This window comes from Rhizobium sp. O111 (assembly GCF_055616315.1).
This window is the reverse complement of sequence record NZ_JBSHXL010000001.1, coordinates 3,327,014-3,551,885: the sequence shown is the minus strand read 5'-3', so window position 1 is coordinate 3,551,885 and position 224,872 is coordinate 3,327,014. Positions and strand designations below refer to the sequence as shown.

204 protein-coding genes, 2 tRNA genes, 2 pseudogenes and 2 riboswitches (2 of these 210 cut by a window edge) are annotated in these 224,872 nt (G+C 61.7%); of the genes and pseudogenes, 105 read left to right on the top strand and 103 right to left on the bottom strand.

Translation table 11 applies throughout. The features are described from left to right. The 5 genes from tsaE to trxA (ACVTFQ_RS17685) form a co-directional block, all read left to right on the top strand. On the top strand, positions 1-1,066 hold the 3' portion of the coding sequence (gene tsaE, locus ACVTFQ_RS17705) for a tRNA (adenosine(37)-N6)-threonylcarbamoyltransferase complex ATPase subunit type 1 TsaE (RefSeq protein WP_111562749.1). The gene continues 452 nt to the left of window position 1, outside the view; 1,066 of the gene's 1,518 nt are visible here — the last part of the coding sequence; the start codon falls outside the window, past its left edge; the stop codon is at positions 1,064-1,066. Positions 1,067-1,078: 12 nt separating this feature from the next. Continuing rightward, complete coding sequence (locus ACVTFQ_RS17700; RefSeq protein WP_111562748.1) at positions 1,079-1,810, top strand: nucleotidyltransferase family protein; 732 nt, start codon at positions 1,079-1,081, stop codon at positions 1,808-1,810. Positions 1,811-1,813: 3 nt separating this feature from the next. Next, complete coding sequence (gene addB / locus ACVTFQ_RS17695) at positions 1,814-4,993, top strand: double-strand break repair protein AddB (RefSeq protein WP_111562747.1); 3,180 nt, start codon at positions 1,814-1,816, stop codon at positions 4,991-4,993. Further along, complete coding sequence (addA, locus tag ACVTFQ_RS17690; protein ID WP_112436402.1) at positions 4,986-8,537, top strand: double-strand break repair helicase AddA; 3,552 nt, start codon at positions 4,986-4,988, stop codon at positions 8,535-8,537. Before addB ends, addA begins: the two co-directional genes overlap by 8 nt. Before the next feature lie 74 nt (positions 8,538-8,611). Then, positions 8,612-8,932 carry a thioredoxin gene (gene trxA, locus ACVTFQ_RS17685; RefSeq protein ID WP_018901140.1) on the top strand — a complete coding sequence of 107 codons (321 nt, stop codon included), beginning with the start codon at positions 8,612-8,614 and terminating at the stop codon, positions 8,930-8,932. A gap of 51 nt (positions 8,933-8,983) precedes the next feature. Here the strand turns inward: trxA (ACVTFQ_RS17685) and ACVTFQ_RS17680 are convergent, their stop codons facing one another. The 9 genes from ACVTFQ_RS17680 to ACVTFQ_RS17640 form a co-directional block, all read right to left on the bottom strand. Next, the gene (locus ACVTFQ_RS17680; RefSeq protein WP_111562746.1) at positions 8,984-10,336 is read right to left on the bottom strand and encodes a bifunctional folylpolyglutamate synthase/dihydrofolate synthase; all 1,353 of its coding nucleotides are present in this window, start codon (positions 10,334-10,336) and stop codon (positions 8,984-8,986) included. A gap of 27 nt (positions 10,337-10,363) precedes the next feature. Further along, positions 10,364-11,266 (bottom strand): acetyl-CoA carboxylase, carboxyltransferase subunit beta, encoded by a 903-nt coding sequence (gene accD, locus ACVTFQ_RS17675; RefSeq protein WP_112436382.1) that lies wholly within the window; start codon positions 11,264-11,266, stop codon positions 10,364-10,366. Positions 11,267-11,305: 39 nt separating this feature from the next. After that, positions 11,306-12,145, bottom strand: a complete 840-nt coding sequence (trpA, locus tag ACVTFQ_RS17670) for a tryptophan synthase subunit alpha (RefSeq protein ID WP_047509147.1) — start codon at positions 12,143-12,145, stop codon at positions 11,306-11,308. Between the two features lie 3 nt (positions 12,146-12,148). Next, complete coding sequence (gene trpB / locus ACVTFQ_RS17665) at positions 12,149-13,369, bottom strand: tryptophan synthase subunit beta (protein ID WP_111562744.1); 1,221 nt, start codon at positions 13,367-13,369, stop codon at positions 12,149-12,151. 2 nt (positions 13,370-13,371) lie between these two features. Next, positions 13,372-14,040, bottom strand: coding sequence for a phosphoribosylanthranilate isomerase (locus ACVTFQ_RS17660; RefSeq protein WP_018901135.1), 669 nt, complete (start codon positions 14,038-14,040; stop codon positions 13,372-13,374). Between the two features lie 88 nt (positions 14,041-14,128). Next, positions 14,129-14,890, bottom strand: a complete 762-nt coding sequence (locus ACVTFQ_RS17655; RefSeq protein ID WP_111562780.1) for a M48 family metallopeptidase — start codon at positions 14,888-14,890, stop codon at positions 14,129-14,131. An 88-nt stretch (positions 14,891-14,978) separates the two neighbouring features. Then, positions 14,979-15,413, bottom strand: a complete 435-nt coding sequence (locus ACVTFQ_RS17650; protein WP_018901133.1) for a DUF2852 domain-containing protein — start codon at positions 15,411-15,413, stop codon at positions 14,979-14,981. A gap of 145 nt (positions 15,414-15,558) precedes the next feature. After that, on the bottom strand, positions 15,559-16,836 hold the full coding sequence (locus ACVTFQ_RS17645; RefSeq protein ID WP_111562779.1) for a polyhydroxyalkanoate depolymerase: 1,278 nt from the start codon (positions 16,834-16,836) through the stop codon (positions 15,559-15,561). Between the two features lie 204 nt (positions 16,837-17,040). Further along, complete coding sequence (locus ACVTFQ_RS17640; RefSeq protein WP_112436383.1) at positions 17,041-17,883, bottom strand: fumarylacetoacetate hydrolase family protein; 843 nt, start codon at positions 17,881-17,883, stop codon at positions 17,041-17,043. Between the two features lie 243 nt (positions 17,884-18,126). Between ACVTFQ_RS17640 and ACVTFQ_RS17635 the strand changes: the two genes are divergently transcribed. Then, a complete protein-coding gene (locus tag ACVTFQ_RS17635; RefSeq protein ID WP_111562742.1) occupies positions 18,127-18,720 on the top strand; it encodes a nitroreductase family protein in 594 nt (197 codons plus the stop codon). Positions 18,721-18,786: 66 nt separating this feature from the next. On the opposite strand, the gene gyrB is transcribed toward ACVTFQ_RS17635, so the two are convergent. From gyrB to ACVTFQ_RS17610, 5 genes are all read right to left on the bottom strand, one after another. Beyond that, positions 18,787-21,222, bottom strand: coding sequence for a DNA topoisomerase (ATP-hydrolyzing) subunit B (gene gyrB / locus ACVTFQ_RS17630; protein ID WP_047509139.1), 2,436 nt, complete (start codon positions 21,220-21,222; stop codon positions 18,787-18,789). A 133-nt stretch (positions 21,223-21,355) separates the two neighbouring features. Continuing rightward, positions 21,356-21,733, bottom strand: a complete 378-nt coding sequence (locus ACVTFQ_RS17625; protein ID WP_018901128.1) for a helix-turn-helix domain-containing protein — start codon at positions 21,731-21,733, stop codon at positions 21,356-21,358. Continuing rightward, positions 21,730-22,305 carry a Smr/MutS family protein gene (locus ACVTFQ_RS17620; protein WP_111562741.1) on the bottom strand — a complete coding sequence of 192 codons (576 nt, stop codon included), beginning with the start codon at positions 22,303-22,305 and terminating at the stop codon, positions 21,730-21,732. The genes ACVTFQ_RS17625 and ACVTFQ_RS17620 overlap by 4 nt, the downstream gene beginning before the upstream one ends. After that, positions 22,305-23,423, bottom strand: coding sequence for a murein transglycosylase A (gene mltA, locus ACVTFQ_RS17615; RefSeq protein WP_112436384.1), 1,119 nt, complete (start codon positions 23,421-23,423; stop codon positions 22,305-22,307). Before mltA ends, ACVTFQ_RS17620 begins: the two co-directional genes overlap by 1 nt. After that, positions 23,416-24,120, bottom strand: a complete 705-nt coding sequence (locus tag ACVTFQ_RS17610; RefSeq protein WP_018901125.1) for a Tim44/TimA family putative adaptor protein — start codon at positions 24,118-24,120, stop codon at positions 23,416-23,418. The genes mltA and ACVTFQ_RS17610 overlap by 8 nt, the downstream gene beginning before the upstream one ends. A gap of 126 nt (positions 24,121-24,246) precedes the next feature. Here ACVTFQ_RS17610 and ACVTFQ_RS17605 point away from each other — a divergent pair, with 126 nt between their 5' ends. Then, a complete protein-coding gene (locus tag ACVTFQ_RS17605) occupies positions 24,247-24,747 on the top strand; it encodes an FxsA family protein (protein WP_111562739.1) in 501 nt (166 codons plus the stop codon). A 95-nt stretch (positions 24,748-24,842) separates the two neighbouring features. After that, entirely contained in the window at positions 24,843-25,319 is a 477-nt protein-coding gene (gene secB / locus ACVTFQ_RS17600; RefSeq protein ID WP_018901123.1) for a protein-export chaperone SecB, read from the top strand. Between the two features lie 48 nt (positions 25,320-25,367). On the opposite strand, the gene dnaQ is transcribed toward secB, so the two are convergent. From dnaQ to ACVTFQ_RS17575, 5 genes are read right to left on the bottom strand one after another with little or no spacing between them, the layout of a single operon-like run. Further along, the gene (gene dnaQ, locus ACVTFQ_RS17595) at positions 25,368-26,081 is read right to left on the bottom strand and encodes a DNA polymerase III subunit epsilon (protein ID WP_111562738.1); all 714 of its coding nucleotides are present in this window, start codon (positions 26,079-26,081) and stop codon (positions 25,368-25,370) included. Beyond that, positions 26,074-26,685 carry a dephospho-CoA kinase gene (coaE, locus tag ACVTFQ_RS17590; RefSeq protein ID WP_111562737.1) on the bottom strand — a complete coding sequence of 204 codons (612 nt, stop codon included), beginning with the start codon at positions 26,683-26,685 and terminating at the stop codon, positions 26,074-26,076. Before coaE ends, dnaQ begins: the two co-directional genes overlap by 8 nt. Continuing rightward, positions 26,685-27,542 (bottom strand): shikimate dehydrogenase, encoded by an 858-nt coding sequence (locus tag ACVTFQ_RS17585; protein ID WP_111562736.1) that lies wholly within the window; start codon positions 27,540-27,542, stop codon positions 26,685-26,687. Before ACVTFQ_RS17585 ends, coaE begins: the two co-directional genes overlap by 1 nt. Beyond that, positions 27,535-28,134, bottom strand: coding sequence for a Maf-like protein (locus ACVTFQ_RS17580; RefSeq protein WP_111562735.1), 600 nt, complete (start codon positions 28,132-28,134; stop codon positions 27,535-27,537). Before ACVTFQ_RS17580 ends, ACVTFQ_RS17585 begins: the two co-directional genes overlap by 8 nt. Positions 28,135-28,168: 34 nt before the next feature. Then, on the bottom strand, positions 28,169-28,990 hold the full coding sequence (locus tag ACVTFQ_RS17575) for a pyruvate, water dikinase regulatory protein (RefSeq protein WP_047509125.1): 822 nt from the start codon (positions 28,988-28,990) through the stop codon (positions 28,169-28,171). 402 nt (positions 28,991-29,392) lie between these two features. On the opposite strand from ACVTFQ_RS17575, the gene hemE reads away from it, so the two are divergent. The 8 genes from hemE (at position 29,393) to ACVTFQ_RS17535 (ending at position 38,229) form a co-directional block, all read left to right on the top strand. Beyond that, complete coding sequence (gene hemE / locus ACVTFQ_RS17570; RefSeq protein WP_111562734.1) at positions 29,393-30,427, top strand: uroporphyrinogen decarboxylase; 1,035 nt, start codon at positions 29,393-29,395, stop codon at positions 30,425-30,427. Between the two features lie 2 nt (positions 30,428-30,429). Next, positions 30,430-30,966, top strand: coding sequence for a protoporphyrinogen oxidase HemJ (hemJ, locus tag ACVTFQ_RS17565; RefSeq protein ID WP_111562733.1), 537 nt, complete (start codon positions 30,430-30,432; stop codon positions 30,964-30,966). Positions 30,967-31,160: 194 nt separating this feature from the next. After that, positions 31,161-32,426: a transcription termination factor Rho gene (gene rho, locus ACVTFQ_RS17560; RefSeq protein WP_018901115.1), complete on the top strand. Its 1,266-nt coding sequence runs from the start codon at positions 31,161-31,163 to the stop codon at positions 32,424-32,426. A gap of 142 nt (positions 32,427-32,568) precedes the next feature. Further along, the gene (mnmE, locus tag ACVTFQ_RS17555) at positions 32,569-33,882 is read left to right on the top strand and encodes a tRNA uridine-5-carboxymethylaminomethyl(34) synthesis GTPase MnmE (RefSeq protein ID WP_111562732.1); all 1,314 of its coding nucleotides are present in this window, start codon (positions 32,569-32,571) and stop codon (positions 33,880-33,882) included. 105 nt (positions 33,883-33,987) lie between these two features. Continuing rightward, positions 33,988-35,850 (top strand): tRNA uridine-5-carboxymethylaminomethyl(34) synthesis enzyme MnmG, encoded by a 1,863-nt coding sequence (gene mnmG / locus ACVTFQ_RS17550; RefSeq protein WP_111562731.1) that lies wholly within the window; start codon positions 33,988-33,990, stop codon positions 35,848-35,850. Between the two features lie 31 nt (positions 35,851-35,881). Next, positions 35,882-36,499: a 16S rRNA (guanine(527)-N(7))-methyltransferase RsmG gene (gene rsmG, locus ACVTFQ_RS17545; protein ID WP_111562730.1), complete on the top strand. Its 618-nt coding sequence runs from the start codon at positions 35,882-35,884 to the stop codon at positions 36,497-36,499. A gap of 19 nt (positions 36,500-36,518) precedes the next feature. Further along, entirely contained in the window at positions 36,519-37,313 is a 795-nt protein-coding gene (locus ACVTFQ_RS17540) for a ParA family protein (protein WP_047509113.1), read from the top strand. A 31-nt stretch (positions 37,314-37,344) separates the two neighbouring features. Beyond that, a complete protein-coding gene (locus ACVTFQ_RS17535) occupies positions 37,345-38,229 on the top strand; it encodes a ParB/RepB/Spo0J family partition protein (RefSeq protein WP_111562729.1) in 885 nt (294 codons plus the stop codon). Positions 38,230-38,235: 6 nt separating this feature from the next. On the opposite strand, the gene holA is transcribed toward ACVTFQ_RS17535, so the two are convergent. Genes holA through leuS form a run of 3 tightly spaced genes read right to left on the bottom strand, consistent with a single transcriptional unit; the run spans position 38,236 to position 42,423 of the window. Then, the gene (holA, locus tag ACVTFQ_RS17530; RefSeq protein ID WP_111562728.1) at positions 38,236-39,270 is read right to left on the bottom strand and encodes a DNA polymerase III subunit delta; all 1,035 of its coding nucleotides are present in this window, start codon (positions 39,268-39,270) and stop codon (positions 38,236-38,238) included. An 11-nt stretch (positions 39,271-39,281) separates the two neighbouring features. Next, positions 39,282-39,803 carry an LPS assembly lipoprotein LptE gene (gene lptE / locus ACVTFQ_RS17525; RefSeq protein WP_111562727.1) on the bottom strand — a complete coding sequence of 174 codons (522 nt, stop codon included), beginning with the start codon at positions 39,801-39,803 and terminating at the stop codon, positions 39,282-39,284. Continuing rightward, positions 39,793-42,423: a leucine--tRNA ligase gene (leuS, locus tag ACVTFQ_RS17520; protein ID WP_111562726.1), complete on the bottom strand. Its 2,631-nt coding sequence runs from the start codon at positions 42,421-42,423 to the stop codon at positions 39,793-39,795. The genes lptE and leuS overlap by 11 nt, the downstream gene beginning before the upstream one ends. A 198-nt stretch (positions 42,424-42,621) precedes the next feature. Here leuS and ACVTFQ_RS17515 point away from each other — a divergent pair, with 198 nt between their 5' ends. Beyond that, positions 42,622-43,281: a YggS family pyridoxal phosphate-dependent enzyme gene (locus tag ACVTFQ_RS17515; protein WP_111562725.1), complete on the top strand. Its 660-nt coding sequence runs from the start codon at positions 42,622-42,624 to the stop codon at positions 43,279-43,281. 132 nt (positions 43,282-43,413) lie between these two features. Here the strand turns inward: ACVTFQ_RS17515 and ACVTFQ_RS17510 are convergent, their stop codons facing one another. Next, positions 43,414-44,115, bottom strand: a complete 702-nt coding sequence (locus ACVTFQ_RS17510; protein WP_026283466.1) for a DUF1013 domain-containing protein — start codon at positions 44,113-44,115, stop codon at positions 43,414-43,416. Between the two features lie 222 nt (positions 44,116-44,337). On the opposite strand from ACVTFQ_RS17510, the gene acs reads away from it, so the two are divergent. Beyond that, positions 44,338-46,293 (top strand): acetate--CoA ligase, encoded by a 1,956-nt coding sequence (acs, locus tag ACVTFQ_RS17505; protein ID WP_111562724.1) that lies wholly within the window; start codon positions 44,338-44,340, stop codon positions 46,291-46,293. 48 nt (positions 46,294-46,341) lie between these two features. Here the strand turns inward: acs and ACVTFQ_RS17500 are convergent, their stop codons facing one another. Beyond that, complete coding sequence (locus ACVTFQ_RS17500; RefSeq protein ID WP_111562723.1) at positions 46,342-46,791, bottom strand: thermonuclease family protein; 450 nt, start codon at positions 46,789-46,791, stop codon at positions 46,342-46,344. 48 nt (positions 46,792-46,839) lie between these two features. Continuing rightward, positions 46,840-47,064, bottom strand: coding sequence for a DUF1674 domain-containing protein (locus ACVTFQ_RS17495; protein ID WP_111562722.1), 225 nt, complete (start codon positions 47,062-47,064; stop codon positions 46,840-46,842). Positions 47,065-47,182: 118 nt separating this feature from the next. Here ACVTFQ_RS17495 and htpX point away from each other — a divergent pair, with 118 nt between their 5' ends. From htpX to purH, 4 genes are all read left to right on the top strand, one after another. Continuing rightward, complete coding sequence (gene htpX, locus ACVTFQ_RS17490; RefSeq protein WP_111562778.1) at positions 47,183-48,145, top strand: zinc metalloprotease HtpX; 963 nt, start codon at positions 47,183-47,185, stop codon at positions 48,143-48,145. After that, positions 48,142-49,530, top strand: a complete 1,389-nt coding sequence (locus ACVTFQ_RS17485) for an RsmB/NOP family class I SAM-dependent RNA methyltransferase (RefSeq protein WP_111562721.1) — start codon at positions 48,142-48,144, stop codon at positions 49,528-49,530. Before htpX ends, ACVTFQ_RS17485 begins: the two co-directional genes overlap by 4 nt. A 109-nt stretch (positions 49,531-49,639) precedes the next feature. Further along, a complete protein-coding gene (locus ACVTFQ_RS17480) occupies positions 49,640-51,310 on the top strand; it encodes a heparinase II/III family protein (protein ID WP_112436385.1) in 1,671 nt (556 codons plus the stop codon). A 93-nt stretch (positions 51,311-51,403) separates the two neighbouring features. Further along, positions 51,404-53,023, top strand: coding sequence for a bifunctional phosphoribosylaminoimidazolecarboxamide formyltransferase/IMP cyclohydrolase (gene purH / locus ACVTFQ_RS17475; protein WP_111562719.1), 1,620 nt, complete (start codon positions 51,404-51,406; stop codon positions 53,021-53,023). A 16-nt stretch (positions 53,024-53,039) separates the two neighbouring features. Here the strand turns inward: purH and ACVTFQ_RS17470 are convergent, their stop codons facing one another. Continuing rightward, the gene (locus ACVTFQ_RS17470) at positions 53,040-54,425 is read right to left on the bottom strand and encodes an MFS transporter (RefSeq protein WP_111562718.1); all 1,386 of its coding nucleotides are present in this window, start codon (positions 54,423-54,425) and stop codon (positions 53,040-53,042) included. A gap of 31 nt (positions 54,426-54,456) precedes the next feature. After that, a complete protein-coding gene (locus ACVTFQ_RS17465) occupies positions 54,457-59,232 on the bottom strand; it encodes an NAD-glutamate dehydrogenase (RefSeq protein ID WP_111562717.1) in 4,776 nt (1,591 codons plus the stop codon). A gap of 245 nt (positions 59,233-59,477) precedes the next feature. Here ACVTFQ_RS17465 and pdxY point away from each other — a divergent pair, with 245 nt between their 5' ends. Continuing rightward, entirely contained in the window at positions 59,478-60,353 is an 876-nt protein-coding gene (gene pdxY / locus ACVTFQ_RS17460; RefSeq protein ID WP_111562716.1) for a pyridoxal kinase PdxY, read from the top strand. Between the two features lie 71 nt (positions 60,354-60,424). Then, on the top strand, positions 60,425-61,066 hold the full coding sequence (locus tag ACVTFQ_RS17455; protein ID WP_018901094.1) for a carbonic anhydrase: 642 nt from the start codon (positions 60,425-60,427) through the stop codon (positions 61,064-61,066). A 76-nt stretch (positions 61,067-61,142) separates the two neighbouring features. On the opposite strand, the gene ACVTFQ_RS17450 is transcribed toward ACVTFQ_RS17455, so the two are convergent. From ACVTFQ_RS17450 to ACVTFQ_RS17385, 14 genes are all read right to left on the bottom strand, one after another. Beyond that, positions 61,143-61,967, bottom strand: coding sequence for a lytic murein transglycosylase (locus tag ACVTFQ_RS17450; RefSeq protein ID WP_111562715.1), 825 nt, complete (start codon positions 61,965-61,967; stop codon positions 61,143-61,145). Positions 61,968-62,137: 170 nt separating this feature from the next. Continuing rightward, positions 62,138-63,172 (bottom strand): aspartate-semialdehyde dehydrogenase, encoded by a 1,035-nt coding sequence (locus ACVTFQ_RS17445; protein ID WP_026283462.1) that lies wholly within the window; start codon positions 63,170-63,172, stop codon positions 62,138-62,140. A 111-nt stretch (positions 63,173-63,283) separates the two neighbouring features. Then, positions 63,284-63,484: a hypothetical protein gene (locus ACVTFQ_RS17440; RefSeq protein ID WP_111562714.1), complete on the bottom strand. Its 201-nt coding sequence runs from the start codon at positions 63,482-63,484 to the stop codon at positions 63,284-63,286. A 24-nt stretch (positions 63,485-63,508) separates the two neighbouring features. After that, positions 63,509-64,744 (bottom strand): OpgC family protein, encoded by a 1,236-nt coding sequence (locus tag ACVTFQ_RS17435; RefSeq protein ID WP_409527895.1) that lies wholly within the window; start codon positions 64,742-64,744, stop codon positions 63,509-63,511. Between the two features lie 98 nt (positions 64,745-64,842). Then, on the bottom strand, positions 64,843-73,362 hold the full coding sequence (locus ACVTFQ_RS17430; RefSeq protein WP_112436387.1) for a glycoside hydrolase family 94 protein: 8,520 nt from the start codon (positions 73,360-73,362) through the stop codon (positions 64,843-64,845). A gap of 331 nt (positions 73,363-73,693) precedes the next feature. After that, the gene (locus tag ACVTFQ_RS17425; RefSeq protein WP_018901089.1) at positions 73,694-73,858 is read right to left on the bottom strand and encodes a DUF1328 domain-containing protein; all 165 of its coding nucleotides are present in this window, start codon (positions 73,856-73,858) and stop codon (positions 73,694-73,696) included. A gap of 90 nt (positions 73,859-73,948) precedes the next feature. Then, on the bottom strand, positions 73,949-74,113 hold the full coding sequence (locus ACVTFQ_RS17420) for a hypothetical protein (protein WP_181459267.1): 165 nt from the start codon (positions 74,111-74,113) through the stop codon (positions 73,949-73,951). 125 nt (positions 74,114-74,238) lie between these two features. Next, the gene (locus ACVTFQ_RS17415; RefSeq protein ID WP_111562711.1) at positions 74,239-74,421 is read right to left on the bottom strand and encodes a hypothetical protein; all 183 of its coding nucleotides are present in this window, start codon (positions 74,419-74,421) and stop codon (positions 74,239-74,241) included. A gap of 160 nt (positions 74,422-74,581) precedes the next feature. Then, positions 74,582-75,331, bottom strand: a complete 750-nt coding sequence (locus ACVTFQ_RS17410; protein WP_018901087.1) for an ABC transporter ATP-binding protein — start codon at positions 75,329-75,331, stop codon at positions 74,582-74,584. Continuing rightward, on the bottom strand, positions 75,328-76,161 hold the full coding sequence (locus ACVTFQ_RS17405; protein ID WP_112436388.1) for an ABC transporter ATP-binding protein: 834 nt from the start codon (positions 76,159-76,161) through the stop codon (positions 75,328-75,330). Before ACVTFQ_RS17405 ends, ACVTFQ_RS17410 begins: the two co-directional genes overlap by 4 nt. Further along, entirely contained in the window at positions 76,158-77,105 is a 948-nt protein-coding gene (locus ACVTFQ_RS17400) for an ABC transporter permease (RefSeq protein ID WP_181459266.1), read from the bottom strand. Before ACVTFQ_RS17400 ends, ACVTFQ_RS17405 begins: the two co-directional genes overlap by 4 nt. Continuing rightward, entirely contained in the window at positions 77,102-78,169 is a 1,068-nt protein-coding gene (locus ACVTFQ_RS17395) for an ABC transporter permease (protein ID WP_018901084.1), read from the bottom strand. The genes ACVTFQ_RS17400 and ACVTFQ_RS17395 overlap by 4 nt, the downstream gene beginning before the upstream one ends. An 18-nt stretch (positions 78,170-78,187) precedes the next feature. After that, positions 78,188-79,831, bottom strand: coding sequence for an ABC transporter substrate-binding protein (locus ACVTFQ_RS17390; protein ID WP_111562776.1), 1,644 nt, complete (start codon positions 79,829-79,831; stop codon positions 78,188-78,190). A gap of 51 nt (positions 79,832-79,882) precedes the next feature. Continuing rightward, complete coding sequence (locus ACVTFQ_RS17385) at positions 79,883-80,941, bottom strand: dipeptidase (RefSeq protein WP_111562709.1); 1,059 nt, start codon at positions 80,939-80,941, stop codon at positions 79,883-79,885. A 259-nt stretch (positions 80,942-81,200) separates the two neighbouring features. On the opposite strand from ACVTFQ_RS17385, the gene ACVTFQ_RS17380 reads away from it, so the two are divergent. Then, a complete protein-coding gene (locus ACVTFQ_RS17380) occupies positions 81,201-81,710 on the top strand; it encodes a DUF1993 domain-containing protein (protein ID WP_111562708.1) in 510 nt (169 codons plus the stop codon). A 7-nt stretch (positions 81,711-81,717) separates the two neighbouring features. Here the strand turns inward: ACVTFQ_RS17380 and ACVTFQ_RS17375 are convergent, their stop codons facing one another. After that, positions 81,718-83,238, bottom strand: coding sequence for an alkaline phosphatase family protein (locus ACVTFQ_RS17375; protein WP_111562707.1), 1,521 nt, complete (start codon positions 83,236-83,238; stop codon positions 81,718-81,720). Positions 83,239-83,250: 12 nt separating this feature from the next. Next, positions 83,251-84,234: a UDP-glucose 4-epimerase GalE gene (galE, locus tag ACVTFQ_RS17370; protein WP_047509065.1), complete on the bottom strand. Its 984-nt coding sequence runs from the start codon at positions 84,232-84,234 to the stop codon at positions 83,251-83,253. 344 nt (positions 84,235-84,578) lie between these two features. On the opposite strand from galE, the gene ACVTFQ_RS17365 reads away from it, so the two are divergent. After that, on the top strand, positions 84,579-85,361 hold the full coding sequence (locus ACVTFQ_RS17365; RefSeq protein ID WP_111562706.1) for a class I SAM-dependent methyltransferase: 783 nt from the start codon (positions 84,579-84,581) through the stop codon (positions 85,359-85,361). A gap of 175 nt (positions 85,362-85,536) precedes the next feature. Here ACVTFQ_RS17365 and ACVTFQ_RS17360 read toward each other — a convergent pair whose 3' ends face one another. Genes ACVTFQ_RS17360 through ACVTFQ_RS17345 form a run of 4 tightly spaced genes read right to left on the bottom strand, consistent with a single transcriptional unit; the run spans position 85,537 to position 88,158 of the window. Next, the gene (locus ACVTFQ_RS17360; RefSeq protein ID WP_111562705.1) at positions 85,537-86,190 is read right to left on the bottom strand and encodes a CDP-alcohol phosphatidyltransferase family protein; all 654 of its coding nucleotides are present in this window, start codon (positions 86,188-86,190) and stop codon (positions 85,537-85,539) included. Further along, positions 86,187-86,579, bottom strand: coding sequence for a hypothetical protein (locus ACVTFQ_RS17355; protein WP_111562704.1), 393 nt, complete (start codon positions 86,577-86,579; stop codon positions 86,187-86,189). The genes ACVTFQ_RS17360 and ACVTFQ_RS17355 overlap by 4 nt, the downstream gene beginning before the upstream one ends. Then, positions 86,576-87,526, bottom strand: coding sequence for a phosphatidate cytidylyltransferase (locus ACVTFQ_RS17350; RefSeq protein ID WP_111562703.1), 951 nt, complete (start codon positions 87,524-87,526; stop codon positions 86,576-86,578). The genes ACVTFQ_RS17355 and ACVTFQ_RS17350 overlap by 4 nt, the downstream gene beginning before the upstream one ends. Then, on the bottom strand, positions 87,523-88,158 hold the full coding sequence (locus tag ACVTFQ_RS17345; RefSeq protein WP_111562702.1) for a lysophospholipid acyltransferase family protein: 636 nt from the start codon (positions 88,156-88,158) through the stop codon (positions 87,523-87,525). Before ACVTFQ_RS17345 ends, ACVTFQ_RS17350 begins: the two co-directional genes overlap by 4 nt. A 227-nt stretch (positions 88,159-88,385) precedes the next feature. On the opposite strand from ACVTFQ_RS17345, the gene ACVTFQ_RS17340 reads away from it, so the two are divergent. Together ACVTFQ_RS17340 and ACVTFQ_RS17335 are read left to right on the top strand one after the other, a co-directional pair. Continuing rightward, positions 88,386-88,667 (top strand): DUF6074 family protein, encoded by a 282-nt coding sequence (locus ACVTFQ_RS17340; protein WP_409457180.1) that lies wholly within the window; start codon positions 88,386-88,388, stop codon positions 88,665-88,667. Positions 88,668-88,756: 89 nt separating this feature from the next. Beyond that, positions 88,757-89,086 (top strand): DUF2322 family protein, encoded by a 330-nt coding sequence (locus ACVTFQ_RS17335; RefSeq protein ID WP_111562700.1) that lies wholly within the window; start codon positions 88,757-88,759, stop codon positions 89,084-89,086. A gap of 233 nt (positions 89,087-89,319) precedes the next feature. On the opposite strand, the gene ACVTFQ_RS17330 is transcribed toward ACVTFQ_RS17335, so the two are convergent. Further along, positions 89,320-89,409: transfer RNA gene (locus ACVTFQ_RS17330), tRNA-Ser, on the bottom strand. A 314-nt stretch (positions 89,410-89,723) separates the two neighbouring features. Here ACVTFQ_RS17330 and rplU point away from each other — a divergent pair. The 4 genes from rplU to ACVTFQ_RS17310 all read left to right on the top strand — a co-directional run bounded on the left by rplU (position 89,724) and on the right by ACVTFQ_RS17310 (position 91,691). Further along, positions 89,724-90,041, top strand: a complete 318-nt coding sequence (gene rplU, locus ACVTFQ_RS17325; RefSeq protein ID WP_018901071.1) for a 50S ribosomal protein L21 — start codon at positions 89,724-89,726, stop codon at positions 90,039-90,041. Between the two features lie 34 nt (positions 90,042-90,075). Then, the gene (rpmA, locus tag ACVTFQ_RS17320; RefSeq protein WP_004127267.1) at positions 90,076-90,345 is read left to right on the top strand and encodes a 50S ribosomal protein L27; all 270 of its coding nucleotides are present in this window, start codon (positions 90,076-90,078) and stop codon (positions 90,343-90,345) included. A 129-nt stretch (positions 90,346-90,474) separates the two neighbouring features. Next, complete coding sequence (locus tag ACVTFQ_RS17315; protein WP_047509049.1) at positions 90,475-91,107, top strand: GNAT family N-acetyltransferase; 633 nt, start codon at positions 90,475-90,477, stop codon at positions 91,105-91,107. Continuing rightward, complete coding sequence (locus tag ACVTFQ_RS17310; protein WP_111562699.1) at positions 91,104-91,691, top strand: GNAT family N-acetyltransferase; 588 nt, start codon at positions 91,104-91,106, stop codon at positions 91,689-91,691. Before ACVTFQ_RS17315 ends, ACVTFQ_RS17310 begins: the two co-directional genes overlap by 4 nt. Positions 91,692-91,731: 40 nt before the next feature. Here ACVTFQ_RS17310 and ACVTFQ_RS17305 read toward each other — a convergent pair whose 3' ends face one another. Continuing rightward, positions 91,732-92,598 (bottom strand): endonuclease/exonuclease/phosphatase family protein, encoded by an 867-nt coding sequence (locus tag ACVTFQ_RS17305; protein ID WP_111562698.1) that lies wholly within the window; start codon positions 92,596-92,598, stop codon positions 91,732-91,734. A gap of 79 nt (positions 92,599-92,677) precedes the next feature. Here ACVTFQ_RS17305 and obgE point away from each other — a divergent pair, with 79 nt between their 5' ends. The 7 genes from obgE to modC all read left to right on the top strand — a co-directional run bounded on the left by obgE (position 92,678) and on the right by modC (position 99,929). Next, positions 92,678-93,757: a GTPase ObgE gene (gene obgE, locus ACVTFQ_RS17300; protein WP_111562697.1), complete on the top strand. Its 1,080-nt coding sequence runs from the start codon at positions 92,678-92,680 to the stop codon at positions 93,755-93,757. Continuing rightward, the gene (gene proB, locus ACVTFQ_RS17295) at positions 93,750-94,919 is read left to right on the top strand and encodes a glutamate 5-kinase (protein WP_112436389.1); all 1,170 of its coding nucleotides are present in this window, start codon (positions 93,750-93,752) and stop codon (positions 94,917-94,919) included. Before obgE ends, proB begins: the two co-directional genes overlap by 8 nt. Further along, a complete protein-coding gene (locus tag ACVTFQ_RS17290; protein ID WP_111562695.1) occupies positions 94,912-96,195 on the top strand; it encodes a glutamate-5-semialdehyde dehydrogenase in 1,284 nt (427 codons plus the stop codon). Before proB ends, ACVTFQ_RS17290 begins: the two co-directional genes overlap by 8 nt. Continuing rightward, positions 96,170-96,820: a nicotinate-nucleotide adenylyltransferase gene (locus ACVTFQ_RS17285; RefSeq protein WP_111562694.1), complete on the top strand. Its 651-nt coding sequence runs from the start codon at positions 96,170-96,172 to the stop codon at positions 96,818-96,820. Before ACVTFQ_RS17290 ends, ACVTFQ_RS17285 begins: the two co-directional genes overlap by 26 nt. 483 nt (positions 96,821-97,303) lie before the next feature. After that, entirely contained in the window at positions 97,304-98,089 is a 786-nt protein-coding gene (modA, locus tag ACVTFQ_RS17280; protein WP_111562693.1) for a molybdate ABC transporter substrate-binding protein, read from the top strand. Between the two features lie 74 nt (positions 98,090-98,163). Next, positions 98,164-98,865 (top strand): molybdate ABC transporter permease subunit, encoded by a 702-nt coding sequence (gene modB, locus ACVTFQ_RS17275; protein ID WP_111562692.1) that lies wholly within the window; start codon positions 98,164-98,166, stop codon positions 98,863-98,865. Further along, complete coding sequence (gene modC / locus ACVTFQ_RS17270) at positions 98,862-99,929, top strand: molybdenum ABC transporter ATP-binding protein (protein ID WP_111562691.1); 1,068 nt, start codon at positions 98,862-98,864, stop codon at positions 99,927-99,929. The genes modB and modC overlap by 4 nt, the downstream gene beginning before the upstream one ends. Here modC and ACVTFQ_RS17265 read toward each other — a convergent pair. Then, positions 99,926-100,306, bottom strand: a complete 381-nt coding sequence (locus ACVTFQ_RS17265) for a winged helix-turn-helix domain-containing protein (protein ID WP_047509029.1) — start codon at positions 100,304-100,306, stop codon at positions 99,926-99,928. The two genes, modC and ACVTFQ_RS17265, sit on opposite strands and share 4 nt — an antisense overlap. A 206-nt stretch (positions 100,307-100,512) precedes the next feature. On the opposite strand from ACVTFQ_RS17265, the gene rsfS reads away from it, so the two are divergent. The 6 genes from rsfS to ACVTFQ_RS17235 all read left to right on the top strand — a co-directional run bounded on the left by rsfS (position 100,513) and on the right by ACVTFQ_RS17235 (position 106,252). Then, entirely contained in the window at positions 100,513-100,953 is a 441-nt protein-coding gene (gene rsfS, locus ACVTFQ_RS17260) for a ribosome silencing factor (RefSeq protein ID WP_037112036.1), read from the top strand. Between the two features lie 131 nt (positions 100,954-101,084). After that, on the top strand, positions 101,085-101,567 hold the full coding sequence (gene rlmH / locus ACVTFQ_RS17255; protein ID WP_111562690.1) for a 23S rRNA (pseudouridine(1915)-N(3))-methyltransferase RlmH: 483 nt from the start codon (positions 101,085-101,087) through the stop codon (positions 101,565-101,567). Between the two features lie 121 nt (positions 101,568-101,688). Beyond that, positions 101,689-103,122: a murein hydrolase activator EnvC family protein gene (locus tag ACVTFQ_RS17250; RefSeq protein ID WP_111562689.1), complete on the top strand. Its 1,434-nt coding sequence runs from the start codon at positions 101,689-101,691 to the stop codon at positions 103,120-103,122. Beyond that, positions 103,112-104,434, top strand: a complete 1,323-nt coding sequence (locus ACVTFQ_RS17245; RefSeq protein ID WP_047509025.1) for a S41 family peptidase — start codon at positions 103,112-103,114, stop codon at positions 104,432-104,434. The genes ACVTFQ_RS17250 and ACVTFQ_RS17245 overlap by 11 nt, the downstream gene beginning before the upstream one ends. Positions 104,435-104,513: 79 nt before the next feature. Then, on the top strand, positions 104,514-105,710 hold the full coding sequence (locus ACVTFQ_RS17240) for a divergent polysaccharide deacetylase family protein (RefSeq protein ID WP_112436391.1): 1,197 nt from the start codon (positions 104,514-104,516) through the stop codon (positions 105,708-105,710). An 11-nt stretch (positions 105,711-105,721) separates the two neighbouring features. Beyond that, complete coding sequence (locus tag ACVTFQ_RS17235; protein ID WP_018901053.1) at positions 105,722-106,252, top strand: RNA pyrophosphohydrolase; 531 nt, start codon at positions 105,722-105,724, stop codon at positions 106,250-106,252. A 56-nt stretch (positions 106,253-106,308) separates the two neighbouring features. Here ACVTFQ_RS17235 and bfr read toward each other — a convergent pair whose 3' ends face one another. The 5 genes and pseudogenes from bfr to ACVTFQ_RS17210 form a co-directional block, all read right to left on the bottom strand. Further along, complete coding sequence (gene bfr / locus ACVTFQ_RS17230; RefSeq protein ID WP_018901052.1) at positions 106,309-106,794, bottom strand: bacterioferritin; 486 nt, start codon at positions 106,792-106,794, stop codon at positions 106,309-106,311. Then, a pseudogene (locus ACVTFQ_RS17225) lies at positions 106,760-107,154 on the bottom strand ((2Fe-2S)-binding protein). Before ACVTFQ_RS17225 ends, bfr begins: the two are co-directional and overlap by 35 nt. Before the next feature lie 94 nt (positions 107,155-107,248). Then, positions 107,249-110,698, bottom strand: a complete 3,450-nt coding sequence (locus ACVTFQ_RS17220; RefSeq protein WP_111562686.1) for an error-prone DNA polymerase — start codon at positions 110,696-110,698, stop codon at positions 107,249-107,251. After that, on the bottom strand, positions 110,695-112,122 hold the full coding sequence (locus ACVTFQ_RS17215; protein WP_409527955.1) for a Y-family DNA polymerase: 1,428 nt from the start codon (positions 112,120-112,122) through the stop codon (positions 110,695-110,697). Before ACVTFQ_RS17215 ends, ACVTFQ_RS17220 begins: the two co-directional genes overlap by 4 nt. A 40-nt stretch (positions 112,123-112,162) precedes the next feature. Then, entirely contained in the window at positions 112,163-113,113 is a 951-nt protein-coding gene (locus ACVTFQ_RS17210; protein ID WP_313760772.1) for an ImuA family protein, read from the bottom strand. Positions 113,114-113,276: 163 nt separating this feature from the next. On the opposite strand from ACVTFQ_RS17210, the gene ACVTFQ_RS17205 reads away from it, so the two are divergent. Then, positions 113,277-113,714 (top strand): metallopeptidase family protein, encoded by a 438-nt coding sequence (locus ACVTFQ_RS17205; protein WP_018901047.1) that lies wholly within the window; start codon positions 113,277-113,279, stop codon positions 113,712-113,714. A 33-nt stretch (positions 113,715-113,747) separates the two neighbouring features. On the opposite strand, the gene ACVTFQ_RS17200 is transcribed toward ACVTFQ_RS17205, so the two are convergent. Further along, complete coding sequence (locus ACVTFQ_RS17200) at positions 113,748-113,954, bottom strand: DUF1737 domain-containing protein (protein ID WP_018901046.1); 207 nt, start codon at positions 113,952-113,954, stop codon at positions 113,748-113,750. A gap of 11 nt (positions 113,955-113,965) precedes the next feature. Next, complete coding sequence (locus ACVTFQ_RS17195; protein ID WP_111562684.1) at positions 113,966-114,889, bottom strand: HpcH/HpaI aldolase/citrate lyase family protein; 924 nt, start codon at positions 114,887-114,889, stop codon at positions 113,966-113,968. 111 nt (positions 114,890-115,000) lie between these two features. Between ACVTFQ_RS17195 and ACVTFQ_RS17190 the strand changes: the two genes are divergently transcribed. The 4 genes from ACVTFQ_RS17190 (at position 115,001) to ACVTFQ_RS17175 (ending at position 116,900) form a co-directional block, all read left to right on the top strand. Further along, entirely contained in the window at positions 115,001-115,243 is a 243-nt protein-coding gene (locus ACVTFQ_RS17190; protein WP_111562683.1) for a hypothetical protein, read from the top strand. A gap of 137 nt (positions 115,244-115,380) precedes the next feature. Further along, positions 115,381-115,809 carry a VOC family protein gene (locus ACVTFQ_RS17185; RefSeq protein WP_112949480.1) on the top strand — a complete coding sequence of 143 codons (429 nt, stop codon included), beginning with the start codon at positions 115,381-115,383 and terminating at the stop codon, positions 115,807-115,809. A gap of 127 nt (positions 115,810-115,936) precedes the next feature. Next, positions 115,937-116,545, top strand: a complete 609-nt coding sequence (leuD, locus tag ACVTFQ_RS17180) for a 3-isopropylmalate dehydratase small subunit (RefSeq protein ID WP_018901042.1) — start codon at positions 115,937-115,939, stop codon at positions 116,543-116,545. A gap of 145 nt (positions 116,546-116,690) precedes the next feature. Further along, entirely contained in the window at positions 116,691-116,900 is a 210-nt protein-coding gene (locus ACVTFQ_RS17175; RefSeq protein ID WP_111562681.1) for a hypothetical protein, read from the top strand. A gap of 14 nt (positions 116,901-116,914) precedes the next feature. Here ACVTFQ_RS17175 and ACVTFQ_RS17170 read toward each other — a convergent pair whose 3' ends face one another. Further along, positions 116,915-117,847, bottom strand: coding sequence for a pyridoxal-phosphate dependent enzyme (locus tag ACVTFQ_RS17170; RefSeq protein ID WP_111562680.1), 933 nt, complete (start codon positions 117,845-117,847; stop codon positions 116,915-116,917). A gap of 170 nt (positions 117,848-118,017) precedes the next feature. On the opposite strand from ACVTFQ_RS17170, the gene leuB reads away from it, so the two are divergent. The 3 genes and pseudogenes from leuB to ACVTFQ_RS17155 all read left to right on the top strand — a co-directional run. After that, positions 118,018-119,130 carry a 3-isopropylmalate dehydrogenase gene (gene leuB / locus ACVTFQ_RS17165; protein ID WP_018901040.1) on the top strand — a complete coding sequence of 371 codons (1,113 nt, stop codon included), beginning with the start codon at positions 118,018-118,020 and terminating at the stop codon, positions 119,128-119,130. A gap of 119 nt (positions 119,131-119,249) precedes the next feature. Beyond that, positions 119,250-120,008 (top strand): phosphatase PAP2 family protein, encoded by a 759-nt coding sequence (locus ACVTFQ_RS17160; RefSeq protein WP_111562679.1) that lies wholly within the window; start codon positions 119,250-119,252, stop codon positions 120,006-120,008. 83 nt (positions 120,009-120,091) lie between these two features. Further along, positions 120,092-120,820 (top strand): annotated as a pseudogene (locus ACVTFQ_RS17155) (phosphatase PAP2 family protein); the annotation flags it as partial. Between the two features lie 52 nt (positions 120,821-120,872). Here ACVTFQ_RS17155 and ACVTFQ_RS17150 read toward each other — a convergent pair. The 3 genes from ACVTFQ_RS17150 to ACVTFQ_RS17140 all read right to left on the bottom strand — a co-directional run bounded on the left by ACVTFQ_RS17150 (position 120,873) and on the right by ACVTFQ_RS17140 (position 125,159). Beyond that, positions 120,873-122,759, bottom strand: a complete 1,887-nt coding sequence (locus ACVTFQ_RS17150) for an MFS transporter (protein WP_111562677.1) — start codon at positions 122,757-122,759, stop codon at positions 120,873-120,875. A 170-nt stretch (positions 122,760-122,929) separates the two neighbouring features. Beyond that, a complete protein-coding gene (locus ACVTFQ_RS17145; RefSeq protein WP_111562676.1) occupies positions 122,930-123,283 on the bottom strand; it encodes a VOC family protein in 354 nt (117 codons plus the stop codon). A gap of 112 nt (positions 123,284-123,395) precedes the next feature. Continuing rightward, the gene (locus tag ACVTFQ_RS17140; RefSeq protein WP_026283452.1) at positions 123,396-125,159 is read right to left on the bottom strand and encodes a glucan ABC transporter ATP-binding protein/ permease; all 1,764 of its coding nucleotides are present in this window, start codon (positions 125,157-125,159) and stop codon (positions 123,396-123,398) included. Between the two features lie 328 nt (positions 125,160-125,487). Between ACVTFQ_RS17140 and ACVTFQ_RS17135 the strand changes: the two genes are divergently transcribed. Together ACVTFQ_RS17135 and pyc are read left to right on the top strand one after the other, a co-directional pair. Beyond that, positions 125,488-126,231, top strand: a complete 744-nt coding sequence (locus tag ACVTFQ_RS17135; protein WP_111562675.1) for a helix-turn-helix transcriptional regulator — start codon at positions 125,488-125,490, stop codon at positions 126,229-126,231. Positions 126,232-126,362: 131 nt separating this feature from the next. Then, positions 126,363-129,827, top strand: a complete 3,465-nt coding sequence (pyc, locus tag ACVTFQ_RS17130; protein WP_112436394.1) for a pyruvate carboxylase — start codon at positions 126,363-126,365, stop codon at positions 129,825-129,827. A 380-nt stretch (positions 129,828-130,207) separates the two neighbouring features. On the opposite strand, the gene ACVTFQ_RS17125 is transcribed toward pyc, so the two are convergent. From ACVTFQ_RS17125 to ACVTFQ_RS17115, 3 genes are all read right to left on the bottom strand, one after another. After that, positions 130,208-130,969 carry an amino acid ABC transporter ATP-binding protein gene (locus ACVTFQ_RS17125; protein ID WP_112436395.1) on the bottom strand — a complete coding sequence of 254 codons (762 nt, stop codon included), beginning with the start codon at positions 130,967-130,969 and terminating at the stop codon, positions 130,208-130,210. After that, positions 130,966-131,646 (bottom strand): amino acid ABC transporter permease, encoded by a 681-nt coding sequence (locus tag ACVTFQ_RS17120; RefSeq protein ID WP_111562672.1) that lies wholly within the window; start codon positions 131,644-131,646, stop codon positions 130,966-130,968. Before ACVTFQ_RS17120 ends, ACVTFQ_RS17125 begins: the two co-directional genes overlap by 4 nt. A 181-nt stretch (positions 131,647-131,827) precedes the next feature. Beyond that, the gene (locus ACVTFQ_RS17115; RefSeq protein WP_111562671.1) at positions 131,828-132,601 is read right to left on the bottom strand and encodes an amino acid ABC transporter substrate-binding protein; all 774 of its coding nucleotides are present in this window, start codon (positions 132,599-132,601) and stop codon (positions 131,828-131,830) included. On the opposite strand from ACVTFQ_RS17115, the gene ACVTFQ_RS17110 reads away from it, so the two are divergent. The 4 genes from ACVTFQ_RS17110 to ispG all read left to right on the top strand — a co-directional run bounded on the left by ACVTFQ_RS17110 (position 132,602) and on the right by ispG (position 136,228). Next, on the top strand, positions 132,602-132,805 hold the full coding sequence (locus tag ACVTFQ_RS17110) for a hypothetical protein (RefSeq protein ID WP_146618490.1): 204 nt from the start codon (positions 132,602-132,604) through the stop codon (positions 132,803-132,805). Between the two features lie 36 nt (positions 132,806-132,841). Continuing rightward, positions 132,842-133,624, top strand: coding sequence for a DeoR/GlpR family DNA-binding transcription regulator (locus tag ACVTFQ_RS17105; RefSeq protein ID WP_111562670.1), 783 nt, complete (start codon positions 132,842-132,844; stop codon positions 133,622-133,624). Positions 133,625-133,683: 59 nt separating this feature from the next. Further along, positions 133,684-134,877, top strand: coding sequence for an MFS transporter (locus ACVTFQ_RS17100; RefSeq protein WP_111562669.1), 1,194 nt, complete (start codon positions 133,684-133,686; stop codon positions 134,875-134,877). Between the two features lie 97 nt (positions 134,878-134,974). Continuing rightward, positions 134,975-136,228, top strand: coding sequence for a flavodoxin-dependent (E)-4-hydroxy-3-methylbut-2-enyl-diphosphate synthase (ispG, locus tag ACVTFQ_RS17095; RefSeq protein WP_047508990.1), 1,254 nt, complete (start codon positions 134,975-134,977; stop codon positions 136,226-136,228). Between the two features lie 28 nt (positions 136,229-136,256). Here the strand turns inward: ispG and ACVTFQ_RS17090 are convergent, their stop codons facing one another. Further along, positions 136,257-136,895, bottom strand: a complete 639-nt coding sequence (locus tag ACVTFQ_RS17090; RefSeq protein ID WP_111562668.1) for a LysE family translocator — start codon at positions 136,893-136,895, stop codon at positions 136,257-136,259. A gap of 152 nt (positions 136,896-137,047) precedes the next feature. After that, positions 137,048-137,959, bottom strand: a complete 912-nt coding sequence (locus ACVTFQ_RS17085) for a polyprenyl synthetase family protein (protein WP_111562667.1) — start codon at positions 137,957-137,959, stop codon at positions 137,048-137,050. Positions 137,960-138,094: 135 nt separating this feature from the next. Here ACVTFQ_RS17085 and mtgA point away from each other — a divergent pair, with 135 nt between their 5' ends. The 4 genes from mtgA (at position 138,095) to ACVTFQ_RS17065 (ending at position 140,493) form a co-directional block, all read left to right on the top strand. Beyond that, entirely contained in the window at positions 138,095-138,841 is a 747-nt protein-coding gene (gene mtgA, locus ACVTFQ_RS17080) for a monofunctional biosynthetic peptidoglycan transglycosylase (RefSeq protein WP_181459264.1), read from the top strand. Between the two features lie 108 nt (positions 138,842-138,949). Continuing rightward, on the top strand, positions 138,950-139,597 hold the full coding sequence (locus tag ACVTFQ_RS17075; RefSeq protein WP_111562666.1) for a glutathione S-transferase family protein: 648 nt from the start codon (positions 138,950-138,952) through the stop codon (positions 139,595-139,597). A 156-nt stretch (positions 139,598-139,753) separates the two neighbouring features. After that, positions 139,754-139,939: a 50S ribosomal protein L32 gene (gene rpmF, locus ACVTFQ_RS17070; protein ID WP_003543812.1), complete on the top strand. Its 186-nt coding sequence runs from the start codon at positions 139,754-139,756 to the stop codon at positions 139,937-139,939. A gap of 146 nt (positions 139,940-140,085) precedes the next feature. After that, a complete protein-coding gene (locus tag ACVTFQ_RS17065) occupies positions 140,086-140,493 on the top strand; it encodes a hypothetical protein (protein WP_111562665.1) in 408 nt (135 codons plus the stop codon). A gap of 59 nt (positions 140,494-140,552) precedes the next feature. Here the strand turns inward: ACVTFQ_RS17065 and phaR are convergent, their stop codons facing one another. Beyond that, complete coding sequence (gene phaR, locus ACVTFQ_RS17060; RefSeq protein WP_018901844.1) at positions 140,553-141,131, bottom strand: polyhydroxyalkanoate synthesis repressor PhaR; 579 nt, start codon at positions 141,129-141,131, stop codon at positions 140,553-140,555. 237 nt (positions 141,132-141,368) lie between these two features. On the opposite strand from phaR, the gene ACVTFQ_RS17055 reads away from it, so the two are divergent. After that, a complete protein-coding gene (locus tag ACVTFQ_RS17055) occupies positions 141,369-142,550 on the top strand; it encodes an acetyl-CoA C-acetyltransferase (protein ID WP_112436396.1) in 1,182 nt (393 codons plus the stop codon). A 69-nt stretch (positions 142,551-142,619) separates the two neighbouring features. After that, a complete protein-coding gene (gene phbB, locus ACVTFQ_RS17050) occupies positions 142,620-143,345 on the top strand; it encodes a beta-ketoacyl-ACP reductase (protein ID WP_111562663.1) in 726 nt (241 codons plus the stop codon). A 27-nt stretch (positions 143,346-143,372) separates the two neighbouring features. Here phbB and ACVTFQ_RS17045 read toward each other — a convergent pair whose 3' ends face one another. The 7 genes from ACVTFQ_RS17045 to metA all read right to left on the bottom strand — a co-directional run bounded on the left by ACVTFQ_RS17045 (position 143,373) and on the right by metA (position 149,046). Further along, positions 143,373-143,525, bottom strand: a complete 153-nt coding sequence (locus ACVTFQ_RS17045) for a hypothetical protein (protein ID WP_181459263.1) — start codon at positions 143,523-143,525, stop codon at positions 143,373-143,375. A gap of 85 nt (positions 143,526-143,610) precedes the next feature. Further along, positions 143,611-143,757 (bottom strand): hypothetical protein, encoded by a 147-nt coding sequence (locus tag ACVTFQ_RS17040; RefSeq protein ID WP_181459262.1) that lies wholly within the window; start codon positions 143,755-143,757, stop codon positions 143,611-143,613. A 139-nt stretch (positions 143,758-143,896) separates the two neighbouring features. Continuing rightward, entirely contained in the window at positions 143,897-145,048 is a 1,152-nt protein-coding gene (gene nagA, locus ACVTFQ_RS17035; protein ID WP_111562662.1) for an N-acetylglucosamine-6-phosphate deacetylase, read from the bottom strand. Then, on the bottom strand, positions 145,048-146,079 hold the full coding sequence (locus tag ACVTFQ_RS17030; RefSeq protein ID WP_111562661.1) for an SIS domain-containing protein: 1,032 nt from the start codon (positions 146,077-146,079) through the stop codon (positions 145,048-145,050). Before ACVTFQ_RS17030 ends, nagA begins: the two co-directional genes overlap by 1 nt. After that, complete coding sequence (locus tag ACVTFQ_RS17025; RefSeq protein ID WP_111562660.1) at positions 146,076-146,849, bottom strand: GntR family transcriptional regulator; 774 nt, start codon at positions 146,847-146,849, stop codon at positions 146,076-146,078. Before ACVTFQ_RS17025 ends, ACVTFQ_RS17030 begins: the two co-directional genes overlap by 4 nt. Positions 146,850-146,962: 113 nt before the next feature. Further along, positions 146,963-147,985: an aldose epimerase family protein gene (locus ACVTFQ_RS17020; protein ID WP_111562659.1), complete on the bottom strand. Its 1,023-nt coding sequence runs from the start codon at positions 147,983-147,985 to the stop codon at positions 146,963-146,965. Between the two features lie 137 nt (positions 147,986-148,122). Next, entirely contained in the window at positions 148,123-149,046 is a 924-nt protein-coding gene (gene metA, locus ACVTFQ_RS17015; RefSeq protein ID WP_018901853.1) for a homoserine O-acetyltransferase MetA, read from the bottom strand. Between the two features lie 34 nt (positions 149,047-149,080). Further along, positions 149,081-149,158: riboswitch (SAM riboswitch) on the bottom strand. Between the two features lie 151 nt (positions 149,159-149,309). On the opposite strand from metA, the gene ACVTFQ_RS17010 reads away from it, so the two are divergent. Further along, the gene (locus ACVTFQ_RS17010) at positions 149,310-151,139 is read left to right on the top strand and encodes an ABC transporter ATP-binding protein/permease (protein WP_111562658.1); all 1,830 of its coding nucleotides are present in this window, start codon (positions 149,310-149,312) and stop codon (positions 151,137-151,139) included. A 15-nt stretch (positions 151,140-151,154) separates the two neighbouring features. On the opposite strand, the gene ACVTFQ_RS17005 is transcribed toward ACVTFQ_RS17010, so the two are convergent. Beyond that, positions 151,155-151,778: a DUF5666 domain-containing protein gene (locus ACVTFQ_RS17005; RefSeq protein ID WP_111562657.1), complete on the bottom strand. Its 624-nt coding sequence runs from the start codon at positions 151,776-151,778 to the stop codon at positions 151,155-151,157. A 148-nt stretch (positions 151,779-151,926) separates the two neighbouring features. On the opposite strand from ACVTFQ_RS17005, the gene ACVTFQ_RS17000 reads away from it, so the two are divergent. Beyond that, positions 151,927-152,322, top strand: a complete 396-nt coding sequence (locus ACVTFQ_RS17000) for an ester cyclase (protein ID WP_111562656.1) — start codon at positions 151,927-151,929, stop codon at positions 152,320-152,322. A 7-nt stretch (positions 152,323-152,329) separates the two neighbouring features. On the opposite strand, the gene ACVTFQ_RS16995 is transcribed toward ACVTFQ_RS17000, so the two are convergent. The 4 genes from ACVTFQ_RS16995 to ACVTFQ_RS16980 all read right to left on the bottom strand — a co-directional run bounded on the left by ACVTFQ_RS16995 (position 152,330) and on the right by ACVTFQ_RS16980 (position 156,202). Continuing rightward, positions 152,330-154,153, bottom strand: coding sequence for an ABC-F family ATP-binding cassette domain-containing protein (locus ACVTFQ_RS16995; protein WP_047508952.1), 1,824 nt, complete (start codon positions 154,151-154,153; stop codon positions 152,330-152,332). 3 nt (positions 154,154-154,156) lie between these two features. Next, positions 154,157-154,813, bottom strand: a complete 657-nt coding sequence (locus ACVTFQ_RS16990) for a thiamine diphosphokinase (RefSeq protein WP_181459261.1) — start codon at positions 154,811-154,813, stop codon at positions 154,157-154,159. Between the two features lie 87 nt (positions 154,814-154,900). Beyond that, positions 154,901-155,581 (bottom strand): OmpW/AlkL family protein, encoded by a 681-nt coding sequence (locus ACVTFQ_RS16985; protein ID WP_111562654.1) that lies wholly within the window; start codon positions 155,579-155,581, stop codon positions 154,901-154,903. An 84-nt stretch (positions 155,582-155,665) separates the two neighbouring features. Further along, positions 155,666-156,202 (bottom strand): MarR family winged helix-turn-helix transcriptional regulator, encoded by a 537-nt coding sequence (locus ACVTFQ_RS16980; protein WP_111562653.1) that lies wholly within the window; start codon positions 156,200-156,202, stop codon positions 155,666-155,668. A 117-nt stretch (positions 156,203-156,319) separates the two neighbouring features. Here ACVTFQ_RS16980 and ACVTFQ_RS16975 point away from each other — a divergent pair, with 117 nt between their 5' ends. The 5 genes from ACVTFQ_RS16975 to ACVTFQ_RS16955 all read left to right on the top strand — a co-directional run bounded on the left by ACVTFQ_RS16975 (position 156,320) and on the right by ACVTFQ_RS16955 (position 163,263). After that, entirely contained in the window at positions 156,320-157,855 is a 1,536-nt protein-coding gene (locus ACVTFQ_RS16975) for an MDR family MFS transporter (RefSeq protein ID WP_111562652.1), read from the top strand. Between the two features lie 72 nt (positions 157,856-157,927). Beyond that, positions 157,928-158,044, top strand: a riboswitch (TPP riboswitch). A gap of 80 nt (positions 158,045-158,124) precedes the next feature. Next, positions 158,125-159,105: a thiamine ABC transporter substrate binding subunit gene (gene thiB / locus ACVTFQ_RS16970; protein ID WP_313760447.1), complete on the top strand. Its 981-nt coding sequence runs from the start codon at positions 158,125-158,127 to the stop codon at positions 159,103-159,105. Between the two features lie 13 nt (positions 159,106-159,118). Beyond that, entirely contained in the window at positions 159,119-160,768 is a 1,650-nt protein-coding gene (gene thiP, locus ACVTFQ_RS16965; RefSeq protein WP_018901863.1) for a thiamine/thiamine pyrophosphate ABC transporter permease ThiP, read from the top strand. Next, complete coding sequence (locus ACVTFQ_RS16960) at positions 160,761-161,477, top strand: thiamine ABC transporter ATP-binding protein (RefSeq protein WP_111562650.1); 717 nt, start codon at positions 160,761-160,763, stop codon at positions 161,475-161,477. Before thiP ends, ACVTFQ_RS16960 begins: the two co-directional genes overlap by 8 nt. A 241-nt stretch (positions 161,478-161,718) precedes the next feature. After that, on the top strand, positions 161,719-163,263 hold the full coding sequence (locus ACVTFQ_RS16955) for a M48 family metalloprotease (RefSeq protein ID WP_026283613.1): 1,545 nt from the start codon (positions 161,719-161,721) through the stop codon (positions 163,261-163,263). Between the two features lie 63 nt (positions 163,264-163,326). Here ACVTFQ_RS16955 and ACVTFQ_RS16950 read toward each other — a convergent pair whose 3' ends face one another. The 5 genes from ACVTFQ_RS16950 to ACVTFQ_RS16930 all read right to left on the bottom strand — a co-directional run bounded on the left by ACVTFQ_RS16950 (position 163,327) and on the right by ACVTFQ_RS16930 (position 169,587). Continuing rightward, positions 163,327-164,187: an RNA polymerase factor sigma-32 gene (locus ACVTFQ_RS16950; RefSeq protein WP_018901866.1), complete on the bottom strand. Its 861-nt coding sequence runs from the start codon at positions 164,185-164,187 to the stop codon at positions 163,327-163,329. Positions 164,188-164,567: 380 nt separating this feature from the next. After that, a complete protein-coding gene (locus ACVTFQ_RS16945; protein ID WP_018901867.1) occupies positions 164,568-165,143 on the bottom strand; it encodes a CarD family transcriptional regulator in 576 nt (191 codons plus the stop codon). Between the two features lie 395 nt (positions 165,144-165,538). After that, complete coding sequence (gene fdxA, locus ACVTFQ_RS16940) at positions 165,539-165,877, bottom strand: ferredoxin FdxA (RefSeq protein WP_026283614.1); 339 nt, start codon at positions 165,875-165,877, stop codon at positions 165,539-165,541. 194 nt (positions 165,878-166,071) lie between these two features. Next, positions 166,072-166,476: an RNA-binding S4 domain-containing protein gene (locus ACVTFQ_RS16935; protein ID WP_111562649.1), complete on the bottom strand. Its 405-nt coding sequence runs from the start codon at positions 166,474-166,476 to the stop codon at positions 166,072-166,074. Positions 166,477-166,479: 3 nt separating this feature from the next. Beyond that, complete coding sequence (locus tag ACVTFQ_RS16930; RefSeq protein ID WP_112436397.1) at positions 166,480-169,587, bottom strand: helicase-related protein; 3,108 nt, start codon at positions 169,585-169,587, stop codon at positions 166,480-166,482. Between the two features lie 678 nt (positions 169,588-170,265). On the opposite strand from ACVTFQ_RS16930, the gene ACVTFQ_RS16925 reads away from it, so the two are divergent. Continuing rightward, positions 170,266-170,421, top strand: a complete 156-nt coding sequence (locus tag ACVTFQ_RS16925; protein WP_081619995.1) for a DUF3309 family protein — start codon at positions 170,266-170,268, stop codon at positions 170,419-170,421. A 30-nt stretch (positions 170,422-170,451) separates the two neighbouring features. Further along, positions 170,452-170,712 (top strand): YMGG-like glycine zipper-containing protein, encoded by a 261-nt coding sequence (locus ACVTFQ_RS16920; RefSeq protein ID WP_018901871.1) that lies wholly within the window; start codon positions 170,452-170,454, stop codon positions 170,710-170,712. Between the two features lie 150 nt (positions 170,713-170,862). Here the strand turns inward: ACVTFQ_RS16920 and efp are convergent, their stop codons facing one another. Next, complete coding sequence (gene efp / locus ACVTFQ_RS16915) at positions 170,863-171,432, bottom strand: elongation factor P (protein ID WP_018901872.1); 570 nt, start codon at positions 171,430-171,432, stop codon at positions 170,863-170,865. Positions 171,433-171,583: 151 nt separating this feature from the next. Between efp and epmA the strand changes: the two genes are divergently transcribed. From epmA to ACVTFQ_RS16875, 8 genes are all read left to right on the top strand, one after another. After that, positions 171,584-172,648, top strand: a complete 1,065-nt coding sequence (gene epmA, locus ACVTFQ_RS16910) for an EF-P lysine aminoacylase EpmA (protein ID WP_111562647.1) — start codon at positions 171,584-171,586, stop codon at positions 172,646-172,648. Then, the gene (locus ACVTFQ_RS16905; protein WP_111562646.1) at positions 172,645-173,706 is read left to right on the top strand and encodes a lysine-2,3-aminomutase-like protein; all 1,062 of its coding nucleotides are present in this window, start codon (positions 172,645-172,647) and stop codon (positions 173,704-173,706) included. The genes epmA and ACVTFQ_RS16905 overlap by 4 nt, the downstream gene beginning before the upstream one ends. Positions 173,707-173,964: 258 nt before the next feature. Then, positions 173,965-174,216, top strand: coding sequence for an acyl carrier protein (locus tag ACVTFQ_RS16900; protein WP_018901875.1), 252 nt, complete (start codon positions 173,965-173,967; stop codon positions 174,214-174,216). Further along, positions 174,216-175,397, top strand: coding sequence for an acyl-CoA dehydrogenase family protein (locus ACVTFQ_RS16895; protein WP_111562645.1), 1,182 nt, complete (start codon positions 174,216-174,218; stop codon positions 175,395-175,397). Before ACVTFQ_RS16900 ends, ACVTFQ_RS16895 begins: the two co-directional genes overlap by 1 nt. A 5-nt stretch (positions 175,398-175,402) precedes the next feature. Further along, positions 175,403-176,311 (top strand): amino acid--[acyl-carrier-protein] ligase, encoded by a 909-nt coding sequence (locus ACVTFQ_RS16890; protein WP_018901877.1) that lies wholly within the window; start codon positions 175,403-175,405, stop codon positions 176,309-176,311. Between the two features lie 8 nt (positions 176,312-176,319). Further along, on the top strand, positions 176,320-177,282 hold the full coding sequence (locus tag ACVTFQ_RS16885; protein ID WP_111562644.1) for a DUF1839 family protein: 963 nt from the start codon (positions 176,320-176,322) through the stop codon (positions 177,280-177,282). Positions 177,283-177,298: 16 nt separating this feature from the next. Next, entirely contained in the window at positions 177,299-179,773 is a 2,475-nt protein-coding gene (locus tag ACVTFQ_RS16880; protein ID WP_112436398.1) for a glycoside hydrolase family 2 protein, read from the top strand. A 90-nt stretch (positions 179,774-179,863) separates the two neighbouring features. After that, a complete protein-coding gene (locus ACVTFQ_RS16875) occupies positions 179,864-183,175 on the top strand; it encodes an alpha/beta fold hydrolase (RefSeq protein WP_111562642.1) in 3,312 nt (1,103 codons plus the stop codon). 77 nt (positions 183,176-183,252) lie between these two features. Here the strand turns inward: ACVTFQ_RS16875 and ACVTFQ_RS16870 are convergent, their stop codons facing one another. From ACVTFQ_RS16870 to ACVTFQ_RS16860, 3 genes are all read right to left on the bottom strand, one after another. Beyond that, positions 183,253-184,419: a glycosyltransferase family 4 protein gene (locus ACVTFQ_RS16870; RefSeq protein WP_112436399.1), complete on the bottom strand. Its 1,167-nt coding sequence runs from the start codon at positions 184,417-184,419 to the stop codon at positions 183,253-183,255. A gap of 139 nt (positions 184,420-184,558) precedes the next feature. Next, a complete protein-coding gene (locus tag ACVTFQ_RS16865) occupies positions 184,559-184,795 on the bottom strand; it encodes an Lrp/AsnC ligand binding domain-containing protein (RefSeq protein WP_018901882.1) in 237 nt (78 codons plus the stop codon). 72 nt (positions 184,796-184,867) lie between these two features. Next, positions 184,868-185,758, bottom strand: a complete 891-nt coding sequence (locus ACVTFQ_RS16860; protein WP_111562640.1) for a LysR family transcriptional regulator — start codon at positions 185,756-185,758, stop codon at positions 184,868-184,870. 112 nt (positions 185,759-185,870) lie between these two features. On the opposite strand from ACVTFQ_RS16860, the gene hglS reads away from it, so the two are divergent. From hglS to ACVTFQ_RS16830, 6 genes are all read left to right on the top strand, one after another. Continuing rightward, the gene (hglS, locus tag ACVTFQ_RS16855; protein WP_313760024.1) at positions 185,871-187,280 is read left to right on the top strand and encodes a 2-oxoadipate dioxygenase/decarboxylase HglS; all 1,410 of its coding nucleotides are present in this window, start codon (positions 185,871-185,873) and stop codon (positions 187,278-187,280) included. A 22-nt stretch (positions 187,281-187,302) separates the two neighbouring features. After that, positions 187,303-188,586, top strand: coding sequence for an NAD(P)/FAD-dependent oxidoreductase (locus tag ACVTFQ_RS16850; RefSeq protein WP_111562638.1), 1,284 nt, complete (start codon positions 187,303-187,305; stop codon positions 188,584-188,586). A gap of 25 nt (positions 188,587-188,611) precedes the next feature. Continuing rightward, positions 188,612-190,150, top strand: a complete 1,539-nt coding sequence (gene amaB, locus ACVTFQ_RS16845) for an L-piperidine-6-carboxylate dehydrogenase (protein WP_111562637.1) — start codon at positions 188,612-188,614, stop codon at positions 190,148-190,150. Positions 190,151-190,357: 207 nt separating this feature from the next. Beyond that, the gene (locus ACVTFQ_RS16840) at positions 190,358-191,389 is read left to right on the top strand and encodes an iron ABC transporter substrate-binding protein (protein WP_112436403.1); all 1,032 of its coding nucleotides are present in this window, start codon (positions 190,358-190,360) and stop codon (positions 191,387-191,389) included. A gap of 59 nt (positions 191,390-191,448) precedes the next feature. Next, on the top strand, positions 191,449-193,110 hold the full coding sequence (locus tag ACVTFQ_RS16835; protein ID WP_112949476.1) for an ABC transporter permease: 1,662 nt from the start codon (positions 191,449-191,451) through the stop codon (positions 193,108-193,110). Continuing rightward, entirely contained in the window at positions 193,107-194,144 is a 1,038-nt protein-coding gene (locus tag ACVTFQ_RS16830) for an ABC transporter ATP-binding protein (RefSeq protein WP_111562635.1), read from the top strand. Before ACVTFQ_RS16835 ends, ACVTFQ_RS16830 begins: the two co-directional genes overlap by 4 nt. 39 nt (positions 194,145-194,183) lie before the next feature. On the opposite strand, the gene ACVTFQ_RS16825 is transcribed toward ACVTFQ_RS16830, so the two are convergent. After that, positions 194,184-195,512, bottom strand: a complete 1,329-nt coding sequence (locus ACVTFQ_RS16825) for a glucoamylase family protein (RefSeq protein ID WP_111562634.1) — start codon at positions 195,510-195,512, stop codon at positions 194,184-194,186. 457 nt (positions 195,513-195,969) lie between these two features. Further along, positions 195,970-196,044 (bottom strand) — tRNA-Gly (locus tag ACVTFQ_RS16820). Positions 196,045-196,299: 255 nt separating this feature from the next. Here ACVTFQ_RS16820 and ACVTFQ_RS16815 point away from each other — a divergent pair. From ACVTFQ_RS16815 to ACVTFQ_RS16800, 4 genes are all read left to right on the top strand, one after another. Continuing rightward, positions 196,300-196,809 carry a prolyl-tRNA synthetase associated domain-containing protein gene (locus ACVTFQ_RS16815; protein WP_111562633.1) on the top strand — a complete coding sequence of 170 codons (510 nt, stop codon included), beginning with the start codon at positions 196,300-196,302 and terminating at the stop codon, positions 196,807-196,809. A gap of 53 nt (positions 196,810-196,862) precedes the next feature. Next, entirely contained in the window at positions 196,863-197,861 is a 999-nt protein-coding gene (trxA, locus tag ACVTFQ_RS16810) for a thioredoxin (RefSeq protein WP_111562632.1), read from the top strand. A 124-nt stretch (positions 197,862-197,985) separates the two neighbouring features. After that, positions 197,986-198,657 (top strand): LON peptidase substrate-binding domain-containing protein, encoded by a 672-nt coding sequence (locus tag ACVTFQ_RS16805; protein WP_018901897.1) that lies wholly within the window; start codon positions 197,986-197,988, stop codon positions 198,655-198,657. 10 nt (positions 198,658-198,667) lie between these two features. Next, positions 198,668-198,856: a Trm112 family protein gene (locus tag ACVTFQ_RS16800; RefSeq protein WP_018901898.1), complete on the top strand. Its 189-nt coding sequence runs from the start codon at positions 198,668-198,670 to the stop codon at positions 198,854-198,856. 9 nt (positions 198,857-198,865) lie between these two features. Here the strand turns inward: ACVTFQ_RS16800 and ACVTFQ_RS16795 are convergent, their stop codons facing one another. Next, on the bottom strand, positions 198,866-200,080 hold the full coding sequence (locus tag ACVTFQ_RS16795; RefSeq protein ID WP_111562631.1) for a ubiquinone biosynthesis hydroxylase: 1,215 nt from the start codon (positions 200,078-200,080) through the stop codon (positions 198,866-198,868). Between the two features lie 85 nt (positions 200,081-200,165). Here ACVTFQ_RS16795 and tesB point away from each other — a divergent pair, with 85 nt between their 5' ends. The 5 genes from tesB (at position 200,166) to ACVTFQ_RS16770 (ending at position 206,774) form a co-directional block, all read left to right on the top strand. Then, a complete protein-coding gene (gene tesB / locus ACVTFQ_RS16790; protein WP_112436400.1) occupies positions 200,166-201,050 on the top strand; it encodes an acyl-CoA thioesterase II in 885 nt (294 codons plus the stop codon). Between the two features lie 211 nt (positions 201,051-201,261). Continuing rightward, entirely contained in the window at positions 201,262-201,612 is a 351-nt protein-coding gene (locus ACVTFQ_RS16785; protein ID WP_047508892.1) for a P-II family nitrogen regulator, read from the top strand. 29 nt (positions 201,613-201,641) lie between these two features. Further along, positions 201,642-203,006: an ammonium transporter gene (locus ACVTFQ_RS16780; protein ID WP_047508890.1), complete on the top strand. Its 1,365-nt coding sequence runs from the start codon at positions 201,642-201,644 to the stop codon at positions 203,004-203,006. 240 nt (positions 203,007-203,246) lie between these two features. Further along, a complete protein-coding gene (locus ACVTFQ_RS16775; RefSeq protein WP_111562628.1) occupies positions 203,247-205,931 on the top strand; it encodes an FtsK/SpoIIIE family DNA translocase in 2,685 nt (894 codons plus the stop codon). 168 nt (positions 205,932-206,099) lie between these two features. Next, the gene (locus ACVTFQ_RS16770) at positions 206,100-206,774 is read left to right on the top strand and encodes an outer membrane lipoprotein carrier protein LolA (RefSeq protein WP_111562627.1); all 675 of its coding nucleotides are present in this window, start codon (positions 206,100-206,102) and stop codon (positions 206,772-206,774) included. A gap of 123 nt (positions 206,775-206,897) precedes the next feature. Here ACVTFQ_RS16770 and ACVTFQ_RS16765 read toward each other — a convergent pair whose 3' ends face one another. The 3 genes from ACVTFQ_RS16765 to ACVTFQ_RS16755 all read right to left on the bottom strand — a co-directional run bounded on the left by ACVTFQ_RS16765 (position 206,898) and on the right by ACVTFQ_RS16755 (position 208,717). After that, positions 206,898-208,121: an argininosuccinate synthase gene (locus ACVTFQ_RS16765; protein ID WP_111562626.1), complete on the bottom strand. Its 1,224-nt coding sequence runs from the start codon at positions 208,119-208,121 to the stop codon at positions 206,898-206,900. A 118-nt stretch (positions 208,122-208,239) separates the two neighbouring features. Beyond that, positions 208,240-208,488: a type II toxin-antitoxin system ParD family antitoxin gene (locus ACVTFQ_RS16760; RefSeq protein ID WP_111562772.1), complete on the bottom strand. Its 249-nt coding sequence runs from the start codon at positions 208,486-208,488 to the stop codon at positions 208,240-208,242. A gap of 10 nt (positions 208,489-208,498) precedes the next feature. Next, positions 208,499-208,717, bottom strand: coding sequence for a type II toxin-antitoxin system ParD family antitoxin (locus ACVTFQ_RS16755; RefSeq protein WP_111562625.1), 219 nt, complete (start codon positions 208,715-208,717; stop codon positions 208,499-208,501). Between the two features lie 98 nt (positions 208,718-208,815). Here ACVTFQ_RS16755 and ACVTFQ_RS16750 point away from each other — a divergent pair, with 98 nt between their 5' ends. Further along, positions 208,816-209,667 (top strand): SDR family NAD(P)-dependent oxidoreductase, encoded by an 852-nt coding sequence (locus ACVTFQ_RS16750; RefSeq protein ID WP_111562624.1) that lies wholly within the window; start codon positions 208,816-208,818, stop codon positions 209,665-209,667. Positions 209,668-209,765: 98 nt separating this feature from the next. Then, on the top strand, positions 209,766-210,407 hold the full coding sequence (locus ACVTFQ_RS16745; RefSeq protein WP_111562623.1) for a LysE family translocator: 642 nt from the start codon (positions 209,766-209,768) through the stop codon (positions 210,405-210,407). Positions 210,408-210,474: 67 nt separating this feature from the next. On the opposite strand, the gene ACVTFQ_RS16740 is transcribed toward ACVTFQ_RS16745, so the two are convergent. From ACVTFQ_RS16740 to ACVTFQ_RS16720, 5 genes are all read right to left on the bottom strand, one after another. After that, complete coding sequence (locus ACVTFQ_RS16740) at positions 210,475-211,269, bottom strand: ABC transporter ATP-binding protein (protein WP_018902278.1); 795 nt, start codon at positions 211,267-211,269, stop codon at positions 210,475-210,477. Further along, positions 211,266-212,147 (bottom strand): ABC transporter permease, encoded by an 882-nt coding sequence (locus tag ACVTFQ_RS16735; protein WP_026283698.1) that lies wholly within the window; start codon positions 212,145-212,147, stop codon positions 211,266-211,268. Before ACVTFQ_RS16735 ends, ACVTFQ_RS16740 begins: the two co-directional genes overlap by 4 nt. Positions 212,148-212,385: 238 nt before the next feature. Then, on the bottom strand, positions 212,386-213,342 hold the full coding sequence (locus tag ACVTFQ_RS16730) for an ABC transporter substrate-binding protein (RefSeq protein WP_111562622.1): 957 nt from the start codon (positions 213,340-213,342) through the stop codon (positions 212,386-212,388). A 119-nt stretch (positions 213,343-213,461) separates the two neighbouring features. Further along, positions 213,462-214,697 carry a dual-specificity RNA methyltransferase RlmN gene (rlmN, locus tag ACVTFQ_RS16725; protein WP_018902275.1) on the bottom strand — a complete coding sequence of 412 codons (1,236 nt, stop codon included), beginning with the start codon at positions 214,695-214,697 and terminating at the stop codon, positions 213,462-213,464. A gap of 227 nt (positions 214,698-214,924) precedes the next feature. After that, the gene (locus ACVTFQ_RS16720; RefSeq protein ID WP_018902274.1) at positions 214,925-215,479 is read right to left on the bottom strand and encodes an invasion associated locus B family protein; all 555 of its coding nucleotides are present in this window, start codon (positions 215,477-215,479) and stop codon (positions 214,925-214,927) included. A 332-nt stretch (positions 215,480-215,811) separates the two neighbouring features. On the opposite strand from ACVTFQ_RS16720, the gene ACVTFQ_RS16715 reads away from it, so the two are divergent. Then, positions 215,812-216,372 carry a sigma-70 family RNA polymerase sigma factor gene (locus ACVTFQ_RS16715; protein ID WP_047508871.1) on the top strand — a complete coding sequence of 187 codons (561 nt, stop codon included), beginning with the start codon at positions 215,812-215,814 and terminating at the stop codon, positions 216,370-216,372. Positions 216,373-216,510: 138 nt separating this feature from the next. Further along, complete coding sequence (locus ACVTFQ_RS16710) at positions 216,511-218,454, top strand: elongation factor G (protein WP_111562621.1); 1,944 nt, start codon at positions 216,511-216,513, stop codon at positions 218,452-218,454. A gap of 24 nt (positions 218,455-218,478) precedes the next feature. Here the strand turns inward: ACVTFQ_RS16710 and ACVTFQ_RS16705 are convergent, their stop codons facing one another. Next, a complete protein-coding gene (locus ACVTFQ_RS16705) occupies positions 218,479-218,883 on the bottom strand; it encodes a YkvA family protein (protein WP_018902272.1) in 405 nt (134 codons plus the stop codon). A gap of 74 nt (positions 218,884-218,957) precedes the next feature. Next, positions 218,958-219,263, bottom strand: a complete 306-nt coding sequence (locus tag ACVTFQ_RS16700; protein WP_111562771.1) for a 4a-hydroxytetrahydrobiopterin dehydratase — start codon at positions 219,261-219,263, stop codon at positions 218,958-218,960. A 33-nt stretch (positions 219,264-219,296) separates the two neighbouring features. Between ACVTFQ_RS16700 and ACVTFQ_RS16695 the strand changes: the two genes are divergently transcribed. Continuing rightward, entirely contained in the window at positions 219,297-219,797 is a 501-nt protein-coding gene (locus tag ACVTFQ_RS16695) for a low molecular weight protein-tyrosine-phosphatase (protein WP_111562620.1), read from the top strand. Here the strand turns inward: ACVTFQ_RS16695 and thpR are convergent. Together thpR and ACVTFQ_RS16685 are read right to left on the bottom strand one after the other, a co-directional pair. Then, entirely contained in the window at positions 219,704-220,297 is a 594-nt protein-coding gene (gene thpR / locus ACVTFQ_RS16690; RefSeq protein WP_018902269.1) for an RNA 2',3'-cyclic phosphodiesterase, read from the bottom strand. The two genes, ACVTFQ_RS16695 and thpR, sit on opposite strands and share 94 nt — an antisense overlap. A 68-nt stretch (positions 220,298-220,365) precedes the next feature. Beyond that, positions 220,366-221,010, bottom strand: a complete 645-nt coding sequence (locus tag ACVTFQ_RS16685; RefSeq protein WP_111562619.1) for an arylesterase — start codon at positions 221,008-221,010, stop codon at positions 220,366-220,368. Between the two features lie 56 nt (positions 221,011-221,066). On the opposite strand from ACVTFQ_RS16685, the gene ACVTFQ_RS16680 reads away from it, so the two are divergent. The 3 genes from ACVTFQ_RS16680 to ACVTFQ_RS16670 all read left to right on the top strand — a co-directional run. Next, on the top strand, positions 221,067-221,774 hold the full coding sequence (locus ACVTFQ_RS16680) for an ABC transporter ATP-binding protein (RefSeq protein ID WP_047508859.1): 708 nt from the start codon (positions 221,067-221,069) through the stop codon (positions 221,772-221,774). Further along, positions 221,771-224,314, top strand: coding sequence for an ABC transporter permease (locus tag ACVTFQ_RS16675; protein ID WP_111562617.1), 2,544 nt, complete (start codon positions 221,771-221,773; stop codon positions 224,312-224,314). Before ACVTFQ_RS16680 ends, ACVTFQ_RS16675 begins: the two co-directional genes overlap by 4 nt. 179 nt (positions 224,315-224,493) lie before the next feature. After that, positions 224,494-224,872, top strand: the 5' portion of a protein-coding gene (locus ACVTFQ_RS16670) for a Bax inhibitor-1/YccA family protein (protein WP_111562616.1). Its footprint extends 359 nt past the window's final position; only the first 379 of its 738 coding nucleotides appear in the window; it begins with the start codon at positions 224,494-224,496; its stop codon lies beyond the right edge, outside the window.

Below are 224,872 nucleotides of genomic sequence, written 5' to 3'. Positions count from 1 at the left end.
CAATCGTGTGCTCGCCATCCGCGCCTTTCTGGCAGAGGCCGGATATCCGCTTGCCAAGCGCCGGTTTCTTACCGGCGACGCATCGCTACGGGCCTATGAGGCGATCTATCCCGACGATGGTGCGCGCCGCATCCTGATGGACTGGCCGCCGCTGCCGGAAGGGCCGCCGGTGCTTGACGGCAAGCCCTACCCGAAGGTGGCGCATATTGCCGAGAACGCCTATCCGTTCGTCGCCATCGCCGACATATTGCGCGAGCGCGGCTTCGCAACGCCGCTGATCCATGACGTCGATTACGAGCAGGGAATCCTGTTGATCGAAGATCTCGGCGTCGATGGGGTTCTCGATGAGAACGGCCAGCCGATCGCCGGTCGCTATCTCGAAAGCGTCGCATGCCTCGCGGCCCTGCATGCGCAGGCGATCCCGCAGGATATCCGCGTCACCGACGGCCACGTGCACCACATCCCGGATTTCGACCGCACCGCCATGAAGATGGAAGTGCGTCTGGTGCTCGACTGGCATCTGCCATGGAAACGCGACGGGGCGCCGGTCACCGATGCGGAGCGCGACGAATATCTGGCGATTTGGGACGCGCTGATCGACCAGCTTGATGCGGCCGAGAAGAACCTGCTGCTGCGGGATTTTCATTCGCCGAATATCATCTGGCGGGAAGACGAGACCGGCGTAAAGCGGGTCGGCCTGATTGATTTCCAGGACGCGATGATCGGGCCGACAGCGTATGATCTCGCCTCGATCGCCCAGGATGCGCGCGTGACCATCGAGCCCGATCTCTTCGACCGGCTGATGGAGCACTATCTATCGCTGCGCCGCGCGCAGGGTGGATTCGACGAGGCGGGTTTCCTGAAAAGCTGGGCGATCATGTCGGCGCAGCGCAACTGCAAGCTGGCCGGCCTATGGGTCCGGCTGATGCGGCGCGACGGAAAACCCGGCTATATGAAGCACATGCCGCGCACGCTCTCCTACTTGAGCGTGGCGCTTCAGCATGAAACGCTTGCCCCCTTGCGCGAGTGGTGCGTAAGGACTGGAATAGTCACCAGCGAATCATAAGTTTCGGACGATATGACCATCAAACAAGCCATGGTGCTGGCTGCCGGTCTCGGCACCCGCATGCGCCCGATTACCGATACGATCCCCAAGCCGCTGGTGAAAATCGACGGCAAGGCGATGATCGACTATGCGCTTGATTCGCTCGCCGAAGCGGGCGTCGAGAAGGCGGTGGTCAACGTCCACCATCACGCCGACCAGATGCTCGACCATCTCAGCCGCTACAAAGCGCTTGAGATCATCATCTCCGACGAACGCGCCGGCTTGATGAACAATGGTGGCGGCCTGGCGAAGGGGTTGAAGCTGCTCGATCGTGGCCCTGTTTTCGTCACCAATGCCGATCTCTTCTGGATCGGCGAGCGGGCGGATCGGCCGAGCAATCTGAGGCGCTTAGCCGGATTCTTCGATGCGGACCGGATGGACATGGCAATGCTGTGCGTCAATCTCGAGGACACGACCGGGCATAACGGCAAGAACGACTTCAACCGCGATGAGGAAGGCCGGCTGAGCCGTCTTCGCGCCGATGGTCCGGACCCCGTGGTCTATGCCGGGGCGATTGCCATGCAGACGGCGTTTCTCGATGATGCGCCTGCCGACGCCTTCAATCTCAACATCTATTTCGACAAGGCGATCGCGCGTGGCCGGCTTTACGGCATGATGCTCGAAGGGCATTGGCTGACCGTCGGCACGCCCGAGGCGATCGGCGACGCGGAAGAGACGATCCGGCGCTACCGGGCGTTGGCATAGGCCATGAGCGAGCGGCACCAGCCCAGGGTTCTGACAATACCGGCAGGGCTGCCCTTTCTCGCGACCCTGGCAGAGACGCTCTGCGACGGACGGCTGACGCCGCTGTTTCGCCATGACCCCGCCGATCCGCTGTCGCTCTCCAAGGTGACGATTTATCTGCCGACGCGGCGCGCCGTGCGCGTGCTTCGCTCGGAGTTCGTCGATCTGCTCGGCGGGCGATCCGCGATCCTGCCCATCATCCGGCCGCTTGGCGAGACGGATGACGATAGCGGCTATTTCGACGAAGCGTTGCCGGCGACGCTCGATCTTGCGCAGCCGCTATCGAACACCGCGCGGCTCCTGGAACTCGCCCGTCTTATTCTCGCCTGGCGCAACAAGCTGCCTGATATCGTGCGCAGCATTCATTCCGATTCGCCGCTCGTCGCGCCCGCCAGCCCGGCCGACGCGATCTGGCTTGCCAGAAACCTGGCCGAGTTGATCGATTCCATCGAGACCGAGGATCGCGACTGGAGCGAACTTGCGACGCTGAGCGCGAGGGATCATGCCCTGTGGTGGCAGCTGACAGCGGAATTCCTGCAGATCGCCAGCGCCTTCTGGCCTGAACGCCTGAACGAGCTTGGCAAGTCCTCGCCGGCGCGGCATCGCAACGCGATCCTGAGAGCTGAAGCCAACCGCATCGCGACGATGCCGGAAAGCGGGCCCATTATTATCGCCGGCTCGACCGGCTCGGTGCCGGCAACGGCCGATCTGATCGCGGCGGTGGCAGCGCGGCGCGAGGGCGTCATCGTGCTGCCCGGTCTCGACGTCGGCATGCCGGATGAGCACTGGCGGATGGTCGCCCCCGATATGGCCGATGCCGCAAGCCGCAGCCATTCGCAATATGGCTTGGCGCAGCTGCTGAAGCGCCTGAGCCTAACGCGCGACGATGTCGCGACACTGGCAAGCGCGCCCGACCCGCTCGCGGTGCGCGCGCAAATCCTCTCGCATGCGCTGTCTCCATCCGAGGCGACCAGCGATTGGAGCCGATGGAAGACAGCGCTTTCGGAGAGCGATATCGCGGCGGCCTTCGCCGATGTGTCGCTGATCGAAGCCGGCAATGAGCGCGAAGAGGCGACGGCGATTGCCATTGCGCTTCGGCTGGCATTGGAGCAGCCGGCCACGGATGGCGAAAGCCGTGCGGCGCTGATTACGCCGGATCGCAACCTCGCCCGCCGCGTCATGGCAGAGCTTTCGCGCTTCGGCATTACTGCCGACGATTCCGCCGGTACGCCGCTTTCGGCGATGCCGCAGGGAACCCTGCTGCAGTTGTTGCTCGAAGCGGCGCTGCGACCCGGCGATCCGGTGGCGATCGTCAGCCTTCTGAAGCATCCACTGGCGCGCTTCGGGCTGGAGCGCGGCTCGCTTTCCGAGGCCGTGGCGGCGCTCGAATTGCTGGCCTTGCGCGGCGGCGTGGCGGAGGTCGATATCAGCGCGCTTGGGCCGCTTCTCGAACACCAGCTTTCGGAGCAGGCGCTCGACCGGCATGCGCCGCATTGGCGCAAGGCCCTTCCCGTCCACGCAATCGATCTGGCGCGCGATCTCGCCCGCCGGGTGGGTGAAGCGACCGAACCGCTCGCTTCCGCTCTCGTGCGCCACGACACCGCTAGCCGCGGCCTGACCACGCGCTTCACGCTCTCCGACTGGGCCGATCGCACCGGCCGTGCCATCGAGGCGGTCGCGCGCGACGAGAAGGGCGATCTCTCCGGGCTTTGGTCCGGCGAGGCAGGCGACACGCTGGCAACCTTGCTTGGCGAGGTGATCGGGACCGACGGCCAGATCGAGGCGGACGGGGCGCAGTGGATCGATATCATGGCAGCGCTCTCGGCCGGACAGGCGGTGAAGCCGCAAGCGCTCAGCCATCCGCGGCTGTTCATCTTCGGCACGTTGGAAGCCCGCCTGCAGAGCGTCGATACACTGATCCTCGGCGGCTTGAACGAGGGGTCGTGGCCGGGCCAGACCGCCAACAATCCCTTCATCTCGCGATCGATGAAGACCGAGATCGGCCTTGAGCCACCGGAGCGCCGTATTGGCCAGCTGGCGCACGACTTCGAGATGGCCAACGGGACGCGGCATCTCGTCTATACCCGCGCACTCCGCAAGGGCTCGACGCCCACCGTCGCCTCGCGCTGGCTGCAGCGGCTGATGGCCTTTTGCGGGAAGAATTTCGAAGCGACGCTTAAGGATCGCGGAGAGCAGTTCGTGCACTGGGCAGGGCTGCTCGACGAAGGGCAGCGGCAAGCGCCGGCGCAGCGACCGAGCCCGACGCCGCCGCGCGAGGTGCAGCCGAAATCCTACTCGTTCAGCGAGGTCGGCCGGCTTCGGCGCGACCCCTATGCGATCTATGCGCGCCGCGTTTTGAAGCTCGACGCCGTCGATGCCTTCAACCGCGACCCCGGGGCTGCCGAGCGTGGGACGCTCTATCACAAGATCATCGACAGGTTCATCCGCGAGGGCAACATCGCCGGTACGCCTGACGGAACGGCGGCGATGGAGCGCATCCTCACCGAGCTGTTCGACATGGAGCAGCTGCCGGCGCATATCGATGCCGTCTGGCGGCCGCGTTTTCGCGAGGTGGCGCGCTCGTTCCTCGCCTGGGAAGCGGAGCGGCGGCCTGGGCTCCAACGCACGCTGACCGAAGTGCGCGGCGCCATGCAGCTCGAGCAGGTCGATATCCGGCTCAGCGGCGTTGCCGACCGGATCGATATCACCGGGCCGCACGCCGCCGATCTGATCGACTACAAGACGGGCTACAACCCCTCGCCCGCGCAGGCGCGCGCGCTGCTTGATCCGCAGCTGGCGCTGGAGGCCGAGGTGCTGAAGGCCGGCGGGTTCATGGATGCGGGCAAGCTGGTGCCGCAGGATCTGCTTTATGTACGGCTGCGGCCGGGAAGCCGGTTCCAGGTCGATACCGTCAACAATGAATTCTCGGCGCGCAGCGACAAGGCGAAGTCGGCGATTGAGCTTGCCGGTGATTCGATCGATCAGCTGGTGAAATTCGTGGCACTGCTGCAATCCGGCGAGAAGGGTTTCACCTCGCGGCTCATTCCCGCACAGCAATTCGAGTTCGGCGGCGATTACGATCATCTCGCCCGCGTCTCGGAATGGTCGACGGCCGAAAGCGATGAGGCCAGCAATGATGAGTGACGAAACGGCACTGCCTGAGGGCGACGACCCTTACGACTGGACCAGCTGGACGACGGTGCAGCAATCGATCGCATCCGACCCACGCCGATCGGCCTGGGTTTCGGCCAATGCTGGATCGGGCAAGACGCACGTCCTGACACAACGGGTGATCCGGCTGCTGCTATCCGGCGCCCGGCCCTCGGCGATCCTGTGCCTGACCTATACGAAGGCCGCCGCCTCCGAAATGTCGAACCGCGTGTTCGATCGGCTGGCCGAATGGGCCGTGCTCTCGGACGATGAGCTCCGCAAGCGCATTGCCCAGATCGAGGGAACGCCGCCTGACTTCCTTAAGCTCGCGGAGGCGCGCAGGCTTTTCGCCAAGGCGCTGGAGACGCCCGGCGGGCTGAAGATCCAGACCATCCACGCCTTTTGCGAAGCGCTGCTGCACCAGTTTCCGCTGGAAGCGAACGTGGCAGGACACTTTTCCGTGCTCGACGACCGCGCAGCCGCGACACTGCTTGCGGACGCGCGGCGCTCGCTGCTGACGGCGACGACGCCCGAGGAAGACAAGGCGCTCGCGGATGCCTTCTCCTATGTTCTGAACCTCGGCGACGAATCCGGGCTGGAAACGCTGCTTGGCGAGATCGTTGCCAACCGCAATGCGATCAAGGCATTCACCCAGGCCGCTGAGCAGAATGGTGGTCTCGACAACGTGTTGCGCGCAGAGCTTGGCCTTTCAGAGGGTGACACCGAGCTTGCGATCGCCGGGCAATACTGGCCGCTGCCCGGTTTGGCCGGCGGCACGCTCAGCCTTTATCTGGAGCTCGCGGACAGCAAGGGCGGCGCCAAGGCGCAGGACGTGGCCTCCGCGCTGAAGAGCGTGGTGCGGGAAACGGATATCCTTCGCCGGATTCCAACGCTCGAAAAGATCTTTCTCACCGCAAAGGGCGAACCGAAGACGGACGGACAGTTTTTCGTGAAGGCGATGCTCGTCCAGGCGCCAGAGCTTGCCGAGGCCATTGCCGCGGCGCGTGCGCATGTGGTCTCCTGCCGCGACCGGCTGAAGATCGTGCGGATGTTCGATGCCACGCGCGCTGCCCTCGTGCTCGCCGACAGACTCAATCGCGACTACGACGACCTCAAGAAGCAGCGAAGCCAGCTCGACTTCGAGGATCTGATCACCCGCACCGCCGATCTTCTGAACAAGAGCGATGTCGGGCCATGGATTCACTACAAGCTGGACCAGGGTATCGACCACATTCTCGTCGACGAGGCGCAGGATACCAGCCCGATCCAATGGAGCGTGATCCAATCGCTGGCGGAGGATTTCTTCTCCGGCGAAAGCGCGCGCGACGTGGTGCGCACACTGTTTGCCGTGGGCGACGAGAAGCAGTCGATCTATTCGTTTCAGGGTGCGCGGCCCGAACGTTTCTCGGAAGAAAGCCGGCGCACGCGGCAGCGCGTTTCGCAGAGCGGCCGGGATTTCTCCTCGGTTCGACTGCCGCTCTCTTTCCGATCGACCTCCGACGTGCTTGCCGCCGTCGACCACATCTTCACGCCGCCCGACAATGCGCGCGGACTGAGCGCCGGCGGCGAGCCGGTGGTGCATCGCTCCAACCGTATCGGCCACCCCGGCGCCGTCGACCTCTGGGAGATGATCGCGCCGGAGGTCGCGATCAAGGACGAGGACTGGACGGCGCCGTTCGATGCGACGCCGGAAAGCGCACCCGCCGCCATTCTGGCGCGCCGCATGGCGCACACGATCGACATGATGGTCGGCAAGAAGACGATCATCGAGAAGGGCAAGGAGCGGCTGATCGAGGCCGGCGACATTCTTGTTCTCGTGCGAAAGCGCGATGCCTTCGTCAACGCGCTCACGCGTGCTTTGAAGCGGCGCGGCAATATTCCGGTTGCGGGTGCTGACCGGCTGCGGCTCACCAGCCACATCGCGATCCAGGACCTGGTCGCGCTCGGCCGCTTTCTGCTCTTGCCGGAAGACGACCTTTCGCTGGCCGCCGTCATGAAGAGCCCGCTCTTTAATCTCAACGAAGACGACATCTTCGCGGTGGCGGCGCTCCGTGGCGACGGACAAAGCGTGTGGGCGCATCTGCAGGCCTATGCGGCGGATGGCAATGAGCGCCTTGGCGCTGTCGTCAAGCGGTTGCAGCTGTTTCTCGAGGAATCGAAAAGCCTTCCGGTTCACGACTTTTACGCCCGGGTGCTTGGTGTTCATGGCGGGCGGCGGCAGTTTCTGGCGCGGCTGGGGACCGAGGCGAGCGATATTCTGGACGAGTTTCTCACCTTCACGCTCGACCATGAGACCGCTGCACTGCCCGGCCTGCAGTCATTCATCTCGACGCTTGAGCTCGAGGCGCCCGTCGTCAAGCGCGAGCAGGACAAGGGCCGCAACGAGGTCCGGATCATGACCGTGCACGCCTCGAAGGGGCTTGAGGCGCCGATCGTGTTTCTGGTGGATGGCGGCTCGAAGGCGTTCACGCATTCGCATATGCCGAAGCTGCGGCTGCTGGAGCAAAGCGGCGAGCGGCCACCGCTGCCGGTCTGGGTGCCGCTCGGCGATCTCAGCAATTCGCTGACGCAGGCCGACGCCGCGCGCATCCAAGTGCAGGCGGAAGAGGAATATCGCCGGCTTCTCTACGTGGCGATGACGCGCGCGGCCGACCAGTTGATTGTCTGCGGCTACAGGGGCGTGCGGCTGAACACCGACACCTGGCATGCGATGATAACGGCTGCGATGGACGACAGCCATCCGCATGTCGAAGCAGCCACTTTCTCCGGGCCCGACGGAGACTGGCAGGGCGTCGAATGGCGCGTGCCGACGATGGAGCGGATGTTCGAGCGTGCCGACCACGTCGAGCAGACTGCTGCCCGCGACGCCTTGCCATTCGACCTCAATCGCCCGCTGCCGCCGCAGAAGAAGCTCCCTCGCCCGCTTAGCCCTTCCGGAGCCGGAACGATCATCGACGAGGAAGCCGACAATCTTCTGGTGGCTTCACCGCTGTTTACCGACACGCCGAAATCCGACCGGGCGCTGCAGAAAGGCCGGCTTTTGCACCGGATGCTGCAGACCTTGCCCGAGATACCGCTGGCAGAGCGCGCGGACGCGGCAAGGCGCTATGCCGAGCGCGCCGCCCGTTTCTGGCCGCAGGATGAGCGCGACAGGCTGATCGATTCGGTTCTGAAACTATTGGACGTACCGGATCTGCAGCCGGTGTTCGAGGCCCATGCACAGGCCGAAGTGTCGATCATGGGGACGCTTACGCTGGACGGGCGCGACTATGCCGTTTCGGGTCGTGTCGACCGGCTTGCGGTGCTCGATGACCGCGTCGTCATCCTCGATTACAAGACCAATCGCGTGCCGCCGGAGACGACTGCAGCCGTTCCCTTCGCGCATCGGGCGCAGCTTGCCATCTACCAGACGATCATGGCGCCGCTCTATCCCGGCAAGCGGATCGACTGCGTGCTCGTCTACACCGAGAACGGCTCCGTGCACACGCTGACGCCCAAGGCCATGGCATTGGCGCTTGCACAGCTCAAAACAAAGTGAAATACCGGTCATTGAAATCCCGCCGGCGCACCATCACATGTGCTTCAACAGGAATCCTTTAAAGGAGCGGCCTTATGGCTACCGTGAAAGTCGATATCAATAATTTCCAGGCTGAAGTTCTGGAATCCGCAGAACCCGTCGTTGTCGATTTCTGGGCTGAATGGTGCGGCCCGTGCAAGATGATCGCTCCGAGCCTCGAAGAACTCGCTGTCGAGTTCCAGGGCAAGGTGAAGGTTGCCAAGCTCAACATCGACGAAAATCCTGAGCTTGCCGCCCAGTTCGGCGTGCGCTCGATCCCGACGCTTGCCATGTTCAAGGCCGGCGAAGTTGCCGACATCAAGGTTGGCGCTGCTCCGAAGACCGCTCTTTCGAGCTGGATCTCCAGCGCGGCCTGATTTTTCAGGACAATAGAATGAAAAAAGCCCGGTCGATGCCGGGCTTTTTTTTCATTTGGGGGGTGTGCCGTTGTCGGCAAGGACGTCGCCGACAAGATAGAGCGATCCGCCAATCAGGATGCGTGGCGGCTGTTCCCGCTCGAAGGCGGTGTCCCGGATGGCTTCCAGCGCTTCGCCGACCGTGGACATCGGTTCAGCGACGAGACCGGCGTCATAGGCGGCGTTGGCGAGGATGACAGGGTCGATCATCGCGTCGCTGCCGCGAATGGGCACGCAATAGACCTTTTCCGCCAGGCCCTTGAAGGCGTTGAAATAGCCGATCGGGTCCTTGGTGTTGATCATGCCGATGATCAGAAACAGCGGGCGCGGCTGCTTTTCCTCGAAATTGGCCATGGCTTCGGCGATGACTTCGCCGGCACCGGGATTATGGCCGCCGTCGACCCATATTTCGGCGCCTGAGGGAGCGCTCGCCATCAGATTGCCATCGCTCAGCTTCTGCAGGCGGCCGGGCCATTCGACCGACGCCATCGCCTTCTCCATCATCGCTTCGGTGACGGTGAAGCCCGCGGCCTTTACGGCGCGGATGGCGGCGGCGGCGTTGGCATATTGGTGGCGGCCGGGGAGCCTCGGCAGCGGCAGGTCGGCGAGGCCGAATTCGTCCTGATAGACAAGCCGGCCATATTCCTCATGCGCGATGAAATCCTGGCCGAAGGCGGCGGTCGGACAACCGAGACGCTCCGCGGTGGAGATCAGCACGTCGAGCGCTGCATCATATTCCTGCTTGCCGATGACGACGGGCCGCTTGCGCTTCATGATGCCGGCCTTTTCGGCGGCGATCAGTTCGACGCTGTCGCCGAGATAGGGCTGGTGATCGAGCGAGATCGGCATGATGACGGATACCGCCGGATCGGAAATGACGTTGGTGGCATCGAAACGACCGCCGAGGCCGACCTCGATAATGGCCGCGTCGGCAGGATGTTCGGAGAAGAGGATGAAGGTGACCGCCGTCAGGATTTCGAAGACGGTAATCTTCTGGCCCGCATTGGCGGCGGCGACACGGCGCAGCGCATCGGCAAAAACCGCGTCATCGACGAGCTTTCCGCGACCGCCCTCGACGCCGATGCGATAGCGTTCGTGCCAATTGACGAGATGCGGCGAGGTGTGGACGTGGGCGCTATAGCCTCCCGCTTCCAGAAGCGCGCGGCAGAAGGCGGTGACGGAGCCCTTGCCATTGGTGCCCGCCACATGGATGACCGGCGGCAGCTTCTTTTGCGGATCGCCGAGAACGGCAAGCAGGCGGGTAATGCGATCCAGTGACAGATCGAAGCCCTTGGGATGCAATCCCATGAGCTTATCGATTTCCCGTGCTGCTTCGCTCACCGCGGTCTGACCTCTGGGTATCATCGCTCAACCCGCCTGTGATGTTTGCGGTCAGGCGCTTGCGGCGATCGCAAGCGTGCCGTTGTTTTCGTTGGCAACGGCAGCCGGCTTCTTCGTCAGGATCTTCAGGACACGCGCGAGCGTATCGGGAATGTCATGGCGCTTGACGACCATGTCGACCATGCCGTGCTCAAGCAGGTATTCCGACGTCTGGAAGCCTTCCGGCAGCTTTTCGCGGATGGTCTGCTCGATGACGCGCTTGCCGGCAAAGCAGATTTCGGCGCCAGGCTCGGCCATGTGGATATCGCCGAGCATGGCGTAGGAGGCGGTGACGCCGCCGGTCGTCGGGTTTGTCAGCACGACGATGTAGGGCTGGCCGGCTTCCTTCAGCATGTCGACGGCAACGGTGGTGCGCGGCAGCTGCATCAGCGACAGAATGCCTTCCTGCATGCGAGCGCCGCCAGATGCCGGGAACATGACCAGCGGGCACTTCTCCGCGATGGCGCGCTCGAATGCCTTGACGATCGCTTCGCCGGCAGCAATGCCGAGCGAGCCGCCCATGAAGTTGAACTCATGCACGACGGCAACGAGCTTCAGGCCGCGAACCTTGCCGACACCGGCAACGATCGTGTCTTCCTGGTCGGTCTTGATACGGCTATCGCGCAGGCGATCCGTATACTTCTTGGAATCGCGGAACTTCAGCGGATCCTGTGCGACCTTCGGCTGGATCAGCGCTTCATAGGCACCGTCGTCGAAGAGATCGGTGAGACGAGCCTTGGCCGGCATCTTCATGTGATAGCCGGAAGCCGGGATGACCCACTTGTTGTCTTCGAGATCCTTATGGAAGACCATTTCGCCCGTTTCCGGGCACTTGATCCAGAGGTTCTCCGGCACTTCGCGGCGGCCCAGCATGGAATTGATGCGGGGGCGAACGTAGTTGGTGATCCAGTTCAAGTCGAAAACTCCTGATTAACTCTTGCCAATGTGGGAAAACTATTCGGCAGCAACAAGGCGCGCCGAACGTGTTCCCGATGACAGCCCGCGAACGAGCGTTGCGACAGCCTGTACGGTATCGGCTGTCGCCTTGCCGTCCTTGGTCAGGCTGAGGGCTACCTGATTGACGATTGCCGTGCCGACGACGACGCCATCGGCAGACGCGCCGATAACCTTTGCGTGGTCGGCCGTCTTGACGCCGAAGCCGACGCAGACAGGCAGATCGGTGTGGTTCTTGATGCGCTTGACGGCGCCGGCGACCAGCGTCGGATCCGGCAGCGCCGAGCCGGTGATACCGTTCATCGAGACATAATAGACGAAGCCGGACGTGTTCTTCAGAACGACCGGCAGGCGCTTTTCATCGGTGGTCGGGGTGGCGAGCCGAATGAAATTGATGCCCTTGCGCAGCGCCGGGATGCAGAGCTCGTCGTCCATTTCCGGCGGCAGGTCGACGACGATCAGGCCATCGATGCCGGCTTCCAGCGCGTCGTCGAGAAACTGTTCGACGCCGTGGACGTAGATCGGGTTGTAGTAGCCCATCAGGACGATCGGCGTGTCGTTATCGGTCTTGCGGAAGTCGGCTGCGAGCTGCAGCGTCTTCTTCAACGTCTGACCGGCCTTCAGCGCACGCTGGCCGGCCATCTGGATCGCCGGGCCATCGGCCATCGGATCGGAGAAGGGCATGCCGAGCTCGATGATATCGGAGCCCGCTTCCGGCAGCGCCTTCATGATGCCGAGCGAGGTGTCGTAATCGGGGTCGCCGCCCATGAAATAGGTGACCAGCGCCGGGCGGCCTTCTGCCTTCAGAGCGGCAAAGCGTTTGTCCATACGTGCGGTCATGACTTATGCACCCATTCCCAGAATCTTGCCGACGGTGAAGATGTCCTTGTCGCCGCGACCGGACAGGTTCATCAGGATGATCTCGTCCTTGCCCATCTTCGGCGCGCGCTTGATGACTTCGGCCAGAGCGTGAGAGGGCTCGAGCGCCGGGATGATCCCTTCAAGGCGCGTCAGCGTCTGGAAGGCTTCGAGCGCTTCGTGGTCCATGATCGGCACATATTCGACGCGCCCGATATCGTTCAGGTAGGAGTGCTCAGGGCCGATACCGGGATAATCGAGACCGGCCGAAATCGAGTGGCCTTCCTTGATCTGGCCGTCGCTATCTTGCAGCAGATAGGTGCGGTTGCCGTGAAGAACGCCCGGCGAGCCCGCGGTGATCGAGGCGCAATGCTCGTCGCCCTGAAGGCCCTTGCCGCCGGCTTCGACGCCGACGATCTTGACGCTGGCATCATCGAGGAAGGAATGGAAGATGCCGATCGCGTTCGAGCCGCCACCGACGGCCGCAACCACGAGATCCGGCAGGCGGCCTTCGGCTTCGAGCATCTGCTCCTTGGCTTCCGCGCCGATGACGGCTTGGAAATCGCGGACCATCTCCGGATAGGGATGCGGACCGGCGGCCGTGCCGATCAGGTAATAGGTGTCGTCGACATTGGTGACCCAGTCGCGCAGCGCCTCGTTCATGGCATCTTTGAGCGTCCCGTGACCGGCGGTGACCGGCTTCACTTCGGCGCCCAGGAGCTTCATGCGGAACACGTTCGGCGCTTGGCGCTCGACATCGGTCGCGCCCATATAGACGACGCAGGGGAGACCGAAACGGGCGGCAACGGTTGCCGAGGCAACGCCGTGCTGGCCGGCACCGGTTTCGGCGATAATGCGGGTCTTGCCCATGCGCTTGGCAAGAAGGATCTGGCCGATGCAGTTGTTGATCTTGTGCGAGCCGGTGTGGTTCAGCTCTTCGCGCTTGAAATAGATCTTGGCGCCGCCGAGTTCGGCGGTCAGGCGCTCGGCGAAATAGAGCGGGCTCGGGCGGCCGATATAATGGGCGCCGAGATGCTTCAACTCTGCCTGGAATTCCGGATCGGTCTTGGCCTTGTCCCACTCGTCCTGCAGTTCCAGGATCAGCGGCATCAGCGTTTCGGCGACAAAGCGGCCGCCATAAATGCCGAAACGGCCATCCTCATCGGGACCGGAGCGGAATGAATTGGGTTTTGGGGTCTCGTTCACTATCAACTCCCTGAGGCCATTTCAGGCCGGCAAGCCTGCTCGACCGCATCGAAAAACTCATCAATCAGTGCGACGCTTTTCACGCCGGGCGCGCTTTCCAGGCCCGAGGACGCATCGAGCCCCGGCGCCTTGGTGATGGCAAGGGCTTCGGCGATGTTGTCCTTGTTCAGGCCACCGGAAAGCATGTAATCCACGGTGCCGTCAAGCCAGCTGAGCAGCGTCCAGTCGAAGGACACGCCATTGCCGCCCGGCAATTCGGATCCCTTCGGCGGCTTCGCGTCGAAGAGGAAACGATCGGCGATACCAATATAGGCCTCGACGCGCTTCAGATCATCGGCGGTGCGGATCGAAAACGCCTTCATGACAGGCAAAGCGTACACGGCCTTTATGGTCAAAACGCGCTCGGGGCTTTCATCACCGTGAAGCTGGAGAATATCCGGCCTCAAGGTGGCAACAATCTCGTCGAGATCGTCATTGGTCGGATTGACCACCACGGCAACGATCTTGGCGCGGCCGCGCACCCGGTCGGCCAGCTTGGCGGCATCGTCGGGCTCGATGTAGCGCGGGCTCTTTTCGAAGAAGATGAAGCCGATATGGGTCGCGCCGCGCGTCACCGCGCGATCGATCGCTTCGGCCGTTTTGAGGCCGCAGATTTTGATATCCGGTTTCATGGCAGCGAAGTGACACGAAAAAGGCCGTGAGTCGAGCCAATTCCGAGTGCTGCGATATTTTGAACCGCGGTTTGTTGGCGGGGGCTGATCAGTCGAAGTCGATCGCGTGCAGCAGGCTGCCGTGCCGCTTCAGCCAGGATTTCGCATCTTCCATCCCAGGGCAGAGCTTCTTGCACAGCGCCCAGAAGTGAGGACCGTGGTTCATCTCCTTGAGGTGAGCGACTTCGTGGGCGGCGAGATAATCGACGACTGCGGGCGGCGCCATGATGATGCGCCAGGAAAAGCTGAGGTTTCCCTCGGCCGAACAGGAGCCCCAGCGGCTGCGCGTATCCTTCATCGAGATCGACTTGATCGGCGCCCGGATCGAATGTGCATGGAACTTTGCGAGCCGCTCGAGATCGGTCCGTGCTTCCTTCTTGAGAAACGTCGCGATGCGGCGGCCGAGATGCTCCGGCATGCCGCTCACCCGCAGCACCGGCTTGCCATCGACGACCGTCGCCTCGGTCAGTCCGCGCAGGCTGCCGGTATGGTGAATGCGATGGGACACGCCGCGAAACAGGATCGTGCCGCCATCATGAAGGCCGGTATCGGTCGAGAATTTCGCGAGCTTGGTCATGAGCCAGCCCTGGTGCCGGTCGAGGAAGGCATCGACATCGCGTCGTGCCAAGCCGCTCGGGATCGTCATTTTCAGGGCGCGGCCACCGGGCTCGATGCGCAGCGTGATGCGGGTTGCGCGCTCGTGCTGCTTGATCGTCAGCGGCATCAGCCGTCCGGCAACGTCGAGCGTGCGCGTCTCCGGCGGAGCCGGTTTGCGGACACTGCGTCGTGGCTTGGACAAGAGCGGGAACATCGGCATTTTCTATATGATTCGTCGCAATTCCGGTCAAAGAAAAACCGGCACCTAATGGTGCCGGCTGATGTTTTGATGCCGATCGCGGTTACGGCGCCTGATATTCGGCCACCGGGCCGTTATCGTCGCGCCTGGTGTTCTTGCGATCGCGCATGTAGCGGTCGAACTCGTCCTGGTCCTTGGCGCGGCGGAGCTCGCGCACATAGGTTTCGAAATCCTCGCGCATTTCATCGAGCTTGCGGCGTTCTTCCTCGAGCCTGTCGAGCTCGGCCTTGCGCCAATCGTCGAAGGCGACATTGCCCGTTGAGAAGTGCGGGCGATAGCGGCCATGCGAACGTCGGCAGCCGGCGAAGAATCCATCGGCGGCACTGTTGGCGTCGCGCTTGAAGCCGCGCAGACGCTCCCCGAAGATGATGTAGGCGAGCATGGCGAGACCCAGAGGCCAGAAAACCACGAAGCCGAGGATCATCAGGGCAATGGTAGCCGGAGTCCAATCCGGGCGAAGCAATGCTGACTGGTTCATCGTGCGGTATCCTCGCATTTTCGCGCCCGGCGAAATGCCGAACGCTGGAAATCGATGTGGTTACCGTTTGACACCGCTTCAAGACGATCTCCGCCCAAATCGGACAAGGCCTTGAAAGCACAACACTAATTCAGATGATGCTAAATCAGGTCGATTTACCGCCCTTGATCACACGCTTGACCGCAGGCTTTCCGGCGCGACCATGCTCGCGGACGAAGTTGATGATGCGCGGCGCGATCTCGCGGCGGAAGCGCGAGCCGTTGAAGACGCCGTAGTGGCCGACATCCGGCTGCAGGTAGTGCATGCGCATGTGATCGGGGATGTTGGTGCAGATGGTCTGCGCGGCCTTGGTCTGACCGACGCCCGAGATGTCGTCGTTCTCGCCCTCGACGGTCAGAAGGGCCACGTTGCGGATCGCCGTGGGGTCGACCAGCTTGCCGCGATGCTCAAGTTCGCCCTTCGGAAGCGCGTGCTTGATGAAGACCTGATCGACGGTCTGCAGATAGAACTCGGCGGTCAGATCCATGACGGCGAGATATTCGTCATAGAAGTCGCGATGCTTCTCGGCCGGCTCGCCGTCGTTCTTCACCAGGTGCATGAAGAACTCCTTATGGGCGACCAGATGCCGGTCGAGGTTCATCGACATGAAGCCGGAGAGCTGCAGGAAGCCGGGATAGACCGGCCGCATGAAGCCCGGCTGCGGCCAGGGAACGTTCATGATCACGTTTTCGGCGAACCATTCCAGCGGCTTGTCCTTGGCCAGCTGGTTGACGGCGGTCGGATTGATGCGGGTGTCGATCGGGCCGCCCATCAGCGTCATAGACGCCGGCGCCAGCGGATCGTTGGCCTCTTCCATGACGGCTGCGGCAGCAAGCACCGGCACGGAGGGCTGACAGACCGCGATCACGTGCGTGTCCGGCCCGAGGAAGTGCAGCATCTCGATGACGTAGTCGACGTAATCGTTGAAATCGAAGGTCCCGTCGGTCATCGGCACCATGCGGGCGTCGATCCAATCGGTGATGTAGACATCCGCGCTCGGCAGCAACGCTTCGACCGTGCCGCGCAGCAGCGTCGCATAGTGCCCGGACATGGGGGCGACGATCAGGATGCGTGGATCGGGAGCGTGAGCGGCCGGCAGGTTGCGGGCGAAATGCAGCAGATTGCAGAAGGGCCGCGCCCAGACGACCTCTTCTCGAACAGCGACCTTCTTGTCGCCGACGACAGTCTCGGGCAGATCGAAGGACGGCTTGCCGTAGCGGCGCGTCGTGCGCTCGAACATCTCGAGTGCTGCGGCCATTGTCCGGCCCCAAGGGGTTTGGGACAGCGGATTGAGCGGGTTGGCATAAGCAAGCCGCATGATATCGGCCACGGCGCGGTAAGGCGCCATCGCGGCATGATTCATTTCATAAAGCTGGTAAAACATGAGATGCATCACCTTTCTTTCATCTGGAAGATGACGCCTGCTGAAAGGCATCGGACTCTTTCCAACGATGTGCTGGCATCTCAACGCACAGTAACAGGTTTTTGTTGCACAGCAACATGAGCGATCCGCACCGCAATAAAGAAATGCCGGGGATCCTCTCCCCGGCATGATGCTGCGCTCAAATACTTAACACTCGTAAAACGCCTAGAGATCGGCCTGAAATGTCTGCTTCTGCGTGCCGAGACCCTCGATACCGAGCTCGACAACGTCGCCGGCGCGCAGGAAACGCGGCGGCTTCATGCCCATGCCGACGCCAGGAGGGGTGCCGGTCGAGATGACGTCGCCCGGATGCAGCGACATGAACTGGCTGAGATAGGAAACGACGAATGCGACGCTATAGACCATGGTCTTCGACGAGCCGTTCTGCATGGTCTCGCCATTGACCTTCAGCCACATGCCGAGGTTCTGCGGATCGGCGATCTCGTCCTTGGTCACCAGCCATGGGCCGATCGGACCGAAGGTGTCGCAGGACTTGCCCTTGGTCCACTGTCCGGCCCGCTCCGTCTGGAAGGCGCGCTCGGAGACGTCGTGCGAGACGCAGTAGCCCGCCACGTAATCGAGCGCGTCGGCTTCGCTGACATATTTCGCGGTCTTGCCGATGACGACGCCAAGCTCGACTTCCCAATCGGTCTTTTCGGAGCCGCGCGGGATGAGAACGTTGTCGTTCGGGCCGACGATGGCCGAAGTGGCCTTCATGAAGATGACGGGCTCGGGCGGTACCGCGGCGCCGGTTTCGGCGGCGTGGTCGGAGAAGTTCAGGCCGATGCAGATGAACTTGCCGGTGCCGGCAACGCAGGCGCCTACACGACCGGGCTGAAGCTCCGGAAGGGTTTTCGAATCGAGCGCTGCCAGCTTGGCCAGACCGTCCGGCGAAATCGTCGCGCCCGCGATATCGGATACATGCCCGGACAGATCTCTGATCTTGCCATCAGCATCCAGCATTGCCGGCTTTTCTTGACCGATCTCTCCAACGCGCATGAGCTTCATCGAATATCCTCCTCAGCGTGAGCCATGTTTCCATCACCTATGAACGAATTATTCACCGGTGTCATTACGGCTTTTCGTGCGAGCGGTACACTCGTTCAAAAGTCCGGCAAAAATCCGGGCAAGGGGCCACTGTCTTTCCGGCGCGTGGTACCCACATATCTTGACGGATGCATAAGAGTGACAAGACTGCGTTTGCCGAGGAGATCAAACACCGGCACCGCGCTACCAACCATCGGAAAGATCATGACAAAGAGCAACAGCCGCGAATCCCAATACCCGATCGAGCCGATCTTTCTCGACCGCTGGTCGCCACGCGCTTTTACCGGCGAAATCATCGATGAAGCCGACCTGCTGACCGTGTTGGACGCCGCGCATTGGGCGCCCTCCTCCGCCAACCAGCAGCCGTGGCGCTTCATCTACACGCTGAAGGGGTCAAACGACTGGGACAAATTCGTATCGCTTCTGGTCGATTCCAATCAGGAATGGGCGAAGAATGCATCCGCGCTGATCTTCGTCGTGTCGAAGGGATTCAGCGGCGATTTTTCCGAGGGGCGCAAGAGCTATACGCACTCCTTCGATGCCGGAACCGCATGGGGCTATCTAGCGCTGCAGGCCAAGCTTTCCGGCTTCTATGCCCACGGTATGGGCGGCATCAAGCATGACGAGATCCGCGATACATTCGCCGTCCCGGAGGGCTACCGGGTGGAGGCGGGAATTGCCTTCGGGCGCCTTGCCGACAAGAGCGTGCTTTCGGAGCGCAACCAGGAACGCGAATTCCCCAGCCAGCGCAAGCCGCTCGCCGAGGTCGCGTTCAAGGGAAAGTTCGTAGCCGGATAATAGAGCAATAAAAAACGGCCCCGCGGCTGGCCAAGCCGCAGGGCCGTTTTCGATAAATGCCAGCGATCAGATGTCGAGGTTGGCCACGTTGAGCGCGTTTTCCTGGATGAATTCGCGGCGCGGCTCGACCTCATCGCCCATGAGGCGGGCGAAGAGACCATCGGCATCCGTGGCGTCGCTGACGCGCACCTGCAGCAGCGAGCGGACGTTCGGATCGAGCGTGGTTTCCCAGAGCTGCTCGGCGTTCATTTCGCCAAGGCCCTTATAGCGCTGCATGGTCAAGCCCTTGCGGCCGCTTGCGAAAACGGCTTCCAGCAGTTCGCGCGCACCCGACAGTTCCAGGTTGCCGTCGCGACGCGTCAGCTTCGGCGGCGTCTGGTAGATTTCCTTCAGGCGAGCCGACATCTGGTCGATCAGACGGGCATCCTGCGAGCCAATCAACGCCATGTCGAGAACCACGACTTCCTTGACGCCGCGAACCATGCGCTCAAGACGCAGACCGCCTTCGCTCGTCAGGCCGCCTTCCCAGCCACGCTCAGTTTCCTCGGCGATAACGTCGAGGCGACGCGCCACTTCGGCCACCAGTTCCTGGGCGCGGGCACCATCGCTGATCGCTTCGGCGTTGAGCGCGCCGGCGATGGCCGCCTGCTCGACGACCGCGCGATTGTATCGCGAATGCAGATTGTCGAGCAGCGCGCGCAGGCGCAGCGCATCGACGATGACTTCGCGCAGATCCTGTCCGACGCGGACTTCGCCGCTGCCGAGCGTCAGCGCAGCGTCGTCGAGGCCCTGGGCGATAAGGTATTCCTCGAGCGCCTTTTCGTCCTTCAGATACTGGATCGACTTGCCGCGCGACACCTTATAGAGCGGCGGCTGGGCGATGTAGATATGGCCGCGCTCGATCAGTTCCGGCATCTGGCGGAAGAAGAAGGTCAAGAGCAGCGTTCTGATGTGGGCGCCGTCGACGTCAGCGTCCGTCATGATGATGATCTTGTGATAGCGCAGCTTGTCGGCGTTGAATTCGTCCTTACCGATACCGGCGCCGAGCGCGGTGATCAACGTGCCGATTTCCTGGCTCGACAGCATCTTGTCGAAGCGCGCGCGCTCGACGTTCAAGATCTTACCGCGCAGCGGCAGGATGGCCTGGTTTTCGCGCGAGCGACCCTGCTTGGCCGAACCGCCTGCGGAGTCGCCCTCGACGAGGAAAACTTCGGACTTGGACGGATCGCGCTCGGAGCAATCGGCGAGCTTGCCGGGAAGCGACGCGATATCGAGCGCGCCCTTGCGGCGCGTCAGTTCGCGCGCCTTGCGGGCGGCTTCGCGCGCGGCGGCGGCTTCGACCACCTTGCCGACGAGGATCTTGGCATCAGCCGGATGTTCTTCCAGCCAGGTGCTCAGTGCTTCACTGACGAGATTTTCGACGACCGGGCGAACTTCTGATGAAACGAGCTTGTCCTTGGTCTGCGACGAGAACTTCGGATCCGGCACCTTGACCGACAGAACAGCCGTCAGGCCTTCGCGGCAGTCATCACCCGTCAGAGAAACCTTCTCTTTCTTGGTGATGCCAGAGGTGTCGGCATAAGAGGTGATCTGGCGGGTCAGCGCGGCGCGGAAGCCGGCCATATGGGTGCCTCCATCGCGCTGCGGGATGTTGTTGGTGAAGCAGAGCACGTTCTCGTGGTAGCTGTCGTTCCACCACATCGCGACTTCGACGGTGATCCCATCCTTGTCACCACGAATGGCGACCGGACGCTCCACGAGCGGCTTCTTGGCGCGATCGAGATAGGAGACGAAGGCTTCGAGGCCGCCATCATAAAGCAGCTCTTCCTGGCGCACGTCGGAATGGCGCTTGTCGGTCAGGAGGATGCGGACGCCGGAATTGAGGAAGGCAAGTTCGCGCAGGCGGTGTTCGAGCGTGTTGAAATCGAACTCGATCATCGTGAAGGTTTCGGAGCTCGGCATGAAACTGACTTCGGTGCCGGTCAGGCCACCGGAATCACCGGTTTCCTTGAGCGGGGCATCCGATACGCCATGCGTGAAGCTCATCTCGTGGATCTTGCCCTGGCGGCGGATCTTCAGCTTTAGCCAAACCGACAGCGCGTTGACGACGGAAACGCCGACGCCGTGCAGACCGCCGGAGACCTTGTAGGAATTCTGGTCGAACTTACCGCCGGCGTGCAGCTGGGTCATGATGACTTCGGCAGCCGAAATGCCTTCGCCGCTGTGAATGTCTGTCGGAATGCCGCGACCGTTGTCGGTGACGGTGACCGAACCATCCGCATTGAGCGTGACGGTGACGATGTCGGCATGACCGGCGAGCGCCTCGTCGATGGCGTTGTCGACGACTTCGTAGACCATGTGATGCAGGCCGGAGCCGTCATCGGTATCACCGATATACATGCCGGGGCGCTTGCGCACGGCGTCAAGACCTTTCAGGACCTTGATCGAGTCTGCGCCATACTCGGTGCTAACGCCGTTTTCCGTCGCGGGTGTATCGGTCATATTGTCGAGAATTCCCTGTTGTCGATGCCGTGGTGACACGCGGGCGAATCACCGGCCTTAATCACATTGAATATAGGGTTTTTGCATGAAGTTCCCAATGCCAGCGGCCCCCAAGAGCGCATAAAACAGGGGATTATGACCGTTTTCCGTCGGCGTTTTCAGCATTTTCGAGAACCTCCGACAGTTTTGCCAGGGTCGCCTCATCCAGATGGCGAATAGACCCCGCCAGACGGTTGGCGAAGGTCGTGTATTCGGCCGCCAAACCCGAGGTATCGATGACAATTCGCGGATCGGAAAAGCGCGCGATCAGGAACAGATCGTCGGCCTCATCCCAAATGATGTTGAAGTAGCCGGCGATGCGCTGCAGAAGATCGAACGTCGGGACGCCGCGCTTTCCATGCTCAAGTGCCGAGAGATAGGCGGGCGACACGTTCAACGCCTCGGCCATCTGCTTCTGCGACACGCCCTTGCGCTCCCTGAGCTTGCGGATCGCTTCCCCGAACGGCGTCATAGCCGATCGCCCGCGCGACGAGACAGGCGGATGTAGAGCGCGCCCTCGCCGCCATGATGCTGCGCCGCCGCCTCGTAAGAAGAGATGAGATAGCGAAACTCCGGCTTGGAGAACCACATCGGCACGGCACGCTTCAATGCACCGTCGCTGCCAAGCGAACTGCCCTTGCCGGTGATGACGAGGACATGGCGCATACCGCGATCGTGGGCCCGCATCAGGAATTCGAGCAGCATGATGTGAGCTTCGCTTTGAACCAGGCCATGAAGATCGATGCGGGCCTCGAGCGCGAGGCGGCCCTTGGCGATCTTGCGCTTCACCGGACGCTCCAGCGGGTGATGGATGCCGCCCGCGGGCTTCGGCGCGGCTGCCGGTTCAGGCTGCCCGCCGCCTGCGACAGCTTTCGGTGCGGCAGCGGTTTTCATATTGGTGGCTTCCGCTTCCTTTTCGGCCTCCACCAGGAAGGCATCGAGATCGTTCATTGCGCCAGCGTTGCCGGGCATGGGGCGCGTGCTGCGCGCGACCTTGCCCCAAAGGATGCGTTCATCGGCGCTGAGTTTGCGGTCCTTCGCCATCACGCAAACCTCGCGGCGGCTTTGTTCGGGATCAGGATAGCGAAATCGGCGTCATGGCGCACGGTGCCGGCAAGCTCGCCGGCCGCGTCGCCGGAGCCGGTGAAGATGTCACCCCGCGCCGGGCCGACGATGGCCGAACCGGTATCAAGCGCCAGCATCAGGCGCTGGAAAGGCTTTCCATTCTCCAGGTGCAGCAGGCCTTGCGAGTGGATGTAGAACGGAAAGCCGAAGGTGTGGATCAGGCGATCGACGGCAAGCGACCGTCCTGCGATGAGCGGCACCTTGGCGGCCGCGATCGGGCCGGCATGCGCGTTGTCGATCTCGACCTCGCGGAAGAAAATGTAGGACCGGTTGTGCGCAAGAATGTCATCGACACGGTCGGGGTTGACCGCGAGCCAATGCCGGATCGATTGCATCGAGATGTTCGCCCGGTCGATCTCGCCGAGATCGATCAGCAGTTTGCCGACCGCCGAAAACGGATGGCCGGCCTTGGCCGCATAGGTGATACGCCCCGTGTGCCCATCGGGGTAACGCAGGCGTGCGGCGCCCTGGACATGCACGAGGAAGACGTCGACCTTGGACTTTGCCCAGCAAATCTCCAGCCCCTGCCCTTCCAGCGCCCCTTTGTCGATGGCGGCGCGGTCGAGATAGGGCTCAATCGTTCCCGCGCGCAAACGGCCGAACATATAGTACGGATCCATCGAGGCGGGACGGATGTGATCGTCGAGGTCGATCAGGTCCTCGGGGCGACGGTAGAATGGGAAGCGGTATTCGTCGTCGGGACTTGCTGAGACGGTTATCTCGGGCTCGTAGAAGGCAGTGACGAAGCCGGGTTGGCCGTCGGTTCGCTTGATCCTGAAGGGCCGACAGTGCGCTTCGAAGAAGGCGCGCGCCTCGCTCGCCGACATCGGCCGTGCATCGCGCGCGGCCTGCAACAGTTCCAGGAGATCGGAGCTGGTTAGGCCCAACGATCCTGTGCGGTAGGGCTTGGTTTGCTCGATATGTTGACGACAGGCTTCCATAGCCTCGAAAAGGCTGGAGGGATCGTCATCCCGCCAGCCTTCCAGGTCGTCAAAGCCTATCGCCTCGAGGGCAAAGCCTCGTTCATCATCACTCATGTTCCGATTCGGTGGCCACGAGTTTCCAGTTCGGATCGCGCGAGCGGGTGTCGCGTGCGAATGTCCAGAGGTCGTTGATCTCGGCAACGGTTTCCGCGTCACCGTCAACAAGGACATCGGCCTTGTCGTATGTCGCGGAAATCATCTGGCTGATGATGCGCAAGGTGATCTGCGCTTCGCTGCCATTGACCTCGACATTCTTGATTTCGGCCTTGTCGATGCCGACGAAGGTGGATTTGACCTTCTCGCCCTTGCTCTCACGATCGGCGATCGCCGCGTCGAAGCCTTCGTAAACTTCCTTGGACAGCAAATTCTTGAGCGTCTTGCGATCGCCGTCGGCAAAGGCCATCACGATCATTTCATAAGCCATGCGCGCGCCGTTGACGAATTCCTTCGGGTTGAAGGAAGGATCCGCCTTGTTCATCTCCCGCAGCGATTCATTGAGCGGTGTGCCGGCCGGAGCGAAGGCGTCGATTGCCGCGAAGCGGTCCTCTTCCTCGCCTGCCGCATCGCGGCGCGGCAGGGTGACGACCTTTCCGGCATCCGGCGTCTCGGGGCCGGCGGCATCGCGCGGCGTGTAGAGATCGCGTGGCGGCTTCTCATTTCCCGTGCGTCGACCAAGGACGTTGCGCAGCTGCAAAAATATCAGCACCGCCGCCACGAGAAAAAACAAAGTGATGAAGTCGTTTGAACCCATATCCCGCCGCAATCTGTTAACATCTAGAATTTGTATACCCATATAGTCTGCATATACAGATGATTCAAATGGGTCCGGTACGTTGGGCCGATTTCAATGGAGACCGGTGAGAACCGGAGAGAAATAATGCGCCTTACAATGCTGCCTGGTTTTCTGCTGCTCATGCCTTTGGCCGAGATCGCGGGCTTCGTGATTGTCGGCAAGGCGATCGGCCTTTGGGCGACGCTCGGACTTGTCATGCTGAGTTTCGTGGCCGGCATGATGCTTTTGCGCCGGCAGGGTATCGGCATCCTGCAGCGCATGTCGATGGAAGGACGTTCTGGCGCAGTGCCCGGCCGCGAGCTGCTGCGGCCGGCAATGTTCGTGATCGCCGCGCTGCTCCTGATCATTCCAGGCTTCATCAGCGATATCGTCGCGCTGCTCATCTTCATCCCGGCGGTACGCGATCTTGCGTGGAATTATGTGAGCCGCCGTTTCGTGGTGGTGGGTGCATCCGGGCCATCCCCCACATCGGCGCACTCCCCTTATCGGGACAACAATGCAACCGTCGTCGATCTCGATGCGGACGATTATCAGCGTGACCCGAACGGCAAGTCGCCCTGGTCCGGCAAAAGCCTAGGCGAATGAGGCTCTTGCTAGATTGGCGCTGGCTGGCCTAGGGTTGTAACGACATCGTCGAAATGATAGATGCGGCGAAATCCAATGCCCTCGAGGAAAAGCCAATGGACAGCGAAAACAGCAATAACGGCGCAACGAGCCCGAGCCTTACCATTCTAGCACAGTACACCAAGGACCTTTCCTTCGAAAATCCTGGTGCACCGCGTTCGCTGCAGGCCCGCGACAAGGCACCGGCCATCAACATCAATGTCAACGTCAACGCCAACCCGCTTTCCGACACGGACTTCGACGTCGTTCTCTCCTTGAACGCCGAAGCCAAGGAAGGCGACAAGACGGTATTCCACACGGAGCTCGTCTATGGCGGCGTTTTCCGGATCGCTGGCTTCCCGCAGGAACACATGCTGCCGGTTCTCTTCATCGAGTGCCCGCGCATGCTCTTCCCGTTCGCACGTCAGATCATTGCCGACGTGACCCGCAACGGCGGCTTCCCGCCGCTGATGATCGATCCGATCGATTTCTCGCAGATGTTTGCCCAGCGCGTTGCCGAAGAGCAGGCCCGCGCAAAGGTTCAGGCGAACTAATTGCTGATCAAATGATCACCGAGATGCCCGGGCCAGCGCCCGGGCATTTTAGTTTGGGCGATCGTATTTGGCCCAGATACCCTTCTGGCCGAGCTTGGCAATCAGCGCATCATGCTGCTCGGCTTCGGTTCCGCTGAGGCGCGGTGCCAGCGGTCGCGGTCGCTCCAGCGCGACCAGGACAATATCGTCATCGCTGTCGTTGCGTTCCGAGGCGCCGTTGTTCTGCGCCACACCGAGACCAAGTGCTGTCTGGCGACCGCCGATCATCTCGATATAGACTTCGGCGAGCAGTTCGGAGTCGAGCAACGCGCCGTGCTTGGCGCGATGGGAATTATCAATCCCATAGCGACGGCAGAGCGCATCGAGCGAGTTCGGGCCCATCGGATTCTTGCGACGGGCCATCGACAACGTATCGATCACATTTTCGGGAGAGATCGGCGGCAGCGAAAGCCGCGCGAACTCGGCATTGATAAAGCCCATGTCGAAGGTGGCGTTGTGGGCGATCCACTTTCCTTCGCCGAAGAAATCGAGAATCTCCTGCGCTACTGCCGCGAAGGGCTGCTTGTCCTTCAGGAACTCATCGGTGATCCCATGAACGGCGAGCGCGTCCGGATGGACCTTCTGGTCACCGGGATTGATGTAGATGTGCAGCGTCTTTCCCGTCGGGAAGTGATTGAAGAGTTCGATGCCGCCAATTTCGATGATGCGATCGGTGCGGTTATCAAGCCCGGTGGTTTCCGTATCGAAAATGATTTCACGCATTCGGGAAATCTCCGTTCGCTATCCGCTGTTTCAGGTCCGCGATGATGACACCGACCTGCTCCCTCGCCTGATCGATGCCGTGACCGGTATCGACCACGTAATCTGCGCGCCGGCGCTTTTCCGCATCGGGGGTCTGGCGCGAGAGAATCATATTGAATTTCTCTTCCGTCATGTTCGGACGCGCAAGTACCCGCTCACGCTGAATCTGTGGATCACAGCTGACGACGACGATGACATCGACGCGATCCGCGCCGCCGCTCTCGAAAAGCAGTGGTATGTCGAGAAGGACCATCGGTGTGCCCTGCCCCCGCTGCTCGTCGAGAAACATCGCCTCGCGCTCGCGGACGAGAGGATGAACGATCTGCTCCAGTTGCTTGAAGCCTTCTGGCCGCAACGCAAGTTGCCGGCCCAATTCCTGGCGATCGACCGTGCCATCTTTCACCGAGCCTGGAAAAGCCGCCTCGATCAGGGGCGCCGCGGCACCCGCATAAAGATCATGGACGACGGCGTCGGCATCATTGACCGGCAGACCGGCATCGGCAAACAGCTTTGCCGTGGTCGATTTGCCCATCCCGATCGAGCCGGTCAGTCCAATTTTCAGCATCAATGCTTTTCCATATCCTCGATGATCAAGGCGCGAAGCGTCTGATCGACAACGGGCCGCTTGCCGAACCATTTCTCAAAACCGGGCGCCGCCTGGTGCAACAACATACCCAAACCATCGACGGTCGCGAAACCCTGTTCCTCAGCCTGCGCGAGAATGGGCGTCTTCAGCGGCACGTAGACAATGTCGGTGACAACGGCGTCTGACTGCAACGGAGAGAAATCGATATCGGGCGCGATCTCCCCTTCCATGCCGAGAGACGTGGTGTTGATAAAGAGGCCTGCGCCTCTCATCACTTCGGAAAGAGCCGTCATCGGATGCGGATGCACGGCTGCTCCAAAGCGATCCGCGAGCTCGACCGCGCGGGCGACGGTACGGTTGACAAGGTGGATCTCCTTGATCCCGCGATCGCGGACGGCCTGGATGACGGCACGGCTGGCGCCACCGGCGCCCAGGATGACCGCCGATCGCACCTTGTCCCAGCCGGGATGTCGTTCATCAAGATTTGCGGTGAAGCCGCGGCCGTCGGTGTTCGTGGCCTTCAGCTTGCCGTCCTCGAGCCAGAGCGTGTTGGACGCACCAAGCTCGCGCGAGAGATCATCCGGCTCGTCAGCCAGGTTGAACGCAATCTCCTTGTGCGGGATCGTTACGTTGCCGCCGACAAAACCCGAGGCGCCTGATTTCAATGATTGGATGAAAGCTGGAAAATCGTCCGGCGCGACTTCATGGGTGCGGTAGCTTCCGTCGAGCGACAGCGACTTCAGCCAATATCCATGGATGATCGGCGAGCGCGAATGCTTGACGGGAAAGCCGGTGACGAAGGCGCGCGGGCCGATTGTTTCACGTGAATCATCCATCGATCGCACCCAATTCTCGCAGTTTTTCCAGAAGCGGCAGCATCGGCAGCCCCAAGATGGTGAAGTAGTCGCCATCGATTTTCGAGAAGAGCTGCAGTCCCTCCCCTTCCAGCTGATAGGCGCCGACGCTGCTCAAGGCGCGCTCGCCGACCCGCTTCAGGTGCCGTTCGATGAAATCATCGGTGAGCGGACGCATCGTCAGTTCAGCGCGCGAGACATGCTCCCAGATGATGTCGCCGTTATAGGCGAGCGCGACCGCGCTGTTCAGCCGGTGGGTATGCGCGGACAGCGCGGCGAGATGAGCGGCCGCGTCTTCCATGCTCTTCGGCTTATGAAATGTGCGCTGCCCTAGAGACATGGTTTGATCTGAACCGATCACGATTGCGCCCGGCGAGCGATCACTCACCTCCCTGGCTTTGGCCTTGGCCAGGACCAGCGCGATCGCATCCGGCGTTGCGCCATCCCGCTCAAGCGGTGCTTCGATCGCCCGCTCATCGACCTTCGCCGGATGAGCTTCAAAGGACAGGCCGGCGTTTTCCATCAGCATGCGACGGAAGGGGCTGGAGGAGGCGAGTATGAGTTTCGGTATCATCTGTGCTCTCGGCGCGATTGGCTTGGGGCAGCGCTTAGCGCAGCTTGGGACGCAGGGCAACGATTGCCGCCGCCGTCTCCTCGATGGAGCGGCGGGTTACGTCGATCAGCGGCCAGTTGTGGCGGGCGCAAAGCGAGCGGGCATATTTCAGCTCTTCGGATATGGCGGCTCGATCCGTGTAGTCGCCGCGATCAAAGCCGGGCGTCGCGCCGAGGTCGCGATTTTCGCGGACCTGGGAGATTCGATCGGTGGTGGCTATCAGGCAGACGATGAGCGGCTTGGTCGCTTCGAAGAGGCTTTCCGGCAGGGGCACGCCATAGACGATCGGGATGTTGGCGGTCTTGATGCCGCGGTTGGCGAGGTAGATGCTGGTCGGTGTCTTCGACGTGCGGCTGATCCCGATGATGACGACGTCGGCGTCATTATAATCATCCGGCATCTGACCGTCGTCATGATCCATCGTGAAGTTCAGCGCTTCGATGCGCGCGAAATATCCGGCGTTCATGACATGCTGGGCGCCGACCCGGCGACGCGACGGCGCGCCAAGGTAGATCTGAAACGCATTGAGAACGGGCTCAAGCACATTGACCGAGGCGACGCCCATTTCGAGGCAACGCTCGTCGATCAGCGTGGCGAGCTCGCGATCCACGATCGTGTAGAGCACAATGCCCGGCTCGCCGTCGATTGCCTGCAGCACTGTCAGCAACTGCTTGCGATTGCGGATCAGCGGATAGACATGTTCGATCGGCTGCGCCGACTTGAATTGCGCCGATGCCGCGCGGCCGGCCGAAATCAGCGTTTCGCCCGTCGAGTCAGAAATGAGATGCAGATGGAAGAAGTTCGTACGGTTCTCCACGCTATTTTCCGCTGCCTGTTGAAAACACTGGATGACGGAGAGCTACGAGACGCGCCGGGGGTTAGGCAAGGGAAAACATGCCTGGTTTTCCACATTTCGGATTCTTTGGAGGCCGGGAAAGATGGGCTGTTGGTTTTGTGGAAAGTCTGCGGCTGTTCGTCGGATAGCCACAGCTTGTCCACAGCTTGGCGAATTTCATCTAAGCCTATATCTCATTGAAATTGTATCGAATTTCGTACCAATCCTGTTTCTGACATCGAATTGCGCGATTTTCTTCCCGAGCAGCTCGCGAAACAGTGACAATTGGTATCGGACGTGGATGGATTTTAATCCTTGATAGTCACCGACTCTAAGAAATAGAAACCTTATAAATATCTTTGATTTTTTATAGGGAAGAAGCGCTTGAGTGAAATGCGCCGGAAGATCATGCGGGTTCTGGACGGGGAAGCATTGAGCCCTCCCCCCATCTGGCTGATGCGGCAAGCGGGCCGATACCTGCCGGAGTATCGAGAGGTACGAGCCAAGGCCGGAAGCTTTCTCGATCTCTGTTATACACCGGATTACGCAGTCGAGGTGACATTGCAGCCGATCCGGCGTTATGGCTTTGATGCTGCCATTCTCTTCTCCGACATTCTCGTCATTCCCGATGCGATGAAGCGCAATGTTCGTTTCACCGAAGGACATGGACCGGAGATGGATCCGATCGACGTCGATGGCATCGATGGTCTGGATGGCAGCCGCGTAATGCAGCATCTGGAACCGGTGCTGGAGACCGTTCGACGTCTCCGGAATGATCTGCCAACGGAAACCACGCTGCTTGGCTTCTGTGGCGCTCCCTGGACCGTTGCGACGTATATGATCGCCGGCCATGGTACCCCCGATCAGGCCCCTGCCCGTCTGTTTGCCTATCGGCATCCGAAGGCATTCGAGAAGCTGCTGATGTTGCTGGCGGATGTTTCGGCAGATTATCTCGTGGCGCAGATCGATGCTGGCGCCGATGCCGTGCAGATTTTCGATTCTTGGGCCGGCGTGCTCGGCGAGCGTGAGTTCGAAGCATTTGCCGTAAAACCCGTGGCGCGTATGATCGCCTCGATCAAGGCGCGGCGCCCGAATGCGAAGATCATCGCCTTTGCGAAAGGCGCCGGCTATTTCTTGAAGACCTATCGCCAGAAGACGAAGGCTGATGCGATCGGCCTTGATTGGTCCGTCCCGCTCGATTTCGCAGCCGAGCTGCAGAAGGATGGCCCAGTGCAGGGCAACCTTGATCCGATGCGGATGGTTGCGGGCGGGACGGCACTTGAGGAGGGTATCGACGATATCCTGCAGCGATTGGGCAATGGTCCGCTGATCTTCAACCTCGGACATGGAATTACCCCGCAGGCCGATCCTGAAAATGTTCGGCTACTTGTCGAACGTGTTCGCGGCGGAAGGGTTTGAGCATGGAACGCCAGATCGACGAAAGACCGGGTTCTTATGCGCGCCGGCGCGCCTTCATCGCTATTGCCTTCTTCGTTGCGCTGGCAGTCGGTCTCTTCGTCTGGAATCCCGATACGCTCTATCTCTGGATCAAGGCGCTTCACATCATCGCCGTGATCTCGTGGATGGCCGGGCTGTTCTATATGCCGAGACTGTTCATCTACCACACGGATGCCGAGCCGGGCTCGGTGCAGTCGGAAACCTTCAAGGTGATGGAACGGCGTCTGCTGAAGGTGATCATGAACCCGGCGATGATGCTGACCTGGATCTTTGGGCTGTATCTCTCCTGGTCGGTCTACGGCTTCCAGGGCGGATGGCTGCACGCAAAGATCGGGCTTGTCGTTCTCTTGACCGGCGTGCACGTGTTTTTCAGCCGTGCGGCAAAGGCATTCGAGTGTGACGAGAACCGGCGTTCGGCGCGCTACTGGCGCTTCATGAATGAGGCGCCGACCGTTTTGATGATCGCAATCGTCATCCTTGTCGTCGTCAAGCCATTTTGACGCAGCCGGCTGACGGGTTAAATTTGCTTCATTTTAAGCAGCCCCCTTGCGGCGGGGGAGCTGACTCGCTATTTTCCGTCCACCTCATCCTTGTGGCATGTATGTAAAGTTCGATCGTCTGCGGGTTCCTCGCAGGACCGGTTACTGTCTCGACATCGCCTTTCCCCTCAAAATTATAGAGTAATGGACACTTCATGTCTGAAATGAAGCTTCAGGAACTTAAGAGTAAATCCCCGACCGATCTTCTGGCGTTTGCCGAATCGCTCGAGGTCGAGAATGCCAGCACGATGCGCAAGCAGGAGCTGATGTTCGCAATACTCAAGGTTCTTGCCAGCCAAGACGTCGAAATTATCGGCGAAGGCGTGGTCGAAGTTCTGCAGGACGGCTTCGGCTTCCTGCGTTCCGCCAATGCCAACTACCTCCCCGGTCCTGACGACATCTACATCTCCCCGTCCCAGATTCGTCGCTTCTCGCTGAAGACTGGCGATACAGTTGAAGGCCCGATCCGCGGACCGAAGGAAGGCGAGCGCTATTTTGCGCTGCTGAAGGTCAACACGATCAACTTCGACGATCCGGAAAAGATCCGTCACAAGGTCCATTTCGATAACCTGACGCCGCTCTATCCGAACGAGCGCTTCAAGATGGAACTCGAGATCCCGACCAACAAGGATCTCTCGTCGCGCGTCATCGATCTCGTGGCGCCCCTCGGTAAGGGCCAGCGTGGTCTGATCGTCGCACCGCCGCGCACGGGTAAGACGGTTCTCCTGCAGAACATCGCGCATTCGATCACCGCCAATCATCCGGAATGCTATCTCATCGTCCTCCTGATCGACGAGCGTCCTGAAGAAGTGACGGACATGCAGCGTTCGGTTAAGGGCGAAGTCGTTTCCTCGACCTTCGACGAGCCGGCAACGCGTCACGTGCAGGTCGCCGAGATGGTCATCGAGAAGGCAAAGCGTCTTGTCGAACATGGTCGCGACGTCGTCATCCTTCTCGATTCGATTACGCGCCTCGGCCGCGCTTACAACACGGTTGTTCCCTCTTCCGGTAAGGTTCTGACCGGTGGTGTTGATGCCAACGCGCTGCAGCGCCCGAAGCGCTTCTTCGGTGCTGCGCGTAACATCGAAGAAGGCGGTTCGCTGACCATTATCGCGACCGCGCTGATCGATACGGGTAGCCGTATGGACGAAGTCATCTTCGAAGAATTCAAGGGTACCGGCAACTCGGAAATCGTTCTCGACCGCAAGGTCGCCGACAAGCGCATCTTCCCGTCTATGGATATTCTCAAGTCCGGTACGCGTAAGGAAGACTTGCTTGTTCCACGCCAGGATCTGCAGAAGATCTTCGTTCTCCGCCGTATCCTCGCCCCGATGGGCACGACCGATGCGATTGAGTTCCTCATCGACAAGCTGAAGCAGACGAAGAGCAATTCGGATTTCTTCGAATCGATGAATACCTGATTTATCCTTAGCCGGATTCAATCAACCAAAGCCGGCCTCTATCTTGGCCGGCTTTTCTGTTTCTATGCACCTGATCGAAGCAGACGATCGTCCTTCAAACGACGATTGATCGATTCGGTATCGTACCAATTGGAGTGTGTCCGTGGCGGAATTCACCGAGACAATCTATGCGCTCTCCAGCGGCGCCGTTCCGGCCGGCTTGGCCGTGATCCGCATAAGCGGCCCAAAGGTCGAGGATGTGGTTCGCAGCATGGTTTCAGGCACCGTCCCTGCTCGCACAACATCTTTACGAACGATTCGAACCCGTAACGGTGATGTGCTGGACAATGGTCTTGTACTATTCTTTCCAGGGCCAAACTCCTTCACCGGTGAAGATGTCGTCGAATTTCATCTGCATGGCGGCCGCGCGGTCGTCAGTGCGGTTTATCGGGAGCTGAACTCGTTCGATGGGCTGCGACAAGCCTTGGCTGGCGAGTTCTCCCGACGCGCTTTCGAAAATGGCAAGCTTGACCTACTGGAAATCGAGGGTCTCGCGGACTTGATCTCCGCAGAGACAGAAATGCAGCGCCGCCTCGCCCTTGAGCAGAGCTCCGGCGGGCTCTCAGCGATTTATGAAGGCTGGGCACAACGTCTGACGCGCGGTCGCGCGCTGATCGAGGCCGAACTGGATTTCCCTGATGAGGAAGATGTCCCAGGCTCAGTGTCGGACCAGGTCTGGTCGGATATGACCGAGCTTGCGAAAGAGATACGTCAACATCTTGGCATGGCAAAGACCGGCGAGATCATCAGAGACGGGTTCAAGGTTGTTATCGCCGGCTTGCCGAATGCAGGCAAGTCGAGCCTGATGAACGCGCTCGTTCGTCGCGACATTGCGATTGTCACGGATATCGCCGGAACGACACGTGACGTGCTTTCGACGGATCTCGATATCGATGGATTTCTCGTCAAGCTTTACGACACCGCCGGCTTACGGGAGACTGATGAGGTTGTTGAGCGCGAAGGTATTCGTCGTGCACGAACCGCGATGGATGCCGCCGATCTCGTCATCTATATAGAAGACATGTCGGTTCCGTCAGAGAATGACCGCGTCCCGTCGGCCGCACTTCGTGTTGGAACGAAGGCGGACTTGCCCGCCATTTCGCCGAATGAATACGATGTGAGGATCTCGGTAGAGACCGGCGCCGGCTTAAATGACCTACGGCAGGCGATCGGAAATCGACTAAGAGAGCGGGTCCCGCCGCACTCGCTCGCTATCCCTACTCGCACGCGCCACAACGATTCGCTAGCGGAATGTATTTCGGCTATCGAACGAGCCATCGCTAACGATCATGTTGACCTGGATATTAGAGCGGAAGAACTCCGCATGGCCGGCACCGCGCTTGGCCGCATCACGGGCCGGGTCGATGTCGAGAATCTGCTCGACGTTATCTTCGGTGAATTCTGCATTGGCAAATGATTCACGTGAAACACTTCGACGAAGCTGAAAAACGTGGTTTCACGTGAAACGTCTTGACTCCTGGGGCGGCTTGCCGCATCACCGAGCGATCTCAGGAGCATTGTTATGAATACCTCACGGTTCGATGTCATCGTCATTGGTGGCGGACACGCTGGATGCGAAGCTGCTTCCGCGGCCGCGCGCACTGGCGCCAAAACCGCGCTCGTGACGCACAAGCGCGAGACGATCGGCGTCATGTCGTGCAATCCTGCAATCGGCGGCCTTGGCAAGGGCCATCTTGTTCGCGAGATCGATGCGTTGGACGGACTGATGGGTCGCGTGGCTGATGCCGGCGGCATCCAGTTTCGTATGCTCAATCGCAAGAAGGGTCCGGCAGTACGCGGGCCGCGCACCCAGGCAGATCGAAAGCTCTACCGCCAGGCGATGCATGCAGAGATTTCCGCCGTCCCCAATCTGACTATTGTCGAGGGCGATGCCTTTGATTTGTCGATCAAGGACGGACGTGTATCGGGCGTTATCATGAAAGATAGCCGGATTCTTGATGCTGGTGCCGTGGTCTTAACGACCGGCACGTTCCTGCGCGGCCTTATCCATATTGGTGATAAGAAGATCCCAGCCGGCCGTGTCGGCGAAGAGCCATCGATGGGTCTGTCCAAGACACTTTTGGGAATGGGATTGCAGCTCGGTCGTCTGAAGACTGGTACCCCTGCCCGGTTGGACGGGAAGACCATCGACTGGGCGGGCGTTGGCCGGCAGGGCGCCGATGATGACGCCGTCCCCTTCTCCTTTATGACCGACCATATTTCCAACCCGCAGATCGATTGCGGCGTTACGCGTACAACGGAAGCGACGCATCGGATCATCGTCGACAATCTGAAGCGCTCGGCCATGTATTCTGGTCAGATTGAAGGTGTTGGTCCACGGTATTGCCCTTCGATCGAGGACAAGCTTGTCAAGTTTGGCGAGCGAGATGGTCACCAGGTGTTTCTTGAGCCTGAGGGTCTCGACGACGACACGGTCTATCCGAACGGCATATCGACATCACTTCCTGCCGAAGTCCAAGATGCCTTCATTCGAACGATACCGGGTCTTGAGCACGTCACCATTCTGCAGCCGGGCTATGCGATCGAATATGACCACGTGGACCCGCGAGAGCTGAAGCCTTCGCTTGAGGTAAGGAATCAACCAGGCTTGTTCCTGGCCGGGCAGATCAACGGCACGACAGGATATGAAGAGGCGGCGGCTCAGGGTTTGGTCGCCGGGCTCAATGCGGCTCGGCTGGCTGGACAGCAAGACGCGGTGCGCTTCAGTCGTACCGATTCCTACATTGGTGTCATGATCGACGACCTGACGTCGCGCGGCGTGGCCGAACCCTATCGGATGTTTACATCGAGAGCGGAGTATCGTCTTTCGCTCCGTGCAGACAATGCCGATGTTCGCCTGACCCCGCTTGCTATCTCATTGGGGATTGCATCCCGCGCCCGTGTCGATCGGTTTGAGCAATATGCAGCGGCGATCGAAGCGGGTCGCGAAATTTTGACGTCACTCTCGATCACACCAACAGAGGCACGTCGGTCTGGCCTTAAGCTCAACCTCGATGGTCAGAGGCGGACGGCTTATGAGTTGCTGGCGTTCCCTGACTTCGATCTTGAGACGCTTAGGCCGGTGTGGCCCGAGTTGAGCGCGATCGATTTGAAGGCGGGCGCCGCCCTTGAGATCGAGGCGAACTATGCGGTCTATATGGATCGGCAACAAGCCGACGTGGCGCATATCAAGCGGGATGAAGAGCGGCTTATCCCAGCGGATTTTGACTTCGACCGCTTGTCCGGCCTATCCAACGAGCTTAAGCAGAAGTTGGCGAAGGCTCGTCCTTATGACGTCGCGCAGGCTTCGCGAATTGATGGGATGACTCCGGCGGCGATTTCGCTCCTGCTGGTGCATTTGCGACGCGGCGACGTCGCTGCATAGACTGCAACCTACACTATTTGAGAGTCCTCATATGGAATTGAACGGCCGGCGTGTTTCACGTGAAACACAGGAACGACTTGAGCAATTTGTGGGTCTATTTCAGAAATGGAGCAAGGCGATCAACCTCTCCGCGCCCTCCACTCTTAAGGACGCGTGGGAGAGACATATTGCTGATAGCGCTCAGATCTTCCAGCTTCAGCCGCACGCCGGCAACTGGGTGGATCTCGGTAGCGGCGGCGGCTTTCCCGGCGTGGTAACAGCGATATTCCTCGCGGAGCTCAATGACGGTTGGGTGCACTTGGTCGAGAGCAACAACAAGAAGGCTGCCTTCTTGCGCACAGCACTCAGGGAAACGGGCGCCCGTGGTTCGGTGCATCCGGTGCGGATCGAGGATGCGGTCGCGGACCTCCCCGTCTGCGATTTCGTGTCGGCCAGGGCGCTTGCGGACCTGGATAAACTTCTGGAGTTCGTCGATCCATTCGCGATCCGTAACAAAAAAATCCGCGCGTATTTCCATAAAGGCCGGGATTACCGATCAGAGGTGGCAAATGCGCATGGTCGCTGGGCATTTGATCTGGTAGAACACAAGAGTGCTGTCGAGATGGACTCAGTCGTTCTCGAAATTTCCAATTTACGGCATTTGGTCTAACAAATCGGGCGTTGCGACAATGGTTGCTGGACGGAATCGGATTATCACGATCGCAAATCAGAAGGGTGGCGTTGGTAAAACGACGACGGCTATCAATCTGGCAACCGCGCTGGCCGCGATCGGCGAGCGGGTTCTCATTGTTGATCTCGATCCTCAGGGCAATGCAAGCACGGGCTTGGGTATCGATCGCAAGAACCGTAGCCGGTCCTCATACGATCTTCTGGTCGGCGACCATGGGATCCTCGATGTTGTGCAGGAAACCGCTGTACCGAACCTCTTCATAGTCCCTTCGACTATGGATCTGCTCGGGATCGAGATGGAGATCGCACAGCAGAGCGATCGCGTCTTCAAGCTCAAAAAGGCGCTTGCCGAGCGCGATGCGTTTCAGTTCTCCTATATCCTTGTTGATTGCCCACCGTCGTTCAATCTCCTGACGATGAATGCGATGGCGGCTGCGCATTCGGTGCTGGTTCCCCTGCAGTGCGAATTTTTCGCGCTCGAGGGGTTGAGCCAGTTGCTGGAAACCGTCGACCAGGTGCGCAGGAGCGTAAACCCGCAGCTCGATATCCAGGGTATCGTGCTGACGATGTTCGATTCGCGAAACAATCTGGCGCAGCAGGTCGTGAACGACGTGCGCACCCATCTCGGCGAAAAGGTTTACCATACGTTAATTCCGCGCAACGTGCGGGTGTCCGAGGCGCCTTCTTACGGCAAGCCTGCCATTCTCTACGACCTTAAATGTGCTGGAAGCCAGGCCTATTTGCAGTTGGCTTCCGAAGTCATTCAGCGCGAGCGCCAGCGTCTGGCTGCCTGAACAAGCTCTTGAATAAGTGGTGAGTACCGACATGAACGATGATGTCTCGAAGAGAAGACTGGGGCGCGGCCTCGCAGCCCTGATTGGTGAAATGGATCAACCGGCGCCTGTCGATGCAAGCCAGCGCGCCGTTAGTGCCGATCGTCTGGTGCCGATCGAGTTCATCACGCGCAATCCGCGCAACCCTCGCCGCTTCTTCGATGACGGTGAGCTTCATGATCTTGCAAGCTCCATCCGCCAGCATGGTATTGTGCAGCCGGTTGTTGTACGTACACTTTCGACGAGCCAATATGAAATCATAGCCGGCGAAAGACGTTGGCGCGCGGCGCAGCTTGCGGGCCTTGTCGAGATTCCTGTCATCGTGCGCGATGTCGATGACAAGACCGCGCTCGAGATCGCGATCGTCGAAAACGTTCAGCGATCTGATCTCAATGCGCTGGAAGAAGCGCTCGGCTACGAGCAGTTGATTGCAGACTACGGTTACACGCAGAACGATCTCGGCGAGATCATCGGCAAGAGCCGCAGCCACGTCGCGAACTCGCTGCGGCTTCTGAAATTGCCTGAGCCTGTTCGTGACTTGCTCGCCGCTGGCAGTCTGTCTGCAGGCCATGCGCGCGCGCTGGTTTCCACGTCGGACCCAACCGTCCTGGCTCGCACGATCGTTTCCAAGGGCATGTCGGTACGTGACGCGGAGCGGCTTGCGCAGAACGACATTAAGGCGCAATCGGAGCCGAAGCCAGCAGTCAATCCGCGGGATCAGAAGGATTCCGATACAATCGCGCTTGAGCGTACCCTCTCCGATACGCTTGGATTGGACGTCGTCATCAATCACAAGGCAAGTGGCGGGCAGATCCGGATTTCTTATAAGTCATTGGATCAATTGGAAGAAATCTGCCGGCTTCTGGAGCGGCGCTGATCCGGCCTATTTTCGGCCGGACTGAAGCGTGGTGGATAAAAGCGTTTGCATGGCGATCGTGTCCTCTAGCGCGGCGCGGCGCCGGGTCTGAAGGATGGCGGCTTGCAAGCGGCTTGTTTCACGAGCCAGTGCGTCGGCCGACCATGTTCTAAGCGCTTGCTCGATGACTGGCTTGCGCTTGAAATGAAGGTGACGCCCGAGAGTCTGCATCACCTGGGACGCAGGCGTGCGCTTCTCTTCCATCTCGGCCCGCATGGCATCCATCAATTGAAACTGCCGCAGGCATGCCTGTATGACCAGGAAGACGGAGGTCTTCGACGCCGTGATCTTCTGCATGGCATGCAAAAAGTTTCCGGAATTTCCGGTTAGGATCGCATCGACGGCATCGTCGACGGATATGGCGCTGGCGTCGCCGATAATCTCCGTGACGTGATGCTCCTCGATAACCTCCAGATTGAGGCAGTATAGCGCGAGCTTTCTCACCTCGTTGCGCGAGGCGATGCGATCGCCTCCGATCAGTTCCAGCAGCGCCTGGCGCGCTCCGGTGGTGATGCGAAGGTTCGCGCCAGCGAGCTCTGCGTCTATCAGGTTATTGAGCGCGCGCGCATCATCGGCGTAGCATGGGATCGTCGCGACGCTTCGGGCTCCTTCGCTCGTCTTGCGCAGGAGCGACCCCTTCTTCAGATCGCCAGCCTCGATGATGACGAAGGTCGCCTCAGGAGGCTTTTGCGCAAGCACCTGCAGGGCGTCAACGAGGTACTTCTCGTTTGCCGCGCCGCGGATCCAGATAAGCTTCTGGCCACCGAAGAGGCCGATCGCGCCTGCTTCGTCGAGCAGGCGTCCGTGGTCTTTCTGGAGGTCACCAATGTCAAGTTTTATCAGGGAAAATGGGTCGGTTAGGTCGACACCAGTCTTGGCCGCGAGCAGGCTGGCGCGTTCAGACACCAGCCCGCGATCGGGGCCATAAATGACGAATAATTGGTAGTGGCGGGCGGATTTCTCCAGAAATCCCTCGAACTCATGCGACTTTATCTCCGCCACTCAACCGCTCCTCAGCGGCCAAGCGCCGCGGCGATATCGGCAGCCACGAATTCAGCCACCTGGCGTGCTGCGCGGTCCTCAGCGTCGCGAATAGCGCGTTGCTTGGCAAACTCCTGAGCGGGGAAGTCGACAAGTGCTGTCGCCGACTGATGGCCGGCACGGATCACATGGCCGTCCTTGTTCGACTTCAGCGTATAGTCGACGCTGACGGTGGCGCGGCCCGCGCGTGACTCATCCGAGGATGCGACCAGCAGCGTATCGATGACGTTTGATCGGGCGTTCATCTCGACCTTGTAATCGGCCTTGTCTGGTTCGCCAGCGCCGCGGGAGGCGAGGAAGATCAGCCGATTGCGAACTTCCTGCTCGACACGCGAATTCGCCTCGGAGAAGGAGATGGATGACAACTTGCCGGCAACGCCCGACGTTTCGGAATAGAGCGGCCGGACCTGGCACGAGGCGAGAAGAACCGTGGTTGCCAGCACCGCGGCAATCCCTGCGCGGCTAGCCAGCCTGGAAGCGATATTAAACGACAATGTTCACAATCCTTTGTGGAACCACGATAATTTTCTTCGGCGCCTGGCCGTTGAGCACGCGCTTGACATCCTCCAACGCAAGGGCGGCGTCGCTGACCGTAGTTTGATCTGCGTCGCGGGAGATTGTCAATTCAGCGCGCTTCTTGCCGTTGATCTGCACCGGCAGGACGACGTCGTTTTCAACGACAAGAGCGTCGTCGTACTTCGGCCACGCCGTCTGCGACAGCAGCGTGTCGTGACCGAGCACCGACCAGCACTCTTCCGCCAGATGCGGTGTCATCGGTGCCACGAGTTGCACGAGGATTTCGGCTGCATCCCGCACGGCGGCACGATAGGCGGCATCGGCTTTGCCTGCTGCAACGGTTGTTAGCGGGCCGGCAATGGCGTTCACGAGCTCATAGATGCGCGCGACGGCCTTGTTGAACCACAGCTTGTCGTAGTCGTTCTGAACGGCCTTCAGCGTCTTGTGCGCCAGCTGGGAGATGGCAAGGGCATCGCCATCCTTAGCCGGAGTCGCAGTGACATCACTCAAAGCTTCGGCAGCTTCCGAGATGAGGCGCCACAGGCGCTGGGTGAAGCGGTGTGCGCCCTCCACGCCCGCTTCCGACCAGATCACATCGCGCTCGGGCGGGGAGTCCGACAGAACGAAGAAACGAGCCGTGTCGGCGCCGTAGGAAGCAATGATGTCATCAGGATCGACGACGTTCTTCTTCGATTTCGACATCTTCTCGATCGAGCCGATGGCAATCTCTTCGTTGTTGGAGAGGAGGAACGCGCGGCGTTTTCCGTCCATTTCCTCGATCTTGATATCGGCCGGTGCGACCCACTCGCGGCTCATACCAGAGCCACGGCTATAGGTCTCGTGCACCACCATGCCCTGCGTGAACAGGCCCTTGAACGGCTCCTTCACATCGACATGGCCGGTTTCGCGCATGGCGCGGGTAAAGAAGCGCGAATAGAGCAGGTGCAGGATCGCGTGTTCGATACCGCCGATATACTGATCGACGGGCAGCCAGCGGTTGGCAGCCGCGAAATCCGTCGGCTTGCTCTCCCAAGGCGCCGTGAAGCGGGTGAAGTACCAGCTGGAATCGACGAAGGTGTCCATCGTGTCGGTCTCGCGACGGGCATCCTTACCGCAATGCGGGCAGGCGACGTGGCGCCAGGTTGGGTGCCGGTCGAGCGGATTGCCGGGCTGATCGAAGGTGACATCTTCCGGCAGCTTGACCGGGAGATCCTTCTTCGGCACCGGCACGACACCGCAATCCTGGCAGTGGATGACCGGGATCGGGCAGCCCCAGTAGCGCTGGCGGGAAATACCCCAGTCGCGCAGGCGGAAGTTGACCTTGCGCTCGCCCTGCGGGGCATTGCCCAGAGACGCGGACGACAGACGGTCGGCCACGATATTGAAGGCTTCGTCCGTCGACTTGCCGTCCAGGAAACGTGAGTTGATCATGATGCCGTCGCCGTCATAGGCGGTATCGCCGACAGCGAAGGTCGCGACGTCGCCGTCACGCGGCATGACAACGGGTATGACCGGAAGGCCGTATTTGCGGGCGAAATCGAGATCGCGCTGATCGCCTGCCGGGCAGCCGAAGATGGCGCCCGTGCCGTAGTCCATCAGCACGAAATTGGCGATGTAGACGGGCAGTTCCCAGGAAGGGTCCAGAGGATGGCGGACACGGATGCCCGTGTCGATGCCCCGCTTTTCGGCTGTCTCGAGCGCTGCCAGCGACGTGCCGGCGCGGCGGACGTCTTCGCAGAAGGCGTCGATTTCGGCGTTCTTGGCCGCGGCGTCCTTGGCCAGCGGGTGATCGGCGGAAATGGCGAGGAAGGAGGCGCCAAACAGCGTGTCCGGGCGCGTGGTGTAGACCGTTACCTCGGTCTCGCCAGCAGGCGCGGTTTCGCCGACTATCTCCCAGCGGATGGTCATGCCTTCGGAGCGGCCGATCCAGTTCTTTTGCATCAGGCGGACCTTCTCGGGCCACTGATCGAGACCATCAAGGGCGTCCAGCAGATCTTGGCTGAAGTCGGTGATCTTGAAGAACCACTGGGTCAGTTCTCGCTGTTCGACAAGCGCGCCGGAGCGCCAGCCGCGACCGTCGATAACCTGCTCGTTGGCGAGAACGGTATTGTCGACCGGGTCCCAGTTGACCTTGGATTGCTTGCGGTAGACGAGGCCCTTTTCCAGGAAGTCCACGAACATGTGCTGCTGATGCTGATAGTATTCGACATCGCAGGTTGCGAATTCGCGGCTCCAGTCGAGCGACAGGCCCATCGCCTTCAGCTGCGACTTCATCGATGCGATGTTCTGGTAGGTCCAGGCTGCGGGATGAACGTTGCGCTCCATGGCGGCGTTTTCGGCCGGCATGCCGAACGCGTCCCAGCCCATGGGATGCAGCACATTATAGCCCCGGGCGCGCTTGTAGCGCGCGACGACGTCGCCCATCGCATAGTTGCGGACGTGGCCCATGTGGATGCGGCCGGACGGATACGGGAACATCTCCAGCACGTAGTATTTCTCGCGCGGATCGGCGTTGTCGGTCTCGAAGACCTTCGCTTCGTTCCATTTTTTCTGCCAGCGAGGCTCGGCATCGCGCGGATTATAACGTTCGGTAGCCATGGTATTCGTATTTCCGGAAAATCAAGGGAAGTTGGTGGTGACCTTCACCATGAAACCACCGTAGCGTCAAGTTTTGCCGACGTGGTTTGGGGCCAATCGGCGCCTAGCTGCGATAATTTCGAGGCTTCGGACCTTGGCAAGCCAAGATCGGGTGTTTAGTGCATTTTCATTGTTTTCGATGATGGACCGAGGCGCAACATGGAACTTCAAGAGCGACTGGAAGAGGTTCGCGGCCGGATCGCCGCGGCGGCCCGTGAAACGGGCAGAGCGGAAGGCTCGGTGCAGCTCGTGGCGGTGTCCAAGACATTCGACGCGGATCATATCCGCCCGGCCATCGAGGCTGGTCAGCGCGTGTTCGGTGAAAACCGGGTGCAGGAGAGCCAGGGCAAGTGGCCGGAGCTGAAGAGCGAGACGGCTGGTATCGAGCTTCACCTGATCGGACCGCTGCAGTCGAACAAGGCCGGCGAAGCGGTCGCGCTCTTCGATGTCATCGAGACGGTCGATCGCGAGAAGATCGCGCGTGCGCTGGCTGATGAAATGAAGCGCCAGGGCAAGGCCCCTCGCCTTTATGTGCAGGTCAATACGGGGCTTGAGCCGCAGAAGGCCGGCATTGCGCCTGACGATACGGCGGCGTTCGTGGCGCTCTGCCGCGATGAGCTTGGTCTTTCCGTCGAAGGGCTGATGTGCATTCCGCCGGCGGATGAAAACCCGGGGCCGCATTTTGCCCTGCTGGCGAAACTCGCGAAGGCTTGTGGCGTCCAGAAGCTCTCGATGGGCATGTCGGGAGATTACGAGACAGCGGTCGCTTTTGGCGCCACCAGCGTGCGGGTCGGGTCTGCCATTTTCGGCACCCGCTGATCATCGTATCTGCTCCAGTGGTCGGCGTGAATGTTTCACGGGAAACATTTGCGATCCGCGCTACGGCGCAATTGCCACCGGCAATAAAAAACCCCGCCAAAGCGGGGTTCTAATCTCAGTCCGTCCAACCGCTTAGTAGCGATCGTCTTCGTCTTCATCCGGCGTCGAGGACTTCAGCGACTTCAACTTCGCGAAGACGGCGTCGGCGTCGATTTCCTTCTCTTCCTCACGCTCGTAGCTCGGAGCCAGGCGTTCGGTTTCGTGCGCGGACTGCAGCGTTTCGCCGAGTTCGGCAGCGGTCGGCAGCGGACGGCCCTTGGCGGCTTTTTCGACTTCCATGTCGAGGTCGATCTGGCTGCAGAGACCGAGCGTAACCGGGTCCATCGGCGTCAGGTTGGCGGCGTTCCAGTGGGTGCGCTCGCGAATCTGTTCGATGGTCGACTTGGTCGTGCCGACGAGACGCGAAATCTGGGCGTCCTTCAGTTCCGGGTGATTGCGAACAAGCCACAGGATGGCGTTCGGGCGGTCCTGGCGCTTGGAGACCGGCGTGTAGCGCGGGCCACGACGCTTGGATTCGGGAACGCGCACCTTCGGCTCGGAAAGCTTAAGCTTGTGGGCCGGGTTCTTCTCGGCGCGTTCGATTTCGTCGCGCGACAGCTGACCGGTGGAGATCGGATCCAGGCCCTTAATGCCCTGCGCAGCTTCGCCGTCGGCGATCGCCTTCACTTCCAGAGGGTGCAATTTGCAGAACTGAGCGATCTGGTCGAAAGACAGAGCTGTGTTGTCGACGAGCCAAATAGCGGTCGCCTTCGGCATAAGCAGTTGTTGAGCCATGGATATAGTCCTTCTGTCGTCCGCGCCGGTGTCGCGGTCCGTGGGTTGTCACCACTATGTCCGGGAAATTATGCCGCTATATAACCGGAGTGACGCATAATTGCAATTGATCACGAATGAAATGACCTTTGTCTAATTGCCGGGTCGATCTGACCTGTTATGAATGCACAAAACCGCCTGCGGCGTAGTTCTGCCGCCGGCGTCCGAGTGAGGAGGAAATCGATGTCGGAGAAGATCTACCCGGTGCAAAAGCCGGTTCAAAACCATGCGCTGATCGACAAGGCCAAGTACGAGAAATGGTACGAGGAGAGCGTCGAGAACCCGGATAAATTCTGGGGTAAGCATGGCAAGCGGATCGATTGGTTCAAGCCTTATACGAAGGTGAAGAACACCTCTTTCACCGGCAATGTGAAGATCAAGTGGTTCGAAGACGGCCAGACGAACGTCTCCTACAACTGTATCGACAGGCACCTGAAGACCAACGGCAATCAGGTCGCGATCATCTTCGAGGGCGACAACCCCTACATCGACAAGAAGATCACCTATAACGAGCTCTACGAGCACGTGTGCCGCATGGCGAACGTCCTGAAGAAGCATGGCGTCAAGAAGGGCGATCGTGTCACCATCTACATGCCGATGATCCCCGAGGCGGCCTATGCGATGCTGGCCTGCGCTCGTATCGGCGCCGTGCATTCCATCGTGTTCGGCGGCTTTTCGCCGGAAGCCCTGGCGGGGCGGATCGTGGACTGCGAATCAACCTTCGTCATCACCTGCGATGAGGGAGTGCGCGGCGGCAAGCCGGTGCCACTGAAGGAAAACACCGACACGGCGATCCATATCGCAGCCCGCCAGCATGTGATCGTCGAGAAGGTACTGGTGGTTCGCCGCACCGGTGGCAAGACGGGTTGGGCTCCCGGTCGCGACCTCTGGTATCATCAGGAAATGGCGACGGTGAAGCCGGAGTGCCCGCCCGCCAAGATGAAGGCTGAGGATCCGCTTTTCATTCTCTATACGTCGGGCTCGACCGGCAAGCCGAAGGGTGTGCTGCATACAACGGGCGGCTATCTCGTCTACGCGGCGATGACGCACGAATACGTGTTCGACTATCACCCCGGCGATATCTACTGGTGCACGGCCGACGTCGGCTGGGTCACCGGCCACTCCTATATCGTCTACGGCCCGCTTGCGAACTGCGCGACCACGCTGATGTTCGAGGGCGTTCCAAACTTTCCGGATCAGGGCCGCTTCTGGGAGGTGATCGACAAGCACAAGGTCAATATCTTTTACACCGCGCCGACCGCCATCCGCTCGCTGATGGGCGCCGGCGATCATTTCGTGACGCGTTCGTCGCGGTCCAGCCTGCGTCTGCTCGGCACGGTGGGCGAGCCCATCAATCCCGAAGCCTGGGAATGGTACTATAATGTCGTCGGCGACAAGCGTTGCCCTGTCATCGACACCTGGTGGCAGACGGAGACGGGTGGCCACATGATCACGCCGCTGCCAGGCGCGACCGACCTGAAGCCGGGATCGGCAACCAAGCCGTTCTTCGGCGTGAAGCCGCAGCTGGTGGATAATGAAGGCAACGTGCTCGAGGGCGCGGCTGATGGTAATCTCTGCATCACCGATAGCTGGCCGGGGCAGATGCGCACGGTCTACGGCGATCACGAGCGCTTCATCCAGACCTATTTTTCGACCTACAAGGGCAAATACTTCACCGGCGACGGCTGCCGTCGAGACGAGGACGGTTATTACTGGATTACCGGTCGCGTCGACGACGTGCTCAATGTGTCGGGCCATCGTCTCGGCACGGCCGAGGTCGAATCGGCGCTGGTGTCGCACAGCCTCGTGTCGGAGGCTGCGGTCGTCGGCTATCCGCATGCGATCAAGGGTCAGGGCATCTATTGCTATGTCACATTGATGGCCGGCAACGAAGGTTCGGACGAGCTGCGCCAGCAGCTGATCAAGCATGTCCGGAACGAAATCGGCCCGATCGCAGCACCCGACAAGATCCAGTTCTCGCCCGGGCTGCCGAAAACCCGATCGGGCAAGATCATGAGACGCATCCTGCGCAAGATCGCCGAGGACGATTTCGGTTCACTGGGCGATACGTCGACGCTTGCCGATCCAGCTGTTGTCGATGATCTGATCGCCAACAGGCAGAACAAGGCGACTGCTTAGTATTGGCTGTCTGCTAATGAGAGGCCGCTTCGGGAAACCGGAGCGGCCTTAATCGTGATCGGAGCACGGCGTCTTCGGCTTCCGGCCACCGTCATAGGCAACTGCGATCCCCTCGCCCAGCATATACTGAGCCGGATTCCGTCCATCGGATAGCGTGACGTCGGCCAGGATTCGGCCGAAATACTTGTCGCCGGAAATTCGGGTCAGCTGCACTTGCGGTGAGTTGTCGGTGAGCTCTTCCAACACTTGGCGGGCATCGATCCCCGCGCGCCTGACCGCAGCGCATTTTGAGTGCATCTCGGGCGTATCGATGCCACGAATGCGGACATAGACTTCCACGGTCTGCTGCGGCCACGGGCGAGCGGCGACCAGCAAGGTGTCTCCATCGATCACGCGCAGAATTTCAGCCGACACAGGCCCGGCGATCTCATCGCGCGCGAAAGCCGGCATCGAAATTGCCGCAAGGATCGCTAGTGCTGTGATGGAGCGCGTGAACATACAAGGAATAAATTCCGATATTCATGCGAAGTCAATAGGAATATTTACTTAGAAGTCGATCGCGCGACCGTTGATTTCCCAATCGCCGAAGCGGGCCGGATCGGCACCCCCTCGCCCACCGATCTCGGTCGGCATATCGGTCGGCTGTTCGTTGCGGCGACGCTCCTCGGCTTCGGCAAGCGCACGCTTGGCGGCGGGCGAGAGCATCTTGCGCGGGCGCTCCGTGCCTTCCTCGGCCAGAGCCTCGATATTGTCGTTGTCCGCTTCCTGCATCACGCACGCCCGCTTGAAAATATTGAAAATGGCCGATGAATAACCAGATTATAGGACGCCGACGCGGCGATTGAAACCCTTTGAGCGCAAACGGCGCTCGCCTGAAATGGAGATGATGATGAACCTTGTCCGTACTGCCATGTTGCTTGCCTTCATGACGGCACTGTTCATGGTCGTCGGGTTCATGATCGGTGGCCGCAGCGGCATGATGATCGCGTTCCTGGTTGCGGCCGGCATGAACTTCTTCTCGTACTGGAATTCCGACCGCATGGTGCTTTCGGCCTACCGTGCCCAGGAGATCGATGAGCGCAACGCGCCGGAGTTCTTCAACATCATCCGTGATCTCTCGCACAATGCGGGCCTGCCGATGCCGAAGGTCTATCTCTACGACAATCCGCAGCCGAATGCTTTCGCGACGGGCCGCAATCCGGAGAACGCCGCGGTCGCGGCATCGACGGGTCTGTTGAGCGCACTGTCGGCGGAAGAGGTTGCCGGCGTCATGGCCCATGAGCTCGCGCACGTCCAAAACCGCGACACGCTGACGATGACGATCACGGCGACGCTTGCCGGCGCCATCTCGATGCTCGGCAATTTCGCGTTCGTCTTCGGCGGTAACCGCGAGAACAACAACAATCCGCTCGGCTTCGTCGGTGTTCTGCTGGCGATGATCGTCGCGCCGATGGCCGCCATGCTGGTGCAGATGGCGATCAGCCGTACGCGCGAATATTCGGCCGACCGGCGCGGCGCGGAGATTTGTGGCAACCCGCTTTGGCTGGCCTCCGCACTTGGCAAGATCGCCCGTGGCGCCTCGAATATTCCGAACTACGACGCGGAGCGCAATCCGGCCACCGCTCACATGTTCATCATCAATCCGTTGACGGGTGCGGGCATGGACAACCTGTTTTCCACCCACCCGAATACCGAAAATCGCATCGCTGCGCTGCAGGAAATGGCAAGAGGCGGCATGAATAACTCGACGCCGTCGGCTCGTGCTGCTAATCCCGTGCGCAAATCGCGCTCAGTTCCGGATGCCGGCCTTGGCCGCGGTGGCTCGCAACCGCCAAAGGGTCCCTGGTCTTGAGTTCAGACGGTAAGAAAAAGCCATTTCGCAAACAAAAGTCGTCGGCGCCGGCGGAAACGTCCGCTTCCGCCAAGCCTGGTCTGCAGGCGCGTGCCGCAGCCTCGAAGATTCTGGCTGCCGTCATCGATCGCAAGCTCTCGCTTGACGGCGCCCTCGACCATGAACATGGAAATCCGGCTTACAAGGCGTTGGCCGACGACGACCGTGGTCTCGTCCGCGCAATTCTGAACACCACGCTGCGTCACCTGCCCCGCATCGAGGCGGCCGTGTCATCCCTGCTGGAATCGCCCTTGCCGGAGGGCGCGCGCTCGCTGCAGCACGTGCTTTCGATCGCGGCGGCGCAGATCCTCTATCTCGACGTTCCCGATCATGCCGCCGTCGACATTGCCGTCGAGCAAGCCAATCTCGACCCGAGAAACCGGCGCTTCGCCAAGCTGGTCAACGCCGTGCTGCGTCGCCTGGGGCGCGAGAAGGAAGAGATCCTTCGCCAGATCGACGACATTCCGTCGATGCCTAGTTGGTTTCTCGAACGGCTGGAGAAGGCTTATGGCCGTGACGCAGCGCGGGCGATCTCGGATTCCCAGCTGCAGCCCGCTGCCATCGATCTGACTGTAAAATCGGATGCCCAGGCCTGGGCCGAAAAGCTGAACGGCATAGTGCTGCCGACCGGCGGAGTACGGCTTGCCGCATTCGACGGCTCCATTCCGTCTCTCGAAGGTTTCGACGAGGGGCTGTGGTGGGTACAGGATGCGGCGGCGAGCATTCCGGCGCAGCTCTTCGGCAATCTCTCCGGCAAGCGTGTTGCCGATCTCTGCGCCGCTCCTGGCGGTAAGACGGCGCAGCTGATCCTGGCTGGCGGCAAGGTGACCGCCGTCGAGCAGTCCGAAAACCGCATCAAGCGCCTGCGTTCGAACCTTGAGCGTCTCCAGCTGTCGGCGGAAACGATGGCGCAGGATCTGACCAAGTTCACCCCTGACGAGCTTTTCGACGCCATCCTGCTCGACGCGCCCTGCTCTTCCACCGGCACGACGCGGCGACATCCCGACGTGCTCTGGACCAAGGGGCCGGAAGATATCGCAAAGCTCGCCGCGCTGCAGGAGCGTCTGCTTCGCCATGCGCTGCGGTTGCTGAAGCCCGACGGCACGATCGTGTTTTCCAATTGCTCGCTTGATCCGAGCGAGGGTGAAGAGGTCGTGGCACAGGTGCTCAAGGACACCGAAGGATTCGAGCGCGTGGCGATCGAGCCGAGCCGCTGGCCGGGGCTGGAAGAGGCAATCAGTCCGCTTGGCGAGTTCCGCACCACACCCGACATGCTGAAGCTACCATCAGGTTTCGCGCCGGGTCTGGACGGTTTTTATGCGGCCGTGTTGCGCCGTGTTGCCTGATCGAAGAGCAACTGGCATAGTTAAGCATTGTTGCAGAATCATCGACGGTCAGTGCCGTTTCCGGACTTGTCCATCCAATCCTAACGATATGGGTCAATAGACAATCGAAATGCGGTCCGGACGGTTTTCAGGTCTTTACCTGCGGGAGGCTTGGCGGCGGGTACTTTGCCGTGCTGCGCTTCTGCGCCTCAAGTTGTTTCGCCACACTGTCTATGTGCCCGAGCGGCTGATCGTGGCGCCGACGGATCTAAGGCCCGTCGATTCGCATGTCGCCGAGGAAATCATCAACGGTCGCTTCCCGCTTGCCGGCCGCATGCTGGAGACCGGCGGAAAGTCGCCGTTCACGTTTAGCCTCCCGTCTCGCGCCTTTGCCATCAAGCTCCATGGCTTCGGCTGGCTGCGCCATATGCGCTCCAAGAAGAACGATCTGCATTCGAACGTCGCCCGCGCCATCGTCAATAGCTGGCTGTCCATTCACGGCGGACGAATGGAGGGCATTGCCTGGGAGATCGATGTTACGGCAACGCGCGTCATTGCCTGGTTGTCGCATTCGCCCGTGGTGCTGCAGAATGCCGATCGCGGCTTCTATCGACGCTTCGTGCGTTCACTTGCGTTTCAAGTCCGCTTCCTGCGCCGCATGGCGCGTTATGCGCCGCCCGGCGAGGTGCGTTTTCGGGTCCGCCTAGCGCTTGCCATGGCGTCGATCTCTATGCCGGTACGCCCCAGCGCAATCCGCAAATCCTCCGAAGCGCTCGATGTCGAGTTCGATAGCCAGATTCTGCCGGATGGCGGGCACGTGTCGCGCAATCCGCGCGTCGCGCTCGAGCTTCTGCTCGATCTGCTGCCGTTGCGGCAGACCTATATCAATCTCGGCCACGATCTGCCGCAGAAGCTGATATCCGGCATCGATCGAATGTATCCGGCGCTGCGCTTCTTTCGCCACCAGGATGGCGATCTCGCTCTGTTCAACGGCGCGACGTCGACCTCGGCGAATGAGATCGTGTCGCTGCTGCGCTATGATGAGACGGCGGGTGAGCCGTTCAAGGCGATGCCGCATTCGCGCTACCAGCGCCTGGCGGCCGGTCGCACCGTCGTTATCGCCGATACTGGCCTTCCGCCGAGCGGTAACCTCTCGCGCACTGTTCATGCCGGATGCCTGTCCTTCGAGATGTCATCAGGCCGGCACCGCTTTATCGTGAATTCGGGCTCGCCGAAATTTGCCGGCAACCGCTATGTGCAGGTCGCGCGCACCACGGCCGCGCACACGACCGTGACGCTCAACGATACGTCGTCGAGCCGGTTTGCGTCTTCCGATTTTCTGGCGCATCTCATCACCGATCCGGTTAAGACCGTGCAGGTCGATCGCGTCGTGGCGGATGACGGCCGGGATGTCGTCAAGGCAAGCCACGACGGCTATCTGAAAGAGTTCGGCGTCCTGCACGAGCGCGAGCTCACCTTGAACGCCACCGGTTCGATCATGACCGGACTCGATCGCCTTACGGTTTCCGAAGAGCGAAGAGGCGAAGGAGAACTGCAGGCCGTGGCGCGTTTTCACGCCCACCCGTCGATCAATCTGAAGCAGATGGACCGGGAGTCCATCCTGATGACGGCGCCAGATGGCGAGAGTTGGCTGTTCTCCTCGCCCGGCAATACGGTCGAGATCGCCGAGGATGTGTTCTTTGCCGATGCCTCCGGTATCTGCGCGTCGGATCAGATGGAAATCAGCTTCGCCTATCCGGAAAAGCCGGAAATACGGTGGTTTTTGTCTCGCAGAAGCTAGCGGCTGTTTTCGCCGGCGCAAAGCTGTGCTAACGCGGCGCCATATTCCGCGCACCTCGCCGGATGTCTCCCGAAGATCGAACGGAGAAGCCACATGGCCGTTGTTTCCAAGAAAATCCCCGCCCCCGACAAGGTTGCCGTCAAGACCGCCTTGCTCTCCGTGTCCGACAAGACCGGCATCGTAGACCTCGCGCGCGCGCTTGCCGAAAAGGGCGTTCGGCTGCTGTCGACCGGCGGCACCCACAAGGCGATCGCCGCCGTCGGCCTCGATGTTACCGACGTTTCCGACGTCACGGGCTTTCCGGAGATCATGGACGGCCGCGTGAAGACGCTGCATCCGAGGGTTCACGGCGGTCTGCTGGCGATCCGCGACGACGCCGAGCATCAGGAAGCGATGAAGGCGCACGGCATCGATGGCATCGATCTCGCCGTCATCAACCTCTATCCGTTCGAGGATGTGCGCGCGGCGGGTGGCGATTATCCGACCACCGTCGAGAATATCGACATTGGCGGCCCGGCGATGATCCGCGCCTCGGCCAAGAACCATGCCTATGTGGCGATCCTCACCGATCCAGCGGACTATCCGGAGCTTCTCGAGCAGCTTTCGTCCGATGCCGGCCAGACCAGCTATGCCTTCCGTCAGCGCCTTGCGGCCAAGGCCTATGCGCGCACGGCCGCCTACGACGCGATGATCTCCAACTGGTTCGCCGAAGCGCTGTCCATCGACACGCCGCGTCACCGTGTCATCGGCGGCGTGCTGAAGGAAGAAATGCGCTACGGCGAGAATCCGCACCAGACGGCGGGCTTCTACGTGACCGGCGAAAACCGTCCGGGTGTTGCCACGGCAACGCTTCTGCAGGGCAAGCAGCTCTCCTACAACAACATCAACGACACGGACGGCGCCTTCGAGTTGATCGGCGAGTTCTCGCCCGAGAAGACCGGCCCGGCCTGCGCGATCATCAAGCATGCCAATCCGTGCGGTGTCGCTACCGGCCCTACGCTGAAGGACGCGTATCTCCGGGCGCTTGCCTGCGACAGCACGTCCGCTTTCGGCGGCATCATTGCGCTTAACCAGCTGCTCGATGCCGAGACGGCGGAAGAAATCGTCAAGCTGTTCACGGAGGTCATCATCGCGCCTGAGGTGACGGAAGAAGCCAAGGCGGTTATCGCGGCCAAGAAGAACCTGCGCCTGCTCGTGACCGGCGGCCTGCCTGACCCGCGCTCTCGCGGCCTTACGGCGAAGACCGTTGCCGGCGGCCTGCTGGTGCAGAGCCGTGACAACGGCATGATCGATGATATCGAGCTGAAGGTCGTCACCAATCGCCAGCCGACGGCACAGGAACTGGTGGACCTCAAGTTCGCCTATACGGTTGCCAAGCACGTCAAGTCGAATGCCATCGTCTATGCCAAGGACGGCCAGACGGCCGGCATCGGCGCTGGCCAGATGAGCCGTATCGACTCCGCCCGCATCGCCGCGCTGAAGGCTGAGGATGCCGCCAAGGCGATGGGCTGGGCCGAGCCGATGACCAAGGGCTCCGCTGTTGCTTCGGAAGCCTTCTTCCCGTTCGCGGACGGCCTTCTGTCGGCGATTGCCGCCGGTGCCACGGCCGTCGTGCAGCCAGGCGGCTCGATGCGCGACCAGGAAGTGATCGACGCGGCCAACGAGCACAATGTGGCGATGGTCTTCACCGGCATGCGCCACTTCCGCCACTAAACATCGATGAAAACGGCTACGCCCTATCCGCCGGATAGGGCGTCCGGATCAGCAGGATCAGCCCGCCAGCCAGAAACAGAACGAGCGTGGCCATGCCGAGATGCGACGAGCCTGTCGCATAAGTCACGATCGAAAACAGAAGCGTCGCCATGAAGCTGGTTGCGCGGCCCGAGAGCGCGTAGATGCCGAAGTAGCGGCCTGCCTCATCAAGGCTGACGCTGCGCGCCAGATAGGAGCGCGACGAGGCTTGCACAGGGCCGAATGCCAGGCCGATCAGCAGGCCGTAGCCGATATAGGCTTTCTCCGCCGCCGTGCCGAACAGACCGCCTGAATCCGCCGTCGGAAGCGGCACCAGCCCGAAGAGCGTATAGCCGGGTTCGGTGGATACGATGCCGAAGGTCGCGAGAAGCAGCATGGTCAGGCTGATGACAATCGTCGCCTTCGAGCCGATGCGCGCGTCGATACGTCCGGCGATGATGCAGCCGAAAATCGCCACCACGTTGAGGATGATGCCGTAGATGCCAATCTCGATGGTTGCCCAGCCGAACATGCCGGCCGCGAAGGCGCCGCCAAGGATCAGCAGGCCGTTGACGCCGTCCTGGTAGATCATGCGGGCGACGAGAAAGCGCATGAGCGGGCGGCGCTCCCTCAGTTCCGCCAGCGTGTGCCTGACTTCACGCAGGCCGGAGCGGACGGCGGAGCCGAAGGGAAGGCCACCCTTCACATCCGGTGTGAACAGAAACATCGGCAGGACGAAAATCAGATACCACACGGCCGAGATCGGACCGGTAATGCGCGCATCCTCGCCGGTGTGTGGATCAAGGCCGAAGATCGGGTCTAGGCCGAGGATGGTCTTGCCGGTCTCGGGACTTCCGGCAAGCAGCGCCACCACTGCGATCAGTACGATCATGCCACCAAGATAGCCGAGGCCCCAGGCGGTGTTGGACAGTCGTCCGACTTCGTCCTTTCCGACGAGGCGCGGCATCATGGAATCGTTGAAGACGATCGAGAATTCCGCGGCGATCGACGCCAGGATCATGAAGATCACGGGGTAGATGACAGGTGAGCCGGGTGCCGCGAACCAGAGGCAGCAGAGGCTGGCGATCTTGATGACGGCGAAGAAGCCGATCCATGGCTTTCGCCCGCCGGACTGGTCGGCGATCGAGCCGAGAATGGGCGAGAGGATGGCGATGATCACCGAGGAGATCGTCGCCATGTTGCTCCAGAGCGTTTGCGCGGAGACTGGATCGGCCGTCAGCCTGGCCACGAAATAGGGGCCGAAGATGAAGGTGGTGACGACGGTGAAGAACGGCTGCGCCGCCCAGTCGAAGAACATCCAGCCCCAAATGCCTCTGCGCGTGGCGCGCTGGGGCTGTGTTCCCGTCCAGTCAATGCGATTCACCGGCCTGCTCCTGATTTGGGAGCGGACTGTCTCACCTCGTCCCGTCTCTGGCAAGATCGGTCAGCAGGCCGGCGGCGACGGTGATGCGGGCGAGATTCGGATCGCCACCCTCGCTGAGACCCGCCAGTTCCTCGGCGATGCGGTTGATCCTGATCCGGTCGCTCGCATGCCATGCCTGCACCGGCAGTTTTTCCTTGCCGTTGTTTGAGAGAGCGGAGCTCACGATATCGCGACGGGCTGTCGCGATCTGGTCGAGGCTGCGCGCCAGCGCCAGGTTCTCGTAGTGATCCGAAGTGGTGATGCGGCTGCCGGCTGCTAGCAGTCGGCCGATACGGAAGGTCTGGCTGACCGCGAAATAGCTCTCGGCGGCGCGGATCAGCGGCTCACCCGTGCGCTCTGCGATCTGCATGATCTCCGGCACGAGCGCGAAGCCGATCAGATGCGCGATCTCGGCTGCAAGCTTGTCCGGCACGCCGGCGGCCTGATATTCGGCCTGGCGCGCCTCGAGTTCGGGAACGACCTGGTTGGCGAATACCGGCTGCAGCTTCTTGAAGGCCGCGCGGAGCCTGTCGATGGTCTCGGCGATATCACCCTTGGCCATCTGCATCTTCAACAGCAGGCGCGTCAGCACGGTGAAGATATGGCTGATTTCCTCGTAGATGCGGTTCTGCATCTGACCGGAAATCCGGCCGTCGAGCGCATCGGTCTCGCTCCAAAGCCGGCTCAGATCGAAGCCGTCGCGAGCGATGATGGCGGCGCGCACCACTTCGGGCGCTGATGCGGCCGTCGCGTCCATCATGCTGACGGCAAAGCTCGGCCCGCCGCGGTTGATTGCTTCGTTGGCAAGCACGGTCGCCACGATCTCGCGCTTCAGGCGGTGATTGGCAATATCGGACGCGTTGGACTTGCGCATCTTGGCCGGGAAGTATTGCGAGAGCGTCGCCTCGAAATAGGGATCATCCGGCAGATCGCTTGCCGCGAGCGCGTCGAAGAGAACGATCTTCGCGTAGGACAAGAGGACGCCGATCTCAGGCCGTGTCAGCGGTCTGTTCGCGGCGTAGCGCTCGGCCATCGTGGTGTCGTCGGGGAGCGTCTCGACCTTGCGGTTAAGCTGCTTGGCGGTCTCCAGAACACCCATGAAGCGGGTGAGTTCGAGGCCGTTCGCGGTGCCCTTCCTCTCGGTCAGCGAGATGGCGAGCGACTGCAGATAGTTGTTGCGAAGCACGAGCTTGCTGACTTCATCGGTCATCGAGGAGAGCAGCTGGTCACGCTTCTGTCGCGTCAGCCGTTCGTCGTGCATGGCGGCTGCGAGCGCGATCTTGATATTCACTTCGACGTCGGAGGTGTTGACGCCGGCCGAGTTGTCGATCGCATCGGAATTGCAGCGACCGCCCTTCAGCCCGTAGGCGATGCGGCCGCGCTGGGTGACGCCCAGGTTCGCGCCCTCGCCGATCACCTTGGCGCGCACCTCGTCGGCGCTGATGCGGATGGGGTCGTTGGCGCGGTCGCCGACGTCGGTATCGGTTTCGGCTGTCGCCTTCACGTAGGTGCCGATGCCGCCGAACCAGAGCAGGTCGACAGGGCTTTTCAGGATCGCGGTCATGACTTCAAACGGCGTCGCCACCGTCTTGTCCATGCCGATCGCGGCTGCGGCCTGCGCGGTGAGCGTCACCGATTTCGCCGAGCGTGAGATGATCATGCCGCCCTTCGAAAGCAGGCTCTTGTCGAAGTCCTGCCAGCTCGAGCGCGGCAGATTGAACAGCCGCTGACGCTCCGCCAAGGTCTTGGCCATGTCAGGATCCGGATCGATGAAGATGTCGCGGTGGTCGAAGGCGGCGAGAAGCCGGATCTTCGGTGACAAGAGCATACCATTGCCGAAGACGTCGCCCGACATGTCGCCAACGCCCGCGACCGTGAACGGCGTCGTCTGGATGTCGATGTCCATCTCGCGGAAGTGGCGCTTCACCGTTTCCCAGGCGCCGCGCGCGGTGATGCCCATTTTCTTGTGGTCGTAGCCGGCGGAGCCGCCCGATGCGAAGGCATCGTCGAGCCAGAAGCCGGCTTCCTGCGCCAGCGCATTCGCGGTGTCGGAGAAGGTCGCCGTGCCCTTGTCGGCGGCGACGACGAAATAGGGGTCGTCGCCATCGAGCCGCACCGTGTTTTCAGGCGGGATGATTTCGGTGCCGGAAATGTTGTCGGTGATCGAGAGCAGCGTGCGGATATAGGTCTTGTAAGCTTCACGCCCGGCATTGAAGATCTCATCGCGATTGCCGCCGACAGGGAGCTTCTTCGGATAGAAGCCGCCCTTGGCGCCGACGGGTACGATCACGGCGTTCTTGACCTGCTGCGCTTTCACCAAGCCCAGCACTTCGGTGCGATAATCCTCGGCGCGATCCGACCAGCGAAGCCCGCCACGGGCTACTCTGCCGAAGCGCAGGTGAACGCCCTCGACCTCGACGCCGTAGACGAACATTTCGCGGAACGGCTTCGGCGCCGGCAGGCCGTCGATCAAATGCGGATCGAGCTTGAAGGCTAGCATCGCCTTTGCGGAACCATCGGGATTGCGCTGGAAGTAGTTGGTGCGCAGCGTCGAGTCGACCACATTGACGTAGCGACGCAGTATGCGGTCGTCATCAAGGCTTGGAACGTCCGACAGCGCGGTCTCGATCTTGGCGTGAAGATCAGTCGCCTTCTTGATCCTGTTCTTCTCCGTCAGCTTCGGGTCGAGGCCATCGTGGAACAGGCGGAAGATGAGCGACGAGATAGCCGGGTATTTATCCAGCGTCGTCGCGATGTAATCCTGCGAATAGGCGATGCCGGCTTGGCGCAGATAGCGCGAGTAGGCGCGCAACACGCTTGTCTCGCGGGCCGACAGGCCAGCCGAGATGATCAGGCGATTGAAGTTGTCGTTGTCGATGACGCCTGAAAAAGCGAAAAGGAAGGCTTCTTCGAGTGCTGCGCCATGCTGCTGCAGATTGATCTCAGCGCCGCTTTGGGCTTCGAGTTCCATGTCATGCAGCACCACCAGCTTCTCGCTGCCGTCTGCCAGCGTCACGTTGATGTCGAAGGTGCCTTCGCTGATGACGCTGAAGCCGAGATTCTCGAGAAGCGGCACGCGGCGGGAAAGTGCGAGCTGGCCATTGAAGTGGAAGATCTTGAGGCAGAGAAGCGACACGCCATCCTTGATGCGCGTGTAGAATTCGATGCGGATCTGCTCGCCCGTGGCGCAGGCGACGATGTCGGCGAAGTCGGCGAAAGTTTCTTCCGGCGGGAAGAGATCCTGGTAAGCGTTGCTGACCTTGATCTTCGGCGCCTTCGGACCGGCAAGCATTTCGAAGCGGTCATCCCAGCGGGCCGTTATGCTGCGGATTGCTTCTTCGAGCTTTGCCTGAGGAATACGCGGGGTCTTTCCACCAGAGCGGCCGATGATGAAATGGACGCGGGCGACGCCGCCTTCGGGGAAAGCCGGGTAATAGGCCGAGACGCGGCCATCATAGATGGTCTTGAGATAGGTGCCGATCTTCTCGCGCACGATCGAATCATATTCCTCGCGCGGCACGTAGACGATAACGGAGACGAAACGATCGAAGTGATCGATGCGCGGCAGCACCCGTACGCGCGGGCGGTCGGTCAGATCGTTGATCTGTTCGGCGAAGGTGGCGAGCAGGGCGGTGTCGATCTGGAAGAGATCGTCGCGCGGGTAGGATTCCAGCGTGTTGTCGAGCATGCGGCCGGAATGGCTCATCGGATCGAAGCCGAAATGCTCTTTCACCTTCTCCACCTTCGAGCGCAGCAGCGGGATATCAGTTGCGAGCGAGGTGTAGGCGGTCGAGGTGAAGAGGCCGACGATGCGCAGCTCGCCGGTGACATTGCCACTCTCGTCGAAGCGTTTCACGCCGACATAGTCCATATAAGCGCGGCGGTGGACGACGGATTTGACGTTGGCTTTTGTGACGATCAGGAAGTCGGGACCGTCGAGGAAGGCCAGGATTTCGGGCGTCGTGGTGACGGCGTCGCGGCCGGTCCGGAGCACCAGCACATCGGGATTGGAGAGGATTCCCAGCCCCGTGCCCTTGTCGCGTTCGACCTTGGCGTTCGAGCCCTTGCCGGAATAGACATATTCGCGCATGCCCAGAAGGGTGAAATTGGCATCGCGCAGCCATGTCAGGAAAGCGACCGCTTCATCGCGATCCGCCTTGCGGCGGCCGACATTGCGTGACGATAGTTCGTCGATGGCGGTGCCGAGCTTGTCCAGCATCGGCTTCCAGTCGGAAACCGACAGGCGCACCTGTTCGAGGACGATTTCGATCCGCTCGATCAGATCTGCGGACTGCGCCGGCGTGAGCGGCGCGAGGTGAAGCTGGATGTGGCTGACGCGGTTTGCCGGCTCGCCCGGCATATCCGGCGAATAGAGTTCCGGCGGATGACCTAGCTGCATGACGAGAATGGGATGAACCGCCATGAAGAGATCGCGGTAGCTGCTCGTTACCTCGCCCATGACCGATTCGTAGAGGAACGGCATGTTGTGATCGGTCACCGACAGGACCGATACGGCCACCCCATCCGGCTCGACATTGTCGAGCGAGGTGACGGTGACGCGCGGCGCGTTGCCGGTCCAGGCGGCGAGTTCGGCCGCGCAGTGGACAGCGGAAATCGCCAGCATTTCGGGCGTGTAGGATTCGAGGTCGTCGCCGCTGGCGCGTCCGAAGAGAATATCCGGCGCGAGATAGTGCTCCCCCATCGCCGTCGCGATCTTGTTCGCGCTTTCGATCTGTTTTTCCCGTTTCGGATTGTTTCGAGCAGCCATTGACTGTGTCCCCCATTTTCTCGATTGCGCGCAGGTTAGCAGAAGGTTTGACAGAAAAATTGCAAAAATAGGGGCGTCGATCGCAGTTTTCGTGCGAATTTAGCCGGCATGTCGTCAATTCTGTAAAAAATGATCCGAATATGATTTTCGTCGCCAGAAGTTTGATCACGTCCCAATGAAGAGTTGTTGACAGTCGCGCAGCAAAAAGACGATCAACTGAGGATCGGAACCCGGATCGGATAAACATGTCGCAGAATGCAGCAGGCACGGTGATCGTCATATCGAGCCACGTCGTTCGTGGATCGGTCGGCAATCGGGCGGCGGTTTTCGCGCTCGAGACGCTCGGCCACCAGGTATGGGCGCTGCCAACAATCGTTCTACCCTGGCATCCGGGCCACGGCCGTTCGACGCGGCTGACCTTCGCGGAGGCCGATTTCGATGCGGCGATCGACGATCTCATACGCGCGCCCTGGATCGGCGAGGTCAAGGCGGTGCTTTCGGGCTATTTCGGCAATGCCGCGCAGGCCCGCTCCGTCGGCCGTCTGATCACCGCGCTTAGGGAGCAAAATCCCGATCTGTTTTACGTTTGCGATCCCGTGATGGGCGATCTCGGCGGGCTTTATGTTCCCGAGGCGACGGCTGAGGCGATCCGGGACCATCTGATCCCGCTGGCATCGTTGGCTACGCCCAATCGTTATGAGCTCGCCTGGCTGTCCGGCGCGCCGCTGGAGAGCAATACCGAGATCATGGAGGCGGCGCTGGCACTTGGCCCCGCACGCATGTTGGTGACCTCGGCGGTGCCGATGATGGCTGGTGGAACGGGCAACCTCTATCTCTCCGGGCGCCACGCGCTGCTTGCTGAGCACCGGCTGATCGACAATCCGCCAAACGGCTTGGGCGATCTTCTCGCCGCGCTTTTCCTGTCGCGGCTCCAGTCCGGCATGGAGGACGAGAAGGCGCTGCAGCTGGCGACGGCCAGCGTCTACGAGGTGTTGGCGCGGGCGGTGAAGCGCGGCAGCGACGAGCTGACGCTCGCAAACGACGCCTCCAGCCTGTCGACGCCGATGGCGATGGTGCAGATGCGACATCTGATGCATCCGGCGCAGCGGCGAAAGAGCTAGCGGCCGGGGGCCGTTAACGCATTTGGCGCTGCGATATTGATCTTGCATCGCTCACGCTGTAATCGAAGATCATGCAGCGTTTTCCAGATACACTTCTCGACGGCTATCGCAACTTCATGAGCGGGCGTTATGCCGACGCTCGTGACCGATACAGGACGTTGGCGGAGCACGGGCAGAGCCCGAGCACGCTGGTCATTGCCTGTTCGGACTCACGCGCGGCGCCGGAACTCATTTTCGATTCCGGGCCCGGCGAGCTCTTCGTCGTCCGCAACGTCGCCAACATGGTGCCGCCCTACGAGCCTGATAGTAATTTCCATGCGACCTCGGCTGCACTCGAGTTCGCGGTTCTGGCCCTGAAGGTTACCGATATCGTCGTCATGGGACATGGTCGGTGCGGCGGTATCCGCGCGGCGCTCGATCCCGATGCCGAGCCTTTGTCGCCCGGCGACTTCATCGGACGCTGGATGTCGCTGGTGCGGCCGGCGGCCGAGCAGATCCAGAGCAACGACGTGATGACCCCTGGCGAACGCCAGACGGCGCTGGAGCGCGTGTCGATCCGCAACTCGATCGACAATCTCCGGACCTTTCCGGAGATCAAGGCGCGTGAGGAAGCCGGTGATATCCAGCTTCATGGCGCTTGGTTCGATATTTCGACCGGCGAATTGTGGGTCATGGACGCAGAAACGCGCGACTTCATTCGCCCTGACGTCTGACACCATAGTTCGAGAAAAACAAAAAAGGCGCTGCGGTTTCCCGCGGCGCCTTTTTCATTTCATCATCAAGTCTGAATCAATTCGCGTCGATCTGCTGACCGATGTAGGCGATTGCCTGCTGGTAGACCGTTGCCGCGTTCCAGCCGGAGATGGCTGCGAAGTTCGACTCGCCCGGCTGATAGCCGGCACCCGGACGCCAGCCGTGGCCCTTCAGGAAGTTCGCGGTCGAAGCCAGCGCGTCGGCGCGTGAGCCGACCATGTCGACCCGGCCGTCACCATCGCCATCCGCTCCGTAGAGCACGACGTTGCGCGGGAGAAACTGTGTCTGACCGATTTCGCCGTGGGCGGCGCCGCGCGCCTGCGGGCTGAGGAAGCCTTCGCCGACGAGCTGAAGGGCTGCATAGAGCTGGTCAGTGAAATAGGCAGTACGGCGGCAATCGAATGCGAGCGTGGAGACGGCGGACATCGTGTGCTGGTTGCCCATGTAGCTGCCGAAACCGGTTTCCATGCCCCAGATCGCGATCAGGGGGCCGGCCGGAACGCCGTACTTGCGTTCGATGTTGGCGAAGAGCGCTGCGTTGGCGCGCTTCATGCCCTTGCCGCGCGAGATGATGGCCTGGCCGCCGCGCTTCTGCATGAAGGCGTCGAAGGAGAGCTTGAAGCTCTTCTGGCCACGGTCGGCAGAAATTGTCGGTCTGTTATAGACGACGTTGGCGAAAGCCTTGTCGAGAACGGAGCGGCTGACGCCGTTGGCCGCTGCTTCCTGCTTGAAGGCAACCACCCACTGGTCGAAGCCCGCGCTGGTGTTGCTGCACTGTGGTGCCGCTTCAGCCGTTGCCGGAAGTGCCTGGAACATGGCGAACACTGCCGCCGCTGCCAGCAAAAATCTTGTCTTGCGCATCGAATACCCCGATCTCGATCAGCCTAGCCTTCAGCCGGACTGGAGCCCGCTATCGGCAACGTTGTCACGACCATTCATTTGATGAGCGCGAGATGCCGTCTGACATCCCGCGCTCCTGAATAAGCCTTAACTTAAGTAACGGGCTTAACAAGACATGGTTAAGAAAATATTCAAGCTGCCTGCTTGCGGGGCTTCACAAGTCCGCGATTGACGAGCAGTTCGGCGATCTGGATCGCGTTCAATGCCGCGCCCTTGCGCAGGTTGTCGGAAACCACCCACATGTTGAGGCCGTTCTCGACGGTTGCGTCCTCGCGGATACGCGAGATGAAGGTCGCGTCTTCACCGGCGGATTCGTAAGGCGTGATGTAGCCGCCATTCTCGTGCTTGTCGATCACCTGGCAACCCGGCGCATCGCGCAGGATATCGCGAGCCTGATCGGCGGTGATTTCCTTCTCGAACTCGATGTTGACCGATTCCGAGTGGCCGATGAAGACGGGAACGCGCACGGCCGTGCAGGTCACCTTGATCTTCGGGTCGAGCATCTTCTTGGTTTCGGCCAGAACCTTCCACTCTTCCTTCGTGTAGCCGTCTTCCATGAAGCTATCGATGTGCGGAATGACGTTGAAGGCGATACGTTTGGTGAACTTCTTGTTCTCGATCGGATCGGCGACGAAGACCGCGCGCGTCTGATTGAAGAGTTCGTCCATGCCGTCCTTGCCAGCGCCGGAAACGGACTGGTAGGTCGAGACGACGACGCGCTTGATCGTGGCGGCTTCGTGAAGCGGCTTCAGGGCCACGACCAGCTGGGCGGTCGAGCAATTCGGGTTGGCGATGATGTTGCGCTTGGTGAACTGCTCGATGGCGTCAGGGTTCACTTCCGGCACGATCAGCGGAACGTCCTGGTCGTAGCGCCATGCGGAGGAGTTGTCGATCACGACGCAGCCCTGCGCGCCGATCTTCGGCGACCACTTCTTCGATACGTCGCCGCCAGCAGACATCAGGCAGATATCGGTGTCGGAGAAATCGTAGTTTTCGAGATTCATGACCTTCAGCGTCTTGTCGCCGTAGGACACTTCAAGACCCTGCGAGCGCGCGGAGGCGAGCGCTACGACTTCGTCAGCGGGAAAACCGCGTTCGGAAAGGATGTTGAGCATCTCCCGGCCAACATTTCCGGTGGCTCCCGCAACTGCAACTTTAAAACCCATTTTCAAGCTCTCTTTCTCATCTCTCCTCTTGTTCGGTGAGGGGGAAAGCGCGCAACGATTGCGGCTTTCTGTCCCCAGCCGAGCCGGGGAGAGAGCGGCAGGCCAGAGACGTCAGACGGTTTTCGTCGTCGTTTTGGCCTTGGTTTTGGAAGAAACCGGAAAAATCATAACCATCCCGGCAACTCGTGCCCGGTCACTGCGTGCAGCAATGGCGTGTTCTTGGCGAACCATGGATATTCCTTTTCCACCGCTGCTCTTAAAAGGTTTTCCACAGGAGTCAAGGTTTTTGCGAGGGACCGCGCCTGTGATGATGGCGCTGGCGCGGCCGTTGCGGTGTCACTTCCGATTGATGCCACGACCGTTATCGGCGCGCACGGAGACTGTCTGGAGTGCCCGGCCCTGCGGTGCCTTCAGCTTGGCGGAAGCCGCGCGACCCAGCTTTCTCTTGCGCTCAAGGTGATAGGCGTAAACGAACTGGATCACGATACCGAGAACCACGAAGATCGGGCCCACGATCCGGTCGCCGTTGTTGATGTAGAGCAGCACCTGACCGACCATCGCCAGGATCGTGCCGGCGACGAAGATGTTCAACGAATGGCGGCCGAAGATGACCAGCGGGTTGTCCTCCGGGCGGCGCAGCAGGTTCGAGAGCGCGCCGATGTTGAGCACCAGGTAGGTGAGGGCCAGCACGTGCAGAAGACGCGGCAGCGACAGGAAGGTCTTGTCGAAGCCGGTGATGACTGGCGGCAGGCCGAGCGAGGCCAGTGCATTGCCGATGCCCCAGAGCTGACCCACGACCCATACGAAGGACAAGGCGACATAACCGGCGGCCAAGGCCATCAGCAGCGGGTGCTGGGGCAGCTTACCGCCACGGCGCACATGCATCATGCCGACGATGCCGATCGTGAACAGGAACTGCCAGGAGAGCGGATTCAGGAACCAGTAGCCCTCGATCAGCGTGTTGTGAGGGGCGATCTCATATATCCCCGACAGCAGCCAGACCGAGCCGGAGACGGCCAATGCCAGCAGCGGGCTTTTCGCTTCAAGCAGAAGGATGATTGGGACCATCAGCATCAGCGCGCCATACATCGGCAGGATGTTGTTGTAGCCGATCTGGTGGCCGAGCAGCATCAGCGCCGGAATCCCGGCCTGCGGGTTGGTGAGAACCGCAAGAATATTGATTTCGCAAAGAAGGCCCGCGCGATGGAACAGCCATGCACCCGCGATGAAAAGCGCAAGCGTCATGAATGTCGTGATCATGTGAGCGAGATAGAGCGTGAAGGCGCGCTTCGTGGATTTCTTGGCTGTTTCGAACCAGGCGGCGACCTTGAAGCGCGAGCCGTAGGCAATGCCCACGGCGATGCCCGAGATCAGCACGAATGCCTCGGCGGCATCCGAGAAGCCGTAGTTCTTGGTGGTCAGATGCTCGAAGATTTGGCCGGGCACGTGATTGATGAAGATGGTTATCAACGCGAGACCGCGCAGAACGTCCAATCGCGTGTCTCGTTTCGATGGCGCCGCAGTCGCGATTCTCCGCTCTGCACCGAACGTGTTTTCGGGCGTCGTTACCATTGACCTCTCCATGCTTCCATTTTGCAAACGCAGTTGAGGCCAAAAGGTTTCCCTCTTGGCCTCAACGAATCGCCGGATGGTTTGCATGAAAAGTGCGGTTATCCGACCGGATATCCCTCGTCGGGATCGGTGACTTGACGTCCGTTGATGGTCAAATCGTAGCCCCTTGGATGGGACGATTTTGAGACCGAAATGAGGTATTTAGCTCCTGCGTGCTCGATTTCCGCGGAGAAGCCTTCCCACGTTGTCGGCAGCGATGGCTTCACATGGATGCGGCCGTTCTTGAGCCGGATTCCAAGGATGCCTTCGACAGCCGCGCGATAGAGCCAACCGGCGGAACCGGTGTACCAGGTCCAGCCACCACGACCGGTCAATGCGCCGTCGCCGTAGACGTCGGCGGCGATGACATAGGGTTCCACGCGGTAGTGCTCGGCGGAGGCTGGGTCCTTGGCGTGGCTGATCGGGTTCAGGAGGTCGAAGCAACGCAGCGCGTCGTCGCCGCGATTGAGCTCGGCCAGCGCCATGACGACCCAGGTGGCCGCGTGGGTATACTGGCCGCCGTTTTCGCGAACGCCGGGCGGGTAGGCCTTGATGTAGCCGGGATCCTTGGCCGAGTTGGCAAAGGGCGGCGTGAACAGGCGGATGATGCGCGCGTCCATGTCGACGAGCTTGGCGAGGACCGAATCCATGGCCTGTGCGGCATGGGCCGGATCGCCCTCCCCTGACAGCACGCTCCAGGACTGCGCGATCGAATCGATCTGGCATTCCAGGCTTTCCTTCGAACCAAGCAGGCTGCCGTCATCGAAGGTGCCGCGGCGGTAGTGGGCGCCGTCCCAGGCAGCGGTTTCAAGCGCTGCCTTGAGTTCGGTCAGGTGCTTGCCCCAGCGTTCGACGCGGGCGGTGTCGCCACGTTCGGCGGCAAAGGCGCTGAAGGAGCGCAGCGCGCCGGCGAGGAACCAGCCGAGCCATACGCTCGTGCCCTTGCCGCCGATGCCGACGCGGTTCATGCCGTCGTTCCAGTCGCCGCCGAGGAAGAGCGGCAGGCCGTTCGCTCCCTTGCGGGCGATGGCAAGATCGAGAGCGATGGCGGCGTGCTCGTATACGCTCACCTTGTCCTCGGATTTTTCCGGGCGGTAGAACGAATCGTGTTGTCCCTGAAGAAGCGCCGGGCCTTCGATGAAGGCGAGCTCGTCGTCGAGAACGCTCTTGTCGCCGGTCACCGTGCAATAGTGATGGATGGCATAGGCCAGCCAGACCACGTCGTCGGAGATTAGCGTGCGAACGCCGGCACCCGTTCCGGGCAACCACCAATGCTGGACGTCACCCTCGCGGAACTGGCGTGAGGCGGCGTTGACGATCTGCTTGCGGGCGATCGACGGCTCGTGCAGCACGAAAGCCAACGTGTCCTGCAGCTGGTCGCGGAAGCCGAAGGCGCCGCTCGCCTGGTAAAAGGCCGTGCGTGCCATGATGCGGCAGCCGAGGCTCTGATAGGGGAGCCAGGTGTTGATCAGGGTGTTCATGCCCTGGTCTGGGGTCGAGATCTGTAGCTTGCCGGTGAAGGCGTGCCAGAAGTCCCGGTTTGCCTGAACCGCGCCGTCGAAGGACGCCTTGCGGATATCGGCGATCAGCGCGCGGGCTTCTTCCTTCGTCGCGGTATCACCGAGATAAAGGATGACATCCCGCTCCTCGCCGGCGGCGAGGTCGATGTCGATTGCGAGAGCCGCTGCCGGATCACCATCCAGATCGATGTTGCTCGAAAGAACGGTAGCCGGATTCAAGGCTGCGGGAGCCTTGATGGTGCCCGTCTTGCCGATGAACTCGCGGCGGCTTGCCGTGTAGCCCGACAGTGTCTCGCTGGCGGCGAAGAAGGCCACGCGCGAGGAGTAGTCGATGCTGTAGTTGTTGCTGGCAAACAGGGCGCCGGTCTCGGCGTCGTGTTCGGAGAGAATAAACGGCGCCGTCTTCTGCGGATTGTTGCCGAGCACCCACTCGACATAGCCGTAGAGCCGCAGCTTGCGCTGGCTGCTGCCGTTGTTGCGCAGGCGCAAGCGCTGCAGCTTTATCGGCCGTTCGCGATCGACCGTCTGCGTCAGCTCCAGAGAAACGTCGTTCTGGACGCTGGAGAAGACCGAGTAGCCGAGGCCATGACGGGCTTCGAACTGGATGTCCTGGCGGTCGGACAGGGCAGCAAACGGCGTCATCACGGTTCCGCTGTCGCGATCCATCACATAGATCGCTTCGCCCGGACGGTTGATAACCGCGTCGTTGGTCCAAGGGGTCAGCTGGTAGTCACGAGAATTGGTGCTCCACGTGAAGCCGGCGCCTTCGGCCGCCACGTGGAAACCGAACTTCTCGTTCGAGATCACGTTGATCCACGGCTGCGGGGTGGCGTGGCCACCCGGGATGCGGACGACATACTCGCGTCCGTCGCCGGAGAAGCCGCCGATACCGTTCCAGAAGTTCAGATCGCCATGCTCTTCGACAACCAGTGCCGGGACCTGTGCCTTGGCGACCGGTGCCGTGCGCTTGGCACGCGACTTCGTGGCGTTGACCTTCTCAAGTTCCTGCTGCTCTTCCTTGGTCGGCGCAAACAGCGCCACGGCACGATTGATCTGATCGATGATCTTGCCGTTCTTTGCATGGAAGGTGACGCGGGATGCCGAGATCAGCGCGTGGTAGGTCGCCTCCTCCATCAGATCCTTGCGGACCGTGAAGATATGCTGGCGCAGGCCGTCGGCCTGGCCGAGACGACGGACGTTCTCGGCCATCTGGTCGACGGCGTGCTGCATGTCCTGTGCATAGGAGGACGCACGCTCGTTCATGATCACGAGATCGGCGGTGACGCCGCGCGAGCGCAGGTATTCCTGTGCCAGCAGGGCTTCCCTTGCGATATCCAGATCCATGTCGTCGTTGATGCGCAGGGTGAAGATCGGGAAATCGCCCGAAATCGCCAGCGGCCATAGCGAGGACTGCGACTGCATGCCTGCCTGAACCGCTGCCGTATCCGCACGCAGATACATGTCGGGGTAGACGAGGTGGCGGCCGAGATGCTGGAAGGCGGATGCCTGCTGCGAGGTGACGCCGACATGGCGCATCTGTACCTGCGTGCGCGTCCAGGCCTGGACGAGCTCGTGGTTGAAGGCATCGGCGTGACGGTAGCGATCGACCGCCTGATCCACCTCGTTGCGCGATGGCGCCGCGATGGTCCAGAAAATGACGCTGACCTTCTTGCCAGCCGGAACGCGGACGGTGCGGCGCAGCGAGAGCACCGGATCGAGCGTGAAACCGTCGGTGCCCGAAAGCGTCGCGCCCTGGTCGAAAGCGGCAGCGTTTGCAAGGCTGCGGCCGCGTCCGAGGAATTTGCGGCGGTCGGTTTCAAACTCGGTGTGGCGCGTCGCACCGGCGTTGTCGACGATTAGATGCGCGACCGCGATATTCGGCTCGTTGCCGTCGCGCTTGTTGCGCTCGACGCGAATGACGTCGCCGCGCTTGCCGATCTCCGTCTTCACGAACATGCGGGCGAAGGCCGGATGCGCGTTGTCGGTGTCGTCGTTGGTCAAGACCGGCTCAAGATAGGAGGTCACTTCGATGAAGCGGTCTTCCGTGCCGGTGTTGAGCAGCGTCAGGCGACGGCCTTCTGCGTCGTGCTCGGTGGCGACGATGACCTCGACTTCGCTGGTGAGTTCGCCGACGGTCTTCGTGAATTCAGCCTTTTCATCGGCGAAGAGAACCTTGACCTGTTCGCCCTCGATGCTCTTCGGTTCCGCCGTCGCCGACCACCATTCGTTGGTAGCGGTGTCGCGCAGGAAGATGAAGGTGCCCCAGCGATCCTCGGTCGGATCGGGCTTCCAACGGGAAACGGACTGGCCGTTCCAGCGCGAGTAGCCGGCGCCGGTGGCGGTCAGCATCATCGAGTAGTGGCCGTTGGACAGGAAGACGAGTTCGCGGTCGCGCGCGGCCGGATCGTAGATCTTGCGGATCTCCGGGCGCAACAGGTCGTCCTGGATGCTGGCCGGGGTGTCGGATTCGTGCTTGCCGCTCATGACGGGAATGTCGCGCGGCGCCTTTTCCTGCAGCATCAGCTCTGCCGCTTCGATGACGGGATCGGAGTGGAAGAGTTCGCGCAGGTGGCCGTTGAAGGCGACGTTGGCGACGGCCGCGATCGACATGCCATGGTGGTGGGCATAGTAGTTGTAGACCACCGCGCAGGTCTTGCCCTCGGGCACGCGGGTCGGCGTGAAGTCCACGGCGTCGTGGAAGCCGTATTTGCCGAGCGCGCCGAGCTTGCGCAGACGTTCGAGGTTCTCGATGGCCGCCGGCGGATTATACTGGCTGGCGAGGATCGAGGCGTAAGGAGCGATGACTGCGTTGTGGCCGAGACCACGCTTGAGGCCCAGCGTCGGTACGCCGAAGTTCGTGTACTGGTAGTTGAGGTTATGGTCGCGGGCGTTGAAGGCCGCTTCCGAGATACCCCACGGAATACCCAGCTTGCGGGCGTAGTTCATCTGCTCGACCACGACCAGATTGTTGGTCTGGTTCAAGATACCGCCGCCACGCTCCTGCATGACCAGAGGCGGCATCAGATATTCGAACATCGAGCCGGACCAGGAGACCAGCGCGCCGCGCGAGCCGACCGGCACGACTTGACGACCCAGGCGATACCAGTGTTCGGTTGGCAGGTCGCCCTTGGCGATGCCGAAGAGGCTGGTGAGGCGGCATTCGGATGCGAGAAGGTCGTAGCAGGCCTGATCGAGCTCGCCGCTCTCGACGCGGTAGCCGATCGACAGAAGGCGGCGTTCCGGACGGAAGAGGAAGCCGAAGTCCATCGAGAAGGCGAGATCGCGGGCCTTGTCGCGCAGTGCGATCAGGCGCGGGCGCAGCGCATCGATATTGGCGAGGTCGAAGGTGCTGTCGGAGATGTGGGCTTCGCAGACCTTGACCAGCGCCTCGGCCCACTGGGTGACCTCGGCGCTGAGTGCCGACTTCACCTCGTGATCGAGGTTGGCGGCGAGTTTCTGGATGTCGCGGGCAAGGACCGAGAGGTTGATGATGCGGATCGACGCGAATTCGTGCTCGCGCTTGACGGCGGCGAGCGCGTTCTGGAAGCCGATGATGCGTTCTTCCAGGCGGCGGCGCAGCGGACGCACGGTCTTGCGATCATCCGGCAGGTCGGCCAGCACTTCGGCCAGGATGCCTGCGGTGTCGCCGACGCCGTCCAGGCTGCCCTGCATATGCGCGGACGGGGCTTCGGCCCAGTTGCGGCAGGCCGACGAGATCGCGATCAGGTGACCGGCGAGGTTGCCGCTGTCGACAGCCGAGACGTAGCGCGGTCCAAGCGTTTCCAGCGTATCGGTGTGGTACCAGTTGAACAGGTGACCGCGGAATTTTTCCATCTTGTCGATGGTGGCGATCGTCTGTTCGAGACGTTCGATGGTTTCCTCGAAGGAGAACCAGCCGAACTGACGGCCCGAGACCACGGACAGGAGGTAGACGCCGATGTTGGTCGGAGACGTGCGGGTCGCGACGATGACGTGCGGCGTTTCCTGGACGTTGTCAGGCGGCAGGTAGTTCTGTTCGGCCGTGGTGAAGGTGTCGAAATAGCGCCAGGTGCGGCGCGCGATCTTGCGCAGATCGTTGGAGACGGATTCAGCCACTTCGAGGCGATCTTCGGTCTCGGCCGACTGGCTGACGTAATAGGCAACGAGCGGCGAGAGAATCCAGAGCGCAACGAAGGGGATGCCGACTAGGTAGGCCTTGTCGCCGGAGACGACGGCGAAGGCGAGGCCGAGCAGTGCAAGCACTGGCGCGTGCCACATGGCCTTGTAATAGGACCAGATCGTGCCCTGCTTGCCGGCCTGAACGCTGGCCGCTGTTTTCCACTGCAGCATCAGCTTGTGGCTGACGAAGAGGCGGTAGAGCGACCGACCGATGGCGTCGGCCATCATGCAGGCGCCGTCTGCGATGAAGACGATGCGGAGCGCCACCTGCGCGTTGGCTGCGCGGATATCGGACCAGACGGTATAGAGGTGGGCACGCGCGACGATATCGCTGGTGCGCGGGATGATGCCGTTGATCAGCGACAGCGTCGGAGCGACGAACAGGCAGAAGATCAGAACGATCTGCCAGATCAGGGCGCCGAGCGGGTCCATGAAGTACCAGCCGAGCACGGAGGCGAAGAACCAGGCGATCGGGGTCAGCGAGCGGCGCAGGTTGTCGAACATCTTCCAGCGGCCGAGCGCGGTGACGCCGTGCTTGGTGCTGAACATGTACGGCAGCAGCTGCCAGTCGCCACGCGCCCAGCGATGCTGGCGCGACGTCTCGACTTCGTAGCGGGTCGGGAAGTCCTCAACGAGTTCAAGGTCGGTCACGAGCGCGCAACGCGCCATCGAGCCCTCGAGCAGGTCGTGGCTGAGAACGGAGTTTTCCTCGATGCGTCCCTTCAGGGCCGCTTCGAAGGCGTCGACGTGATAGAGGCCCTTGCCGGTGAAGGTGCCCTCGCCCGCGAGGTCCTGATAGACGTCGGAGACGGTGAAGACGTAAGGGTCCAGACCGCGGTTGATCGAGAAGACGCGCTGGAAGACGGATGCGTCCTTGCCTGTCGTCAGCGACGGCGTTACGCGGGGCTGCAAGACGCCATAGCCGCTTTCGACGCGGCCGGTTTCCGGGTTGATCACCGGGCGGTTGGTCGGGTGATAAAGCTTGCCTACGAGCTTGGTGACGGCGTCGCGCATCAGGCGCGTATCGGCGTCGAGCGTCATCACGTACTGCACGTTTTCCGGCACGATATTGGCGCCCGGCAGATAGGTCGTGTCACGGTCGCCGCGCAGGAGCAGGTTCAGCTCGTGCAGCTTGCCGCGCTTGCGCTCCCAGCCCATCCATGCGCCTTCCGACGGATTGTAGAGGCGACGGCGGTGCAGGAGATAGAAGCGCGTCTTGCCGTCATAGGCGTAACGCGCCGAGAGGTTGGCAACTTCGCGGCGGGCATAGTCGAGAACTTCGAGATCGGCGGCCGTCTCTTCGACCTGGCTGTCCGGCCAGTCGCTGAGAAGCGCGAAGTAGATCTCGCCGCGCGGGTTGGCGAGATAGTGGACCTCGATGTTGCGGACGAGTTCGTCGACGCTGTCGCGGTTGGAGATCAGGCATGGCACGACCAGAAGCGTGCGCGCGTCTTCCGGAATCCCTTCCTTGAATTCGTAGCCGACGAGGCGTGCCGGCGTGACGAAGAAGGAGAGCACGGTGTTGAATAGACCCGTCGCGCCTTCCGATGCCGGCAGCGAGAACATGATCAGGAGCAGGATGATGGCAATCGGCGCCATGCCGGCGCTCGCCATGAAATGGCCTACGATGACCATCGCGAGAATGGTCAGGAGCAGTACCGGTACCGCGATCGACAGCCAGTTAAAACGGCGCACGGCGCGAACGAAATGCTGCACCAGCGTCGGGCTGTAGGTCGCTCTTGCTTCCAGCTTCGGGCGCTGCGCGCCGGCCAGGAAACTGCCGACATTGGGCTCGTGCGGATCGTCCTCGCCCGATTCCTTCGCCTCGTCCGTCATGTCGAGCGCGAGCTGCGCGATCTCCATTTCGGTCATGGTGGAGCGCTTGGCGAGCTTTTCGATCTGCTTGCGGTACTTGTTGCGCGAGCCGGAATCGAGAAGGCCGTAGTCGGAGTTGTCCCAGAGCAGCTTGTCGACGTGGCTGACCTGCTCGACCCAGACGGACCATTCGGTGTCGTCGATCTCGCGCAGGCTGCGAATGATGTTGCCCATGGTCACGTTGCCGGACGAGAGACGGCTGTGCTCGGCCATCGTCGTCGCTTCGGTATCACGGCCCAGCGCCTCGAGGCGCTCGTCCAGCCAGGTGATGGCGAGGCTCGAGGTCTGCGAGCCATCGCGCATGCGGTAGAGGAACTGCGTCGAGAAGGTATTGTCCTCGGCGAGCGGCTCGAGCGTCTTCAGATACTCGGCTGCCTTCGCGGGATCGGTCAGGCGCACCAACTCGTCGGCGGCCTCGTTGGCGCGGCGGCGCATGCGGCGGCTGCGCTCGACGCGGATCGAGATGCGGCGCAGGTTTTCGACCAGAACGTAACGCACCAGCGAAGGCAGCGCCCAGAGCTCGCCGATCCGCAGTGTTTCATGTTCCTGGAAACCATCGACCAGAGCCGTCAGGCTTTCCTGCGAAATGGTGCTGTGCGTGTGCGCGACATAGAGCCAGGCCAGCGCCAGCGTGCGCGGGATCTTGGTGCCGTTCACATCGATCGTCGGCAGTTCGCGATAGAAGCGCTTGGGGAAGTCGCGGCGGACTTCCTGGATTGCTTCCTCGACGATGTAGTGGTTGTCCAGAAGCCACTCGGCGGCCGGGGTAATCGTCTCGCCGGCCTCCACATCCGCCGCCGTCGTGCGGTAGACGCGCAGGATTTCCTTCTCGTTCTCCTTATGCCGGGCGAAGAAGTCGAAGGGTGCGAAAGCGACCAGCGAGTTGACACCTGAGGTGGCTGCGGATGCACCCATCGCCCTGATGTCTTCGATCGACATATAGGTCGCGCGGATCGAGTCGTTGTGATCGATCTGCTTGGTTTCGGACTCGCGGGACGGGCTCGGAGACGTGGGGGAAATAGACATGGGTTCGGTTCTGGATCCAAACAAAGTTATGATCGGTAGGGTTTGCCTTGTGCACTGCCAAATATGACTGCCGCATGAACAATACCGGTCTTTTGCGGCCACACTGAAAACATTGGCAGGTGCAATCGAACGGCAATGCGAATCGATTTAGATTTGATCTTGCGACCAGCCGGGCAAAGAGGTGGGTGAGATTGAACGACGCCTCCCCGCCAAGCCAATCGGGAAAGTTGGACACTATTGCGACAATTCAAGTCAAGAGGTTTCGGCAAGCGGCGAACGCACGAAAAATCCGGCGCCTTTTGGACGCCGGATTTCGTTGATTATGCTGGATTTAGACGCGACGCATGAGCCGCGCGACAAGCGATACAACAAACAGCACCAGGAATATGAAGAACAGTACCTGGGCAATCGATGCTGACGCGCCTGCGATGCCGCCGAACCCCAGAACGCCGGCGATCAGAGCTACAACAAGAAATACGAGTGCGTAGTAAAGCATTGCCATCTCCATTTAGTCGTTGCTGACCAGATAACGATGGTGTGCCTTTTTGGTTCCGTGCTTGGTGAAAAAGGGTTTGTTTTCGGTGCTCTAACCGATAACGCCGCAGACTACGGCTGCGAGAAAGGTGAACGCGGCCACAACGAGCGCCGCATTGGCTGCCAGATGCAAACGACCACGCGTCGTTGCCGGCTTCTTGGAGCGTGCGGAACGATAGTGGTCCGCGTGAGTATGCGACATACCCAAGTTTGCCATGTATTGCCTCCGCCTGTTTTCAGCTCTTATTGAGAGCTCAGTTTCTTATATAGTCTATCTGAATGGTAGAGATAAAATTCCACCAGATGTCGCTTGCTGAGAAAATCCGTCTTGTCTGGGACGGTCTAACAGATGGTATGCCAGGCCCAGATCAGGGAGCGCTCGACCGCGCTGTCCTTGTACGAGCTCTTCTTCTTCGCAACGATCTTTCGATCCCGCTTTGCCGTCTTGAACAGCGGAGCTGTCCGCTTGGCAGCCTTGGCTGGAGGTGCGAAGTAACCCATGGTCATGCCGCCGAGAAAGAACATCTTTATCTCCATGATCACGAAAGCTAACAGCCGTTAACGCAATCATGACAGAAGCAAGGCAGCTGTCAATAGTCTAGTCGATTGGTCGTGTTTTAACGGACCATTATTCTTAACGGTCCGCTGATTGTTAAAAATTTCAATTACTTGAAAAGATTGGGCTTCAGACTTTCACGAAGCCCTTGCTCGCGACCATCAAACTTTTCGTGTAGTCTTCGTGAACCTCGGCCTTGGCGAGCTGATCGGCCGTCAGGCGCTCGACCACGGTACCACCGCGCATCACGGCGAGGTTTTCGCACATGTGGGTGATGACGCCGAGATCATGGCTGACCATGACGAAGGTCAATTTCCGGTCGCGCCTGACCTGCTCGAGGAGGTTCAGCACCTCGGCCTGCACGGAGGCGTCCAGCGCCGACGTCGGCTCGTCGAGCAAGAGGATCGACGGCTCGACGATCAGGGCGCGGGCGATGGCGACGCGCTGGCGTTGGCCGCCGGAGAGCTGATGCGGATAGCGGAACCGGAAGCCATTGCCGAGGCCGACTTCATCGAGCGCACGGGCGATGCGCGTGTCGCTGTCCGAGATGCCGTGGATCGCCAGCGGCTCGAGCAGCAGCCGGTCGATGGTCTGGCGCGGATGCAGCGAACCGTAGGGGTCCTGGAACACCATCTGGACCTTGCGGTAGAAGGCCTTGCTGCGCTTGGAGCCTGACAGCTGCTCGCCGTGGATCTTGATGGTTCCGTTCTTGACAGGAGCAAGGCCCGCGACAGCGCGCAGGAGAGTGGATTTTCCGGAGCCGGATTCACCGACGAGACCGAAGGACTGGCCCTCGGCGATCTCGACGCTGACATCCTTCAGCGCATGGAAATGGTCGTAGATGACCGTGACATTGTCGACGGAAAGGGCTGCTGTCATGCGGCCCACTCCGGCTTGCGGTCCAGCACCGGCAGAGGATGCCTGTTTTCGCCGATCTGGGGCATGCAGTTCAAAAGTCCTTGCGTATAGGGATGCTGGGCGTTCTTGAGCTCGGAAGCCTTAAGCTCCTCGACGACCTTGCCGGCATACATCACGATGACGCGGTCGCAGAAGGAGGAGACGAGACGCAGGTCGTGGGACACGAAGATCAGGCCCATGCCGCGCTCGGACACCAGGCGGTCCATGATCCTGAGAACGTCGAGCTGCACGGTCACGTCGAGCGCCGAGGTCGGCTCGTCGGCGATCAGCAGTTCGGGGTCTGCGATCAGCATCATGGCGATCATGGCGCGCTGGCCCATGCCGCCGGAAACTTCATGCGGATAGAGATTGAAGACGCGCTGCGGCTCGCGGATCTGCACGGCTTCCAGCATGGCGATCGCGCGATCACGTGCTTCGCCCTTGCCGATCTTCTCGTGCGTTCTCAGCGTCTCACAGATCTGCTTGCCGATGGTCATGACCGGATCCAGCGAATATTTCGGATCTTGCAGCACCATGGCGATGCGCTTGCCGCGCAATTGCCGGCGTTCCTTGGCCGAGGCCGAAAGAAGATCGATGCCGTTGAAGTCGAGCGTACCGGCGCTGACGATGCCGTGCGGTGGCGTCAGGCCCATGATGGCGCGGCCGGTCTGCGACTTGCCGGAGCCGGACTCACCGACGATGCCCAGGCGTTCCTTGCCGAGCGTGAAGGAGACGCCGCGCACGGCCTCTATGACGCCGGTGCGTGTGGGGTAGCTGACCTTGAGGTTCTTGACGGTAAGCAGCGTACTCATTGGCCGCTCTCCTTCGGGTCCAGCGCGTCGCGGAGACCGTCGCCAAGCAGGTTGAAGCCGAGGCTGACAACCAGGATCGCGATCCCCGGCATGGCGGCAACCCACCATTGGTCGAGAATGAAGCGGCGGCCCGAGGCGATCATCGCGCCCCATTCAGGCAGCGGCGGCTGAGCGCCAAGGCCGAGGAAGCCGAGGCCGGCGGCCGTCAGGATGATGCCGGCCATGTCGAGCGTGACGCGCACGATCAGCGAGGAGATGCAGAGCGGCATGACATGGCGCACGACGATGCGCAGCGGCGACGCGCCCATGAGGCGGACGGCCGAGATGTAGTCGGAGCGCCGCACCGTCAGGGTCTCTGCGCGCGCGATACGGGCGTATGGCGGCCAGGAGGTGATGGCGATGGCGATGATGGCGTTCTGGATGCCCGGGCCGAGTGCTGCCACGAAGGCGAGCGCCAGGACGAGCTTCGGGAAGGCGAGGAAGATATCGGTGATGCGCATCAGGATGGCATCGACCCAGCCGCCGGCATAGCCGGAAACGGTGCCGACCAAGAGGCCGATCGGCGCCGAGATGATGGCGACGAGAACGACGACCATCAGCGTCAGGCGGGAGCCGTAGATCAGGCGCGAATAGATATCGCGGCCCTGGTCGTCGGTGCCGAGAAGATAGCCCTCGGCGCCCGGCGGCAGAAGGCGGGCGTTGCGGAGATCGCCGACGACGGGCGAGTGCGTTGCCAGCACATCGGCAAATGCCGCCATCAGGAGCAGCGCGATGATGATGAAGAGACCAACGACCGCCAGGCGATTGGCGGTAAACTGCCGCCAGGTGACATAGGCGCGGCCGAGACGGGCTTGCGTGCGCGATTGTGGGCGGTCGGAGAGCAGCCACTCGCGGCGGGTCATCGGTCTGACATTGGTTGCGGCGTTGTTTGCTTGCATGCTCATCGGGTTCGGGTCCTGGGATCGAGGGTCCGATAAAGAAGATCAGACAAGAGGTTGATACCGATGAAGACGGTGCCGATGACGATCGTGCCGCCAAGCACGGCGTTCATATCGGCATTCTGCAGCGAATTGGTGATGTAGAGGCCGATGCCGGGCCAGGAGAAGACCGTTTCGGTCAGCACCGATCCTTCGAGCAGTCCGGCATAGGATAGTGCGATGACGGTGACGAGCGGCACCGCGGCATTGCGCAACGCGTGGCCCCAGATGACCCGGGTTTCCGACAGGCCCTTGGCGCGCGCGGCAACCACATATTCCTGGCTGAGTTCGTTCAGCATGAAGCTGCGGGTCATGCGGCTGATATAGGCGAGCGAGAAATAGCCGAGCAGCGAGGCGGGCAGGATGATGTGACGGAAGACGTCGTAGAAGACGTCCCACTGCCCCTGCATGGCGCTGTCGAGCAGATAGAAGCCGGTGACCGGTGTGAAGCTGTATTCGAAGACGATGTCGATGCGGCCGGGGAAGGCGACCCAGCGCAGCTTGGCGTAGAAGATCACCAGCGAGATCAGCGACAGCCAGAAGATCGGCACGGAATAGCCGATCAGGCCGATGACGCGCACGATCTGGTCGGCAAAGCTGCCGCGCTTGACGGCGGCGAGAACGCCGAGCGGGACGCCGATCACCGAGCCGATGATGGTGCCGAGCGTGGCGAGTTCGATCGTTGCCGGGAAGACGCGCTTGATATCGACCATGACGGGATTGGTCGTCAGCACCGAGGTGCCGAAATCGCCGGCCAGGATCCCTTTGAGGTAGATATAGAACTGCTGGTAAAGCGGCAGGTCGAAGCCCATTTCGCGCCGTACGCGTTCAACCACGTGGGCGGGCGCGCGGTCGCCGAGAATGGCGAGCACCGGATCGATGGGCACGACGCGGCCGATGAAGAAGGTCACGGCCAGAAGGCCGAGATAGGTGGTGACGGCGGCGACCAGAAAACGGCCCACAGCCTTCGCAAAAGGAAGAGCACGGCCGGGTTTCGGCCGTGCTTCCGTCTTTGTTTCGACGATGCTCAATCTATCAATCCTGCCGGATCATTCCTTGCCGATCATGCCGACATAGTTGGTGTCGAAGCTCGGGCCGAGCTTGAAGTTCGATACGCCCTTGCGGTAGCCCGCGACTTCGGTCTGCTGGAAGATGAAGACGAACGGGCTGTTGGCCAGATACTTCTTCTGGATATCCTGATACATCGCCGCGCGCTTGTCGTTGTCGCGCTCGAGCAGGGCAGCCTTGGCTTCCTTGTCCAGTTCAGGCGCTTCAAACGTGTTGCGCCAGGCGAGCGTCTTCACTGTGCCGGCGTCGGAGTTATCCGGGTTGCTGGTGAAGGTATCGGCGTTGGAGTTCGGGTCGAAGTAGTCGGAACCCCACTGGCCGATATAGATGTCGTGCGTGCGGGCGCGGAACTTGGTCAGCGTCTGCTTGCCGTCACCCGGGATGATTTCCATCTTGATGCCGGCCTGGGCGACCGACTGCTGGATGGATTCGGCGATACCGGTTACCGGCTGCGTGTTGCGCACGTCGATGGTGACCGAGAAGCCGTCCTTCAGGCCTGCCTTGGCGAGCAGTTCCTTGGCCTTGGCGACGTCGAACTTGTAGGGGTTCTCGTCGAGTGCGCCGAGCTGGCCTTTCGGCAGGAAGGTCTGGTGGATTTCGCCGATACCCTTGATCAGGGTGGCGCCGATCGCGTCGTAGTCGACCAGGTACTTGAAGGCTTCCTGCACTTCCGGCTTCTTCAGGTTCTCGTTCTTGGAGTTGAGGCTGATGAAGTAGACGGTGCCCTTCGGCGCGCTTTCGCTGGCGAGGTCTGCGTTCTTGGCGACGGCGTCGAGGTCGCCGGGCTCCAGGTTGCGGGCGATGTCGATATCACCGGCCTCGAGCGCCAGGCGCTGCGCCGAGCTTTCCTTCATGAAGCGATAGATGACGCGGGCGAGCTTGGCCTTTTCGCCGTAGTAGTTGTCGTTGCGCTCAAGCACGACCACTTCGTTGGCGCGCCATTCGCGCAGCTTGAAGGCGCCGGAGCCGGCATAGCCGGTCTTCAGCCACTCATTGCCAAAATCGTTGTCGTACTTGTAGTCGGCCGACGGGGTGACCGGTTTGACGTGGTCGAGAACCAGCTTCTTGTCGACGACGGAAGCAACCGTTGCCGTGAGGCAATTCAGGACGAAGCTCGGCGCGTAAGGCTTGTCGACGGTGAAGGTGAAGGTGCTTTCGTCGGTCGCCTTGGCCTTCTCGGTGACGTTGTCGCCAGTGATGCCGAACTGGGTGATGATGAAGGCGGGGCTCTTGTCGAGCTTGACGGCGCGCTCGAAGGACCATGCAACGTCTTCGGCGGTGATCGGGTTGCCGGAGGCGAACTTCATGCCGGACTTCAGCTTGAATGTATAGGTCAGGCCGTCATCCGAAACAGTCCAGCTGTCGGCGAGGTCGCCCTTGACCTTGGACGTGTCTGCCATGTCGAGGCGCACGAGCAGGCTGTAGGTGTTGCTGGTCATCTCGGCGGTCGAGAGCTCGAAGGCTTCGCCCGGATCCATGGTGATGATGTCGTCGATCGCGAAGCCCTCGACGAGGGTATCCTTCGGGGTCTCGGCGAAGGCGGCGGGCGCGGCCATCATCAGGATGGAAAGGGCGGCGCCGGCGGAAAGCGCACGGAAGCTGCGGTTCAATCTGGTCATCATCATAATTTTCGTCCCCTGTTCATTCTTGAATTCAATCAAAGCACGTCAGCAGTCTCAGGCAGCCTCTTCTCCCCATGCCGAAGACAGAATCCGAAGCCAGTTTTCGCTGGCCATTTTCTTCAAATCCTCGCCACCATATCCAGCACGCTGAAGCGCATCAATCAGCTTCTGGTTGCCCGAGGCGTCGCCGATCTCGTCCGGTATGGTTGCGCCGTCGAAGTCCGATCCGAGCGCCACGCAATCGATGCCGATGCGCTCTACGAGGTAGTCGATATGACGAACCATGTTGCTGAGCGGCGTGTCGCCGTCCGAGCGGGCGTCGTCGCGCAGCATGGCGGTTGCGTAGTTGAGGCCGACGAGGCCGCGGCTTTCCTTGATCGCGGCAAGCTGCCTGTCCGTCAGGTTGCGGGCGACCGGTGTCAGCGCATGGACATTCGAGTGGCTGGCGACGAGCGGTTGGTCGGTCGTCTTCGCCACATCCCAGAAGCCCTTTTCGGTGATGTGGGCGAGGTCGATCATGATGCCAAGGCGGTTGCACTCGCGAACCAGTTCGAAGCCGGCATCGGTCAGGCCAAGGCCGGTATCCGGCGACATCGGGAAGGCAAACGGTACGCCGTGACCGAAGATGTTGTGCCGGCTCCAGACGGGACCCAGCGAGCGAAGGCCCGCGGCATAGAAGACCTCCAGGGCGGCCAGATCCGAGCCGATCGCCTCGCAGCCTTCCATATGCATGACAGCGGCGAAAACACCGTCGTCGATGGATTTGCGGATGTCCTTGACGGTGCGGCACAGACGCCAGGCGCCAGCGCGATCAAGGCGCAGGGCGATCGCGGCCATTTCATTGGCGATGCGCAGCGATGGCAATGGATCGAGAGGTGCCGCGAGCGGGGTGACGTAGTGCCCGTCCTTGTCGGGATCGGCGAAGACCAGATCGCCCGAGGGAATGTAGATGGCGCAGAGGCCGCCGGCGAGGCCGCCTGCCTTGGCGCGCAGCGCGTCGATGTGGCCGGTGTCCGTTCCGTTCGCAAACTCGGCAATGGGATCGCCGCCCTCCCGCTCATGCGTCCAGAGGCGGAGAAGAACGTCGTTGTGGCCGTCGAATACGAATTGCATGTCAGTTCCTGTAAGCCCTCATCCCGTGAACCAGGGCGAGCGATGCGAAGCGCGCAGAATAGAAAAGCTGGTAAAATAAGCCATCTCTTTTTTGGGATTATTTTGGCGCAACAACCCACGGTTAGGTGCGCTACGACGGCCTGGCCGCGACGCCTCAAAAACATCGGGAATGCAGCGCGGGCCGATGAAAATGATATGTGGCCCGACTATATGATATCGCGGAAACGGTGGCCGGTCGTCGGCCCCGGTGGAGAGCGTAATGTCTATTTCAATCTATCGCCTGACAGTGCCTGTATTTCAGCGCGGCCTGACAACGTTGACCAACTATCTCGACAAGGCGGAGGCCTTCGCCAGCGAGAAAGGCATCGATCCCGTGGAGCTCGTCGCGACGCGGCTGGCGCCCGATATGCTGCCGTTTTCCGGCCAGTACCAGCGCGCCACCGATAGCGCCAAGCTTGCCATTGCACGGCTAACGGGTATGGACGCGCCGAAATTCGAGGACAACGAGACGACGATCGCCGAGCTCAGGGCGCGTGTCGCGAAAACGGAAGCCTATCTCGCGACCGTGTCGCCGGATGCGCTCGATGGTGCCGAAACCCGCGAGGTCGTCATTTCTCCCGGCGGCAACAGAACGGTCTTTCGTGGCAACGACTACGTCTTGAGCTTCGCGCTGCCGAATTTCTATTTCCACATCTCGATGGCGCACGCGATCCTGCGCAACAGGGGCGCACAGGTCGGCAAGCTCGATTATCTCGGACGTTTCTCCTGACGGATATTCAGGGCCGGTGTCGAACCGGTCCTTTCTCCGTCAGCTCGGTGTAGGCCAGGGTCTGGTCGAGGTGGCGGGCGCGCAGCGACAGCAGTTTTTCCGCGTAGGCGAGCCGTGTCGAAGCGTGCGCCGGGTCGGCCGCGATATTTCGCAGCTCCATCGGGTCGTCCCGGAGATCGAAGAGCAACGGCGCCAATCCAGCGAAGTGCACATATTTGAAGTTCTCGTCCCTGATGACGGCGAGATTGCATTCGTTCGATCGCAGGCCGAAGTGCCGTTCTGCATGCTGATGGGCGATGTCGCGGAAATCGAACTCCCAGAAGGCCGCATCTCGCCAGTTCGCGACGCCCTTCCCTTCGGTAAATGGTAGCAGCGATTGCCCGTCCAGGCCGTTTTCTGGCTCGACGTCCAGGCGCTCGCAAAGCGTGGGAAAGATATCGGCGGCGCTGGTGAAGTGCTCGACCGTTTCGCCGCGATTGGTCGATCGCGGATCGCGAATAACTAAAGGGATATGATAGCTCCCGTCAAAGAAGCCGCCCTTGCCGAAGGTCCAGTGATCGCCGGCCATCTCCGCATGATCTGATGTGAAGACGATAACCGTGTTTTCCCAAGCGCCGGCATCCTTGAGCGCTGCCCAGATCCGGCCCAGCTGGGCGTCCACCTCGGCGATCATTCCATAATAGATGGCACGGATGGCTGCGATGTCCCTGGCGGTCCAGTCATCGACCGGGCCGGTCGCGCCGTGGATGAAGCTACCCTTGTCGTTTCGCGGCATCGCGTAGGCGAGATAGGGGTGGGATGCCGCCTCGCTCTTTCGATCGGCTGCGCGGGAAAAGGCGGGCCCGTCCTCGGGCGAGAACATATCGTTGTAGGGCACCGGCGCGGAAAAGGGCGGATGCGGGCGCAGGAAGGATATGTGAGCGAACCACGGACTATCCTGTTCGCCCAGCCATCGAATGAACTCGCCGGCCAGGAAAGCCGTCTGCGTCTCGTCTTTGGAATAGGCGGTGGGGGCGTTGGAAATTTCGCCGGGTCGGGCGCCCAAGGGGACATGAATATCGCGGCTCGTCGCGTCCCGATGTCCGCGCGATCGCAGCCAGGACAGCCATTGTCTCTCATGTTCCGGGAGCAGCTGCCGCGCGGTAAAGCCGGGCAGCAGGCCTTCATACGTCGTCAGGTGCGGATCGTTGGCATCTACGCCGCGCGGGTCGGGTGCGGTATCCGTATAGCCGAATAGGGTCGGCTCGTAGCCGGCACGGCGTGCGGCGAGCGCCAGATTGTCGAACCTGCCATCGAGGGGCGAGCCGTTGCGGCAAACCCGATGGTTCATCTGGTAGAGGCCGGTATAGAGCGTGGCGCGCGCCGGCGAGCACGGCGCGGCGCCAGCGAAATGACGGGCAAACAGCGTGCCTTCGGCGGCCAGCGCGTCGACATTCGGCGTCCTGACGCAGGCGTGATTGCGTGCCGAGAGGCAATCACCGCGCCACTGGTCCGCGGTGATCAGCAGAATGTTCGGTTTGCCCGTCATCGATCTGGCCAATCAGTGATGGTTGGATTTCGAATGCCAGTTCCAGGCCGAGCGGATGATCTGGGAGAGATCATGCTGCGGCACCCAGCCGAGCACTTCGCGTGCCTTGTCGTTGTTGGCGACCAACGTGTGCGAATCGCCTTCGCGGCGGCCGACATATTCGACGGGGAATGGCTTGGCGGAGACGTCTTCGATGGCGCCAAGCAGTTCCTTGACCGTCGTGCCGGTGCCGGTGCCGAGATTGAGCGCAACCGAATCGCCGCCGCGCAGCAGATGCTCGACGGCGCGGACATGCGCATCGGCAAGATCGAGCACGTGGATATAGTCACGCACGCAGGTACCGTCGCGGGTCTCGTAATCGCTGCCGAACACCTTGAAGCCGTCGCGCCTTCCGAGTGCTGCGTCGATCGCGAGCGGGATGGCGTGGGTTTCCGGCTGATGCCACTCGCCGATACGGCCTTCGAAATCGGCGCCAGCGGCGTTGAAATAGCGCAGCACGACCGAGCGGAAGCCGGTGTACTTGTCGTAATCGGCAAGCGCCTGCTCGACGATGTATTTCGTCTGGCCGTAGGGATTGATCGGCACCTGGCGGTGGGTTTCATCCAGCGGCACGCTCTGCGGCAGGCCATAGGTCGCGCAGGTGGAGGAGAACACGAAAGCCTTGATGCCGGCTGCCTGGGCCGCTGCCAGCAAGGTCAGCGTGCCGATGACGTTGTTTTCGTAGAAGGCGACCGGGTCCTTGACGGATTCGCCGACCTCGATCAGGGCCGCGAAGTGCAGGATGGCTGCTGGCTTGTGCTTGGCCAGAACCTCGTCGAGGCGCGCGCGATCCCTGATATCGCCTTCTTCGGCTGGGCCCCATTTGACGAACTCACGGTGCCCGTTCGAGAAGTTGTCGTAAACGACGGGCTTGAAGCCCTTGTTGGCGAGATCGAGACATGTGTGGGAGCCGATATAGCCAGCACCACCAACGACCAGAACTGTTTCACCTGCCATGCACCACCTTCTGTGATTTGGAATCGGACAGCACCAGAGTTAGGCCAACGACATGGCGATAAAAAGAACGAAGTGCACTGCGTGTCGCTTTCACCGCATCTTATGGCCAACGCGATTAGCGAATTTCGTTGGCCGAGGTCGAAGACCGGTCGAATGAGGATTATTCGCCGGCGATGCATGATCAAGGTTCTCCCGATTGACAATATCATTGGTGCCATTGGTAGTGTCTGGAAATTTTTCTACCTATGATACTGCCTTATTTTAGCTTTCATGCATGGTCTATGCTTTGAGTCCTGTTATGTATGTTCGAATAGACTTTAAAGATATCTGGAAAAACATCGCGCATGGATGCAGCTATTCGCAAGTTTATCTTTCATGATCTTCAAACGATCGAGGGTTACATCGATCCTCCGGATGCGCTGGTGTTCCTGGCGATCCTCCAGCATCAGGCTCTGGCGGGTTTTGAAGGGGCGATTGCGGAGATCGGCGTCTATTACGGGCGATCGTATTTCCTCTTTCGGCGCATTTGCGGTGACGAGCAGCGAATCGTTGCCATCGATCTTTTCGATCTCGACAGTGCAACGAAGGGCAGCGCGCAATATCTGCAATTTGTCGAGAACGGCCGCCGGCTTGGCCTTCCTGTCCTCGAAGACTTGGTGATCAAGGGCGACAGCACGCTTCTAAAGCCCGCCGATATCTTCGCGAAGGTGGGGCCGGTCCGGTTCTTCAGTATCGATGGCGGGCACATGCTGCATCACGTGATGTCCGACACGCATCTGGCGGCGGACACGCTGACCGATCATGGCATCATCGCCTTTGACGACACCTTCAACCCGACTTGGCCGGAGGTGACGGTTGGCGTTGCCGATTTCCTGCGCGAGCAGCAGGGCGAGTTCGCCGTCTTCTGCATCACCAAATACAAGACCTATGTCTGCCGCCGGGCATTTCACGCCGAATATTCCAGGGCGATTGCCGCCTCTCCCGATCTCGCTGCTTTCGAACATGTCGAAACCGAGTTTCTTGGCTCCAAGGCGGCGCGGCTTGAAAATCCGATGCGTCGGCGTCTCGTGCACCAGCTTCTGGTGCGCAGCGGCATGAGCGTGTTTTCGGAACGGGCCTATCGATAGCCGGCTTTGCGGGCGGCGAGTGATAGAAGAGAAAAATGCCTCGCCGAAGCGAGGCTAGTTCAAGGCCGCTTCGGGGAAAACAGAAGCGACGGAGCTGTTTTATTGTTGCCCTAGCTTTCCACAAGCGCAGTTTGGCGGATTTTGGTACGCGCGGCGAAATGGCGCGGAATGAATGTCAGGACTGACTGCCGCCACTTTTTAAGCTTGCGACAAGCCGGCGGCCGCGACGAAAAGCGGTGAATGCGGCACCGACCGCGATCAGCCATAGCGCGGCAATCAGCACTTCGTTCGTGCCGCCCCAGAGCGGCTGAAACACCGAGAGGATTGCGGCGCCCGTTATCGTTGCCATGCGGTGCTGTTTGGCCATGGGGCCGGAGAAATCGCTCGGCTGGCCGGTGGCGCGGCCGAGTTCGCGGACATAGGCGGTAAGCACCGCGAACGCCGCCGCCGCCCAGCCGAGCCCCGGCGCCCCGATGCTCGCCCCTGCCCCGACAAGGATCAGGATATCGGCAATGCGATCAGGGAATTCATTCCAGAACGGCCCATCGGCCGCCCCCTTCCCGCCCTCGACCGCGACCATGCCATCGAAGAGATTGCAGAGCAGCCGCAGCTGGCAAAACAGCGCGGCGGCAATGAAAAATGGAGCCTGCGCCCAGCCCGTCCGATATCCCGACAGAAAGAACGCGCCGCCGGCGAGTGCTGCCGCGATCATGCTTGCCTGCGAGATCTGGTTGGGCGTGAGGGATTTCGACGCCAGCCATTGCGCAATCGAGCGCGCCCAGTGTGTATCGCGGCTCGACAGCGGCCTGCGGTCACCTGTTTCGTTCATGCCCGCTCCCCCTTCCGGTACAGTGAATAATTGTAGATCGCCGCATAGCTGGTCGAGACCGCTAGCGGCAGCGCGATCGTTTTCAGAATTTCAGGCGTGCCGCTCAGCGCGTGGATGGTCGCCAGAATGGCGCTTGATGCCAGGCAGGCGATCAGCGGCGGCGCCCAGAGGGCTCGCGCTCCATTTATCCGCTGTGACAGCTGCTCGACCGCAGTCTTGAGAAACAGCGTCAGGCAGGCGGACAATGCGCCCTGGACGAGGCCGGCAAGCAGGAAGCGGCCCGGCGGGTAGTCCCGGTTTGCAAACATCGCCCAGCCGCCCATGGCGCAGAAGGCGAATGCGACATGTGTGATGCTGTTGCCGGCGATGCGCCGCAGCCGGGTCGTCATGTGGCCGACCACCAATAGCGGACGAGATGGAAGAAGATCGGTGCGGAAAAGACGACGGAATCGAGCCGGTCGATCAGGCCGCCATGGCCCTCGATCAGGTTACCCCAATCCTTGACGCCGCGGTCGCGCTTGATCGCCGACATCACCAATCCGCCGAAGAAGCCCATCATGGTGATGACGAAAGCCAGCAGCCCGGCCTGGAAGGGCGTGAACGGCGTGATCCACCAGAGGCCGGCGCCGATCAGCGTGGCGCTGGCAACGCCGCCGACAAAGCCCTCGACTGTTTTGGAGGGCGACAGCTTCGGGGCGATCTTGGTGCGGCCGAAGAGCTTGCCCCAGACATACTGCAGCACATCGCTCAGCTGCACGATGATGACCAGAAAGGCGATGAGCAGCACATTGCGGCCCTCATAGCCCGGAATATCGAGCGTCAGCAGCGCCGGCACGTGGGAAGCGCAGAAGACGCAGATCATCAGCGCCCATTGCACCTCCGCGATCCGATCGAGAAAGCGCTCGGTATCGCCACGCAGCACCGAGATGATCGGCATCAGCAAGAAGGCATAGACGGGAATGAAGATCGCGAAGATGCCGTATTGCTTCGTCCAGAGCAGAAAATACTGCAGCGGCAGCACGACGAAGAAAGCGGTTGCCAGCGCCCAGTGATCGGCGCGCTTCGTGTGCGTCAGCGTGATGAACTCGCGTAGCGCCGCGAACGAGCAGAAGCCGAAGAGGATAAGGATGCCGACGCGGCCGATCATGAAGGCGATGCCGATCAGGATCGCCATCACCCACCACGCCTTGATGCGCGCGTTGAGGTTCTCGATCGAGGCATTGGCGCCATCGGGCGAGAGGCGGCGCTGCAGGATGTAGCCGACTGCGGAAGCGACGACTAGCACCGCGAGGATGCCGAGCACGAGCGTGAGGAGGTCGGAATTGGCCGTGTTCATTCGCTACCGCCTGGCTGTTTTGGAGAGAGATCGAGAAGGGCTGTGCGCGCCCGATCAAGAAAGACCTGCTTGTCTTCGGCCGGATGCATCTGCATTGGCTCTCCGAAGGTCACGGTGCAGATCAGCGGGATCGGGACGATCTCGCCCTTTGGCATGACGCGGTTGAGATTGTTGATCCAGACGGGGACTAGGCGGATATCCGGACGTGCTGAGGCGAGATGAAAAAGCCCGCTCTTGAACGGCAGCAGCGAAGCCTCCGTCAGATTGCGGGTTCCTTCGGGAAAGAGAATGAGCGACGAGCCGGCATCCAGCGCATTCGCCATCACCTCGATCGGATCGCTGGTCCGCTTGTCGCGCTCGCGCTCGATCAGCACGGCGTCGAAGACGTCGCTGCCGATAAAGCGCGTGATCGCGGATTTCAGCCAGTATTCCGCCCCCGCCACCGGGCGCGTGGACCGGCGCAGGCGGGGCGGCAGAACGGCCCAGACCAGAATGAAATCGCCATGGCTCGAATGATTGGCGAAATAGATGCACGTGTCCGTTGTCGGGCCGTCGCTTGTCCAAATGGCGCGCACGGCCGTTATGGCGCGCGCAAACAAAACGATGGCCGTCGCCACCGGCCCCGCGATCATCTTTCGTACCAAATCGATCCCCCATCCACCTGACACATATAAGATGTGTAGCCTTGTTTATGGCGGATCAAAAGCCCCCGACTTCGCGCAACCGCTAGCAAGTCACGACCATACCGGCACAACGCGTCAGCTGGTGGAGGAAAGCGTTAACCATGCTTCGGTAGGAATGGTGTCGAACACAACGGAACGAATCGATGTCGGTAAACACAAGCAAGAGTTTGAAGGCCATGACCACAAGTGAAATCGTCCTTTTTCCTGTGGCCTCGCGCGCCGGCGACATCGATCGCAGCGCCGCCGAACTCGAGCGCTTGCATGGTGCCGATGCCGTTCAATACTGGAAGACCGAGTGCCGGCGTCTGGCGAGCGAACTCGAATCGCTCGGCCTGCCGGAGGCGGAAGTTCGCCATCAGGTCATGGTCTTCCAGACCGAGGTACAGCAGGCCCTCGTGCAGCGCTCGCAGTCGCGCGCGATTTCGCAGAGCCGCAGCGGGCGCGCGCTGAAGCGGTAAGCGGGTGGGCTAGGCCTCTCACGGCATGGCGATATGGAGCCGAAGCTGCTAGAGGCAAGGCCAACCCGCTACGCGAAAAGGAATACGCGATGATCCAGCCAACGGCTTCGTTCAAGGACAATCTGCAACTGCTGCCTTCAGTCGAAGGCCTTGCTCGCATAGACCTGACCGACCCGGCTGGCGTCATTGTCGCGACGATCGAAAACCAGCCGGGCAAACAGGGTTCGCTCGCGGTCTATCAATATCTGCAGCAATGCTTCGGCATCCTCGACAAGCAGGCCGCAACCTACGCCCTCGACCTTTTCGCCGAACACACCGCCGACGCGAAAACCCGCCCCGGCGCCCATCCCAATATCGACCGCCTGCTTGATATCATCGGCGGCGCTGCGCCATTGGGTATTCAGCTCGTTGCTCGATGATAAGCGCCGTACAGGCTAGGCTACGAGTTTGACGACGATCGCGATGTGCCGATGAAGCACGCGGGGTCGACGACGTCGGCTTTGACTCGCCAGCTTCCTGGCTATGATCTCGGAATTATCGACCTCGAACAGAGGACATTGCAAACAATCGACAACCCGTTCGGCACGAGGTTGTCATCTATGTCTTAGGTACGGATTGTTACCTATGCGTCCGAGTCGGACACAAGAGAATATGGCGGAGAGGGTGGGATTCGAACCCACGATACGGTTGCCCGTATGCCGCATTTCGAGTGCGGTGCTTTCGACCACTCAGCCACCTCTCCGCTTCGTTGGTCGGCGCTTGTTCGGCGCGGGCTGTCTCATAGCGAGAGTTTGGCGGGCTGGCAAGTCGTAATCTCAAGCCATTTCATCCTTTTGTCATCCTTTTACCTTGACAGTTTTTTTATGCTCGCGTATCTGCGCAACCCAATAGGTGTGGATAAGTCCGCGCCTTGTCCGTCCCGCGCCCGCGTGGGGCATCACCGGCAGCCAGAATTCCTGGGCAAAAGCCCTGAAATCCCTGCTTAACATCGACTGATAAAAAGACGGCCACCTGTTTGATGCGGGTCGAGCCGGAACGAACATGAAAGGATAAAAAATGTTCGCAGTCATCAAGACCGGCGGTAAGCAGTACCGTGTGGCAGCAAACGACGTGCTGACCATCGAGAAGCTTGAAGTCACCGCTGGCGAATCGATCGAATTCACCGAAGTCCTCGTAATCGGCGAAGGCGCCGATGCCGCGATCGGTGCTCCCTTCGTCAAGGGCGCGTCCGTCAAGGCCGAAGTCGTCGAGCACAACCGCGGCAAGAAGGTCATCGCCTTCAAGAAGCGCCGTCGTCAGAACTCGAAGCGCTCGCGCGGCCATCGCCAGCACCACACCGTTGTCCGTATCACGGACATCGTGGCTGCTAAGTAAGATCACGGGACTTAAGGTTTAAAGGAGAACTCCAATGGCACACAAAAAAGCTGGCGGTTCGTCGCGCAACGGTCGCGATTCTGAATCCAAGCGCCTTGGCGTGAAGAAGTTCGGCGGCGAAGCCGTCATCGCAGGCAACATTATCGTGCGTCAGCGCGGTACGCAGTGGCACCCGGGTTCCAACGTCGGCCTCGGCAAGGATCACACGATCTTTGCTCTCACCGCCGGCAATGTGAACTACCGTACGAAGGCCAACGGCCGCGTATACGTATCCGTGATGCCGAAAGCGGAAGCAGCGGAATAAGCCGGTAGCGCTTTATAGCAGCCGGTGTCTCATCGACCCGGCTGAGCGTATCAGGTTCAGTCAAGACAAAAGGGGAGATGGGGCACCACCCATCTCCCCTTTTTCTTTACCCTCAAGGAGGACTGAACCATGCAAGGCGAATTGTTACGGAGAGACCAAAGGTCTCCCGAAGAGCGGCTGCGGCCGGAGCGGTTAAGGACCGATTGCCCTGTCTTACTGTCGGAAAGGCTCGTCATGCGCGCGCCCCACGAAGAAGACATCGACGCCCTTGCCCATCTCGCCAACAACGCCAAAGTCGCCACAATGGTGTCGCGCATGCCGCACCCGTATACGGCCAATGATGCCGCCGACTTCGTGCGACGCACGAAAAATGGCGAGATTGGCAAGTGCGTCTATGCGATTACCAAAGCCGAAAACGGCGCCTTTATCGGTTGCTGCGGGGTCGAGCCGCATCTTGATGGTCGCACCGTCGAGATCGGTTACTGGCTGGGCGAGCCTTACTGGAACCAGGGCTTCATGACAGAGGCGTGCCATGCGCTCGTCGACATGGTGTTCCGCACCCGCGAGGATGTCGACCAGATCGACGCCCGTTGCCGGGTGATGAACGTCGCCTCGCGCCGTGTCATCCAGAAGTGCGGTTTTCAGTTCCAGGGATCGGGTCTTGCCGCCTCGCTGGCGCTGGGGAGTAACGTGCCGGTCGAATGGTACAGGCTCGACCGCAAGACCTGGATGTCGCTGAGAAGCTGGGGGAGCGTATTATGAGCGCGCTCAGCCTGGAAAGGCCAAGACCACAGGTCGCCACTGCCGGCTCGCAGCCCGACATCAAGACCGAGCGGCTTTTCCTGCGGGCGCACCGGTTGAGTGATGCCGATGCGATCGCGGAATCGCTGTCCGATTTCGCGGTGACGCGGATGCTGGCACGGGTGCCTGCACCCTATGACCGGCAGGATGCGCTCGACTGGCTGGTGCCGGTCACGGCCGGCCGGTTGCCGGACTGGCAGATGGCGATCACCAATGGCGACGACGCGCATATCGGCGTGGTGTCGATCGAGCTTCGGCACGGGCGCTGGCATCTCGGCTACTGGCTGAACCGCTACTACTGGCGGCGCGGCTATATGAGCGAGGCGGTTTCCGCCACGCTCGAGCGTTTCTCACGGCGCATGCCCGAGACCGTCGTGCATTCCGGTGTCTTCGCCGACAATCCGGCGTCGCTGAGGCTGCAGGAAAAGATCGGCTTCCGCATGACCGGTTGCAGCGAGGTCTTCAGCTTCGCCCGCAACACGATGGTCACGCATGTCGAAACCATGTTGAAGCCCGGCGCGTTGCAGCAGAGCAAGAGCGCCTGATGAAAATTGGAGGCGCCCCACACTGATCGGGGCGCCTTCTTCAATTGTCGATCTCGACCCAGACGGGGAAGTGATCGGACCCCATGGCCGACGTGTCGATCCGTGCGGATCTTAGCCGGCTTTCGAGGCCAGAACTGACGAAGACGTAATCGAGATGCATGCGCTTGCCATGATTTGCGGGATCCATCCAGCTGTAGCTGTCGGGCTGATAGGCGCGGAGCGCCTCGAAGGCGTCGACAGGTGTGCCGATGCGTGCCGTGCGTCCGTAATATCCGTCCTTCCGGCCCGCGAAAGCGCAGTATTCGGGCGATTCCGGCAGCATGTTGAAGTCGCCCATGACGAGATAGTCTTCGGGCAGCGGAAGCTCCTCGATCTCGAACTCGCGGGCGCCGGTCAGCGATCCGCCCTCATGGGCGAAGGCGTTGATGCGGTCGTTCAGATGTGCGAGTTGGCGGATGCGCTCGTCGCTGGAGACGTGATCGAGATGGACGGAGTAGACGCGCACTGCGCCGCCGGGAAGGTCGATGACAGCCTCGGTGGAGCTTCGTTGCAGGTTGAGCTTGGTGAGCGTCCTGCTGCGCGGCAGAAGCAGCGTGCGGGTCGACAGGATCGGCCAGCGCGACAAGACCATGTTGCCGAACTGCATGCGCATGCCGCGCGGCGCGGGACGGCCGTCAATTTCAGCGACATGAAGGTCGCAGCCCGGTCCGTAGACCCAGAAATGGTCGGGAAACAGGGCGCTGAGATCGGCGACCATGTCGGCATATCGGTTTCGCGCGAAGCCGCGGGTGACTTCCTGGAGCGCGATGATGTCGGCGCCGGCAAGACTGTCGACGATTCGTTTCAGATCGTACGTGCCGTCGAGACCGAAGCCGTACTGTATGTTATAGCTCGCAAACCTAACGATAATCTTTGACCTCCGGCTGAACGGCCTATATCGATCAGGCCAAGACGGGCGTCCAATGACACCGAATGATGGAAGTAAAATGAAATTTCTCGACGAAGCAAAGGTCTATATCAAATCCGGCAGCGGCGGCGCGGGTGCCGTGTCGTTCCGGCGCGAGAAGTTCATCGAGTTCGGCGGGCCTGATGGCGGTGATGGCGGACGCGGTGGTGACGTGTGGGTGGAGACCGTCAATGGTCTCAACACGCTGATCGATTTCCGCTTCCAGCAGCACTTCAAGGCGACGATCGGCACGCACGGCATGGGCCGCAACCGTACCGGCGCCAATGGCGAGCACGTGACGCTGAAGGTGCCCGTCGGCACACAGATCTTCGAGGAAGACCAGGAAACGCTGATCTGCGACCTGACGGAAGAGGGGCAGCGCTATTGCCTCGCCCGGGGTGGCAATGGCGGTTTTGGCAACGCGCACTTCAAGACCTCGGTCAATCAGGCGCCGGATTGGGCCAATCCTGGCCTTGAGGGCGAGGAAAAGACGATCTGGCTGCGTCTGAAGCTGATCGCCGATGCCGGTCTGGTCGGCCTGCCGAATGCCGGCAAGTCCACGTTCCTCGCGGCCGTTACCCGCGCACGCCCGAAGATCGCCAATTATCCGTTCACGACGCTGCATCCCAATCTCGGCGTTGCGACGATCGATGAGCGCGAATTCATTCTTGCCGACATTCCCGGCCTGATCGAAGGCGCCCATGAGGGCGTCGGCATCGGCGACCGGTTCCTCGGCCATGTCGAGCGCACGCGCGTTCTGCTGCATCTCGTGTCCGCGCAGGAAGAGAATGTCGGCAAGGCCTACAAGACGGTCAAGCACGAACTCAGAGCCTATAGCGACGAGATCGGTGACAAGCCGGAGATCGTGGCGCTGTCGCAGATCGATGTTCTCGACAAGGCAACGCTGACGAAGAAGACCAAGGAACTGGCCAAAGCCTGCGGCAGCACGCCCTTCCAGATCTCGGCGGCAACCGGCATGGGCATGACCGAAGTGTTGCGTGCGCTGCGCGATATCATCGTCGAGGCCAATGCCGAAGCGAACATTCTTGAAAAGCCGGCCAAAGCGCTGAAGGTGCGTCATCGCGATATTATCGCCGACGAGGACGAGGCCAATGACTAGGCAGAAGGCGCTGGGTAGCTACCGGCGCATCGTTATCAAGATCGGCTCCGCGCTGCTCGTCGACCGCAAGACCGGCCTGAAGAAGAGCTGGCTGGACGCGATGTGCGCCGATATCGCTAAGTTGAAAAACAAGGGCGTCGACGTGCTTGTGGTGTCCTCTGGCGCCATCGCGCTTGGGCGCTCGGTTCTCGATCTGCCCTCGGGCGCTTTGAAGCTCGAGGAAAGCCAGGCCGCAGCCGCGGTCGGCCAGATCGCGCTTGCGCGCGATTGGTCAGAGAGCCTGTCGCGGGACAGCATCGTCGCCGGCCAGATCCTGCTGACGCTTGGCGATACGGAAGAACGCCGCCGCTATCTCAATGCGCGCGCGACGATCAACCAGCTGCTGAAGATCGGCGCCGTTCCCATCATCAACGAGAACGATACCGTTGCCACCAGCGAAATCCGCTATGGCGACAATGACCGTCTGGCGGCGCGTGTCGCGACGATGGCAGGCGCTGATCTCTTGATCCTGCTCTCTGATATCGATGGCCTCTACACCGCTCCGCCGCATCTCGACCCGGATGCGCAGTTCCTGGAAACGATCGCCGAGATCACGCCTGAGATCGAGGCGATGGCTGGCGGTGCCGCATCCGAGCTGTCGCGTGGCGGCATGCGAACCAAGATCGATGCCGGCAAGATCGCGACGACCTCTGGCTGCGCGATGATCATCGCTTCCGGCAAGACCGACAGTCCGCTGTCTGCGATCGAAAACGGCGCGCGGTCCTCGTGGTTCGCGCCTTCGGGAACGCCCGTGACTGCGCGCAAGACCTGGATCGCCGGTCAGCTGCAGCCGGCTGGCGAGCTCCATGTCGATGACGGCGCGGTGACGGCGCTAGGCGGTGGCAAGAGCCTGCTGCCCGCCGGCGTGCGCAAGGTCGTCGGTGTGTTCAGCCGTGGCGATACGGTGGCGATCATCGGGCCCAATGGCCGGGAGATCGCGCGCGGATTGGCGGGCTATGACGCCGATGAAGCGCGCCAGATCACCGGCCGCAAGTCCAGCGAGATCGAGGCCATTCTCGGCTATGCCGGGCGCGCCGCGATGATCCATCGCGACGACATGGTCATGACCTCGCAAATCAATTCGAAATTGGAAAGGCAGAAGAAGGACGCCGCCCATGCTTGATACAGTCGTGCAAAGCCCTGACATTGACGCGCTGATGAATGACATCGGCCGCAAGGCCAAGGCTGCCGCGCGACCGTTGGCCTTCGCCTCGACCGACGCCAAGAACGCCGCCCTGAATGCCATGGCTGATGCGATCCTGGCGGACAAGGACCAGATCCTCGCTGAAAACGCGCGGGATCTCGAGGATGCGGCGGGTTCCGACATGCTGCCCTCCTTCATCGATCGGCTGACGCTCACCGACAAGCGCGTCGCGGAGATGGCCGATGGCATTCGCGCGATCGCTTCCTTGAAGGATCCCGTTGGCGAGGTGGTCAGCGCCTGGGATCGTCCCAATGGCCTGAAGATCGAGCGCGTGCGCACGCCGCTTGGCGTGATCGGCGTTATCTTCGAAAGCCGCCCGAATGTGACTGCGGATGCCGGTGCGCTCTGCGTCAAGGCGGGCAATGCCGTTATCCTGCGCTGCGGCTCGGATTCGCGTCGTTCATCGAAGGCTATCTATGAATGCATGGTGCGCGGCCTGAAGGCTGCCGGGCTCCCAGAGCATGCTATCCAGCTCGTTCCGACAACGGATCGCGCGGCGGTTGGTGCCATGTTGCGCGGCTTGGGTGGAGCGATAGACGTGATCATCCCGCGCGGTGGCAAGAGCCTTGTCGCGCGTGTGCAGAACGAAGCCCGGGTGCCCGTCTTCGCGCATCTGGAAGGGCTCTGCCATATCTATGTCGATGCATCCGCCGATCTCGACATGGCCAAGGAGATCGTCGTCAACGCCAAGATGCGGCGGACGGGGATTTGCGGTGCCGTCGAGACCATTCTGGTCGACAGCGCTGTCAGCGACACGCATCTCGTTCCGCTGCTCGATGTTCTCTCGGATGCCGGCTGCGAAGTTCGCGGCTCTTCAAGCGTTGTGAAGGCGGCGCCTGGAACGAAGGTGGCGACCGAGGAAGACTGGTCCACGGAATATCTCGACGCGATCGTCTCGGTCGCTGTCGTCGATGGCATCGATGGTGCGATCAAGCATATCCAGACCTATTCGTCGAACCATACCGAAGCCGTGATCGCCGAAGACCCAGCCGTCGTGGAGCGCTTCTTCACCGAGGTCGATTCCGCCATCCTGCTACACAATGCCTCGACGCAGTTTGCCGATGGCGGTGAATTCGGCATGGGTGCGGAGATCGGCATCGCCACCGGCAAGATGCATGCGCGAGGCCCCGTTGGCGTCGAGCAGCTGACCTCGTTCAAATACCGCGTGCATGGCACCGGCCAAGTCCGGACCTGATGTGATCAACGACGAATTGGACCGACGCTATCTTCGCGTGCCGCATGCCGAGCGGGGCATGGTGGTCGGTCTGTTCGGCGGTTCCTTCAATCCGCCGCACCAGGGTCATGCGCTGGTGGCGGAGATCGCGATCAAGCGGCTTGGTCTCGATCAGCTGTGGTGGATGGTCACTCCCGGCAATCCCCTAAAGGATCCGAGCCAGCTTTTGCCTCTGGCGGAGCGGGTGCGGCTCAGCGAAAAGCTTGCCAAGCATCCGGCTATCAAGGTCACCGCGTTCGAGAAGAAATTCGGTACGACCTTCACCGCGGAAACGTTGGCGCGGATCAAGATCAGCAATCCGCATGTGCATTTCATCTGGATCATGGGCGCCGATAGTCTGAAGACGTTTCATCGGTGGCAGCGGTGGCAGGATATCGCCCGCATGTTCCCGATCGCCGTTATCGACCGGCCGGGTGCAACGCTGTCATTCCTGTCATCGAAGATGGCCAAGACCTTCGACTTCGCGCGTGTCGACGAGGATGATTCGAGAGCGCTCTGGAAGAAGCCGGCGCCTGCCTGGACATTCATCCACGGGCCGAGATCGCGACTGAGCTCGACAGCGATCCGCGCGCAAAAAGGCGCTTAGCTCATTTATCTCAATATCAAGCTGGAAAATGAAAAGCCCGACGGGGGAGGATCCGTCGGGCTTAAAACTTGACCGGCAACTGGGAGGAGGAGTGTTGCCGATCCGTTATCGGACAGCTTGGGAGGAGGAGATCGCTGTCCGATGAGGAGGTTGTATGATGAGTATCACAGAAAGAAAAGCGAAATTGGTGCATCGCAGCAATGCATTTCTGACATGTGTTTAAGTGTCGCACCCATCGCTGTGCTCAATTTGTTGGCATTTTCTGGTGAATTCTCTTGTTTTGGCGTCGCTTAGCCGTTCATTACTGGTCGGTACCAGCCACCTATGTTGCGTCGCAGCGGCGTTTCCGCCATGGTTCACGAACACGTGAAGCTATCTTCATCAAGTGTTACGCGATGCGTTGCGTTCGGCTGAATATAGCGCTGGTCAATGGCTGGGTTCCGTTATATCTCTCCAAACATCTCGAAGTGTTGGGGAAACAATATGCACAATCGTCGTCAATGGGTGAAATTCGCAGCTGTCGCGGTCTCCGCGATCTGGCTTGGCGCAACCGCCGGCACAGCCGTCGCCGCTGAAAAGGTTACGGTCTTTGCCGCCGCAAGCATGAAGAATGCACTTGATGCGGCCAATGCGGAATGGGCCAAGGAAAGCGGCAAGGAAGCTGTCGTCTCCTATGCGGCGAGCTCCGCTCTGGCAAAGCAGATCGAAGGCGGCGCGCCTGCGGATGTGTTCATTTCGGCCGACCTCGACTGGATGGATTATCTCGCCAAGAAGAACCTGATCAAGGCGGACACCCGCTCCAACCTGCTCGGCAACAGCATCGTGCTCGTTGCCGCCAAGGACAAGGTCAAGCCCGTCGATATCAAGCAGGGCTTCGATCTCGCCGGCCTGCTCGGCGACGGGAAGCTCGCCATGGGCGAAGTTAAGTCGGTACCAGCCGGCAAGTATGGCAAGGCAGCGCTTGAAAAGCTCGGCGTCTGGTCGTCGGTCGAAGGCAAGGTCGCAGGCGCTGAAAGCGTGCGTGCGGCGCTGGCGCTGGTCTCGCGCGGCGAAGCGCCGTTCGGCATCGTTTACCGGACCGACGTGAACGCGGATCCGGGCGTTGCCGTTGCCGGTACCTTCCCCGCCGACTCGCACCCGCCGATCACCTATCCGATCGCCATCCTGTCCGAGAGCAAGAATGCCGATACGGCAGCTTATCTCGACTTCCTGAAGTCGGAGAAGGCAGCGCACTTCTTCACCGAACAGGGCTTCACCATCCTGAAATAATTGCGGTTTTATACGCAACTGCCTAGCCTGAAGGCCCGCCACGGTGGGCCTTCGTTTTTTCAGGAGCATTGCATTTGGAAGCACTTGGTCTGAGCAGTGACGAATGGACGGCGATCATGCTCAGTCTGCGCGTGTCGATCGTTGCAATGCTGGCAAGCCTGCCTTTCGGCATCGGTGTCGCGCTGCTTCTGGCGCGGGGACGCTTCTGGGGCAAATCCATTCTCAACGGCATCGTGCATTTGCCGCTTATCCTGCCGCCCGTCGTCACCGGTTTCATCCTGCTCGTGCTGTTTGGCCGGCGCGGGGTGATCGGCGCCTTTCTCGATCAATATTTCGGAATCGTCTTCTCCTTCCGGTGGACGGGGGCAGCACTGGCCTGCGCCGTGATGGCCTTTCCGTTGATGGTGCGCAGCATCCGCCTTTCCATCGAGGCGATCGACCGCAAACTTGAAGAGGCCGCCGGCACGCTCGGCGCCAGCCCGTTCTGGGTCTTCCTGACGGTGACGCTGCCCCTCACCTTGCCCGGCATCATCGCCGGCATGATCTTGGCCTTCGCCAAGGCGATGGGCGAGTTCGGCGCGACGATCACCTTCGTCTCCAATATCCCCGGCGAGACGCAGACGCTGTCAGCCGCGATCTATTCCTTCACGCAGGTTCCGGGCGGGGATGCGGGAGCGCTGCGGCTGACCCTGGTTGCTGTGGCGATCTCCATGGCCGCGTTGCTCGCATCCGAATTCCTGTCACGTCTCATCGGGCGGAGGATCGATCCGCAATGACGCTCGTTGTCCAGGCAAAGCATCGGTTTGACGCGTTCTCGCTCGAGGCGGGGTTCACGTCGGAGCGCGGGATTACCGCGCTGTTCGGCCGTTCGGGCTCAGGCAAGACCTCGATGATCCGGATGATCGCCGGGCTGACACGGCCCGACGACGGACAAATCAGCCTCGACGGCGAGATCCTGACCGATACCGCCAAGCGCATCTTCGTCGCCAAGCATCGCCGGCGGTTCGGCTATGTGTTTCAGGAAGCACGGCTCTTCCCGCATCTTACCGTGCGCCAGAACCTGACCTACGGCCGCTGGTTCGCGCCGAAGGGGGCGCCACGGGAGAGCTTTGAGCGGATCGTCGGCTTGCTCGATATCGAAAGGTTGCTCGGCCGCAGCCCTGAGCACCTGTCCGGCGGCGAAAAGCAGCGGGTGGCGATCGGCCGCGCGCTTCTGTCTTCACCGCGCCTGCTTCTCATGGATGAGCCGCTTGCTGCGCTCGACGAAGCGCGCAAGGCGGAGGTGATGCCGTTCCTTGAGCGTCTGCGCGACGAGATGGATATTCCGATCGTCTATGTCAGCCATTCGGTGGCCGAAGTAGCGCGGCTTGCCGATCAGGTCGTCGTCATGCAGGAAGGCCGGGTTAAGGCCATTGGCACGGCAACCGAGGTACTCAGCCTGCCCGCTGCGTCGCTTGATCGGCGCGAGGCGGGTGCCCTATTGCAGGGGCGTGTGGAGGCCGTGGACGAGCGGCATCGCCTCGCCACCGTTGCGATGGCGACCGTGCGGCTGCATGTGCCAGATGCCGGTCTTGCGCCGGGCAAGGCAGTGCGTGTCCGTATTCCCTCTCGCGATGTGATGCTCGCCACCGAACGGCCGAATGGCCTCAGCGCGCTCAACGTGCTTGAAGGTACGATCCTGGCAGCGACACCGTCCGACGATGCGACCGTAGACGTGACGGTCGATTGCGGCGGTGACGCGATCCTGTCGCGGATCACCAGTTTCTCGGCGGAGCGCATGGCGTTGCGCGAGGGCATGCCGGTGTTCGCCATCATCAAGACGGTTGCGCTGGAGCCTTAGGCTGTTGGCTCGGCGCCATCGAGCAAGCGGTTGCTCTCCAGCCAGGCGAGGTCGTCAGCCAGGGTCACCCGGATCGTTTGCTCCATCTGCCGAAAACGCGCCAGCAGTTCCTCGCCGAATTCAGTCAACGCCGCGCCGCCACCCTTCTGGCCGCCTCGCTGCGATTCCACGACCGGATGCTTGAACATCCGGTTCATTTCGCTGACCAGCAGCCAGGCGCGCCGATAGGACATGTCCATCGCACGGCCGCCGGCGGAGATCGAGCCGGTCTCCTTGATGTGCTCCAGCAGTTCCATCTTGCCGTGCCCAAGGCGGTCTTCATGCGGGAAGCTGATGCGAAGGACCGGGACAAGCGTGTTTTCTAAGGTGTTTTTCATTTGCAATCTTCGCACTGGGACGAAGCATCACTTTACTGAGGGCGACGGCAACTGTACACAGCCCGGCAGGATGCACTTGAGGCTGAGCCATCCGTTGCTGCCGCGCCAAATCCGGCATTCATGCTTTGTGATCGCGGGCGTCTTGAAACATTTATGGTTCGGTGCCTATCTTAACCATGATTTGGTTCGCCAAATCAGTGATGTGCATGCTTTGTCATTCCGAGAAAGGGAAAGCACTGACAACAGTACACGCAAAGGGAAGCACGAAAGTCGTTGTCCCGAAGAGCCCGGAACGTGGCGTTGATGCCGCTGCCCGCGCCCTGCACACCGTCCTCGTCAGCCTCGAGGACTCCAAAGCTGAAGATATCGTTTCCATCGACATTGCCGGAAAATCGGCGCTCGGCGACTTCATGGTTGTTGTCTCGGGCCGCTCGAGCCGCCATGTCATGGCCATTGCCGATCACCTGCTCAGCGACCTCAAGGATGAGGGCTTCGGCTCCGCCCGGGTCGAAGGCCAGGATGCCGGCGATTGGATTCTGATCGATACCGGCGATGTTATCGTGCATGTCTTCCGTCCCGAAATTCGCGAGTTCTACAACATCGAAAAGATGTGGCAGGCTCCCGATCTGGACGAGACGCTGCACTGATACTCCAGCCGGCAGGCTGTCTGGACGCTGCGTCCGGCGCCTGATAGATGGATCTGATTGGGCCGGCGGTGCTTTAGCCCCGGCCTGCGGCACCTTTGAGCCGCGAAAGGCCTGATAGCAGGAGCGGACACATGCGCGTTGGTCTTTTTGCCGTGGGGCGGCTCAAATCCGGCCCAGAGAAGGATCTTGCGGCGCGTTATTTCGACCGCTTCGCGAAGGCCGGTCCCGCCGTCGGCCTCGAATTCTCCCGCGTTGTCGAAGTCGCCGAAAGTCGCGCCTCCAATGCCGATACGCGCAAGCGCGAGGAAGCCGGCATGCTTCAGAAGTCGCTGGCGGAGGGAAGTATCCTCATTCTCCTCGACGAACGCGGCAAGGCGCTCGATAGCGAAGGTTTCGCCACTCTTCTCGGGAATTACCGCGATCAGGGAAAGCGCGACATGTTGATCGCGATCGGCGGCGCCGATGGGCTTGATCCGGCGCTCTACGATCGGGCCGACGCAACGCTGTGCCTGGGCAAGATGACCTGGCCGCATCAACTCGTTCGCACGCTGATCGCCGAGCAGCTCTATCGCGCCGTGACGATCCTCTCCGGCCATCCCTATCATCGTGTCTGAGCGCTCACGATCATTCACGCAGGTGTGTCTTGCGCGAGCGGGCGGCAGGCCTCAATCTTTCTGGCAAAGACGGTCAAATCAGCTTAATCTTCGCGCGGTTTAAGAGGATTTACCGATCGGCATGCCGACACCTGCATCCAAGCGAAACTATGTGATCTTGTCGGTTGCCGTGGCTGGCCTTGCCGCGTCGGTTCTCGGCGTGTCCGGGTGGGTGTCCGCTCTGGCGCAGGAGCAGCCGGCCGCCGCGCAACCGGACTCGCCGTCGACAAGCGCGCCCGTTGCGGCTGCGGCACCTGATCCGGCCGTCGAACTGGAAAAGAAGCGCGACCAGACGCGCAGCGAGCTGGATGCGCTGTCGAAGACCATCAATCTCTCTTCGAGCAAGGTCGCGGAACTGCAGAAGAGCATCGAGGATCTGGACAAGAGCACCAGCAGTGTTCGCCAGGCGCTGATCGATTCCGCGGCGCGGCGCAAGTCGCTGGAAAAGCAGATATTGGAGAGCGAGAAGAAGCTTGCCGATCTCGGCGTGAAGGAAGATGCGGTTCGCCAGTCGCTACACGAGCGGCGCGGGCTGCTGGCCGAGGTGCTCGCGGCACTGCAGCGGATGGGACGCAACCCGCCGCCGGCGCTTCTGGTGACGCCTGATGATGCGCTTGCCTCGGTGCGCAGCGCCATCCTGCTCGGTGCCGTCGTTCCCGGCATCCGCAAGGAGACGGATAAACTCGCCGCCGATCTCGGCAACCTGGCCTCGCTGCAGGCCGCAAGTGCCGCCGAGAAGGCCGGCTTGACGACGACGATGACCAACAGCCTCGAGGAAGAGCGGCGCATGGATTTGCTTCTCGCCGAGAACGAGAAATTGAGCCGGAGCAATACAGCCGAGCTCAATGCCGAGCGACAGCGCTCCGAGGAACTCGCAGGCAAGGCCACGAGCCTGGAGAGCCTTGTGGCGTCGATGGAAAGCGAGATTTCATCCGTTCGCCAGGCGACCGCCGCGGCGCGCCAGGCGGAGGAAAATCGCAGGCTGCTGACGGATGAACAGCGCGCGCAGGCCAAGGCTTTGGCGGACAGCGGGGTGCCCGATAAAAACCGCATTGCGCCCGCATATCCGTTCGGAGAATTGAAGGCTAAGCTGGAGTTGCCCGTTGCCGGCGACATCCTGCGCCAGTTCGGCGATGCCGATGGAACAGGCCATGAGGCGATGGGTATGACGCTGGCGACCAACCCGGAGACGGTGGTTACCGCACCGGCGGATGGTCTGATCGTTTATGCCGGCGCGTTTCGCAGCTATGGGCAGATGATCATTCTCGATGCCGGCGACGGATATCACCTGGTTCTCTCCGGAATGGAGACCATGAACGCGCGGCAGGGCAAGTTTGTTTTCGCCGGCGAACCGCTTGCGGTGATGGGTGCGAAAAGAGTGGCCAGTGCGACTGCATTGGCGCTGGAAACAAACCGACCAACGCTTTACATTGAATTTCGAAAAGACGGAAAGCCGGTCGATTCCCGACCATGGTGGACCGCCAAAGACACCGGAAAGGCACGCAATGATTCGTAGGGCTTCTCTTGTTCTGGTTGGCGCATTGATGGGTGCGACGGCCATGAGCGTCATCTATTCCGCCGGTGTGCCCGCGGAAGCGGCGGGGGCGTCCACCTACAAGGAACTGTCCGTTTTCGGTGACGTATTCGAGCGTGTTCGCGCCCAGTATGTGACGCCGCCGGCTGAGGACAAGCTGATCGAAAATGCCATCAACGGCATGCTGTCGTCGCTTGACCCGCACTCGAGCTACATGAACGCCAAGGACGCGGCGGACATGCAGACCCAGACCAAGGGCGAGTTCGGCGGTCTCGGCATCGAAGTCACGATGGAAGACGAGCTGGTCAAGGTCATCACGCCGATCGACGATACGCCGGCCGCCAAGGCAGGTGTTCTCGCGGGCGATTATATCTCGGAAATCGACGGACAGTCTGTTCGTGGCCTGAAGCTTGAAGACGCTGTCGAGAAGATGCGCGGTGCCATCAACACCCCGATCAAGCTGACGCTGATCCGCAAGGGCGCCGACAAGCCGATCGAACTGACGATCGTTCGCGATGTCGTGGCCGTGCAGGCGGTCAAGTCGCGTGTCGAGGATGATGTCGGGTATCTCCGCATCATCTCGTTCACCGAAAAGACCTACCCGGACATGGAAAAGGCGATCGAGAAGATCAAGAAGACCGTTCCGGCCGACAAGCTCAAGGGCTACGTGCTTGACCTGCGCCTCAACCCGGGCGGTCTGCTCGACCAGGCGATCCAGGTATCGGATGCGCTTCTGCAGCGCGGCGAGGTGGTTTCCACGCGTGGCCGCAATCCGGACGAAACCCGCCGCTTCAATGCCGGCCCTGGCGATCTGACGGATGGAAAGCCTGTGATCGTTCTGATCAACGGCGGCTCGGCTTCGGCATCGGAAATCGTCGCCGGCGCCCTGCAGGATCTGCGTCGCGCCACGGTTCTCGGCACACGCTCCTTCGGCAAGGGATCGGTCCAGACCATCATTCCGCTCGGCGAGAACGGCGCGCTTCGCCTGACGACGGCGCTCTACTACACGCCGTCGGGCCGCTCGATCCAGGGCACAGGCATCACGCCTGACATCAAGGTCGAAGAGCCGCTGCCGGATGATCTGAAGGGCAAGATGGTGACCGAGGGCGAATCCGCACTGCGCGGCCACATCAAGGGCCAGAGCGAGACGGACGAAGGCTCGGGCTCCGTCGCCTACGTGCCGCCGGATCCGAAGGATGACGTGCAGCTCAACTACGCACTCGACCTTCTGCGCGGCAAAAAGACGGATCCGTCTTTCCCGCCGAACCCTGAAAAGGCCGTCAGCGCCAAGTAACGATCAGATGAGGCGTCAGGCCGGATGAGGATCCGGCCTGACGCCTTTTTGCTGTCCTGTCGATGGAAGCAGCCGAAGAATGAATACCGATCTGCACGCGCCCCTTGGACAGAACCGCAAGCCTGGCGGCAAGCGCCCTGGCGTCTTGCGCACGGGGCGGGTGGTTGCCGGGCTTTGCCTCGTGCTAATCGGCGGCTTTTCGGTCTATACCGCCTTTCGCGGCGATGGCCTGAAGCGCGAGACGCCGCCCGCCAAGGAGCAGGCCTCCGCCGTTCCCACCGACACCACTCAACAGACCGCCACGCCCGATGCGACGCCTCTCAACGGCATGCCGCGCAGCGACGCGAATTCCGGCGCCAATGTCGAGCGCATGACGACGGGGGATGGCTCGGTGGTGACCAAATACAGCCCGAAGACCCGTGATGGAAACGGCCCCGTTCTGATCGACGCCATGCAGGTGGGCCAGGATCCGCGAATGGCCGCGCTGCCGAACGATGCCCTGCTCGAGGCGTCGTCGTTCGGACGGTTGCCGATCGTTGGCCCCGATGGCCGCCGGCCGATGGATCAGTATGCACGGCCATGGTCGGGGACTCATGGGACGCGGATCGCGATCGTCGTGAGCGGTCTTGGCCTCAGCCAGACGGGCACGCAGCGGGCGATCCAGCAGTTGCCCGAGGAGGTGACGCTCGCATTCGCCGCCAGCGGCAACAGCCTGCAGCGCTGGATGCAGGAGGCGCGTCGATCCGGCCACGAAATCTTGATCCAGGTGCCGCTGGAGCCTTTCGATTACCCGGCGAACGATCCTGGGCCTGACACGTTGCTGACGTCGAAAAGCGTGGCCAAGAATATCGAGAGCCTGCACCGGGCGATGGGCGAAATCACCAACTATACCGGCGTGCTGAACTACCAGGGCGGCCGTTTCCTTTCGGATGCGAATGCGCTTGAGCCTGTCATGCGCGATATCGGCAAGCGCGGGCTGTTGTTTCTCGACGACGGAACCTCGGCTCAGTCGAAGACCGCCGCGATCGCCAAGGGTACGGAGACGCCCTACGCCTTTGCGGACGTGCAGCTCGACGGGCAGGTGGATTTCAACGCGATCACCAACAAGCTGGATGAGCTCGAGCGCGCGGCCAAGCGCAACGGCCAGGCGATCGGCGTTGCCTCGGCATTTGACGAGAGCATCGATGCCATTTCAAAATGGACGGAAGAAGCGGCGATGCGCGGCATCGAGATCGTCGGGATCGCCGCACTGACCAATGATCCAAAGAAACCCTAGCAGAGACAACCATGAGCCAATCGACCGTTAAAGCCGAAGATCTGCCTTATCGCCCCTGCGTCGGCGTGATGATCCTCAACCGCGCCGGGCTCGTCTGGGCCGGCCGCCGGATTCCGGCGGAGAATTCGGAATATGACGGCTCACCGCAGCTGTGGCAGATGCCGCAGGGAGGCATCGACAAGGGCGAGGACCCGCTGACGGCGGCCTATCGCGAGCTCTATGAAGAGACGGGGATGAAGACGGTGACGCTGCTTGCCGAGGCGAAGGACTGGATCAACTACGATCTGCCGCCGCAGCTGATCGGTATCGGGCTCAAGGGCAAGTTTCGCGGGCAGACGCAGCGCTGGTTCGCTTTCCGCTTCGATGGCGATGAGAGCGAGATCGCCATCAACCCGCCGCCGGGTGGGCATTCCGCGGAATTCGACGCCTGGGACTGGAAGCCGATGGCGGAGTTGCCGGAGCTGATCGTATCCTTCAAGCGCGGTGTCTACGAACAGGTGGTCAGCGAGTTCAGCCATCTCGCGGGATTGCCGGCCGCCTGATTGATGGTACCTGATTTGGATGCCGGCCGCCTGGGCGACCGGCTCCTGTGGCTTGATTATTCGGCTTGGTCGGCGGAGTCGGCGTTCAGCTGGCCATACTTGGCCTCGCCGATCTTGCCGAGCAGCTCAAGCTGCGTTTCGAGGAAGTCGATGTGGCCTTCTTCGTCCATGAGGAGCTCTTCGAAGAGCTTCATGGAAACGTAGTCGCCTGCCTCATGACAGATATCGCGGGATTTCTTGTAGGCGGTGCGGGCGTCGTATTCGCCGGCGAGATCCGCTTCCAGAACTTCCTTGACGTTCTGGCCGATGCGCAGCGGCGCAAGCGTCTGCAGGTTGGGGTGGCCTTCGAGGAAGATGATGCGTGCGACGAGCTTGTCGGCGTGCTGCATTTCTTCGATCGATTCAGCGCGCTCTTTCTTGGCAAGCTTGGTGTAGCCCCAATCCTCGAGCAAACGATAGTGAACCCAGTACTGATTGACAGCACCAAGCTCCAAAAAGAGGGCCTCGTTAAGCCGCTCGATGACTTTTTTGTCGCCTTTCAATGTCCGCTCTCCTGTTTTCTTCATGGAAGTTTCTGAGGCGGGACATGAAATCAAATATTTCGGCATCCGTCGAGTGCCGACGGGCGTGATAGTCCTCGGTCGTCTGAATGATGATGTCGACCACATTCGGGAAACAACCGCAGCAACGGCCGCGTTTTTCCATGGCGTGGTAGACTTTCGCAGGGACAATAAGCTGCCAACAGTCCTCATCGAGAAGGCTGTTGATAACCTCCCGGATTTCAGTGTCGGTTATGTAATTGCAGCTGCAGACAAGCACGTCTTCATTCCAAACATGACAATGACTATCGTCTTTTTGCTAAAGAAGACGCTTGTTGTCAAGAAAGATTCATATTCGGGCACTCCCGCTTCGCTCGCCTTCCGGCTCGCTTACGATCCAATCGAAACGGATGGCTCTCCGCCTGCGACAACGTCCGAACGGACCCGCCATTGAAAATCAATGAAAATTACGGCCCTTCGGCATGACCGAGGCCGTGGCTTCATTCCGCCCACGATTGTCTCGCGTGGTTATTCTTTTTTCCATCACCGCCTTCTCCAATGTCTCGCTGAGCTTCTTCTGCCGGGGATCGGCGGTCGGTCGGCGCGCTTCGTCCGAGCGGTCGCAGACGCCGAAGCGGTTGGCCTCCTTCTGCAATAGCCCCAAGGCGTGCGTCATGTCCTCGATGTGATCGACAACCGTATGGATCACCCCGCTCTGGCTCTGCAGCTTGCCGCGGATCTTGACGAGCCGGGCGCCCATGACGATGGCGCGGTATTTCTCGAAGGTCTTCGGCCAGACGATGGCATTGGCGACACCGGTTTCATCCTCCAGCGTCATGAAGATCACGCCCTTGGCCGAGCCCGGGCGCTGACGCACCAGAACGAGGCCGGCGATCGTCACCCACCGGCCGTTAGGAACCTTGAGCAGGTCGACGCTGCGGGTAATGCCGATCCCACGCAGTTCGTCGCGCAGGAAGGACAGAGGGTGCGCCTTGAGCGACAGGGACAGATACCGGTAGTCCTCGACCACCTGCTCGCCCGGCAGCATCTCAGGCAACTTGGCCTCAGGCTCGACCTGCAGGTCGAGATGGGATGCCTGATCGAACAGCGGCAACCGTTCGGCCGCGCTCTTCACATCGAGCGCGCGGACCGCCCATAGCGCTTCGCGCCGGGACAGGCCGATGCTGTTGAAGGCGTCCGCATCCGCCAGCCGCTCGATATCGGATTTGTCGAGGCTCGAGCGCAGCCAGAGATCGCGGATGGAGGTATAGCCCGCCTTCCTGTTTGCCATAAGCTTCTCGCGTATGGCCTCCTCGGATAGCCCCTTTACCTGGCGAAAGCCGAGGCGAACGGCGTGATTGGCCTTGATGACATCAGTCATCTCACGATGACGAAAGTCGATCCGACGACCATCGAAGCGTCCGTCTTCCAGAAGGCAGTCCCAATCCGAGCTGTTGATGTCGACCGGCCGGATCTCCACGCCGTGCTCCCTGGCGTCGCGGACCAGCTGCGCCGGCGCGTAGAAGCCCATCGGCTGCGAGTTCAGCATGGCTGCACAGAAGACATCGGGGTAATAGGCCTTCACCCAGGAGGAGGCGTATACGAGCAGCGCGAATGAGGCTGCGTGGCTTTCCGGAAAGCCGTATTCGCCAAAACCCTTGATCTGGTTGAAGCACTGTTGTGCGAATTCTTTCGAATAGATCTTCTTGGACATCATGCCGTCGATGAAGCGCTTTTCGAAATTGCCGATCGTGCCGGTTCGCTTGAAGGTCGCCATCGCCCGGCGCAACTGATCGGCTTCCGCCGGCTTGAAACCGGCCGCGGTGATGGCGATCTGCATAGCCTGTTCCTGAAAGAGAGGGACACCAAGTGTCCGCTCAAGAACACCTTCCAGTTCTGGGCTCGGATAGTCGATCGGAATACCTTGCCGTCGCTGCTCTCTGCGCTTCAGATATGGGTGGACCATGTCGCCCTGGATTGGGCCGGGCCGGACAATCGCCACCTCGATCACCAGATCGTAGAATTCTCTTGGGCGCAGGCGTGGCAGCATGCTCATCTGCGCCCGGCTTTCGATCTGGAATACGCCGAGAGTATCAGCCCGGCAGATCATGTCATAGACGGGCTCTTCGTCTTCGTGTTTGGCATTGCCGAGATCCGCGAGGGTCTTCTTCTCGTCGTAATGCAGCAGAAGAAGGTCGAAGGCCTTGCGCAGGCAGGTCAGCATGCCGAGTGCCAGAATGTCGACCTTCAATATCTTCAAATTGTCGAGATCGTCCTTGTCCCACTCGATCATGTAACGGTCCGGCATGGCCGTGTTCATGATGGGCACGACCTCGTCGAGCCGATCGCGAGTGATGACGAAACCACCGACATGCTGGGTGAGGTGCCGGGGAAAGCTCAGAAGCTCTGAGGCATATTTCAGCACGTTGTTGGTCACGACGTTTCCGGTATCGAGACCGGCAGCCTTGGCCTCGCGTTCCGAAAGCTTGTCGTCAGACCAGCCCCAGACCAGACTGCCAATCGCCGACTGGACGTCTTCCGACAGGCCAAACGCCTTTGCGACCTCCCGCCCTGCAGAACGCGTGCGGTAACTGGTCACGGCCGCCGTGAGGCCGGCATGCTCCTTTCCGTATCGCTGGTATATGTGCTGGATCACCTCTTCACGCCGGTCGTGCTCGAAATCGACATCGATGTCGGGGGGCTCGTCGCGGTCCGTGGACATGAAGCGGTCGAAGAGAAGCTTGTTCTTCTCCGGATTAACCTCGGTGATTTCCAGGCAGTAGCAGATGACCGAGTTGGCAGCCGAGCCACGGCCCTGGCAAAGAACATGTAACTTGTATCGGGCATGCATGATGATCCTGTGGACCGTCAGGAAATAAGGCGCGTATTGTTTTTCCTTGATTAGTTCCAGCTCATAGCGGATCTGCGCTCTGGTTTCCTCCTTCATCTCCTCTGGAAAACGTCTGGCGGCTCCGGCCCAGGTCAGGCGTTCAAGTGTCTCGTAAGGGGTTTCACCCTCGTCGTTTTCATCCGGGTAATTGTGCTGCAGGTCATCGAGGCAAAAACTCAACCCGTCGAAGAACCTTTGTGTATTGATGACCGCGTCCGGATGATCCCTGAAAAGACGTTTCATTTCACGTTCGTCTTTCAGATGGCGTTCTGCATTCGGCGCCAACAGGAAGCCTGCCTTATAGATTGGAACGTGTTCACGTATCGAGGTGACGACGTCCGACAAGGGGCGGCGAGCCGCTTCGTGAAATAGCGGCTGGTTGGTGGCGATGAGAGGCACACGGTTGCGGGCGGCCAGCATGGAAAGAACGGAAAAAACGCGCCTATCGCGGCCGTCATAAGCGGGCGTCAGTGCCATGTGGAACTTACCCTGGAAACGCTCCCGCAGGCGTTGGAGGCAGGCTTCGAAGGCGGGGTGACGACTGGTATCGTCGGCGATTGATGGGTTGGGAACAAGCGCCAGCATCATCCGGTCTCCCCATTCGATAAGGTCGGCCTCCTGCAAGAGGCAACTGCCCTTTTCCGCGCGCAGATTACCGGCGCTCAGCAGGCGACAAAGATGGCCCCAGCCTTTTCGGTCTTGTGGATAGGCCAGAATGTCCGGGGTCTCATCCGAGAAAACGAGACGAGCCCCCGGCTGAAAGCGAATTGGGTCGAGAACGGTTTCTGGCTTCTCGTCCCCCTGCAGTCGTCCCTGCTGTTTTCGCTCGTATTTTTCTTTGATCGCCTTGGCTTGGGCATGCGCCCTGACGACGCCGGCCACAGAGTTGGTGTCGGCAATGCCGAGACCGCCCAGTTTCAGGAGCGTGCCCTGCAGCACCATCTCCTCAGGCTTGGATGCACCTTCCAGAAAGGAGAAGTTCGTCTTGGCGCCGATCTCGAAAAAACCGGCGTTCATGCGAGCATTCCATGCATGTACCAGCTTTGCTTTTCATCGTAGCCGTAAAGGCCTTCGCGATAGATCCAAAACCGATAGCCCTGATCGTCCTCGATGCGAAAATAATCGCGCGAGGGCTTATCCTTGTCGTCGGTCTTGTCTTTCATCCACCATTCTTCAGCAATCCGTTCAGGCCCCTCGCTTTTGACGACGCGGTGGCGCATGCGGCGCCATTGAAAGCTGACGGGTGCGCCGTCGGGAACCTCTACGGCGAAAGCATCCATGGGTTCCGGCCGTTGCAAGAGACGGACCGGTCTTTCGCTGCGCGCTGGTGGTGTAATGATTTGCTCAATTCGGGATGCCGATAAAGCGTCGATCGCGGGGACGAGAATAGCCGCCCTTTCTGGTATATGGCTTTCGCGTAACTGAAAGGTTTGCAGGCAATCGACACCGAGCCTTGCCGAAACGCGATCAACGAAGATGGCCAGCGATGCGTCCGTTTGACGGTGCCCCTCGAAATCGCTCTGGGCCGTATCGAAATTTTCGTGGCGCAGGACATTGAGGCGTAGAATCTCAAATCCGTAGCCGGCATCGAGATCGTCATGGACAGCCTGCAGGCGTTCGGTGAAGAGGACGGCGATGCGCCTTGGTTCCCGCAGCGGCCTTGTCGTGCCGGCCGCGATGCGGAAGACCTTGCCATCGACACGAAACAGGACAAGTTCGAAAACACGACCGCCGACGCCGCGCGCCTCCAGTGAGGGTTTCAGCGCATGGGCGATCTGGTCGGTCACGGCCAGAATCTCCTCTTCCGCAGCAACCGGTTCCATCAACCGGCGCTCGGCCGAGAGGCTGGCGACGGGCAGGCGTGGTGATATCGGCTCCTCATCCGTTCCAAGTATCTGGTCAAGCCGCAGCAGCACACTTGCGCCGAAGCGGCGGGTCAGCGGCGCACGCGGGGTTTCCATCAGGTCGCCGATATATTTCAGCCCCATCTTGGTGAGCGCTGCGACCGTATCGTCCGAGAGACGGAGTGCTGCGACCGGTAGAGGGGCAACGACCCGTTCCGTCTCATCCGCGTCGATCACGCCTCCCTGGCCGAAACGGCTGACCGCCCAGGAGAGGCCCGGGGAGGAGGTGATCGCGCCCCGGACGTCGATGCCCATTTGAAAGAGCCTGGACAGGATATCCTTGAGGAGCGCCTTTTCTCCGCCTAAGAGATGAGCGCAGCCGGTGATATCTAGAAAAAGTCCATCCCTGCCGTCGAGCGCCACCAGCGGCGTATAGCGGTCACACCAATCGGCGATGCCTTCGAGAAAGCGCTGGTCGGCGGCCGGATCTTCCTCGATCACCTCGATCGTCGGATGGATGGCGCGGGCTTCGGCGACACCCATGCTCTTTTTCAGGTTGATCGCCTCGGCTGCCTCGTCCAGCGCCGTCAGCCGCATGGTGTTGGCGTGGCGGCCGGAGCAGACGATCGGCGGCGTCTCAGGACGATTGCGTAAACGCCAGGCGAGACCCCATTTCTTCCTGGATATGCGATCGGTCGGCAAATGCGGAAAATACAGTGCCAGAATGCGCTGAGCGTTCGCCTGGAAAGCGAGTGTCGGCTGATGGGCGGACAGGGAAAAACCGGCGGTCATGGGGGTTCCACTCCAGAAGAATGGAGAAGGGAGCCGGGTTTCGGCTCTTCTCCAGGGTGATGCGAAAGATCGGATTGCCGATGCTGCCGCCCAGCATCGAACCATCAGGCAAGGGCCGCGCCGCAGATGGCGCGGGTTCGGCAAGGAAGCGGAAGATGGCGCTGCTGGCCTCTTCCTCCGCTGCCTGCCGCAACAGGAAAAGCGGGCGGCGCGACGCCTTGGCCCGCAGGTTGAGACGACGGCTTTCCGTCAGGCCGAAGGGCCTGGGATTGCCGCGAACCTCAAGAATGGTGGCCGGAAAGACGCCGCTTTCGACGGCGGTTTCCGCCAGCCACAGTGCGTCCTCCAGCTTTTTCGGCGCGGCGTGCAGGAAGAGCCGCGACTTCAGGCCGAAATCGCTGAGGCCGACGGCATAGGGCCGCCCGGCCTCCATCGTCGCCACCGTATCGGCGATCCAGAGGATCGGCAGGTGCGCGTTCGCACCTTCCTCTTGCCCATGCTGGAGCATTGCCGCGATCGCGAGAACGAAGCCGCTGCTTGCGCCGGCATTGCGCAGCAGCGTCGTGCGGATTTCGGTCAGGCCGTCAAGCGGCAGGCCGCCGTCGAGCGCCTCATCCAGAGCGGGGATGCCAAGCGGCAGGCGCAGGACGTCTTCGCTCTTCGGCTTGTCGAGAACGGTGTCGGCCAAAGCCTGGTTTTCCGCCGCCGCCAATGCGGGCACCGGTTTTCCTTCAAGCTTTGCAATGGTTTCGCGGAGCGCAAAAAGCCGCTCGCGCGCCACGGCCGACTGTGCCACGACGTCACTCCATCTATCGGATGTTCCTATTATGTTCTTATGGATTCCAGAGCTCGGCCGAAGAGTCAACAGCCGTTTGATGTGAATTTATTCCTGCCCTTGATTCCGCTCTCGAAAATCAGCGGCAAAGGCTCTATATGGGCGGCAAAGGAAAGGAGCTTTTATGGCTCGCATAGACCAGAGCGACAATTGGCAGGATCGCCACGCTCCGACAATCAGCACGTTCGAGTCTTTGGCGATGGAGGCCTACAGCCACCTGCCGGAAGAATTCCGTGCGCTGACGACCAATCTGACGATCGAGATCGAAGACTTCCCCGATGACGAGGTGTTCGAGGACATGGCGCTGGAAACGCCGTTCGATCTACTCGGCCTGTTCGAGGGACGCGGGATTTCCGAGCGCTTCACCTTGGAAACGGGCGAGCTTCCCAATCGCATCCGCCTCTACCGGCGCCCGATCCTCGATTACTGGGCCGAGAACGACGAGACGCTGGGCGATATCATCACCCACGTGCTGATCCATGAGATCGGCCACCATTTCGGCCTCAGCGATGACGACATGGAGCGGATCGAGGCGAGCGCCGAAGAGGCGGCCGAGCGCTAGGCGCTGGGCTCTTCAGGCGCCCCACAGCAAATCTTACTGCTCGGAAAGCTTCATGTCGGGGTGGTAGTCCTTGCCTTCGACATGCTTGACGATCGCCTGGGCGCACATCACCTGGCCGGTCTGCGAGTTGAAAGTCATGGCCGGCGAGCCGTTCAGCGACCAGCCCTTGTTGAGGGCGTCGGTTACGCGGTGGCAGAAAGCGGCGTCGTCCTGGCCGGTCAGAAGGCGGTAGAGCTTCATTACATCGTCTTTCAGTTTGCCGTCTGGCCTTTTGCCTTCTGGCGTTCTGCAATCAGGCGGGCTTTATGAACCAGAGTTTCCGCCTGGACAAGATGCAGCCGCTCGATCATGCGTCCGTCGACATTGATGACGTTGAGGCCATCCGTGGCGGGGTCGGCGAAGGCTTTCATGATCGCCTCAGCTTCGGCGATGGCGGATGCGTCCGGGCCGAAATGCCGGTTGGCGGGTTCGATCTGCGTGGGGTGGATCAGCATCTTGCCATCGAAGCCCATGGCGCGTGCCTCGGCGCATTCGGTGTCGAAGCCATCGATATCCTTGAAATCGTTGAAGACGCTGTCGATGGCGCAGAGGCCGTAAGCGCGCACGGCGAGGATCACCTGCATCAACCAGGGCACAAGATATTGCCGGCCGGGCTGCGGTAGCACGCCGGTTTCCTTTCTGAGGTCGTTGAGGCCGACGACGAAGCAATCGAGCCTTGAGCCCGCCGTTCGGCCGGCCTCGGCGATCACCGCGGCATTGAGGATGCCGCGCGGTGTCTCTATCATCGCCCAGATCCGCAGTTCGTCCGGCGCATCGCCATCCGCGAGAAGATCGCTGACCGACATCACGTCCTGCGGTTCGTTGACCTTCGGCAGCAGAACGGCATCCGGCTCCAGCGCGCTCACGAGCTCCATGTCGGCGCGGCCCCAGTTGGTGTCGAGGCCGTTGATGCGGATGATGCGTTCCTTGCCCTCGAGCGGTTTGCCCCGGAAGAAGGCGGCCAGGTTATCGCGCGCTTCGGCTTTCTTCTCGGGTGCCACGGAATCCTCGAGGTCGAAGATCACCGCATCGCAATCGAGCTGATGGGTCTTTTCGAGTGCGCGAGGGTTGATCGCGGGAACGCTCAGCACCGAGCGGCGCAGGTTCATCGAACGGGTGAGGGGAGACTGGCTCATCACGAATGTGTGTCAAGCTTTGTGACTGATGGCAAGACAACAAAAAGCCATGCTTATCTTGCAGAAGACAAGACGAAGGACCACATTCCTTTCCTAGAAAGGTTTTAAACCATGCAGAATATTCGTTCCGTCTTCCTTTTGCTTGCAGGCATCACCGCATTCGCAGCGTTGGCGCTCTTCACCTTTTCGGTGACGCTCGCCGTTGGCGCAATTCTGACGGTGCTGATGGTCGGTCGCGCGCTTTCGTTGAAGATGAAGGCGGCTCCGGTCTGCGCAAGGGCGAAGTCCAAGACGCGCGATGGTCAACCCATGCGCATCTGGAACGACGGTCGCGGCACGATCATCGATCTCTGATCGTCCCTATCTGATCGCTTCTGGCGTCCCGAATTTATTTCATACAGTCTGTCGGCTGGCGTTTTGCTCGCGCGTCCTAGATGCGGCAAGGCTTGTGGCTGCACAAGCATCACGCCCAGGCATCAATGGAGGACTGCATGGAAAGCGAAACGCAAACCGGCCAGATGGCCATGCCGTTGGTCAAGAACGGGCTGCTCCCCTACATCACCGTCGATGGCGCGCTGAAGGCTGCGGAATTCTACGAAAATGCTTTCGGTGCCGAGCAGGCATTCGTCGTGCCGCCCGATGAAAAGGGGCGCACGATGCATGTGCATCTCTACATCAACGGCAGCTCGCTGATGCTGAGCGACGCCTATCCCGAACACGGTCATCCGTTCCGGCCACATCAGGGCTTCTCGCTTCAGCTCGTCGTCGACGATATCGATCTGTGGTGGGATCGCGCGGTGAAGGCCGGGGTTGAGGTGGTCATGCCTGTCGAGCGCATGTTCTGGGGCGATCGCTATGGTCAGCTGCGCGATCCCTTCGGCGTCTCCTGGGCGATGAACGAGCCCGCCAAGGCCGGCTAGATCAGTCGCGCCCGGCCGGCCGATTCTTCGGGGCGCTGGCCGGGGCTGCAGATTCCCCTTCATTTTGCCGGGAAACTGGACTAAACGCTGATCAACACACTATCTCTGCCGAACTGGAGGCCAGGCCATGGAAAAATTCACCAAGCTGACGGGCGTCGCCGCCCCTCTGCCGGTTGTCAACATCGACACCGACATGATCATCCCGAAGGATTACCTGAAGACGATCAAGCGCACCGGCCTCGGCAAGGGTCTTTTCGCGGAAGCCCGCTACAATGAAGACGGCACGCCGAACGAGGATTTCGTCCTCAACAAGCCGGCCTACCAGAACGCCAAGATCCTCGTCGCCGGCGACAATTTCGGCTGCGGCTCTTCGCGCGAGCATGCGCCGTGGGCGCTGCTCGATTTCGGCATCCGCTGCGTGATCTCCACCAGCTTCGCCGACATTTTCTACAACAACTGTTTCAAGAACGGCATTCTGCCGATCAAGGTCAGCCCGGAAAATCTGGAAAAGCTCTTGGACGACGCCTCGCGCGGCTCCAACGCCATCCTGACGGTCGACCTGGAAAACATGGAAATCACCGGCCCCGACGGCGGCTCCATCAAGTTCGATCTCGATGCCTTCAAGCGTCACTGCATGCTGAATGGTCTCGACGACATCGGCCTGACGATGGAAAAGGGCAAGGAAATCGACCAGTTCGAAAAGGCCAACGCCGCTTCCCATCCCTGGGCCGCCTAAGCGCTTCGACAAGATTGCATGATCAAGCCGGTGGGTCCGTCCCACCGGCTTTTTCTTTGGCCGCACGGTGGCGTTGTTGCAGTGCTTTGACGCCGCAATAGGCTGGGTTACATTGCCTCTTGATCAATTGCGGGATTAGCCTGGCATGTCGGACCAAGAGAAATCACAGGTGTCATCGCCGACCGAGCTCGTGGATGCGTCCGACGACATCGCTCAGGGGCTTGCCGAGCTCGATCGCGGTGAGAGCACCGATCTCGATGATGTGCTTCGGAAAGCCCGGGCAATTGTTGATGCCGCGGAGCGTCGGTATGGACACCCCTTGGTGCAACATAAAGCCATCGACGGCGACGCCTGATCGGCTCGGTTGCTTCAGAGCAGCCGCTCTCTCCACATCTTGAGCTTTTCCAGCGACACGCCGATGCCGCCGCAGACTTCGATCAGCGGGTTCTTGAAGCGGGCGAGGAGGTCGGGGTGGGTGTCGGCGACGGCAAGGGCGGCGCCGCAGGCGGGTTCGACGAGGATGCGATAGGCGTCGGCGAATTTCAGGCAGGCGGCGACGGCTTCGGCGTCGGTCACCGTCACGCTCTCGATCGGATGATGCTTGGGAAGGTCGAAGACATGCTGGGCGACCTGGCGGGCACCGAGCGAGGTGGCGATCGAGGTGATGGCGGGCAGGGTGATGCGTTCGCTGGCTTTCAGGCTGGCGTTAAAGGATGCGGCCCCTTCGGTCTCGACGGCGATGACGGGCACATTGTCGAGGCCGTTGCGCTTCAGGCCGGCGACGATGCCGGCGAGCAGGCCGCCGCCGCCGACACTGGCAATCACGCAATCAAACTCGGCGCCCTTGGCCACCACTTCGTCAATCAGCGTGCCGTGGCCTTCCCAGAGCAGCGGATGGTCGAAGGGGTGCACATAGGCAGCCTTGCGCTCTTCGGCGAGATTGACTGCATGGGCGTTGGCTTCGTCGAAGACCGAACCATGGACGAGGACGGCGGCGCCGGTCGCTGTGATCGAGCGCCGGACTTCCTCCGAGGTGGTTTCGGGCACGACGATGGTGACGGGTATGCCAAGCGCGCGGCCGGCATAGGCCGCGGCGATGCCGGCATTGCCGCCGGAGGCGCAGAAGATTTCTTTCGCGCCATTTTCCACCTCGTGCTGACAGAGCCTGCCAACGCCACGCAGCTTGAAACTTCCGGCCGGCTGTAGCGCGTCCAGCTTCAGCCAGAGCGGCCGGTTTGCGGCGCTATAGTCGGCGGATGTCAGAAAGAGCGGGGTGTCGAGATGGAGCGGTGCGGCGGGCATGGGCGTTTTCCGGATCATGGTCACGATGCCCTTCTTGTTGCTCAGGCAAATTACGGGGTCAACTGATCGTTCAACTCTGGCGCCAACCGTACCGAAACGGCCTCTTCATCGCTTGAAATGCCTTCTGTCGAGGGATAATAAGCCGCAACTTGTTTTTCCCGGAGGTTTCCATGACGACGCGCAATCTTTTCCTGCTGCCGGGTGACGGCATCGGTCCCGAGGCTATGGGTGAGGTCCGCAAGATCATTGCCTTCATGAACGAAGAGATGTCGGCTGGTTTCACCACCGACGAAGGCCTGGTCGGCGGTTGTGCTTACGACGCGCATGGCGCGGCGATCTCCGAAGCTGACATGCAGAAGGCGCTTTCGGCCGACGCGGTTCTCTTCGGCGCCGTCGGCGGCCCAAAGTGGGACGACGTTCCCTATGAAGTACGTCCCGAAGCCGGCCTGCTACGCCTGCGCAAGGATCTCGAGCTGTTCGCCAACCTGCGTCCTGCCATCTGCTACCCGGCGCTCGCTGCCGCTTCCTCGCTGAAGCCGGAGCTGGTCGAAGGCCTCGATATCCTGATCATCCGCGAACTGACCGGCGGCGTCTATTTCGGCGAGCCGAAGACGATTACCGATCTCGGCAATGGCCAGAAGCGCGCCATCGATACGCAGGTCTACGACACCTACGAGATCGAGCGCATCTCGGCCGTGGCCTTCGAAATGGCCCGTACGCGCCAGAACCGCGTCTGCTCCATGGAAAAGCGCAACGTCATGAAGTCGGGCGTGTTGTGGAACCAGGTCGTGACCGCGACCCACAAGGACAAGTATTCGGACGTCAAGCTCGAGCACATGCTGGCGGATGCCGGCGGCATGCAGCTGGTGCGTGCGCCGAAGCAGTTCGACGTCATCGTCACCGACAACCTGTTTGGAGACATGCTATCCGACGTTGCCGCCATGCTGACGGGCTCGCTCGGCATGCTGCCGTCGGCTTCGCTTGGCGCGCCTGATGGCAAGACCGGCAAGCGCAAGGCGCTCTACGAGCCGGTGCATGGTTCGGCGCCTGACATCGCCGGCAAGGGCATTGCCAACCCGATCGCGATGATCGCCTCGTTTGCCATGTGCCTGCGCTACTCCTTCGCCATGGTCAAGGAAGCCGACAATCTCGAAAAGGCGATCGCCAACGTGCTCGACCAGGGCATCCGCACCGCCGATATCATGGCCGATGGCGCCAAGAAGGTCGGCACGGTAGAGATGGGCGAGGCGATCCTTTCCGAGTTCAAGGCGCTTTCTGCCTGATATTTCACGTGAAACATCTTTCAGACCCTTCGCATCTCACGATGCGGAGGGTCTTTGCATTGAAGGTGCCTATCGCCGCCCCTATCTCCCTCCTGCATTGAGAAAAGAGCGGTAGTAGAATGAGCGAGAGCGATCGAAGGCCGGGTTTCTGGGGCTATCTGAAGAAGCGCTACCAGGCGCGCCGTACGATCCATCGCCGGGTTCCCTGGAAGGGGTTTGCTTTCTCCGCGATCAATGCCATTGCCATCGCCTTCTTCGTGTTTGATCGCCCGCTCGGTATTGCGGCCAAGGAACTGGCGCAGCCGCTGGTCACCCTTGCCGGTGATATTACCGATATCGGCAGGCTTGCATGGATTCTCGCCGGGCTGACAACCATTGTTGCGACCGCCTATCTGGTGCGGCGTCGGCTATGGAAGGTGCGCAGGCGGTTTCGCATGGTCTATTTCGGCCAGATGGCGGCCTATGTCGCACTCTCCGTCGTGCTTACCGCCATCATTGCCAACTTCTTGAAGTTCGCGATCGGCCGCGCCCGACCGTTGATCTACGATCAGGAGGGTATCTTCAGTTTCGCGCCGTTCAACATGGATTTCCTGCACCAGAGTTTTCCCTCCGGGCATTCGGCGAATATCGGGGCGCTGTTCATGGCGCTGGCGCTGCTCTTTCCCCGTTTTCGCCTCGGCTTTGTGGCCATCGGGCTTTGGCTGGGCGCCACCCGTATCATCATCGGCGTGCACTATCCGAGCGACGTTACGGCGGGGCTGGCGCTTGGCGCGTGGATCGCTTTTGCCACATCGGTGCTGTTTGCACGCTTCGGTCTGGTGTTCTCGATCGGGCGCGATGGCGGGTGGCCGATACCGCGGCTCAGCCGGCTCCTCTAATCGTCTTCGTAAAAATTCTGTAGTCTGCCTCTGCTAGGTCTCGGTCGTTGATCGACAACCCCTGACCAGGACCGCCGACAGACATGAAATCCTTTCTCTCTTCGCTTGAGAAACGCAGGCTTCGCTGTCGTCACGGCATGCCGCACCTGCGTTGGCAATCCTGTCTGTTCGTCACCGTCAACGCCGTGATCCTCTCGCTCCTGTTGTTCGATGGTCCTGTCGGCGGCGATCACGTGCCGCCAACCATTCGCAGGATCGGCCTGATGTTGACCGATTTCGGCAAGTCCGACTGGATCATCATCGTCAGCGCCTTCCTTTTGTTCCAGGGTTGGGCGTCGTCGCGCACCGCCACCAGCGTCCGCCATCGCCTGCAGGCGCTCAGGGTCAGCTGGATCGGCTGCTATCTCCTGACCTCGATCGCGCTGTCGGGACTGGTTGCCAATCTCCTGAAGCGGCTGATCGGGCGGGCCCGGCCGGAGCATTTCCAGGACTACGGCATCTTCTCGTTTTCATCCTTCTCCGGCCATTCCTTCGAAAGCTTCCCATCAGGCCACGCAACGACGATCGGCGCCTTCTTCGCTGCCTTCGCCCTGCTCTTTCCGCGCCATCGCATTGCTTTCGTGGCTTGCGCGCTTTGGTTCGGCATGACGCGGGTCATGGTGAGTGCACATTATCCAAGCGATGTGATTGCCGGTCTGGCGCTCGGTGGGTGGTTTTCGCTGATGATTGCCATCGTCTATGCGCGCCACAATCTTCTGTTTCGCCCAGGCGTCGGCGGCTGGCCGCAGCCCAAGCGGCTGTTTCCGGCAATAGAAAACCCGGCGCCTTTGGAGCGCCGGGCGTGGTCTGTCTTCTCGGGAAAGATCAATCCATTGCGTGGATATCGCGGTTCTTGGTTTCCGGCAGGAAAATCAGGCCGATCACAAGCGTGATCGCGGCGAAGATAATCGGGTACCAGAGACCGAAGTAGATATCGCCGGTGGCGGCACTCATCGCGAAGGCCGTTGCCGGCAGCAGGCCGCCGAACCAGCCGTTGCCGATGTGATAGGGCAGCGACATGCCGGTGTAGCGGATGCGGGTCGGGAAGAGTTCGACCAGCAATGCGGCGATCGGGCCGTAGACCATCGTTACATAGAGAACCAGCACGAACAGGATGGCGATCGTGCCGATCCAGTTGACGCGGGCGGGATCGGCCGCCATGGCGAAGGTTCCGCCGCCGGCGATGTTATAGACCGCCATGTCGGTGACGCCGTTGGCTTCATCCGCCGTCAGCAGCTTTGCTGCCACCAGCTTGTCAGCCGGCATCGTCTCCTTGGTGCCAGAGCGGACTGCATCGGCGTTAAGCGCAAGTTCTGGATTGGCGGCGATGAAGGCATCGAGCTTCGCGTCCGGCACCTTGATGGCGCCGCGGTTCAGCGGGTAGCCACCATCGTGGAGCGCGATGTTGACGCTCTTCTCGAAGGCCGCCGTCAGGCCCTTGGCCTTGTCGCCGGCTGCGACTGCGTCGAAGCTGGTGATGGTTTCGTCGCCGATCTTTACCGTTGCCGGCTGGCCGGCAGGGCCGGGGACGACATCATAAGGCACCGAGTTCTTGGTCAGGAAGGCTGTCGCCACGTCGCAGGAGCTGGTGAACTTCGATGTGCCTGTCGGGTTGAACTGGAACTTGCAGTCCGTCGGATCGGCCGTCACCGTTGCCCGGACAGATGCCTGGGCTTCGGCGAGCGCCGGGTTGGCGGTCCAGGTCAGGGCCTTGAACAGCGGATTGTAGGTGACTGCCGCAATCAACAGGCCAGCCATGATGATCGGCTTGCGGCCGATCCTGTCCGACAGGCCGCCGAAGATCACGAAGAACGGTGTCGCAAGGATGAGGGCCACGGCGACCATGATATTGGCTGCCTGCAGGTCGACCTTCAGAACGTTCTGCAGGAAGAACAGCGAGTAGAACTGACCGCCGTACCAGACGACCGCCTGGCCCATGGTGGCGCCGAGCAGGGCGATGAGGGCGATCTTGGCGTTCTTCCACTGACCGAATGCTTCCGTCAGCGGCGCCTTGGAGCCCTTGCCTTCCGCCTTCATTTTCTGGAAGGCGGGGGATTCGTTCATCCGCACGCGAATCCAGACGGAGACGCCGAGAAGGACGACCGAGACCAGGAACGGAATGCGCCAGCCCCAGGCGGCGAAGGCTTCCTTGCCCATGATGAACTGGACGCCGACGATGACGATCAGCGACAGGAAAAGGCCGAGCGTAGCGGTCGTTTGAATCCAGGAGGTGAAGTAGCCGCGACGGCCGTTCGGTGCGTGCTCGGCCACATAGGTGGCCGCCCCGCCATATTCACCGCCGAGCGCCAGGCCCTGCAGCAGGCGAAGTGCGATCAGGATGATCGGAGCCGCGATGCCGATGGTGGCTGCACCCGGGAGGATACCGACCAGGAAGGTCGAGAGACCCATGATCAGGATCGTCACCAGGAAGGTGTATTTACGGCCGACTAGATCGCCGAGGCGGCCGAAGACCAGTGCGCCGAACGGGCGAACCAAGAAGCCGGCGGCAAAGGCCAGCAGCGTGAAGATGTTGCGGGTGGCTTCGGGATATTGGGTGAAGTAGGTCGCGCCGATATAGGTGGCCAGCGAACCGTAGAGATAGAAATCGTACCACTCGAAAACGGTACCGAGCGAGGAGGCGAAGATGACCTTCTTCTCCTCCGATGTCATCGGTCCGGCTTTCGCGCCCCCGACGCTTGCGACATTTGCCATGTTCTGTCCTCCACAGAATGATGTGAAATGCGGCGCGCGACCATACTCTCCTCACAGCATACCCCTGGTCGCGGTTCGCCCGAGGAAAGTGTGCCAGAAAACACCACGCTTACGGAGAGCGGCTTTGGGATTATGACTTTAGTCTAAGGCCCCTTGCGCAGGCCTCTAGTTCAGCCTGTATGCGAGACGATGTTCACGAGGGTGCCAAAGGGATCCCGGACATAGAAGCGTCGTACACCCCAGGGCTCATCGGCCGGCCCATAGGTGATTTCGAAACCAGCGGCGCTCATAGCTGAAAATGCCTCATCGACGTCATCGACTTCGATCGACAGGCCCGGCACGCGTGTTCCGGAGCCGCCTTCGCTGGCAACGCTCACCTGAACCGCCATCTGCTGGTCGGAGCCATAGGTTGCTATCCAGCCGTGATCCATCAGCAGCTCAAGGCCGAGGATGTCCTGATAGAAAGACCTGGCGGCATTCCGATCTATGGTCGCGATATTGGCGACAATTCGTTTGACCTGCATACGGGGCTCCCGGCTCAAGTTCCGGATTATCTAGACGTGCGGGCCTGTCAGGCAAGAAAAAAGCCGGATGGCAGAACCATCCGGCTTCGATCATTTTCGTGAAGTCCCTGTCTTAGGCGGCTTCGGTCGTGTGTGCCTTGCGGACTTCCTCGTCCGTCAGGATACCGCTGGCGCGCAGCAGCGCGGCGAAGCGGCCGTTGCTCTGGCTGAGTTCGTCGAAGCTGCCTTCTTCGACGACGCGGCCGTTGTCGAGGAAGAGAACCTTATCGGCTTCGCGAACCGTCGACAGACGGTGGGCGATGATGAAGGTGGTGCGGTTCTGACGAAGATTGTCGATCGCAGCCTTCACGCGGTTCTCGGTCTCGACGTCGAGCGCGCTCGTCGCCTCGTCCAGCACCAGGATCGGCGCATCCTTGAGGATGGCGCGGGCGATGGCCACACGCTGGCGCTCGCCACCCGAAAGCCTGTTGCCGCGCTCGCCGACATGGGTGTCGTACTGGTCTTCGCGGGTCTCGATGAAGTCGGCGGCGGCAGCAGCTTCAGCCGCACGGCGCATGTCTTCATCCGAAGCGTTCTCCCGGCCGAGGCGAATGTTGTCGCTGATCGAGCGGTTGAGCAGGCCTGCGTCCTGGAACACGGTGGCGATATAGCGGCGCAGCGACTTGCGGGTCACCTTCGTCGTGTCGTGGCCGTCGACGAGGATCTGGCCGCTGTCAGGGTCGTAGACGCGCTGCAGCAGGTTGATCATCGTGGTCTTGCCCGAGCCGGTCGGGCCGACGATCGCAACCGTCTGGCCAGCCTTGGCGGTGAAGGACACGTTGTGCAGGCCCTGTGCCGTGTTGCCGAAGCGGAACGACACGTTGCGGAACTCGACTTCGCCCTTCACGTCGGTGATGTCGGCGTTGCCGGCAGGCTCTTCGCGATCGCGGACCGAGTCTTCGAGAGCATAGAAGTCCTCGAGCTTGGAACGGGCCTCGAAGATCTGCGAGGCGAACTGGCGCATCTGGTCGAGGCGCGAGATCAGAAGGTTGGCAAAGCCGATGAAGGCGATGACGTCACCGATGCGCAGCTCGCCGGCCTGGACCATGACGGTACCGATGACGAGAATGATCATCATGGCGATGGTCGAAGCCATGCGGTTCATCGCGCCGGCCAGCGCCCACCAGTCGAGAACCGGGTACTGGGCCTGCAGCAGGCGTTCGGTAAAGGACCGCAGCGCCTTGGTTTCTGCTTCGATACGGTTGTAGCTGTGCAGCACCGAGACGTTGCTGATCGAGTCGCTGACATGCGAGAAAACCGTGTGGTAGTGGTTTTCGACCGAAGCCTGGCCATCCTTCGTGCGGCTCATGACCAGACGGCCGATCAGCCAGTAGGCGATACCAAGCACGACAAGCACGCCGGACAGACGAACGTCCATCGAGATCGCCGTGGGGATGAGGATGGCGATGGCGACAGCGGTCGCGAGATGGTTGCGCATGAATTCGAGCCAGAGGCCGAACAGCGTCTCACAGGCGCGAAGCAGCGTATGCAGGGCATTGGACGTGCCACGCTGATGATGCCAGGAGAGCGGCATGGAGATGATGCGGCCGAAAGCTTCCGTCAGAAGCGTTGCGCGACGGCCATGCGCCAGCCGGTCAGCCTCGCGGGCGACCAGGACGAAGGCGATCGTGTTGAAGACGGCGAAACCGGCCCACATGAACAAGATCGGCTTGACCTCGCCTTTGCCGGAAATTGCATCTATAATGCGGCCGAAAAGGATCGGCTCGGCGATGGTGATCGCTGCGAGCACGATGTTCGCGATAACGACCAGGGATACGCGGAACTTGTAGGCGCCAAGATAGCGCAAAGCTCTTGCATAGACCTTGAAAAGCGACACGGCGAATTCCTCTTTGTGCATCTGCGAAATAGCGGATGTTGCGATGCTACAAAAACCTATCTGAACTGGCGATTAACAAGGCATTCATTGTTGGAGTTTCGCCGTCGTGCCGATGCTCGCTTTCATGAGCAGATGTCAGATGTGGTAAAATTTCTTAGGGAAATAAAAAGGCCCGACATTTAACCCTTGCGTTGTCGCGTCAAACTGGCACAACCATAAACGATATTCTGAACTCTAATTTTAATTGCATCGATAACCGTTCGCTATCGGGGCAGGTCCTGTCGCAGCGGCTTCACTTAAAAGCCTGGGACGGGATGGGGGCATTTTAGTGAATATTCATTCATTGATTCAATTACTTGTCGTTCTTGAAGAGTGCCGGAAACCGGAAGCGGTGCTCGATGAGCTGAAGCACGTCATCCTATCCTATGGCTTCGAGTTTCATGGGCTGCTCCGGTATCCGAAGCATAGCGAGGATTTGACCGGGGCCGTGCTTGCCGGGGAGTGGCCCGAGGGCTGGCCGCAGGTCTATGTCGGCAAGAAATACATGCTGAGCGATCCCACGATCCGCTATCTCGCTTTCGCGCAACAGCCGTTTCGCTGGAAGGATAGCTTGGCGGCGTTCCGCAAGGATCCGCACTACCGTCGGATGGAGCAGATGATGTCGGCGGCCTCGGGCTATGGCCTGAAGGACGGCTACGCGTTTCCGATTCATGGGCGAAGCGGGGTGCTCGGCTATCTGAGCATTGGCGGCAAGCATGTTGATCTGTCTCCGCTTGAGATGACACTGTTCGATGCGATCGCCAAGCGTGCCTTCTGGCGCATTCTCGAACTGCGCGGTGAAGACGGTTCGTTGACCGATGATCTCTCGGGTGCGGACACACGGCTGACGCGTAGGGAAATGGAAATCCTGCAATATCTCGCGGAGGGGCTGACGTCGGTCGAGATCGGCAAGCTGTTGCAGATCTCCAACCATACGGTCGACTGGTATATGAACGGCCTGCAGGACAAGCTCAAGGCAAAGAACCGGCAGCATGCCGTGGCTGTTGCTTTCCGCCATGGGCTCATCACCTAGAGTCTCTCCAGACTAGTTTAGAGAAATTCGATCTGGCGTCGTCGTGGGAAATTGAACTTTCCGTGACAGCGGGTTAAGACTCCTTTCGCGGGTGCAGCATTGCCCGCTTAGATGCCGTGAGGAGACCGCATTTGCCCATTTCCAAGATCCTTGTCGCCAACCGTTCCGAAATTGCCATCCGCGTGTTTCGCGCTGCCAACGAACTCGGGATAAAAACGGTCGCGATATGGGCTGAGGAAGACAAACTGGCGCTGCATCGCTTCAAGGCGGATGAGAGTTACCAGGTCGGCCGCGGCCCGCATCTTGCGCGCGACCTCGGTCCGATCGAGAGCTACCTGTCGATCGATGAAGTGATCCGCGTCGCCAAGCTCTCCGGAGCGGATGCGATCCATCCGGGCTACGGCCTGTTGTCGGAAAGCCCCGAATTCGTCGATGCCTGCAACAAGGCCGGCATCATCTTCGTCGGCCCGACCGGCGACACGATGCGCCAGCTCGGCAACAAGGTGGCGGCCCGCAATCTCGCGATCTCGGTCGGCGTTCCCGTGGTGCCGGCAACCGATCCGCTGCCGGATGATATGGCCGTCGTCGCCAAGATGGCCGAGGATATCGGCTATCCCGTCATGCTCAAGGCCTCTTGGGGCGGCGGCGGTCGCGGCATGCGCGCCATTCGCGATCCGAAGGACCTTGCCCGCGAAGTCACCGAAGCCAAGCGCGAGGCGATGGCCGCCTTTGGCAAGGACGAGGTCTATCTCGAAAAGCTCGTCGAGCGTGCCCGTCACGTCGAAAGCCAGATTCTCGGCGACACGCATGGCAATGTCGTGCATCTCTTCGAGCGCGATTGCTCGATCCAGCGCCGCAACCAGAAGGTGGTCGAGCGCGCGCCAGCCCCTTATCTCAGTGAAGCGCAGCGCCAGGAGCTGGCCGCCTATTCGCTGAAGATCGCGGGTGCCACCGGCTATGTCGGCGCCGGCACCGTCGAATATCTGATGGATGCCGATACCGGCAAATTCTACTTCATCGAAGTCAACCCGCGCATTCAGGTCGAGCACACGGTCACCGAAGTCGTTACCGGCATCGATATCGTCAAGGCGCAGATCCATATCCTCGACGGCTTCGCGATCGGCACACCGGAATCGGGCGTTCCCGCACAGGCCGACATCAAGCTCAACGGCCATGCCCTGCAGTGCCGTATCACGACCGAGGATCCGGAGCACAACTTCATCCCGGATTACGGCCGCATCACCGCTTATCGTTCGGCCTCCGGCTTCGGCATTCGTCTTGATGGCGGCACGTCCTACTCGGGCGCCATCATCACCCGCTATTACGATCCGCTCTTGGTCAAGGTCACGGCCTGGGCGCCGAGCCCGTCGGAAGCGATCTCGCGCATGGACCGCGCGCTCCGCGAATTCCGTATCCGTGGCGTCGCCACCAACCTGACCTTCCTGGAAGCGATCATCACGCATCCGAAGTTCAAGGATAACAGCTACACCACCCGCTTCATCGACACGACGCCGGAGCTGTTCCAGCAGGTCAAGCGCCAGGACCGCGCGACGAAGCTCTTGACCTATCTGGCCGACGTCACTGTCAACGGTCACCCGGAAGCCAAGGATCGGCCGCGTCCGACCGCGGATGCCGCAGAGCCTGTCGTGCCCTATACCAACGGCACGACGATCAAGGACGGCACCAAGCAGCTGCTCGACACCCTGGGTCCGAAGAAGTTCGGCGAATGGATGCGCAACGAAAAGCGCGTCCTGATGACCGACACGACGATGCGCGACGGCCATCAGTCGTTGCTCGCGACCCGCATGCGCACCTATGACATCGCCCGCATCGCCGGCACCTATGCGCATGCACTGCCGAACCTGCTCTCGCTGGAGTGCTGGGGCGGCGCCACCTTCGACGTCTCCATGCGCTTCCTGACGGAAGATCCGTGGGAGCGCCTGTCTCAGGTGCGCGAGGCGGCGCCGAACCTGCTGCTGCAGATGCTGCTGCGCGGCGCCAACGGCGTTGGCTACAAGAACTACCCAGACAACGTCGTCAAATACTTCGTCCGCCAAGCCGCTGCCGGCGGTATCGATCTTTTCCGCGTCTTTGACTGCCTGAACTGGGTCGAGAACATGCGCGTGTCGATGGATGCGGTCGCCGAAGAGAACAAGCTTTGCGAAGCGGCGATCTGCTATACCGGCGACATCCTGAACTCGGCGCGTCCGAAGTATGATCTGAAGTATTATACCGATCTCGCCGTCCAGCTCGAAAAGGCCGGCGCGCATATCATCGCTCTGAAGGACATGGCGGGCCTGTTGAAGCCGGCCGCCGCCAAGGTGCTGTTCAAGGCGCTGCGCGAGGCGACCAGCCTGCCGATCCACTTCCACACGCACGACACGTCGGGCATTGCGGCCGCGACCGTTCTGGCTGCCGTCGACGCCGGTGTTGATGCCGTCGATGCGGCCATGGATGCGCTGTCGGGCAACACCTCGCAGCCCTGCCTCGGCTCGATCGTTGAAGCGCTGCGCGGCTCCGAGCGCGATCCGGGTCTCGATCCGGAATGGATCCGCCGCATCTCCTTCTATTGGGAAGCGGTGCGCCACCAGTACGCGGCCTTCGAAAGCGATCTCAAGGGACCGGCGTCGGAAGTCTACCTGCATGAAATGCCGGGCGGCCAGTTCACCAATCTCAAGGAGCAGGCCCGCTCGCTCGGCCTCGAGACCCGTTGGCACCAGGTGGCACAGGCCTATGCCGACGCCAACCAGATGTTCGGCGATATCGTCAAGGTGACGCCGTCCTCCAAGGTCGTCGGTGACATGGCGCTGATGATGGTCTCCCAGGATCTGAGCGTCGCAGACGTCGTCAGCGCAGACAAGGAAGTATCCTTCCCCGAATCCGTCGTCTCGATGCTTAAGGGCGATCTCGGACAGCCGCCGTCTGGCTGGCCGGCAGCCCTGCAGAAGAAGGCGCTGAAGGGTGACGCGCCCTATACGGTGCGTCCGGGCTCGCTGCTTGAAGACGCTGATCTCGATGCGGAGCGCAAGACGATCGAGACCAAGCTGGAGCGCGAGGTCAACGACTTCGAGTTTGCCTCCTACCTGATGTATCCGAAGGTCTTCACCGACTTCGCGCTGGCGTCCGACACCTACGGCCCGGTCTCGGTTCTGCCGACGCCTGCCTACTTCTACGGTCTTGGCGACGGCGAGGAGCTGTTTGCCGATATCGAGAAGGGCAAGACGCTCGTCATCGTCAACCAGGCGATGAGCGGCACCGACAGCCAGGGCATGGTCACGGTGTTCTTCGAACTCAACGGCCAGCCGCGCCGCATCAAGGTTCCGGATCGTGCCCATGGCGCCACCGGAGCTGCTGCCCGCCGCAAGGCGGAGCCGGGCAATGCCGCCCATGTCGGCGCGCCGATGCCTGGTGTCATCTCCCGCGCCTTCGTCTCGGCCGGCCAGACGGTCAGCGCCGGCGACGTGCTGGTGTCGATCGAAGCCATGAAGATGGAAACGGCGATCCATGCCGAGAAGGACGGCACGATCGCCGAAGTTCTCGTCAAGGCCGGCGACCAGATCGACGCCAAGGATTTGCTGGTCACTTACGCAGGGTAACTGATGTTGACGGGCGTCGTGTCATGCGGCGCCCGGTCGGACCATCCGCTGTGTGGCGTTCTTGGCGGCGTACCTTTTCGTTTCAATAGGTTACGGACGCGGCCACTTACTCTGCCGTCATCCTCGGGCTCGTCCCGAGGATCTGCCAACGGTCCCACTTGCTCGACGTGCATGGACACTTGGCGCCTTGTTCTCGACGGCGCATGTTGATCCGTCGCGAATGCCAGGACCGTTGAATTCCGGGAGGCGTGCTTAGATCCTCGGGACGAGCCCGAGGATGACGTCGAGCGGGTTTTTGACTGGGCGTTTCAATGAGTTACGGCTGCGGTCATCCGCTCCGCCGTAATCCTGACTTTGCCCCGTGATCTCGTAAGCATCCCTCAAATATCGTAGGTATGCGCGGCGTTGATCGTCGAGATGAAGCGCTTGGTGCGTTCGCGTTCCGGGGCGGTGAAGATGTTTCGCGCGCTGCCGGTCTCGACCACGCTTCCCGCTTCCAGGAAGACAACGTCGTTGGCGATCTTCGAGGCGAGCCTCAGGTCGTGGGTCGCCATGACCATGGTCGTGCCCTCGCTGGCGAGGCGGCCGAGGACGTCGACGACTTCGGCGGAGAGTTCCGGGTCGAGCGCCGATGTCGGCTCGTCGCAGAGAAGGACGCGGGGCGAAGGGGCCAGCGCGCGGGCGATCGCCACGCGCTGCTGCTGGCCGCCCGACAGCGTCGAGGGCCAGGCATCGGCCTTGTGGGCCATGCCGACCTTGGTCAAGAGCTCCATGGCGCGGTTGCGGGCCTTTTCCTTCGGCCATTTGAGCACGGTCACCAGACTTTCCATGACGTTTTCGATCGCCGTCTGGTGGGGGAAGAGCTGGAAGTTTTGAAAGACCATGCCGGTCTGGCGGCGGATCTTCTGGATCGCCTGCCAGCTGGTCTTCTGGCCGGGCTTGAAGGTCAGGGTTTCCTCGCCGAGGCGGATGGTGCCCGCCGTCGGGATCTCCAGGAGGTTGATGCAGCGCAGGAGCGTGCTCTTGCCGCCGCCCGAGGGGCCGACGAGCGCGGTAACGCTGCCTTCGGGAATGCGGATGCTGATGTCCTTCAGGATGACGGCGTCGCCGAAGCGCTTTTCGATGTTCGAGAGCTCAATCATGCGTTTGCCTCCAGCATGCCGCCATAGCGGGCGAAGCGGCGCTCCAGCCTGACCTGAAGGGCGGAAAGAACCGAGCTCAGGGCGAGATAGATGAGGGCCGCCTCGATATAGAGGATCAGCGGCTCATAGGTGGTGGCGACGATGCGCTGGGCGGCCTGGAAGAGCTCCGGCACGGTGATGGCGGCTGCGAGCGATGTGTCCTTGACCAGCGAGATGAAGGTGTTCGACAGCGGCGGAACGGCAACGCGACCGGCCTGCGGCAGGATGGTGCGGCTCATCGCCTGACGCCAGCTCATGCCGATCGAATAGGCGGCCTCCCACTGGCCCTTGGGCACGGAGGAGATGACGGCGCGAATGATCTCGGAGCTGTAGGCGCCGATGTTAAGCGTGAAGCCGATCAGGGCGGCCGGGAAAGCGTCGAGCAGGATACCGATGCTGGGCAGGCCATAGAAGATGACGAAGAGCTGCACCAGAAGCGGTGTGCCGCGGATCACCCAGACGTAGAAGCGGGCGATCGCCACGAAGGGAGCGGCGCCGAAGAGCCGGGCGATCGCGGTGATCAGGCCGAGAATGAGCCCGAAGGTGAAAGACAGCAATGTCAGCGGAATGGTGAAGACCAGCCCGGCCCACAACAGGGGCACGAGCGAATCCGCCATCAATTGAAGCCAGTGCGGCACGGGCGTTCCCTTTCGCGGGGTTATCGGTTCGACGTGGAATACCCCTCCCCAACCCCTCCCCACAAGGGGGAGGGGCTAAGAGGCGGCACCGTGCGTGGAAAGTTAGTCTGAAAGTGCCCAATAAAAAGCCCCTCCGCCTTGCGGGGAGGGGTTGGGAGGAAATCTGCGCTGTCGATCAGACTTACTTCGAGACGTCCTGGCCGAAATACTTGTCGGAGATCGTCTTGTAGGTACCGTCGGCCTTGATATCGACGAGCGCCTTGTTGATGGCCTCAAGCAGTTCCGGTTCGCCTTTGCGGATGATGATACCGGAGTGGTCGGCATTTTCTTCCTGTGCGGCGATCTTTACCGGGGCGTCGGGCTTGTGCTTCTTGAAGTCGAGGAAGGACAGGCTGTCGTTGATGGTGGCGTCGGCGCGCTTGGTGAGAACCAGCTGGATCGACTGGTCGAAGCCGTCGGTGCCGACGAGTTCGGCGCCGGACTGCTCGGCGAGCTTGCCGAAGTTGCTGGTCAGCGACTGGGCCGACTTCTTGCCCTTGAGATCAGCGAAGCTCTTGATGCTGTCGTCGCCGTCGCGAACGATGAGCACGGCCTTTGAGGCGATGTAGGGTTCGGAGAAGTCATACTTCTGCTTGCGCGCATCGGTGATGCCGACCTGGTTGATGACGGTGTCGTAGCGCTTAGCGTCGATGCCGGCGATCAGGCCGTCCCACTTGCCTTCGACGAACTCGGCCTTGACGCCGAGCTTGGCCGCGACCGCTTCGCCGATCTCGACATCGAAGCCGACCAGCTTGCCGCTGGCATCATGGAAGGTGAACGGGGCGTACGTGCCTTCGGTGCCGATCTTCAGCACGCCTGCCTGCTTGATGGCGGCGAGGTTTTCGCCGGCCAGTGCCGGCATCAGGGCGGCGGCCTGGATCAGGGCTGCGGTGGCGAGGGTCTTCAGGAGGTTCATGTGTCTGTCCAATTCACCAGTGTGTTCGATGGCTGGAAAATCGCAGAAAAGCCGACGCCGCGATGCGTCAAAAACTGCAAAGAAAATCGGCAACTGCGAATATTTTTCTCATTTATCACGGTTTTGGTGTTCAGTGTTTCACAATGTGAAGCGATGATTTATCAGTTGCTGCTTGTTTGCACGTTTGGATCGGTTTATGCATGATTCAATCGATTTGAGATTGGTCAGGCTAAATCCGGCATGAACACGAACGAACTTCTGCTGCAGGAGCGCAAGAGCGTCATTTCGCGCAAGCTGCAGACGCATGGGCGCGTGCTTGCTGCAGAGCTCGCGGCTGAATTCGGCGTCTCCGAGGATACGGTGCGCCGCGACCTGCGCGAGATGGCGGCGGCGGGGCTCTGCGAGCGGGTCTATGGCGGCGCGCTGCCGGTCTCGCCCGCCGGCGGCAGCCTCAATCACCGCGCCGGTATTGCGCGCGACCGCAAGCAGGCGCTGGCAGCGGCCGCCGTTTCGCAGATCGCAGCCGATATGACCGTGTTCTTCGATGCCGGCAGCACGAACCTGGCGATCGCCATGGCATTGCCGATGGATCTGCCGCTGACAGCGGTGACCAACGCGCCGTCGATTGCCGCGGCGCTGATCGACAAGCCGCTCGTCAACGTCATCCTGATCGGCGGATTGATCGATCGGCAGGTGGGCGGCGCGCTGGGGGCGAAGGCGATGCGCGACATGGAGCCGCTGTCGCCGGATCTCTGCATTCTGGGCGCCTGCGGTGTCGATATCGCGGCCGGTGTCACCGTCTTCGGTTTCGAAGACGCGGAGTTCAAACGCTTCGTCGCAACCAAAAGCCGGCAGGTGCTCGTCGCCGTGACCTCCGACAAGTTCGGCACGGCCGCGCCGCATGGCGTGCTCTCGGCCGCCGATTGCGGCTGCCTCGTGGTCGAGCGCGACGCCGATCCTCAGATGCTGGCGCGCTACCACGATCTTGGCTGCAAGACGCTAGTTGCCGGCGAAACCGAATAGATATCGTTCAATGACGCGCCGGGCGAGGAGTGCCGGCGCCAGTGCATATGGGAAGAGAGATGGATAATCACGTCAACACAGCGCTTCCGGTCAGAAGCGGCTACGTCACCAAGAACAGGACGGCAGTGTCGCTGCTGTTTCTGATCAACGGCTTCACCGTTGGTTCCTGGGCGCCGAAGATCCCGGAATTCGCCGAGCGGCTGGAGCTCAGCAAGTTTCATCTCGGGCTGATGATCCTGGTGCTTGGTATCGGCTCTCTGACGCTGATGCCGATCGCCGGCGCGCAGATCGCCCGGCATGGATCGCGGGTCGTGTCGCTCGCTATGGCCGTCTGCCTGCTGCCCGGCCTTTTGGCGCTGACGCTGGCGCCCAATATCGTGACGGCGGCAATCGCGATCTTCCTGTTCGGCGGCTTCATGGGGGCCATGGATGTCGCCATGAATGCCAATGCGGTTGCCGTCGAGCAATCGATGCGGCGGGCGATCATGTCGTCCTGCCACGCCTTCTGGAGCCTGGGTGGCCTGATCGGCGCCGGCCTCGGCGGGCTTTTGATCGCGCATTTCGGCGTGTTCGCGCATGCCGTCGTCGCCACGGCTCTTGCCGCCATCACGCTTGCCGTTGCCTGGAACATGATCCTTGCCGACCAGCCGCATCCCGACACAAAGAAAGAGAAGACGCGCCTGCCGATGGTGCCGCTGCCCTGGCTGCTCGGTCTCGTCGCGCTGTTTTCGATGATGCCTGAGGGGGCGGTGCTCGATTGGGGCGCGCTTTATCTCCGCGAGGAACTCGGTGCTTCGGTTGCGCTCTCGGGCTTCGGCTTCGCGGCCTTCTCGCTGACGATGGCGGCGATGCGCTTTGCCGGCGACCTCGTTCGTGATCGCCTGGGCGGCGTCATGACGCTCAGGATCTGCACCCTATTCGCCATCGCCGGCATGCTTCTCGCAGGTTTCGCGCCGAATGCCGAGATCGCCATCCTCGGCTTCGCCTTCTGCGGCATCGGCATCTCCAACATGGTGCCGATCGCTTTCTCGGCGGCGGGCAATATTCCGCATCTGAAGGCGGGTATCGGTATCTCCGTCGTTACCACCATGGGCTATTCCGGCATGCTGGTTGCGCCGTCGGCGATCGGCTTCGTGGCGGAGCATGTCGGCTTCTCCGTCGTGTTCATGGCGCTGCCGGTGCTTCTCCTCGTCGTGCTGGCGCTTTCCAGTCTGGCGCGCTACGCCGACGGTATCTCCGGTGGCGGTCACTGACAGACGTCAAACAAAGTGATGGATGCCGCGGGTTGACAAGCGGGCGGTCATGATCCACCTGAAAGGCACGAAATTTAAGGGTTCAAGAGCTCTATCCATGTCTTCAGCTACGGATTTTGATCCGAAACCGCGCCGCGCATCCGTTGCCGTCGATGTCGGCGGCGTCATCGTCGGCGGCGGCGCGCCCGTCGTCGTCCAGTCGATGACCAATACGGATACGGCCGATATCGACGCCACGGTCGCCCAGGTGGCCGCGCTCTACAAGGCCGGCTCCGAGCTCGTTCGCATCACCGTCGATCGCGATGAGAGTGCCGCCGCCGTGCCGCGCATCCGCGACCGGCTGCTGCGCCTCGGCATGGATGTGCCGCTGGTCGGCGACTTCCACTATATCGGCCACAAGCTCCTTGCCGATCATCCCGATTGCGCCGAGGCGCTGGCGAAATACCGGATCAATCCCGGGAATGTCGGCTTCAAGGACAAGAAGGACAAGCAGTTCGGCGACATCATCGAGATGGCGATCCGCTACGACAAGCCCGTGCGCATCGGCGTCAACTGGGGTTCGCTCGATCAGGAACTGCTGACCGCGCTAATGGACCAGAATTCGGCGGCCGGTTCGCCGCTGTCGGCGCGCCAGGTCACCCGCGAGGCGATCGTTCAGTCGGCGCTGATCTCGGCAAATCTTGCCGAAGAGATCGGCCTGCCGCGCAACCGCATCATCCTGTCGGCCAAGGTCAGCCAGGTGCAGGACCTGATCGCCGTCTATTCCATGCTGTCGGAGCGCTCTGACCACGCGCTGCATCTCGGCCTCACCGAAGCCGGCATGGGCACCAAGGGCATCGTCGCTTCGTCGGCTGCCATGGGCTTTGTGCTGCAGCACGGGATCGGCGATACGATCCGTGTATCGTTGACGCCGGAGCCGAATGGCGATCGTACGCGCGAAGTGCAGGTGGCGCAGGAAATCCTGCAGGTCATGGGCTTTCGTCAGTTCATTCCCGTTGTCGCAGCTTGTCCCGGCTGCGGCCGTACGACGTCGACGGTGTTCCAGGAACTGGCGCAGAACATCCAGAACGATCTGCGCAAGAACATGCCCGTGTGGCGCGATAAGTATCCGGGTGTCGAGGCGCTCAACGTCGCGGTCATGGGCTGCATCGTCAATGGCCCGGGTGAGAGCAAGCATGCCGATATCGGCATCTCGCTGCCGGGAACGGGCGAAAGCCCGTCTGCGCCCGTCTATATCGACGGTCAGAAGGCGATGACGCTGCGTGGTCCGAATATCGCGTCGGATTTCGAGGCGCTGGTCGCCGATTACATCGAAAAGCGCTTCGGCCAGAACAGGACGGCGGCGGAGTAATCCGCGCCGTCGCTTTTCCTATCCAAAATCAGATACGGCTGGTGAGCAGCTTCAGCCCTGCGAAGCAGTAGAAGGCCGCCATGGCGCCTTCGATCCAGCGGCGCAGACTTGAATAAATCTTCAGTGCCTGCGGTGTCGAGAACAGCACGGCATAGCCCATGAAGACGATGAAGCCCGTGGTCAGGCAGATACCGACGATCAGGCCGGCAACGGATGCCGGCGCGCCCTGCGGCATGCCGAGCGCGATGATCGCCAGCCACGCGAAGATCGCCTTCGGATTGGTGACGTGAATGCCGTAGCCGCGTAGGAGAAGCGCGCGCGTCGACATGTTCTTCGGCGTCGTGGCCTGCTTGATATCGGGGTTGGCGCGCACGGCCTTGAAGGCCTTGTAGGCGAGATAGAGCAGATATAGGCCGCCGAAGATCTTCAGAATCTCAAGCGCCACCGCATAGGTGTTGAGGATGGTGGCGAGCCCGAGTGCTGCCGCGCAGGCCCAGGTGAAGGAGCCGGCGAAGATACCGAGCGAGATCGTCATGCCGGCCTTGCGGCCATGCACCATGGATGTCGAGACGATCGCCATGATGGCCGGGCCGGGGCTGATGACGGCGACGATGTAGGCGATATAGGCGGGCAAGATCTGCGGAAGGTAGCTGAGGGTCTCGTGCATGGCGCTTCTCTTGGGAACGGCCGCGCATCGTTGCGGCCTTGCGCCAAGTTCTAGGCGCGCCACGTGTCGTTCGGCAAGAGAGCAGGGCCTGAGGGAGCGCCGGAATCTTGTCTCGGTGACGCTTTTTCAGCGATTGCTAACGCTTGTCCGTCTCAGCTCTTGCGCTCGGCGATGAAGCGGGCGGCTTCGACGAGAACCGTGGCGCGCTCGCCATAGGGGGCCAGCAGGGCTTCTGCTTCCTTCACATGGGCTGAAAGCGTCGCCTCGGCCCAGGCCATGCCGTGCAGGCCCACCAGAGTACCCTTGCCGCGGCCGGCGTCCTTGCCGGTTGCCTTGCCCATGGTGGCGCTGTCGGCGGTGAGGTCGAGGATGTCGTCGGCCAGCTGGAAGGCGAGGCCGATGCGTTCGCCGAACCGGCGCAATGTCGCGCGGTCCTCGGCCGGGCTGCCGGCCACGATGGCGCCTGCCTCGCACGCAAAGCGGATGAGGGCACCCGTTTTCATCGCCTGCAGCATGATGATGCCCTGTTCGTCCGGTGCCTGCTTCTCTGCGGCCAGATCGAGCGCCTGTCCGCCGGCCATGCCGCCGAGGCCGGAGGCCCGCGACAGCGCCAGGATCAGCGCGACCTTGCTCGCCTCGTCGATGCCTGGCGTCGAGGCGATGATGTCGAAGGCGTATGTCAGCAGACTGTCGCCGGCGAGAATGGCGGTGGCCTCATCATAGGCAATATGGACCGTCGGTTTGCCACGGCGCAGGTCGTCGTCGTCCATGGCGGGAAGGTCGTCGTGGACGAGCGAATAACAGTGAACGCATTCGAGTGCGGCGCCGATCCGCAAGGCGGCGTCGCGATTGCCGCCGAGCATCGTTGCCGTCTCGACAACAAGAAACGGGCGCAGCCGTTTGCCGCCGTTCAGCACTGCGTAGTGCATGGCCGAGCGCAGGTTTTCCGGGCGGATGATCTCGTCGTCCAAGATCGCTTGAGAAAGCAGCGCGTCGAGCACGCCTTCGATCTCACGGGCGTTGGCCGCGAGCCGGTTTTCGAATGTCTTCAGATGCGCGTTCATGCGGCGTTGTTTGGCACGGGCGGGCTTGGGCTTGCAACGGAATTGTCGACAGAGCAACCAAGATTTCCTTTGTGTCTGGCCATGCCAGTTTGCAGGCGGTATGGAGAAGAGGGGAACGAGACTGGGTCAGGGGAATTGGACATCACGCCGGAGACAGACGACAGCATGGCCATGCCGATCCATCGGCGCGCCCTCGTTTGGCTGAAGGGTCGTTCGCTTATGATGCGCATTGTTCTGGCGATCGCCGCACTCCTCGTCCTGCCCTATGCGCTGATCTTCCTCTACGTGTTGCCCTTCATCCATCCGGTCTCGACCTTGATGCTGCGCGATCTGGCTCTCTTGCGTGGCTACGACCGGCAATGGGTGTCGATCGACCAGATCTCGCCGGTTCTGGTGCAATCGGTGATGATGTCGGAAGACGGGCAGTTCTGTTTCCATGGTGGCGTCGATTGGGGCGAGATGCGGATGCTGGTCACCGACACGCTGCGCGGTGAAGCAACACGCGGCGGCAGCACCATTCCGATGCAGACGGCGAAGAACCTGTTCCTGTGGAACAGCCGTTCCTTCGTGCGCAAGGCGATGGAATTGCCGCTGGCGGTCACCGCCGATTTCGTCTGGTCGAAGCGGCGGCTGATGGAGATCTATCTCAACATCGCCGAATGGGGGCCGGGTATCTACGGCATCGAGGCGGCGGCGCGCTATCACTTCAAGGTGCCGGCGTCAAAGCTCACCAGCCGGCAGGCGGCCCTGCTTGCCGTGTCGCTGCCCAACCCGATCGACCGCAACGCAGGTAAACCTGGCCGCGGCCTGCGCAGTCTGGCGGGCGTCATCGAGCGCCGGGCGCGCAGTTCCGGCGAATACATCAGATGCATTTATGACTGACATCAGAAGATGTCGCTGGTGACCCCAGATGTCATCTGGCATGCGTGATGGCACGTATGAAGGATGATGCGCGCGGCCCGGCCGCGCTTGCTTGCAAGGGAGAGATCTTTGGACCAGCTGACGCTCTATATCGGCAACAAGAACTATTCCTCTTGGTCGTTCCGCCCCTGGATCGCCATGACGGCTGCGGGCATTCCGTTCGAGGAGGTTCTGGTTCCCTTCGATAACGCGGCCGGCAATCCGCATTTCCGGGCGTTTTCGCCGACCGGGCAGGTGCCGGTGCTGCAGCATGGCGCCACCCGCGTGTGGCAGTCGCTTGCCATCATCGAATATGTCGCCGAGCTTTTTCCCGAAGCCGGACTGTGGCCGAAGGCGCGCGACAAGCGGGCCGTGGCGCGCGCGGTGTCGATGGAGATGCTCTCGGGCTTCAGGGCGCTGCGCAGCGCCTGTCCGATGAACATGCGCCGCCCGAAGGGCCGGATTGCGCTCGCCGATGGCGTCATGGCTGATGTGGCTCGCATCGAGACGATTTGGCGGGATCTGCGCGCTCATTCCGGCGGTCCCTTCCTGTTCGGTGAATTCTCCGGCGCCGATGCGATGTTTGCGCCCGTCGTCAATCGCTTCGAGATCTACGATCTGGTGGCGTCGGGCGATACGTTGAGCTATATGGCGGCAATGAAGGCCCTTCCGGCCTGGAAGGCTTGGGAGGATGCGGCGCGCGCGGAGCCGTGGATCGTCGAGGAAGACGAGGTCTGATGAGAGATTCAAGTGAATCTCAAAAAATAAAGCTGGGGACTGGTCAAGCCCCTCCAAGGCATGTATAAGCGCGCAAAATTTCCGAAATCGCGATATGTCGTTTCGGCCGCCAGTCTGGCCGTTGGATGTGTTCGCCTGTGAAGTGGAGTAAGAAAAATGGCTGTACCTAAGAGAAAAACAAGCCCGTCCAAGCGCGGTATGCGCCGCTCTGCTGACGCGCTGAAGGCCCCGACCTACGTTGAAGACAAGAACTCCGGCGAACTGCGTCGCCCGCACCATATCGATCTGAAGACCGGTATGTACCGCGGCCGTCAGGTTCTGACGCCGAAGGAAAGCGCATAATTTCATTATGCGTTCTGCTTCAGCAGAATTCGCAAGGCCGGCCGTGTGCCGGCCTTTTGCGTTTTGGCAATAATATATCGCATGATCACTTGAAGTGACGCGGTGATTTACGGCACTATTCTTCCACCGAGGGAGAATACCGCCACATGTTCACTGCAATTCCGCTGATGGTCGTGCCTTTCATTCTCTATAATCTTGCGATGGTCGGCTTGATGGGCAGCGGCGGACTTCCCGCGCTTCACAATGACCTCATCGTACTGTCGATGATCTCAGGGGCGATCTGGAGCATGTCGCTCGGAGACCTGTTCATCGTCGTGGCGCTCGTCGTGTTGTTCTTCGAGATCTTGCGCGCGACGCGCAACGCACGCGGAAGCCTGGCCAACCACATGCTGTCCATGCTTGTTTTCATCGCGTTTCTGGTGGAGTTCCTGCTCGTTCCCGATGCGGCGACGCAGGTGTTCTTCATTCTTCTGACGATCGCGCTGATCGATGTGGTCGGCGGCTTTGCGGTATCGATCCGCAGCGCCGGGCGGGATGTCTCTATCGGGCTATGAGTTTCGGCATCTCCCCGAGCTCTGGGGCTTGAGGAGATGCGAAGCGATAGGGTTTGGTATCAGAGACTGTCGAGCTTGCTCTGAAGCGCGCGCAGCTGTTCCTTGAGTTCATCGATGTCCTTGGCCTCGGCCTTGCGGCTTTCCTTGGCGGCTGTTGCCGGCGCCTTGAAGGGCGAGAACATCTGCATCGCCTGCTGGAACATCTCGGTGTTGCGGCGCACCTGGTCCTCGACCATCTGCATGGGCAGCTGCAGGTTCTTCGTCAGCGGCGTCTCGCCGAAGGCACGCGTCACCTGCTCGCGCATCTGCGTCTGCTGCTCGGTAAAGGCGCGCATGGAGTGTTCCAGGAAGCTCGGAACCACCATCTGCATCTGGTCGCCATAATAGGTGATCAGCTGGCGTAGGAAGGAAATGGGTAGCAGCGTGTTGCCGGTCTTCGATTCCTGCTCGAAGATGATCTGCGTCAACACGGAATGCGTGATGTCGTCGCCGCTCTTGGCATCCTGTACGGTGAAGTCCTCTCCCTTCTTCACCATCTCCGCCAGGTCTTCCAGCGTCACGTATGTGCTGGTGCCCGTGTTATACAGTCGGCGATTGGCGTATTTCTTGATCGCTACCTGGCCCTCATTCTTCGCCATATGAATCTCCCAAAGCCCGTCTTATTGTCATTGAAATTCCTCCACTTGGGAGTGTAGACGCAAAATCGGGCCGGTGACAATCTCTTTGTGCGATGCGGCAAGCCCCTTTTAGTGCAAGACAATTCACGCAGCGTAAGTTCTTTCGAAAATTCGCATGTGCTCTCTTGTCGTTTGACTTGGCGATGAAGCTTTGTCAGTTTCAACCTATATGTGGTGGAGCAAAACGAGGAGACCTTCATGTCCAGTCAGTCTATCGTCATCGCCAGCGCCGGCCGTACGGCCGTCGGCTCGTTCAACGGTGCTTTCGCCACCGTCGCCGCCCATGAACTGGGTGCGGCGGCCGTCAAGGGCGCGCTCGATCGTGCGGGCGTCGATGCCTCCGAAGTCGACGAAGTCATCCTGGGGCAGGTGCTGCCGGCGGGCGAGGGGCAGAACCCGGCGCGGCAGGCGGCGAGGAAGGCCGGCGTTCCCAAGGAAGCGACCGCCTGGGGCATCAACCAGCTCTGCGGTTCCGGCCTGCGCGCGGTCGCACTCGGCATGCAGCAGATCGCGCTCGGCGATGCGAAGATCATCGTCGCCGGCGGCCAGGAATCCATGTCGATGGCGCCGCATGCCGCGCACCTGCGCGCCGGCACCAAGATGGGCGACATGAAGATGGTCGATACCATGATCAAGGATGGCCTCACCGACGCCTTCTACGGCTACCACATGGGCGTGACCGCCGAAAACATCGCACGCCAGTGGCAGCTGACGCGCGAGGAGCAGGACATGTTCGCTGTCGCCTCACAGAACAAGGCCGAGGCCGCGCAGAAGGCCGGACGTTTCGCCGACGAGATCATTCCCTTCGTCATCCAGGGGCGCAAGGGCGATGTCACGGTCGATGCGGACGAATATATCCGCCATGGTGCCACCATGGAGGCAATGGCGAAGCTTCGCCCGGCGTTCGACAAGGAAGGCACGGTCACGGCCGCCAACGCCTCGGGTCTGAATGACGGTGCGGCGGCTGCCGTGCTGATGACCGAACAGGAAGCATCGCGTCGCGGTATCCAGCCGCTGGCGCGTATCGTGTCTTGGGCCACCGCCGGCGTCGATCCGCAGATCATGGGTACGGGCCCGATCCCGGCTTCGCGCAAGGCGCTGGAGAAGGCCGGCTGGTCGATCAACGATCTCGACCTCGTCGAGGCCAACGAGGCCTTCGCCGCGCAGGCCTGCGCGGTCAACAAGGATCTCGGCTGGAACCCCGAGATCGTCAACGTCAATGGTGGGGCGATCGCCATCGGCCATCCGATCGGCGCGTCCGGCGCACGCGTGCTCAACACGCTGCTGTTCGAGATGAAGCGCCGCGGCGCCAAGAAGGGACTTGCGACATTATGCATCGGCGGCGGAATGGGCGTCGCCATGTGCTTCGAAGCACTTTAATAGCCTGCTTTATATCGTGTCTTGGTTGAGCTCCGGGGATAGCGGAGCCTTACATATGGGGAGCGGAACATGAGCAGAGTCGCTGTTGTCACCGGCGGTACGCGCGGTATTGGCGCCGCCATTTCACTGGCCTTGAAGAGTGCGGGCTATCGGGTCGCCGCCAACTATGCCGGCAATGACGAGGCCGCGCAGGCGTTTCACGCGGAAACCGGCATTCCCGTTTTCAAATGGGACGTGTCGAGCTACGAGGCCTGTTCGGAAGGCCTGGCGCGGATCGAGGCCGAGATCGGCCCGATCGAGGTGCTCATCAACAATGCCGGCATCACGCGCGATGCGATGTTCCACAAGATGACGCCGCAGCAATGGCACGAGGTGATCAACACCAACCTCACCGGCCTGTTCAACATGACGCATCAGGTCTGGGCCGGCATGCGCGAGCGCAGCTTCGGGCGCATCGTCAATATCTCGTCGATCAATGGTCAGAAGGGCCAGATGGGGCAGGCGAACTATTCGGCGGCAAAGGCCGGTGATCTCGGCTTCACCAAGGCGCTTGCCCAGGAAGGGGCGGCGAAGAACATCACCGTCAACGCCATCTGCCCCGGCTATATCGGCACCGAGATGGTGCTGGCGATCCCGGAGAAGGTGCTCAACGAGCGCATCATTCCGCAGATCCCGGTGGGGCGTCTCGGCACGCCCGACGAGGTCGCGCGCTGCGTTGTGTTCCTGGTTTCGGATGATGCCGGCTTCATCACCGGCTCGACGCTCAGCGCCAATGGCGGGCAGTTGTTCGTCTAAAGCGGGCTCTGCCTTAGACGGATATGCTTAGCGGATCGAGGCGGTATGTTCGGTATCGCTGACGGTCGTCTGGTGAGACTGCTTATGCGGGATCTTGCTCGTGTCGTATGGGTTGAGCGAGGCCGCATAAGTGGCGAGCGCAATCGTCAAGATTGCCGCAGCGCCGATGATCTTCGTCATTGTCTTTCCCTCCCGAGCCGGTCGAGGCATTCCTGATCCCGACCGGTGTCGATATTGGGGCGAATTCGAGGAATTATTCGGTCATTCAACCGTTGGGATGCTGCCGGTCGCGGACCTTCACAGGCACGCGGACGCGCACCTGGTTTTCAGTGCGGAGCGCCATTGCCGCCGTTGCCAGAAATGCTGCCGCGATCAGAATGGCGGTTGCCGAATTCAGGATGATCTGGGCCATGATTTTGTCCTCTCACAGGGGTGGCGCATCTGATGTGCCGCCGTTTCGTGAGGGGAATATGAGCCTGCCCGCCGTTGCCGGATAGACTAGGCTTTGGCGACCGATTGTCAACGCCAAATTGACAATCGGCATTTCGCGGTCACGCAGGCTCGCCGCTGATCCAGGTCTGGTTGATCTTGATCCCGTCGCTCATGTGAACAAGATCGGCGCGCAGGCCGGGTGCGAGGCGGCCACGGTCATCGAGCTTCAGGAAGCGGGCGGGGTAGAGCGTTGCCATGCGCAGCGCTTCTGAGAGCGAGAGGTCGAGATAGGTCAGGCCATAGCGGATCGCCGAGGCCATATCGACGTCGGAGCCGGCGAGCGTGCCGTCTGACAGCACCAGCCTTGAGCAGAAGGCGCCGGTCTCGCGCCGCACCGTGCGGCCGTTCAGCGTAAAGCTGTTCTCTGTTGAACCCACCAGCGACATGGCGTCGGTGACGAAGAACAGCTTGCCCTCGCCGCGCTTGGCTCGAAGCGCCGTGCGCAGCGCCTTGGGGTCGACGTGGTGGCCATCGGCGATGATGCCGCACCAGACGGCCGGATGATCGATTGCCGCGCCGACAAGCCCGGGCGTGCGATGGCCAAGCTGGCTCATGGCGTTGAAGAGATGCGTCACGCCACGGGCGCCGGCGTCGAAGCGCGCCTCGGCGGCTTCGCTCGTGCAATCGGAGTGGCCGATGCTGACTGTGACGCCCGCTTCGCTCAGTTCCCGCACCTGTTGTGCCGTGACCTGCTCGGCCGCCATCGTCACCAGCAGCGTGCCGATCGCCTCGGCGGCGGCGGAAAGTGCCTTGACGTCGCGGTCCTCTACCGGGCGCATCAGTTCGGCCAGATGCGCGCCCTTGCGGGCAGGCGCGAGATGGGGACCCTCGAGATGGAGGCCGGCCACGCCGCGATTCGCCTTGACTGCTTCTTTCGCGGCGTCGATCGCGGCGGCCGTCGCTTCGCCGGTATCGGTGATCAGCGTCGGCAGCAACGACGTCGTGCCATAGGGGCGATGGCCCTCGGCGATGCGGTACATGGAGGCGGGCGATGGCTCGTCGTTCAGCATCCGGCCGGCGCCGCCATTCACCTGGGCGTCGATGAAGCCGGGCGCGAGGATGCCGCCGTCGAGCGTGATCGTCTCGCCATCAGGCAGGTCGTTCAGGCCGGCGATCGTCTCGATGCGCCCGTCTGCGACGACAAGCGCCTTGTCGTCGTGAAAGCGCTCGCCGTCGAAGATGCGGGCGCCGATGAAGATCTTGCGCGACATCAGACGGTCTCCGTCACCTTCAAGAGGTTCGCCGGCTTGTCGGGGTCGAAGCCCTTGCGGCGGGTGACCGCCTCGATCATGCGATAGTAGACCAGCAGCGAGACCAGCGGGTCCAGGAGGCCGTTGCCTGTCGTAGGGACGCGCAGGTTGATGCCGGGAAGTTCCTTGGTCGAGAAGGGCACCGTGGTGGCGCCGAGCTTGCTCAGACGCTCCAGCGCCTTGACGTTGTTGGCGTAGGCCGCGTCATCGGGCGTGAAGGAAAGGATCGGGAAGCCCGGCTGCACCAGGCGCATCGGGCCGTGCATGAGTTCAGCAAGCGAGAAGGCTTCGGCATGCAGGCCGGAGGTCTCCTTGGCCTTCAGCGCTGCCTCGAGAGCGATGGCGAAGGCCGGGCCGCGGCCGCCGGTGTATAGCGAGGTGGCGTTGAAGAGCACGTCCTCGGCGGCAGCCGTATCGATGCCCGATGTGGCGTTCAGCGCTTCGGGAAGCTTTTCAAGTGCTGCCTGCAGGTCGGCACTGGCGCCGATTGCCGCCGTGACGCCTGACAGAGCCGCGACCGAGGCGATGAAGGACTTGGTTGCCGCGACGCTCTTCTCGGCGCCGGCGTTGAGGTCGAGCATGAGATCGGCCTGCTTGGCGAGCGGGCTGTCGGTGACATTGACGACGGCAATGGTCGTCGCGCCGCCGCGCTTGGCCGCTTCCTGAAGTGCGACGATATCGGGGCTCGCACCTGATTGCGATACGGTGAAGTGGATGCCACCCTTGAGGCGCAGCGGCGTGCCATAGACCGACGCGATCGATGGGCCGACCGAGGCCACCGGAATGCCGCAGGTGATCTCGAAGAGATATTTGAAGAAGGTGGCGGCATGGTCGGACGAGCCGCGCGCGGCAGTGGTGACGACGCTTGGCGCGTTCTTGGAAAAGAGCTTGGCGATCTCGTCGAAAACAGGCTTTTCCTTGCGCAGCAGCGTCGCAACCACCTCGGGGGACTGGCCGGCTTCCTGCAACATCAGCGACTGGGTTTCACTCATAGCTCGTCTCCAATTCTCAATTCTGCAACAAAATCATATGCATCGCCACGGTAGTGGGAGCGGGTGTATTCAACGACGCGCTGGTCTTCCAGGCGCGATATGCGTTCGATCAGAAGGGCGGGGGCGCCGGCCGCAACGTCGAGCGCTGCCGCCGACGTCGCGTCGAGCGTGACGGCGGAGAGCTTCTGCAGCGCGCGCACCGGGCGATGGCCGCTTGCCGTCAGAGCGTCATAGAGCGAGCCTTCGCCGCCGGCGGTGTCATCGAGAAACTTAACGGGGACCACGGAGCGATCGATCGCCAGCGGCAGCCCGTCGGCAAGGCGCAGGCGATCGAGGCGCAACACGCGCTCGTCGACGCCGAGGCCTAGCAGGAAGGCCTCCTCCGGCGAGGGCTTGTTGATGGTGCGCGACAGAATCCGCGCCGCCGGCACGCGGCCGCGCGAGCGCATGTCTTCGGAGAAGGATGAAAGCCGCCAGAGCGACTGCTCCATGCGCTCCACCTTGGCGGAGACGAAGGTGCCGCTGCCATGGCGCGATTCCAGCGTGCCTGAATTCAGGAGATCGCGATAGGCGGTGCGCACCGTGACGCGACCGATCTTCAGGGATTCGGCCAGATCGCGCTCGCTCGGCAGTGCTGCCCCCGGCTTCAGTAGCCCCTCATTGATCAGCCCGGTCAACGTCTGTGCGAGACGGCGATAGAGAGGTCCGCTGCGCGCTGTGTCGCGCAGTCCGCGTGCCTCGATCTCGGCTATCAGACTGGTTCTATCCATGAGATTAAAATAGAACCTCTTTGGAACCAATTGCAAGCGCTAACTTGCATGAAAAAACCCTCGCAGAGGTCTGCGAGGGTTTGATGACATCGGGCATGGTCGGCAGGTGGCCGTCAGCTCTTCGAGAAGATGTAGTCCGTTTCCTGGCGAAGCACTTCGCCGGGGCGCAGAACCGCGTTGGGGAAGCCCTCGTGGTTGATGGCGTCGGGCCAGATCTGGGTTTCCAGGCAGAAGCCGGCGAAGGGGCCGTATTTGCGGCCGCCGATACCAGGCACCGGCACGTCGAGTTTGAAGGCGGCGTAGAACTGGACGCCGGGCTCGGTCGTGCGCACTTCCATCGACACGCCGGAATAGAGGCTGCGCGCGAGCACCACCGAGCGCTTGGCGACACGTTCGGACGAGAGGCAGAAATTGTGATCGTAGAGCGCCTGGGTGTCGCCCTCGAAGCGCTTCAGCGAGGCCATTTCGCGGAAGTCGAACACCGTGCCTTGCACCGGGCGGATCTCGCCGGTCGGGATCTGGCGCTCGTCGGTCGGAAGATAGCTGTCGGCCGCGATCATGATGTCGTGGCCAAGCGTGTCATCGCGGCCGTCGAGATTGAAATAGGCGTGCTGGCAGACATTGGCGATGGTCGGCTGGTCGCTGGTCGTCTCGTAGACGACCGAGAGTTCGCCATCGCCATGCACGCGGTAGGTGACGAGGATAGTGCAATTGCCGGGGTAGCCGCCGCGGCCGTCGGCGTCGACGATCTTCAGGACGACGCGGTCGCTGTCATGCTCGACGATCGTCCAGTTGCGCAGCGCGATGTTCTCGAAGCCGCCATGCAGGTGGCTGACGCCGTTTTCGTTGAGGTCGAGCTGATAATTCTTGCCGTCGATCGTGAACTTGCCGCCGCCGATGCGGTTGGCATTGCGGCCGGGCGTCGCGCCGAAATAGGCGGAATGGGCGGGGTAGCTGTCGAAATCATCGAAGCCGAGGGTGAGCGGCGCGTCATGGCCTTCGAGCCTGAGATCCTGAATGACGGCGCCCCAGGTGATCACCTTGGCGGTGAGCCCGCCGCCCGAGATTTCGACGCGATGGACGGTCTCGCCCGTCTTCGTCGTTCCAAAAACGTCCCGCTTCAATCCATCCGCCATCCTGTTTCCTCCCCGGTTCGCGTCCGCAATTTCGCGAGGGAACCTGCTCTCAATTGAATGAAATCGCAACCGCCGCGATATAAAAAACAAACGCCGCCGGTCAGGTCCGGCGGCGTATCAAGCAAAGCGAAAAGGTCTCAGCCGTCCTCGCCAATATCTTCCAGATTGTAAGGCGTCGTCTGGTAGATTTCGTTGATCCAGTTTCCGAACAGCAAATGCGCGTGGCTGCGCCAGCGGTTCTGCGGCGGGATCGAGGGGTCGTTGTGCGGGAAGTAATTGTGCGGCATCTTGATCGGAACGCCGGCATTCACGTCGCGGAAATACTCGTCACCGAGCGATGTCGAATCATATTCGACGTGGTTGAAGATATAGAGCCGATTGCCTTTCTTCTCGTGAACGAGGCAGACTCCCATCTCGCTCGATTCCATCAGGATTTCCAGCGTGTCGGATTTTTCGATATCGGCGCGGCGCACTTCAGTCCAGCGCGAGACCGGAACCTCGAAATTGTCGGAGAAGCCGTTGAGATAGACCGACGACGGCTTGAGGTTCTTGTGGCGATAGACGCCGAAGGCCTTTTCCGTTAGCGCGTGCTTGGGAATATCGTGGAAATGGTAGATCGCGGCCATCGCGCCCCAGCAGACATTCATCGCGGAGTGAACGTTGGTGCGCGTCCAGTCGAAAATCTGCTGCATTTCATCCCAATAAGTAACGTCTTCGTATGGAAGCGTTTCGATCGGCGCGCCTGTGATAATGAAGCCGTCGAACTTCCGGTGTTTGATCTCCTCCCAGGTCTGGTAGAAGGAGAAGAGATGATCTTCCGAGGTGTTCTTCGCCTTGTGGTTCCCGACGCGAACAAGCGACAGCTCGACCTGCAGCGGCGAGGCGCCGATGAGGCGCGCCATCTGGATCTCGGTCTTGATCTTGTTCGGCATGAGGTTCAGAAGCCCGATCTGCAGGGGGCGAATGTCCTGACGGATCGCGGCCGTCTCGGTCATTACGCGCACACCTTCCTGAACCAGGGTTTCAAAGGCGGGCAGGGTATCGGGGATCTTGATCGGCATAGCGGTCACTCGATGAAAAAACGAAAATATCGCTATCGGTCCGCACGCGGCCCTTTAGCAACTTCTTTAACGTGGCTGCAAGCCGGCCGGCCAAATCACCACGGAGCGCTCTAAATAGACCCAGTCAGGCCGCGAATCAATGACCGATACGCGGCGTCGCCTATTTGCCGAGGTAACTCGCGCATTACCTGATGCTAGAAACTGTTGCTGGACAGGCTGACTCACGGTGCTATTCAGGTGCTACATACGCGTAAGGAAGCATGATGGCAGAGGACGTCAAAAGCAGACCGAGCATCCAGGGGCAGGACCGGGTAGGGTATGATCTCAGCCTGATCTTCCGCCTCAAGGTGATGTTTTCGGCATTCTGGCACTCCAGGGTGCGCGCGCCGGTGCTCATTCTCTCGACGGCTTTGATCGGCATCATTCTGGCGACAGCCTATGCCACCGTCATCCTCAACCAGTGGAACGCGCCATTCTACGACGCCATCTCGCGTCGCGATCTGCCGGGGTTTTTCCACCAGCTGAAGATCTTCGCGCTGATCGCCGGCATGCTGCTTTTGCTCAACGTGGTGCAGGCCTGGCTGAACCAGATGACGGCGCTCTACATGCGGGAGGGGCTGACGCGCGATCTCGTCGACCAGTGGCTGCAGCGCAAGCGGGCGCTCAGGCTGGCGTCCAGCGGGCTGATTGGCGTCAATCCGGACCAGCGCCTGCATGAGGATGCGCGCAATCTGGCGGAAAGCACCACGGGTCTTGTCATCGGTCTGGTGCAATCGACGATCCTGCTGGTGAGCTTCATCGGCGTTCTCTGGGAGCTGTCGAGCGGCTTCGTCTTCCGTTTCGGCGAGTACGCCTTTTCCATTCCTGGCTATATGGTGTGGGCGGCGATCTTCTATGCCGCGTCGGCCTCGGTGCTCAGCCAGCTCGTCGGACGCAAGCTCGTCAAGCTCAATGCCGATCGTTTCTCCAAGGAAGCCGAGCTGCGTTTCGCGCTGATGCATGCCAACGAGAACATTCCGGCGATCACGGCGGCGCGTGGCGAGGAAAATGAACGGGGGCGGATCAACACCGATATCAGCGCCGTTCTCGCCGTCATCAAGAAGCTGGCGATGGCCAACGTCAATCTGACCTGGGTGTCGGCCGGCTACGGCTGGCTCGTCGTCGTCATTCCGATCATCGTGGCGGCGCCCGCCTATTTCTCCGGCGGCCTCACCTTCGGCCAGCTGATGATGTCGGTCGGCGCCTTCAACCAGGTCAACACGGCGCTGCGCTGGTATGTCTCCAACTTCGGCCCGATCGCCGAATGGCGCGCGACCTTGATGCGCGTCACCGATTTCCGCCAGGCTCTCACCACGATGGGCGACGATGTCGATCTCAAGGAAACGATCGCCTATGAGCGCAGCGCGCCGGGCACGCTGACGCTTGAGGATGTGACCATCGCCACCAAGATGGACGAGGAGATCGACCAGTGCGGCGGCTTCCGCCTGCATGAGGGCAGCGTCACCATCAAGGCCGGCGAGAAGGTGATGATTAACGGCGATCACAACGTCAATCGCAAGCTGCTGTTCCTGGCGATGTCGGAGCTGTGGCCTTGCGGCAGCGGCAAGATCGGCCTGCCACCTACCGACGACATGCTGTTCGTGCCGCAATCGGCCTATATTCCGGGTGGTACTTTGCGCGAAGCGCTGGCGTTTCCCGCAGCCGCCGACACCTACAAGAACGACGATGTGGTGGCGGCGCTCGAAAAGGCGGGGCTGCACAATCTCGTTGCCCGCCTGGATACGCGCGCACGCTGGGACAAGCTGCTCGATGCCGATGAACAGCGGGCTATCGGTTTCGCGCGCCTCTTGCTGGTCCGGCCGCAATGGATGGTCTTCGACGAAGTGCTCGAGGGCATGGAGCCCGAATGGCAGTCGACGATGATGAAGGTGCTCGAGGCGATGCCGGATGCGACGATGATCTATATCGGCCGCTCCGACGCCTACATCGAGGCGTTCCATCCGCGCGTGCTGCATCTCGAAGCACTTGCCGCCAAGCCTGATGAGAGCAGGGTCGCCGACAAGGCGCCGAACACGCCGGCGCCGGCGCTCTGATCGCTTCGATCGGGATCACATCGGCGGAACGATGCCGTTGGTGCCGACCGTGACCTGTGCTGCGGAGACCGTTCCGTCGGCTGCCTTTTCGCCCATTACGATGACATGCGCGCCCGGTGTCAGGTCCGACATCTGCGCGGCGGTGAAGGTCACGATCGGCGTATCGTCCGATATCGAGATGGTCTTTTCCTTGCCCTGATAGGTCAGTGTCACGGTGTGGCCATCGACGGATTTGACCGCCTTGGCGACGGTCGCGTTGGTCATGCTGCTGTTGGGTTTCAGATCCCAGGGGCGGCTGCCTTCGCCGGTGCCTTTCATGGCAGCCGGAAAGATGAGCACCTCGAGTGCGCCATCGCCGCCGTCCTGTTTGGGCAGCGAGGCGATGCCGACGAAATCGCCGGGCTTGATGTCCTCGACCGACGCCTTCTTGATGCCGCCAACCTTCCATTCCGGCTTCAGCGCGATGGTCTGGTTGGCGCCCTCGCGGGTCTTGACGACGAGCGTGTCGCCGGAAAGGCTCGCGATATCGCCACGAACGCGCACGCGCTGCGCATCAGCTGCCGATGTGATCTGCGACGTGCTCAGAAGAATGCCGACGGCAAGCGCCGCGACATGGCTGGTAATCAGATAGCGAGACATGGGTTTTCTCCTCTTGGCTCCGGGGGCGGGAGCCTTCGGGAGCTTAGGCACGAGGTCTTGGCGCTGGCCAATCAATGAAATGTGAGGGTTTACGACCCGGAGACGGGAGCTATCTGGCAGGGGATTGCCAACGGGCAGGAGAGCTTGAATGCCGGAGAAGAGACTTGCGGATGTATACCATGCCTACATCGACTGCCTGAATTCCCAGGATTGGCAAAACCTCGGCACGTATGTCGGGCAGGATGTGCGCTATAACGGCCAGATGGTTGGCCTCGATGGCTATCGGCAGGCGCGTGAGGCCGAGTTTCGCGCGATACCCGACCTCTATTTCGACGTACAGATCCTGATCGCCGATGACACCACGGTGGCCAGCCGGCTGAATTTCAACATCAGCCCGCAAGGCACATTTCTCGGTCTGCCCGTCAACGGCAGGCGGATCTCGTTTTCAGAGAACGTGTTCTACGAGTTTGCCGACGGCAAGATCGCCAACGTGTGGTCGATCGTCGACAAGGCGGCGATCGAGGCCCAGCTTTCGGTGGCGTAGAGGGCGCTCAGCCCTCCAGCTCTTCCCTGAGCATCTCGAGCTCCAGCCACTCTTCTTCCATCTTCACCAGGCTGTCGCGGAACTTCTCCATCTCGGCGGCCAGGCGGTTGAAGGTCGTTGGGTCCTTGGAGAAGAGGTTGGGGTCGGCCATCTTTTCCTCGCGCTTGGCGATTTCGGCTTCGGCCTTGGCCATCTCCTTGGGCAGGTTTTCGAGTGCGAACTTCTGCTTGAAGGAGAGCTTTCCTTTGCCCTTCGGCGCTTCGGCGGCAGGGGCTGCGTCTTGCGCTTTTGCCTTCTCGGCCTTCTCCGCCTTCTTGCGCTCGTCGGCGGCACCCTTGCGCTGCGCCAGCATGTCGGAATAGCCGCCGGCATATTCGATCCAGCGGCCATCAGGCGCATCCGGCACGGCGGGCGCGATCGTCGAGGTCACGGTGCGGTCGAGGAAGTCACGATCGTGGCTGACGAGGATGACCGTACCAGGGAAGCCTGCGACGACCTCCTGCAGCAGATCCAGCGTCTCGATGTCGAGGTCGTTGGTCGGTTCGTCGAGGATAAGCAAGTTGGACGGCCGCGCCAGCATGCGGGCGAGCATCAGGCGGGCGCGCTCGCCGCCGGAGAGGTTCTTGATCGGCGTGCGGGCCTGCTCCGGCTGGAACAGGAATTCCTTCATGTAGCCGGTGACGTGGCGCTGCTCGCCGTTCACAAGCAGGTTCTCGCCGCGCCCGTCGGTGAGATAATGCGCCAGCGTGTCCTCGGGGTTCAGATCCTCGCGCTTCTGGTCGAGCGTGGCGATCTCCAGATTGGTGCCGAGCTTGATGATGCCGGTATCGGGCGGCAACTGGCCGGTCAGCATCTTCAGGAGCGTCGTCTTGCCGGCGCCGTTCGGGCCGACGAGGCCGATGCAATCGCCGCGATGAACGCGGATCGAAAACGGCGTGACGATCGGGCGTTCGCCATAAGTCTTGGTGATCTTGTCGGCTTCGATGACGAGCTTGCCGGATTCCTGCGCATCGGAGACGGTGGCCTGAACGGTGCCCTGCGGACCCTTGTGGCCGCGATAGCTGGCGCGCATCGTCTGCAGCTCGCCGAGGCGGCGCATGTTGCGCTTGCGGCGCGCGGTGACGCCGTAGCGCAGCCAGTGCTCCTCGCGCTCGATCGCCTTGCCGAGCTTGTGCTGCTCCATCTCCTCGGCCTCGAGCACTTGGTCGCGCCAGGCCTCGAAATGGGCGAAGCCACGGTCGAGGCGGCGCGAGGTGCCGCGGTCGAGCCAGACGGTGGCGGTCGAGACTTTTTCCAGGAAGCGCCTGTCGTGCGAGATCAGAACCAGTGCGCTGCGGGTCTTCTGCAGCTCGCCTTCCAGCCATTCGATGGTGGGTAGGTCAAGATGGTTGGTCGGCTCGTCCAAGAGCAGGATATCGGGCTCGGGCGCCAGAACGCGGGCAAGGGCGGCGCGGCGCGCTTCGCCGCCGGAGAGGTTCTTCGGATCTTCCTCGCCGGTGAGGCCGAGATGCGAGAGAAGATAGGTGACGCGGTAGGGATCGTCACCCGGTCCAAGCCCCGCTTCCGCATAGGCCTGCACGGTGCTGTAGCCGGCGAAATCGGGCGCCTGTTCGAGATAGCGCACGGTCGACGACGGGTGGCGGAACACTTCGCCGGACTGCGCCTCGACCATGCCGGCGGCGATCTTCAGGAGTGTCGACTTGCCGGAGCCGTTGCGGCCGACAAGGCAGATCTTGTCGCCGGGCTCCACCTGCAGGGCAGCACCGGCCAGAAGCGGCGCGCCGCCGAAGCTCAGGAAGATATCGTCGAGTTTAAGGATAGGGGGCGCCAAAAATCAGACTCCAGAAAGATCGTAAGGGCGGGCGAGCACGATGGCGCGGCCGCTTTGAAGCGAGAAGCGCACGGGGCCTTCCGCGACATTGGAAATGGTGCGCGACGAGCCGAAGGGCAAATGGAAATCGCTGAGCGGATAGCGCGCGTTTTCGATGAAGAGGCCGCTGAGCTCGCTGAAGGCGGGAACGGAAAACAGGCTGTTCTTCGGCAGATCGAGCGTGATGGTGCCCGTGATCAGCGGCACGGCTTCCTCCGTGCCCGAGGTGAGCAGTACATCGAGGCCGGTCTCGGCGAGGCTGACGGCGTAGATGAGGTGCTGCAGCGCGTGGTCTGAACGGTCGCCTGAAAGGGCGCCCACGAGGATCAGTCGCGTTGCGCCGCGCGCGATCGCTTCCGACACGGCGATCTCGCCATCGGTGGCGGCCTTGGCGGCGGGGTAGGGCTTTCGCGGAATGTCCGAGAATGCGGCCGTCAGATCATCCGGCGTGGAATCGAAATCGCCGACCCAGAGCTCCGGCCTGACATCGAGCGCCAGCGCGTGCCGCATGCCGCCGTCGGCGGCGATGAAACGGCTGCCGGAGACGGCTGCGCGAAGGCGCTCCGTCATGTGCAGCTCGCCGCCGAGCAGGATGGTGAAGGTGGATTGGCTCATGGGCATTGCCCATAGCGCAAAGCGGAGGAAAAGGGAAAGGGCGCGGACATGGTTTGTCCGCGCCCTCAAGCGTTTCTGCGATAAAGGTTGGCTTTAGAAACGGTAGGTCACACCGGCGCCGATCAGCCAGGGATCGAGCTTGGCCTTGCCGGTCATGTCGGTGCCGCCGACGTTCACGTTGAAATCGGGACGCAGGAAGATTTTCTTGACGTCGACGTTGAGGCCCCAGTGCTCGTCGAACATGTAGTCGAAGCCGGCCTGGAGCGCGACGCCGAAGGTGTTGTCGATGTCGAGGCTCTGGGCGCTTTTGCCCTTCTCGTTGTAGAAAATGGTGTAGTTCAGACCGGCGCCGAGATAGGGCTTGAAGTTGCCGAAGTCGGTGAAGTGGTACTGCAGCGTCACCGTCGGTGGCAGCAGCCAGGTCTTGCCGACATCGCCGAGGCTTTCGATCGAACCCTTGCCGGTAACGTTGGCGAATGTCGTGCCGAGAATGAGTTCGGCGGCGATGTTGTCGGTGAAGAAGTAGGTGACGTCGAATTCAGGAACGACCGTGTCCGAATAGGAGAGATCCGAGCCGGCGACGCCGCCGACATAGCCGGAATCCTGGGTGATGACGCCAAGCGCGCGCAGGCGGATCATCCAGGGGCTCTGGCTCTGTGTCGCTTCCTGTGCCGCGGTCGGCTGGGTCAGGTCGGCGGACATGGCCGGATGGGCGGCGGCAACCAGAACGACGGCAGCGAACATGCCCTTTAGTTTTGCCAGGCGGCGTTTCATTCGATTCTCTCCTAGGTTTTATGGTCAGGGGGAGTTCTATGAAACGTGGCAAGGTAACTGTTTGATTCAGATCAATCTCTCGATCTATTTTCCGGCTTTTGGTGTCGCGGGCAAGTGTTTGTCGCGCATGGCGAAAACGCGCTCGAAACCGGTCATGTACCGATCAAACAGCTCGGCGAAGTTTTTGGCGTCCTCGGACGACCAGTCGGAGACGACATCCTTGATGATTGCGAGCTTCTGAGATTTCAGTTCCGTGAGCAGGCTCCAGCCGGATGGCGTGATCACCACCAGGATCCGCCGGGCGTCTTGCTGAGATGCCGCGCGTTCTAGAACACCGCGGCCCACCATGTCGGCGACAATGCGGCTTGCGCGGGACGGATCGATGCGCATGGCCTCGGCAATCGTTCCCACGGTCACCTCGCCATTTCTGCGGGCGAGCTTGACGGCTTCGAGAACATCCAGATGTGAGAGCTCCAGATCCGGAGCCACTTTTTCGATGGCGAGGCGGGCAATCAGTCGTCGCCCCGTGATCATGCGCATACGGCTCATGCTTTGGCCGATATGGGCGATATCATCTTCGGTCGGCGTGGTGTCGGGGTCGATTTGCAAAGTATCTGTCATGGGGTGGAGGATAACAGAAGCGATCGGGGAGGAAAATATGCTGATGTCATTTATATGACGTTGACATTTATATGCTGATAGCACATAAATTGCGCCCTAACCAGAAAGATCGCCCCCATGAACCCACAGATCGCAGCGCAGCCGCTGGTGACCGACCCCCGTCGCCGGCTCATTCTCTTTCTTTTCCTGATGACCGCCATGTTCATGGCCATGCTCGACAACCAGATCGTCGCCACGGCGCTTCCGACAATCGTCGGTGAGTTCGGGCATCTTGAGCGGTTCAGCTGGGTCGGCTCGGCCTATCTGCTGGCTGTCAGCGCGGTGATGCCGCTCTATGGCAAGCTCGGCGATCTCTTCGGCCGCAAATATGTGATGATGGCCGCGATCCTGATCTTCACCGTGGGTTCGGCGGTTTGCGGGCTGGCGGTGTCGATGAACACGCTGATCGCCGCGCGCCTGCTGCAGGGTCTCGGTGGTGGCGGGATCATGGTGTCGATCTTCGCGGTGACGGCCGATCTCTTCGAGCCGCGCGAGCGCGCCAAATACCAGAGCTATGTCAGCCTTGTGCTGATGGCGTCGGGCGCTATCGGGCCCGTGCTCGGCGGCACGATGAGCGATCTCTTCGGCTGGCGCTCGATCTTCCTCGTCAATATCCCGATCGGCGCCGTTGTGCTTGGCGGCTTGGTTTTCATGCTTCCCTATCGCAAGCCGAACCGTCGCCCGACGATCGATTATGCCGGCGCCATTCTGCTGGCGCTGACGACGACGAGTATTGTGCTTGCCGCTGATGGCGCGCAGGTGTTCGGGTCGCTGATCGCCCCGCTTAATCTCGCAATCATCACCGCCGGCGTGGTCTTCCTGGTGTCGTGGGTGTTCGTCGAGCGCCGTGCCGCCGAACCGATCATTCCGCTGTCGCTGTTTCGCAATTCGACCTTCAGCCTGCTGCTGATCATGTCGATCATGAGCGGCGGCATCGCTATCGGCATGGTGAACTACTTCGCGCTCTTCCTGCAGACCACGACAGGGCTTTCTCCGTCCGCGGCCGGGCTGCTCTTCATCCTGCTGACCGGAGGCCTGATGTGCGGGTCGATCTCGGCCGGACGGATCATCTCGGTGACGGGGCGCTACAAGCCGTTCGCTATCGCCAGCCTCAGCTGCAATGCCTTGGCCTTCGCGCTGTTGTCGCAGTTTCATGCCGGCACGCCGATCATCTTCATCGGCGCGGTGATGACACTGCAGGGTGTCGGGGTCGGCCTGGCACAACAGGTGCCAATCATCGGCGTGCAGAACGCGGCGCCGGTGCGCGATATCGGTGCGGCGACCGGTTCGGTGACACTGTCGCGCATGGGCGGGGCCTCTATCGCGATCTCGATCTACGGCGCGATCATCGGCTCGCAGCTCTCGCGCGTCGGCTCCTCCATTCCCGGCGTTGCCGATATCGAGCAGCTGACGCCGAAGATGCTGGCCGCCTTGCCGGAGGCCGCACGCCAGGCGGTTGCCGAGGCCTATGCCAATGCCTTCGTGCCGCTGTTCATGACCTCCTGCGGCATCGCTCTGATCGGGCTTGTAGCGGCCCTGATGTTGAAGCCGGTCCAACTGCCGCGCACGGGTGGCGCTGCGCCCACGAAAGCGGCTGCCGACGCCGCCGAATAGCCACGAACCTAGCTGACAAACCCTGGCCGACGTCCGCTCTTGCCAGACGCCGGCTACGGATATACACCTTGCGACGCTCTAACGGGGTGCCTCGTATCTTCAAGGATGCTTGGCTGAGAGGCTTGCGAAAGCCAACCCGCGGAACCTGATCCGGCTAACACCGGCGGAGGGATTAGACGCGTGACACCAGGCACCGCCCTTTTCCCCTTCATTGAACCTAGAGGAGAGGTGTCATGACCCATTTCAAGACCTATGCGCTCGGCGCCGCCATGCTGTTGGCGGGCTTTTCGGCAACGGCAGCATACGCCGCCGACAAGACGCTCACCATCTACACCTATGAGAGCTTCACCTCCGAATGGGGTCCCGGCCCGAAGGTGAAGGCGGCGTTCGAGAAGACCTGCGGCTGCACGGTTAACTTCGTAAGCGTCGCGGATGGCGTGGCTCTGCTATCGCGTTTGAAGCTTGAGGGATCGGGCACCAAGGCGGATGTCGTGCTTGGCCTCGACACCAATCTGATCACCGAAGCCAAGGCTACCGGCCTGTTCGATGCGAGCGGCGTCGATACCAGCGCGCTGCAGGTCCCCGGTGGCTTCAAGGACGACGTCTTCGTGCCTTATGACTACGGCCATTTCGCCGTGATCTACGACACGCAGACGATCAAGACGCCGCCGGCGAGCCTGAAGGAGCTGGTAGACGGCGATCCCGCGCAGAAGATCGTGATCGAGGATCCCCGCACCTCTACGCCGGGCCTCGGCCTGCTTCTCTGGGTGAAGTCGGTCTATGGCGACAAGGCGCCGGAAGCCTGGGCCAAGCTCAAGAAGCGTGTACTCACGGTGACGCCCGGCTGGTCGGAGGCCTATGGCCTGTTCACCAAGGGCGAGGCGCCGATGGTGCTCTCCTATACGACGTCGCCCGCCTATCACATGGTTTCGGAAAACACAGATCGCTACCAGGCAGCCGCCTTCTCCGAGGGACACTACATCCAGATCGAGGTGGCGGGCCTGCTGAAGAACGCGCCGGACAAGGCGCTGGCGCAGGACTTCCTGAAGTTCATGGTCACGCCTGGCTTCCAGGACACGATCCCGACCAACAACTGGATGATGCCGGTGTCCAAGACTTCGGAGCCGCTGCCGGATGCTTTCGGCAAGCTCGTCAATCCGTCGAAGACCTTCCTGATGAGCTCGGATGAGGTCGCCAAGAACCGCAAGGCCTGGATCGACGAATGGCTGGCCGCCATGAGCATGAATTGATGAGCATGAACTGATGCTTATTGCGCCGTCCGAAAGACGATACGCGCTGGCCGGCGGGGCGCTCAGCCTCGCCGCCATCATCGTCTTCGTGACGGTCGCGACGCTATCCCTGCTGATCTCCACCGACGGCATGCCTGTCGGTTCGATCGTTTCTGATCCATACATCCTGCGCGTCTTGCGCTTCACGCTTTTACAGGCGACGCTGTCGACGTTGCTGTCGCTCGTGCTGGCCATCCCGGTGGCGCGCGCGCTGGCGCGGCAGCCGCGGTTTATCGGCCGCATCTGGATCATCCGGCTGATGGCGGTACCGATGGGGCTGCCGGTGCTGATCGGCGCGCTCGGCCTGATCGGCATCTGGGGCCGGCAGGGCGTCGTCAACACGATGCTGTCATGGGCGGGTATCGATCAACCCGTCAGCATCTATGGTCTGTCGGGCATTCTGCTCGCGCATGTGTTCTTCAACCTGCCGCTTGCCTGCCGACTGATGCTGGCGGCGCTGGAGCGGGTGCCGGGCGAATACTGGCTGGTGGCGAGCGGTCTCGGCATGCGGCCGGTGTCCGTCTTCCGCTTCATCGAGTGGCCGGTGCTGCGTTCGGTTATCCCTGGCGTTGCCGGGCTGATCTTCATGCTTTGCGCCACCAGCTTCACGCTGGTGCTGATGCTCGGCGGCGGACCGGCAGCGACCACGATCGAGGTGGCGATCTACCAGTCGCTGCGCTTCGATTTCGATCCTGGCCGCGCGGTGGGCCTGTCCCTACTGCAGATCGCGTTGACGGCCGTGGTGCTCGGCATCCTATCGCTGCTGCCGGCATCCGGAGATGCGGGGCTGACGGCGGGCCGCACGATCCGGCGCCCTGATGGCGCGCTGCTCGGTGCATGGGTCGCCGATCGCGCGCTTCTCACGTTGGCGGTGCTGTTTCTCGGCCTGCCGCTGCTTTTCATCGTCATCGCCGGCCTGCGCGCCGATCTGATGAAGCTCGTCGGTGAAGCGATCTTCTGGCGAGCGCTTGCCACCAGCGGTGTGATGGCGCTCTCGTCGGCCTTGCTGTCGTTCGCCCTGTCGATGCCGCTCGTGCGCGCGCGCCATACGCTTTCGCTTGAGCGCAAAGCGCGGTACGGCACGCGGTCCTTCTTTGCTGCCATGGGTGCGGCATCATCGCTCGTGCTGCTCTTTCCGCCCATCGTTCTCGCCACGGGATGGTTCCTGGCGGCGCGGGATGTCGGTGACGTCAATGTCGTGGCGCCGGTGCTCGTCGTTGCCATCAATGCGCTGATGGCGATGCCTTTCGTCGTCAGGGTGCTGGAGCCGGCCTATGCGATCCACCAGCGCCGCACGCAGCGGCTGAGCGCCAGCCTCGGCATCTCCGGCCTCGCCAAGCTGCGGCTCATCTCGTGGCCGGATCTGCGCAAGCCGGTGCTGACGGCGCTGTCCTTTGCCATGGCGCTGTCGCTGGGCGATCTCGGCGCCGTCGCGCTGTTCGGTTCGGATAGTTTCGTCACGCTGCCGTGGCTGGTCTATTCCAGTCTCGGGAGCTATCGCACCAATGATGCGGATGGGCTGGCGCTGATCTTGGGGGTGATCTGCCTGCTGTTGACGATTTCGGGCACGATAGGCTCGGGGGTGGCGGATGAACCGAAGCGGGAGGCGCTATCGCATGACTGATGCCATCGAGATGCGCGGCGTGACGCTGCGGCTGGGCCAGAACTCATTCGTGTTCGATTGCGCGCTGCCCGAAGGCGCCGTTATCGGCGTCACCGGCGCATCGGGCGCGGGCAAGTCGACCTTCCTCAATCTGCTGGCCGGTTTCGATACGGCGGATGGAGGACAGATCCTGTTTGACGGAAAGGATATCGGCCACCAGCATCCAGCCGAACGTCCCGTGTCGCTGGTGTTTCAGGACAACAATCTCTTTGCGCACCTCAATGTCTTCACCAATATCGGGCTCGGCATTCATCCGGCGCTGAAACTTGGCGATGCCGATCGGCGGGCGATTACGTCGGCGCTCGCGAAGGTCGGGCTGTCAGGCTTCGAAAAGCGGATGCCGGCGACGCTTTCCGGTGGCGAGCGGCAGCGGGTGGCGTTTGCCCGGGCGCTGGTGCGTCAACGCCCCATCCTTTTGCTCGACGAACCCTTCGCCGCGCTTGATCCAAGCCTTCGGCGCGACATGGCGGCGTTGCTTCTGGTCATGCATCGCGACAGCGGCAACACCGTCGTGATCGTGTCGCACGATGCCGACGAGATCAGGCGGATTGCCGACGATGCGATTTTCATCGATCAGGGCAGGGTCGCGGTGGCGGCGCCGATCGAGCGGTTTTCGACCGGCGAGAACAATTCCGCGCTGCGGCAATTTCTGCGGATCGACGAATCTTAACAAGACAACGGCACTTTCGCCATAATTTGCGGCGACCCAGAGAACTCCTTAACCACGTTAGGCTTGCTAAAGTATAAAGCCGCCATATTTAGGCAGAGTCTCGCTATGCAACCGATGCGGAAATCAGCTAAAGCAAAGACTTGGGTCCTCGATTGTGCACTGCGGAAACGGGGGCGTACGCCTGTTGAACCTTGATGAAGACGACCGGGGCGCCATGACGGCGAGCCGGCCGAGAAGCGCGATGACTCGGAGAGCCAGACTGGACCGCATGACGACGTGGAAACTGCCCGCGCCTTCCAGTGATGTGTTCTTCGCAGCGTGCCGCTGGGCGCGACGGGCGTCGATCCTGTCCGCCTCCACCGTGGCGCTCTACGGCTGTCAGTCGGCGCTCGAACAATCCTATCAGCCCAGTGTCGGCCCTTCGTCCAATCCGCAGATCGTCGACGAAGTGCAGAAGAACGATCCGCGTGCGGCCATGGGCGCGCGCGAGCATCCGCGCATCGTCGCGAGCTATGGTGGCGAGTACAAGGATGCCAAGACCGAGCGGCTGGTGGCGCGCATCGCCGGCGCGCTGACGGCGGTGTCGGAAAATCCGAGCCAGTCCTACCGCATCACCATACTGAATTCGCCCGCGATCAACGCGTTCGCGCTGCCCGGCGGCTATCTCTACGTGACCCGCGGTCTTCTGGCGCTCGCAAACGATGCGTCGGAAGTGGCCGCCGTGCTGTCGCACGAAATGGGCCACGTCACCGCCAACCACGGCATCGAGCGGCAGAAGCGTGAAGAGGCGGAAGTGATCGCCAGCCGCGTCGTCGCCGAGGTGCTTTCGAGCGATATCGCGGGCAAGCAGGCGCTGGCGCGCGGCAAGCTGCGGCTTGCCGCCTTCTCGCGCCAGCAGGAATTGCAGGCCGACGTCATCGGCGTACGCATGCTCGGCGAAGCCGGCTATGATCCTTATGCGGCTAGCCGCTTCCTCGATTCCATGGCCGGCTACAGCCGCTTCATGTCGGTCGATCCCGATGCCGACCAGAGCCTGGACTTCCTGTCGAGCCATCCGAACTCGGCGCAGCGCATAGAGCTTGCGCGCGACCACGCCCGTGCCTTCGGCCAGGAGGGCAAGGTCGGCGATACCGGGCGCGGATATTATCTCGACGGCATCGATGGCCTGCTCTACGGCGACAGCCCCGAAGAGGGCTATGTTCGCGGCCAGACCTTCCTGCATGGTGGTCTCGGCATTCGCTTCGACGTGCCGCCGGATTTCAAGATCGACAACAAGGTCGAGGCCGTGATGGCGACCGGTCCCGGCGACATCGCGATCCGCTTCGACGGCGTGGCCGACAACCAGAACCAGTCGCTGACCAATTATATCTCGAGCGGCTGGGTCACCGGGCTCGATCCGTCGACCATCCAGCAGATCACCGTCAACGGCATGGAGGCCGCTACCGCGCGCGCCAGTGCCGACCGTTGGGATTTCGACGTGACTGTCGTGCGCAACAATTCGCAGATCTTCCGCTTCCTCACGGCCGTGCCGAAGGGAAGCACCGCGCTGCAATCGACGGCCGACGTGCTGCGCTCCAGCTTCCGGCGCATGACGCCGGCCGAGGCTGCGTCGCTGAAGCCGCTTCGGGTGCGCGTTCTGACGGTGCAGCCTGGAGATAACATCACCACGCTCGCGGCGCGGATGATGGGAACGGATCGCAAGCTCGATTTGTTCAAGCTTATCAACGCCCTGCCGACCGGCGCGTCCGTTGCGCCCGGCGACCGCGTCAAAATCATCTCGGAATAAAAAGAGGCCCGGCTTGCGCCGGGCCAGTTGCATCACTGGGGAGTAATCTCGGAGTAATCGGGGTTAGTGCGCGGCCATGTACGGGTCGGCGCTGACGAGCGCTGTCCGAAGCTTTTCCATGGCACGGCTTTCGATCTGGCGGACGCGCTCCTTGGAGATGCCGAGGTCGGCGCCGAGCTCTTCCAGCGTTGCGCCGTCTTCGGCAAGGCGGCGGGCGCTGATGATCTTCATCTCGCGTTCGTTGAGATGGGTGAGCGCGGAAGCGAGCCACACCCGGCGGCGTTCACCGTCGATCATGTTGGTGACCTGCTCATCGGGCAGCGGTTCGTTGCTGACGAGGAAATCCATCTTCTCGGCGCTATCGGCATCGCCGGACACCGACGGCGCCTGGAGCGAGGCGTCGTTGCCGGAGAGGCGGGCATCCATGGTCTGGACGTCGGAGAGGCTGACGCCGAGTGCTGCGGCGATCTCCTGGTGGATCGATTGCAGCGTCAGCTGCGTATCGCCCTTGGCGAGCTTGGCGCGCAGGCGGCGCAGATTGAAGAACAGCGCCTTTTGCGCCGAGCTGGTGCCGCCGCGCACGATCGACCAGTTGCGGAGAATGTAATCCTGGATCGAGGCGCGGATCCACCAGCTTGCGTAGGTGGAGAAGCGGACATCACGCTCCGGCTCGAAGCGGGCGGCGGCTTCCAGAAGGCCGACATAGCCTTCCTGGACGAGGTCGCTCATGGGAAGTCCAAAGTTGCGGAATTTCGCGGCCATGGAAATGACGAGGCGCATATGCGCCATTGCGATCTGATTGCGTGCCCCGCGGTCGTCGTTGTGCTTCCAACGGACGGCGAGGTCGTGTTCTTCCTCGCGGGCAAGATAGGGAGCCGCCATGGCGATCTTGATCATGCGCCGGTCTGCAGACATGTTCTTCATATCGGTCTCCTGAGTTCAGACTTTTAGCCCTGAAAAAGGGCAAACAAGGCTTGCTTCCGGACATTGCGGACCGGATCAAATTCATGGCTGGAAGATATGAAGGCCTCTAACTCTGGACGTCTCAGAAAGAGGCCCTAGTTACTGCTATGTGCTGGTTATGGCGCGAGCCCAGACCGTTTTCTTCACGTTGCCAAATCGGCAATTTGTGGAAGGCATGATCCGCTCCTCGTCGCATCCTGACATGAAAACCGGACCTCCAGCGAAATTGCTTTCTCCCGGAAGTCCGTGGTGACAGTGTGTAAACGCGCAACTGTGGAAAAGGTTCCAATAAAAAAACCCGGCACGATGGCCGGGTTTTTTGGTGAGAAGAACGCCTGAGATCAGGCTGCTTCTTCCTCTTCTGCTTCGTCTTCTTCCACAGCCTTGCCGCGCTTCGGACCCTTGTTCAGGTTCGTCTCGACGAGGCGGACGGCTTCGGTTTCCGAGAGCTTGTTGACGGCGGCGATTTCGCGCGCCATGCGGTCAAGCGCTGCTTCGTAAAGCTGGCGTTCGGAATAGGACTGTTCCGGCTGGTTTTCGGCACGATAAAGGTCGCGAACGACTTCAGCGATCGAGATCAGGTCGCCGGAGTTGATCTTGGCATCGTATTCCTGCGCGCGACGGGACCACATGGTGCGCTTGACGCGCGCCTTGCCCTGCACGACCTTCAAAGCACGCTCGACGAAATCCGTCTCGGAAAGCTTGCGCATGCCAATGCTCATGGCCTTTGCGACCGGCACTTTCAGGCGCATCTTGTCCTTCTCGAAATCGATAACGAAAAGTTCGAGCTTCATCCCGGCAACTTCTTGCTCTTCGATGGCGCTGATGGTACCGACGCCATGAGCGGGGTACACGATCGATTCACCGGTCTTGAAACCATGGCGGGCTGCTGAAGGCTTTTTCTGCTGGATCGTCATTCTTGTCAAAAACTCCCTGTTACGCTTCCGGCCAAGGCCGGAGCCGGGTCAGTCAGGCCCGGATGAGACGGTCGGATCCGTCGGGTGACTTTACTTCTGGTCCCACCGGGAAGAAGCAAGCATATTCAGACACGCAATCTTGGGGCGTGACAGCTCAAGATCATGATATGTCACGGAAATCGCGCTTGGATTTGTTTGCTTTCGTGGTGGTTTGGGGCATCCTTGATGCCGCAAAAGGAACAGTGTGTGAAAGTTACCACAAAAATATGAGGAAATCAATAATTTACTGCGTATGAGTCATGCGGGCAACACATGTCGCCCCCATAAGTCATGCATATCCGCCATGAGATTGGGCAGATTCCGGCCCTGTCTCAGACTATAGTATCAGCGGGCGATCAATCGCCGGCGCCGGGCTTTTCCGAGAAGTATTTCTCGAACTTTCCGGTCTCGCCATCCACGTCCTTGGCGCCATCCATCGCGTCCTTCTTGACGGTGATGTTGGGCCAGATGCTGGCGAACTCGGCATTGATCTTCAGCCACTTGTCGAGGCCCGGTTCGGTATCCGGCTTGATCGCCTCGGCGGGACATTCCGGCTCGCAGACGCCGCAGTCGATGCATTCGTCAGGATTGATCGCGAGGAAATTCTCGCCTTCATAGAAGCAATCAACGGGGCAGACTTCAACGCAATCGGTATATTTGCAGCGAATGCAGTTGTCGGTCACGACATAGGTCATGAAGAACTCCAGGATTTTCACGCAGACGGGGCCGGGCAACCTGGAACGTCGCGCCTTTCCCCTGGCCGGAGACGGACATGACCAGTCTTGGGAACTGCCACGCCATCCGGCAAGTTGCTTGTGAAGTATCGGCTTTGGTGCCGGATTTCAAGGATAAAGAAAGCGCGAAAGCGCCGAGTTTGGAGACGGATTTTCTAATCGTCGTCGGACATCAGGCGGTCGATTGCGCGGCGCTCTTTCTTGGTCGGTCGTCCAGCGCCCGTATCGCGGGTCGCCTGCTCGTAGGGCGTCAGCTGTTTGCGGTCTTGCTGTGACGGTGAGATGTCGTCGTAGAGGAGGCGGGCCTCCTCGAAAGGGCCGCGCCGAGCGCCACCGGATTTGACGATCAGAACGAACTCGCGGCGGTCGAGCGAGAGCTCGATCCTGTCGCCGGTTTTGATCTGGTGGCTTGGCTGGGAAACGCGCTCGCCGTTGATGCGCACATGCCCGGATTGAACATGGGCCTGCGCCAGCGAGCGTGACTTGATCATGCGCGTGAAGAACAGCCACTTGTCGATGCGCTGGCGCGAACCGCTTGATGGCTGTGTCTTCTCGCTCATCGATTACTTCTTCATCTGCTCCTTCAAGGCAGCGAGCTTGGCGAAGGGCGAATCCGGATCGACCGGCTTTTCCTTGCGCGGGGGCTTTGCCTCGAAGCGCAGCGGCTGAGAGCCGCCACGGTTGTTGTTGCGGTCGTCGCGACCCTTGCCGCCACGATCCTGACGGTCGCCGCGCTGGTCGTTGCGGCCCTGGTGCGGCTTGCCGCCGTCCTTGCCGCGGTTCTGGCGGTTGCCGTCACGGTTCTCGCCTTCGCCGCCCTGTCGACGATGGCCGTGGCCACGCTCCTGGCGATCACCGCGCTCCTGACGTTCACCCTGGCGTTCGCCGCCACGGCGCTCGCCATGGCCGCGTGCCTGGCGCTGGTTGCCGTCGGTGCGGCCGCCAAGACGCCAGAGTAGAACCGGCTTCGGCTCTTCAGCTTCGGCAGCCGGCACTTCCGCTGCGGGCGCAGCTTCGGCAGAGGCTTCGGTCTCGGTTACTTCAGCGGCGGGCACTTCGGCAGCAGGGGCTTCGGCGGTTTCGGCAGCCGGTGCTTCCGCAGCCGTCTCGTCAGCAGAGGCGCTGTCGGCGTCGTCGTGCTCGGCCGTTTCAGCGGCGGCGTCAGCGGTTGCTTCCGTCGTAGCTGCTGCGGCCGGCGTCGCGGCGGCGTCCTGTGCTGCCAGATAGGTAGCTGCTTCCTCGGCCTTCACGGCGTCGGCGCGATAGCCGAGACCCTTCAGGATCTCTTCCATGTCCTCGAGCGTAGCGCCGAGAATGGAGAGCATCGCCGTGGTCGTGGTAAAGCGGCGGCCGTCATAGGCACCCTCTGGGCGGTTCGGCTGACCCGGCTTCCACTGCAGCAGCGGACGGATGATGTCGGCCAGACGCTCAAGGATATCGACGCGAACGGCGCGCTTTCCAAGGAAGCGGAAGCCCGCCAGCTTGTAGAAATTGCGCTCATAGCTCGGATCGGTCACCACCGAGGTGCGGCCGGCGGCCAGAACCGGAATGAGGTCACCGTAGCCCGGCTTGTCGAGGCCGTCGTTCTTCAGCGCCCAGAGCAGCGTGATGAGTTCGGCCGGAGCCGGCTTCAGCAGTGCCGGAACGAAGATGTGGTAGGCGCCGAAGCGAACGCCGTAACGGCGCATCGAGGCGCGTGCGTCCTGATCCAGCGACTTGACCTCTTCGGTCACGTCGCGACGGAAAAGCACGCCGAGATTTTCCACCAGCTGGAACGCCAAACCCTTGGCGAGGCCCTGCAGGTCTTCAGCGCGCGACAGATCGTCGAGCGGCTTCAGCACGGTCGAGATGTGGTGATTGACGAAGCGTTCCAGGCGAGCGGCGACGTGGTCGCGCGCATTGCCGGTCAGCTGTTCGTCGGCAAGCAGGATCAAGCGCGGACGCATGATGTGCTCGGTGCCGGCCAGACGTGCCACGGGATCGCCGAGCCAACGGATCGAGCCGTCGGAGCCGATCGCCAGATCGCCGTTGCCAGACGCGTGAATACGCGCTGCGCGGGCTTCGAATTCCAAAGCAAGCGCCTTTTGCGAAGCAGCCTGGACAGCCTTCGCGTCCGGACCATCCGCTCCCGATACAGGCGTGAACCGGAAACCCGACAACTGCCCTACATGATGTCCTTCTACGAAGACATCGCCATTTACACTGATTTCAGCTTCCAGCATCGCATTCTCTCTCAGGCGCTTCATGAGCACAGATGTCCTGCGATCAACAAAGCGTTTCGTCAACCTTTCATGTAACGCATCGGACAATCGATCTTCGATTTCCCGCGTCTTTTCCTGCCAGTGTGTCGGATCGGCAAGCCAGCTGGGCCGATTCGATACATAGGTCCACGTCCTTATCTGCGCGATTCGCGCCGAAAGCGTGTCAATTTCACCGTCAGTTCGATCCGCGCGGTGCACTTGTTCGGCAAGGAAATTCTCATTTACCGTGCCATACCGCACGAGATCGGAAAAGAGGGTCGCGATCAGATCGGCGTGCTGGGCCGGCGTAATGCGCCGATAATCCGGCAGCGCGCAGGCCTCCCACAGCTTTTCGACCCTTGCCGGCGTGTCGGCCAGATCACGAATCTCGGGATAGCGCGACAGCTGCTCGAGCGCCTGCTGGTCGACTGCCGGCAGCGCGCGCGTCAGGCCGGGCACGCGCGGCCCGGTTTCAAGGCTGGCGCGCAGCGTCTGTATCGATTTGAAATCGAGGTCTGTGGTGCGCCACTGCAGCACCTTCACGTTGTCGAAGTGGTGGCCCTCGATGCGGCCGACCAGCTCCTCGTCGAACGGGTCGACATGGCCCGTCACACCGAATGTGCCGTCGCGCAGATGGCGCCCGGCGCGGCCGGCGATCTGGGCGAGCTCGGCGGGGTTGAGGTTGCGGAACTGGTAGCCGTCGAACTTGCGGTCCTGAGCGAAGGCGACATGGTCGACATCGAGGTTGAGCCCCATGCCGATCGCGTCCGTCGCCACCAGATACTCGACGTCGCCTGCCTGGTAGAGCGCCACCTGGGCGTTGCGGGTGCGGGGGCTCAGCGCGCCGAGAACGACGGCCGCCCCACCACGCTGGCGGCGGATGAGCTCGGCGATCGCATAGACCTCGTCGGCCGAAAAGGCGACGATGGCGGAGCGCTGTGGCAGGCGGGTGATCTTCTTCTGGCCGGCGTAAAGCAGGTGCGACAGGCGCGGACGCTCGACGACGGTGATGCCGGGAAGCAAATGCTGGAGGATCGGCCGCATGGTCCCGGCGCCGAGCAGCAGCGTCTCGTCGCGGCCGCGCAGATGCAGGATACGGTCGGTGAAAATGTGTCCGCGCTCGAGATCGCCTGATAGCTGCACCTCGTCGATGGCGACGAAGGCAGCCTTGGTTTCGCGCGGCATGGCTTCGACGGTGCAGACGGAGTAGCGCGCATTCGGCGGCGAGATCTTTTCCTCGCCGGTCACCAGAGCGACGTTGTGGACACCGACCTTTTCGCAGACACGCGTATAGACCTCGCGCGCGAGCAGGCGCAGCGGCAGGCCGATGATGCCGGTGCCGTGGGCAACCATCCGCTCGATGGCATAATGGGTCTTGCCTGTATTGGTTGGACCGAGCACCGCGGTCACGCCGCGCCCACTCAGTATCATCGGCTGCGATGTCAGTGTCTTTGTCCTGCAGACGGGGCGGGGTGCCCCGGGGGTAAAACCAAGCTCCTGATCCGAAGCAGACAAACAAATGGACAGCCGCTGGCGCAAACGCAAGGGCTGATTTCAATTTCACCGGCGGATTTTAGCTCTCGCGAATAGCTTGTGGAATGCTCGCATAGCGATTCGGAACAGCAGTAGAACGAATCGGAGACGAATCGCTGACTCCCGATGATTCAGGGTTTGTTCACTGCTAAGTATTGATTTTGAATCACTTTTTCCCACCAGATGCTGAATCGGATGATTCTCGCTTGGCGTGTACCGGTGTTTTTGTTCGGCGGATAAGGAAGGGGCGCTCAGCCATGACTTCGGTTCCGCCTGAAATGTAAAAAATCCGTTTCGAAGCGAGCTCGATCAAATCCGGAACAAAGAGAAGACGAATCAGCGACTTTGCTGACTTCCCGGTTTGTTCACGACAACCTATTGTATTTTATGGAAATTTAACCATAGGCGCGAGTCCGCTTTTGGCGCCGCACCTGCTATGCCTCAGCGCGAGGGTGCCAGGTGACGTCGGCTTACCTGCTGAAAAATATTGTCCTGTTGGAAAAAATCGGCGGAACCAAAAGCCGGCTTACGTGTTTCTCGCTCATTCAAACTCGAAATGCGCTGAGGTCACGGGATATGCTTGGAACGATACTACTCATTATCCTTATTCTGCTTTTGCTCGGAGCCCTACCGAATTGGGGTTATAGTCGCAGCTGGGGCTATGGACCTTCTGGCGGTTTGGGCTTAGTTCTTGTGATTATTATCATTCTCGTACTCATGGGCCGCATCTAAAGCGCGCCAAAAACCCTGGGAGACATAGTTATGATGAAGAAGATTGTACTCATCGGCGCTCTGGTCGGCGCGCTCGCATCCTGCACGGCCACGGAACAAGGCACCGCGATCGGCGCCGGCACCGGCGCTGTGATCGGCGGCGCTGTCAGCCACAGCTGGGGTGGTGCGGCCGTTGGCGCCGTTGCCGGTGGTCTCGCCGGCGCGCTCATTGGCCAGTCGGTCGAACGCCGCGGCTACTGCGTCTATCGCGACCGTTACGGCCGCCGCTACGAAGCACGTTGCCCGCGCTAATGGTTTTGGCCTGAGCGATCAGGTCTACGGATAAGAAAAGGCGTCGGTTTTCCGGCGCCTTTTTTGTGTTTTGCATTCAGGAAAAACCGCCAAAGAAAAAGGCCGCATCGCGGAAGCGATACGGCCTTTGAATCTTCGGTCGGCGCCGGATTAGTTCTTGGCGCGCTCGACGTAGGAATTGTCTTCCGTCGCGATGACGACGCGGGTGCCGGCGTCGATGTGCGGGGGAACCGAAGTGCGCACGCCGTTGGAGAGCATAGCCGGCTTGTAGGACGACGATGCCGTCTGGCCCTTGACGACCGGCTCGGTCTCGGTGATCTCGAGCGTCACGTGGCGCGGCAGCTGCAGGGCGAGCGCGACACCTTCGTGCATGGACAGAATGCAGACCATGCCTTCCTGCAGGTATGCCTTCTGGTCGCCCATGGTTTCGACGTCGACGACGACCTGGTCATAAGATTCCGGGTTCATGAAGTGGAAGCCTTCGCCGTCCTCGTAGAGGAACTGGTGGTTGACGTCTTCCACGAAGGCGCGCTCAACCTGCTCGGTCGTGCGCCAGCGCTCGGAGACCTTCACGCCGTCGACGATGCGGCGCATGTCGACCTGGGTGACCGGCGTGCCCTTGCCCGGGTGGAAGTTGTTGGCCGTCAGAACGACGTAGAGCTTGCCGTCCACATCGAGGACGTTGCCCTTGCGGACGGAAGAGGCGATGACCTTGACCATAAGAGTTCCTTGTAACTCGGCTTTTGGCGTCGTAGAGGACTGTCGAAATGGCCCCGGAGACGCAATCAGGTGTTCTTTGGGGGCGCAACTAACCTAAAATCCGGCAAATAGCCAGCCCTTGCGTTGGTTGATCCGGTCAGGACAGCATTCGATGAAACCCTCGATCGCCAAAGCGTCTCCCTGGTGGACGCCCAGTGTGCATGCCGACCGCCGGCCGTTCCTGGTCGGACGCAACCGGATTCAGGCGGCTCTGCGCGGCTATTTCGCTCGCGAGGACTTCATCGAGGTGGATACGGCGACGCTGCAGGTGTCGCCGGGAAACGAGGCGCATCTGCATGCGTTTGCCACCGAGGCGCTGACCACGGATGGGCAGGCCGCACCTTTTTATCTGCACACCTCGCCCGAGTTCGCCTGCAAGAAATTGCTTGCTGCCGGCGAGGAGCGCATCGCCTGCTTCGCGCATGTCTATCGCAACCGCGAGCGCGGACCGCTGCATCATCCCGAATTCACCATGCTCGAATGGTATCGCACCGGCGAGAGCTATGAGAGCCTGATGATGGACTGCGTCCGCATCATCGCACTTGCGGCCGAGACGATGCAGACGACCATGCTCAGCTATCGCGAGACTAGCTGCGATCCCTTCGCCGGTCCGGAGAGCCTGAGCGTCGCCGAGGCGTTTCGCCGTCATGCCGATATCGATCTTCTGGCCTCGGTCAGCGCCGATGGCTCGACGGATCGCGACCATCTGGCGGCCGAGATGCGGCGCAACGGCATGCGTGTCGCCGAGGACGACCAGTGGGCCGATCTCTTCAGTCGGGTTTTGGTCGAGAAGGTTGAGCCGCATCTTGGCATGGGGCGTGTGACGATCCTCGATGAATATCCGGTCTGCGAAGCAGCGCTGGCGCGACCATCGGCCGCCGATCCCCGCGTGGCTGAGCGCTTCGAGGTCTATGCCTGCGGCGTCGAGCTGGCGAACGGTTTCGGGGAGCTCACCGATCCCGTCGAGCAGCGCCGTCGCTTCGAGATCGAGATGGCGGAGAAGAAGCGCATCTACGGCGAGACCTATCCGATCGACGATGATCTCCTCGATGCGCTCGCGATCATGCCCGATGCCAGCGGCATCGCGCTCGGTTTCGACCGGCTTGTGATGCTGGCGACTGGCGCGCGGCGGATCGATCAGGTGCTGTGGGCGCCGGTGGCGGAGTACGGGCAGTGACGATCACCCGGCCGATCAAGACGGTGGACGAGCTCGCCAATGCCGGGCTCATCGCCGATCGCGATCGCGACCGCGAGGCGCTGGACGCGGTCGCGGCGCGCTATGCGATCGCGGTGACGCCTGATGTGGCGCGGCTGATCGACCATGACGATCCCGAAGATCCGATCGCGCGCCAGTTCGTGCCCGATGCCGCCGAGCTCGTGATGACGCCGCAAGAGCGGGCCGATCCGATCGGCGATCACGCGCACAGCCCCGTCGAGGGCATCGTTCATCGCTATCCAGATCGCGTGCTTCTGAAGGCGGTGCATGTCTGTCCCGTCTACTGCCGCTTCTGCTTTCGTCGCGAGATGGTGGGGCCGCAGGGGTTGGGGACGCTCGATCCCGCCGCGATGACGGCCGCCTTCGATTATATCCGGAACCATGACGAGATCTGGGAAGTCATCCTCACCGGCGGCGATCCGCTGGTCCTGTCGCCGCGCCGGCTGCGGGATATTCTCGAACAGCTCAAGGATATCGATCACGTCAAGATCGTGCGCTTTCACAGCCGCGTGCCGGTCGTCGATCCCGAGAGGATCGACGCGGCGTTGATCGAGGCGTTGAAGGCGAGCGGCAAGACCACTTATGTCGCGCTGCATGCCAACCATCCGCGCGAGCTCACGACCGAGGCGCGCGCCGCCTGCGCCCGGCTTATCGATGCAGGCATCGTCATGGTCAGCCAGTCGGTGCTGCTCAAGGGCGTCAATGACGATCCCGATGTCCTTGCGGAGCTGATGAAAGCCTTCGTCGAGACGCGGGTAAAGCCCTATTATCTGCATCACCCCGATCTGGCGCCTGGCACCAGCCATTTCCGGCTCTCGGTGGAAGAGGGGCAGGCGATCGTCGCTTCATTGCGCGGCCGCATCTCTGGATTGTGCCAACCGACCTATATTCTGGATATTCCCGGAGGCTACGGGAAAGCCGATATCGGCCAAAACTCAATCCGCAGAAACGCGGAGGGTTGCTATTCGGTTTCCGACTACAACGGACAAGAGCATATCTACCCGCCGCGCGGGAGTTAACTGTTCCGTTCTTCGTTTCATTTCAGCACTTGCGGTCATCCGTGCTTGGGCAAAGCGTTGTTTAAGCTTTTCCCGCAAAGCAATGATCCGATTTGCTTTATCTCTACTGATTAGCCGAAGATGCTAAATTCTTAGCTTTTCATCGGGGCCAGATTTAACCACATGCCTTAGCGGAATATTGGTTTTTCCTCCTTAAAAGCACCTCCATGACAGGGCGATGAGCGCCCGCTCGGGTTATGACAGCTTGGAGATGTGAGGATGAATACGACGATCCGCGAACTGCTTGCGAAATTCGGCAAGCTGCCTGTGGCCATCGACACCGTGGCTGACGATGCCGATCTGTACGCGGCGGGGCTCACCTCCTTCGCATCGGTTCAGCTCATGCTCGGCATCGAGGACGCCTTCGATATCGAGTTCCCGGACAATCTCCTCAATCGCAAGTCCTTCGCCAGCATCTCGGCCATCGCCCGGACCGTTGATCTGATCAAGGATAGCCGGAAGGTCGCCTGATGAACTTCCCGGTCAAAATCACGGAAGACAGTTTTGCAGCAAGGGCTGCCCGCGTTGCCGCCATTGCGGCGAAATTCGCGGACGCCGTCGATTTTGAAGGCCGGTTTCCTCGGGAAGCCGTGGATGCGATGAAGGCGGAGCGCCTGCTCAGCATCCAGATTCCGCGCAGCCTCGGTGGCGAAAGCGCAACGACGACCGAGATCGCCGAGCTCTGCTCGATGCTCGGGCAGGCCTGCGCCGCCAGCGCCATGGTCTTCGCCATGCACCACATCAAGCTTTCCAGCCTCGTCGAGCATGGGGCGGATAGCGCGTGGCACGCCGACTTCATGCGCCGCATCGCGGCCGAGCAGCTGCTGATCGGGTCGGCGACGACCGAAGGCGGCATCGGCGGCAATCTGCGCAACAGCATTTGCGCCATCCATGTCGAGGACGGTGTTTGCCGTCTCGAAAAGGATGCGACGGTCATTTCCTACGGGGCGCATGCCGATGCGATCCTGATCACCTCGCGCGCTCATGCGGATGCCGCGCCTTCCGATCAGGTCCTGACGGCGTTTCTGAAAGATCAGTACACGCTCGAAAAGACGCATGCCTGGAATACGCTCGGCATGCGCGGCACCTGCTCCGACGGCTTCCTGTTCAAGGGTGAAGCGCCGGCGAGCCAGATTCTGCCGAAGCCTTTCGCCGAGATCGCCGCGCAGTCGATGCTGGCGTCCTCGCACCTGCTCTGGAGCGGTGTGTGGTACGGCATCGCCATCGATGCATTCTCGCGTGCGCAGGCTTTCGTACGTGCCGCTGCCCGCAAGTCGCCGGGTGCGCCGCCTCCGGGCGCGCTGCGTCTCGCCGAGGTGTCGAACCTGTTGCAGATGGTGAAGTCCAACGTCGTCGCGGGCCTCAAGGCCTACGAGGATGCCAAGGCCGATCCCGACAAGCTGTCGTCCATGGCGTTTGCCGTGGCGATGAACAACGTTAAGATCGCATCGTCGGAAACGATCCTCGAGATCGTCAACCACGCGATGCTGATCTGCGGCATCATGGGCTACAAGAACGGTACGCCCTTCAGCCTCGGACGGCATCTGCGCGATGCGCATTCCGCTCAATTGATGATTTCCAACGACCGCATCCTTGGCAACACGTCGAGCATGCTCCTTGTCCACAAGCAGGACACTAGCCTATTGGGGTAACTCACATGGATATGCAGACCTCCTTTCTGGACCGGCTCTTTGAATCCGGCCTTCTGATCGATATGGGCGTTGACGGCCTCTATGGCCGCAGCGGCCAGTTCGAGGACGTGATCGCCGCCTTCGAGCGCCTGATCGATCGCTTCGGCGGCGAGGACGGCGCGGAAGCGATGCGCTTTCCGCCGGGCATGAACCGCGAGATCTTCGAAAAGAGCGGCTACATGAAGAGCTTCCCGCAGCTGGCCGGCACGGTGCACAGCTTCTGCGGCAACGAGCTCGATCATATGAACCTGTTGCAGTGCATGGAAGTGGGCGACGACTGGACCAAGGGCCAGGAAGCCACGGAGATCGTGCTGACGCCGGCCGCCTGCTATCCGCTCTACCCGACGGTCGCCCGCCGCGGCAACCTGCCGAAGGACGGCGCGCTGTTCGACCTGCAGTCCTACTGCTTCCGCCATGAGCCATCGCGCGATCCGGCCCGCCAGCAGCTGTTCCGCATGCGCGAATATGTCTGCATGGGTACCGAGCTGCACGTCACCGACTTCCGTCAGAAGTGGATGGATCGCGGCCTTGAGATGATGAAGCTCGTCGGTCTCGACGTCACCATCGATGTCGCCAACGATCCGTTCTTCGGCCGCGCCGGGAAGATGATGGTCAACAACCAGCGTGACCAGAACCTGAAGTTCGAGCTCCTGATCCCGATCACCTCGACGGCCAATCCGACGGCCTGCATGAGCTTCAACTTCCACCAGGATTCCTTCGGCCAGAAGTGGGGCCTGAACCTTGAGGACGGCAGCGTTGCCTTCACGGCCTGCGTCGGCTTCGGGCTGGAACGCATCGCGCTGGCGCTGTTCCATCACCATGGCCTCGATGTTAAGCTGTGGCCGGCCTCCGTGCGCCAAGCGCTCTGGGGCTAAGGGGAACGATGGCATCCGTCTTCCCGGGGATCCGTCCGGACAGCTACTCTCCGCATGCGCTGCATTCCATGGAGCGTATGTGGCCGGAGACCAATTGCTATATCGACCTCTGGATCGAAGTGTTGAGCACGCTTGGGCTCGCGCCGGAGGCGATGCTTGGTTTCACGCTCGGTCAGGATTTCGAGGGCGACCAGTTCACCTTCTTCAAGGTGCCGCTCGAGGATCTGGAAGCGCTCTACGGTATCAGGGTCACCGAGCTTGCGATCTTCGACAAGGTCGAGCGGCATGTCGCTACGCAGATTGCGCGCGGACGCCTTTGCCTGATAGAGATGGACAGCTTCTACATGCCCGACACGCAGGGCACCGCCTACCGGCAGCAGCACGGCAAGACGACGGTTGCGATCAACCGGCTGGATGTCGCGAACAAGCGGGTCGACTACTTCCACAATGGCGGCTTCTTTTCGCTTGAGGGCGAGGATTTCGACGGGCTGTTCCAGCTCAATCTTCGCGACGAGGATCCGCAGTTCCTGCCCTATACCGAATTCGCCAAGTTCCCCGACGCGCCTGTTGATCCGCAGGCGACGCGCGGCGTCTCGCGCGCGCTGCTGTCTTCTCATTTCGCTCGCCGGCCGCGTGAAAACCCGATCCGCGCTTTCGCGTCGGTCCTTCCCGAGCAGGTCGAGGCAGTGGCCGAGCGGCCCTTCGGCTTCTTCCACAAATACGCCTTCAACACGCTGCGCCAGTTCGGCGCCAATTTCGAGCTCTTGGCCGATCATCTGGTCTGGCATTCGCAAGCCGAATTCGGTGAAGCCGCAGAGCATGCGCGCAAGCTGTCGGAGGCCGCGAAATCCGTGCAGTTTCAGCTGGCACGCGCCGTGACGCGCAAGAAGTTCGAGCCGCTAGCAACCGCGCTTGATCCGGCGGCCGATGCGTGGGATTCGATGATGGCTTCGCTCACGAAACGTCTTTGAAGCCGGAGGCCTGATCATGCGGGGGAGATTGGCGAGCATCGCGGCGGAGGAGATCGCGCTTGGCGAGGGGTGGAACCTGGTTCTGACGGAACCCGGCGCCTGCGCCAATCCGCACGACCTGCCGCTGTCCGCCCAGTTCATCCCCGCCGAGGTGCCGGGCACGGTCGCTGCCGCGCTTGAGAGAGCGGGCTTGTTTGATCGCGAAAACCCCGTGCCGCTCGACAACAGGGACGCCTGGTATGTCTGCCGCCTGTTCGACGCCGCGCCGGGTGACGCCATTCTGCGCTTCGAGGGGCTGGCGACGCTTTGCCATGTATTCCTGAACGGCCAGGAGATCCTTTCGTCCGAGAGCATGTTCACCATGCACGAGGTGCCGGTGACGCTGTCGGGCGGCGACGAGCTGGCGCTTTGTTTTCGCGCGCTTGCGCCCAGGATTGCCGACAACGGTCCGCGCGCGCGCTGGCGGCCACAGATGATCACGCCGCAGGGCCTGAAGAACGTCCGCACCACGCTGCTTGGCCGCATGCCCGGCTGGTGCCCTGAGATACACGCCGCCGGCCCTTGGCGGCCGGTCACGCTGGTGCGCCGCGATGTCGTGTCGCTGGATGATGTCAGCGTGCGGGCGGTGCTGGAGCCGGATGGCTCGGGCAAGCTCAGCGTGTCGCTCCGCACCGATGCCGAGGCGCCCGAATTGTCGCTGCGCTGCGGTGGCATCGAGCAGGCGTTCGAAAAGGTTGGTGAACGGCATTACTCGGCCATTCTGCGGCTGAAGGATGTGGAGCCCTGGTGGCCTCACACCCATGGGACGCCGCACCTCTATGATTATGCCGTCGTCATCGAAGGTGTCGAGCATCCGCTGGGCAGAACCGGTTTTAGGAGCGTCTTGGCCGATCGCGGCGCCGATGGCAGCGACTTCGCGCTTCTCGTCAATGGCGAGCGGGTGTTTTGCCGCGGCGCGGTCTGGACCACGGCCGATATCGTAAAACTCCCCGGCGCGCGGGCGGATTATGAGCCGTTCCTGCGGCTCGCCGCCGAGGCCGGTATGAACATGATCCGCATCGGCGGCACCATGGCCTACGAGACGCCCGAATTCTTCCGGCTTTGCGACGAGCTCGGGCTGATGGTCTGGCAGGACTTCATGTTCGCCAATTTGGACTATCCGAAGAACGACAAGGCCTTTACCGCGCATGTGCATGCCGAGGTCGAGGAGTTCCTGCATGGCGTGCAGGGTTCGCCGTCGCTTACGGTGCTCTGCGGCGGCAGCGAGATCTATCAGCAGGCGGCGATGCTCGGCTTGCCGCCGGAATTCTGGTCCGGCCCGATCACCGACGAGATCATTCCGGCGATCGCGGCGCGGCTCTGCCCCGAAATCCCCTATGTTGCCAATTCGCCCTCCGGCGGCGCCATGCCGTTTTCGCCGAATGCCGGCGTGACGCATTATTACGGCGTCGGCGCCTATATGCGGCCGCTTGACGATGCGCGTCGCGCGAACGTGCGCTTCGCGGCCGAGAGCCTCGCCTTCGCCAATGTGCCGCAGCAGAAGACGCTGCAGCGCCATCTCGACGTTCCGCCGGTGCACAGCCCGCTATGGAAATCCCGCGTGCCAAGGGATCGCGGTGCCTCCTGGGATTTCGAGGATGTGCGCGATTTCTATCTCGGCCTTCTCTACGACGTCGATCCGGCGCGCCTGCGCCGCGAAAACCGCGATCTCTATCTCGACCTGTCGCGCGCCGCTACCGGCGAGGTGGCGGAGGAGACTTTCGCGGAGTGGCGGCGCAAGGGGTCGAGCTGCAATGGCGCGCTGGTCTGGACGCTGCAGGACTTGCTGCCCGGCGCCGGCTGGGGCGTGATCGATTCAACCGGTTCGCCGAAGCCGATCTGGTATGCGCTGCGCCGCGCCTTCCGGCCGGTGCAGGTTCTGGTGACCGACGAGGGGACCAATGGCCTCGACGTGCATGTGATCAACGAGACCGAACACAGCCTGCAGCTCGATCTCGAGCTCATCTGCTTCCGAAATGGCCGGCAGAATGTGGCAAGCGGCGGACGCATCCTGACGCTTGCGCCACGCAGCACGGAAACCTTCGCGGCGACCGATCTGTTCGGGGCCTTCTTCGACACGACCTACGCTTTCCGCTTCGGGCCGCCGGCGCATGATGTCACGGTGGCGCGCCTCAGGCTTCCCGAGGGTGGCGCGGTGGTGGCCGATGCCTTCCATTTTCCGCAGGGGCGTTCGAAAGCCGTGCACGATGCCGAGATCCAGGTGTCGCTGTCTGAAGACGGCGGTGCGTGGTTCGCGGATCTTGCGACCGACAGGCTGGCGCAGTCGGTGCATTTCAGCGTCGATGGTTTCCGGCCCGACGACGACTGGTTTCATCTGGCGCCGGGCGCCGCCAAACGTGTTCTCCTGCGCCCGCTTTCGGGGCGAGGGGGCGATGATCGCCCGACAGGCGAGGTGCTGACACCGGGCGGCGCGCGCGCCTTTTCGTTCTAGAGGCGCTCGTCGCAAAAGATGAGGCGCAATCAATTTCGAAAGACTTTCTTACTAAAATAGGCCCTTCGAACGGCCTAAAGCGGATACGGTATGTCTAAGGGAATTATCGCGAATTCTGTGATGAACGGGGCGGCGGGAATGCTGCTGCTGGTAACGGGATTCCTGTCTTCCATCATCACCGCCCGGCTGCTCGGGCCAGAGGCGAACGGCATCGTCGCCTTCTCGCTCTGGCTCGTGGTGACAGGCGCGTCGATCGCCGAGCTTGGCTCCAGCATCACCATGTCGAAGACGCTGCCGCAGCTGCAGGCGGAAGGTTTTGACGCGCGGCGGCGGCTGGGCTTCGCCTCGCTCCTCGTCACCGTCATGCTGTGCTCGACGCTGTTTCTGCTCGGCCTCTACGCGCTGTTCTTCCTGACGTCTGAGCAGATGCATTGGGCGAAGACCGCCCCCTCGGTCGCCTATGTGACAGGCGCGCTGTTCTTCGTGCAGGCGATCGGCTCTTTCGTCAAATTCTACCTCATCGGTGAGCGGCGGCTGACCGATTTCTTCAAGCTCGCGATGGGTGTGTGCCTGCTGCAGCTCATCGGCGTCGGCGCCGGCGCCGTGCTTTATGGGGTCGAGGGTGTTCTGGTCGGCTATCTGCTGGGGCAGATGGTGTTCTTCATCGCCACCATCCCTATCCTGATGACGCCGCGCGATCGCTGCGGGGTGCCGCTGAAATATCTGGCGGCTTCCTCCATCGTGCTCTCGGCACAGTTCCTGATCGATTCCATCTTCCTCAACAGGCTGGAGCTCCTCTTCCTGCAGCAGTTCTGGTCGGTCGAGATGGTCGGCTTCTATGCCGTCGGCCTGTCGGTGGCCAATATCGCGCTGCAATTGCCGATCCAGATGACGGGCAGCCTGCTCCCCTATTATTCGGAGCGGCGCCATTCGAGCGACGACCGCACCCTGCCGGTCGAGGTGTTCGCGGCCGTGACCCGCAGCATGGCCTATATCATCCTGCCGATGAGCTTCGGGCTTGCCGCCATATCGAGCGAGTTGGTGCGCGCGGTGTTCGGTGAGGCATTCGCGCGCAGCGGAACCGTCGTGGCGCTCTTGGCGCTTGCCGCCCCGTCCTACACCTTCATGCAGACGCTCAGCCTCTATCTGCTCTCGATGGACCGCGCCCGCGACCGGCTGAAGGTCAGCCTCGTCGGCGCCGCCGTGATGACGCTCGGCTGCCTTGCGGTCGTTCCGTTCTTTGCCGCCGAGGGTGCCGCGATGGTGCGCATCGGCGTGTTCACGATTATGTGTATTATCATGGTGCGACAGACCGGTTTCGGCTCTCAGCTCTCCGGTTTGTACGTAAATCTGCTCAAGACGCTTGCCGCGTCGGTTCTGTGCGCAATTATAGCTCTCGGAATTTTACACTATATCAATGGTTCTATTGGACTTCTTCTCGCAGTCGTTCTTGGGGGCGCTGGCTATATTGTTGCGCTCAAGCTTTTAAAGGCAATTCCGCGAGAGGATGCCGATGTTATGTCGTCTATTGTCGAAAAATTGCCTGGCTCGGTAGGAAAATCCGCCCGCAAGGCCGTTGCCTTTATCGCGCCAGCAAACGCCAAGACGGCGGAAGCCGAAGAGGCGATCGAGATCACCGTCGAGACCGGTCTTGCCGAAGGCGCCGGTAACGAGGCCGCGCTGCCATTCGCTTTCGATGGCACGATCGGGCTGTTCAAGCCGGAGAACGCTGATGTTGCGAAGCGCTCCACGGCGGTGCTCTTCGTCAATCCCTGGGGCCTTGAGGAAATGTGCAGCCGGCGGTTCTTCCGCGTCACGGCGGAGCATTTCGCGGGCCTCGGCGTGCCCAGCCTGCGCTTCGATTATCCCGGCGCCGGTGATGCACTCGATGTCGACGACACCGTTGGCCTCAAGGTCTGGGAAGACGCGATCCGCGACGCCGCCGAGCGGCTGAAGCATCTGAGCGGCTGCAGCCGCATCATCATCGTCGCGCAGGGGCTCGGTGCGGCACTGGCGCAGAGGACCGCGCCGTCGATCGAAGGCGTCGATGCCATCGCCCTGCTCGGTCCCGTTGTCAACGGCCGCGCCTATCTGCGCGAGCTTCGTGCATGGGCGACGTTCATCAATCATCACCTGGGATTGGGCGAGGATGCCATTCCCGAGGGCAAGCACATGATCGCCGGGCTGCAGATGCCCGATGGGATCGCCGCGGAGCTGTCGAAGGTCCGCATCGCCGCGCCGGAAACGCTGGCAGCACAGCGCTACCTCATTCTTGAGCGCCCCGAGCGCGCCGACGACACGACGCTTGCCGACAATCTGATCGCGCTTGGCGCGACGGTCGAGCAGCAGACGTTCAAGGGCTATGACAGGCTGATCTCCGATCCGGTCTTCTCGCGGACGCCGATGGAGGTCGTCGAGACGCTGGCGCAGTGGGTGGGCGAGCATACGTCGGTCGGTCCGGCCGCTACGCCTTCGGTCACCTCGGTCGACAGCCAATCGCTCGCAGGCGACGGCTTTGAGGAAGTGCCGGTGCGTTTCGGGGCGTTCAATCATCTGGTCGGCGTCGTCACGCGCCCGATCGGACGGCCGCGCGGCAACAGCGTGGTGTTTCTGTCGACCGCATACGACCGCCAGTCCGGCTGGGGCCGGGCGATCACCGACATGGCCCGGGGGCTTGCTCGCGAGGGCGTCGCCTCGATCCGCTTTGATTCCGCTAATGTCGGCGACAGCCCGCCGCGTCCGGATGCGCCGGATCAGATCCTTTATTCCGCGACCCAGAACGCCGATGCGCAGGCCGCGCTCGACCTGCTCGAGGGCATGGTGCCGGGGCCGCTGATGGTCGCCGGGCGCTGCAGCGGCGGCTATGTCGCCATCCGCTCCGCCGTCGACGATGTCAGGGTGAAGGCTGCCGTATCGATCAACCCCTTCGTCTATTACTGGGATCCGAACCAGCCGGTCGAGCGCAAGCATGTGGTGTCGGTGCCGCGCAGCTTCGAGGATTACGGCCAGCGGCTTTCCAGCTTCGCGACGGTCAAGCGCCTGCTGAAGGGCGATATCGACGTGCTGGCGGCGACGCGCAATGTCATCATCGCCTTTTCACGCCGCATGTCGGTGCGCATCGCGCCGCTGCTCGAATATCTGCCGAGCCGCAGGCATACGGCGAGCGAGGTGAAGAAGTCCTTCGTCACCGTCGGTAAGCGCAAGGTGCCGCTGACGCTGATCTACAGCGAAGGCGATGTCGGCCTGGAGCACATGTACTTCCACTTCGGCCCCGGCGGCCGCAAGTTCGAGCGCCATCCGAACGTCCGGCTGGTGATGCTGCCGGATGCCGATCACAATCTGACCCCGCCGGAATCGCGCCGGACGGTGTTCGCCGAGATCGCGCGGCTGGCGAAGGCCTGAGCGGGCACAGGCATGCGCCTGTCCGCTTCGGGTCTGTAGATTCTACTGATTGTCGAGGGCAGAAGCGCCGGTTTTTGTTAGCCGGCGATAAGCTCTTTATAGACGCCGATGTAGCGTTCCGCGACGACGTCCCAGGAATAGGCAGAGGCGTCGGAGAGAAGGGCGGCTCGCACCGCCGGGCCCTGCGCTTCCAGGCGCTTGTAGGCCGTTTCCAGCGCGAGGGCTGCGGTCGCCGTATCGGCGAAGTCTGCGAGCAGTATGTCCTTGTGGCGCTCGCCGAGTGTCCTGTAGGCCTCGTTGGTGTTGAGCACCGGCACCAGGCCGGCGCTCATGGCTTCCAGCGCCACAAGCCCAAAACCTTCATAGGATGAGGCGGAGGCGAAGATCGAGGCGTCGGCGATGATCCGCCCCACGGCGTCGTTGTCGGCGCCGACATGGATGGTGACGGCGTCGTTGAGCTTCAGCCGGTCGATCTGGGCCATCAGATCCTGTCGGGTCAGATCGGATTCGACGCCGGCGATATCGAGGTGCCAGTCCGGATTGCACACTCTCAGCACCGCCAGGGCGTCGATCAGCCTGTCGAGGCGCTTGTTGACCGAGAACCGGCCGATCGTGACGATCCGGCGCTTGGGGCTGCGGGATGCGCGGTCGGCGAACTTGCCGATGTCGGCGCCGTTTTCGATGAGAATGCTGCGGCTCGGCGCGATCTTTTCGAACTGCGCGAGATCCGACATGCTGCAGCCGATGACCCGCTTGTAGGCCATGGCCGAGACACGGGTAATGGTCTGGAACCAGACCTTCTTGATGGCCGCGAATTTCGTCGTGTGGAAGAAGCCGCCATGGGTGGTGACCACCATCGGCTTGCGATGCAGGAAGCGGCCCCAGGCAAGCGCGTCGAAGAAGAAGTCGATCGCGTGCACATGGATCAGATCGGCGTCGCCGAGATGGCGGAAGACCTCAGGCGCGAGCGGATAGCGCGTGCTGCCCGACCAGGGGATGCGGATGATGTCGATGCCGTCGATGGTCTCGCGTGAAGGCAGCTTCTTGTCGCGGGCGGTAAACAGGCTGTCGAGCGTGACGACGCGGACGCGGTAGCCGCGCTTCAGCGTCTGGCGCGAGAGGTTGGCGATCACGTCCTCGAGGCCGCCGCGATTGGGCAGGAATTGGCGAATGACGTGAACGATCAGCGGCGCGCTGGCGGCGACCGGTTCGGCGTCATGGGAATAGAGTTCGGCGGCGGACATATGTCATTCCTTCGGCCGCGATTGCTGGTCGCGGCTTTCATCGATGCCACATGGCAACCGCCCGCGTTAAGGCGGCGTTAAATGTCCGCGCCTTCGGGGATTTGCTTTTGGGAAGAGTTAACCGACCGTGACCCCGGTCTCAGAATGCCCGGAAGGTGAGCGTGGTCAGCGAGCGGACGATGCCGGGAATGCTGGCGATCTGATCGTTAACGAATTTCCCGATGTCCTCGCCTTCCTGGATATAGACCTTGAGCATCAGGTCGTAATCGCCGCTGGTCGAATAGAGCTCCGAGACGCGTTCGGTCTTGTAGATGGCGTCGGCGACCTCGTAGGTCTTGCCGGGGGCGCACTGGAGCTGGACGAAGATCGGCTTCATGAGGATTTCCTGGGTCGAATTCTGTTGCGGCGCATAATGCGCGAAACGACGGGTGCGGCGCAAGCGGTTCCGTCAACCGGCGGCCTCGCGGACGATCCAGTCGCGGAAGGCTGATAGCGGGGCGTAGTCGGCGCGCTCGGCGGGGAAGGCCAGATAATAGCGTTCCTTGCTCTCCATCTCGCGATTGACTGATGCCACGAGATCGCCGCGCTTCAACTCGTCCTCGATCAGGAAGGTCGGCAGCAGCGCCACGCCGAGGCCGGCGATCGCCGCCTGGGCCGCCGTGGCGAACTGGTCGAAGAGCATGCCGTGAACGGTCTGCGGCGGCACATCGTTGTCGGCGAACCATTGCTCCCAGGCATCCGGCCGGGTGGTGAGATGCAGAAGCGGCACGTCGACGAGGTCGGATGGCTGGCTGATGCCGTGGCGGTCGCGGAAATCGGGGCTGCAGGCCGGCACGGTTTTCTCCGACATCAGGAAGGTCAGCTCCGCGCCCGGCCAGAGCGGATGGCCGAAGTGGATGGCGGCATCGATCGAATCGAGCCGGAAATCGAAGGAGGAGAGCCGGGTGACGAGGTTGATGGTGACACCGGGATTGGCGGCGAGGAAGCGGCCGAGGCGCGGCGCCAGCCAGCGTGTGCCGAAGGTCGGCAAGATCGCGAGGTTGAGCGTACCGCCGTGCGGATTGGCGCGCAGGTTCAAGGAGGCGCTGGAGATGCGCCGCAGCGCCTCGCGGATCTCGCGGGCATAGCCGTCGCCGGCAAGCGTCAGGCGCACCGTCTGGCGCTCGCGAATAAAGAGCTCGACGCCGAGCTGCTCCTCCAGCGTCTTGATCTGGCGGCTGACGGCGCTCTGCGTCAGGTCGAGTTCCTTGGCCGCGGCCGTGACGCTGCCGGTGCGCGACACCGCCTCGAAGGCGGAGAGCAGCGCGGTGGAGGGTAGAAAACGCCTTGACGTCAGCATGGGTCATTCCATTTCAGAATGAGCTATTTCCGAAATGTCGATATTTATGGCTTTCGGGCGCTTGTAAATAGCTGCACTAATCATAATCGGAATGAACGTGGGGATCTCTATCATGGCAGGCTTCGTTTCCACAGACCGCATCCGTTCGCTGTTTACCGAAGCGATGTCGCAGATGTATCGCGCCGAGGTGCCGCAATACGGGACGCTGCTGGAGCTGGTTTCCGACGTCAATGCCGAGGTTCTGGCCAGGGATAGTGCCCTGCGTGAACGGTTGACGCGGGCCGGCGAGCTGGAGCGCATCGATGTCGAGCGCCATGGCGCCATCCGTCTCGGCACTCCCGAAGAGCTCTTCACCATCCGCCGCCTATTCGCGGTCATGGGCATGCAGTCGGTCGGCTATTACGATCTCTCGGTGGCCGGCGTGCCTGTTCATTCCACCTGTTTCCGCCCGGTCGATCAGGCGGCGCTCAGCGTCAATCCGTTCCGCGTCTTCACCTCGCTGCTCAGGCTCGAGCTGATCGAGGACGAAGCTTTGCGCGCCGAGGCCGCCGATATCCTGTCGAAGCGCCGTATCTACACCGAGCGCGCCATCCAGCTGATCGAGCGCCATGAGGAAGCCGGCGGACTGACGGAAGCCGAAGCGCAGGAATTCGTCGCCGAGGCGCTGGAAACCTTCCGCTGGCATGGCGAGGCGACCGTTACGGCCGAGACCTACAAGCGCCTGCACGACGCGCACCGGCTGATCGCCGACGTCGTCTCCTTCAAGGGCCCGCATATCAACCATTTGACCCCGCGCACGCTCGATATAGACGCCGTGCAGGCCCGCATGCCGGAGCGCGGCATCACGCCGAAGGCCGTCATTGAGGGGCCGCCGCGCCGGGCTTGCGATATCCTGCTCAGACAGACCAGCTTCAAGGCGCTGGAAGAGGCGATCGCCTTTGCCGGCGAGACGGGCGCTGCCAAGGGTACGCATACGGCCCGCTTCGGCGAGATCGAGCAGCGCGGCGTGGCGCTGACGACCAAGGGCCGGGCGCTCTACGACCGGCTGCTGGCGTCTGTTCGCGGCGAGGTGCAGGTCGGTGCGGGCGGCGCCAAGGCCGGCGATTACGACAGCGAGCTTGCCGAGCGGTTCCGCGAACTGCCGGACAGCTGGACGGCGCTCAGGGCCGAGCAGCTGGCCTTCTTCCATTATTCCGCGACGCCCAAGGGCATTGCCGCGGCCGTCGATGGCGCGCTGCCTGACGATGCCGAGGCGCTGATCGAGATGGGTTATCTGACCTTCGATCCCATCGTCTACGAGGACTTCCTGCCTGTCAGTGCGGCCGGTATCTTCCAGTCGAACCTCGGCACGGACCAGCAGCAGAACTATGCGACCCGCTCCAACCGCTCGGCCTTCGAAGAGGCGCTTGGCGCCACTGTCACGGATGAGCTTGACCTTTACGCGGAACGTCAGGCACGCTCGCTGGAGGCGGCGATCGATCTGCTCGGGCTTTCGGGCCTGCGCCTGAGCAACGTTGCCTGATATCCGCGAACGGAGCTCTCCGATGCTGAATGATCCGCGCTCCCACGGCCTCTGGGAAAAGACCGCGCCGCAGCCGCCGGCAACGGTGTCGCTTACGGGCGCTGTGACCGCCGATATCGTCGTGGTCGGCGGCGGCTACACCGGGCTGTCGTCCAGCCTGCATCTGGCGGAAGCCGGCAAGTCGGTGGTGCTGCTCGAGGCCAACGAAGTGGGCTTCGGCGGCGCGGGGCGCAATGTCGGGCTGATCAATGCCGGCATGTGGGTGATGCCCGACGATCTCCCTGGCGTGCTCGGCCCGGTCTACGGCGAGCGCCTGCTCGACCTGCTCGGCAATGCGCCGAAGCTGGTGATGGAGCTTATCGACAAGCACAAGATCGCCTGCGAGCTTGAGCGCAACGGCACCCTGCATGTCGCCGTCGGCACCGATGGCCTCAAGGAAATCACCGATCGCGCCAGCCAGTGGGCGGCGCGCGGCGCCGATGTCAGATTGCTCGACGCCGCCGAGACGGCACGCCGCGTGGGCAGTAGCGCCTATACCGGATCGCTGCTCGACATGCGCGCCGGCACGCTGCAGCCGCTCGCCTATGCGCGCGGCCTCGCGCATGCCGCCGTCAAGGCCGGCGTTGCGCTGCATACGTCGAGCCCCGTCATCGCCACCGAGAAAGACGGCAATCGCTGGACGGTGAAGACGGCGAAAGGTTCCGTGACCGCCGACTGGATCATCGTCGCAACGGACGCCTACAGCACCGGCCCCTGGGAGCAGGTGCGCAACGAGCAGGTGCATCTGCCCTATTTCAACCTGGCGACCCGGCCGCTCGGCGATAATCTGCGCAAGTCGATCCTTGCTGGCCGCGAGGGCGTGTGGGACACGAAGGAAATCCTCTCCTCCTACCGCATGGACCAGGCCGGCCGGCTGGTGTTCGGCAGCGTGGGCGCGCTGCGCAACACGGGGCTTTCCGTCCACAAGGGCTGGGCGCGGCGCGCGCTGAAGAAGCTCTTCCCGCAGCTTGGCGATGTCGAGTTCGAATGCGAGTGGTACGGCAAGATTGGCATGACCGACAATTCGCTGCCGCGCTTTCACAAGTTCGCCGAGAATGTCGTCGGCTTTTCCGGCTATAATGGCCGGGGGATCGCGCCGGGAACGGTGTTCGGCCGCACGCTTGCCCGCCATATCCTGGGCGAGATGAGCGAGGCCGATTTGCCGCTGCCGCTGACTGATCCCGCCGAGCCGCGCTTCCGCGCCGCCAAGGAATTATGGTACGAAGCCGGCGCCCAGGTCGCCCACTTCGCTGATGCCCGCTTCTAAGAACAATAAGGTTGGAACCACGACAATGACCATCGAAACGCTCGATCTCGCCACCGAAACCAAGACCCTGCTTGCCAAGCTCGGCGTCAGCGCCGACCGCTTCACCGGCGGCACGCTGATGGTGACGTCGCCCGTGACAGGCAAGGAAATCGGCGCGCTGAAGGAAGTGTCGGTCGCCGACGCCAAGACCGCGATAGACAACGCCCACAAGGCGTTTCTCGAATGGCGCGCTGTTCCGGCCCCGAAGCGTGGCGAGCTTGTGCGCCTGCTTGGCGAAGAGCTGCGCGCGGCCAAGGCCGAGCTCGGCCGGCTGGTATCGATCGAGGTCGGCAAGATCACGTCCGAAGGCCTCGGCGAAGTGCAGGAAATGATCGACATCTGCGATTTCGCCGTCGGCCTGTCGCGCCAGCTCTACGGCCTGACGATCGCCACCGAGCGTTCCGAGCACCGGATGATGGAGAGCTGGCACCCGCTCGGCGTCGTCGGCATCATCTCGGCCTTCAATTTCCCCGTCGCCGTCTGGTCGTGGAATGCGGCGCTGGCGCTGGTCTGCGGCAATTCCACCGTCTGGAAGCCGTCGGAAAAGACGCCGTTGACCGCACTTGCCACCCAGGCGCTGTTCGAAAAGGCGCTGAAGCGCTTCGTCGCCGAAGGCGGCACTGCGCCGGCCAATCTCTCGACGCTTCTGATCGGCGGCCGCGATGTCGGCGAGGCGCTGGTCGATCATCCGAAGGTGCCGCTGGTTTCGGCCACCGGCTCGACTGCCATGGGCCGCGCCGTCGGTCCGCGCCTGTCGCAACGCTTTGCCCGCGCCATCCTGGAACTCGGCGGCAACAATGCCGCGATCATCTGCCCGACGGCCGATCTCGACCTGACACTGCGCGGCGTCGCCTTCTCGGCCATGGGCACCGCCGGCCAGCGCTGCACCACGCTGCGCCGCCTGTTCGTGCATGAGAGCGTCTACGACGCGCTGGTTCCGCGCCTGCAAAAGGCTTACGGCTCCGTCAGCATCGGCAATCCTCTGGAAACAGGCACGCTCGTCGGTCCGTTGATCGACAGCCAGGCTTACAGCAACATGCAGTCGGCGCTGGAGCAGGCGAAGGCCGCGGGCGGCAAGGTCACCGGCGGCGAGCGTGTCGAAAACGGTGCATCCGACGCCTTCTACGTGCGCCCGGCGCTGGTCGAGATGCCCGCGCAGACGGGTCCGGTCGAGAACGAAACCTTCGCGCCGATCCTCTACGTCATGAAGTACAGCGATTTCGACGCGGTTCTCGAAGATCACAATGCCGTGCCGCAGGGCCTGTCGTCGTCGATCTTCACCAATGACATGCGCGAAGCCGAAACCTTCGTCTCGGCGCGCGGGTCCGATTGCGGCATTGCCAACGTCAACCTCGGCCCCTCGGGCGCCGAGATCGGCGGCGCGTTCGGCGGCGAGAAGGAAACCGGCGGCGGCCGCGAGTCCGGCTCCGACGCATGGCGCGCCTACATGCGCCGCACCACCAACACGATCAACTACGGCAAGACGCTGCCTCTGGCGCAGGGCGTGAAGTTCGACGTCGAATAAGCGTCTGACGGCTGTGATGATAAAGGGGCGGGAGCGCGAAGGCGTTGCCGCCCTTTTTGCTGCCGGCTAGAATCGTTCTAAGTATTTTCCAATTATTTCAAGCCTTTGTGATGGCCTTCAGGTCGCCTAAACTTGAAATCGAGTGCCAAGGAAAATATACCGCTGCAATATCATGGATATCGCAGATGACATGCCATGGAGGGCATCATGACCGTCTCCCTTAATCGCTTCTCGCAGGCCGCCGCGTTCGGCGCCATGCTTCTTGCCGCGACATCGCTCGCTTCGGGCGCCAAGGCGCAGGAGGAGGAGTCCGAAGGGATCGTCGTCTACAACGCCCAGCACCAGAGCCTCGGCCAGGAATGGGTGGACGCCTTCACCAAGGAAACCGGCATCAAGGTGACGATGCGCCAGGGCAGCGACATGCAGTTCGCCAACCAGATCATCCAGGAAGACGAGGCGTCGCCCGCCGACGTTTTCCTCACCGAGAATTCGCCGGCGATGACTTTGGTCGATGCCGCTGGCCTGTTTGCGCCGATCGACAAGGCAACGCTCGACCAGTTGCCGGAAGAGTTTCGCCCGAAGGACGGCATGTGGGCCGGTATCGCCGCGCGCTCCACCGTGTTTGCCTATGACAAGACCAAGCTCACCGAGGACAAGCTGCCGAAATCGATGATGAATCTCGCCGATCCCTCGTGGAAGGGCCGCTGGGGTGCCGCCCCTGTCGGCGCCGATTTCCAGGCGATCGTCAGCGCGTTGCTGCAGCTGAAGGGCGAGGAGGCGACGGCGGCATGGCTGAAGGCGCTGAAGGAAAATGCGACCTCCTACAAGAGCAACACGGTTGCCATGAAGGCGGTCAACGCAGGCGAGGTCGAAGGCGCGATCATCTATCATTACTACTGGTTCGGTGATCAGGCGGCGACGGCTGAAAACAGCAAGAACGTCGCGCTGCACTATTTCAAGAACCAGGATCCGGGCGCCTTCGTCAGCCTGTCGGGTGGTGGTATCCTGAAGTCGAGCCAGCACCAGAAAGAGGCGCAGGCCTTCCTGAAGTTCATCACCGGCAAGGCCGGGCAGGCGATCCTGAAGAACGGCACCTCCTATGAGTACGCCGTCGGCAAGGGTGCGGCTTCCAACGACAAGCTCGTGCCGATGGCCGACCTGCAGGCGCCCGCGGTCGATGCCTCGCAGCTGAACAGCAAGAAGGTGGTCGAGATGATCACCGCCGCTGGCCTGATCTAACGGCTGCAGCGGGCAGCCAGGGCAAAACTGTTGCTTTTGCCTCAAGAAAACTTTAGGCCATGACGATACACGGCAACCGTCTGTCAAAGACGGTTGCCTTCCTTTTTCAGCGTGTCAAAGGCGCGGCCTTGCTGCAGGACAACAGATTGCTTGCTTCCGATATGCCAACGGCGCGGCCAGCGGCAGGACTGGCGCGACCGCGCCGGGGCATGCCTTATGCGCCCGTCGTGCTTTTTGCCGCAATCGTCGCGCTGTTCAGCCTCGTTCCCCTCGGCTTCATCGCCTGGATCACCGTCGATGTCGGCTGGGAAACGGTGAAGCAGCTGGTGTTTCGCCCGCGCGTCGGCGACCTGCTGGTCAATACCGTCGCTCTCGAAGTCATCACCGTGCCGCTCTCGATCGTGCTGGCGGTGACGCTTGCCTGGATCACCGAGCGCACCGACGTTCCCTTCGCGCGCCTCTGGGCATGGCTTGCCGTGGCGCCGCTCGCCGTGCCTGCCTTCGTGCACTCCTACGCCTGGGTCAGCCTTGTGCCGGGGATGCGCGGGCTGCAGAGCGGCGTCTTCGTCTCGGTGCTCGCCTATTACCCGTTCCTCTATCTGCCCGTCGCGGCAGCCTTGCGCCGCCTCGATCCGGCGATCGAGGATGCGGCGGCTTCGCTCGGGCTCGGGCCCTGGGCGGTGTTCTTCCGCACTATCCTGCCGCAGCTGAGACTTGCGATCTGCGGCGGCTCGCTGTTGATCGCGCTGCACTTGCTGTCCGAATACGGGCTCTTCGTGATGATCCGCTTCGACACGTTCGCGACCGCGATCGTCGACCAGTTCCAGTCGGCCTATAACAGCCCGGCCGCCAATATGCTCGGCGGCGTGCTCGTCGCCTGCTGCCTGCTCTTGCTCGCGATCGAGGTGCTGGTGCGCGGCAATGAGCGCTATGCCCGCGTCGGCTCCGGCTCGGCGCGCCCGGCCGATCGCCGCCGTCTCGGCTGGTTCGCGGTGCCGGCGGTGCTCCTGCCCGTCATCGTCGCGGCGCTGACGCTCGGCGTTCCCTTCGTCACGCTGGTGCGTTGGCTCTATCTCGGCGGCGCCGGTATCTGGCGCGTCGAGGTCGGCAATGCCTTCGTGCAGTCTATCGTGCTGGCGCTTGCCGGTGGCATCCTGGCGACGATCGCCGCTGCCCCGATGGCGTGGCTGTCGGTGCGCGCGCCGGGGCGCGTGCAGCGCGTGCTCGAAGCCTGTCACTATTACGTCGGCTCGCTGCCGGGTGTGGTCGTGGCGCTGGCGCTGGTGACGATCACCGTGCGCCTTGTGCTGCCGCTCTACCAGACCTTCGCGACGCTGCTGCTCGCCTATATCCTGCTCTTTTTGCCGCGCGCCATGGTCGGCCTTCGCGCCAGCATCGCGCAGGCGCCGGTGGAACTCGAACGCGCCGCGATGGCGCTCGGGCGCACCCCCGGCCAGGCGGTGCGGCAGATTACCATGCGGCTTGCAGCGCCGGGTGCCGCGGCCAGCATCGCGCTGGTGGCGCTCGGGATCACCAACGAGCTGACGGCAACGCTGATGCTCTCGCCCAACGGCGTCGAGACGCTGGCCACGAAATTCTGGTCGCTGACCAGCGAGATCGATTATGTCGCCGCCGCCCCTTACGCCTTCATGATGGTCGTGCTGTCGCTGCCGCTGACCCTTCTTCTCCATGCTCAATCGAAACGGACTGCCGGACAATGACGTTGCTTACGATCGAAGGTGCCAGCAAGCGTTACGGTCAGGTGCAGGCGCTCGATAACATCTCGCTGGAGGTGACGGCAGGCAGCCGTACCGCCGTGGTCGGCCCGTCTGGCTCCGGCAAGACGACGCTCTTGCGCATCATCGCCGGCTTCGAGCAGCCCGATCAGGGCCGCGTGACGCTGAATGGCGAATTGCTGGCCGATGGGCCGGCAGCGGTGCCGGCGCACAAGCGCGGCATCGGCATCGTCTCGCAGGAAGGCGCGCTGTTTCCGCATCTCGACGTCGCCGGCAATATCGGCTTCGGCATTGCCCGCAGCGCGACCGACCGCGACAAGCGGGTGCTCGACCTTCTCGACATGGTCGAGCTCGACCGCGGCATGCTCACGCGCCGCCCGCACCAGCTCTCCGGTGGCCAGCAGCAGCGCGTGGCGCTGGCGCGCGCGCTTGGTCGCGAGCCGCGGCTGATGCTGCTCGACGAACCCTTCTCGGCGCTCGACACGGGTCTGCGCGAAAACATGCGCAAGGCGGTCGCCCGCGTGCTGCAGGCGGCCGGTATCACCAGCATTCTCGTGACCCATGACCAGGCCGAGGCGCTGTCCTACGCCGATCAGGTGGCCGTTCTGCGCGATGGCAAGCTTGTGCAGGCCGGATCGCCGCAATCGCTCTATCTCGCGCCGCGCGATCGCGAGACGGCACTCTTTCTCGGCGACGCCGTGATGCTGCCGGCGATCATCCGCAACGGTCACGCCGATTGCGCGCTCGGCCATGTCGCGGTCGATAGCCAGCATCAGGGCAAGGTCGAGATCATGCTCCGGCCCGAACAGATCCGCGTTGTTACCGACAGCAGCGAGCAGCCCTATGGCGGGCGCGTGGTCGAGGTTGATTTCGGCGGCGCGACCTGCACGGTTGCCGTCTCGCTCGACGGCGTGGCGCTGCCGCCGATCCTGATCAAGACCTCCAGCGTGGCGCTGCCTTCTCGCGGCGACCGGGTGCGGCTCGAGATTGCCGGCAAGGCGCATGTTTTCGTGCGCTGAGGTAGGTGCCCTCCGCGCACGCCCATCCGCTAAACGCCGTCAGGCGATCTTGAGCTCTTCGTCTTCCGCCTCATCCTCCAGCCAGCCGCCGGTAAAGCCTGCGCGTTCCAGACCAGTGCGGATGATGTCGGACTTGCGCATCAGGCTCCAGATGAAATCGGAGCGATCGTTTTCGATCGACATCACGAGCAGCCCTTGGTCGATGCCGACGCAGCGGTCGTCCACCCACCCCTCCGGTCCCGCCGTCTTGACGGATGGGTTGAAGCCGCCGGGGAAGCGGCCCTCGTAGCAGAGGTCCGGATAGGCCTGCAGTAGCGCCCGCGTGCCTGAGATTGCCGCCTCGCGGTCATAGGGCAGGGCGGCGAGCGCGCACCATGGCGCAAGCGTTCCATCATCGGGGCCAAGCGGCGCGCCTCGGGCGGCGTAGCCCAGCACGCTCGGGCGCCGGTCGCCATGGCGGCTGCGCGATGGCGGTGGTCCGTCGGAGGCGGACAGGCCCCAGACATCCCTGGAATAGCCGATGAAATTGCCGGGGTTGCGCTCGGCGTAGTCGCGCTGCACTTCGATGCAGATCTGGGTGTTGCGGAAATAGTCGCTGTCGCGCGCCGCCATCGGCCTGTCGCGGATGCCGCGGAAATCGATCCAGGCATGCGAGAAGAGGTGGATGAAGAAGGGGCCGGCATAGAGATAGCACTTCTCGCCGAAGAGCATCCAGGAATAGCTCGAGGTGAAGGCGTCGTAGCTCGACTGCGGGATCGGGTGCGTCGGCGAGGCGAGCGCCAGCGTGTAGAGCAGCACCGCCTCGTCATAGCCCTGCCAGCGCCAGCGCAGGAAGCCGCTTGAGGGCTTCCAGCCCATGCAGATGGTCTCGCCCTTGTTCAGCGCCCAGTGCCAGTCGATGCGCTCGTAGATCAGCGTCGAGAGCCGACGAATCTCGGTCTCGGCCTCGTCGTCGCCGTCGAAATAGGCAGCTGCCGTCAGCACGCCGGCGACGAGCAGCGTCGTGTCGATGGTGGAGAGTTCGCTGTTCCAGGCGCGGTGGCCGGTGTCCATGTGCAGGAAGTGGTAGAAGAAGCCTCTGTAGCCGATCGCATGCCGCTCGCGCCCCTGGTGGCCGTTGGCGAAGAAACAGAGCGTCGTTGTGGTGCGGGCTATTGCGTCCGCCCTCGTCATCCAGCCGCGCTCGACGGCGACGGTGTAGGACGACAACGCGAAGCCGACGGCCGCGATGCTGCAGGGCACGTTTGCGACCGATGTATCGGCGACGAGCCCGTTATCAGGGTTGGAATGTTTCAGGAAGTAATTGAACGCCGCCTGCTGCAGTCTGTCGACCAGCGCGGCATCTGTTTCCTCGGTCCGTTGCAGCATCTTCTCCCGCCCAATCGGTTATCCTGCCCCTTGCTTCAACATGGGCAGGTGCGATGCGCAAATCAATGTTTTTTGAGGGGTGGGGTTGGGGCGGCGCGCTCGTGGCGCATCGCGGGACGTAGAGGAGATTGGTTTCCGGCCTTGAGACGGAAGGCATCTGCCCTCTCGAACCGTCACCCTCGGCCTTGTGCCGAGGGTCTAAGCACGCCTCCGCGAATTCAACGGTGCTGATGTTTGCGGCGGGGCGGTGCCCGCCGTCGAGTGTCACCCAACTGTCGAAAACAGGGCGCCAGGTGTCCATTCAAGTTGAGCAAGAGGGACCGTGCTCAGATCCTCGGGACGAGCCCGAGGATGACGGTCGCGCGCGCGGCTTCGTGCGTCGAGCCTACGGTCGCGTCGAACGATGCGGCCAATCGGCGATCGTATAATTACAATATATCAATTGGTTGGGAATATTTGGAGCGGGCGAAGGGGTTCGAACCCTCGACCCCAACCTTGGCAAGGTTGTGCTCTACCACTGAGCTACACCCGCTCATAATCCCGACGGCCTGTGGTAGTTAGAGAGGACCGTGGGCGCCACCTTGCGGCGACGGGCGCTATATCGCCCAAACGATTTTCAAATGCAACAGGGAAATGACGGAAAGGCGAAGAAAAATTCGGAAAGCTTTCCCGGCCCCAGCTAAAATGCCGCAAATGCAGGGAAAAGCGGCGAATAGGCACGTTGCAAAAAAGGGGAGGGAGACGTAATCAGGGGGCGCCTTATCCCAATAGAGTGCTGGAACGAGCCATGACCGAGAAGACGCCGAAGACCGCAACCGAACTCTACGCCTTTCTCGACGGGCTCGGCATCAAGCACAGCACCAAGACGCATGCGCCGGTCTTCACGGTGGCCGAATCGGTGGCGCTGCGCGACGAGATTCCCGGCGGTCACACCAAGAACCTGTTCGTGAAGGACAAGAAGGACCAGTTCTTCCTGCTTACCGTCGAGGAGAATGCCTCGGTCGATCTGAAGACCGTGCACACGCTGATCGGCGCCGCCAGCAAGGTGTCGTTCGGCAAGCCGGAGAAGCTGATGGAGTATCTGGGCGTCATTCCGGGCTCGGTCACGGCCTTCGGCGCCATCAATGATTCCGACCACAAGGTCACATTCGTTCTTGATGCCGATCTCATGAAGGACGAGATTATCAATTGCCATCCGCTGTCCAACGACGCGACCACGTCGATTGCAAGCGCCGACCTCGTCCGCTTCATGGAAGCGACCGGTCACACGCCGCTTGTCTTGAAAGTGACGTCCTGACATACGATTTTAACGCTAGAAAAGCCGGCTGACCGGCGCGGCGGGAGATACTCATGAGCGGCAACGACAATCCCTACAGCAATTCCTTCGGCCAGATGTCGGCAACGGCAAGCTATGGCGGCGCGCCTGCAGCACCGGCCCAGGCAGCAGCGCCGGCACCCATGGCGTCCGCCGGCGGCTATATCAAGGATACGACGACGGCGACCTTCAGCAAGGACGTCATCGAGGAGTCGCGCAACCAGCCGGTTCTCGTCGATTTCTGGGCGCCCTGGTGCGGTCCGTGCAAACAGCTGACCCCCGTCATCGAAAAGGTGGTCAACGAGGCCCAGGGCCGCGTCAAGCTTGTCAAGATGAACATCGATGACCATCCGTCGATCGCCGGCCAGCTCGGCATCCAATCGATCCCCGCCGTCATCGCCTTTGTCGGCGGCCGTCCGGCCGATGGCTTCATGGGTGCGGTGCCCGAAAGCCAGATCCGCGAGTTCATCGATCGCGTCGCCGGCCCCGCGGGCGCCGATCAGGCGGCCGAGATCGAGGCTGTGCTTGTCGAGGCCGATGGTCTGCTCGCCAGCGGTGACATCAATGGCGCCGCACAGCTCTACGGCGCCGTCATGCAGGCCGATCCCGAGAATGCCAAGGCGCTCGCCGGCATGGCGCAGTGCATGATTTCAGCCAACCAGCATGAGCGGGCGCGCGAGGCGCTGAAGGAACTCCCCGACGAGATGGCGGCCGATCCGGCGATCCAGGCGGTGGTGAAGAAGCTCGAGCAGATCGAGGAAGCCCGCAAGCTCGGCGATCCCGTGGCGCTGGAGCAGGCGCTTGCCGCCAACCCCGACGATCACGAGGCGCGCATGAAGCTCGCCAAGATCCGCAATGTCGAGGGCGCACGCGAGGAAGCGGCCGATCACCTCCTCTACATCATGCGCAAGGACCGCACCTTCGACGACGACGGCGCGCGCCGCCAGCTTTTGCAGTTCTTCGAGGTCTGGGGCTTCAAGGATCCGGCCAGCGTTTCGGGACGGCGCAAGCTTTCGGCGCTGCTGTTCTCTTAAGCATCAGCGACATTTCGCCATTCGGTTTGCCGCCATCGACCCTTGCGTTTTCGATGGCGTACCCCACATTCCTTTGGATGCGGACGTGTGGTTTAGGTCCGCCGATTATGCGGGACGAGTGCCGATGCAAGTGGGGAATGCACGATATCTGAAGAGCGGCGATGTGCCTGACACGATCGCCGTCTTCCCCTTGACCGGCGCTCTGCTGCTTCCGACCGGCCAGCTCCCTCTCAACATCTTCGAACCCCGTTATCTCGCCATGTTCGACGCGGCGATATCAGGCAACCGGCTGATCGGCATGGTGCAGCCGGCGCTTGGCGAGAGCGACGACAAGAATAGCGAAGGCAATCTCAGCGCCGTCGGCTGCGTCGGGCGCATAACCTCGTTTGCCGAGACCGGCGACGGTCGCTACATCGTCTCGCTCACCGGCGTCTGCCGCTTCCGTCTGCTCGACGAGAAGGACACGCACCAGCCCTACCGCACCTTCCGCATCGCGCCGTTCATCTCCGATCTCTCGGCACGCAACGAAGAGGACGCGGTCGACCGCGCGGCGCTTCTTGCCGCCTTCAAGGCCTATCTTGAGGCCAACAAGCTGGAGGCAGACTGGGAGAGCGTGGAGCGCGCCAGCAACATGACGCTGGTCAATTCGCTCGCGATGATGTCGCCCTTCGGCCCGGCGGAAAAACAGGCGCTGCTGGAGGCGCCGGATCTGAAGACGCGGGCGGAAACGCTGATCGCCATCACCGAGATCGTCCTTGCCCGGGTCTTCGGTGACTCGGACACGATTTTGCAGTAGAAGCGGTCGCATGGACGAAAAACTGAGCCGCGTCGATCCCAAGCTTCTGGAACTGATGGTCTGCCCGCTTACCAAGGGGCGGCTCACCTATGATCGCGAGCACAACGAGCTCGTCTCCGAAAAAGCGAAGCTCGCCTACCCGATCCGCGACGGCATTCCGATCATGCTAGTGTCGGAAGCGCGCGAGATCGAGGAATAGATCAAGCCCCTAAATCGCCTCACCCGCCAGCAAGCGCGGGTTGTCGGCCGCCGTCGTGCCGGCGGCCTGGCCGATGAAGTAGGATTTGAGGCCCGGCAGGCGGTCGACGAGGCCGAGGCCGAAGTCGCGGGCGATTCGGATCGGCGCGAGGTCGTTGGAAAACAGGCGGTTCAGCACATCGGTCGTCACGCCCATGCGGAAGGTGTCGAAACGGCGCCAAGCCTGGTAGCGTTCGAGAATGTTAATCGAGCCGATGTCGAGGCCGAGGCGATCGGCTTCGACGATGGTTTCGGCAAGGGCCGCCACATCCTTGAAGCCGAGATTGAGGCCCTGGCCGGAGATCGGGTGGATGCCGTGAGCGGCGTCGCCGGCGAGCGCCAGGCGCGGGGCGACGAAGGCGCGCGCCAGCGTCAGGCCGAGCGGGAAGGCGCGCTTGTCGCCCACCACCTTCAGCGCGCCGAGCTTGTGGCCGAATCGGCGCTCCAGCTCTTCCTCGAAAATCAGGTCGTCGGAGCGCACCAGTCGGTTGGCGTCCGCCGTCGTTTCCGTCCAGACCAGCGAGGAGCGGTTGTCCTTCAGGGGCAGGATGGCGAAGGGACCTGACGGCAGGAAGTGCTCCTCGGCGCAGCCATTGTGCGGGCGCTCGTGCTCGACGGTGGTGACGATGCCGGACTGGCCGTATTCCCAGTGGACCGTCTTGATGCCCGCGAGATCGCGCAGATGCGAGCGCACGCCATCGCAGGCGACAACGAGTTTGGTCTCGATCGTGCTGCCGTCGGAGAGCGTGATCTCGGCGTGGGTGTCCAGCGTCTTCAGGCCGGTGGCACTCAGCCCGTGGGTGATCTCGATGCCGAGCCGTTCGCAGGCGCCGCGCAGCGCGCCGACCATGGCGACATTCGGGATCATGTGGGCGAAGGGCTTGCCGTCCTCGACCTCGCCATCAAAGGTCAGGAAGACCGGGCGGACGGGATCGGAGGTCTTGGAATCGGTGACGATCATCTTGGTGATCGGCTGAGCCGTCGGCTCGATCTCGTTCCAGATGCCGAAAACATCGAGCATCTTGGTCGCGGCGGCGATGATGGCCGACGCGCGCGGGTCCTTGCGCCAGACGTCCGCAGGGGCTGCCTCGACCACCGCGACATCAAGATGCGGCGCCGCCTGCTTGACCGCGACAGCCATGGAGAGCCCGACATAACCTCCGCCAACCACAAGCATGTCACGCATAACGCCAGTCCCGTTCTTTTAGAATATCCTCTTGATCTATATAGATCATCATCGCCACACTTCCTACCTGCCGGAGCCATACAAAATGACGCGCCTCACCGAAAAGCCGACCGCGATGGAAACCCTGCTCGCAACGCTCGATCTCGAGCCGATCGAGGTCGATATCTTCCGCGGCACCAGCCCGCAGGTCGGTTGGCAGCGTGTGTTCGGCGGTCAGGTTATCGCGCAGGCGCTGATGGCGGCGCAGCGCACCGTGGATGCCGAGCGGCTGGTGCATTCGCTGCATGCCTATTTCATGCGGCCGGGCGACCCCTCCGTGCCGATCATCTACCAGGTCGAGCGCATCCGCGACGGGTCGAGCTTCAACACCCGCCGCGTTGTCGCCATCCAGCATGGCAAGGCGATCTTCGCGCTGTCCGCGTCGTTCCAGATCGAAGAGCCCTGTTTCGAGCACCAGGTAGCCATGCCCGATGTGCCGATGCCCGAGACGCTGATCGACGAGAACGAGATCGCCAAGCGCTATCTGGCGCATGCGCCCGAGGCGATCCGCAAATATTGGGGTCGCGAGCGGCCGATCGAAATCCGGCCGGTCTCGCTCACCCACTATTTCTCCGACAAGAAGCTCGATCCGCTGCAGCATGTCTGGGTGCGCGCCAACGGCCCGGTTCCCGATGACCGGCACGCCCAGGCCGCGGTGCTCGCCTATATCTCCGACATGACGCTGCTCGACACGTCGCTCTATCCGCACGGCACCTCGATCTTCGACCAGACGATCCAGGTCGCCAGTCTCGACCACTCCATGTGGTTCCACCGCCCGGTCAAGCTCGATGACTGGCTCCTTTATACACAGGACAGCCCGTCCGCATCCGGCGCGCGAGGTTTGACGCGCGGTAGCCTCTATACGCGAGATGGTGTCCTGATTGCGTCGGTGGCGCAGGAGGGCTTGATTCGTAAAAGGGCAAATGACTAATTTGGGTGCAAATTTGTCGGTTTGTGTATTTTTTGAGCGATTATTAGGCAATCATTTGCCTGTTTATTGGCGCTCATAAATATACCCCTTATTTTTCAATACCTTAACAAATCGTTTCGAATCTGGCACGGCCCTTGAATGTAAGAGGACGGTCGCTGGTCGCAAACGGCAGTGGCAAGGAGAGTCGGCTCCGTGCCGAGGGTAACGAAGGATGGGAAACCAGATGAAAATTGTGATGGCCATTATCAAGCCGTTCAAGCTGGATGAGGTGCGCGAAGCCCTCACCGCGATCGGCATTCAGGGCCTGACCGTGACCGAAGTGAAGGGTTACGGGCGCCAGAAGGGACATACCGAAATCTATCGCGGCACCGAATACGCGGTCAGCTTCCTGCCGAAGCTCAAGATCGAGATCGCCGTCGCAAGCGAGATCGTCGACAAGGCTGTCGAAGCCATCGCCTCGTCGGCCAAGACCGGCCAGATCGGCGACGGCAAGATCTTCGTTTACTCGATCGACCATGCCGTGCGCATCCGTACCGGCGAAACCGACGCAGAAGCGCTGTAAGTAACGGTAGAGCCAAGGAGCTTTTCTCTATGTCAATTTCGAAGTTTTCTCCCACTCTGGCGCGCCTTGCCACTGCGTCCGCAGCGCTTCTCGCGCCGGTCGTCGCCTTCGCGCAGGATGCCGCCACGACGGCTGCTCCGGCTGCTGCCGCCGCTCCGGTTCCGGATAAGGGCGACACCGCGTTCATGTTCATCTCCACGCTTCTCGTGCTGTTCATGATCCTGCCGGGCCTGGCGCTGTTCTACGGTGGTCTCGTTCGCGCCAAGAACATGCTGTCGGTTCTGATGCAGTGCACGATGGTCGCCGCCGTCATGATGCTCATCTGGGTCATCTACGGTTACTCCTTCGCCTTCGGCGGCTCCGAGAGCGCCTATTGGGGCGGTACGGCGAAGATGTTCCTCGCCGGCGTTACCAAGGATTCGACCGCTGCGACCTTCTCGCAGGGCGTCGTCATTCCTGAGTTCATCTTCGCGATGTTCCAGATGACCTTCTCGGCCATCACGCCTGCTCTGATCGTCGGCGCGTTTGCCGAGCGCATCAAGTTCTCGGCCGTGGTGCTCTTCTGCGCACTGTGGGCAACCTTCGTCTACTTCCCGATCGCTCACATGGTCTGGGATGCAAACGGCCTGCTCTTCAAAATGGGCGCGCTCGACTTCGCAGGCGGTACCGTCGTTCACATCAACGCCGGCGTTGCCGGTCTGATCGGCGCGATCATGGTCGGCAAGCGTACGGGCTTCGGCAAGGACATGATGGCTCCGCACTCGATGACGCTGACCATGGTCGGTGCCTCGATGCTCTGGTTCGGCTGGTTCGGCTTCAACGCCGGCTCCAACCTGGAAGCTTCTGGCGGCGCGATGCTCGCTACCGTCAACACCTTCGTCGCCACGGCTGCAGCCGTCGTTTCGTGGGCTGTCGTTGAAACGCTTACCCGCGGCAAGGCCTCCATGCTCGGTGGCGCTTCCGGTATGGTTGCCGGTCTGGTCGCCATCACGCCGGCTGCCGGCATCGTCGGTCCGATGGGCGCGATCATCATGGGTCTGATCGTTTCGCCGCTTTGCTACTTCTTCGTCTCCGTGGTGAAGAACAAGTTCGGCTACGACGATACTGCTGACGTCTTCGGCGTTCACGGCATCGGTGGCATGTTCGGCGCGATCTTCACTGGCATCTTCGCCAGCGCATCGCTCGGCGGCGTCGGCTATGCCGAAGGCGTTACGATGGGCGGCCAGGTCATGACGCAGATCACCGCGATCGCCATCACCATCGTATGGTGCGGCATCGGCTCGGTGATCCTCTACAAGATCGTCGACGTCATCGTCGGTCTGCGCGTTCCTGTCGAAGCCGAGCGCGAAGGCCTCGACCTCGCAACGCACGGCGAAGCCGCTTACCACTCCTAACCAAGGCTTGCGGCGCTCAACCATGGGCGCCGCTCAACAGCCCGTTGCGGCTTAATCAACACTTGAGCCGCTTTTGGCCCGGACCTCAAAAAGGTTCGGGCCTTTTTATTTTCCGGGGCATCGGCCAGATGCCGCATGGTTAACATCGCTTTAACCGTCCTTTGGTTAGGTGGAGCGGACGCATTGGGCGCGAAGCGCATTGGCGATTCGCACGCATCAGGCATTGGACGGGTACAACACATGGCAAGAAGCACATCGCCAGCAATGGATGGCCGGCCGGACCGTTTCTCCCTCTCGGGGTTCATTTTCCGGCAGGCGCAGACCCTTTTGGGGTTTGCCATCTTCATTGCGCTGGCACTGGCCGTCGCGGCTTTGGCAACCTGGAACGTCGCCGATCCGAGCTATTCCTACGCCACCGGCAACGAGCCCACCAATGTGCTCGGCTATAGCGGTGCCGCCTTCGCCGATATCCTGATGCAGTTTTTCGGGCTTGCGAGTGTGGTTGCGTTGCTGCCCGTCGTCGCCTGGGCGCTGGCGCTGATCTCCGGCCGCCGCTTCACCCGCATTCCGGCGCGCGCCGCCGCCTGGGGCCTCGGCTCCGTGCTCTCCTCAGCCGTTCTCGGCTGCTTTCCGCCGCCGCTTACCTGGCCGATCCCCAACGGCATTGGTGGCGTCGTCGGCGACATGATCCTGCGCTTCCCGGCGCTATTCGTCGGCGCCTATCCGACCGGCACCTTCGCCACCGCCGTCGGCTGCATCTTCGCGGTCCCCTGCGTGTGGATGATGCTCTTTGCCGCTGGCATCGTCGGCCGCACCGAGGAGGAAGAGGCCGAAGAGGAAGAAGAAAACTACGCCGCCAGCCGCTCCAAGCTGCGCTCGGTGGGCGATGAGGACGAGGAAGACGACGAGGGCGGCTGGCTTGCCTTCGGCGCGCTGACGCATGCCTGGTACATGAGCCAGGCCCGCATGCGCCGCATGCTCGGCATGGGCCCGCGCAAGCGCAAGCTTGATGATTACGACGCGCCTTACGATTTCAACGATGACGAGTTCGGCAAGCTCAACGAGCCGGTGCGCGCCAAGGCGCCCGCCCGCGGCGAGCGCATGGATCCCTCTATGGATCCGTCGATCGCGCCCCGGGCCGGTTCGCCGCGCCGCGTGGTGTCCGCGCCGTCGATCTCGCTCAACGACGATGACGACGACGACATGGGCTACGATAGCGACATGCCGCCGCGCCCGGCCGATATCCTGCCCGACGACGAGGACGACAATGGCTGGATGATGCGTGCGCCCGCCAAGCAGGCCGGCGGTCGCGCCGAGCCGCGCGTGCAGCAGGCGGCCGCCCGCCCCAAGCTCGGCGCCCGCATGGAGCGCGAGCAGCAGGGTTCCTTCATCCGTCCCGAAGGCTTCCAGCTGCCGTCCATGCATCTTCTCGCCGAGCCCAAGGCCGTCGTGCGCGATTCGACGCTGTCGGCCGATGCGCTTGAACAGAACGCCCGCATGCTCGAAGGCGTGCTCGAGGATTTCGGCGTCAAGGGCGAGATCATCCATGTTCGCCCCGGCCCCGTCGTCACGCTTTACGAACTGGAGCCGGCGCCTGGCATCAAATCGTCGCGCGTCATCGGCCTTGCCGACGATATCGCCCGCTCGATGAGCGCGATCGCCGCCCGCGTCGCCGTCGTGCCCGGCCGCAACGCCATCGGCATCGAACTGCCGAACAACATCCGCGAGACCGTCTATCTGCGCGAGATGATCGCCTCCAGAGATTTCGAGACCTCCAAGGCCAAGCTCGCCATGGCGCTCGGCAAGACGATCGGCGGCGAAGCCGTCATCGCCGACCTCGCGAAGATGCCGCATCTGCTCGTCGCCGGCACCACCGGCTCGGGTAAATCGGTCGCCATCAACACCATGATCCTGTCGCTGCTCTACCGCATGACGCCGGAGCAGTGCCGCCTGATCATGATCGATCCGAAGATGCTCGAACTCTCCGTCTATGACGGCATCCCGCATCTGCTTTCGCCTGTCGTTACCGATCCGAAGAAGGCCGTCGTGGCGCTGAAGTGGACGGTGCGCGAGATGGAAGAGCGCTACAAGAAGATGTCGAAGATCGGTGTGCGCAACATCGACGGCTTCAATTCCCGCGTCGAGCAGGCGCTCGCCAAGGGCGAGGCGATCTCGCGCACCGTGCAGACGGGCTTCGACCGGGAAACCGGCGAGGCGATGTACGAGACGGAAGAGTTCGACCTGAAGCCACTGCCCTATATCGTCGTCATCATCGACGAAATGGCCGACCTGATGATGGTCGCCGGCAAGGATATCGAAGGCGCCGTGCAGCGCCTGGCGCAGATGGCACGCGCGGCCGGCATCCATGTCATCATGGCAACGCAGCGCCCGTCCGTCGATGTCATCACCGGTACGATCAAGGCCAACTTCCCGACCCGCATCTCCTTCCAGGTGACGTCGAAGATCGACAGCCGCACCATTCTGGGCGAACAGGGCGCCGAACAGCTGCTCGGCATGGGCGACATGCTCTACATGGCCGGCGGCGGCCGCATCCAGCGCGTCCATGGCCCGTTCGTGGCCGATGGCGAGGTGGAAGACATCGTCGCCTATCTGAAGACACAGGGGGCGCCGCAATATCTCGATGCCATCACCGCCGATGACGACGAGGATGGCGATTACGGCGGCGGGCCAGCCGGCACCGGCAATCTCGCGGATTCCGACGATCCCTATGACCAGGCCGTCGCCATCGTCCTGCGCGATGGAAAGGCCTCGACCTCCTACGTCCAGCGCCGTCTCGGCATCGGCTACAACCGCGCGGCCTCGCTCATCGAGCGGATGGAGCAGGAGGGCATCATCGGCCCGGCCAACCATGCCGGCAAGCGCGAGATCCTGGTTCCCACCGAAGGCGATATTCTCGACCGGTAAGGGCGCCTGCGCCCTTGATTCCGGCATTTTCAGCGCGATTTATGTCGCATGGGCCCGAACCTCACGGAAACCTGATCGGCGCGAAAACGTTACCTTTGGCCGGTCGTGCGAACACGCCATGAAGACGCCGCGTTTCGGCAGCATGCAGACTGCATAAAGGAGACTTTCATGAACCACTCCGACACATTCCTGGACCGCTTTACGCTGACACGGCGCCACATGCTGGGCGCGCTTGCTGTCGCGGCTGCGTCCACGGCGCTGCCGTTCAACGTCTTCGCCCAGGCGGCCGCGGCTGCTTCCACAAGCGGCACCGCGCAGGCGATCGCCGACCACTTCTCCTCGGTCGGCACGATGCAGGGCGAGTTCGTGCAGTTCGGCCCCAAGGGCGAGCAGACCGGCGGCAAATTCTTCATTCAGCGCCCCGGCAAGCTGCGCTTTAACTACGACGACCCGTCGCCGATCCGCGTGATCGCCGATGGGAAGAACGTGGCGATCGGCAACATGAAGCTGAAGACCTGGGACCTCTACCCACTGTCGAAGACACCGCTCAGCCTGCTTCTGGCGCAGAAGATCGACCTGTCGGCCGGCTCGGTGAAGAGCGTCAAGGAAGAGTCCGACCTGACGACCATCGCGCTCGGCAACAACACCGTCTTCGGCAATTCGACCATCACCATGATGTTCGACCCGAAGACCTATGACCTGCGCCAGTGGACGATCACCGACAACCAGGGCAAGGACACCTCGGTCATGGTTTTCAACGTGAAGACCGGCGTGCAGTTCGACGACAAGGTGTTCAAGGTGCCTTACGAGGTGATCCCGGGAACGGCGGCCTATCGCGATTGATGTGAGCCGACGGTGTGGTGGCTTCGATGCCGCACCGGTGGGCTTGGTGCTTGCGCAACAAAAGCCCGCATAGAAAAAGGCCCGCACGAGGCGGGCCTTCCAAACGAAATCAGCAAACGCCGATTACTTCGACAGATTACGCTTGCCCAGCGTGCGCAGGCGCAGCGCGTTGAGCTTGATGAAGCCGGCGGCGTCCTTCTGGTCGTAGGCGCCCTGGTCGTCCTCGAAGGTGACGAGGGTGTCGGAGTAGAGCGACTTGTCGCTCTCGCGGCCGATGACCATGACATTGCCCTTGTAAAGCTTCAGCGTCACTTCGCCCTCGACATGCTCCTGGCTCTTGTCGATCAGCGCCTGCAGCATTTCGCGCTCCGGAGAAAACCAGAAGCCGTAATAGATCAGCTCGGCGTAGCGCGGCATGATCTCGTCCTTGAGGTGCGCCGCACCACGGTCGAGCGTGATGCTTTCGATCGCGCGGTGCGCGGACAGCAGGATCGTGCCGCCGGGGGTCTCGTAGACGCCGCGCGACTTCATGCCGACATAGCGGTTCTCGACGAGGTCGAGACGGCCGATGCCGTTGTCGCGGCCGTAGGTGTTGAGTGCTGCGAGCAGCGTTGCGGGGCTCATCCGCACGCCGTTGATCGAGACGGCATCGCCCTTTTCGAAGCCGACCTTGATGATGGTGGCCTTGTCGGGTGCCGCTTCCGGCGAGATGGTGCGCATGTGCACGTATTCGGGCGCCTCGACGGCCGGATCTTCCAGAACCTTGCCCTCGGAAGAGGAGTGCAGCAGGTTGGCATCGACGGAGAACGGTGCTTCGCCCTTCTTGTCCTTGGCAACCGGAATCTGGTGGGCTTCGGCAAAGGCGAGCAGGTCGGTACGCGACTTGAACGACCAGTCGCGCCAGGGAGCGATGATCTTGATGTCGGGGTTCAGCGCATAGGCGGACAGCTCGAAGCGAACCTGGTCGTTGCCCTTGCCGGTGGCGCCGTGAGCAATGGCGTCAGCGCCGGTTCTCTTGGCGATATCGATCAGGTGCTTGGAGATCAGCGGACGGGCGATCGAGGTGCCGAGCAGGTAGACGCCTTCATAGACGGCATTGGCGCGGAACATCGGGAAGACGAAATCGCGCACGAATTCCTCGCGCACATCCTCGATGTAAATCTCCTTGATGCCGAGCATCTCGGCCTTCTTGCGCGCCGGCTCGAGCTCTTCGCCCTGTCCGAGGTCGGCCGTGAAGGTGACGACTTCGGCGTTAAGCTCGGTCTGCAGCCACTTCAGGATGATCGAGGTGTCGAGACCGCCGGAATAGGCGAGGACGACTTTCTTTACGTCTTTGTGCGATGCCATGATGATGAGATCCGTTGTGCCAGGAGGGTCGCGGCCAGCCGCAAGACCCGGTATCGCCGGGCACTTTTAGCGAGATTGACGCCGGACGCAAGGGCAAGGACGTCGAGAAACCGGGTCGCTAGAGGTGGTTTCGGCGTTCCGCCCGTTTTCGCTCGAGAAACGCATCGAAGTCAAACTCGACCGGCTCGCCCGATTGCTCACCCTCGATGATCGCCGCCTCAATTGGATCACGCTCGGCCTTCTGCTGCAGCACACGCAACGCCGCATCGACGACCTCGTCCACGGAAGCGTAGTTGCCGTCCCGCAGCTGTGCGTCGATAAACTCTTCCATCTGCGCGTCGAGGCGAATGGTCTCCACCCTGCCCATGCTGGAGCTCCTAGCGGACATATTGGCGATGCACCTCTTTCAGGAATTCCTCGCCATCAAACTCTTGCGGCTCGCCTGACTGCTCGCCCTCAATGATGGCCGCCCGGATCGCCTCAATCTCGGCCTGATCGCGCAGATGCTGTAGGCCCGCATCGATGGCTTCATCGCCGAGCTGCTCTTCGATGAAATCTTTGCGATCATCGATCGTTACCGACATGACCTTGGTCATCTAGGCTCCCGCGATCCGCTTTGCCCGTGGTTTGACTTGCCCTCCGAGATTACCATATCTGGCTGCGAGCGAACAATCCCAGGCGAAAGGCCCAAGCCGTGACCGATCTCACCGACATCATCAAGCCCTCCAACGTCGCCGTCATCACCGGTGGCGCCTCGGGCATTGGCCTGGCGGCCGCCAAGCACTTCGCATCCAAGGGCATGAATGTCGTCATCGCCGATCTCGGCGCAGAGCGTCTGGCGGCAGCGGCAAAGGCGATCGCGGCCATTTCCGGCGACGACCGTATCTTGGCCGTCGAGACCGACGTCTCCGACAAGGCGGCGCTCAAGGCTCTTGAGCGGCAGGTCGTCGAGCGCTTCGGCAAGGTCCATGTGCTGATGAACAATGCCGGTATCGGCCCGGAGACGTCGATCTTCAGCGACGACAGCGGCTGGGACGCGATCCTCGGCGTCAACCTGATGGGCGTGGTCAACGGCACGCGCGCCTTCGGCCCCAATATGCTCGCCCATGGCGAGCCGGGCCTGATCATCAACACCGGCTCCAAGCAGGGCATCACCACGCCTCCCGGCAACCCGGCATATAACGTCTCGAAGGCGGGCGTGAAGGTCTTCACCGAGGCGCTGGAACACGAGCTGCGCAACACCGAGGGCGGCAAGCTTTCCGCCCACCTCCTGATCCCAGGCTTCGTCTTCACCGGGCTTTCCAAGGGTTTTGGCGGTGAAAAGCCGGCCGCTGCCTGGACGGCAGAGCAGACCGTCGACTTCATGATCGAGAGCCTCGAGAAGTGTGATTTCTACATTCTCTGCCCCGATAACGACGTCGCCCGCCCGGTCGACGAGCGCCGCATGGCCTGGGCCGTCGGCGACATCATCGAGAACCGCCCGCCGCTTTCGCGCTGGCATCCCGATTATGCCGATCGCTTCAAGGCGTTTCTTGAGGGCAAGTAACGGCTGAAGCGATCGGGCCTATTAGAAGGTTTGATTGGTGCATTCGTTGAAAGCCGGATATGAGACATTGCTTTCATAACCGGCTTTACGAGTGTGCCATGGATTTCCTGCCGAGCCTGCCGACGCTTCTGACCTTTTCCGCCGCGAGCCTGCTGCTGGCCGCCACTCCCGGCCCTGACATGACCCTGTCGATCAGTCGGGCGCTGTCGCAGGGCAAGAAGCCGGCGCTTTATGTCGTGCTCGGCACCAGCCTCGGCATCGTCGTCCACACCATGCTGGTCGCCTTCGGCATCTCGGCGCTGATCACCGCCTCGCCGACGGCCTTCCTGATCCTGAAGACCGGTGGCGCCGCCTATCTTCTCTGGCTGGCGGTGCAGGCGATCCGCTTCGGCTCCAAGCTCTCGGTCGAAAAGGTCGAGGAGATCAAGGGTACGCCGCTCTCGAATATCGCGAGCGGCTTCTGGGTCAATCTTTTGAATCCCAAGGTCATCATCTTCTTCATGACCTTCCTGCCGCAGTTCGTCACCGCAGGCGATCCAGCGGTCACGCAGAAGCTGCTCTTCCTCGGCTTCTTCTTCATCGTCATCGGCATGCCGGTGAACGCGCTCGTGGTGCTCGCTTCCGACGGACTGGCGACATGGCTGCAGAACAACAGGAAGGTTCTGCGCGGGATGGACTACACCTTCGCCGGCGTCTTCTCCGTTTTCGCGGCGAAGATCCTGCTCACCCAGGCGCGCTGACATCAATAAAAACCCCGGGAGCGCCCCGGGCTCATTTGCCGGTCCCGGGGTGGATTTCTCTTCGCTATCAGCCGATCAGCAGCGCGTCGTCGTCAAGCGTCTGGCCGCGCATCTTGCGGAACATGTCGATCAGGTCCTCGACCTGCAGATCCTTGCGATTGTCGCCGGAGACGTCGAGCATGATCTCGCCGCCATGCAGCATGATGGTGCGGTGGCCGTAGTCCAGCGCCTGACGCATGGAGTGGGTGACCATCAGCGTCGTCAGCTTGCGCTCCGAGACCACCCGGTCCGTGAGACCCATGACGAACTCCGCCATCCCTGGGTCGAGTGCCGCCGTATGCTCGTCGAGCAGCAGCACCTCGGAGCCGGCAAGCGTCGCCATCACAAGCGAGATCGCCTGGCGCTGACCGCCGGACAACAGGTCCATGCGGTCCTTCATGCGGGTTTCGAGCCCGAGATTGAGCTCGGCGATCCGTTCGCGGAAATGCTCGCGCCGGCGTGGCCCGAGCGCCGAGGTCAGCCCCCGCCGCTCGCCGCGACGTGCGGCCAGCGCCAGGTTCTCCTCGATCGACAAGGCGCCGCAGCTACCCGTCAGCGGGTCCTGGAAGACGCGGGCGACGAGGCCGGCGCGCGCTGCGGTCGGCTTGCGGGTCACATCGGTGTGGCCGATCATCACCTGTCCTTCGCTTGCCAACACATCGCCGGCGAGCACGCCAAGCAGCGTCGACTTGCCGGCGCCGTTGGAGCCGATGACGGTGACGAACGAGCCTTCCTCGATCGTCAGGTTGACGCCGTTGAGCGCCTGCTTCTGCAGCGGCGTACCCTTGCCGAAGACGACCTTGATATCCTTGAGCGAGATCATGACGAGGCACCTCCGCGACGCAGGCGGGGAAGGATGAGCGCCACCGTGACCAGGACGGCGGTGACGAAATTGAGGTCGGAGGCCTGCAGGCCGATCACGTCGCTGGAGAGCGCCAGCTGGATGGCGATGCGGTAGAGGATCGAGCCGATGACGCAGCCGATCAGCGCGATCAACAGTCCGCGCTTCCCAAGAAGCGTCTCGCCGATGATGACGGCGGCGAGGCCGACGACGATGGTGCCGACACCCGAGGTCACGTCGGCAAAACCGTTGGTCTGCGCGAACAGCGCGCCGCCGAGCGCCACCAGCGCGTTGGAGATCGCCATGCCGAGATAGATCTGCCGGTTGGTATCGACGCCCTGGGCGCGGGCCATGCGGGCGTTCGCCCCTGTCGCGCGCATCGCAAGGCCGGAATCGCTTTCGAGGTAGCGCCAGACGACGATGACGGCGATGACCACAAGCACGCCGACGAAGAGCGGGCGCACATAGAAATCACGCAGGCCATGGCCGAAGAACGGGCTGATCATCGTATCGGCATTGATCAGCGCCACGTTCGGCTTGCCCATGACGCGCAGGTTCACGGAAAACAGCGCGATCATCGTCAGGATCGATGCCAGGAGATTGAGGATCTTGAAGCGCACGTTGAGCATGGCGGTCACCATGCCGGCAGCCGCCCCCGCCGCCATGGCGATCAGCGCCGCCAGCCAGGCATTGACGCCTGCAATGATCAGCACCGCGGTCACGGCGGCGCCGAGCGGAAACGAGCCGTCGACGGTCAGATCCGGAAAATCGAGCACACGGAATGCGAGGTAAACGCCGAGCGCGACGAAGGCATAGACCAACCCCAGCTCCACGGCTCCCCAGAATGCGATCTGACTCAAGGCTTTTGCCCTTTCTTGTGGTGTTTCCGTGGACAAGACCCTCTCTGGCCTGCCGGCCATCTCCCCCACAAGGGGGGAGAAGACCCGTGGCGCTCGATTGCCTCAATTGGGCGTCGAGGACTCGGCCAGGTTAAGCCCTCCCCCTTGTGGGGAGGGTTGGGGAGGGGTCTTTATTCCAAGGCGGTAAGGTCCGCTATCTTATTCGATGGTCTTCATCTCTATGCGATCAGCCGCTGTCTCAGTCGATCGTCTTCGTCGCGCGCTTCAGCACGCTCTCAGGCAGCGTCACGCCCATCTTGGCGGCGGCGCCCTTGTTGATGACGAGATCGCTGCCGGCGGCGACCTTGACCGGGATATCGCCGGGGTTCTCACCCTTCAGGATGCGAACGACGATTTCGCCGGTCTGCTTGCCGACGTCGTAGTAGTTGAAGCCGAGCGCGGCGACCGAGCCGCGCGAAACGGAATCTGTGTCGGCGGTGAAGAGCGGCAGCTTGGCTTCTTCGGCGACGGCCACGGCACCCTCGAGCGCCGAGATGATCGTGTTGTCGGTCGGGATATAGATCGCATCGGCACGACCGACGAGCGCGCGGGCCGCACCCTGCACTTCGGCGGACTTGGTGGCGGCGGATTCGACGACCTTGAGGCCGGCCTTTTCAGCCTCGACCTTCAGAACCGCGAGCAGCGATACCGAGTTCGCTTCACCGGAATTGTAGAGGTAGCCGATGGTCTTGGCGTTCGGCAGGATTTCCTTGATCAGCGCCACATGCTCGGCAACCGGCGACATGTCCGAGAGGCCGGTGACGTTGCCGCCGGGCTTGTCCATGTTCTTGACCAGCTGCGCGCCGAGCGGATCGGACACGGCGGTGAAGACGACGGGGATATCGCGGGTGGAGGAAACCACGGCCTGCGCCGAGGGGGTCGAGATCGGAACAATGACGTTCGGGCCGTCACCGGCGAACTGGCGGGCGATCTGGGCTGCGGTCGCGGGGTTGCCCTGCGCCGACTGGAACACGAACTTCAGGTTCTCGCCTTCCTTGTAGCCGGCTGCCGTCAGCACGTCGAGAACACCCTTGCGGGCAGCGTCGAGCGCCGGATGTTCGACGATCGCGGTGACCGCAACGGTCACGTCTTCGGCTTTCGCGGGCAGGGAAAGGGCAAGGGTCGCGGCCACGGCAGCGAGCAGTACAGAACGCATGGGTATCCTCCAATTATGATTTTGGGCCGCTTGTAGGAAAAGCGGCCCTTAAAATCAATCATTAGAAGATGCTGAGAGGATCAAACTTGCTGATCACCCGCGCACCCATCACGCAAACATCAGTCATCCGAGCCGTGGTTGGCGATCATCATCGCTTCGAAGGCCAGGCGCTCGGTCTTGCGCATGCGTTCCGATTCCGACTTCAGCTGGCCGCAAGCGGCGAGAATGTCGCGGCCGCGCGGCGTGCGGATCGGCGAGGCATAGCCGGCCGAGTTGATGAAATCGGCGAACTTCTCGATCTGCGCCCAGTCGGAGCACTGGTAGTTGGTGCCCGGCCAGGGGTTGAACGGAATGAGGTTGATCTTCGCCGGCACGCCCTTGAGCAACTGGATGAGACCCTTGGCGTCTTCCAGGCTGTCGTTGACGTCCTTCAGCATCACATATTCGAAAGTGATGCGACGGGCGTTGGAAAGCCCCGGATACTTGCGGCAGGCGTCGATCAGCTCCTTCAGCGGATACTTCTTGTTGATCGGCACAAGGATGTCGCGCAGGTCGTCGCGCACGGCGTGCAGCGAGATCGCCAGCATGACGCCGATCTCGTCGCCGGTGCGGAAGATTTCCGGCACGACGCCCGAGGTCGAGAGCGTGACGCGACGCTTTGAGAGCGACAACCCGTCGCCGTCGGTGGCGATCAGGAGCGCCTGCTTGACGCTGTCGAAATTGTAGAGCGGCTCGCCCATGCCCATCATCACGATGTTACTGACCTTGCGGCCCTCGGCCGGCATGATCGTGCCCTGCGGCGCTTCGCGGTCGGGGAAGTCGCCCAGCCGGTCGCGCGCGAGGAGCAGCTGCGACAGGATTTCTTCCGCCGTCAGATTGCGCACCAGGCGCTGCGTGCCGGTGTGACAGAAGGAACAGGTAAGCGTGCAGCCGACCTGGCTGGAAATGCAGAGCGTGCCGCGGCCTTCTTCGGGAATATAGACCGCCTCGATCTCGACCGGGCGACCGGCACCACGCGCCGGAAAGCGCAGCAGCCACTTGCGGGTGCCGTCGTTTGAGACCTGCTCCTCGACGATCTCGGGTCTTGCGATCGTAAAATGCGTCTTCAGCGTCTCGCGCATGTCCTTGGAAATATTGGCCATGTGGTCGAAGTCGGAGACCCCGCGCACATAGATCCAGTTCCAAAGCTGCGCCACGCGCATCTTGATCTGCTTTTCCGGCACGCCCTTCTCGCGCAGCGCGGCGCCCATCTCCTCGCGGGTGAGGCCGATCAGCGACGGCTTCGGCAATGCTTCGCCGCGCGCCGGCTGGTTGCCTGCGGGCTTGAGAACGGTCATCGCATCCATGACGGACATTTAATCTAATCCCGAATTCAACATGCGATCCTCCCGATAGTCCGAATGACTGGCGGGCGGAGCGGGCATGAAGGCAGAAAGTGAATGCGGAACTTGGCGGCCAAGCCGCGATCCATCCGCTGTTGTGCGCGCCTTTAGCATCATTTTTGCCATCCGTCACTATAGATGGAAACGACGAAGGCCGGCGCAAGGCCGGCCTTCGAAAATCAGGCGCGTGTCGCGGACGCTTACTTGCAGCTTTCAATCTGCTTCAGCGAAGCCGAAATGCCGGCCAGCGAATAGCTGTAGGAGGTCGCCGTGCCCTTGCGCGAGGTGGCGTTGACGGTCATCGAGTGGCCGCCCTTCATGGCGGCGACCAGCGCCGGCTCCTGCGCGGCGTTCTCGACCCAGCCGGCCTTGTCCTTGGTGAACATGACGAAGGTCTTGTTGTCGATGACGACGTTGATCTTCGAAGCGTCCTTGACGGTGTAGCCCATCATCGCCTGCGGCTCGTAGGAGATGTTCTGGCCGGGGCGCTGCGAGACGATGAAGAAGTTCTCGCCGTGGTCGATGCCGGCAGGCTTCTTTTCGGTCGGCACCGAGAGGACGTAGCAGACGGTGCTGTTGCCCTGCTTGTAGGAATAGGCGCCCCATGCCTGGAACTGCTGGATGCGGGTCGGCGCGGTGGAAGCGGCGGCGGCTGGCTGCTGCGCGGCGGCTGCGGGCTTCTTGGACTGTGCGGATGCGATGCCGGCGCCGGCGAGAACGAGGGAAAGGGCGAGTACGGTACTTTTTACAAACATGGATATTCCTGCCGGTTCTTGCGATTCGAGCCCGAGCGAGCGGGCGGCGCATAATCACGATCTGCTTTATTTTGACTTAATTCAGGTTACCAAAGCGTCAACGCAGGCCGCGAGAAGTCCGTGCCTGTGCCATTTCCACCCGGGTGTCAATGTTGAGCGCCGGATTAACGCTCGGGATGATGTAGTCCGGAAATGATCTGAAACCATCGCTCTTAAGGAATTTAAGACATAAAGATAACGGCAAGAGTTTGACGTTTCGAAAAACCGATGTACGTGAATAAGGACTGGAAATCCGTCAAGGATTTCATCGAGCCAGGGGGCTTTCGAACGGAATGGACGCCGAGGACAAACAGCGCTTCGCTGCCCTAGCTGGGGCTGTGGCGGAACGCCGCGACCAGCAGGCGTTCGCCATCCTGTTCGACTACTTCGCCCCACGCCTGAAATCCTGGCTTCTCAGGCAGAAAATGACCGCAAGCGAGGCCGAAGAGCTGGTCCAGGAGGTCATGATCGTCCTCTGGCACAAGGCCGATCTTTATGATTCTACGCGTTCGTCGCTCTCCACCTGGCTCTTCCGCATCGCCCGCAATCGCCGCATCGACCTGCAGCGCCGCGCCCGCGCCCGCATCCTCGACGAGGACGATCCGGCCCTCCAGCCAACCGCCGAAATCGGCGCCGACGAGCTGGTCGCCAATGGCGATCGCGATGCACAAGTTCGTGAAGCGGTGAGCCAATTGCCCGAAGAACAGCGCGAAATGCTCCGCGCCGCCTTCTTCCTCGGCCAATCCCACTCCGAAATCGCCGAATCGACCGGCCTGCCGCTCGGCACCGTCAAATCCCGCATACGGCTCGCCTTCGGCAAGCTGAAGAAAGTGCTGGAAGCGGAGAACGCGTGAGCCGAACCGCCATCGCGCCCTTGCAACGAAGGGAAGAGTAGTATCAGATGCCTTCATCCACAGATGGAGGTAATCACATGCGCCGTCACATGTTCGAAGCCAATGGAGCCACTCCCGTAGCCATGAACATGTTGTGCGATGCGAACACTCAATCTTGGAATCCTGGCGCATGTAGACGCCGGAAAGACTAGCCTCACCGAACGCCTGCTGTTTCACGCCGGCGTCATCAAGACGCTTGGCGGCGTCGATACCGGCGACACCCAGACCGACACCTTGCAGCTGGAGCGCGACCGCGGCATCACCATCCGCTCGGCCGTGGCGTCGTTCAGCGCGCGAGGCACGCGGATCAACCTTCTGGACCCCCCCGGTCACCCCGATTTCATTGCCGAAGTCGAACGCGTGCTCGGTGTGCTTGACGGCGCGGTACTCGTCGTCTCCGCCGTCGAGGGCGTGCAGGCGCAGACCCGCGTCCTGATGCGCGCCCTTGCCAGGCTGAAGGTACCGACCGTCATCTTCGTCAACAAAGTCGATCGGCGCGGCGCCGACGGCGGGGCAGCACTTGCCAATCTCCGCGACCGCCTGACGACAGCCCTCGTGCCGATGGGATCCGTCAGCGCACCCGGAACGCCGCTTGCGCGCTTCGACCCCGGCGCCTGGCGTGACCGCGACTTCCGTGCCGCCGTGCTGCAGGCGCTCGCCGAGCGCGACGATGACCTGCTCGCCGCCTTCGCGGAGGATCGCGCCGTGGAGGCGGGCACGCTACGGGAGCGGCTGGCGCGGCAAACCGCCGATGGCCTGATCTTCCCTGTCTATTTCGGCTCGGCCATAACAGGCGCCGGGATCGAGGAGTTGATTGACGGCATCACCGATCTCCTTCCGGCACCGATACCGCCGAAGGATGGCCCGGTCTCGGCAACCGCCTTCAAGGTCGAGCGCAATGCGGTGGGAGAGAAGCTTGCGCTGCTTCGTGTGGTCTCAGGCGCCCTGCGCGTTCGCGACAGGATCCTGATCGCTCACAAAGAGAACCGCGTCACCGATATCGAGATCTTTACCGAAGGACGGGTGAGACGCAGCGACGTCGCTTGGGCGGGCGATATCGCCAGAGTGAGAGGTCTCTCCGACATCAAGGTCGGCGACTGGATCGGAGACCGCGCCGTGGCCCCGCAAAGGCAGTTCGCGCCGCCCATGCTGGAGGCTGCGATCGTGCCGTATGACAAGGCGGATGCGCCTGCGCTGTGGAAGGCCCTGTCCCAGCTCTCGGAACAGGACCCGCTGATCAATCTGCGGCAGGGCGACGGCGAGGACGGCCTGTCGATTTCGCTCTATGGCGAGGTCCAGAAGGAAGTGATCGAGCACACGCTGAAAGCCGACTATCACCTTTCCGTACGCTTCCTCGACACCTCGCCGATCTATGTCGAGCGCATCCTCGGCGTCGGAAACGCCATCGAGCACGCGCCCGATCCGTTTCTGGCAACGATCGGGCTTCGCGTCGAAGCAAGCGAAAGCGAAGGCCGGCACAGGCTGATCTTCGAGGTCGAGCCGGGCGCCGCACCGCCATTCGCCTTCAAGGCAATCGACGAAGCCCTCGAGGTCGCGTTCGGCCAGGGCATCCACGGCTGGCAGGTGATCAACGCCTCGGTTTCAATCACCGAGATCACCAGGCTTCGAAAATGGACGACGAGCACCCCGTCGGACCATCGCAATCTGACGCCTCTGGTGCTGGCGCAGGCGTTGCGGATCGCCGGAACCGAGGTCTGCGAACCGATAGATCGCATCACCATCGACATGCCCGCCGACGCGCTGCCACGCGTGCAAAGCCTGCTGATGCGCCTCGACGCCGCGCTCGAACCGCCGGTCGCCAGCGGAGAGATGATGATGCTGGCTGGTACGATCGCCGCCATCAACGTCTACGACGTCCAGCGCGCTTTGCCGGCGCTGACAAGCGGTCTCGGGACGATGGAAACGGAGTTTTCAGGCTATCGGCCGGTCAGGGGCACGGCGCCGATGCGCCGTCGATCGGGGCCAAACCCGTTTTCGCGCAGCGAATATCTGGCGCAGCTCAAAGGCGCGCGCCAAGTGTGAAGAAAGGGCCGGCGAACAGCCGGCCTAAACCGTCTTCATATCCTCGGGTCGCACGCGATCGGGCGCGTCTTGCAGCGCCTTGTCGGCGGCTTCGTAGTGGTTGGGGCGGATGTGGCGGTTGACCATGGCGAAGGCGGCCGAGAGGACGGCGATGTCGTCGGTGAAGCCGATGCCGACAAGCACGTCGGGGATCATGTCGACGGGCAGCACGAAATAGGCGAGTGCCGCAAGCAGCGTGCCGCGCACCTTGAGCGGTGTCTCACGGTCGAGCGCGCAGTAATAGGCGGCAACGACATCGCGCGAGAAGGGAATCTTGCGCGCCGCCTTGCGGAAGGTCGGCCAGAATTTCTGCCGAACGCTCTTCTCCCGCCGCTCCTGCGTTTCTTCATCGCCCGGCAGCAGGATTTCACCGTATTTGACGTCGTCCATGTCCACTTGGCCCTTTGTGTTCCAGTTGGCCCTTTTGAGGTCAGGCCAGAATATGGGGGGTCTTCGGATGCAATTCAATCGACCCGTCGTGCCGCCGCCTTCTCCATCAGGCCCGCCAGCTTGAAATCGAGCTCCGTCAGCCCGTCGGCCGAATGGGTGCTCAGCGTCACATCCACCTTGGAGTAGACGTTGAACCATTCCGGATGATGATCGAGCTTTTCGGCTGCAAGGGCTGATTCCGTCATGAAGCCGAAGGCCTCGACGAAGTTCTTGAACTTGTAGCTCTTGGTGATCGACTTGCCGCCATCGCCAAGCGACCAGCCGTCGAGTTTTGCCAGTTCATCGCTAATCGCCTGGCGTTCCAGTTTGTCCCGTTTCATGCGATTGTCCTTTGCGTTCACCATGGGTCTCTTATGAAACGCACCAGTATCCTGTTTGTTTGCATGGGCAATATCTGCCGTTCGCCGCTGGCCGAAGGCGTCTTCAGCCACCTCATCGCCGAAGCCGGCCTTTCCGACCGCTTTCTCGTCGATTCCGCGGGCACCGGCAGCTGGCATGAGGGCGACGAGCCCGACAGACGGTCGATCGCGACCGCCCGCCAACACGGCATAGACATATCAGCTCAGCGCGCGCGGCGCATCCGCAGGGATGATTTTGCCGATTTCGATCTGATCATTGCCATGGACCGAAACAATGTCGCGGCCTTGAAAGCGCTCGATCCGGAGGCTCAGAATATTCATCTGTTCGGCGATCTGGCGCTCGGGAGCGGAGAGGATATCCCCGATCCCTATTATGGCGGCGTCGACGGCTTCGAGGCCGTTTATGCCAGGCTCTTGGCCGGCTGCAGGAAGCTGTTGTCGACGCTCGGCGCAGACAGCGCCTCGCGCAGCGGGAACACCTCTTCCGTCAGATAGGGCCCGCCGCCAACCGAATCGCGCGACGACAGAAGCACGAAGCGTGGCACGGTGAAGGATGCGGTCTGGAAATTGCCGCGTCCGGCCAGATAGTGCACGACATCGTCGACGCGCGAGGATTTCAGCCGCGCCAGCGTCACATGCGGAGTGAACTTGCGCGGATCAGGCGAAAGGCCGATCCGCTGGCAGATCCGTTCGATTTCCGCCTGCAGGGCATACATTTCGGGATTTTGCGTCACGCCGGCCCAGACCGAATGCGGCTTCTTGGAACCGAAAGCGCCGATACCGTCGAGCTTGATCTGGAATTCCGGCCTGTCGATGCGGTCGAGCCGATCGACAATCTCGTCGGCCGTGCGATTATCGACATCGCCGATGAAGCGCAGGGTGATGTGGTAATTTTCCACATCGATCCATCGGGCGCCAGGGAGACCACCGCGCAACAATGACAGGCTCATCGCCGCATTGCGCGGAATTTCGAGGGCGGTAAACAGTCTCGGCATAACGAGCACTCCCCGAATCTTTTGCAGGTGCTCACACGGAATCACGCATTGATCACGTGCGCAAGTCCCTAATTCTTCACAGTCGGCAACGTTCCAATGAATTGTGTGATTGCCGGTTCCATCTTTTGAACCATGGTATCCACGCCTTTGGAATTGGGGTGCATGCCGTCTTCCAGCTTCAGCGACGCATCGAGAACGACGCCGTCGAGGAAGAACGGATAGAGCGTAAGCCCATGTTTTTTGGCGAGTTTCTCGTAGATCGGGTTGAACCGCGCCGCGTAGTCGCCACCCATGTTCGGCGGCGCCATCATACCCGCGAGAAAGATCGCGATGCCGCGCTCCTTGAGCCGGGTAATCATTTGGTCGAGGTTCTTCTCACTTTGTTCGGGCGCGATCCCCCGCAGCGCGTCGTTGGCGCCGAGCTCCAGAATGACCCCGTCGGTGCCATCCGGCACCGACCAGTCGATGCGCGAAAGCCCGCCTGTCGTGGTGTCGCCGGAGACGCCTGCGTTCGCCACCGTAACATCGAGGCCCTTGGCCTTCAGCGCCGCCTGCAGCTTCTCCGGAAAGCCGTCACCGGGCGGCAATTGGTACCCTGCCATCAGACTGTCGCCGAAGCCGACGAGATTGATCGTGCGCGCCTGCGCTGAAACCGAAAGCATCATCGAAAAGACGATGACAGCGATGTGAAGACCCGCAACTTTAAATCTCATTCCATTGTCCCTAAATTGGCGGCAGCTGGGCTTTCATATAGGTAGGGCATTTACCGTTGGCAAAAACCATCATCGATCTGAAACGGGCCGATCTGACGCTTGGCAGTGCCGCCGCCTCCGTGCATGTGCTGAAGGGCATCGACCTTGAGATCGCCGCCGGTGAATCGGTCGGCATCGTCGGCCCCTCCGGTTCCGGCAAGTCGACGCTGCTGATGGTGCTTGCCGGCCTCGAGCGGCTGGATAGCGGCGAGATCAACATCAACGAAGCGCCCCTGCACACGATGAGCGAGGATCAGGTCGCGGATTTCCGTGGCCGTAACATCGGCATCGTTTTCCAGTCCTTCCACCTGATCGCCAACATGACGGCGCTTGAAAACGTCGCCGTGCCGCTCGAGCTCGCCAATGTCGCCAATCCCTTCGAGATCGCCCGTCGCGAGCTGAAATCCGTCGGCCTCGGCGACCGGTTGAACCATTATCCCGGCCAGCTTTCCGGTGGCGAGCAGCAGCGCGTGGCGATCGCCCGCGCGCTTGCCCCATCGCCGGCGCTTCTGATCGCGGATGAACCGACAGGCAATCTCGACACCGACACCGGCCGCCAGATCGCCGATCTCCTGTTTTCCAAGCAGGCCGAGCGCGGCATGACGCTGGTGCTCGTCACCCACGATAACGCGCTCGCCAAGCGCTGCTCGCGCCAGATCCGCGTCCGCTCCGGCAAGATAGAAGGCGACAGCGCCGCGATTGAAGCCGAAGTGGCCATTGCATGACGCTGATCACCCCGCGTATCGCGCTCGCCTTCCGTCTTGCCCTTCGTGAGCTGCGCGGCGGCCTGAGAGGCTTCTACATCTTCCTCGCCTGCATCGCGCTCGGCACCGGGGCGATTGCCGCGGTCAACTCGGTCTCGCAGTCGATCACCGACACGATTGCCACGCGCGGCCAGGAGATTCTGGCCGGCGACGTTCGCTTCGAGCTCAACAACCGAGAGGCGGCGGCCAACGAGCTCGATTTCCTGCGCTCGCTCGGCAAGGTCTCGGTCTCGACGGGCCTGCGCTCCATGGCCCGCAAGCCGGATGGATCCGACCAGGCGCTGGTCGAGGTCAAGGCCGTGGACGACGCCTATCCGCTCTATGGCAGCTTCGAGGCCGAGCCCAACTACCCGCTGCATACGCTTCTTGCCGATCAGGATGGTACCTATGGCGCGCTGGCCGCGCCTCTGCTTCTGGAACGCCTCGGCCTCAAGATCGGCGACGAGCTGCTGCTCGGCAATGTCATCGTCAACATCACCGGCACGGTGAAGACCGAGCCGGACGCGGTCTCGGAAGGTTTCGGCTTTGCGCCGCGCCTGATAGTGAGCCGCCAGGCGCTGCAGGCCTCGGGCCTGATCCAGACCGGCAGCCTCGTCGAGCACAGCTACAAGGTCAAGCTGAACGACCGATCGGACATGGCAGGCATCCGCGATCGCGCCACCAAGGACTTCCCCTCGGCCGGCTGGTCGATCCGCACAAGCGACCGCGCCGCCCCTTCGCTTACCGAAAACATCGAGCGTTTCTCGCAGTTCCTGACACTGGTCGGCCTGACCGCGCTGATCGTCGGCGGCGTCGGCGTGGCGAATGCCGTGCGCGCCTTCCTCGACGCCAAGCGCACGACGATCGCCACCTTCAAGTGCCTTGGCGCGCCGGCCTCGACGGTTGTCCTCATCTACCTCTTCCAGATCGGCCTGATCGCGCTTGGCGGCATCGCCATCGGCCTCGTCATCGGTGCCGCCGCGCCCATTCTCGCGGCCCAGTTCCTGGCGCAGTTCCTGCCGGTCTCGACAGCGCCGACGCTCTATCCGGTGGCACTGTCGCTCGCCGTCCTCTTCGGTGTGTTGACGACGCTCGCCTTCGCCATCATGCCGCTCGGCCACGCCCGCGAAGTGCCGCCGACGGCGCTGTTTCGCGAACAGGGCTTCGAGGCCCGCCGCCTGCCTTCCTGGCCCTACATTCTGATGGCCGCCGTCTTCCTCGCAGCACTTGCCGCCCTTGCGGTGGCGACCGCCCATGATCGTTTCATCGCGATCGTCTTCATCGGCGCCATCGCCTTTGCCTTCGTCGTCCTGCGCCTGGTGGCAGCCGGCATCGCCTGGCTTGCCCGCCGCAGCCCGCGTGTCAATTCGCCGGCGCTACGACTTGCGATCGGCAACATCCACCGCCCCGGGGCGCTCACGCCCTCCGTCGTGCTCTCGCTCGGCCTCGGGCTGGCGTTGCTCGTCACGCTGACTTTGATCGACGGAAATCTGCGCCAGCAGCTCACCGGCCGCATGGCCGATGGCGCGCCCAACTTCTTTTTCGTCGATATCCAGGGCGCCGAGCTCGACGGGTTCCGCAATCTGGTGAAGACCGATGCGCCCGAGGGCAAGCTTGTCGAGGTGCCGATGCTGCGCGGCCGCATCCTTGCCTTCAACGGCGAGGACGTGACCAAGCGCAAGGTGCCGCCATCGGGCCAATGGGTGCTGCGCGGCGACCGTGGCATCACCTATTCCGAAACGCTTCCCGAAAACGCCGTCCTGACAGAAGGCACATGGTGGGACAAGGATTACAGCGGCGAGCCGCTGGTCTCGTTTTCAGCGGAAGAGGCCGGCGAACTCGGCCTCAAGGTCGGCGATACCGTCACCGTCAACGTTCTCGGCCGCAACATGACGGCGAAGATCGCTAATCTGCGCAAGGTGCAGTGGGAGAGCCTGTCGATCAACTTCGTCATGGTCTTCTCGCCCAACACCTTCAAGGGCGCCCCGCATGCCTGGCTGGCGACGCTCACCGATCCCAAGGCGACGTCGGCGCAGGAAGCCGCGATCCTGAAATCGGTGACCAACACCTATCCGACGATCACGAGCGTGCGCGTCAAGGATGCGATCGACATCGTCAATTCGCTGGTGGCGCAGCTGGCGACCGCGATCCGCGCCGCGGCCTCCGTCGCCCTCATCGCCTCTGTCCTGGTGCTCGCAGGCGCCCTTGCCGCCGGCAACCGCGCCCGCACCCACGACGCCGTGGTGCTGAAGACGCTCGGCGCCACAAGGCGCATGCTGATGCGCGCCTTCTGCTACGAGTATCTGATACTCGGGCTCGCAACCGCTGTCTTCGCGCTGCTTTCGGGTGGCGTCGCCGCCTGGTTCATCGTCGCCCGCATCATGAAGATCCCCTCGCAGTTCCTGCCTGACGTCGCCGGCATGACGATCGTCACGGCCTTGGTGCTGACCGTCGGCATCGGCCTGATCGGCACATGGCGCATTCTCGGCCAGAAGGCGGCACCCGTTTTGCGCGAGCTCTGAGTGGCCGGGTTGAAATAATTCCGGCACCTTACGGCGATTTAACCCGATCGCGGGTTGCAAGGCTCTTGTTTGCAAAGGGCGAAAGGCTCATATTATCCGCAGGCATGCTGAAGCTCCGCAGCGGCGCCCGGGCAAGAAAACCCGACACCGTGTTCATTCGGAGCTGACAAGAGGAAACCATGGCTGACCTAAGAAATTACCAGGGCCGCGTTCAGAGCGGTGTCCAGACCGGCGAGATCGATCAGGGCCTTCGCAGCTATATGCTGAAGGTTTACAACCTGATGGCTATCGGCCTGGCGATCACCGGCCTGGCCGCCTATTTCGCATTCACATTCGCCGTCTCCAACGGCCAGCTGACCGCATTCGGCGCCGCGATCTACACCAGCCCGCTGAAGTGGGTGGTGATCTTCGCTCCGCTGGCGCTGGTCTTCTTCCTGAGCTTCAGGATCAATTCGATGAGCGTATCGGCCGCGCAGACGACCTTCGCGGTCTATGCAGCGCTTGTCGGCCTGTCGCTGTCGTCGATCTTCCTGATCTACACCGGCCAGAGCGTCGTGC

What these genes read in the sequence shown, in the direction of transcription:
- leuS (WP_111562726.1), bottom strand. Translation starts at nt 42,423, where the DNA reads ATGGCTACCGAACGTTATAATCCGCGCGATGCCGAGCCTCGCTGGCAG.
- ACVTFQ_RS17540 (WP_047509113.1), top strand. Translation starts at nt 36,519, where the DNA reads ATGGTTGCTGGACGGAATCGGATTATCACGATCGCAAATCAGAAGGGT.
- ACVTFQ_RS16770 (WP_111562627.1), top strand. Translation starts at nt 206,100, where the DNA reads ATGAACCACTCCGACACATTCCTGGACCGCTTTACGCTGACACGGCGC.
- ACVTFQ_RS16710 (WP_111562621.1), top strand. Translation starts at nt 216,511, where the DNA reads ATGCGAACACTCAATCTTGGAATCCTGGCGCATGTAGACGCCGGAAAG.
- ACVTFQ_RS16935 (WP_111562649.1), bottom strand. Translation starts at nt 166,476, where the DNA reads ATGAGCGAGAAGACACAGCCATCAAGCGGTTCGCGCCAGCGCATCGAC.
- mltA (WP_112436384.1), bottom strand. Translation starts at nt 23,423, where the DNA reads ATGAGTGATGATGAACGAGGCTTTGCCCTCGAGGCGATAGGCTTTGAC.
- efp (WP_018901872.1), bottom strand. Translation starts at nt 171,432, where the DNA reads ATGGTCAAGGTCATCGCCTCTTCCGTCCGCAAGGGCAACGTCCTCGAT.
- ACVTFQ_RS16815 (WP_111562633.1), top strand. Translation starts at nt 196,300, where the DNA reads ATGACCGAGAAGACGCCGAAGACCGCAACCGAACTCTACGCCTTTCTC.
- ACVTFQ_RS17500 (WP_111562723.1), bottom strand. Translation starts at nt 46,791, where the DNA reads ATGTTCACGCGCTCCATCACAGCACTAGCGATCCTTGCGGCAATTTCG.
- ACVTFQ_RS16880 (WP_112436398.1), top strand. Translation starts at nt 177,299, where the DNA reads ATGCGGGGGAGATTGGCGAGCATCGCGGCGGAGGAGATCGCGCTTGGC.
- hglS (WP_313760024.1), top strand. Translation starts at nt 185,871, where the DNA reads ATGGCAGGCTTCGTTTCCACAGACCGCATCCGTTCGCTGTTTACCGAA.
- coaE (WP_111562737.1), bottom strand. Translation starts at nt 26,685, where the DNA reads ATGCTGAAAATTGGACTGACCGGCTCGATCGGGATGGGCAAATCGACC.
- ACVTFQ_RS17465 (WP_111562717.1), bottom strand. Translation starts at nt 59,232, where the DNA reads ATGGCTGCTCGAAACAATCCGAAACGGGAAAAACAGATCGAAAGCGCG.
- ACVTFQ_RS17025 (WP_111562660.1), bottom strand. Translation starts at nt 146,849, where the DNA reads ATGGATAGAACCAGTCTGATAGCCGAGATCGAGGCACGCGGACTGCGC.
- ACVTFQ_RS16895 (WP_111562645.1), top strand. Translation starts at nt 174,216, where the DNA reads ATGAACTTCCCGGTCAAAATCACGGAAGACAGTTTTGCAGCAAGGGCT.
- rlmH (WP_111562690.1), top strand. Translation starts at nt 101,085, where the DNA reads ATGCGCGTTGGTCTTTTTGCCGTGGGGCGGCTCAAATCCGGCCCAGAG.
- rlmN (WP_018902275.1), bottom strand. Translation starts at nt 214,697, where the DNA reads ATGTCCGTCATGGATGCGATGACCGTTCTCAAGCCCGCAGGCAACCAG.
- ACVTFQ_RS17435 (WP_409527895.1), bottom strand. Translation starts at nt 64,744, where the DNA reads ATGGTAACGACGCCCGAAAACACGTTCGGTGCAGAGCGGAGAATCGCG.
- proB (WP_112436389.1), top strand. Translation starts at nt 93,750, where the DNA reads ATGACTAGGCAGAAGGCGCTGGGTAGCTACCGGCGCATCGTTATCAAG.
- pdxY (WP_111562716.1), top strand. Translation starts at nt 59,478, where the DNA reads ATGTCGCAGAATGCAGCAGGCACGGTGATCGTCATATCGAGCCACGTC.
- ACVTFQ_RS17245 (WP_047509025.1), top strand. Translation starts at nt 103,112, where the DNA reads ATGATTCGTAGGGCTTCTCTTGTTCTGGTTGGCGCATTGATGGGTGCG.
- modA (WP_111562693.1), top strand. Translation starts at nt 97,304, where the DNA reads ATGCACAATCGTCGTCAATGGGTGAAATTCGCAGCTGTCGCGGTCTCC.
- ACVTFQ_RS16685 (WP_111562619.1), bottom strand. Translation starts at nt 221,010, where the DNA reads ATGAGATTTAAAGTTGCGGGTCTTCACATCGCTGTCATCGTCTTTTCG.
- ACVTFQ_RS16775 (WP_111562628.1), top strand. Translation starts at nt 203,247, where the DNA reads ATGGCAAGAAGCACATCGCCAGCAATGGATGGCCGGCCGGACCGTTTC.
- fdxA (WP_026283614.1), bottom strand. Translation starts at nt 165,877, where the DNA reads ATGACCTATGTCGTGACCGACAACTGCATTCGCTGCAAATATACCGAT.
- ACVTFQ_RS16900 (WP_018901875.1), top strand. Translation starts at nt 173,965, where the DNA reads ATGAATACGACGATCCGCGAACTGCTTGCGAAATTCGGCAAGCTGCCT.
- ACVTFQ_RS16990 (WP_181459261.1), bottom strand. Translation starts at nt 154,813, where the DNA reads ATGCCCATGAGCCAATCCACCTTCACCATCCTGCTCGGCGGCGAGCTG.
- phaR (WP_018901844.1), bottom strand. Translation starts at nt 141,131, where the DNA reads ATGGCGAAGAATGAGGGCCAGGTAGCGATCAAGAAATACGCCAATCGC.
- ACVTFQ_RS17445 (WP_026283462.1), bottom strand. Translation starts at nt 63,172, where the DNA reads ATGGGTTTTAAAGTTGCAGTTGCGGGAGCCACCGGAAATGTTGGCCGG.
- ACVTFQ_RS16925 (WP_081619995.1), top strand. Translation starts at nt 170,266, where the DNA reads ATGCTTGGAACGATACTACTCATTATCCTTATTCTGCTTTTGCTCGGA.
- ACVTFQ_RS17650 (WP_018901133.1), bottom strand. Translation starts at nt 15,413, where the DNA reads ATGAACCAGTCAGCATTGCTTCGCCCGGATTGGACTCCGGCTACCATT.
- ACVTFQ_RS17065 (WP_111562665.1), top strand. Translation starts at nt 140,086, where the DNA reads ATGTTCACTGCAATTCCGCTGATGGTCGTGCCTTTCATTCTCTATAAT.
- thiB (WP_313760447.1), top strand. Translation starts at nt 158,125, where the DNA reads ATGCTGTTGGCGGGCTTTTCGGCAACGGCAGCATACGCCGCCGACAAG.
- ACVTFQ_RS16975 (WP_111562652.1), top strand. Translation starts at nt 156,320, where the DNA reads ATGAACCCACAGATCGCAGCGCAGCCGCTGGTGACCGACCCCCGTCGC.
- ACVTFQ_RS16765 (WP_111562626.1), bottom strand. Translation starts at nt 208,121, where the DNA reads ATGGCATCGCACAAAGACGTAAAGAAAGTCGTCCTCGCCTATTCCGGC.
- ACVTFQ_RS17515 (WP_111562725.1), top strand. Translation starts at nt 42,622, where the DNA reads ATGGAACTTCAAGAGCGACTGGAAGAGGTTCGCGGCCGGATCGCCGCG.
- ACVTFQ_RS16675 (WP_111562617.1), top strand. Translation starts at nt 221,771, where the DNA reads ATGACGCTGATCACCCCGCGTATCGCGCTCGCCTTCCGTCTTGCCCTT.
- ACVTFQ_RS16875 (WP_111562642.1), top strand. Translation starts at nt 179,864, where the DNA reads ATGTCTAAGGGAATTATCGCGAATTCTGTGATGAACGGGGCGGCGGGA.
- ACVTFQ_RS17610 (WP_018901125.1), bottom strand. Translation starts at nt 24,120, where the DNA reads ATGGGTTCAAACGACTTCATCACTTTGTTTTTTCTCGTGGCGGCGGTG.
- ACVTFQ_RS16930 (WP_112436397.1), bottom strand. Translation starts at nt 169,587, where the DNA reads ATGATACTGAGTGGGCGCGGCGTGACCGCGGTGCTCGGTCCAACCAAT.
- ACVTFQ_RS16715 (WP_047508871.1), top strand. Translation starts at nt 215,812, where the DNA reads ATGGACGCCGAGGACAAACAGCGCTTCGCTGCCCTAGCTGGGGCTGTG.
- ACVTFQ_RS16785 (WP_047508892.1), top strand. Translation starts at nt 201,262, where the DNA reads ATGGGAAACCAGATGAAAATTGTGATGGCCATTATCAAGCCGTTCAAG.
- ACVTFQ_RS17125 (WP_112436395.1), bottom strand. Translation starts at nt 130,969, where the DNA reads ATGATTGAGCTCTCGAACATCGAAAAGCGCTTCGGCGACGCCGTCATC.
- ACVTFQ_RS17235 (WP_018901053.1), top strand. Translation starts at nt 105,722, where the DNA reads ATGAGCCAATCGACCGTTAAAGCCGAAGATCTGCCTTATCGCCCCTGC.
- ACVTFQ_RS16980 (WP_111562653.1), bottom strand. Translation starts at nt 156,202, where the DNA reads ATGACAGATACTTTGCAAATCGACCCCGACACCACGCCGACCGAAGAT.
- ACVTFQ_RS17635 (WP_111562742.1), top strand. Translation starts at nt 18,127, where the DNA reads ATGACAAAGAGCAACAGCCGCGAATCCCAATACCCGATCGAGCCGATC.
- obgE (WP_111562697.1), top strand. Translation starts at nt 92,678, where the DNA reads ATGAAATTTCTCGACGAAGCAAAGGTCTATATCAAATCCGGCAGCGGC.
- ACVTFQ_RS16760 (WP_111562772.1), bottom strand. Translation starts at nt 208,488, where the DNA reads ATGGGCAGGGTGGAGACCATTCGCCTCGACGCGCAGATGGAAGAGTTT.
- ACVTFQ_RS16850 (WP_111562638.1), top strand. Translation starts at nt 187,303, where the DNA reads ATGCTGAATGATCCGCGCTCCCACGGCCTCTGGGAAAAGACCGCGCCG.
- ACVTFQ_RS16835 (WP_112949476.1), top strand. Translation starts at nt 191,449, where the DNA reads ATGACGATACACGGCAACCGTCTGTCAAAGACGGTTGCCTTCCTTTTT.
- ACVTFQ_RS16840 (WP_112436403.1), top strand. Translation starts at nt 190,358, where the DNA reads ATGACCGTCTCCCTTAATCGCTTCTCGCAGGCCGCCGCGTTCGGCGCC.
- gyrB (WP_047509139.1), bottom strand. Translation starts at nt 21,222, where the DNA reads ATGACCGATACACCCGCGACGGAAAACGGCGTTAGCACCGAGTATGGC.
- ACVTFQ_RS17040 (WP_181459262.1), bottom strand. Translation starts at nt 143,757, where the DNA reads ATGGCCCAGATCATCCTGAATTCGGCAACCGCCATTCTGATCGCGGCA.
- ACVTFQ_RS17200 (WP_018901046.1), bottom strand. Translation starts at nt 113,954, where the DNA reads ATGAAGCTCTACCGCCTTCTGACCGGCCAGGACGACGCCGCTTTCTGC.
- ACVTFQ_RS17285 (WP_111562694.1), top strand. Translation starts at nt 96,170, where the DNA reads ATGGCACCGGCCAAGTCCGGACCTGATGTGATCAACGACGAATTGGAC.
- secB (WP_018901123.1), top strand. Translation starts at nt 24,843, where the DNA reads ATGGACAGCGAAAACAGCAATAACGGCGCAACGAGCCCGAGCCTTACC.
- ACVTFQ_RS16740 (WP_018902278.1), bottom strand. Translation starts at nt 211,269, where the DNA reads ATGATCTCGCTCAAGGATATCAAGGTCGTCTTCGGCAAGGGTACGCCG.
- ACVTFQ_RS16800 (WP_018901898.1), top strand. Translation starts at nt 198,668, where the DNA reads ATGGACGAAAAACTGAGCCGCGTCGATCCCAAGCTTCTGGAACTGATG.
- ACVTFQ_RS16695 (WP_111562620.1), top strand. Translation starts at nt 219,297, where the DNA reads ATGAAACGCACCAGTATCCTGTTTGTTTGCATGGGCAATATCTGCCGT.
- ACVTFQ_RS17680 (WP_111562746.1), bottom strand. Translation starts at nt 10,336, where the DNA reads ATGATACCCAGAGGTCAGACCGCGGTGAGCGAAGCAGCACGGGAAATC.
- htpX (WP_111562778.1), top strand. Translation starts at nt 47,183, where the DNA reads ATGAACCTTGTCCGTACTGCCATGTTGCTTGCCTTCATGACGGCACTG.
- ACVTFQ_RS16865 (WP_018901882.1), bottom strand. Translation starts at nt 184,795, where the DNA reads ATGAAGCCGATCTTCGTCCAGCTCCAGTGCGCCCCCGGCAAGACCTAC.
- ACVTFQ_RS17055 (WP_112436396.1), top strand. Translation starts at nt 141,369, where the DNA reads ATGTCCAGTCAGTCTATCGTCATCGCCAGCGCCGGCCGTACGGCCGTC.
- ACVTFQ_RS17380 (WP_111562708.1), top strand. Translation starts at nt 81,201, where the DNA reads ATGTCTATTTCAATCTATCGCCTGACAGTGCCTGTATTTCAGCGCGGC.
- ACVTFQ_RS17250 (WP_111562689.1), top strand. Translation starts at nt 101,689, where the DNA reads ATGCCGACACCTGCATCCAAGCGAAACTATGTGATCTTGTCGGTTGCC.
- ACVTFQ_RS17405 (WP_112436388.1), bottom strand. Translation starts at nt 76,161, where the DNA reads ATGAGTACGCTGCTTACCGTCAAGAACCTCAAGGTCAGCTACCCCACA.
- ACVTFQ_RS17660 (WP_018901135.1), bottom strand. Translation starts at nt 14,040, where the DNA reads ATGAAACCGGATATCAAAATCTGCGGCCTCAAAACGGCCGAAGCGATC.
- ACVTFQ_RS17645 (WP_111562779.1), bottom strand. Translation starts at nt 16,836, where the DNA reads ATGTTTTACCAGCTTTATGAAATGAATCATGCCGCGATGGCGCCTTAC.
- ACVTFQ_RS16805 (WP_018901897.1), top strand. Translation starts at nt 197,986, where the DNA reads ATGCAAGTGGGGAATGCACGATATCTGAAGAGCGGCGATGTGCCTGAC.
- ACVTFQ_RS17360 (WP_111562705.1), bottom strand. Translation starts at nt 86,190, where the DNA reads ATGAACGAAACAGGTGACCGCAGGCCGCTGTCGAGCCGCGATACACAC.
- ACVTFQ_RS17090 (WP_111562668.1), bottom strand. Translation starts at nt 136,895, where the DNA reads ATGCACGAGACCCTCAGCTACCTTCCGCAGATCTTGCCCGCCTATATC.
- ACVTFQ_RS17420 (WP_181459267.1), bottom strand. Translation starts at nt 74,113, where the DNA reads ATGGCAAACTTGGGTATGTCGCATACTCACGCGGACCACTATCGTTCC.
- ACVTFQ_RS17340 (WP_409457180.1), top strand. Translation starts at nt 88,386, where the DNA reads ATGACCACAAGTGAAATCGTCCTTTTTCCTGTGGCCTCGCGCGCCGGC.
- rho (WP_018901115.1), top strand. Translation starts at nt 31,161, where the DNA reads ATGTCTGAAATGAAGCTTCAGGAACTTAAGAGTAAATCCCCGACCGAT.
- ACVTFQ_RS17655 (WP_111562780.1), bottom strand. Translation starts at nt 14,890, where the DNA reads ATGTTCCCGCTCTTGTCCAAGCCACGACGCAGTGTCCGCAAACCGGCT.
- nagA (WP_111562662.1), bottom strand. Translation starts at nt 145,048, where the DNA reads ATGTCGCGCAAGATCTTCATCGGCGCCCGCATCTTCGACGGCGAGCGC.
- ACVTFQ_RS17510 (WP_026283466.1), bottom strand. Translation starts at nt 44,115, where the DNA reads ATGGCTCAACAACTGCTTATGCCGAAGGCGACCGCTATTTGGCTCGTC.
- leuD (WP_018901042.1), top strand. Translation starts at nt 115,937, where the DNA reads ATGGAAAAATTCACCAAGCTGACGGGCGTCGCCGCCCCTCTGCCGGTT.
- ACVTFQ_RS16830 (WP_111562635.1), top strand. Translation starts at nt 193,107, where the DNA reads ATGACGTTGCTTACGATCGAAGGTGCCAGCAAGCGTTACGGTCAGGTG.
- ACVTFQ_RS17315 (WP_047509049.1), top strand. Translation starts at nt 90,475, where the DNA reads ATGCAAGGCGAATTGTTACGGAGAGACCAAAGGTCTCCCGAAGAGCGG.
- ACVTFQ_RS17400 (WP_181459266.1), bottom strand. Translation starts at nt 77,105, where the DNA reads ATGAGCATGCAAGCAAACAACGCCGCAACCAATGTCAGACCGATGACC.
- ACVTFQ_RS16860 (WP_111562640.1), bottom strand. Translation starts at nt 185,758, where the DNA reads ATGCTGACGTCAAGGCGTTTTCTACCCTCCACCGCGCTGCTCTCCGCC.
- ACVTFQ_RS17350 (WP_111562703.1), bottom strand. Translation starts at nt 87,526, where the DNA reads ATGAACACGGCCAATTCCGACCTCCTCACGCTCGTGCTCGGCATCCTC.
- ACVTFQ_RS17455 (WP_018901094.1), top strand. Translation starts at nt 60,425, where the DNA reads ATGCAGCGTTTTCCAGATACACTTCTCGACGGCTATCGCAACTTCATG.
- ACVTFQ_RS17000 (WP_111562656.1), top strand. Translation starts at nt 151,927, where the DNA reads ATGCCGGAGAAGAGACTTGCGGATGTATACCATGCCTACATCGACTGC.
- acs (WP_111562724.1), top strand. Translation starts at nt 44,338, where the DNA reads ATGTCGGAGAAGATCTACCCGGTGCAAAAGCCGGTTCAAAACCATGCG.
- ACVTFQ_RS16960 (WP_111562650.1), top strand. Translation starts at nt 160,761, where the DNA reads ATGACTGATGCCATCGAGATGCGCGGCGTGACGCTGCGGCTGGGCCAG.
- rpmA (WP_004127267.1), top strand. Translation starts at nt 90,076, where the DNA reads ATGGCACACAAAAAAGCTGGCGGTTCGTCGCGCAACGGTCGCGATTCT.
- ACVTFQ_RS17430 (WP_112436387.1), bottom strand. Translation starts at nt 73,362, where the DNA reads ATGTCTATTTCCCCCACGTCTCCGAGCCCGTCCCGCGAGTCCGAAACC.
- ACVTFQ_RS17240 (WP_112436391.1), top strand. Translation starts at nt 104,514, where the DNA reads ATGAATACCGATCTGCACGCGCCCCTTGGACAGAACCGCAAGCCTGGC.
- ACVTFQ_RS17385 (WP_111562709.1), bottom strand. Translation starts at nt 80,941, where the DNA reads ATGCAATTCGTATTCGACGGCCACAACGACGTTCTTCTCCGCCTCTGG.
- ACVTFQ_RS17410 (WP_018901087.1), bottom strand. Translation starts at nt 75,331, where the DNA reads ATGACAGCAGCCCTTTCCGTCGACAATGTCACGGTCATCTACGACCAT.
- ACVTFQ_RS17390 (WP_111562776.1), bottom strand. Translation starts at nt 79,831, where the DNA reads ATGATGATGACCAGATTGAACCGCAGCTTCCGTGCGCTTTCCGCCGGC.
- epmA (WP_111562647.1), top strand. Translation starts at nt 171,584, where the DNA reads ATGAAACCCTCGATCGCCAAAGCGTCTCCCTGGTGGACGCCCAGTGTG.
- ACVTFQ_RS17375 (WP_111562707.1), bottom strand. Translation starts at nt 83,238, where the DNA reads ATGACGGGCAAACCGAACATTCTGCTGATCACCGCGGACCAGTGGCGC.
- ACVTFQ_RS16950 (WP_018901866.1), bottom strand. Translation starts at nt 164,187, where the DNA reads ATGAAGAACATGTCTGCAGACCGGCGCATGATCAAGATCGCCATGGCG.
- ACVTFQ_RS17265 (WP_047509029.1), bottom strand. Translation starts at nt 100,306, where the DNA reads ATGAAAAACACCTTAGAAAACACGCTTGTCCCGGTCCTTCGCATCAGC.
- ACVTFQ_RS17415 (WP_111562711.1), bottom strand. Translation starts at nt 74,421, where the DNA reads ATGTTCTTTCTCGGCGGCATGACCATGGGTTACTTCGCACCTCCAGCC.
- ACVTFQ_RS16745 (WP_111562623.1), top strand. Translation starts at nt 209,766, where the DNA reads ATGGATTTCCTGCCGAGCCTGCCGACGCTTCTGACCTTTTCCGCCGCG.
- ACVTFQ_RS17495 (WP_111562722.1), bottom strand. Translation starts at nt 47,064, where the DNA reads ATGCAGGAAGCGGACAACGACAATATCGAGGCTCTGGCCGAGGAAGGC.
- thpR (WP_018902269.1), bottom strand. Translation starts at nt 220,297, where the DNA reads ATGCCGAGACTGTTTACCGCCCTCGAAATTCCGCGCAATGCGGCGATG.
- ACVTFQ_RS17045 (WP_181459263.1), bottom strand. Translation starts at nt 143,525, where the DNA reads ATGACGAAGATCATCGGCGCTGCGGCAATCTTGACGATTGCGCTCGCC.
- addB (WP_111562747.1), top strand. Translation starts at nt 1,814, where the DNA reads ATGAGCGAGCGGCACCAGCCCAGGGTTCTGACAATACCGGCAGGGCTG.
- ACVTFQ_RS17355 (WP_111562704.1), bottom strand. Translation starts at nt 86,579, where the DNA reads ATGACGACCCGGCTGCGGCGCATCGCCGGCAACAGCATCACACATGTC.
- ACVTFQ_RS17290 (WP_111562695.1), top strand. Translation starts at nt 94,912, where the DNA reads ATGCTTGATACAGTCGTGCAAAGCCCTGACATTGACGCGCTGATGAAT.
- ACVTFQ_RS16945 (WP_018901867.1), bottom strand. Translation starts at nt 165,143, where the DNA reads ATGACGATCCAGCAGAAAAAGCCTTCAGCAGCCCGCCATGGTTTCAAG.
- ACVTFQ_RS16870 (WP_112436399.1), bottom strand. Translation starts at nt 184,419, where the DNA reads ATGTCCGCCGCCGAACTCTATTCCCATGACGCCGAACCGGTCGCCGCC.
- ACVTFQ_RS17030 (WP_111562661.1), bottom strand. Translation starts at nt 146,079, where the DNA reads ATGAGTGAAACCCAGTCGCTGATGTTGCAGGAAGCCGGCCAGTCCCCC.
- ACVTFQ_RS17205 (WP_018901047.1), top strand. Translation starts at nt 113,277, where the DNA reads ATGGCTCGCATAGACCAGAGCGACAATTGGCAGGATCGCCACGCTCCG.
- ACVTFQ_RS16890 (WP_018901877.1), top strand. Translation starts at nt 175,403, where the DNA reads ATGGATATGCAGACCTCCTTTCTGGACCGGCTCTTTGAATCCGGCCTT.
- rpmF (WP_003543812.1), top strand. Translation starts at nt 139,754, where the DNA reads ATGGCTGTACCTAAGAGAAAAACAAGCCCGTCCAAGCGCGGTATGCGC.
- ACVTFQ_RS17085 (WP_111562667.1), bottom strand. Translation starts at nt 137,959, where the DNA reads ATGAACGCGCATCTGAAGACATTCGAAAACCGGCTCGCGGCCAACGCC.
- ispG (WP_047508990.1), top strand. Translation starts at nt 134,975, where the DNA reads ATGTCTTCAGCTACGGATTTTGATCCGAAACCGCGCCGCGCATCCGTT.
- ACVTFQ_RS17215 (WP_409527955.1), bottom strand. Translation starts at nt 112,122, where the DNA reads ATGCGGCTGACGGCGCTGGACGAGGCAGCCGAGGCGATCAACCTGAAA.
- ACVTFQ_RS17185 (WP_112949480.1), top strand. Translation starts at nt 115,381, where the DNA reads ATGGAAAGCGAAACGCAAACCGGCCAGATGGCCATGCCGTTGGTCAAG.
- ACVTFQ_RS16720 (WP_018902274.1), bottom strand. Translation starts at nt 215,479, where the DNA reads ATGTTTGTAAAAAGTACCGTACTCGCCCTTTCCCTCGTTCTCGCCGGC.
- trxA (WP_018901140.1), top strand. Translation starts at nt 8,612, where the DNA reads ATGGCTACCGTGAAAGTCGATATCAATAATTTCCAGGCTGAAGTTCTG.
- ACVTFQ_RS17620 (WP_111562741.1), bottom strand. Translation starts at nt 22,305, where the DNA reads ATGGCGAAGGACCGCAAACTCAGCGCCGATGAACGCATCCTTTGGGGC.
- hemJ (WP_111562733.1), top strand. Translation starts at nt 30,430, where the DNA reads ATGGAACGCCAGATCGACGAAAGACCGGGTTCTTATGCGCGCCGGCGC.
- ACVTFQ_RS17010 (WP_111562658.1), top strand. Translation starts at nt 149,310, where the DNA reads ATGGCAGAGGACGTCAAAAGCAGACCGAGCATCCAGGGGCAGGACCGG.
- ACVTFQ_RS17425 (WP_018901089.1), bottom strand. Translation starts at nt 73,858, where the DNA reads ATGCTTTACTACGCACTCGTATTTCTTGTTGTAGCTCTGATCGCCGGC.
- ACVTFQ_RS17145 (WP_111562676.1), bottom strand. Translation starts at nt 123,283, where the DNA reads ATGCAGGTCAAACGAATTGTCGCCAATATCGCGACCATAGATCGGAAT.
- trpA (WP_047509147.1), bottom strand. Translation starts at nt 12,145, where the DNA reads ATGACCGCACGTATGGACAAACGCTTTGCCGCTCTGAAGGCAGAAGGC.
- ACVTFQ_RS17170 (WP_111562680.1), bottom strand. Translation starts at nt 117,847, where the DNA reads ATGCCCGCCGCACCGCTCCATCTCGACACCCCGCTCTTTCTGACATCC.
- galE (WP_047509065.1), bottom strand. Translation starts at nt 84,234, where the DNA reads ATGGCAGGTGAAACAGTTCTGGTCGTTGGTGGTGCTGGCTATATCGGC.
- ACVTFQ_RS16985 (WP_111562654.1), bottom strand. Translation starts at nt 155,581, where the DNA reads ATGAAACGCCGCCTGGCAAAACTAAAGGGCATGTTCGCTGCCGTCGTT.
- ACVTFQ_RS17585 (WP_111562736.1), bottom strand. Translation starts at nt 27,542, where the DNA reads ATGGATGATTCACGTGAAACAATCGGCCCGCGCGCCTTCGTCACCGGC.
- ACVTFQ_RS17190 (WP_111562683.1), top strand. Translation starts at nt 115,001, where the DNA reads ATGCAGAATATTCGTTCCGTCTTCCTTTTGCTTGCAGGCATCACCGCA.
- ACVTFQ_RS17220 (WP_111562686.1), bottom strand. Translation starts at nt 110,698, where the DNA reads ATGAACGCCGGTTTTTTCGAGATCGGCGCCAAGACGAACTTCTCCTTT.
- ACVTFQ_RS17020 (WP_111562659.1), bottom strand. Translation starts at nt 147,985, where the DNA reads ATGGCGGATGGATTGAAGCGGGACGTTTTTGGAACGACGAAGACGGGC.
- trxA (WP_111562632.1), top strand. Translation starts at nt 196,863, where the DNA reads ATGAGCGGCAACGACAATCCCTACAGCAATTCCTTCGGCCAGATGTCG.
- mnmG (WP_111562731.1), top strand. Translation starts at nt 33,988, where the DNA reads ATGAATACCTCACGGTTCGATGTCATCGTCATTGGTGGCGGACACGCT.
- rplU (WP_018901071.1), top strand. Translation starts at nt 89,724, where the DNA reads ATGTTCGCAGTCATCAAGACCGGCGGTAAGCAGTACCGTGTGGCAGCA.
- ACVTFQ_RS17535 (WP_111562729.1), top strand. Translation starts at nt 37,345, where the DNA reads ATGAACGATGATGTCTCGAAGAGAAGACTGGGGCGCGGCCTCGCAGCC.
- ACVTFQ_RS17100 (WP_111562669.1), top strand. Translation starts at nt 133,684, where the DNA reads ATGGATAATCACGTCAACACAGCGCTTCCGGTCAGAAGCGGCTACGTC.
- ACVTFQ_RS17150 (WP_111562677.1), bottom strand. Translation starts at nt 122,759, where the DNA reads ATGGCAAATGTCGCAAGCGTCGGGGGCGCGAAAGCCGGACCGATGACA.
- metA (WP_018901853.1), bottom strand. Translation starts at nt 149,046, where the DNA reads ATGCCGATCAAGATCCCCGATACCCTGCCCGCCTTTGAAACCCTGGTT.
- ACVTFQ_RS17640 (WP_112436383.1), bottom strand. Translation starts at nt 17,883, where the DNA reads ATGAAGCTCATGCGCGTTGGAGAGATCGGTCAAGAAAAGCCGGCAATG.
- ACVTFQ_RS17580 (WP_111562735.1), bottom strand. Translation starts at nt 28,134, where the DNA reads ATGATACCGAAACTCATACTCGCCTCCTCCAGCCCCTTCCGTCGCATG.
- ACVTFQ_RS17175 (WP_111562681.1), top strand. Translation starts at nt 116,691, where the DNA reads ATGTCGGACCAAGAGAAATCACAGGTGTCATCGCCGACCGAGCTCGTG.
- ACVTFQ_RS17480 (WP_112436385.1), top strand. Translation starts at nt 49,640, where the DNA reads ATGCGGTCCGGACGGTTTTCAGGTCTTTACCTGCGGGAGGCTTGGCGG.
- ACVTFQ_RS17450 (WP_111562715.1), bottom strand. Translation starts at nt 61,967, where the DNA reads ATGCGCAAGACAAGATTTTTGCTGGCAGCGGCGGCAGTGTTCGCCATG.
- thiP (WP_018901863.1), top strand. Translation starts at nt 159,119, where the DNA reads ATGCTTATTGCGCCGTCCGAAAGACGATACGCGCTGGCCGGCGGGGCG.
- ACVTFQ_RS16955 (WP_026283613.1), top strand. Translation starts at nt 161,719, where the DNA reads ATGACTCGGAGAGCCAGACTGGACCGCATGACGACGTGGAAACTGCCC.
- tesB (WP_112436400.1), top strand. Translation starts at nt 200,166, where the DNA reads ATGACGCGCCTCACCGAAAAGCCGACCGCGATGGAAACCCTGCTCGCA.
- ACVTFQ_RS16730 (WP_111562622.1), bottom strand. Translation starts at nt 213,342, where the DNA reads ATGCGTTCTGTACTGCTCGCTGCCGTGGCCGCGACCCTTGCCCTTTCC.
- ACVTFQ_RS16825 (WP_111562634.1), bottom strand. Translation starts at nt 195,512, where the DNA reads ATGCTGCAACGGACCGAGGAAACAGATGCCGCGCTGGTCGACAGACTG.
- ACVTFQ_RS16885 (WP_111562644.1), top strand. Translation starts at nt 176,320, where the DNA reads ATGGCATCCGTCTTCCCGGGGATCCGTCCGGACAGCTACTCTCCGCAT.
- ACVTFQ_RS16920 (WP_018901871.1), top strand. Translation starts at nt 170,452, where the DNA reads ATGATGAAGAAGATTGTACTCATCGGCGCTCTGGTCGGCGCGCTCGCA.
- leuB (WP_018901040.1), top strand. Translation starts at nt 118,018, where the DNA reads ATGACGACGCGCAATCTTTTCCTGCTGCCGGGTGACGGCATCGGTCCC.
- ACVTFQ_RS17115 (WP_111562671.1), bottom strand. Translation starts at nt 132,601, where the DNA reads ATGAACCTCCTGAAGACCCTCGCCACCGCAGCCCTGATCCAGGCCGCC.
- rsmG (WP_111562730.1), top strand. Translation starts at nt 35,882, where the DNA reads ATGGAATTGAACGGCCGGCGTGTTTCACGTGAAACACAGGAACGACTT.
- ACVTFQ_RS16705 (WP_018902272.1), bottom strand. Translation starts at nt 218,883, where the DNA reads ATGGACGACGTCAAATACGGTGAAATCCTGCTGCCGGGCGATGAAGAA.
- ACVTFQ_RS17335 (WP_111562700.1), top strand. Translation starts at nt 88,757, where the DNA reads ATGATCCAGCCAACGGCTTCGTTCAAGGACAATCTGCAACTGCTGCCT.
- ACVTFQ_RS17345 (WP_111562702.1), bottom strand. Translation starts at nt 88,158, where the DNA reads ATGATCGCGGGGCCGGTGGCGACGGCCATCGTTTTGTTTGCGCGCGCC.
- modC (WP_111562691.1), top strand. Translation starts at nt 98,862, where the DNA reads ATGACGCTCGTTGTCCAGGCAAAGCATCGGTTTGACGCGTTCTCGCTC.
- purH (WP_111562719.1), top strand. Translation starts at nt 51,404, where the DNA reads ATGGCCGTTGTTTCCAAGAAAATCCCCGCCCCCGACAAGGTTGCCGTC.
- amaB (WP_111562637.1), top strand. Translation starts at nt 188,612, where the DNA reads ATGACCATCGAAACGCTCGATCTCGCCACCGAAACCAAGACCCTGCTT.
- ACVTFQ_RS16780 (WP_047508890.1), top strand. Translation starts at nt 201,642, where the DNA reads ATGTCAATTTCGAAGTTTTCTCCCACTCTGGCGCGCCTTGCCACTGCG.
- dnaQ (WP_111562738.1), bottom strand. Translation starts at nt 26,081, where the DNA reads ATGCGTGAAATCATTTTCGATACGGAAACCACCGGGCTTGATAACCGC.
- ACVTFQ_RS17605 (WP_111562739.1), top strand. Translation starts at nt 24,247, where the DNA reads ATGCGCCTTACAATGCTGCCTGGTTTTCTGCTGCTCATGCCTTTGGCC.
- ACVTFQ_RS16755 (WP_111562625.1), bottom strand. Translation starts at nt 208,717, where the DNA reads ATGACCAAGGTCATGTCGGTAACGATCGATGATCGCAAAGATTTCATC.
- ACVTFQ_RS17625 (WP_018901128.1), bottom strand. Translation starts at nt 21,733, where the DNA reads ATGACGCCGTTCGGGGAAGCGATCCGCAAGCTCAGGGAGCGCAAGGGC.
- phbB (WP_111562663.1), top strand. Translation starts at nt 142,620, where the DNA reads ATGAGCAGAGTCGCTGTTGTCACCGGCGGTACGCGCGGTATTGGCGCC.
- ACVTFQ_RS16795 (WP_111562631.1), bottom strand. Translation starts at nt 200,080, where the DNA reads ATGCGTGACATGCTTGTGGTTGGCGGAGGTTATGTCGGGCTCTCCATG.
- ACVTFQ_RS16700 (WP_111562771.1), bottom strand. Translation starts at nt 219,263, where the DNA reads ATGAAACGGGACAAACTGGAACGCCAGGCGATTAGCGATGAACTGGCA.
- ACVTFQ_RS17310 (WP_111562699.1), top strand. Translation starts at nt 91,104, where the DNA reads ATGAGCGCGCTCAGCCTGGAAAGGCCAAGACCACAGGTCGCCACTGCC.
- ACVTFQ_RS17365 (WP_111562706.1), top strand. Translation starts at nt 84,579, where the DNA reads ATGGATGCAGCTATTCGCAAGTTTATCTTTCATGATCTTCAAACGATC.
- addA (WP_112436402.1), top strand. Translation starts at nt 4,986, where the DNA reads ATGAGTGACGAAACGGCACTGCCTGAGGGCGACGACCCTTACGACTGG.
- ACVTFQ_RS17160 (WP_111562679.1), top strand. Translation starts at nt 119,250, where the DNA reads ATGAGCGAGAGCGATCGAAGGCCGGGTTTCTGGGGCTATCTGAAGAAG.
- rsfS (WP_037112036.1), top strand. Translation starts at nt 100,513, where the DNA reads ATGCTTTGTCATTCCGAGAAAGGGAAAGCACTGACAACAGTACACGCA.
- ACVTFQ_RS17005 (WP_111562657.1), bottom strand. Translation starts at nt 151,778, where the DNA reads ATGTCTCGCTATCTGATTACCAGCCATGTCGCGGCGCTTGCCGTCGGC.
- ACVTFQ_RS17105 (WP_111562670.1), top strand. Translation starts at nt 132,842, where the DNA reads ATGAACACGAACGAACTTCTGCTGCAGGAGCGCAAGAGCGTCATTTCG.
- ACVTFQ_RS17195 (WP_111562684.1), bottom strand. Translation starts at nt 114,889, where the DNA reads ATGAGCCAGTCTCCCCTCACCCGTTCGATGAACCTGCGCCGCTCGGTG.
- ACVTFQ_RS17700 (WP_111562748.1), top strand. Translation starts at nt 1,079, where the DNA reads ATGACCATCAAACAAGCCATGGTGCTGGCTGCCGGTCTCGGCACCCGC.